Raw genomic sequence first — 230,686 nt, 5'->3', positions numbered from 1 at the left:
TGGTGTTCGCGGTGTACTTCGCCGTCGACGGCGTCGAAGCCCTCTTCCGTTAGGAGTTCCCGGTGGCCTTGATGTTCTTCAACGGCGGCGCCATGCGTGGCGAGCCGCTGCACCACCTGCTCGACGGCTCGCCGTTCGTGACGAGCGCCAAGACCGCGCCGAAGTACCGGTTCTACGCCGTCGGCGAGCAGTGCCCGGCGCTGTACCCGGTGTCGCACGGCGGCGCGGCGGTGACCGGCGAGGTGTACGACGTCTCGCTGGACGCGTTGCGGGACAAGGTACTCCCGTCCGAACCGCACGAGCTGGAACTGGGCGTGGTGGAGCTGGCCGACGGCAGCTCGGCGTTCGCGATGCTGCTGCGGCGGCCCTACACCTCGCACGTCGCCCTGCGGGACATCACCGAGGTCGGCGACTGGCGGGCGTACAAGGCCAGCGCGTGAGGGTCCTGGTCGCACCCGACAAGTTCAAGGGGTCGCTGACCGCGGCCGAGGTGGCGGCGGCGGTGGCCCAGGGCCTCGCCGACGTCCACCCGGCCCTCCAGGTGCAGTGCCTCCCGGTGGCGGACGGCGGTGACGGCACGGTCGACGCGGCCGTCGCCGCCGGCTTCCGCCGGGTGCGGGTGCCGGCGCGCGGGCCGACCGGGTGGCCGTTGACCGCCTGTTACGCGGTGCGCGGCGACACCGCCGTCGTCGAGCTGGCCGAAGCGTCCGGGCTGCACCGCCTGCCCGGCGCGCCCGCGCCGCTCGAGGCCACCAGCGCGGGCACCGGCGACGTCATCGCGGCCGCCCTGCGCGCGGGGTGCCGCCGGATCGTCCTCGGCGTCGGCGGCAGCGTCTGCACCGACGGCGGTGCCGGGATGCTGGCCGTCCTGGGCGCCCGGCTCCTCGACGGCGCGGGTCGCGAGCTGCCGCCCGGCGGGGCGGCCCTGAGCCGGCTCGCCGCGCTCGACCTGTCCGGTCTGGACCCGCGGTTGTCCGAAGTGGACATCGAGCTGGCGAGCGACGTCGACAACCCGCTGTTCGGTCTCAACGGTGCCGCTGTGGTCTACGGGCCTCAGAAGGGTGCGTCGCCCGACGACGTCGAGGTGCTGGACGAGGCGCTGCGGCACTGGGCGTCCCACGTCGGCCCGGAGTTCGCCGAGCGGCCGGGCGCGGGCGCGGCCGGGGGAGTGGGGTTCGCCGCGATGGCGGTGCTCGGTGCCCGGATGCGTCCGGGCATCGGATTGCTGCTGGAGCTGCTGGGCTTCGACGATGCCCTGGCCGGTGCGTCGCTGGTCGTCACCGGCGAGGGATCACTGGACCGGCAGACGCTGTCCGGCAAGGCCCCGGCCGGCGTCGCCCGGGCGGCGGCGGACAAGGGCATCCCGTGCGTCGCGGTCGCCGGACGCTGTCAACTGTCCACTGAGGAGCTTTCGGGCGCGGGCATTTCGGCCGCTTACGCGCTGACGGACCTCGAACCCGACCCGGCCCGCTGCATGGCCGACGCTTCCACGCTGCTGCGGCGGTTAGCCCACCGGGTCGCGGTCGATCGGCTCTGAACAGCCGTTACGCCGGTTTTGTTATCATCGGAACCATGGTGACGAAGACAGCGGCGGACACCCGCGAGCGGATCCTCGAGGCCGCGGCGGCCCTGCTGGTCGCCGAGGGCCGCGACGGTTTGTCGACCCGAGCGGTGAGCGCGGCCGCGGGCGTCCAGCCGCCGGCGCTGTACCGGCTGTTCGGCGACAAGGACGGCTTGCTCGACGCGGTCGCGGCGTACGGCTTCGACGAGTACCTGACGAGCAAGCGCGAGCTGGGCTCGACCGGCGACGCGGTCGAGGACCTCCGGCGCGGCTGGGACCTCCACATCGAGTTCGGCTTGTCCCGCCCGGAGTTCTACGTCCTGATGTACGGCGACGCCCGCCCGGGCCGCACCTCCCCGGCGGCGCGCGAGGCCGAAGCGATGCTGCACGCCATCGTCACGCGAGTCGCCGAAGCGGGCCGGCTGCGGATGAGCGTCGAGCGCGCGGCGCGGCTGGTCCACGCGACCGGCATGGGCGTGGTGCTGAACCAGATCGCGACGCCGCTCGAAGAACGCGACCCCGAGCTGTCGGTGACGGCCCGCGAGACGGTACTGGCCCGGATCCTGACGGAGGCGTCGACGCCGTCGGGCGCGGACGACCTCCCGGGCCGGGCGATCGCCCTGCGGGCGGGGCTGACCGGGACGACGGCGTTGACCGACGCCGAGCGGGTCCTGCTGTCCGAGTGGCTGGACCGCATCGCCGACGCCTGAGGCGGCAACCGAATCACCGTGTCGTCTCGCTGATCACGCGTGTCGACCCTCCAGACACGCATGCCGGCGTTCTGATCACGGCTGGCCCGGTGGACCTTGTGACGGGAACGCCGGCACGCGTGATCAGGAAGCCGGCACGCGTGATCAGGAAGCCGGCACGCGTGATCAGGAAGCCGACACGCGTGATCGGAGGGACGACACGGCGTTCGGGTGTCGGCGTGGTTGCCGAGTCGGCCGTCAGGACTGGATCGGTTCAGAACTATCGGACATTGCCTGTCATCGCTCCGTGGCCCAATATGTTGCGGCCCGCAACATATTGCGACAACGACGTCGGAGGGTCCCGATGATCAGCTGGAAAGCGGTCCTGGCCTGCGCCGGAGTGAGCGTTCTGCTCGCCGGCGCACTGCCCGGCACAGCGCTGGCGAGCGGCACGGCGACGGACTGCTGCGGCGGTGGTGCGTCCTGGGCCACGGGCAACAAATCCGCCCTCGGCACGTCGACGACCAGCGCGAGCCCGGTGTGGTTCACCGTCGCCAACGGCGTCACGTCGGAGGTGTTCTACCCGCGCGCCGACGTCCCCAACATGCAGGACATGCAGTACGTCGTCACCGACGGGTCGAGCTTCGTCGACCTGGAACGCGACAACACCAACCACGTCGTCACCATGCCGGACGAGAAGGCGCTGCAGTACACCGTCACCAACACCGCCAAGAGCGGGAAGTACCGGATCACCACCGACTACGTCACCGACCCGGCCCGCGCCACGCTCGTCACCAACACGCGGTTCCAGTCCCTCGACGGCGGCAGCTACCGGCTCTACCTCCTGGCCAACCCGTCGATGGCCGGCGGCGGCGCCCACGACAACGCCTGGTGGGACGGCAGCGGCCTCCTGGCCAGTGGCACCGAGACGCTCTTCGGCGGCGCGGCCACCACCGTCGTCTCCGCACTGCGCGTCTCGACCGGCTTCACCGCGCACGACAACGGCTACACCGGCGCCGGCAGCGACTGCCTGACCGACCTGCGCGCCGACAAGACCTTGAACAACCAGTTCGACACCATCTCCGGCACCGGCAACGTCGTCCAATGTGGACAGATCCCGGTCGGCGCGGACACCACGTTCACCGTCGCGCTCGGCTACGGTGGCACTGCGGCCGCCGCGACGTCGGCCGCGAGCGGGTCGCTGAGCAGCGGGTTCAGCACCACCGCAGCGAGCTACCGCTCCGGGTGGAACACCTACGTCGGCAGCCTGAAACCCGCCCCCGCCAGCGTTTCCGGGGACACCCAACGCCGTCGCGCCTACTACGTCGCGGCGATGGCGCTCAAGACCGCCGAGGACAAGCAGCACCCGGGCGCGAGCGTCGCGGGCCTGGCGACGCCGTGGGGCGACTACACCAACGGCGACCAGCTCAACGACGGCTACCACCGCGTCTGGGGCCGTGACCTCTACCAGCAGGCGACCGGCCTGCTGGCCGCCGGCGACGCCGCGCAGGCCAAGCGGATGGCCCAGTTCCTCTGGAACTCCCAGTGGATCGGCAGCCCGACCGCGGGTGACGGCGTGACGTACCCGGCCGGTTCGTTCCCGCGCTACAGCCCGGTTTCCGGCGTCGCCGGCGCCAGTGCGCAGCAGCTCGGCTGCTGCGAGCAGCTCGACCAGGACGCCGACGCGATCCTGCTGGCCTGGCTGACCGGCGTCACCGACGCCGCGACCTACGCCAAGGTCAAGACGACGGCCAATCACATCGTCGCGACCGGCCCGGACACCACCGAGCGGTGGGAGGAGCAGTACGGCAAGTCGCCGTCGTCGATCGCCGCCGAGATCGCCGGGCTCGTCGCGGCCGGCGCGATCGCCCGGGCCAACGGCGACACCGCGAGCGCGACGTCGTGGGAGTCCACCGCGGACTCCTGGCGCAACTCCCTGGCGGGCTGGACGGTCACGACGTCCGGTTACTGGGGCGGCCACACCTACTACGAACGCCTCGACCGCAGCGGCAACCCGAACGACACGGGCACGATCTGCTTCGACGAAGGCTGCTTCTACGAACACGACGTCACGGACTTCGGGTTCCTCGACCTGGTGCGCCTCGGCATCCGCTCGGCGAACGACACCACGATCGCGAACTCGGTCGCCCCGACCGCCGCGGCGTCCGACGGCAACTCGACGGTGCAGGTGACGCTGCCCAACGGTGACATCTACTTCCACCGGTACGCCCACGACAACTACGGCGAGAGCACGTCGAACTGCAGTGGCTGGCCCGCGGGCGGCGCGCAGCGGTTCGGGCGGCTGTGGCCGGTGCTGTCGGGGGAGCGCGGCCAGTACGAGCTGGCCAACGGCCGCTCGGCGGCGGTGTACCTCAAGTCGATGGCGGACTCGGCCAACGACGGCTACTTCGTGCCCGAGCAGGTCTGGGACCGCGCCGACGTCGGCTGCTTCGGCCTCGGCCGCCCGACCGGCAGCGCGGGCCCGCTGATGTGGGCCGAGGGCCAGTACCTCCGGCTCGCGCAGAACATGGACGCGGGCCACAACCTCGACACGCCGTCGATCGTCAAGGCCCGTTACGGCACCTGAGCGGCCAGCTTCCGGGCCCGGGTCAGCAGCTTCTCGACCCGGGCCCGCAGCTCGGGCGTCTCTCGACCGAGGTCCGGCAGCAGGTTCGTGTAGTCCGACACGAGACTCCGGTAGCCGCGGACGAACTTGCTCTTGGCCTTCTCCCGCGCGTACCGCTTGTCGAGGTCGATGATCTCCTGGGCCAGGACGGCGGCGGCCGCCGACAGTTCGGTTCGCGCGTCCGCTTCGGCGTCACGGCGTTCCTGGCGGGCCAGCGCCGTGCGGGCGGTCCGGCGGGCGGCCAGGTACAGCGCGGCCGCGCCCAGGAGCACGGCCGCGATCGCGGCCACCGCGACGAGGTAGCGCGGCAGGGACGGGCTGACCGTGCGGCCGCCGTCGGGGATCGCGCCGGAGCGGACCAGCAGGTCGTAGTTGACGACCGCCACCTTCAGCGCGTCGACGGGGTTGTTCGTGAAGGCGTCGATGCCGTTGCCGATCATCGACTCCGCCACGAACGCCTTGCCGAAGTTCTCGTCGTCCTTGTCCGGCAGCTGGGAGCAGCCGTACTTCTCGAAGTCGTCGCCGTCGCGGCTGAGCATCAGGGCGAGGGTGCCGTCGGCCGCGCCGGACACGCTGTCGCACGCGTCGCTCAGGTCGGTGCCCGGTTCGAGGAACGCGACGGTCAGCCGCCGGTTGCCGATCACGCGTTCCGCGGCGGCCTGGTCGATCGCGACGCCGGGCGCGGCGTACACCGACGACGTCCGCAGCTGCCGGGCGATCGGACCATCGAACACGCCAGCGGACCACACCGCCCAGCCCGCCAGCACCAGGCAGCCGAGCACCGCGACGCCGAACGCGCTGCGGAAGAACCGTTTCACGCGAGCCTCCCCTGCAGGAACGCGGCCGGCCGGTAGTCCGCGCGGCCCAGTAACTCGGCGGTGGTGTCCAAATCGGACTCGGCCGCGTCGAGCAGGCCGTGCACGTGCTTGTCCGGCAGCTTCTGGTCGAACGCTTCGCGGGCCGCCGTCAGCTGGGTGATCCCGCGGGTGAGCGACGCGTCCGACGCGCCGCCGGTGAGGCCCGAGATCTCCACGGCCAGTGCGGTCAGACCGGCGAGCCGGGCGGGTACGCCGACCCCGGTGCCGGGCCGGCCGGGCCGCAGCACCTTGCGCGCCGACAGGGCGAGGAACCCGACCGCGCAGGCGGCGAAGAGCCACGGCAGCGCGGGCAGCGCGACGCGGACGGGGTCGAACGGCACGTAGGGCAGCGGGCGGTCGAACAGCCCGGCGTAGCGGATGGCCGTGACCCGGTCGAGCCAGGCGCCCAGGACGTTGCGCTGGGGGTAGGCGTACTCGCTGAGCCGGTCGCCGAACTGGCCGTAGAAGCTGGCGGTCGCGACGTCGGCGAACGCGGCGGCCGACGGCCCGTCGTACTCCACCCACGAGCCGTAAACCGCCACGATCGGGCGGCCGGGGAACTCCTTGGCCAGCGCCGGGCCGTAGTGGATCAGCGGCTGACCGGCCGGCTGCTGCGGCAGCGCGACGTACAGCGGCTGGGCGCCGGGGAACGCCGCCGTCGACGCCGGGACGTCCTTCATGGTCGCTCCCGGCGCGATGAACCGGCCGGTGCTCTGGAGCGCCGCGGTGGCGGTAGTCAGTTCGCCGGCGGTCGGGTCGCGCCGGGCGAGGGCGGGCTGGTCGGGCGCGTCCGGCTGGTGGTTGAGGTGGGCGACCAGGGTGGTCAGCGACTCGGTGACGTCGCCGGTGGCGAACTGCCGGATCCATTCGCCCGCGCGGTCGGCCGAGGCCTGGAGGACGCCGCCGCTGACCTCGGTGCCGATGACGCGGACGGTCGCGTCGTCGACGTCCCGCAGCCGGGCGCTGTCGTCCTTCTTGAGCCCGGGCGGCGCGACGAGGATCCGGGCCCCGGCGCTGCCGGCCGCGGCCTTCACGGCCTGGTCGTCCCAGGTCGCGATCGAGCCGGGCAGCCGCACGACGGGGGCGGCCTTCACCATCGCCGTCAGCTGCTCGGTGGACGGGATGGTCGCGCCGCTCAGCTCGCCGGCGGAGCCCTCCGGGATCGGGTCGGCGCCGGCGGGGGCCTGGCCGTAGCTGACCTGGGTGCTCTGCTTCTGGACCAGGAGGAACGCCACCAGCACGACGACGGCCACGGCGAGCAGGATCCACCGGACCCGGTCCGGCCAGTGCCTAGTCACGGGCTGCTTCGTCACAGTCGGCTCAGTCACGGGCGGCCCGCCAGAGTTCGTCGGCCCGGACGGCGTGGTCGTGGGCCGACTCGGCCGCCCGCGGCCCGCCGTGCGCGGCGGCGAGGGTCTCGGCGCGGGCGAGGAGCTGCTCGGCTTCCGGCTGGGACGTCGTCGCGGCGTCGCGGCTCACGGCGGCGCTGTCGATCGCGGCCCGCGCGGCCGACCAGGCGGTCCGCCGGCGCAGGTCCCGGTCCCGCAGCCGCGGCACGGCGACCACCCCGGCCCCGGCGACGACGACCACCACCGCGGCGACCACCCACACCACCCACGTCATCCCGGTCCACCTCCGCTAGTCGGGGAGGAGATCATTCTGGCTGGCGTGGCTGGGGAATGTGACAACGTTGCCGCATCGTGTCCCAGAAGATCACCGGACCAAGTGGACGGTCTTCGCGGCCGGGACGAACCTCGCGCTCTGGCCGCGAGTGAGGGTGACGCTGTCCGTCTCGAGGCCGTCGCCGAACGCGACCAGGCGGTCCGACTCGACCTCGATCGTCAGCGGCGCCGACGTCAGCTCGCCTTCGGTGTGCGACGTCCCGGTCGTCGGCGACGGCCACGCCTCGCGCACGAACCAGACCAGCCGCGCCTCGCCGGGCGCGGGCAGGCGCAGCGGGCTGCGGCGTTCCTGCCACACCGAGCCGCACCAGCCCGTCGCGCCGGTGCCCGTCCCGACCAGGATCCCCGACGACGCCTGGCGTTCCGCCGGCCCGCCACCGACCCCCAGCCGGTAGCGGGCCGTCTGGTGCCCGGCGTGGCCGAGGTAGATCTCGTTGAGCGCCAGCAGCCGCTGGCCGTCGTCCGCGGTGAACTCGGCCATCGTCCGGTGCTCGACGTTCCCGGTGGCGCGCACCAGGTCCGCGACCGCCGCGGCCGGGTGCCGCACCAGCACCCCGGGCGCGCCCGGCGCGATCCCGACGACCGGCTGGCCGTCGAGGTACTTGGCGACGTTGGCGACCAGCCCGTCCTGGCCGACCACGACGACGACGTCCTCGGGGGTGAACAGGAACCGCGAGAGGTCGCCGCGTTCGACCTCGCCGCGGCGCCAGTCGAGCGGGATCGCCGCCGACGCCGTGGACAGAGCCGTGCGTACTGCCGCGTCCGCCTCCGTCACCTCGGCCAGGTCACGCCCGCGCGTGCGCAGGAAGAACTCGGCCTGGCCGCGGGTGCCGTGCCGGGCGAGCAGCTCGTCGAGCTCGGTGCGCCGGTGCACCAGCACCACGCGCGGGGCGAGGCTCACGACCGCACGCCGAGCTTGGTCAGCAGCGGTGTGAGCAGGTCCGGCGTGAGCACCAGGCTGTCGATCTTCGGCAGGTTCCCGGCGAGTTCCTTGAGCGCCAGCCCGGTGAGCACGCCTTCGGGCAGGTCGCGGTACGCCGCCAGCCGGGCCGCCTCGCCGGCCGCCGCGGCCTCGCCGAGCGCGCGCTGGCCGTCGGCCTTCACCTGCGTCAGCCGCTCTTCCCGTGACGCCTGCGCCTCGGTGTCGATCCGGTTCGCCTGCGCGGCCTCTTCGGCCTGGCGCCGGGCGTTCGCGCCGCGCTGGGCGAGCAGCTGCTCCTCGCGGCGGGCCAGCTCGATCTGGCTCTGCAGCTCGTTCTCGCTGATGGCCCGCTCGCGTTCGACGGCCAGCGCGCGCCGCTCGAACGTCGCCCGGTCGGCCTCCTGCTGCACCTTCTCCCGGGCGGTCGTCTGCAGGGCCTTCTCGACCTCCGGCTCGGCGCGGATGGAGACGACGCGGACGTCGAGGACCGCCGAGCCGGTCTGCGAGAGGCGTGTGTCCTCGTCGGCGAGCGCGGCGCGGATCCGGTCGCGGACCGCGCCGACGCCGTCGACGAGCGCGGTGGCCAGGGGAGTGCGGGTGAGCACCTCGACCGCGTACTGCTGGACGTTCTCGGTGAGCAGCCCGCTGATCTGGGCCAGCGGGTCGCTTCTCCAGCGCCCGGTGTCGGGGTCGATCGAGAAGTCGATCCGCTGCGCGGCCAGCGCCGGGTCCACGATCCGGAAGGTCAGCGCGAGCTGCACGGTGACGTCCTGGAAGTCCGCCGTGCGGGCGTGGAACAGCAGCGGCAGCTCGCGGTCGTCGACCGGGACCTCCGAGACGACCGCCGTGAGCGGCCGGTACCAGAACGACAGCCCGAGCCCGTCGTGCGCGAGCTTGCCGCGGCGGTAGTGGCGGATGTGCACGGTCGGGGCGCCGCGCAGGTGCCGGAACCCGAACCGGCGGTTGATGTCGGCCATCTGGTGCCTCCTCTTATCGTCGGCCTGACGATATGGGGTGGACGGCCTAATCGTCAAGCTGACGATTACCGGCTAGGGTGGTGGCATGGGTCACCCACCGTTCGCCGTCACCGCCGACCTCGTCGTGCTCACCCTCACCGGGGACGAGCTGTGCGCCCTCCTGGTCCGCAGGGGAGTGGCGCCGTTCCTCGGCGGCTGGGCGCTGCCCGGCGGCTTCGTCCGCGCGGACGAGGACCTCGAGGAGGCGGCCCGCCGCGAACTGGCGGAGGAGACGGGCCTGGCGCCGGGCACCGTCCACATCGAACAGCTCGCCGGCTACGGCGCCCCGGACCGCGACCCGCGGATGCGCGTCGTCACGGTGGCCTACCTGGCGCTGGCCCCGGACCTCCCGACCCCGCGCGCGGGCACCGACGCGGCGGACGCGCGCTGGGCCCCGGTCCGCTCCCTGGCGGGCGAAAGCCTGGCGTTCGACCACGACCGGATCCTCGCCGACGGCCTGGAGCGCGCCCGCGCGAAGCTGGAGTACTCACCGCTGGCGACGGCGTTCTGCCCGCCGGAGTTCACGGTCGCGGAGCTGCGCCGGGTGTACGAGCTGGTCTGGGACACCCGCCTCGACCCCCGCAACTTCCACCGCAAGGTGACGGGCGCGGACGGCCTCCTGGAGCCGACGGGCCGGACGACCACCCGCGACGGCGGCCGCCCGGCCCAGCTGTACCGGCGGGGCAAGGCGGAGCTGCTGTACCCGCCGATGCTGCGCGGCTGACGCTCAGCCTCTTGGTCCGGCTACGCCGCCCGCGCCGGCACGAGCCGGCGGGCCGCGGACACCAGCGGCATCAGGCGAGTCCCGAGGTTGCGGGCCACCAGACCCCGGCGCGTAGCCGGGATCAGCATGGCCGCGGCCGCGGAGACGTTGCGCTGCTTGGGTTCCACCAGCTTGCGGTGTTCGGCTTCGTACCGCCGGAACGCCGCCGCCGGGTCCTCGGGCGTCCGGCCCAGCTCCTGAGCCAGCGTGTACGCGCCCGCCATCGCCAGCGTCGAGCCGTCGCCGAAGAGGGACACGCACGAGGCCGCGTCGCCCGCCAGGACGATCCGGCCCGCCGCCCAGCTGTCCATCCGGACGCGGCTCACCGAGTCGAAGTACAGGTCGTCCGCGTCGCGCACCTGCGCCAGCAGCTCGGGGACCCGCCAGCCCGCGCCGGCGTACGCCTCGGCGAGCATTTCCTTGTGCAGTGCGGTGTTCCGGTAGTCGAACCCCGGCACCTCGGCGCCGCGGAACATGAACGCCGCGATCGCGTGACCGCGTGACGGGTGGACGGCGACCGCGCGGCCCGGCGAGTTGTACATGACCAGCTCGGTGCGGTCGGCCGGCGGCTCGGCCAGCGGCAGCGTCGCGATGTAGACGCCCATGTGCTCGACGAACGCGTGCTCCGGCCCGAACGCCAGCCGCCGCACGCCCGAGTGCAGGCCGTCGGCGCCGATCACCAGGTCGAACCGCCGTGGGGCACCCCGCTCGAAGGTGACGTCGACGCCGCCGTCGTCCTGGTGCAGCTCGGTGATCGAGTCGTGGAAGACGAACTCGGCGCGGTCCGCGGCCGTCTCATAAAGGATGGCCGCGAGGTCCGTGCGCGACAGCTCGACGTCGTCGCCGCTGCCCAGCACGCTCATGGCCACCCGGCCGGTGCGCCGGCCCGCGTCGTCGACGAACTTCAACGCCGTGACGTCGGTGCTCGCTTCGCGCAGCTTCCCGGTGAGGCCCATCTCGGCCGCGACGTGGGTGGCCGGACCGCGGACGTCGACCGGGCTGCCGCTCGACCGCAGCCTCTTGGCGCGTTCGACGACGGTCGGCCGGTAGCCCGCGCGGGCCAGCCAGTAGGCCAGCGTCGGCCCGGCGACGCCGGCGCCGGAAATCAATACCGTCTGCTCGTTCATGGTGGTACCCCCTGAATGATGTTCCTGACCATCGGTCAGTCTCGAAGGTACGCCACTGTCCGGCGGTCAGGCAAGCGGCTAGGCTCGGGGGATGACGGAGGCCGACACCCGCGCCCGGATCCTGCGCGCCGCGCTGGAGGAGTTCTCGGAGCGCGGCTACCACGCGACCTCGGTGCGTGAGCTGGCCGAACGCGTCGGCGTGACCAAGACCGCGGTGCTCTACCACTTCCCCGGCAAGGCCGACATCGTGACGGCGCTGGCCGAGCCGCTGCTCGACGACCTCGAGGCGACGATGGGGAAGGCCGAGGCCGCCGCCGACCCGCGCGCCGCGGCGATCGAAGGGGTCCTCGACGTGTGGCTGAGCCACCGGTACCTGCTGCGGATGAACCTGCGGGACCTCGGCCTGACGGCGTCGAAAGCGGTGTTCGAGCGCTTCCGCGACGGCATGCTGAAGGCGAACGTGCTGGTCGCGGGCCCGGCTGCGGACCTGGCGGCGCGGGTCCGCGCGGCACAGGCGATCGCGATGCTCAGCGACCCGGTGGTCCTGTTCGCCGACGCCCCGACCGACGAGCTGCGAGCCGCGATCCTCGACGGGGTCGCCCGGCTGTTCGGCACGCCGGCGGCTGCCCGCGGCCGCCGGGGGCGACCGAGCGTGATGAGCCCCGAGACGGTGGAGGCAGCTCACCGCCTCTACGACGCCGGCCACCCGGCGGCCGACATCGCGACGGCGCTGGGCGTCTCCCGCGCGACGATCTACCGGCACCTGCCGGACGCGGAATAGTGAGACGACTTGTGAGACTTATTGAGACGGCGCCGCGGCCGGGTCCACCGCGACCTCGATGGCCGGCAATGCCGTGAGCTGCTCCGGCGTCATCCGCTCGGCGGCCGTGAAGACCTTCTGCTGCTGCTCCTTGATCCGCTCGTCGACCAGCCGGCTCAGCTCGAAGGCCAGCCGGCCGGTCTGGCGGACCGTGACGTCGTCCACCAGCGGCCGGACGGCCGACGTGATGACGATCCCCGCGGCCTGGCCGGACTCGGATTGTGAGACGCCGACCGAGTAGTCCTCACGCGGGTTGGTCGCGCCGTCGATCGCGAAGTCGCGGATCCGGCCGAGCAGCTCGTGCCATTCGGCGACCTCACCCGGCACCTCGGTGGCCTTGACGTCCTCCACGGTCAGGCCCATGCCGCGGTCGCCGGTGCGGAAGCAGCGCGCGTACGAGTTCAGCGCCGACACCCACAGCGACTCGACCAGCACGGCGTCCAGCCGGCCCGGGGGCCGTTCCAGCTCGGCGACGAGACGTTCGCAGCACTTGAGCGCGAACTGCAGGTCGTCGAAGATCCCGACGAGGTCGGCCAGGCCCAGGGCACCGGGCGTCGCCAGCAACCGGGCGCTTGAAGGGGCGGTCGTAGGCTGGGTCATCCGGGCACGCTCCTGACGGTCTGAGCTTCCACCACACCGCATCCGGCGCGCCCCGGCGGTCTCAATTTGCGACACCGAACCCCAGCGTGAACTCCGTCTTCCGCACCTGGAGCCGGTACCGCGGCAGCACCCCCGGCCCACAGGACGCCGACCCGAGGCCGTGCTGGGCGACGTCCAGCGTGAGGTGGACCAAGTCGCCCGCGTGCAGGTCCGTGGTGTGCCGCGCGGCTTCGAGCGCGGCCGACGTCCAGCGGCGGGCCGTGAAGTCGAACGCCGGATCACCGTCGACGCGGATTCCGGTGCCCTCGGCGTCGGTCAGCCGCAGCCAGCGGACGTCGACGCGGTTGCCGTTCTCCTGCGGGAAGACGTACGGCGTCTGCAGGTCGTCGACACCGCGGGAGAAGCGCCCGATCCGCGCCGCCTGGCGGCTGTCCGGGTACGCCTCGCCGGGGCCGCCGCCGAACCACTCGGCCGAGCCGAACGCGCCCGGGACGGCCATCGTCAGGCCGAGCCGGGGGAGCGTGCCCGCCAGACCGTCGGGCGTGATCTCGACGCGCAGCCGCAACCGATCGCCGAGCGCCGTCCACGTGTAGTCCGTGAGCAGCCCGGACGCCTGCGCCGGCGGCGCCACCCGGGTCCGCACGACCAGGTCGTCGCCGTCGGCGTCGACGGCGATCACCCGGTGCTGCAGCCGGTGCAGTCCCGCCTCCCACCACTCCGAAGCCGACTCGGCGCGGTCGTTGTCCGTGGTCGCCCGCCAGACGTCCAGCCGCGGCCCCCGCACCGGATGGCCCCCGAGCGCGATCAGCCGGCCGGTCACCGGGTCGAACTCGCCGACGCCCAGCCGCAGCCGCCCGCCGGTGCGGAACACCGGGCCGCGACCCACCGGCCACACCACGTCGACCGCGCGCGACACCGGCAGCTGCCCCCAGCCGACGACGTGCCCGGCCGGAGCCCAGGCGGAAGCCGACGTCAGCGACGCCGAAACCGTCAGCCACGATTCACCGCCCGTCGCGGGCAACCGGGGGAGGGGCACCAGCGCGTTTTGTCCGGATTGGACGGTCGGAACGTCGAGAATGCCCTCCTCGACCGGGATTCCCTCGGACTCCAAGACCCAGGTGAACGTGAGGTGCGCGGTGCTCACGAAGTCGTAGTGGTTCGACACCCGGATCCCGCCGGGAGCGGCCTCGATCCGGACCGGCTCGATGACCTTGGCGAACTCCACCAGCCCCGGCGACGGCGTCCGGTCCGGGAAGACGAGCCCGTCGATGACGAAGTTGCCGTCGTGGATCGCTTCGCCGAAGTCGCCGCCGTAGGCGAAGTGGTCGCCGGCGAGCAGTCCGTGGTCGAGCCACTCCCAGACGAACCCGCCCTGGCAGTTCGGGTACCGCTCGAACAGCTCCCGGTACTCCAGCAGCCCACCCGGTCCGTTGCCCATCGCGTGCCCGTACTCGCAGAGCAGGAACGGCAGGTCACGCCGCCGCGGGTCGACGTCCTCGCGAAGCCCGATCGACTCGACCTCGGCGTGGGTCGCGTACATCCGGCTGTGGACGTCCACATAGGAGCAGTCGTGGTCGCCTTCGTAGTGCACCGGCCGGGTCGGGTCGCGGTGGTGCGTCCACTCGGCCATCCGCTCGAGGTTCGGCCCGGTGTGGCTCTCGTTGCCGAGCGACCAGAGGATCACGCTCGGCCGGTTCTTGTCCCGCTCGACCGTGCGCCGCATCCGGTCGAGGTAGGCGTCTTCCCACGCCGGGTCGGCGCTCGGGTTGCGTTCCCACTCCAGCGGCCCGAAGCCGTGCGTCTCCAGGTCGCACTCGTCGATCACCCAGAGGCCGTACTCGTCGCACAGCTCGAGGAACGCCGGATCCGGCGGGTAGTGGCTGGTCCGGACGGCGTTGACGTTGTGCCGCTTCATGAGCAGGACGTCGGCCAGGGCGACGTCGCGGGGTACGGCCCGGCCGGTGCGCGGGTGGTGCTCGTGCCGGTTGACGCCGCGCAGCAGCAGCCGGCGGCCGTTGACCTTCAGCAGGCCGTCGTCGATCGCCACGGTCCGGAACCCGATCCGCACCGGCACCCGCTCGGCCGCCGTCGACAGCGAGCCGTCGTACAGCCGCGGCGACTCCGCGCTCCACGGCTCGACCGGCAGCTCCAGCGGTAACCCGGCCGGGTGAGCCGACACCCCCAACTCGGGGATAGCGAGCAGCGCGTCGGCCTCGGTCTCGACGCGGACCGTGCCGAGGCCGGTCGTGTGGTCGTAGTCCGCGCGGAGCCAGTAGTCGCCGATCCCGCCCGCGGGGCGGGCGAGCAGCGTGACGTCGCGGAAGATCCCCGACAGCCACCACATGTCCTGGTCTTCGAGGTAACTGCCGGCCGACCACTGGTGCACGCGCACGGCCAGGACGTTGTCCCGCGGCCGCAGCAGCGGCCCGACCTCGAACTCCGCCGGCAGCCGGCTGCCCTTCGTGACGCCGAGCTCGACGCCGTTGAGCCAGATCCGCGCGCACGAGTCGATCCCGTCGAAGCGCAGCACCGCGGGCCCGGCGGGCCACGACGCGGGCAGGTCGAACCGCCGCCGGTGGTCGCCGGTCGGGTTGTCCGACGGCACGTGCGGCGGGTCGACCGGGAACGGGTACCGCACGTTCGTGTAGGCGGGCGTGCCGTACCCGTGCAGCTGCCACATCGACGGCACGGGCAGCTCGTCCCACGCCGAGTCGTCGAAGTCGTCGCGCTCGACGCCGGCCGGCGCGGCGGCGACGGCGGAGAAGAGCCGGAACCGCCAGGTGCCGCTCAGCGGCAGCGCCGGCGCGTCGGAGGTGAAGGCCGCGCGCGGCGGCGCCGAGCCGTGGCCGGGGCCCGGGTCTTCGACGTACGACATGACGTCCTTTCAGCCCTTCATGGCGCCGGCCGTGCGGGCGACGTCGTGGATCTCCACCCGCCGACGTCCGAGTATGCCCCGCCTGGGGCCCGGACGCGTGAAGGCCTCCTCGCGGCTCGGGGAGGCCTTCGCCGCCCGGTCGTTATTCGGCCGGGACGCGTTCGCGGCGTTTCGAGATGACCCGCCAGCCGACCGCGAGCACGATCGCCAGCACCGGGATCGAGTAGAACGCGATCTTCTCGGCGCCGTCGGAGAAGCCCATCAGCACCACCACCAGGGCGAGGAACGCCAGCGTCGCCCAGCCGGAGTACGGCGCCCACGGCATCCGGTACGACGGCCGTTCCAGCTCGCCGCGCAGCGCCGCCTGGCGCAGCCGCATCTGGCAGAAGATCAACGTCGCCCACGTCGTGATCACGCCCAGTGACGCGATCGCGATGGCGATGTCGAACGCCTCCTTCGGCACCAGGTAGTTCAGCACCACGCCGAGCAGGTAGGCGATCGAGGTGAACATGATGCCGCCGTAGGGGACCTGCCGGCGGTTCATCCGGCCGACGAACGCCGGCGCCTCGCCCTTGTCGGCCAGCGAGCGCAGGATCCGGCCGGTCGAGTAGAGCCCGGAGTTGACGCTGGAGAGCGCCGCGGTCAGCACGACGGCGTTCATCACGTCGCCGATGCCCGGGATGCCGAGGCGGCTGAACACCGTGACGAACGGGCTTTCGTCGCCGTTGTAGAACGGCCAGGGCAGCAGCATCGCCAGCATCAGCACCGAACCGACGTAGAACACGCCGATCCGCCAGACCACGCCGTTGATCGCCTTCGGCAGGACCTGGCGCGGATTCTTCGTTTCGCCGGCCGCGATGCCGACGACCTCGATGGCCGAATAGGCGAAGATGACCGCCTGCAGCGTCATCAGGGCGACGCCGATGCCGGCCGGGAAGAATCCACTGTGGTCGGTCAGGTTGTGCACGCCGGCCGGGGTACCGCCGATGTCGGCGCTGGTGAACACCAGCCCGAGCGCGGTGATCAGGAAGACGACGATGGCCAGCACCTTGACCACCGAGAACCAGAACTCCAGCTCACCGAACAGCTTCACCGAGACCAGGTTCACGGCCAGCAGGACGCCGAGGGCGACCAGGGCGGTGATCCACTGGGGCACGTCCGGCAGCCACTTGTGGACGTAGATCGCGACCGCGGTGATCTCCGCGATGCCGGTCATCGCCCAGTTCACCCAGTACATCCAGCCGGAGGCGAAGCCGGCCCACGGCCCGATGAACTTCCGGGCGTAGGTGACGAAACTGCCGGAGCTCGGCTCGTGCAGCACGAGCTCGCCGAGCGCGCGCATCACGAAGTAGGCGGCCACCCCGCAGATCGCGTAGGACAGGACCAGCGACGGGCCGACCTGGTGGAGCTTGCCGCCGGCGCCGAGGAAGAGCCCGACACCGATCGCGCCGCCGATGGCGATCATCTGCACTTGGCGGTTGCCGAGCGCTTTCGAGTAGCTTTCACCTTTTTCGGTGAGCAGCGAGGAATCCATGGTTGCCAGACGCTAGAGGCGTTAGCCGCAAGTGACCAAGCACACTAAGGAAGACTTAAGGTGTGCGAGAGATCACCTCGATGGTTTCCCGCGTATTTACCGTTTCGATTTGACAAGATCACCTTCGACCCCGAATCCTCGCGCGTCCCGCCCGGCTCTACGCTACGGCCGTGGATCTCGCGGCGCTGCTGGACCGGATCACGGACGACGTCGCACCCGAGGTCGGCCGGGGCGCCGTCGCGGACTACATCCCCGCCCTGGCTCGGGTCCGGCCGGGATTCGGCATCGCGGTGGCCGATGTGGACGGTGCCGTGCACGGCGCGGGCGACTGGCTGCGGCCGTTCTCCGTGCAGAGCATGTCGAAGGTCTTCACCCTCGCCCTGGTGCTCGCCCGCGGCGACGACGTCTGGACGCGCGTGGGCCGCGAACCGTCCGGCGACCCGTTCAACTCCCTGGTGCAGCTGGAACACGAGGACGGCATCCCGCGCAACCCGTTCATCAACGCGGGTGCGCTGGTGGTGACCGACGAGCTCACCTGCCACGGCGACGCCGTGGGCGCGCTGCTCGGTTTCCTGCGCGCGGAAAGCGGCCGCGCGGACATCGACGTCGACGCCGAGGTGGCCGCGTCCGAGGCCGGCCACGCCGACCGCAACCGCGCGCTCGCGTACTTCATGGCCTCCTACGGCAACATGCGCAACCCGGTACCGTCCGTTTTGGACCAGTACGTCCGCCAGTGCTCGATCGCGATGTCCTGCCGCGACGTCGCCCGCTCGGCGCTGTTCCTCGCCCGCCACGGGATCCGCAACGACGGCACCCGCCTGCTCGGGCTCAGCTCGGCTAAGCGCATCAACGCCGTGATGCTGACGTGCGGCACCTACGACGCGGCGGGCGAGTTCGCCTACCGCGTCGGCCTCCCCGGCAAGAGCGGCGTCGGCGGCGGCATCGTGGCGATCGTCCCGGGCCGCTGCGCGGTCTGCGTCTGGAGCCCGGGCCTGGACGCCCGCGGCAACTCGGTGGCGGGCGTCGCGGCCCTCGACCGCTTCACCACGCTGACCGGCTGGTCGGTCTTCTAGCGCAGGTAGTTGTAGACGCTCGCCCGCGAGATGCCCAGCAGCTCGGTCAACGCCGGCACCGCGTTCTTCAGCTCCAGGAACCCGCGCGCCTTCAGCAACCGAACGAGGTCCTTCTTCCCGGCCGCCGGGAGGGTACGCGGGGTGTGGCCGCGGTCGGCCGCGTAGTCCTCGACCAGCGCTCGCAGCTCGTCGGCCGTGCGGGCCCGCAGGGTCTCGGTCAAGGGTGCCGGGTCGTCGGTGCGGGTGAGGCGGGTCAGGGCGTGGGCGGCCGAGCCGAGCACGGAGACGTCCAGGTTGAGGCACAGGGCCGCGACGTACTCGCCGGCCGCGTTGCGGAGGCCGATCGACGTGCTCTTGGCCGGGCGGCCGTCGGGGAAGCGGTTCGGGTAGTTCTGCAGCACGTCCGGGAACGCGGGGTCGGCGATCCGGGCCAGGCCCAGCTCGGTCGCCGGGTCGCCGACGGCGCGCCCGGACAGGCCGCCTTCGATCGCTCGCACCGCGTGGGCCGGGTCGCGCAGGTCGTGCAGCACGACCTCGCACAGCCCGGGGAACATCCGGCCGACGGCGTGCGCGATCTTCTCCGCCTCGCGCAGCAGCAGCTCGTCCTCGGTCATCCGAGCAGCTCCCGCAGCTTGTCCGGCGCCTTCAGCCCGGATCCGGTGAGCACGACGACGGTGGTCTCGCCCGGCCGGATCGCGCCGCGCTCGCGGAACACGTCGATCGCCGCGGCGGCGCTCGCGCTGGTCGGCTCGGCGTAGAGGCCGAGGGACGCGAGGCGCCGGGCGGCCGCGGCGATGGCGTCCTCCTCGATCGCGGCCGTGTCGCCGCCCGAGCGCCGGATCGCCGCGACGACCTCAGGGAGCCGGATCGGGTGCCGGATCGCGGTGCCTTCGGCGACGGTCGGGGCGAACGGCGGTGGCTGCCGGTCGTGGAACGCGGCGTCGATCGGGGAGCAGTTGCGGGGCTGCGCGACGAGCAGACGCGGCCGTCGCGCGATCGAACCGGCGGCCAGCAGCTCGCCGAACCCGAGGTCGAGGCCCAGCACGATGCTGCCGGCGCCGGCGACCGTGACGACCGCGTCCGGCGCGCGGAACCCCAGGTCCTCCCACAGTTCGTAGGCGAGGGTCTTGGTGCCTTGCAGGAAGAACGGGTGCCAGTTGTGGCTGGCGTAGGTCGTCGACGCCGAGCGCCGGACCGCCTCGGCGGCGGTGTCGTCGCGGGTGCCGGGCACGAGCTCGACGGTCGCGCCGTACGCGCGGGTCTGCAGGACCTTCGCGGCGGACGTCCCCTCGGGGGCCAGGACGGTCGCGGCGATCCCGGCGGCGGCGCTGTAGGCCGCGACCGACGAGCCGCCGTTGCCCGAGCTGTCCTCCAGCAGTTCCGTGACGCCGGCGCCGGCCAGCGCCGCGACCATCACGCTGGATCCGCGGTCCTTGAAGCTGCCGGTCGGGCTGAACCACTCGAGCTTGAACCGGACCTCGGCCTCGCCCCACGGCTGCCGGACCAGGGGAGTGCAGCCTTCGCCGAGCGAGAGCGGACGCAGGTCGCCGGGCAGGGCGGCGCGGTAGCGCCAGAGCGACCGGACGCCGGTGTCGACGTCGCCGGGCGTCAGGCCGGGCCGTGGTGCGACGGTGAGCGGGGCGCCGTCGTCACCCCGCCAGCGCCGCGGGTCGCCCGGGTAGCGCGTCCCGGATCGCTCGTCGGCGTACCAGTACTCCACGACCACCTCCACGTTGGACAGTTGGTCCAAGGGTAGACGTCGTGTCTACGGTTACCGACAAGTACGCGAAATGTTTTCAGCTTCTTCTCAGGAAAGATCCGTAACGCGCGTGGCGGAGATTTCGATCTCGGCCGCGCGGGGACCGGTATCCGGGGGTACCGATGGTGTCCGGGCGAATACCCGCAGTCGCCTGCGCGGGCGGGTGCACCCTGGTGTCCGGGCGCGGGGACTCGGCTCTTCCGGGTCGTGTGAACACGGGGAATCCCGGAGTGTAGCGAATCCACAGTGGACTCGCGGGGGTGTGGCGAGCCCGGTCCGGTCTTTTACGATTATTCTTACGGGGCGTCCGCAAAAATGCCGGGTGAATAGTCCCGACGTGATCTGCGGCACGGTTCCGCGTTAATGCCGTGACGGCTTCGGCGCATGGCCGATTTTACCGTCACGACACTTCGCGTTGGCTCCTGGGAAACAGTGGACCCGCCGGACGGAGTGGTCCGGTGTGGCCAGTCCCGCTGCGTCCACCGGGTGAGATGGCTTGCCCCGTATGGAGGTGTGGGACACGTGTACCACGAGGTATGACTATTGACCGCCGTACAAGGCAATCCTGCGTCCGATCCCGTCCCGTGGTACGTGACGGCCGCGTTAAATTCTTGCGTCTCCAGCCTGGTCGCTCCCGAATTTTCTGCACAACCACCACGAATTCGTGGTGGGTTGTTGACGGAACGGGATGAACGCGCTTAAGTACTCCCCGTTACCCCATCACCCCCTTTCGTGCGTAGCGGGAGTTCCCATGCGTGTCTCGAAAGACGTTCGCGAACCGGCCGTGCCGGTCGTCGCCGTCTCGCCGCTCGCGTGGCCTTCCGCGCGGGGCGTCGCGGCCGCCGCGCGCGGTGGCGGGCTCGGCGTGCTCGACCTCACCGGCCCGGGCGGTACCGCTTCGGAAGAGCTCGCCCTCCTGGCGGAATGGGGGATCCCGGCCTTCGGGATCCGGCTCACGCGCCTGGCCGCGGGCACGGAGCTGCCCGAAGCCGCCGGCACCGTCCTGCTGACCGAGGACTCGCCGTGCACCGCGCGCGACTTCCCGGGACGACGGGTGCTGGCCGAGGTCACGAGCCGCGTGTCGGCCGCGCGGGCGGTCGACGGCGGCGCCCACGGCTTGATCGCCCGCGGTCACGAGTGCGGCGGCCGGACGGGTGAGCTGAGCACTTTCGTGTTGCTCCAGGCCTTGCTGGCCGACAAGACCGTCCCGGTCTGGGCGGCGGGCGGGATCGGCCCGCACACCGCGGCCGCCGCCATCGCGGGCGGCGCGGCCGGCGTCGTCGTCGACACCCAGCTCGCGCTCCTGCCGGAGGCGGAACTGCCGTCGGCCCTCACCACCGCCGTCACCGGCCTCGACGGCTCCGAGACCGTGGTCGTCGACGGCGTCCGCGTGCTGTCCCGCCGCGGGACAGCCGTGACGTCGATCGAGGCCGGCCAGGACGTCTTCCTCGCCACCCGCTTCCGCGACCGCTGGGGCACGGTGACCGCGGCCGTGCGTGGTCTCGGCGACGCGATCGGCGACGCGCTGCGCGCGGACGTCACCGTGCTCGGCCCGGGCACCGCCGGCAGCCGCGCGTTCGGCACCACCCAGCCGGTCGCGCAGGGCCCGATGACCCGGGTGAGCGACCAGGCCGCCTTCGCCGCCGAGGTCGCCGCGGGCGGGGCGCTGCCGTTCATCGCGCTCGCGCTGTCCGGCCCGGAGCAGACCCGCGAAGTTCTGGAACGAACCCGCGAAGCCGTCGGCGGCGCGCCGTGGGGCGTCGGCGTGCTCGGCTTCGCCGCCGACGACGTCAAAACCGCGCAGCTCGAGGTGATCCGCGAGCTGCGGCCCACCCACGCGATCATCGCCGGCGGCCGCCCGGCCCAGGCCGCGGCCCTGGAAGACGCCGGCATCGCCACCTTCCTGCACGTGCCCTCACCCGGCCTGCTGAAGCAGTTCCTCGAGGCCGGCGCCCGCAAGTTCGTCTTCGAAGGCTCGGAGTGCGGCGGCCACGTCGGCCCGCGCACCAGCTTCCCGCTCTGGGAGGCCCAGCTCGGCGTCCTCGGCGACTTCCTCGCCAGCACCCCGGACGCCGCCGCGGAGCTGCAGATCCTGTTCGCGGGCGGCATCCACGACGAACGCTCGGCCGCGATGGTCGCCGCCCTCGCCGCGCCGGTCGCCGCCCGCGGCGCCGCCATCGGCGTCCTCATGGGCACCGCCTACCTCTTCACCCACGAAGCCGTCGACGCCGGCGCGGTGCTCCCGCTCTTCCAGCGGCAGCTGCTCGAAGCCCGGCACACCGACCTGCTCGAAACCGCGCCCGGCCACGCCACCCGCTGCGTCCGCAGCCCGTTCACCGAGGAGTACGCCGCGCTCAAGGCGGACCTCGCCGAGCAGGGCGTGCCCAGCCGCGACGCGTGGGAGCAGCTGGAGACGCTCAACGTCGGCCGCCTCCGCCTGGCCAGCAAGGGCATCGAGCGCGTCGGCGCCGACCTGCGGCCGGTCGGCGAAGACCGGCAGCTCACCGAAGGCATGTTCATGGCGGGCGAGGTCGCCGTGCTGCGCTCGGCCGTCACCACGATCGCCGAGCTGCACACCGCCGTCGGCGAAGGCGCGAACGCCTTCCTGCGCGAGCGGGCCGCCGCGGCCGGCGTCACGACGCCGGAGCCGCCCGCCCCGGAACCCCTGGACATCGCGATCGTCGGGATGGCCTGCATGTTCCCGCAGGCCCCGGACCTGGCGTCGTTCTGGGCGAACGTCCTGGCCGGCGCGGATGCCGTCACCGAGGTCCCGCCGCAGCGCTGGGACACCACCCTCTACTTCGATCCCGAGGGCCAGGGCGAGAAGACGCCGTCACGCTGGGGCGGGTTCCTGCCCGAGATCGGGTTCGACCCGCTGCGCTACGGCATCCCGCCGTCGTCGCTGGCCAGCATCGAGCCGGTCCAGCTGCTGGCGCTCGAAGCCGCGCACCGGGCGCTCACCGACGCGGGTTACGGCGAGCGCGCCTTCGACCGGACGCGGACGTCCGTCGTGTTCGGCGCCGAGGCGGGCAGCGACCTGTCCAACGCGATGAGCCTGCGGACCGTTTTGCCGTCCTACGTGGGCGAACTGCCGCCCGGGCTGGACGAGCGGCTGCCGAAGATCACCGAGGACTCGTTCCCCGGCGTGCTCGCCAACGTCATCGCCGGCCGGATCGCCAACCGGCTCGACCTCGGCGGCGCGAACTACACCGTCGACGCGGCCTGCGCGTCCTCGCTCACCGCCGTCGACGTCGCCTGCAAGGAACTGACCGCCGGCACCAGCGACCTCGTCCTGTGCGGCGGCGCGGACCTGCACAACGGCATCAACGACTACCTGCTCTTCGCCTCCGCGCACGCCCTGTCCCCGACCGGGCGCTCGGCCACGTTCGACAGCGCGGCCGACGGCATCGCGCTCGGCGAAGGCGTCGGCTGCGTCGCGCTGAAGCGCCTCGCCGACGCCGAACGCGACGGCGACCGCGTGTACGCCGTGATCAAGGGTGTCGGCGCGACGTCCGACGGGCGCGCGCTCGGGCTGACGGCGCCCCGGCCCGAAGGCCAGCACACCGCGCTGACCCGCGCCTACCGCAACGCCGGCGTCTCACCCGCGCAGGTCGGGCTGGTCGAGGCGCACGGCACCGGCACCGTCGTCGGCGACCGGACCGAACTGAGCACGCTGACCAAGGTCTTCACCGAGGCCGGGGCCGCGCCGGGTGGCTGCACGATCGGTTCGGTGAAGTCCCAGATCGGCCACACCAAGTGCGCCGCGGGCCTCGCCGGGCTGATCAAGACGGCGATGGCGCTGCACACCGGCGTCAAACCGCCGACCCTGCACGTGACCGCGCCGAACCCGGCGTGGGACGCCGCGACCAGCCCGTTCGTGTTCCAGTCGGCGCCGCAACCGTGGAGCGCCCCGGCCGCCGAGCGGATCGCCGGGGTCAGCGCGTTCGGCTTCGGCGGCACCAACTTCCACGTCGTGCTGGGCGCGCACGACGGCGTCCCGCCCGCCCAGGTCGGCGACGAATGGCCGGCCGAGCTGTTCACCTTCGCGACGGACGCGGCGGCGCGGGACCTGCTGGCGCTGGCCGAGGACGTCCCGGCGGGCAAGCAGCCGTGGCGCCTGCGGGACCTCGCGCTGAGCGCGTCACGCCGGTCCGAGGCGGCCGGTCGGGTCCGGCTCGCCGTCGTCGCGTCCACTGTGGACGAACTGACCGGGTTGCTGCGTCAGGCGTCGGCCGGCTCCGACGTGCCGGGCGTGTACCGCGCCGGGGACTTCGAGCCGGGTGAGGTCGCGGTGCTGTTCCCCGGCCAGGGGAGCCAGCGGCCGGGGATGTTCGCCGAGCTGTTCGTCACGTTCCCCGAGCTGCAGCGCTACCTGCGGCTCGACCCGGCCACCGCCGCGACGGTGTTCGGCCCGGCCGTGTTCGGCGAACCGGCGCGGCAGGCCTTTGCCGACCGGGTGACCGACACCCGCGTCGCCCAGCCCGCGCTCGGCCTCGCCGGGCTGGCCGCGTTCCGGCTGCTGACCCGCGCCGGCGTCCGGCCCGCGATGGCCGGCGGCCACAGTTACGGCGAGCTGATCGCCCTGGCCGCGGCCGGCGCCCTCACGCCGGAAGCGCTGCTGCACGCCAGCCACGCCCGGGCCGAAGCGATCCTCGACGCGATCCCGGCGTCGGACCCGGGCGCGATGGCCGCGGTCTCGGCGTCCGCCGCCGACGTCGGCGAGGTCATCGCCGACCTGGGCACCGTGGTCCTGGCCAACCACAACTCGCCGACGCAGACGGTGATCTCCGGGCCGACCGCCGACATCGAGACGGCGGTCGGGCTGCTGCGGGCTGCCGGGTTCGGTGCGAAACGGCTCACGGTCGCGTGCGCGTTCCACAGCCCGCTGGTCGCGGCCGCGGGGGAGACGTTCGGCCGGGCCCTCGGCGCGATCGGCGTCGTGCGTCCCACCATCCCCGTGTACGGCAACCGCACCGCGGCGCCCTACCCGGACGACGTCCGCGGCGAACTGGCCGCCCAGATCGGTTCGCCGGTCCGGTTCGTCGAGCAGATCGAAGCGATGTACGCGGCGGGCGCCCGGGTGTTCGTCGAGGCGGGTCCCGGCGCGGTGCTGGCGAAGCAGGTCGCGGCGATCCTCGGTGACCGTCCACACCGGACGGTCGGGTTCGAGCAGCCGGGCCGCCGCGGCGTGCCGGGGTTCCTCAGCGCGCTCGCGCAGCTGGCGGTCTCCGGCGTGCCGATCGAGACGGGCTGGCTGTTCCGCGGCCGCGACGCCGTCGACGCGGCGTCCGTCCCACGCCCGAAGCGTCCGGGGTGGACGGTGGACGGCCACCTGCTCCGCACCGCGGACGGCACGATCCCGGCGGGCGCCCTCCGGCCCGCGGAACGCCTCCCGCAGGTCCTGGCCCCGGCCGCCGCCCCGGTGGCGGCGGGCACATCGGACGCGATGGTGGCGGACTTCCTGCGCACGAGCCGCGAGATGATCGCGGCCCAGCGCGACGTACTGCTGGGCTACTTCGGCACCGACATCCCGGCGGCCGTCGCCCCGGTCGTCGTCACGCCGGTGGTCGAGGTGCTGCCGGTCGCGGTCCCGGCGCCGGTGCGGTCCGTTTTGGACACGGTGATCGAGGTGATCGGGGAGCGGACCGGGTATCCGGTGGACATGATCGAGCCGGATCTCGATCTGGAAGCCGACTTGAGTGTGGATTCGATCAAGCGTGCGGAGATCGCGGGCGAGTTGGCGACCCGGCTGGGGCTGGATGCCGGTGAGGACATCGAGACATTTGCCAAGGCGCGGACCGCGGCGTCGATCGCCGAGCTGATCGGGGCCGGGGCTCCGCAGCCCGCGGTGCCGGTCGTTGTCGTGGCCGCGCGGTCCGTCTTGGACACCGTGATCGAGGTGATCGGGGAGCGGACCGGGTATCCGGTGGAGATGATCGAGCCGGACCTCGATCTGGAAGCCGACTTGAGTGTGGACTCGATCAAGCGGGCGGAGATCGCGGGCGAGTTGGCGACCCGGCTGGGGCTGGATGCTGGTGAGGACATCGAGACGTTCGCGAAGGCCCGGACCGCGGCGTCGATCGCCGAGTTGATCGGGGCTGGGGTGCCGCAGCCTGTCGCGCCGGTCGTTGTTGTGGCTGAGCGGTCTGTTTTGGACACCGTCATCGACGTGATCGCCGACCGGACCGGTTATCCCGGGGACATGATCGAGCCCGACCTCGATCTCGAAGCCGACCTGAGCATCGACTCCATCAAGCGTGCCGAGATCGCCGGGGAACTGGCCACGCGCCTCGGCCTCGATCCGGACGGTGACGTCGAGGAGCTCGCCAAGGCCCGCACCGCCGCCGCGATCGCCGCGCTCGTGGGCGGGGCGGCCGAGTCGAAGCCGGTCCTGGTCGGTGGCGCAGCCGAGCCGAGCGCCGGGCCACAGCCCGCCACCCCGGCCGGGCCGCAGCCGGTGATCGTTGCGCCGAAACGCCTGGTCATGGCCGAATTCGACCTCGCGCCCGCCGCCACTCCCGACGTCGGCGGACGGACGTTCCTGGTGCTCGGCGCCGGCCCACTGGCCGAGGCTGTCCGGACTCGGCTGACCGACGTGGGCGCCACGGCCGAGATCGGCGACGCCGTCCGCCCGGGCTTCGACGGTGTCATCGACCTGCCCGACGCCGACGCCGGGCCGGTGCTGCCCGCCGCCTTCCCCCGCTACCGTGACGCCCTCGCCGGGAACCCCACCTGGCTGCTCACCGCCGGACCCGGTGAAGGGCTCCGCGGCTTCTACCGCAGCGTCTCGCGCGAATACCCGGACACGATCGCCCGGGTCGTCGAGCAGCCGCCGGGCGCGAATGTCGCCGACCGAGCCGAAAAGATCGTCGAAGAGTTGTCCACTGTGGACCGTGAACCCGTCGTGCTCCGGGACGGTGAGAAGCGCAGCGGGCTCCGGATGACCGAACAGGGCCTCGGCCTGCTCGGCAGCAGCGGCGCGGGTCCGGCGGGCGACGGCACCGCCGAAGCGGCCGCGGCCGGGCTGGACCGCGAGTCGGTCGTCCTGCTCGTCGGCGGGGCCAAGGGCATCACCGCCCGGTTCGCCGCGACGCTCGCCGCCGCGTCCCGCTGCCGGCTCGAACTGGTCGGCCGGACACCCGTGCCGTCCACCGAGGACGAATACCCGCAGGCGACGGACGCCAGGGAACTGCGTACCGCCCTGATCGCGAGCGGCCTGAAGAACCCGGCCGAGATCGAACGCGAGGTGCGCCGCATCCTCGGCGAACGCGAGGTCCGGGAGACCCTGAAGCGGCTCGAAGCGCTCGGCAGCCCGGTGCGCTACCAGTCCGTCGACATGCTCGACGCCGAGGCCGTGCACCGCGCGGTCAAGGAGATCCACGCCGAGCACGGCCGCCTCGACGGCATCGTCTACGCGGCCGGCGTCATCGAGGACAAGCTCGTCGCCGAGAAGACGCCCGAGTCGTTCGCTCGCGTCTACGGGACCAAAGTGGACGGGGCCAAAACCCTCCTCGAAGCGACGGCGGACCTGCCCGACGAGCCGAAGTTCGTCGTCCTCTTCGGCAGCATCGCCGCGGCGCTCGGCAACCGCGGCCAGTCGGACTACGCCGCCGCCAACGACGCCCTGGAATCCCTCGGCCGCCGCTGGCCCGCCGGCCGCGCGGTGACCGTCCACTGGGGACCGTGGGCGCCGACGGGCACCAACGACGGCATGGTCACGCCGGCGCTGATGCGGGAGTACGCCCGCCGCGGCATCGAGCTGATCGACCCGGAGGAAGGCACCCTCGGCCTGCTGCGCGAACTCGCCTGGGGCCGCCCGGAGACCGCCGCCGTCGTCCACACCGCCTCGGGCTGGTGACGCGGATGCCGGATCCCACGGCCAGCAGGTTCGCGATCGTCGGCATGTCGGTGCTGCTGCCCGGCGCGCCGGACCTCGACACGTACTGGCGCAACCTCGTCGGCGGCGTCGACGCGATCACCGAGGTGCCGCCGGAGAAGTGGGACAGCGCGTACTACGCCCCGGACGCCGAGCGGCGCGCCGACCGGATCTACTGCCGGCGCGGCGGGTTCGTCGACGAACTGGCCGAAGTGGACGTCACCGGCTTCGGGATCATGCCGAACTCGATCCCCGCCACCGAACCCGACCAGCTGATCGCGCTGCGGGTCGCGGCCCAGGCCCTGGCCGACGCCGGTGGCCCGGACCGGCTGCCCGCCGACCGCTCCCGCGTCGGCGTCATCCTCGGCCGCGGCGGCTACCTGACGCCCGGTCTGGTCCGGCTCGACCAGCGCGTCCGCACCGCGAGCCAGCTCGTGCGCACCCTCGGCGAGCTGCTGCCGGAGCTCGACGCCGACCGCCTCGACGCCGTCCGCCAGGCCTTCACCGACCAGCTCGGCCCGGAGGCACCGGAGTCGGCGATCGGGCTCGTGCCCAACCTGGCCGCGTCGCGGCTCGCCAACCGCCTCGACCTGCGCGGCCCGGCGTACACCGTGGACGCCGCGTGCGCGTCCTCGCTGATCGCGGTCGACCACGCCGTGCGCGAGCTCGCGTCCGGCCGCTGCGACGTCGTGCTCGCCGGCGGCGTGCACCACTGCCACGACATCACGTTCTGGAGCGTGTTCACCCAGCTCGGCGCGCTGTCGCCGTCCGAGCGCATCCGGCCGTTCCACCGCGACGCCGACGGCGTGCTGATCGGTGAGGGCACCGGCGTCGTCGTGCTCAAGCGGCTCGTCGACGCCCAGCGCGACGGCGACCGCGTCTATGCCGTGGTCACCGGCACCGGCGTCGCCTCCGACGGGCGGACCGCCAGCCTGGCCAACCCGGACTCCGGCGGCCAGGTCCGCGCCGTCCGCCAGGCCTGGGCCGCGGCCGGGCTCGACCCGCGGGACCCGGACTCGCTGGGGCTGCTCGAGGCGCACGGCACGGCGACCCCGGCCGGTGACGCGGCCGAGCTCACCACGCTCGCGGAGGTGTTCGGCCAGGCCGGGAGCGCGGTGCTCGGCTCGGTGAAGTCGATGATCGGCCACACGATGCCCGCGGCCGGCGTGGCCGGGCTGGTCAAGGCCGCCCTCGCCGTCCACCACGGCGTCCTGCTGCCGACCCTGCACTGCGACGACCCGAACCCCGCTCTCGACAAGACCCGGTTCTCCACTTTGGACACCGCGCGCCCCTGGGACGCGGCGGTGCGCCGTGCCGGGGTCAACGCGTTCGGGTTCGGCGGGATCAACGCCCACGTCGTGCTGGAGCAGGCCCCGGACCGGGCCGCCCCGGTCGTCGTGCGCGAGGCCGAGCGCGTGCTGCGGCTCGCCGCGCCGACCGTCGAAGCGCTGCGTGACATCCTTTCCGGACCGGACCGCGCGGTGCTCACCGCACCCGAAGGCACCGGGCCCGTGCGGCTCGGCATCGTCGACCCGACCGAGAAACGCCTGGCCCTGGCCCGCAAGGCCGTCGGCCGGGGCCGGCCGTGGCGCGGCCGCAACGACGTCTGGTTCGCCGACAAGCCGCTGCTCGGCCCGGGCGGCGGCAAGGTCGCGTTCGTCTTCCCCGGCCTCGAAGCCGAACTGGCCCTGAACTGCGGAGACGTCGCCCGCCACTTCGGCCTCCCGTGGCAGCATTCCGACGCCGCGGTCGGTGACGTCGGGCGCCAGGGCGCCGCCGTGTTCGAGCTGGGCCGGCTGCTGGAAGCCGCCCTGCGGCGGATGGGTGTGACGCCGGACGCCGTCGCCGGTCACAGCCTCGGCGAATGGACCGCGATGGCCGCGGCCGGGATGCACACGACGGCCGAGATCGACGCCTTCCTCGCCGGGTTCGATCCGGACAGCCTGGTCGTGCCGGGCCTGGCGTTCGCCGCGATCGGCGCGCCCGCCACGCAGGTGCTGGCCGAGCTGGCCGGCCGTGACGACGTCGTGCTGTCCCACGACAACTCGCCGAACCAGGCGATGGTCTGCGGCCCCGCCGCGGCCGTCGACGCGCTCGTGAAGACGTTCCGGACAGCCGGGACCGTGTCCCAGGTCCTGCCGTTCCGCTCCGGCTTCCACACCCCGATGCTGCGGCCCTACCTCGGCCCGATCCGCGCGGCGGCCGACGGCTTCACGCTGCACCCGCCGCGGGTGCCGATCTGGTCGGCGACGACGGTGTCGGAGTACCCGGCCGCCGAGGCCGACGTCCGCGCACTGTTCGTGCGGCACCTGCTCGAACCGGTCCGGTTCCGCCCGCTCGCCGAGACACTGCACGCGGCCGGGTTCCGGGCGTTCGTGCAGGTCGGCGCCGGTCAGCTCGGCTCGCTCATCGGCGACACCCTGCACGGCGAGGACCACCTCGTCGTCGCGGCGCACTCGCCGCACCGGCCCGGGCTCGCGCAGCTGCTGCGGGTCGCCACCGCGTTGTGGGCCGAGGGCGCGTCCCTCGACGGCACGGCGCTGCCAGGCCAGACCCGCGCCGTGACCCGCAAGGCCGTCAAGCTGGACCTCGGTGGGCACGTCATCACCCTCGACGACCGGACCCGCGCGCAGGTCGGTGCCCGGCTGGCCCAGGGGTCCACTGTGGACGTCCTGGCCGGGAAAGGGCCGATCGCGGCCGAGTTCGCGGCGCTGCTGCAGGACACGGCGAACCTGGCGTCCACTGTGCTCGGTGGGCGCAAGACCACCACGCCGCCGCCGGTCGAGCTGCGGACCACTTTGGACGTCTCGGTCGACGCGATGCCGTACCTGCTCGACCACTGCTTCTTCAAGCAGCCACCGCGCGCCGACGCGGGTGACCGCTGGCCGGTCGTGCCGGCCACCACGGTGATCGACCACCTGATGGGCTTCGCCGAGCAGGCGGCGCCCGGCCGGCGCGCGGTCGCGGTCCACGACGTACGGCTGAACCAGTGGATCACGGCGATCCCGGCGGTCACCGTGCCGGTGCACGTCGTGCCCCGAGGTCATGACCGGGTGTTCGCCGCACTGGGCAGCTACTCCCAAGCCGTCGTCGAGCTGGCCGGGTCCTATCCGGCCGCCGGCGTTGCGCCGTGGCGCTTCCCGGCGTCGGCCGAGGAGGTCCCCGAGACCCAGGCCCGCGAGCTGTACGACGACCGCTGGATGTTCCACGGCCCGCGCTTCCAGGGCGTCACCGAGCTGACCGCCGTCGGCGAGCGGCACGTCCGCGCCGTGCTCACCACCCCGGCCGCGCCCGGCGCGCTGCTGGACAACGTCGGCCAGGTGCTCGGCTACTGGATCATGTCCCGGCTGCCGGAACGCACCACCGTCTTCCCGGTCGCGATGCGCGAGATCCGGTTCCACGGCCCGCACCCGGCGCCGGGGGAGCGGCTGGAGTGCCTGGTCAAGATCACGTCGCTGACCGGCGAGTTTCTCGACGCCGACATGCAGCTCGTCCACAACGGACAGGTCTGGGCCGAGTTCACCGGCTGGCGCGACCGCCGGTTCGACAGCAACCCGGAGATCCGCCAGGCCGACCGGACGCCCGAGCGCTCGACGCTGTCGAAGGAGCAACCCGGTGGCTGGGCGCTGGTGCACGAGCAGTGGCCGGACCTGGCGACGCGCGAGCTGATCATGCGCAACTACCTCGCCGGCCCGGACCGCGGCGCCTACGACCGGCGCCCGCCGCGCGGCCGCCGTCAGTGGCTGCTCGGCCGGATCGCGGCGAAGGACGCCGTCCGCCAGTTCCTCTGGGCGCGCGGCGAACCCGAGATGTTCCCGGCCGAGCTGAGCATCGGCAACGACGACGCGGGCCGCCCCCACGCGATCGGCGCGTACGGCCGGGAGCTGCCGGAGGTGACGATCTCGGTGGCCCACCGCGCCGAGGCCGGCGTGGCGATCGCGCGGTTCGGCCCGTGCGGGATCGACGTCGAAGAGGTCGCACCGCGCGCGGAGTCCACTGTGGACGCGGCGTTCGGGTCGGCCGAACGGGTGCTGTTCGCGGCGCAAGAGGGCGATCCGGACGTCTGGTTCGCCCGGTTCTGGACCGCGAAGGAAGCCGTCGCGAAACTGCGCGGCACCGGGCTGCGGGGTGAGCCCCGCGACTTCGAAGTCGTCGCGGCGGCGCCGGAAGAGCTGACCGTCCGGGTGGCCGGGCACGACCACCACGTCCGCTGCACCGAGACCGCGAACCTGCCGGGCGCACCGCCGCGCCGGTACGTCGTGGCCTGGACCGAGGAGACGAAGGAGACTGCGGAATGAGCATCGAGACGACGGCCACCGGCGAGGCGGCGGTGCTCGCTCAGCTCGGCGGAATGCTGCGTGAGCTGCTCGAGGAGTACGGCCTCGACGACGCGGAGATCACCATGGACACGACGTTCCACGACGACCTCGAGCTGGAGAGCGTCGACCTCGTGGCGTTGTCCGGGCAGCTGCGCGAGCACTACGGCGAGCGCGTCAACTTCGCGACGTTCATCGCCGAGCGCGACCTCGACGAGATCATCGCGCTGACCGTCGGCGAGCTGGTCCGGTACATCGTCGCCTCGCTGCGGGACCGGCCGTGAGCCGGATCCGGGCGGGCGAATTGGACGTCCACGTCCAGCGCCTGACCCCCGACGTCCCGCTCGACGGCGACGCGCCGATCGTGGTGTGCGTCCACGGGCTGCTCACCGACAGCCTGGCCAGCTACTACTTCACCCTCGGGCCCGCCTTCGCCGAACGCGGCCTCGACGTGCTGATGTACGACCTGCGCGGGCACGGCCGCACGACCCGGCCCGAGAGCGGCTACCACCTCGAATCGTTCGTCGTCGACCTGGTCGACGTCCTCGACGCGCTCGGCATCACCCAGCCGGTGCACGTGATCGGCAACTCGTTCGGCGGCTCGGTGGCCTTCGGGCTGGCCGCCGCCCGGCCCGACCGCGTCGCCAGCGTCATCGCCATCGAGGCCGAGCCGCCGACGGCGGCGTGGACGCGGCACATGGCCGACGGCCTCGCCGACGCGAAGACCCGCCTCGCCATCGACGAGGTGATCGGCTGGATCAAGGACAACCACGGCGCGCACACCGCGCGGCTGTCCAAGGCGGCCAACCGGATCCTCCAGACGACCACGATGGCCGACGACATCCCGCGCAGCGCGACCATCAACGCGGACCTCTCGGACGTCCACTGCCCGGTGTTCGCCCTCTTCGGCGGCGACTCGGGGCTGGCGGCGCAGGTGCCGCACTTCGAGGAGCACCTCGACCACTGCCGCACCGTGGTGCTGCCTGACCAGGGGCACTCGGTGCTGGTCGAACGGACCGCCGAGACCATCGAGCTGATCTTCGACTGGGTCCGCGACGTCTCCCGGCTCCCGGCCCGGGTGCGGTAGTGGCCCGGTACCTGTTCGTCGTCCCGCCGCTGGTCGGGCACGTCAACCCGGCCGCCGGGGTGGCCGCCGAGCTCACCGCGCGCGGCCACGAGGTCGCCTGGGCCGGGCACGACGAGCTGCTGTGGCACCTGGCCGGCCCGGACGCGCTGGTGTTCTCGTGCGCGCTGCCGCCGGACGCGCCGGAGCGCCCGCCCGAGCTGAAGGGGCCCGCCGCGCTGCGGTTCCTCTGGCAGGACTTCCTCGTCCCGCTGGCCGACGCGATGGCGCCCGGGGTCGCCGCGGCCATCGACGCGTTCGGACCGCACGTGGTCGTCGCCGACCAGCAGGCCCTCGCCGGCGGCCTGCTCGCCGACGCGCGCGGCCTGCCGTGGGTCACCTCCGCGACGACGTCCGCCGAGCTGGTCGACCCGCTCGCGGGCATGCCCAAGGTCGCGGACTGGGTGGCCGAGCTGCTCGACGGCCTGCGCGCGCGGATCGGCGGCGGCACGGCGGATCCCCGGTTCTCGCCGCACGGCGTGCTCGCCTTCACCACCCGCGAGCTGCTCGGCGCGGTCGCGCTGCCGCCGAACGTCCGGCTGGTCGGGCCGTCCATCTCCGGCCGGCCGTCCACAACGGACTTCCCGTGGGAGTGGCTCGACCCGCCGCGGCCCACGGTGCTCGTCTCGCTCGGCACCGCGAACACCGACGCGGGAACGGGGTTCCTCACGTCCACAGTGGACGCCTTCGCCGGCCGGGAGGCCCGGGCCGTCGTCGTCGACCCGGGCGGGGTGCTCGGTGCCGTGCCGCCGAACGTCCTGGTGCGCCCGCGTGTCCCGCAGCTGCCGCTGCTCGCGCACGTCGACGCCGTGGTGTGCCACGCGGGGCACAACACCGTCTGCGAGACGCTCTGGCACGGCAAGCCGCTGGTCGTGGCGCCGATCCGCGACGACCAGCCGATCGTGGCCGCCCAGGTCGTCGCGGCCGGCGCGGGCGTCCGCCTGCGGTTCGGCCGCGCGGACGCCGGCCGCGTCGGCGCGGCGGTCGACGAGGTGCTGACCGAGCCGTCGTACCGCCGGGCCGCGGAGACGCTGTCGGCGTCGTTCCACGCCGCGGGCGGCAGCCCGGCCGCGGCGGGCCACCTGGAACAGCTGGCACTGGAGAGCCTGGCGCACCTGCGGCCCTGAAAGAATGTTGTTTACTTCGAAAAATCATCCGGGTTACCGTGCTCGGCATGACAGTTTCCGTGTGCACGGCCGAGGAAGTCCCGCAGCTCGTGGCGTCGGCGGTGGGGTTGTTCGCCGAAGACGGCGGCCGCCACGACCCGTCCGTGGACGTCGGCTGGCCCGCCCGCGAGGGTGAGTCCTACTACGCCGCGCTCGTCGAGGATCCGGCCGTCCTCTGCCTGCTGGTCCCCGGGGGCGGTGGCCACCTGGTCGGGCGGCTGTGCCGGCCGAACCCGCTGCGGCCGGGCGTGGTGACGGCGGATCTGGAGAGCCTGCGGGTCGACACCGGGCACCGGCGTGCCGGGATCGGCGCCGAGCTCGTGGCCGCCTTCTTCGCCTGGGCGAAGGAAAACGGGGCGACCGAGACGAAGGTCAAGGCCTTCGCGGCCAACGAGGGCGCGCTGGAGTTCTACCGGGCGCAGGGCTTCGAGCCGTTCGAGGTGATCCTGCGGCGAACCTCCTGAGTCGTACTCGGGCCCTGGTCGAGACCAACGTGCTCGGCCCGCTCAACTGCGGCACCGCGGCCTACTCGGCGTCCGAAGGCGCGGTGACGGAGTGCCGGGCAGCCACTTCACGATCGTGGAGGAGCACATCGCCGAGGTGACAGCGCCAGACTTGTCGTGAGTGTTTAGGGCGGTTCTAACCGCCCTAAACACTCACGACAAGCCGCGGCAGACTCATGAGGCCGCTGGGCTGTCCTGGCTCGCGGGGTGCCTCGGCCGCTAGGTCGCACGGGGTCGAGGGATCCCGCCGAGCTGCTCGGTCAGCGAGCTGTCGGCGGCGAGCTTGCCGGAGTGCTGGAACCGCCGCCCCGGGACCGCTGGACGCTCTGACGTTTCACCGGAACGGGTGACTCTCCACAGTGGACTCCGCGCCGGCCGCTCCCGCGCACTAGCTTGGGAGGCCGAGCGAGGGAGGGTGCCATGACGGCCACCGCGGAGGTCGCCCACGAGCCGGCGCCCGCGCAGCTCAGCAAGGGCCGGGTCAACGCCGTCTTCGGCGCGGTGCTGCTCGGCATGCTGCTCGCCGCGCTCGACCAGACCATCGTCGGCACGGCGCTGCCCACCATCGTCGGCGACCTCGGGGGCGCCGGGCACCTGTCGTGGGTCGTCACGTCCTACCTGCTCGCCGAGACGATCATGACCGTCGTCGTCGGCAAGCTCGGCGACCTGTTCGGCCGCAAGCTGATGTTCCAGCTGTCGGTGATCGTGTTCGGCATCGGTTCGTTCTGCGCCGGGTTCGCCGACAGCATGGTCTGGCTGATCGTCTGGCGCGCGGTGCAGGGCCTCGGCGGCGGCGGGCTGATGGTCACCTCGACCGCGCTCATCGCCGACGTCGTCCCGCTGCGCGAACGCGGCAAGTACCAGGGTGTGCTCGGTTCGGTGTTCGGCGTGGTGACCGTGGCCGGCCCGATGCTCGGCGGGTTCTTCGTCGACCACCTGTCCTGGCGCTGGGCGTTCTACGTCAACATCCCGCTGGTCATCGTCGTGCTGATCGTCGCGTCCTCGGCGATGCCGAACGCGCGCGCCGCGGTCAAGCCGGTGATCGACTACCTCGGCATCCTGCTCATCGGCCTGGCCGCGACCGGGCTGACGCTCGTCACCAGCTGGGGCGGCACCCAGTACGCGTGGGGGTCGCCGACGATCATCGGGATGGCGATCGGCTCGGTGGTGCTGCTGGGCGCGTTCGTCTTCGTGGAGCTGAGAGCCAAGGAACCGATGCTGCCGATGCGGCTGTTCCGGAACCCGGTGTTCACCGTCGGCGGGATCATGAGCTTCGTCGTCGGGTTCGCGATGCTCGGCGCGCTGTCCTACCTGCCGACGTACATGCAGTACGTCCAGGGCACCTCGGCGACGACGTCCGGGGTGCGGCTGCTGCCGATGGTGCTGGCGCTGCTGGTGGCGTCGATCGCCGCGGGCAACGCCGTCAGCAAGACCGGGCGGTACAAGATCTTCCCGCTGGTCGGCGCCGCGGGCATGACGATCGGGCTGTACCTGCTCTCGCGGCTCGACACCGACACCGGCTTCTGGGAGGCGTCGGCCTACATGGCCGTGCTCGGCTTCGGCATCGGGCTGGGCATGCAGGTGCTGACCATCGCCGTGCAGAACACCGTCGACTACGCCGACCTCGGCGTCGCCACCTCGGGCGTGACGTTCCTGCGGTCGATCGGCAGCTCGTTCGGCGCGGCGATCTTCGGGACGGTGTACGCGAACCAGCTGGCGCCGAACCTGGCCGCCGCGGCGGCCGCCCATCCGCTGCCACCCGGCGTCGACCCGCGCGTGACGCAGATCCCGAGTGCCCTGCACGCGCTGCCGGACGCGGTGTCGGCGCCGGTGATCCAGGCCTACAGCGACTCGCTGCACGTCGTGTTCCTCGCCGCCGCGCCGGTCGGCCTGGTCGCGTTCGCGCTGGCGTTCTTCCTCAAGGAGGTCCCGCTGCGCGACACGGCGCGCGCCGCGGCGCCGGACCTCGGCGACGGCTTCGCGATGCCGGAGGCCCGCACGGACGACCGCGAGCTGGAACGCGCGGTCGCGACGCTCTTCTTCCGCGAGCGCCGCAAGGTCGCCCCGGCGATCGTCGAGCGCGCGGGCAGCGACCTCGACGAGGGCGGCATCTGGTGTCTGCTGCAGGTCCACCTGCGGGAACGCCGCGGCGAGCCGGCCACGCTCCGGGCGATCGGCGAGCACTTCGGCGTCCCGGCGCCGGTGCTGGAACCGGCGTTCAACCGGCTGGAGCTGACCGGCCACCTGCGCTACAACGCGGGCTGGGCCCTCACCGACGCAGGCCGCGAGGAGTTCGCCAAGGTGGTCCGGGCGTGGCACGACTGGCTGGCGTCCCGCCTCGGCGACTGGGGCACGGGCGACCGGGCCGAACTGGACGCGGCGATCGGCCGGGTGGCCACGCGGCTGCTGGACCAGAGCACGGAGGTCCGCGCCTACGGCCGCCACGCCCTGGCGTGACCCGTCACCTTCGAGTGAACCTTTGCTCCGCAAAGCCGAGCTTTCGCTAGGAAAGATGCGTCCAGGCGGCCTTCGGACGCATCTTTCCTGGCGAAAGTGGCGACCGGTCGGTCACCGGCGGGGGCACTTTCGGGGGGCGGCGCTTTCACGTGAAAGTGACCATCTGGGGGTGGCGCTTTCACGTGAAAGTGCCGTCAGCGGCGCCAGAAGTCGTGTGGGGTGCGGCCCCGGCGGAAGCCGCAGGACTCCACCAAGGCCGCCGCTTCGGTGAAGCCGTGGCCGACCAGGCCTGGCTCGTGGGCGTCGCTGCCGAACGCGACCGCGTCGCCGCCGTCCTGGAACCACCAGCGGACGACCTCGCCCGGCAGCGGCACCTTGGTGTTGACCTCCAGCGCGCGTCCGCTGCCGGCCAGGGCGCGCAGCACCGTGCGGAACTCCTCCTCGTAGTCGGCCGCCACGAACGGCGGGCCCTCGCCGGGCCACGAACGCAGGGCGTAGTCGATGTGCGCCAGCACGGCGAAGTCCGTCGTGGACTCCACCAAGCCCAGTACCTCCGACAGGTACGCGCGCAGGATCTCGCCGGGCGGGCGGTCCGACACGATCGTCAGCTCTTGGTGGTGCCCGTCGTCGCCCGGCAGCGAGTGCACCGAGCCCAGCACGCGGTCGAACGAGTGGGACGCCAGCAGCGCGTCGGCGCGCGAGCGGTGCCAGTGCGGCTCGCTCAGCTCCACTCCGGACAGGATCCGCAGGTCCGGGAACCGGCCGCGGCACTCGTCGACCGACGCCAGGTAGCCCTCGACGTCGAGGTCCGGCGGCTCCAGGACGCCGTCCGGGCGCAGCCGCACCCGGAAGTGGTCCGGCAGCAGCGGGCGGATCGGTTCCGGGATCAGCCACGGTGTGAGGTCCGCGTGCTCGGTGAACGCGACCGACGGCAGCCCCAGCTCCAGCGCGCGTGCGCACGAGCCGATCATCGACCCGGTGACCGTGTCCCAGGACCATTCGGTGTGGACGTGGCCGTCCGTCGGCAGACTCACCGGACCACCGTAACGCCGGATTTGAGCTAGCGTCTCGGTATGGCGCAGAAGGCGGTGGAGCTGGAGGTCGGGCCGCACACGGTGCGGATCTCGAACCCGGACCGGGTGTACTTCCCGGCCCGCGGCGAGACCAAGCTCGACCTGGTCAACTACTACCTCTCGGTGGGCGACGGCATCGTCAACGCGCTGCGCGAGCGGCCCTGCATGCTGCACCGCTTCCCGTCCGGCGTCGCGGGGGAGAAGGTGCACCAGAAGCGCGTCCCGAACGGCGCGCCGCCGTGGCTGGAGACCGTCCGGGTCGAGTTCCCGCGTTACAAGCGGCACGCGGACGAGCTGTGCGTCACCGAGCTGGCGCACGTCGCCTGGGCGGTGCAGATGTCCACTGTGGAGTTCCACCCGTGGAATTCTCGGCGCGCGGACACGGAAAAGCCCGACGAGTGGCGCATCGACCTCGACCCGATGCCCGACTGCGGTTACGACCGCGTCCGCCGGGTCGCGCACGTGGCCCACGAGATCCTCGACGAGCTGGGCGCGGTCGGCTGGCCCAAGACGTCCGGCGGCCGCGGGCTGCACGTCTACGTCCGGATCGAGCCGCGCTGGGGTTTCCAGGACGTCCGCCGCGCCGCGCTGGCCTTCGCGCACGAGGTCGAACGCCGGGCCCCGGACGAGGTGACGACGACCTGGTGGCGCAAGGACCGCGACCCGCGCACGCTCTTCGTCGACTACAACCAGAACGCGCGCGACCACACGATCGCCAGCGCGTACTCGGTGCGCGGCAACCCGGAAGGCACGGTCTCGACGCCGATCCGCTGGGACGAGATCGACGACGCCGAGCCCGGCGACTTCACCATCGCGACCGTCCCGGCCCGCTTCGCCGAGCTGGGCGACCTCCACGCCGGCATCGACGACGCCGTGTTCTCCCTCGACCCGCTGCTGGAGTGGGCCGACCGCGACGGCGTCGAAAAGGCTGTCGAGGAACCACCCGGAGACTGACGTATTTCCGGGCGGCCTCGCGCCTCCGCCCGGTATGAAGATCGTGCTGTCCGGTGTGGACGCCGGGGCGTGGAGCCTGGTCGCGCTGCAGGTGATCCTCGAACGCGAAGGCCACGTCGTGTGCGTGGCGGCCGACGTGCTCGAGGCGTGCCGCCGTGAACAGCCGGACTGCCTGGTGCTGTCCGCGACGGACGGCGGCGCGGACTGCGCGCACGTGATCACCGGGGTCCGCGCGAACCCGGCCTTGACTCGGCTGCCGACAGTGATCGCGGGTCGCCTGGACCTGCCTCGCCGCGAGCTGCTCGCGCTCGGCTTCGACGAGGCGTTCCCGGCCACCACGGACGCGCCGGGGCAAGCGGTCGTGTCGCTGCGGCTGTACCTGGGTCGGGTTGTCGTGAGTGTTTAGGGCGGTTCTAACCGCCCTAAACACTCACGACGAGCTGCGGCAGACCCGGCTAGTCGAGGCGCTCGATGATCGTCGCGTTGGCGAGGCCGCCCGCCTCGCACATCGTCTGCAGGCCGTAGCGGCCGCCGGTTTCCTCCAGCACCGACAGCAGCGTCGTCATCAGGCGGGCGCCGCTGCCGCCGAGCGGGTGGCCGAGCGCGATCGCGCCGCCGTGGACGTTGACCTTCGCCAGGTCCGCGCCGATCTCGGCCTGCCAGGCCAGCACGACGCTGGCGAACGCTTCGTTGACCTCGAAGGCGTCGATGTCGGACACGCTCAGCCCGGCCCGGTCCAGGACCTTGCGGGTCGCCGGGATGACGCCGGTGAGCATGTACAGCGGGTCGTCGCCGACCACGGCGAAGTTCCGGATCCGCGCTCGCGGCCGGAGCCCGAGCGCCGCGGCCGTCTCGCTGCTGGTGATCATGAGCGCGGCGGCACCGTCGTTGATCGGCGACGAGTTGCCCGCCGTGACGCGCCAGTCCAGGTCCGGGAAGCGCTGCTCCCAGACGTCGGCGCGGAACGCGGGCTTCAGCCCGGCCAGGATCTCCGGCGTGGTGCCCGGCCGGACCGTCTCGTCGGTCGTGACGTCGACGAGCACGCCGTCGGGGCCGGGAGCCTTGAGCGGCGCGACCTCGCGGGTGAACTTCCCGTCGGCCCACGCCTTCGCGGCGCGCTGGTGGCTTTCGGCGGAGAACGCGTCGAGCCGGTCCCGCGTCAGGCCCCACTTGGCCGCGATGAGTTCGGCGCTGATGCCCTGCGGTACCAGGCCGTCCGGGTAGCGGGCGGCGACCTGCGGGCCGAACGGGTCACGCCCGGCCACCTGGCTGCCCATCGGCACCCGGCTCATCGACTCGACGCCGGACGCGATCACGGCGTCGTACGCGCCGGCGATGACACCCTGCGCGGCGAAGTGGACGGCCTGCTGGCTGCTGCCGCACTGCCGGTCCACGGTCACGGCGGGCACCGACTCCGGCAGGCCGGCGGCGAGCGCGGCCCAGCGGGCGGTGTTCATGCTCTGCTCGCCGATCTGGCCGACGGCGCCGCTGATGACGTCGTCGATCCGGGCCGGGTCGACACCGGTGCGCTCGACGAGCGAGCGGAGCGCGTGGGCGTGCAGGTCGACCGGGTGCACCCCGGCCAGTGTCCCGTTCGGCTTGCCCTTGCCGATGGGGGTCCGTACCGCGTCGACGATCACCGCGTCCGTCATGGCGTCTGCCTCCTCGCAGATCGGGGATACCCTCGGTATACGCTGAGTGAGTTGGATTGCACAACTGACCTGTTCGCCAGGTCACACGTTCTTGACGTGCTAGGTTGGATTTTCAACCCGTGGAGGTGACGTCGTGCGGCGTGGTCGCGAGTGTTCGGTGGCGGAAGCCCTCGAAGTCGTCGGCGAGCGGTGGAGCCTGCTCGCCCTGCGCGAGATCATGCTGGGGGAGCGGCGGTTCAACCAGATCGCCGAGAACACCGGCGCCAGCCGCGACATCCTCGCCGCGCGGCTGCGCAAGCTCGTCGACGCCGGCGTGCTCGAGAAGGTCCAGTACGAGGCGCACCCGCCGCGGCACGAGTACTACCCGACCGAAGCCGGCCGCGCGCTGCAGCCGATCCTGCTGGGCCTGATGGCCTGGGGCGACAAGTACGTCCACCAGGGCGAACCGCCCACGTTGTGGCGGCACGCCTGTGGCGCCGAGCTGCGCGCGGTGACGGTCTGCGAGCACTGCGGCGAGCCGGTCAACGCGCCCGGCACCCACGCGATCCGGCTGGGCGCCGTGCACTGACGTCCGCACCTCCGTCTCCCGGAAGGCCCTTCGCACTCGCGAGGGGCCTTCCGGCCGTTTGGGCGTTGACTTGAGACCCCCGTCACTGTAACTCTTGAACGAATCAGTGCAAGAACCTGACAGCAGCGCGAGAAATCGCGGCAGCAGTCAGGAAGATCCCGCCCAGCTCCTCAACGCCGAGGTGTCCATGACGGCTGCTTCGCCCTGCCCACGCGCGCCTCCGGCCCGGCCGGTCGCGCCCGTCCGTTCCCCGGTTTCCGCCGTGCCCGCGCTCCGCGGGCCGGTCCTCGCTCCTGTCGTCTCCCCGTCCTCCCCGGATCAGAGGAACCCCATGAGAACGAAGCGACTCCTGTCGCGCGCGGCGACCTACGCCGCCCTGTCCCTGCTCCTGGCGGCACCCGCCGTCGCGGCGAGCGGCGCCCCGGCCGCGACCGCCGTCCCCGCCGCTGCCGCCGCGGTCCAGCCCGCCGCCCAGGCCGTGTCGGCGACCTACACGGCCAGCAGCCAGATCGCCGAGTACCCCGCCTCGAACGTCGGCGACGGCAACCAGGCCACCTACTGGGAAAGCGCGAACAACCAGTTCCCGCAGTGGATCCAGGCCGACCTCGGCGCCACCACGAACCTCGCGCAGCTCGTGCTGAAGCTGCCCACCGGCTGGGAAGCGCGCACCGAGACCCTCACCGTGCAGGGCAGCACGAACGGGACGAGCTTCAGCGACCTCGTCGCGTCGGCCGGCTACCGGTTCGACCCGGCCACGGCCAACACGGTGACGATCAACGTCACCGGCAGCACCCGCTACGTGCGGCTGAACGTCACCGCCAACACGGGCTGGCCCGCCGCGCAGCTGTCGGAGTTCGAGGTGCACGGCAGCACCTCCGGCGGCGACACGCAGGCCCCGTCCGCGCCCGGCAACCTCGCCTACACGGCGCCCGCGAGCGGCCAGCTCCGGCTGACGTGGTCGGCCTCGACCGACAACATCGGCGTCACCGGCTACGACGTCTACGCGAACAACGCGCTGCGCGGCAGCGTCGCGGGCACCGTCCTGACCTACACGGACAACCAGCCCGACGGCACGACCGTGGCCTACTACGTCCGCGCGCACGACGCCGCGGGCAACCAGTCGGCGAACAGCAACACGGTGACGCGCAACGGCACCCAGGTCGGCACGAACCTCGCGGTCGGCAAGCCGATCACGGCGTCGTCGACGGAGTTCACGTTCGTCGCCACGAACGCGAACGACAACTCGACCAGCACGTACTGGGAGGGCGGCGGCGGGACCTACCCGAACCTGCTGACCGTCGGGCTCGGCTCCAACGCCGACCTCAGCCAGGTCGTCGTCAAGCTCAACCCGGACGCCTCGTGGGGCCCGCGCACCCAGACCATCGCCGTCGAAGGCCGTGAGCAGGCGTCCTCGACGTTCACGACCCTGGCCGCCGCGCAGACGTACAACTTCAACCCCAGCAGCGGGAACAGCGTCACCATCCCGCTGAGCGGCCGCGTCGCCGACGTCCGGCTGCGCGTCACCGCCAACTCCGGCGCCGGCGGTGGGCAGGCCGCGGAGTTCCAGGTGATCGGCGTCCCCGCGCCCAACCCGGACCTGACGGTCTCGGGCGTGTCCTGGTCGCCGCAGAACCCGGTCGAGACCGACGCGATCACCGCGTCGGCGACCGTCCGCAACGCCGGCACGGCGGCCGCGGGCGCGACGAACGTCAACCTCTACCTCGGCACCACGAAGGTCGGCACCGCCGCGGTCGGCGCGCTGGCCGCCGGAGCGTCGACGACGGTGTCGGCGAACATCGGCGCCCAGAACGCGGGCAGCTACCAGCTGACCGCGAAGGTCGACGAGGCCAACGCCGTGCTCGAGCAGAACGAGAACAACAACTCGTTCACCGGCTCGACGGCGCTCGTCGTCAGCCCGGTGCAGAGCTCCGACCTCGTCGCGGCGACCGGCTGGTCGCCGAACTCCCCGTCGGCGGGCAACACGGTGACCTTCAGCGTGACGCTGCGCAACCAGGGCACGATCGCGTCGGCGTCCGGTGCGCACGGCGTGACCGTGACGCTCACCGACACGAGCGGCGCCGTCGTGAAGACGCTGACCGGCTCGTACTCCGGCGCCATCGCGGCCGGGGCCACGGCGTCGCCGGTCAACGTCGGCACGTGGACGGCGGCCAACGGCAAGTACACCGTGAAGACGGTCGTCGCGAACGACGCCAACGAGCTGCCGGTGAAGCAGGCCAACAACACCAGCACGCAGACGCTGTTCGTCGGCCAGGGCGCGAACATGCCCTACGACATGTACGAGGCCGAGGACGGCGTCCTCGCGGGCGGCGCGGCCGTGGTCGGCCCGAACCGCACCATCGGCGACCTCGCCGGCGAGGCGTCCGGACGCAAGGCCGTCACGCTGAACTCGACCGGCTCCTCGGTGGAGTTCACCACGCGGGCGGCGACGAACACGCTGGTCACGCGCTTCTCCATCCCGGACTCCGCGGGTGGTGGCGGGATCAACTCGACGATCAACGTGTACGTCAACGGCACCTTCCTCAAGGCGGTCGACCTGACCTCGCACTACGCGTGGCTCTACGGCGCCGAAACCGGCCCGGGCAACTCGCCGGGCACCGGGCCGCGCCACATCTACGACGAGGCCAGCGCGCTGCTCGGCACCACGGTGCCGGCGGGCAGCAAGATCAAGCTGCAGAAGGACGCGGCGAACAGCACGAACTACGCGATCGACTTCGTGAACTTCGAGCAGGCCACCGCGCAGGCGAACCCGGACCCGGCGCACTTCGCCGTCCCGGCCGGGTTCACGCAGCAGGACGTCCAGGCCGCCCTGGACAAGGTCCGCCAGGACAGCACCCTCACCGGGGTCTACCTGCCGGCCGGGAACTACTCGCTCTCGAGCAAGGTGAACGTCTACGGCAAGGCGATCACGCTGATCGGCGCCGGGCCGTGGTTCACGAAGTTCTCCGCGCCCGCCGGGCAGGAGAACACCGACATCGGCTTCGACGTCCAGTCGACCGCCAACGGCTCGACGGTCAGCGGGTTCGCGGTGTTCGGGAACTACACCTCCCGCATCGACGGCCCCGGCAAGGTGTTCAACCTGGCCAACGTCGCGAACCTGACGATCGACAACATCTGGGTGGAGCACCAGGTGGTCATGGTGTGGGGCACCAACGTGGACAACACCACGATCAAGAACTCCCGGATCCGCGACACCTACGCCGACGGGATCAACCTCACGAACGGGAGCACCGGCAACCACGTCGTCAACGACGAAGCCCGGTCCACCGGTGACGACAGCTTCGCGCTGTTCGCCGCCACGGACATCAACCAGGGCAACCAGTACGACAACGTGTTCGAGAACCTGACCGCGCTCACCCCGTGGCGCGCGGCCGGGCTGGCGGTCTACGGCGGGTACAACAACACCTTCCGCAACCTCTACATCGCGGACACGCTGACGTACTCGGCGATCACGATCAGCTCGCTCGACTTCGGCTACCCGTTCCTCGGGTTCGGGCCGCAGCCGACGACGGTCCAGAACGCCTCGCTCGTCCGGGCGGGTGGCCACTTCTGGGGCCAGCAGACCTTCCCGGCGATCTGGATGTTTTCCGCTTCCAAGGAGTTCCGCGGGATCCGGGTGTCCGATGTGGACATCCAGAGCCCGACCTACAGCGGGATCATGTTCCAGACGAACTACGTCGGCGGGCAGCCGCAGAACTCCGTGCAGGACACCGTGTTCACCAACGTGAACATCAGCGGGGCCCAGCGCAGCGGGGACGCCTTCGACGCGAAGTCCGGGATCGGCATCTGGGCCAACGAGCTGCCGGAACCGGGTCAGGGCCCGGCCGTCGGCTCGGCGACGTTCACCGGGCTCACGCTGAGCAACAACGTCCAGGACATCCGGAACACGACAAGCACGTTCACCATCGTCCGCAACTGATCGAATAGTGCCGTCAAGGCCACCTTACGGGCGACAGACGCCCGTAAGGTGGCCTTGACGGCGTTTGATGGGCGGAGGTGGGCCTCGTGCGGATCCTGGTCACCGGCGGCACCGGGCAGCTCGGCAGGGTGGTCGCCGCGCGGCTGCGCGCGGCGGGCGAGGACGTCCGCGTCCTCAGCAGACGGCCCGGGCCGGACGTCGTGCCTGGCGACCTGCGCACCGGGCGCGGCATCGACAGCGCGCTGGCCGGCGTCGACACCGTCGTCCACTGCGCCACCGACTTCCGGCACGAGACGGCGCTCGCGCGGACGCTGCTGGAGGCCGCGCGCTGGACCGGCGGGCCGCACCTGGTCTACGTCTCGATCGTCGGCGTCGACCGCGTCCCGCTAGGCTACTACAAGAGCAAGCTCGCGACCGAACAGCTGATCGCCGCCTCGGGCCTGCCGTACACGATCCAGCGGGCGACGCAGTTCCACGCGCTGGTCCGGACGTTGTTCGCGGGCGCGTCCCGGCTGCCGGTGCTGCCCGTGCCGCGGGTGCGGTTCCAGCCGGTGGACGTCCGCGACCTCGCGCCGCGCCTCGCCGACCTGGCCACCGGTGATCCGGCGGGCCACGTCGACGACTTCGGCGGCCCCGAGATCCTGGCCGCGGCCGAGCTGGCCCAGGCGGTCGCGGAGGCGAGCGGGCGGCGCCGCCGGATCGTCTCGGTGAAGGTGCCGGGGGAGACGTTCCGGGCGTACGCCGGCGGTGGGCACCTCGCGCCGGACCACCTCGACGGCCGGATCACGTTCGCGCGGTACCTGTCCGAGCAGGCCGACGCCGGGGTGCTGGGGTACCGGAAGCGCTAGCTCGGCAGCCAGTTGCCGTGGAAGCCGATCGGCACCCGGTCCGGCAGGTGGATCGCGGCGACCGTTTCGAGCGTGCCGGCGTCGAGCAGCGTGAGTTCGCTGCGCTCGGTCGCCGCGTCGTGGACGAAACCGGCCAGGACGCCGTCGTCCTCGGCGGCGTCCGCGGCGCGCGGCACGAACACGAACTCCGCCGGTGAGCGCCCGGGCCCGAACGACCGCACCTGCGTCGAGCCGTTCGAGAAGTCGTGCTTGTACAACGAGTCCGCCGGGCTGGCGCCGGTGGTCACCGACGGCGCGTAGCCGTAGCGGTGCGGGCGGCCGACCACGCGTTCGTCGACGCGCGGGAACTCCTGGCCGCGGTCGTCGAGGCGTTCCTCGATGACCTTGCCGGAGGAGAAGTCGACCGTCCACCGGTCCAGCGTCGGCACGCCCTCGTCGGGGCCGTGCAGCTCCCGGTCGAAGATCCGGGGATGGCGGACGACGTCGAGCACGACGCTGTCGCCGTCGTCGTAGGCGTTGAGCGGGTGGAAGACGTAGCACGGCTCGACGTCGAACCAGCGGACGTCGCCGTTGCCGCCTTCGCGCGGCATCACGCCGATCCGCGCGGGGTACTTCGGGTTCCAGTGGTAGGGCAGGCCGCCGTTGGCCGCGATCTTCGTGGCCAGCCGGGCGGTGATCGGGTCGGGGATCCGCACGCGGCCGATGACCGCGGAGAGCACGAGCCGGGCGGTGGAGCGCAGCAACCGGGACGGGATCGCCGCGGTCGCCATGCCGGCGTCGAAGGTCACGGGCAGGTCGTAGAAGACGACGTGCCGCTCGGTGAGGGAGAAGTCGTGCATCATCGGCGCGCCGGTGACCTCGACGTCCACCTCGCGCCGGACCCGGCCGGCCGCGTCGATCACGGAGTAGGTGACCTTGTTGCCCTTGGCCATCGAGTACGAGACGGCGTGCAGCTCGCCGGTCAGCGGGTCGCGCTTGGGGTGGGCGGTGTAGCCGCCGGAGAGGGTGCCGTCGAAGTCGCAGCGGCCCTCGGTGTCGAGCTCGTCGGACAGCTCCCAGATCGTGGCGCCCGCCTCCATCAGCGCGAGCGTCTTGCCGGCGTGGCCGATGACGTTGGTGTTGGCGCTGAGGCCGTGCGGGGTGCGGCGCGGCCGGTCGCCGTCGAGGATCGCGTCGATCGAGGGGTTGCGCACCCAGCGGTTGCGGTACCACTCGGCCTTGCCGTCGCGCAGGCGGACGCCGTGGACCATGCCGTCGCCCATGAACCAGTGGTAGGCCGCCGGGTCCACTTCGGACAGCGGGTTGGGGCCGTTGCGCAGGTAGCGGCCGTCGAGGAAGTCCGGGATCGTGCCGGTGACCTCGAGCTCGGTGAGCGTGTGCTCCTGGCTGATCGGGGCGAAGTTGCCTTCGAGGAAGGGATTGGTCATCACCGGTAGTAGACCTTTCGTCGCACCTGGAAACCCCTAGACGTCGGCCGGCCGGGGCGTCACGAGCAGTTTCAGCACGTCGCTGAACAGCGACGACGGGACCGCGTCCGGGTCGACGCCGCGTTCCACCGCGAGGCCGTTGGACAGCGCGAGCACCACCACCGCGAGGTGCTCGGGCGCCAGGGGCAGCGTGATGCCGTGCCGGTCGGCGACCTTGCCGATGGCCGCAGTGACCGCTTCGCGCAGCCGGGCCCGGCGCTCGGCGAGTCCCTTGTGGACGGCCGGGTTCCGCATGGCCAGTCCCCAGTACTCCAGCAGCAGCCGGTGCCAGGTGGCGTCCGAGTCGATCCCGGCCAGCAGCCGCGCGCCGGCCTCGGTGGTGGCCTCGTCGAGGTCGGCCAGGTCGGCGAACGCCGTCGTCGCGCCCGCCATCCGCTCGACGATGTGCTCTTCCATGATCGTCAGCACCAGGTCGTCGCGGCCGGTGAAGCTGGAGTAGACGGCGCCCTTGGTCAGGCCGGCCTCGGCCGCGACGTCGTTGAGCGACGTCGCGGCGATGCCCTGGCGGGCGAACACCGCGGTGGCGGCGTCGATGATCCGCCGCCGGGTCTCGGCGCGGCTCGGGCGGCGGCGTGCGGGGCCGGTCATGGAGCGCAACGCTACCGCCTCCCTCACCTGGGCGTCCTTCGTTGACTGTGACGCGGGTCATCTGGTAAATCGGACACACGATACCGGTCGGTATCGAAACCGGGAGGTCCCGTGCCCACTGTCAGCGCCGACATCCGCCGAACCCTCACCGTCGTGGTCCTCGCCGCGGCCGCTCTCGTCGCCCCCGCCACCACGGCGTCCGCCGCCGGGCTGCCGCCGAACCCCGCCGCCGATCCCTTCTACGCCCAGCCGTCGCCGTTCCCCGACGTCGCGCCGGGCACGATCCTCGACTCGCGCCCGATCACGATCCGGGCGCTCACCCTGCCGGTGCCGATCCGGGCCTGGCAGGTCAAGTACCGCTCGTCGGACACCCGCGGCGCGGCCATCGCCGACGTCGCGACGGTCATGCAGCCGGTGTCGTCCACCTCGAAGACGCTGGTCTCGTACCAGACCGCGCAGGACGGGCTCAGCCTCGACTGCGCGCCGTCGTACGTGCTGGCCACGGGGACGGCGTTGCCCGCCGAAGAACTGGCCTTGATGGTGCCGCTGCTCGCCGCGGGCCACACCGTCGTGACCGCCGACTACGAGGGTCCGCGGTCCGAGTGGACGGCCGGGCTCAACACCGCGCACGGCGTCCTCGACGGTATCCGCGCGGCCCAGTCGTTCGCGCCCGCCGGGCTTTCCGGGCCGGCGACGCCGACGGCGCTGATGGGCTACTCGGGCGGGGCTCTGGCGAGTCAGTGGGCCAACGAGGTCCAGCCGACCTACGCGCCGGAACTGAAGTTCGCCGGTGTCGCCGCCGGTGGTGTGCCCGCGGACATCGAGTACGTTGCCCGCCGCATCGACGGCGGGCCGTTCGCCGGGATCTACATCGGCGCCGCGGTCGGCCTGAGCCGCGCGTACCCGGAGATCGACACGGCCACGCTGCTCAACACGCGCGGCAAGCAGGCGTTCGAGGACGTCGGCAAGCAGTGCATCGCCCAGTTCAGCGTCGCCCAGGCGTTCCACCGGATGAGCGACTACACGACCGTGCCGCAGCTGCTCGACGTGCCGGCGGTGCGGAACGTGATCGCCCAGAACGTGATGGGCACCCGCAAACCCGGCTCGCCGACGTACTTCTACCAGGGGATCTTCGACGAGCTGGCGCTCACGCCGCCGGTGGACGCGCTGGTGCGGAAGTACTGCGCCGAAGGCGTGACGATCCAGTACAACCGGATCCCGATCGGCGGCCACGTCACCGTCGCGGTCCAGGGGGCGCCCGGGGCGCTCGCCTACATCCACGACCGGCTGGCCGGGAAGCCCGCGCCGTCGAACTGCTGAACTGTTCGTATTATCGGATTAATTACGAAGAATCTTGACCTCGGATCCGGATAGGTCATATGTTTGGCGGGCTTCACGCCGGTCCCCGCCTTCAACGCCGAACGGATCCGACATGTCGAACCCTTCCCTCCCGCCCTCGCGCCGCGCGTTCCTCAAGCTCGGTGGCGCGGTCGGCGCCGGGATCGCCCTGAGTGGCGTTCGTCCTTTCGTCGCAGGCGCAGACGTCGTCCGTCCGGCTGTCGCGGATCTTGTCCCCGGCAGCCGGGCGACGACGCTGTGGTACCCGTCGCCCGCGGTGGAGGACAAGATCATCGAGCAGGGCTTGCCGATCGGCAATGGTCGGATCGGTGTCCTCGTCGGCGGCGACCCGGCCGCCGACTTCCTGTACCTCGCCGACGCGTCCCTCTGGACCGGCGGCGCCAACGACGTCCTCGAAGACGACGGCCAGTTCCCGTACGAGCGCGAGAAGTTCGGCACGCTCGGGCTGCTGGCGAAGGCCCGGATCTCGGTGCCCGCGCACACCGGCGTCACGGACTACCGGCGCACGCTCGACCTGAGCAACGGCCTGGTGACCGTCACCTACGCGTGCCAGGGCACCCGGTACCGGCGGGAGGTCTACACGAGCCACCCCGACGACGTCGTGGTCGTCCGGCTGACCAGCGAAGGCCGCGGGACGCTGACCGGCACGGTCGTCCTCGAGCCGACGCGGGACGAGGTGCTGAGCGGCCCCGCGTTCGCGGCGGCCTTCGCCAACGGGCTGAAGTACGCGTGTGCGGCGTCGGCGTCCGGGCAGGGTGGAAAGGTGTCGCAGCAGGGGAACAACGTGGTGTTCACCGGCTGCCGCGAAGTCGTCATCGTGCTGTCGGGTGGCACGAACTACGTGCCCGATGCGGCGCGGAAGTTCCTCGACGCGTCGGTGGATCCGCTGGCGCTGTCGAAGCAGAAGGCGGCTCGCGCGCTGCGGGCCGGCGGTGGCGCGTTGCTCGCGACGCACGTCGCCGACTACCGGCGGCTCTACGACCGGATGACGCTCGACCTGGGCGCGTCCCCGGCGTCGAAGCGCTCGCTGGACACGTGGGCGCGGCTGGTGGCGCGGCACGACGACCCGGCCACGCCGGACCCGGAGCTGGAGGCGTCCTACCTCCAGTACGGCCGGTACCTGACGATCACCGGCTCGCGCGACGGCCTGCCGATGGGCCTGCAAGGCCTGTGGCAGAACAACAACACGCCCGACTGGATGAGCGACTACCACACCGACATCAACGTCCAGATGAACTACTGGCTGGCCGACCGCGCGGCGCTGCCGGGCAGTTTCACCGCACTGGCCGACTACTGCCTCTCGCAGCTTCCCGTGTGGACGGACACCACGAAGAAGCTGTTCAACGACCCGAGAAACCGCTTCCGCAACACGAGCGGCAAGATCGGCGGCTGGGCCATCGCGTTCTCCACCAACATCTACGGCGGCTCCGGCTGGTGGTGGCACCCGGCCGGCAACGCGTGGCTGTGCAACTCGCTGTGGGACCACTACGCGTTCACCCAGGACAAGGCCTACCTCGCGCGGATCTACCCGCTGCTCAAGGGGGCCGCCGAGTTCTGGGAGGCGCGGCTCGTCACCACGACCGTCGACGGCCGCGAGGTGCTGGTCGACGACCACGACTGGTCACCCGAGCACGGCCCGCAGGACACGCTCGGGAACACGTACTCCCAGGAGATCGTCTGGGACCTGTTCGAGCACTACCGCGCGGCGGCCACGACCCTGGGGCGCGACCGCGCGTACGGCGACCGGATCGCCGGGCTGCAGCGGAAGCTGTACCTGCCGAAGGTGAGCCCGACGACCGGCTGGCTGGAGGAGTGGATGTCGCCCGACAACCTGGGCGAGACCACGCACCGGCACCTGTCGCCGTTGATCGGGTTCTTCCCGGGTGACCGCATCGCGACGGACACGTCGCCCGCCGAGCTGCTCGGCGGCGTCCGTGCCCTGCTGACCGCGCGGGGGATGGACAGCTTCGGCTGGGCGACCGCGTGGCGGTCGGCGTGCTGGGCGCGGCTGAAGGACGCGGACAAGGCGTACCAGCTGCTGCTCACGGTCATGCGGCCGTCGGTGGCCAACGGCAACGGCACCGCGCCGAACTTCTTCGACATGTACAGCCAGGGCAGCTACACGATCTTCCAGATCGACGCGAACCTCGGCGCGCCCACCGCGGCGCTGGAGATGCTGCTGTACTCGCGGCCGGGCGTGCTGGAACTGCTGCCCGCGCTGCCCTCGGCGTGGGCTCGGTCGGGGAGGGTGACCGGGATCGGCGCGCGCGGCGGGTTCGAGGTCGACGTCGCGTGGCGCGACGGCAAGGTGACCCGGGCGGTGATCCGGAGCGTCGGCGGGACCCGGACCGAGGTGCGGGCCGGCGCCTGGAAGCGCACGATCTCCCTGCGGCCCGGCGCGTCGGTCACGATCACGCCAAGTTGAGGCTCGACCTCCGGAAAGTGACGTAGTGTTCAATCACTTATTCCGGAGTTTGGAGTCACCGTGAACGTCGTCCTGTGGATCGCCGCCGGCCTGCTGGCTGTTCTGTACCTCGGCGCCGGGGGCATGAAGCTCGCCACGCCGCGGGAGAAGCTTCTGGAGAACCCCAACATGGGGTGGACGGCGGACTTCTCGGCGGCGGCGATCAAGGGGATCGGCGCGATCGAGATCGTCGGCGCGATCGGCCTGATCCTGCCGTGGGCGCTGGACATCGCGCCGGTGCTGACCCCGCTGGCCGCCACCGGACTGGCGATCGTCCAGATCGGTGCGATCATCGTCCACGCGCGCCGCAAGGAGACCAAGGCGCTGCCGATGAACGTCGTGCTGCTGGTGCTGGCGGCGTTCGTCGCCGTGGGCCGGTTCGCCGGCTGACCTTCCCTTTCGGAGGATCGATGACGCTCCCCGCCTTCACGGATCACGGCGGCCCGGGCCCGGCGGTCGTGCTGCTGCACAGCTTCCTGATGGACCGCCGCATGTTCGCCGCGCAGCTGCCGGCCCTGAAGGGCTTCCGCTGCATCACGGTCGACGAGCGCGCCCACGGCGGCACGCCCGCTTCGGGCCCGTTCGACTACTGGGACGTGGCTCGCGACGTCCTGGCGGTCTTGGGCCACTTGGACGTCTCGTCCGCGGCGGTGGTCGGGACGAGCCAGGGTGGGTTCGTCGCGTTGCGGATGGCGCTGCTGGCGCCTTCCCGGGTTCGTGCGCTGGCGGTGCTCGGCACCTCGGCCGCGGCGGAGGACCCGGCGGTGGCGACGGGCTACCGGGCCGTCCTGGACGCCTGGGTGTCGGGCGGCGCTCCGCCGGAGGTCCTCGACGGCGTCGCGACGATCTGCTTCGGCCCGGCGGAGGTGGGGGAGTGGAAGCGGCGTTGGGCGTCGGTTCCGGCGGACCAGCTGACGTTCGCGATGACGGCCCTCGTCGACCGCGACGCCGTGCTGGACCGGGCGGGGGAGATCGTGTGCCCAGCTCTGGTCCTGCACGGCACGGCGGATCTGGCGTACCCGGTGGATCGGGCGGCCGAACTGGCGTCGGCGCTGCCTGACGCGTCGTTGGTCGTCGTCGAGGACGGGGCGCACTTCCTGAGCTACACCCACCCGGACGAGGTGAATCCCCACCTGCGGCGCTTCCTGGACGCGCACGCCTAATACCCTGGAGGTCTCACCGGGACGGGAGGCCGCTGGTGGACGTCGATCTGCGGAAGCTGCGGTACTTCGTGGCGGTCGCCGAAGAGCTGCACTTCGGCCGGGCCGCCGAGCGGCTGCACATCGCACAGCCGGTGCTGTCCCGGCAGATCCGCGCGCTTGAGTCGGAGCTACGAGCGCAGGTCTTCCTACGGGACAGGCGATCCACGGAGCTGACCGAGGCCGGCCGTCAGTTGCTGGAGGACGCCCGCCCGCTCTTGGCCGCCGCCGAAGCCCTGCGGCGCCGGGTCGCGCTGGCCGCGCGGGGGACGTCGGCGTTCACGATCGGGTTCATGCCCGGGATCACGGTGACGGGCGCGGTACGCGACTTGACTGCACGGCACCCGACCCTGGACGTCGGCCTGGTGCGCACGACGTGGGACGACCAGATCGAGGTGCTGCACGACGGCCGTGCCGACGTGAGCGTCGTCCGGCTGCCGGTGGACCCGCGCGGCCTGACGCTACGGCCGCTGTTCCGAGAGCCGCGGGTCGCGGTGCTGCGCGCCGACCACCGGTTGGCCGGCAAGGAGTCGGTGACGGTCGCCGACCTGGCCGGCGAGCACCTGCTCAACGACCCGGGTGCGGTGCCGGAGTGGCGGGAGGTCGCGGTCGAGCTGCGGGACGGTACGGCTCTGCCCTTCCGCGGATTCCGGAGCGTCGAGGAGAAGCTGGAGCACGTCGCGGCGGGAACGGGGATCGCGGTCGTGCCGCTCTCGACGTCGGAGTACTACACCCGCCCGGACGTCGCGCACGTGCCGGTCTCGGACCTGCCGCCGAACGAGGTGTGCCTGGCGTGGGTGGCCGCTCGTCGGTCTCGGGTGATCTTCGAGTTCGCCGAGATCGCGGCGTCGTGGTTCGACGGGTCTGGTCAGTCTGGCTGCTAGCCTGTGACCTGCGAAAAGGGGGACCGATGGCGCTGCGGACGACGAACATGCGGGACGCGCTGGTGGCCGAGGTGCGGCAGCAGATCCTGAGCGGGGAACTGGCGCCCGGCACGGCGCTGACGGAGCAGGGGCTGGCGACGACGTTCGGGGTCGCGCGTCCGACGGTGCGGTCGGCGCTGCAGGAACTGGAGGCGCGGCATCTGGCGGAGCGGGCCGACGGCCGCTCGCTGCGGGTTCCGGTGCTGACCGAGGCGGACGTCCGCGACCTGTTCCGGGTCCGGCTGCCGCTGGAGGTCGCGGCGGTCCGTGCCGTGGTGACCGACGGTGGTTCCCTCGCCGGGCCGAAGGCGGCACTGGCCGTGCTGGAGGCGCTGCCGGCGTCGGCGAGCTGGGCGGAGCGGGTGGAGGCGCACACGGCGTTCCACGTCGCGCTGGTCGAGGCGGCGGGCAGTCCACGGTTGAGCCGCATCTACCCGCCGTTGCAGGAAGAGATGCAGTTGTGCCTCGCGCAGCTCCGGGAGGCGCACCCGGACCCGGCCGAGCTGGCGGCGGAGCACCGCCGCTTGCTGGAGGCGGTGGAGTCGGGCAACCCGGCCGGCGCGGAGGCCGAGACGAAAGACCACCTCGAGCGAGCGCTGAAGAGCCTGACCGCAGGCTGACGCGGACGCTCCCGCCGTGGCCTGCGAAGTCTTGGCGCGGCAGGGTTTCTCGGCGACTGCCCGTTGGGCGGCGCGCCAAGTGCACGGCGGCGCCGATCGCGAGGGCCTCCGAGACGCCGGCGATCGGTGGCCGCTGTGGTTACTTTCCCTGCGGCATTGCCAAGCGTCGCGGGTGCTCGGTCGTTTGGCTTGGGGTGGTGAACAACGCTGCCCGCAGCGTTGCCCACGCGCGGGACGGGCGTGTGCGGCGGACGGGTGTTCGCCTTGTGGCTGCGCCCGTTCGGTAGGCCATCTCCACCTGTACCCAGTCGTAGATCCAGTCGCCTCGCATGGCGTTCCTCTCGGCCGTTGGTTCCTGCTTCGAGGATCGGCCTGAGGGAGGCGGCGCGGCATCGGGTGATCACGCACCTTTCCGCCGCGCCGGCCCCTTACCCGCGCAGGTCCGACAGCGCGTCCAGGTGGGACGGCCGCCAGCCCAGCTCGGAGCGGGCACGGTCCGGCGTCAGCCGCTGGTCCAGGGCGAACGCCTCCGCGATCGGGCCCATCCGGTCCTCGGCCTCCGCGAGGGTGAGCTGTTCGAAGCGGCCTGGGCAGCCGGCGGCCGAGCTGAGGGCCTCGGCGATCTCCGCCAGGCGGACGTTCTCGCCGCTCACGCCCGCGTACACCGACTTCGCGGGCGCCTGCAGCGCCAGTGCGTACAGCTCCGCGATGTCGTCCGCGTGCACCAGCGCCCAGTGGTTGTGACCGTCGCCGATCACCGGGACCGCGCCGTGTTCGCGGGCCGGGGCGGCGAAGAACGTCTCGGCCAGGCCGCCGCCGTGGCCGTAGACCAGGCCTGGCATCACCAGGACCGGGCGGCCGCCTCGGGACAGGACGCGCTCTTCGTTCGCCCGGCGCCACGCCGTGATGCGCGGTGGGTTCTGTGGCGCGTCCTCGGTGACGACGCCGTTCGTGTCGCCGTACACCCAGACGCCGCCCGTGTGCACGTAGGCGCCCCGGTCGCCCAGGCCGTCCTGCATCGCCGACGCCGCCGCGTCGTCGACGGCGGCCGTGTCGTCGCCGTAGTGCTGGCCCAGGTGGATGACGCCGTCGGCGGACGCGGCCGCTTCGCGCAGGACGGCCGTGTCCGTCAAGGTGCCGGGCACCGGGTGGGCGCCCAGGTCGGTGACCGTCCGGGCGGCGGCGTCGCTGCGGGCGAGTGCGCTCACGTCGTGGCCGTGCCGGATCAGGGCCCGGATCGTGGGGCAGCCGACGTAGCCGGAGCCGCCGGTGAGGAAGACCTTCATCGCAAGGGACCTTTCGTCGTGGTTCCCCTCCGACTCTCGGCCCGTTCCGCGCCCGCGTCCAAGACCCTTTCCGGCCGCTGTGATACCCGCGGGGCATCACTCCACGGTGACGGACTTCGCCAGGTTCCGCGGCTTGTCGATGTCGTGGCCCAGCGCCAGCGCCGCGTGGTAGGCCAGCAGCTGCAGCGGGATCGTCAGCAGGATCGGGTCCAGCTCCGGCTCGGTCCGCGGCACCACCAGGCGCGGGACGTCCAGCGCGCCGAAGTCGACGTCTTCGTGCGTGACGGCCAGCACCGGCCCCGAGCGGGCCCGGATCTGTTGCAGCGCACCGAGGTTGCGCTCCGCGAGCTCGTCCGCCGGCACGATCGCGACGGTCGGCACCGACGCGTCGATCAGCGCCAGCGGGCCGTGCTTGAGCTCGGAGGTCTGGTACGCCTCGGCGTGCCGGTAGGAGACCTCCTTGAACTTCTGGGCCCCTTCGCGCGCCACCGGGAAGCCGCGGACGCGGCCGACGAAGAACAGGCTCTTCGCGTCAGCGCAGGCGCGGGCGTGCTCCTCGATCAGCTTCTCCTCGGCGAGCACCGCCCGGATCTGGTCCGGCAGCGCGCGGATCGCCGCGACGATCCGCTGCCCGGACGCGTTGGACAGGTCCCGGACGCGGCCCAGCGCCAGCGCCAGCATCGCGAACCCGACGGCCATGTTCGTCAGCGCCTTCGTGGACGCGACCGCGACCTCCGGCCCGGCGTGCAGGTACAGCCCGCCGTCGCAGGCCCGCGCGATCGCCGAGCCGACCACGTTCACCAGCCCGATGACGCGGCCGCCCTTGCGCTTGACCTCTTCGACGGCGAACGCGGTGTCGACCGTCTCCCCGGACTGGCTGACCGCGATGTAGAGCGTGTCCGCCTCGATGATCGGATTGCGGTAGCGGAACTCGGACGCGGCCTCGGCGTCGGCCGGGATCCGGGCCAGTTCCTCGATCATCGTCGCACCGATCTGGCCGACGTAGTAGGCCGAGCCGCAGCCGAGGATCTTCACCCGCGCGAAGCCGCGCAGCTCCCGCGGTGTCAGGTTCAGGCCGTCCAGGCGGGAGACGCCGAAGCGCTCGTCGAGGCGGCCGCGGATCATCCGCTCCACCGACTCGGGCTGCTCCTGGATCTCCTTGTACATGTAGTGGCTGTGCTCACCGAGGTCCAGGTCGTCGGCCTCGATGTCGATCGCCGTCGGCGGGCGGCCGGTGTCGGCCTCCTCGACGGTGAACGTGCGGTACCCCTTGGCCGTGACGCTGGCGAACTCGCCGTCGGCGAGGTGCACGACGCTGGAGGTGTGGCGGACGAGCGCGGCCAGGTCGCTCGCCACGAACATCTCCTTGTCGCCGACGCCGACGATCAGCGGGGATCCGTTGCGCGCCACGACGACGCGGTCCGGACGGCTGGCGTCGGTGACGGCGATCGCGTACGTGCCGGAGATCCGGGAGACGGCTTCGACGACCGCGTCCTCCAGGGTCTCGGCCGCCGAGCGGGCGATCAGGTGGGCGAGCACCTCGGTGTCGGTGTCGGAGGCGAGCGTGACGCCGGCGCGGGTGAGCTGCTCGCGCAGCGCGTCGGCGTTGTCGATGATCCCGTTGTGCACCACGGCGATCCGGCCGTCTTCGGAGACGTGCGGGTGGGCGTTGGCCTCGGTCGGCCCGCCGTGCGTCGCCCAGCGCGTGTGCCCGATGCCGGCCTTGCCGGCCAGCCGCTTGGGCAGCGCGGCGGTCAGGTTGCGGACGCGGCCGGTGATCCGGTGCACGCTCTGGCCGCCGGTGCCGAGCACGGCGATCCCGGCCGAGTCGTAGCCGCGGTACTCGAGGCGGGTGAGCCCTTCGAGCAGGATCGGGGCCGCGTTCTGGGTGCCGATGTATCCGACGATTCCGCACATGCCGGGGTGACCTCACTGGAGCAGGGGACGGGGGACCGGGGCGGGCCCGGTCAGCCGTAGACGATGCGGCGCAGCTGCCGCTCGGACAGGGTGGGCGGCGCGACGAGCCTGCCGTCCAGCTCGCCGGCGAGCAGCGGGAAGATCTCGGGGTTCTTCTTCCCCTCGGTCTGCAGCTCCGCGTGCCGGCGCCGGACGTACTGCTCGGCGGTCTCCCGGTAGAACGCCAGCACGTCCTCGACCACGCGCCCGGCCACCGCGGGCGACAGACCCGTAGACAGCGCGACCTGGTCGATGAGTGAGGCGTCTTCCATGGCGCTCATCATGCATGGCGACGTCGTGAACACCAAATTCCTGCCCGATATCGGGCAAGAACGGGCTCGGTCGGGCGAGACTAGGGGTTCTTGCAGACTTCCGCCGTCGCAGCAGCCTTGGCGGGTCGCCGGGCGGTACAACAATCCGCATGGTGAGCACGGAATCCGGCGTGGTGAGCTTCCCCCGGCGCGCGCCCGGCCAGACCTCCCCGCCCGACGGCTACGCCGCGCTGCGCGGGAGGCCCGGGCTGTGCCGGACCATGCTGCCCGGCGGGAACCTGGTCTGGCTCGTCACCCGGCACGAAGACGTCCGGGCCGCGCTGACCGATCCGCGGCTCAGCTCCAACCCGGCGCTGCCCGGCTTTCCGGCCACCGGCGGGGCACCCGAAGCGGTTCCCGGGTGGTTCGTCGCGATGGACGCGCCGGAGCACACGCGCTACCGGAAGCTGCTGATCCCGGAGTTCACCGTCCGCAAGGTGCGGGAGCTGCGACCGGGCATCCAGCAGGTCGTCGACGACCGGATCGACGCGATGCTCGCCGCCGGCAACGCCGCCGACCTCGTGTCCGCCTTCTGCCTCGTGCTGCCCTCGCTGGTCATCTGCCAGCTGCTGGGCGTGCCGTACGGGGACCACGAGCACTTCGAGTCGCGCACCCGCGTCCTGGTCAGCCTGGCCTCGACGGCGCGCCAGCGCGAGGTCGCGCTCGGCGAGATCAACACCTACCTCACCGAGCTGATCGCCGCGAAGCGGGCGGAGCCGGGGGAGGATCTGATCAGCCGGCTGCTGGCCGGCGGCACGCTGGACGACGACGAGCTGCGCGGCGTCGCGATGCTGCTGCTGGTCGCCGGCCACGAGACGACGGCGAACATGCTGTCCCTCGGCGTGGTCACGCTGCTGGAGAATCCACAGTGGATCGGGCACGAGGGTGTCGTCGAGGAGCTGCTGCGGTTCTACTCGATCTCCGACGTCGTCAGCCTGCGCGTCGCCACCGAGGACCTCGAGATCTCGGGCCAGCTGATCCGCCGCGGCGAGGGCGTGGCGCCGCTCGGGCTGGCGGCCGGGCACGACGGCACGGTGTTCGACGACCCGGGCGAGTTCTGCCCGGCGCGGTCCGCGCGCAGCCACGTCGCCTTCGGGTACGGCATCCACCAGTGCATCGGCCAGAACCTGGCGCGCCTGGAGATGGAGGTCGCGCTGACGACGCTGTTCGCCCGGATCCCGCGGCTGCGCCTGGCGGTGCCGGCCGACGAGCTGAACTTCAAGCACGACGGTGTCCTCTTCGGACTGTACGAGCTGCCGGCGCGGTGGTAGGGCGGGTCAGGCGGTCAGGACGTTGACGCCTTCACGCTCGATCTCCGCCGCCACGGTGGAGTCGATGCCACCGTCGGTGATGAAGGTGTCCACTTCGGACAGTTCGGCGAAGCGGGCGAAGTGGTCGTTGCCGACCTTCGTGTGATCGGCGAGCAGGACCACGCGGCGGGCGCCGGCGATCGAGGCGCGCTTGACCATGGCCTCGGCCGGGTCCGGGGTCGTCAGGCCACGCTCGACCGACAGGCCGTTGGTCGCCATGAACGCCACTTCGACGAACGTCTCGCTCAGCGCGTGCAGGGCCCAGGCGTCCACCGACGCGAGCGTGCGGGCCCGCAGCCGGCCGCCGACCAGCATGACCGTCAGGTTGGGGCGCTTGGACAGCGACAGCGCGATGTTGACGGAGTTCGTGACGACCGTGAGGTTGCAGTCGATCGGCAGGGCCTCGGCCAGGTGTGCGGTGGTCGTGCCGGCGTCGAGCAGGATCGCGCCCTCCGACGGCAGTTCCGCCAGCGCCGCCTTGCCGATGCGCTTCTTCTCCGCCGTCATCACGCTTTCCCGCGTGGTGAACGCCGGTTCGAAACCCAGCCGCTCGATGGGGATCGCCCCGCCGTGCACGCGGCGGAGCGATCCGTGCCGCTCCAGCGTGGTGAGGTCGCGGCGGATGGTTTCGGTGGTGACGGTGAACTCGCCCGCCAGCTCGGCGACGTCGACTCTGCCCCGCGTACGTGCACGCTCGAGGATCATTTGCTGACGCTCCTCCGCGTACATCGCCGCCCCCTCCATGTCGGTGTGTGTTGCCGGCGATGTGAGTTTATGTTGAATCACGTCCGGAAAGCAACGCCGGGGTCTCCGTGGCCAGGGCCTGCAGTTCCCGCTGGATCTCGCCGTTGACGGCCCCCTGGTGACGCGCGAGGAAGAAGTGGCCGCCGGGGAAAACCTCCAGCCGGAACGCGCCGTCGGTGTGCTCTCGCCAGTTTTCCGCTTCCTCGGCGGTGACCTTGGGGTCGTCGGCGCCGATCAGGGCGGTGAGCGGGCACGGGACGCGGCGGCCGGGAGCGCAGGTGTAGGTCTCGATGGCGCGGTAGTCGTTCCGGATGGCCGGCAGGGCCATGCGGAGGATCTCGTCGCCGCCGAGCACGGTCAGGTCCTGCTTGTTGAGCTCCTTGACCTCCGCGATGATCCCGTCGTCGTCGCGCTCGTGGATCCGTTCGTCGCGGTGGGTCGAGGGACCGCGGCGGCCGGACGCGATCAGCGCGCCGGGCCCCGGCGCGCCGCGGTCCGCCAGCCGCAGCGCGACTTCGAAGGCCAGCACCGCGCCCATGCTGTGGCCGAAGAACACCGTCGGTTTCGCCGACAGGGCCAGCAGTTCCGCGGTGACCAGGTCGGCCAGGTCGGTGATGGTGTCGACGCACGGTTCGCGACGGCGGTCCTGGCGGCCGGGGTACTGCAGGGAAACGACGTCGACGTCCGGTGCGAACCGGGCGGAGACCGGGTGGAAGTAGCTGGCGGAACCGCCGGCGTGCGGGAAGCACACCAGCCGGGTCCGTGCTTCGGCCGCCTGGTGGTAGCGGCGGATCCACGGCGTCGTGGCGTTGTCCGCGATGTTCACGAGGCGTGTTCCTTTCGGCGTGCTTACGGGTCACCAGTAAACCCAGGCCGCCGCAACGGAAACCTTAGTGTTGCCGGTCACCCGCGACGGAACGCGTGAGATCCACGGTTTTCCGGGTCAGGGCCCGCCTAGCCTGCGCGTACGGCCGTTTCCCGGCCGCGCCCGACCGCCCCGAGAGGAGCTCCGATGACCGGTGACGCGCTCGCCCTCGCCCGGCGCAAGGCCACCGAGCTGCGCCGGGCCGTCCAGTCCCTGCACCGGATCCACGGTGACACGCACTCGATGCGCCGGTTGCTGAGCGACCTCGACTGGATCGACGCCGGCCTCGGTGAGCTGCCGGCCGCCGCCGCGTGCGAGGGCATCGAACGGATCGTCGTGCCCGACACGCCCTACCGGCTGGACATGTGGCACGGCGCGGACGACGAAGGGCTCGGCGGCCGCCGGCACCAGTGAGCTGACCTCGAACGCTGACCTCGACGGTGCGGGAAGCAGGTGCGGGATGCCCGGTGTGGCGAGTGGGACGACGGCGCGGACGACCGGGCGCCGGCGCGAGCTGGAGATCCTGAGTTCGGCGTTCGCCAACGCGCGCGCCGGCGCGGCCACGCTCGTGCGCGTCCGCGGCGCCGCGGGCACCGGCAAGACCACGGTGCTGGACGCGTTCGCGGAGCAGGTCGAGGACCGCGCGACGGTCCTGCGCGGCACGTGCCGCCGACCCGGCCGCGCGAACGCCGAACGTGCCGTCGAGGAACTGCTGCCCGGCGGTGCGAGCGGTGACGGCACGCCGGTCGCGCTCGTGTCGCGGCGGCTGGGCCGGTGGCTGGCGGAGGTCACCGCCACCCGGCCGGCCGTGCTCCTGCTCGACGACTTCCACTGCTGCGACGAGGCTTCGCTGCGGGTGCTGGCCCACCAGCTGCACCGCGCGGCCGAGCTGCCGGTGCTGCTGGTGGTCGCGCAGCGGCCGGCCGACCTGCCCGTCTGGCCGCCGCTGGCGCTGCCGCCGGGTGACGTCGCGACGATCGACCTGGCCGGGTTCGGCGAGGCGGCCGTCGAAGAGGTGGTCACCGAGCTCTGGCCGATCCGGCCGGAGCCCGGCTTCGCCGCCGACCTGACCGAGCTGACCGGGGGAAACCCGTCGCTGCTGGGCCAGGTGTGCCGGACGCTGCGTGCCGAAGGCTTCGAGCCGGACCACCGCGGCGCGGCGCGCGCCCGGCTGCTCGCCCCGGGCGCCCACGCCCGTCTCGTCGAGCGGATCCTCGCGGGCCGCCCCGCGTACGTCGGCCGCGTCGCCGAGGCCGCCGCCGTGCTGGACCGGACCGACGTCGAACTGGTCGCCCTGCTCAGCGGCGTGCCCGAACCCCTGGTCGGCGACGCCGTCCGGGTGCTGGCCGCCGAGCACGTCCTCGGCCCGGCCGGCCACGGGTTCACCTCCGCCGAGGCACGGGCCGGCGTCCTGGCCGGGGTGTCCGAACGGCGCCTGACGGCGTCGCGGCTGACCGCGGCCCGCCTGCTCAACGACCGCGGCCGGCCCGCGGAGGAGGTCGGCACGCACCTGCTCGGCCGGCGACGGCTGCCCGAACAGTGGATGCGGGACGTGCTCGCCGAGGCCGCGCGCGTCGCGGAGCGGGCCGGCCGGCACACCGACGCGGCACGCTTCCTCGGCGTGCTGGTCGCCGACCGCCCCGAGGACGTGCCGACCCGGATCGAGTTCGCCCGCGTGGTCGGCGTGCGCGACCCGCTGGCCGCGTACGCGACGCTCGCCGGGACGTCGGTACTGGCCGGGGACACCCGCAGCCGGGCCCGGATCTCCCTGCAGCTGGCCAAGGCCGCGCTGACGGCCCGCGAGCCGGGTGAGGCGACCCGGCTGCTGACCACGGCGCTGGCCGAGCTCGACGCGGAGCCGCCCGGCACCGCGGCCGACGACGGCCGTGGCCTGCGCACCGAGCTCGAGGCCACGCTGCTCGTGGTGGCCTTCGAACAGCCGGGGACCCTCGGCCTCCTCGACGGCCGGCTCGCCGGGATGTCCGGCCTGGGCGGTCAGACGCCGGCCGAGACGAGCGTGCTGGCCCTGGCCTCGGTGGCCCACATGCTGGCGGGCACCGACCGCGAGACCGCCGTGTCCTGCGCGCGCCGGGCCCTGGACCGGCCGGAACCCGCCGTGCTCTGGTCCGGTTCGCTGGCCGCCTACGTCCTCTACCTCGCCGACGAGGTGGACGAGGCGACCGGCGCGCTCGACGACGTCGTACCGGACGCGCCGCGCGACGAAGCCGGCTGGGCCGCGATCACCGCCCTGACCGCGCAGTCCTGGCTCATGTGCGGGGCCGGCGACCTCGCCAGGGCCCTGTCCGACGCGACCGCCGCCGTCCGGCTCGCCGACGGCGACGGCCGCCCGGAACTCGCCGGGGCCCCGCTGGTCTCCCAGGCGCAGATCCTGCTGCGCCAAGGGGACGTCGGCGGCGCGGAACACGCACTCGCCCGGGCCGAACGGGAGGGCCCGGACACCGCGGTCCTCCGGCTGCCGCACCTGCTGCTGGCCCGGGCCCGGCTCTGTGAACTGGGCGACGACGCCGAAACCGCGCTCGGCCACCTCCTGCGCTGCGGGCGGCTCCTGCGGGAGGAGGACGTGCGCAACCCGGTCTTCGCGCCGTGGTGGCTGGACGCCGCCCGCGTGCTCGTCCGGCTCGGCCGGCGGGCCGAGGCGATCGAGCTCGTCGACCAGGGGGAAGACCTGGCCCGGAGCTGGGGAACGGCGTCCGCGCGGGGCCTGGCCCTGCTGGGCCGCGGCCTCACCGCCGACGGCGGCACGGCCGTCGACCGGCTGGCCGCGGCCGCCGAGGTGCTGGCCGGCACACCGGCGTCCTGGTACCGGACGGAGGCGGAGATCCTGCTGGGGCAGGCGCTCCTGGACGCGGGCGACCACCCCGGCGCCCGCAAGCACTTCCGGGCCGCCGTCGACCTCTCGGTGCGGGCGGGGTTCTGGGGCCGGGCGGACCGGGCCCGGGCCGGTGTGACGGCGTCGGGCGGGCGGAACTACGCCGTGACCGGCAACGTCACCGACGTGCTGACGGTGGGGGAGCGGCGGGTCGGGGACCTGGCCGCGACCGGCGCCACCAACCGGGAGATCGCGGACCGGCTCCTGCTGGCCCTGCGGACGGTGGAAATCCACCTGACGAGCGTGTACCGCAAGCTCGGCGTCAACGGCCGCGCTCACCTGCAGGAAAGCTTCTCGCGGGGCCTGCTCGCGCCGGAGCCCGCACTGGCCGGTCCCGAATTGTCCTGACGGACAGCGGGGAATAATCGGCTCCGCGTGCGGTGGGGATATTCCCATCCGGTCCGCGTAAACGCGTGCGAGAATGCGCGGGTGTCCCGCCGGCTGGGAACCACAATAGGTGACAAACGTCCTGGTCTGTTCCCGACCTGCGGTGATAGCGTTCGAGGGGAAGTCGTTCGAGGGCGCTGACGATGGGATCCGGCAGGGGGATCCGCGGGGATCCGACGCGGGAGAAAACGGGGAGCGGAATGCGGCCGGTGGCGGGACTGGCGGTGGTCGTGGACGACGCCGGCGTGCTCGAGATGTCGCTGCCCTCCGGTGAGCAGCGGGTCCTCGCGCAGGGCATCGGCGCGGCCATGTGGATCGCGCTGGCCCAGCACGACTGGGACCCCGGCGAAGCGGCGCTGACCCTCGCGCCCGAATGCGACCTCGAACCGAACGAGCTGGCCGACTCCATCCGCGCGTGGATGGGTGACCTGGCCGCGATCGGCGTGCTGGAGTCCTGACCACGACTCGCCGGCAATGGTTTCCGTTCTGAATGGATAGTCGGCTCTCCACGCGGAAACTGCCGTGTCCGGCGGAAAAACCCTAGAGTTGGCTCCGGCTCGTTGACCACCCACGCCTCCGTGACAGACCCTCCCAACGCACGAGGGAATGTCCCGAGGATTGTGGAGGCGCGGTGGTGGGCGGACAAACGCAGGATCACCCGGCCGTGATCGGTGGCGGCGTGATGGGATCGGCCATCACGGCGATGGCACTGGGACACGGTGTTCCGGTCACACTGGTCGAAGCCGGCGAAGAAGCACTGGCCCTGGCGCGGCGGAGGGTGGACCAGCAGCTGCGGCACGGCCGCCTGATGGGCGCGTTCCCCGACGTCGAACCGGGCGAGCTGACGGCGACGACGGACCTGACCGCGGCCAAGGGCGCCACGGCCGTCATCGAAGCGATCATCGAAGACGCGTCGAGCAAGGCCGGCGTACTGGCCAGGATCGCGGGGCTCGTCGCCCCGCGGACCCCGTTGATCACCAACACCTCCGGCATCCCGGTCGACGAGCTCGCCGACGCGGTCGAGCGCCCGGAGGACCTGCTCGCGACGCACTTCATGAACCCGACGTACCTCATCCGGACCGTCGAGGTCGTGCGCGGCCCGCGGACCGGGAGCGACACGCTCGCAGGAGTCCTCGCGCTGCTGGAGCGGCTGAAGCGGCGGCCGATCGTCGTGAACGACTCCCCGGGGTTCGTCACGAGCCGGCTGTTGCACCCGCAGATCAACGACGCGGCGCGGCTGGTCGAAGAGGGCACCGCGTCGGTCGAGTCGGTCGACGAGCTCATGCAGGGCTGCCTCGGCCACCCGACGGGCCCGTTGCGCACCGCGGACCTGATCGGCCTGGACAACCTGGCCGACGCGCTGCGGCTGCTGTCCGAACGCACCGGCGACCCGCGGCACCTGCCGTGCGCGCTGCTGGAGTCCAAAGTGGCCGAAGGCCACCTCGGCCGGAAGTCCGGACGAGGGTTCTACGAGTACGGGAAGGTGTTCCAGTGAACGACGTCTCCACCACCGAAACCCCGGCGCGGACGCCGGAGGTCGTCGCCCAGCAGATCAAGGACTTCCTGGCCGGCCGCATCAACCAGGAGGTCCCCTCCGACCAGGACCTGTTCCGCACCGGGCTGGTGTCCTCGATGTTCGCCATGGAGCTGGTCGTGTTCCTCGAGCAGACCTACGGCATCGCGATCGTCGGCCCGGACCTGAAGCTGGACAACTTCCGCACCGTCGACGGCATGTCCGCACTCGTCCGGCGCCTGCTCGATGAGTGAGGACCCGCTCGCCGGCGCCGCCGCCGAGCTGACCGCGCTGGTCGCCGACCGGGCGGCCGGCTGGGACGTCGAGGGCCTGCTGCCCGTCGACATGCTGCGCGGGCTCGGTGCCCGTGGCCTGCTGTGCGCCGAGGTGCCCGCCGACTTCGGCGGCCTCGGCGCCGGCAGTCTCCACAGTGGACACTTCACCGCGCACGCCGGCGCGTTGTGCAGCTCGCTGCGCAGCGTGATGACGTCGCAGGGCATGGCGGCGTGGACGATCCAGCGGTTCGGGGACCGGGCCCAGCGGGCCCGGTACCTCGGGCGCCTGACGTCGGGTGACCTGGCCGCGGTCGCGTTCAGCGAACCCGCCGCGGGCAGCGACCTCTCCTCGGTCGCGACGACCGTCCGCACCGACGGCGACGACATCGTCATCAGCGGTGAGAAGGTCTGGATCACCGCGGCGGCCTACGCCGACCTGCTCGTCGTCGTCGGCGAGCTCGACGGCCTGGGCGCGGCGGTGGTCGTCCCGGCGCGCGCGGAAGGCGTGTCGATCGAACGCATCCCGTACCCGAGCGGGTGCCGGGCCGCGGGGCACTCGACCGTGCGGCTCGACAACGTCCGGCTGCCGCGCTCCGCTCTGCTGGGCGGGGGCGGCGTCGACCTGTCGATGCTGGTCACGACGGCGCTGGCGTACGGCCGGATCTCGGTCGCCTGGGGGTGCGTCGGCATCCTGCGGGCCTGCCTGACGGCGGCCGGCGACCACGCGGGCAAGCGGCACCAGGGCGGGATCCCGCTGGCCGACCGCCAGCTGGTGGCCCGTCATCTCGCCGACCTGTTCGCCGACGAGCAGGCCGCGACCCGGGTGTGCGAGCACGCCAGCCGGGCGTGGGACCAGCGCTCCCCGGAGATGGTGGTCTCGACCGTGCTGGCGAAGTACGTCAGCTCGACGAGCGCGGCACGCGGTGCCGCGGCGGCGGTGCAGGTGCTGGCCTCGGCCGCCGCGCAGGACGGCCACGTGGTCGCCCGCGCGCACCGCGACGCGAAGCTCATGGAACTCATCGAGGGCAGCAACGAAATCTGCCAGCTGATCCTGGCGGGGCACACGCGTGTCCTCGCGAACAGCGGCGGCTAAGGAGGAGTCCGGTGGCAAGCACGCAAATGGTCAAGTGTCTCGTGTGGGACCTCGACAACACGCTGTGGAACGGGACACTGCTGGAGGACGGCTCGGTCGAGATCCCCGAGCCGATCCGGGAGCTCGTGCGGACCCTGGACGCGCGCGGCATCCTGCAGACCGTCGCGAGCAAGAACGACCACGACCACGCCTGGGCGCGGCTGGAGGAGCTGGGTCTCGCGGAGTACTTCGTGCTGCCGCGGATCGGCTGGAACCCGAAGTCGGAGTCCATCCGGTCGATCGCGGACGAGCTGAAGTTCGCCCTCGACACCATCGCCTTCGTCGACGACCAGGAGGCCGAGCTCGCCGAGGTGACCTTCCACCTCCCGCAGGTGCGGACCTACCGCGCCGAGCAGGTGCTGGAGCTGGCCGGCCTGCCGGAGTTCAGCCCGGCGACGGTCACCGTCGACTCGCGCCGCCGTCGCCAGATGTACCAGGCGTCGTTCCGCCGCCAGGAGGCGCAGGCCGGCTTCACCGGCCCGGACGAGGACTTCCTGCGGTCGCTGGAACTGAAGATGACGATCAGCCCGGCGACCGACTCCGAGCTGACGCGCGTCGAGGAGCTGACCCGGCGCACGAGCCAGATGAACGCGACCGGCGTCCACTACTCCCACGAGGCGCTGAGCGCCCTGATCGACGACCCCGGGCACCGGGTGCTCGTGGTGAGCATGCAGGACCGCTTCGGCCCGCACGGCGCCGTCGGCGTGCTGCTGCTGGAGACCGGGTCCGAGGTCTGGCACCTGAAGCTGCTCGCGACGTCCTGCCGGGTCGTGTCGTTCGGGGCCGGCTCGATCATCCTGCGCTGGCTGATCAACCAGGCCGCCACCGCCGACGCGCACCTGGTGGCCGACTTCCGGCCGACCGACCGCAACCGGATGATGGAGATCGCCTACCGCTTCACCGGGTTCGCCGACGAGGCGTGCGCGTGCCAGGCGGTGCTCGCCGACCCGGGCCTGGACGGCCTGCAGCGCCTGCACCTCGAGCCGGTGCCGCAGGAGGAGCCGACGACGGTGGCCCTGGTGGCCCCCGACCTCACCGAGGCGATCAGCGTGCACTGAGCGCCGTAGCAAGACAAAACCGAAGGCCGCCGCGGGAATCCCGCGGCGGCCTTCGGTTTGTGCGTGTCGTCGGGGGTTCAGCTCGCCTTGCGGATGAGGGTGATGCCGTCGGCGACCGGCAGCAGGGACATCTCCACGCGCGGGTCGTCCCGCACGAAGCGGTTGAACTCGCGGATGGCCACCGTGTCGGGGTCCTGGGCGTCCGGGTCGGTGACCCGGCCGAAGAACAGGGTGTTGTCGACGACGACGAGCCCGTCCGGTGCCAGCAGCATCAGGGCGGCCTCGTAGTAGGCGGCGTAACCCGCCTTGTCGGCGTCGATGAAGACCAGGTCGATCGAGCCCGGGCCGTATTCGGCGAAGAGCGAGTCGAGCACCGCGGTCGCCGGGGCGATCCGCAGGTCGATCCGGTCGTCGACGCCGGCCCGCTTCCAGTAGGGCCGGCCGAACGCCGGCCAGCGGTCGGTGACGTCGCAGGTGATCAGCAGGCCGCGGTCGGGCAGCGCCCGGGCCATGCAGAGTGAGCTGTAGCCGGTGAAGGTGCCGACCTCCACCACCGTCCGCGCCCGCGTGAGCTTGACCAGCAGCGCGAGCAACTGGCCCTCCTCGGCGGACACCTGCATCGCCGCACCCATCGGCAGCGACGCCGTTTCTTCTCGCAACTCGCGCAGGATCTCGTCCTCGGCACGGGAATGGTCGCTCACGTACGTGAGCACGTCGGAGGACGCCAGTAGTTGGCTCGCCATGGCGTGAGCGTAGGGGCGCGGCTACCTGGAACTGTCTAGTAAGTCCGGCCGCTCAGCCGAGCCGCAGCAGGCCCGCGTGGACGCGGTGCAGCAGCTCGAGCGGCGGCCGGTCGGTGCGCCCGAGGTCGGTCCCGCGCGCGAGCAGCAGGCCGTCCCGGATGCCCTGCAGGACGAGTGGGCGGGTGACGTCGAGCGGCCGCATGAGGTAGGCGGCGACCTCGGCCACCGACGTCGGGATCTGGCACATCCGGCAGACGGCCACGAGGTCGGGGTCGAGGCCGGTGGTGGTCCGGTGCCGCCCGGTCGTGGTCAGCATGACCTCGGGCAGCAGGGGGTGCCGCGGTCCCGGCCGCGGTGGGCGGGTGCCGCGGACGTAGGGCCGCGGGCGGAGTGGCTCGCGCATGCCGAGCGGCTCGCGGGCGGGGCTCTCCGCCGCCGGCCAGGACGGTTCGGGCGGTTGGGGCGGCTCGGGCGGCTCGGCGGCGGGCGTTTCGGGTGGTCCGGCGAGCACGGCTGTGGCCGCCGTGCCCGCTTCGGCCCCGTTCGTGCCCGGATCCGGGCTCGCGGCGGCCGGCTCGGACTTGGGTTTGGGTGTGAACCCATGTTCGACCCACAGCTCGTACTCACCCCAGCCGCCGAAGGACAGCGGGTGGTATTCGATCTTGCTGGGGCGGCGTTTACGATTCTTATTCATGTTTCTGGCCCCGTAAAGTCCGTGTGCGGCGCGGCGCACAGCCTGGCCACCGGGCGGTCAGGCCTGTCAAGTATCACCGCCAGAGACGTGGGTTTTCCTGGGACTTCGTGGGTAGTGCGTTGTCCACGAGGCCCAAGTACAGACAAAACGAAGGCGTTGGGCTTGTTAAACCAACATTCTGCGTCCTACGCTGGGAGGCCAAGTCGCTCGACGCAACGATGGGTGAGCGGCGGCGACGAGCCGCTGTGTGGGTCGGAGGGTGATGGTGTTGCCCGGACCAGGTAGGGCCGAACCGGCGATGGCGGACGCGCTCGTCCGCCCTGTCGCGGCGCCCGCCGTCCGGGATCGCCCGGCCGGTGGTGACGGCCCCGCGGCGCCGTCGGTGCTGACCCTCCCGTGGCGGGGCGAGTTCGAACGCCGCGCCCGCCGCGCCGGGAACGTCCGCCTGGTCGAACGCGAAGACGAGATCGCCGTGCTGCGACGCGGGATCCGCGGCGCGGTCGCCGGCCGGTCGGGCCGGGTGGTCGTCGTCGGCCCGCGTGGCGCGGGCAGCAGCGCGTTGCTCGCCGCGGCCGTCCGCGAAGCGCGCGTCGCCGGGATGATCACGGCGTTCGCCCGCTGCACGCCCGCCGAGTCCACCGTCCACCGCGGTGTGATCAACCAGCTCTCCGCGGACATCGCGGGCGCCGGCTGCCGGCTGGACAGCGGCACGCGCACCTGCGGCCGGACGCAGACCGAGCGGACCATCCCGACGTTGTGCGGGGACTTCGTGGGGGTCGCGAGCCAGGGCCCGCTCCTGATCGCCGTCGACGACTCGCAGTGGTCCGACCCGGGCTCGCGGGCCTGGCTCGAGGCCATGGAACACCGCCTGCAGCAGGCGCCGATCCTGTTGGTCCGCGCCGTCATGCAGGCCGGTCACCGGCCGCTCGCCGTGCGGGCCGACGGGGTGGACACCGTCGTCGTCCGCCCGCTGACCGAAGACGGCCTGCGGCAGCTGGTCGCGGACCGCTTCCCGGGCACCCGCCCGGACGCGCGGTTCGCCGCCGGGCTGCACCTGGCCACCGGCGGCAAGCCGGCGCTGGTGGCCCCGGTCCTCGAACGGCTGTCCGCCGCCGGGCTCGAGCCGGTCGCCGAGCGCCTGCCCGCGGTCATCGCGCACTTGGCCGACCTGCGCGACGCCGATCTCGCCGTCTCGATCGCCGCGCTCCCGGCCGACGCCCTGCACCTGCTGCGGGCCATCGCGATCTGCCGCGGCCTGCTCGACTTCGAGCTCGTGACGACCCTGGCCGGCCCGCTCACCGGCTCGGCCGAAGTCGCCCTGCGCATGCTCAGCGGGTTCGGTCTCGTGTTCGGCGGCGCGGAGCCCAAGGTCGCCGACGACGTCACCGCGGACGCCGCACTGGGCACCCTGAACTCCGCCGAGCGCGCCGCGCTCGCGACCCGCGCGGCCGAGCTGGCCTACCGCGCGGCGGTGCCGGACGACCAGCTCGCCGAGCTGCTGACCACGATCCGGCCGATCGGCACGACCTGGGCGGTCGCCACCCTGCGGCGCGCCGCCGAGCAGCGTCGTGCGGTCGGCGACCGGCACGGCGCGGCGCGGCTGCTGACGCGGGCGCTGCGCGAACCGGTCAGCCAGGCCGAACGCCGGAAGCTGATGCTGGGCCTGGCCCTGGCCGAGGTCGCCGACCAGCCCGAGCTGAGCGACCTGCGGCTGCAGCGGGTGCTGCTCGACGCCGGGCCCGAGGTCTCCGGCGCCGTCCTGCTCGACGCGGCCGACCACCTGCTCTCGCGGGGCGACACCCGCACCGCGCACCGCGCGATCGCGGCGACCTGGCGGCGGCGCAGCGCGTTCGACGCCGGCACGTCGGCGCTCGCCGCGCTCGGCTGGCTGGCGCAGGAGGACTCCGTGGCCGGCCCGGTGGTGCCGACGCCGGTGTTCGGGGCGCCCGCGGCGCAGCCCGGTCCGCCCGACGCGGCGCGTGCCGCGACGATCGCGACGGAGCTCGCCGGCCGGGGCCGCGAGTTCGACCGCGCCCGCGAACTGGCCCGGCTGGCGCTCGCGCCGCGGTCCGGGAAACTTCCATCCAGCCTGCGGATCCAGGCCTCCTGGGTGCTGTTCTGCACCGACGACCTCACCGAAGCCGTGCTGGGCCTGACCGACGTGCTGCAGGACGCCACCCGCGTCGGCGCCCGGGCGGCCGCGGCCAACGCGCTGCTGATGCGGGCCCGCTGCGAACTGCGGCGCGGCAACCTCGGCCAGGCCGAGGCCGACATCGAGGCGGCGGAAACCCGGCTGCCGGAAGCGGCCTGGCACCCGCGCTCGGTTTCGCGGCTGCTGGCCGTGCGGGCCGAGTTCGCCCTGGCCGGCCTGCGGCTGGACGAGGCCGAAAAAGCCGTCGCCGACCCGCTTCCCGCCGGCGCCGAAGACGGCATGGCCGCCGCGTACTTCCTGGTGCAGCGCGGCGCCGTGCGCCTCGCCGGCGGCGACCCGGCGGCGGCACTCGAAGACTTCCGCGCGGCCGGCCGCGGCACCCGCGCCCGGCGCGAAGGCAACCCCGTCGACCTGCCGTGGCGCACCGGTGTGGCGATCGCGCTGGCCCGGCTCGGCGAGCCCGCCGCGGCCGCGGAGATCGCGCGCGAAGCGTTGGCGCGCGCGGAGAACTGGGGCGCGCCGAGCGGCCGGGGCACGGCGAACCTGTACCTGGCGGAGGTCTTCGGCGGTGCCGAAACCCGGGCCCGGCTGGAAGCGGCGGTCGCCCTGCTGGAGGGATCGCCGCTGCGGGTCCAGTTCCTCACCGCGGTGACCGATCTGGCCGGCGCCTGCCTCGACGACGGCGATCCGGTGGAGGCGGCGGCGCTGCTGGGCCGGGTTTCCACGATCCGCCCGCTGCTGCTGCCCGCCGGTCTCGTGGCCAAGATCCGCGACGTGACCGGCCGGCTGACGCGCAGCACCGGCACGGCCGCCGTCGAGCCGGTGGCGGGCGACCCCGTCGGCTCACTGTCCGAAGAGGAGGCCAGCATCGCGGCGCTCGCCGCCGCGGGCCATTCGAACTCGGAGATCGCGCGGTCGCTGCGGTTGAGCGGCCGGCTCGTCGAACTCCGGCTCACGCGGATCTACCGGAAGCTGACGGTGACCGGGCGGCGCCAGCTGACCGAGCTCATGAGCCCCGATTCCGCGGCGAGTTGATGACCGGTGCTACTTGAGCGTGACGCCGAGCGGGCCGCGATCGCGACCGCGCTGAACGCGGCCGCGGGCAACGACGGTTCGCTGCTGCTGATCAGCGGGCCGGCGGGCAGCGGCAAGTCGGCGCTGCTGCGGGACGCGACCGCGTCGGCGCTGGCCGCCGGCGCCCGGGTGCTGCGCGCGGACGCGACCCAGCTCGAAGAGGACTTCGCCTTCGGCATCGCGCAGCAGCTGTGCCGCCCGGTGCTCGTCGCGGCCGGCACGGCCGAGCGGGAGCGCTGGTTCCAGGGCGCGTCCGAGCAGATCCTGCGCGCGCTGACCGAAGAGCGGCTCGTCACCAACGGCCACGAGCACAACCTGCCCACCGAAGCCGTCCTCTATGGACTGCACACGGTGGTGCACGCGATGTCGCACGACGACCTGGTCGTGGTGATCGTCGACGACCTGCAGTGGGCGGACCACGGTTCGCTGCGGCTGCTGGCCTACCTGGCCAAGCGGCTCAGCGGCTCGCGGATCCTGCTCGCGCTGGCCGTGGCGGAGGAGTGCGAGGCGCCGAAGTACGCGCTGGTGCACGAGCTCGTCACCGCGGCCGCGCGGATCGTCGTCCCGGCGCCGCTGTCGCCCGACGGCGTCGCGTCGATGGCCGAGGTCGCGTTCGGCGAACGCGCCGAGGAACCGTTCACCGCCATGCTGCACCGGGTTTCGGGCGGCAACCCGGCGAACGTCGCGACCGTCCTCACCGGACTGGTCGGCGAAGGACTGCGGCCGATCGCCGCGCAGATCACGGCGGCCACGGCCGAAGCCGAACGCCTGCTCGACCACCGCATCATGCTGTCGCTCGGCTCGCAGCCGCCCGCGGTGCTCGCGCTGGTGCGCGCGGTCGCGGTCCTCGGCGACCTCGCCGAGCCGCAGCTCGCCGCCGACCTGGCCGGCCTCGACGAGGTCGAGTACAAGTCGGCGCTGCAGAGCCTCGAACGTCTCGGCCTGCTCGTCCACGACGAGCGCCGGATCGGCTTCGCCAACGCCACGGTCCGGGAAGGCGTCGAGCCGGCGATCCCGGTGGAACTGCGCGAAGTCCTCTACCGCCGGGCGGCGCGGCTGCTCTACGAGCACGGCCGGCCCGCCGAGCGCGTCGCGGAAAAGCTGATGAAGGTCGGCGCGGCCGAGGACCCGTGGGAAGTCCGCATCCTCAGCTCCGCCGCGGGGACCGTGCTGGAGCGGGGCGCCGGCGACCTGGCCGCGCGCTACCTGCGCCGGGCCTTGCTCAACACCTCGCCCGACAGCGAGGAACGCGGTCGCCTGATGGTGGAGCTCGCCGCGGCGGAACGCGGGTTCGACCTGATCGCGTCGGCGCGGCACGTCTCGCAGGCGTTGTCCCTGCTGCCGGCCGGGCCCGCGCAGGCGGAAGCGGCGCTGTGGATCCCGCCCGCGCTCGCGGTGACGGTGCCCGCGCTCGGCGCGGCCGTGCGCACCGCCGTCGACTCCGTGCTGCGCGACGCCGACCCGGCCGCCGGCACGGACCTGGAGCTGCGGGCGGAGGCGCGGACCTGGTACCCGGGGGCCCGCCCGCCGGGCCAGGGTGACGCCGCGTTGGCGCGGCTGCGCGAGCTGGAGACGGCCGAGCGGCTCGACTCGCCCGCCGGCCGCGAACTCGCCGTCGTGCTGCTGCACTCCGCCGCGTTGTCGGGCAGTGTGGCGGCCGACGAGGTCGAGACCGTCCTCAAGCGACTCGTCACCGAAGAGCCGTTCGACCCGGCGCACGCCTACACCGCCCTGCCTCTGCTGGTCACCACGCTGGTGGCCGCCGACACCGCGAGCGTGCTCGAACCGGCGCTGGCCGCGGCGGCGGAGCAGGCGACCCAGCGCCGGTGGCAGGACACCGCCCACCTGATCGCCGCGGAGACCGCGGAAGTCAAGCGCGCGCAAGGGGATCTCGCCAAGGCCCGGCGGATCGCGCTGGGCGTCCTCGAAGGCGCCGACCACGAAACCTGGCCCGACGCGCTCGCGCTGTCGGTCACCACGCTGGCCCAGATCGCCTTGGAGACCCAGGATCCCGAGCTCGGCGAGCGGCTGCTGGCGGTGCCGATGGACAGCACCGATCACCGCGTGTTCGCCGCGCGCCGGCTGACCCGCGGCATGATCGACCTGGTGCGCGGCGATCCGGCCACGGCGCTGGGCCGGTTCCTCGACTGCGGGCGGCGGCTGGAGCGCGAGGGCTGGGTCAACACGCCCCAGTACCCGTGGCGCACCTGGGCCGCGCTGGTGCGGCAGCGGATGGGCGACCTGCCGGCCGCGCAGGCGCACGCCGCGGCCGAAGACGTCGTCGCCCAGCAGTGGGGGAGCCCGCTGAGCGTCGGGCGTTCCCTGCGGCTGCAGGGCATGCTGACCGGCGGCGCCGACGGCATCGGCCTGCTCTACGAGGCCGCGGGCATCATCCGCGAGTCGGAAGACCTCGCCGAACGGGCGCGGACGTCGGTGGTCCTCGGGACCCGGCTGCTCGACTCCGGTGAGCCGGACGCGGCGGGATTCCTTGCGGAGGGCCGGGAACTGGCCAAGGCCATCGGCGCGACGTGGCTCGACGGCACGGGGGAGACCGAGCTGAACGGTCCCGTGCTGCGGTTTTCCGGCGGCGGCCTGGAAAACCTGACGAAGGCCGAGGCCGCGGTGGCCCGCCTCGTCGTGCGCGGCTGGACCAACCAGCAGATCGCGGACTCTCTGGGGGTAACCCGGCGCGCGGTCGAGAAGAATCTGACCGGCGCCTACCGCAAGCTCGAGGTCAGCGGCCGCGCCGAGCTCATCGAGCACCTCGGCGAGTCCGAGCGCGACTGACCCCCGGGGTACGGACCCCGGTGCGGTTCCGCGCCCGGGGTACGGACCGCACGCGGCGTGCGGTGCGGGGGTTCGGACCCCCATTCACCTGCGAATCCCCTGGCCCAGGCCAAGACGGGCCCGCACGGGGGTCACTACCGGCGTTCGGTACCGAACCGCACCGCACCGCACTCCGTACCTCCGTACCCCCAACGGGGGCGCACCACAGTGTTAAGGCCGGGTGTCCGCAACCTGTTGCCCCCGCTAATCGGCCGTGCCTAACATGATCTGCGTCACCCCGGAGATGTGGCTCGCACGATCGCCACCAGTACCCGGCTTTCTTGTCGGAGTGCTTCTCGCCGAAGAGAGGAATCCCTTCATGAGTGCAGACGTTGCAGATGCGGTCACAGGCGTGAGCCTGGCTTCGGCGCTGGAGCGAATCAGCCGCCCCGCGCCGCGGAAGCCGGCTCCCCGACCGGTCACCCCGGAAATGTGCATGGTGAACGTCGACCACCGGCTGCGCATTGTCTCGGCCAGCATGGAATTCTTCCGCGTGTTCGAGCGCACTTCCGACGGCGTCACCGGCACCAGCCTGTGCGACCTGCTCCACCCCAGCGTGCGGGACAAGGTCGAGCAGCAGCTCCGGCTGCTGGTGCGCGGTGAGCGCACCCGCTTCGCCGAGCGGATCCTGGTCATGCGGGACAACGGCACGACGCTCAGCGGCGATTTCCTGGGCTCGACCGTGCACAGCGTCGGTGACCGGCTCGACAGCCTCACCGTGGTTTTCCGGCCGGACAAGTCCGACCGGGACAACCAGGTCGCCGTCACGCGGAAGAAAATCCTGACCGAGATGGACGCCCGCATTCTCGAGGGCGTCGCGTCGGGTGTTTCGACGATTCAGCTGGCGGCCAATCTCTACATGAGCCGGGGCGGCGTCGAATACCACGTGACGACGCTGCTGCGGAAGATGAAGGTGAAGAACCGCCCGGCGCTGATCTCGAAGGCCTATTCCATGGGCATCTTCGGGGTCGGTTCCTGGCCGCCGCGCGCGCTGCCGGACTTCGTCCGGTGACACGCCGGTGGTGACGGGCCGGACCGGTGACGCCGAGGGCGGGCCGCAGGCGCACTCGCGAGACGGGTGGGCGTGCGGCCCGCTTCGCTGTCTCCAGACCTGAATGTTGGCTCGTGACCCGGGTCACCGCCCTGGTGTGGCTTTATGTGGCTTTACCCGATGGTCACACGGCGTCCCCGAGTGGGCACGGATCAGAGTGTTTTGGCTGCACAAGGTGACAGTCTGCCGGTCATCTGATGGTAACGGTTCGATACTCCTCGAGATCGGGTCTTGCAAACGCAGGCGAACACAGGCAATATCACTCAAACCAAAGAGGTTCCGGCGGAGGTGTACTGAAGTGTTCGTGACTCTGACGGCGAACCCGAGCGTCGACCGCACGGTCGAGGTCGACCGGCTGAACCGGGGCGGTCTCCACCGCGCTTCGGGCGCCAGTGTGCAGCCGGGTGGAAAAGGCATCAACGTGGCGCGTGCCTTGGTGCGCAACGGACTCAAGGCCCGCGCGGTGGTTCCCGCCGGCGGTGCCGAAGGCGACCAGCTGATCAGCTTGCTCGAGGACTACAACATCGACGTGGTCCGGGTTCGCACGGAAGAGTCCGTGCGCAGCAACATCAGCGTCGTCGAGCCGGACGCCACCGTGACGAAGGTGAACGAGATCGGCCCGCACCTCACGGGGCGGGAGATCGAAACCCTGTGCGACGTCCTGCTGGCCAACGTGGCCGACGCGGAATGGGTTGTGGCGGCGGGAAGTCTGCCGCCCGGTGTGAACGAGGACTTCTACGCGGAGCTGATCGCGCGCCTGGCCCCCAGCGGGGTCCGGGTCGTCGTCGACACCAGCGGCCCGGCGTTCCGGACTTCGGTGAAAGCCGGGCCGGCGTTGGTGAAGCCGAACCTCGACGAGCTCGAGGAAGCGGTCGACCGTCAGCTCGACACGGTGCGGGACGTCGTGGACGCCGCACAGGAACTGCGCTCTCTGGGCGCGGGCACGGTTTTGGCCAGTCTCGGCAGCAAAGGTGCCGTGCTGGTCGAAGACGCGGGGATCTGGTGCGCCAACGCATCGGCCGAACCGCGCAGTTCGGTCGGTGCCGGCGACGCGATGCTCGCCGGTTTCCTGGCGGCAGGGGGGAGTGGCCCGCAAGCGCTGGCCACAGCCGTCGCCTGGGGTGCGGCCGCGGTGTCGCTCCCGGGAAGCACGATGCCGGGTCCCGAAGACGTGGGGGCACGACGAGTGCGGGTGGACCCGCATCCCGGCTGGGACGAAAAGATTCGCGAATAGCCCTGGGGCACCACGCGAAGCGGCTCGCCCCGACCACCGCCATCCGGTGATGGCGAAACCCTCAAATCACCTTTCCAGAAGAGGAAGCCAACGATGACAACCACCACGGAGATCGACGACGAAACTCCGTCGAGGGCGGAGCGCGCGCGGGTTTCGATCCAGCGCTTCGGCGGTCAGCTCGCGAGCATGGTCATGCCGAACATCGGGGCGTTCATCGCCTGGGGCCTGATCACCGCGTTGTTCATCCCGAGCGGGTGGACACCGAACGCGCACATCGCCGAGCTCGTCGACCCGATGATCAACTTCCTGCTGCCGGTCCTGATCGGTTACACCGGTGGCCGGCTCGTGCACGGCCAGCGCGGTGCGGTCGTGGGTGCGGTCGCGACGGTCGGCATCGCGGTCGGTGCCTCCATCCCGATGTTCCTGGGCGCGATGATCGTCGGCCCGCTCGGTGGTTTCCTGATCAAGCTGTGGGACGACAAGGTCGGCAGCAAGACCGCGCCGGGCTTCAAGATGCTCGTCGACAACTTCAGCGCCGGCATCATCGGCGGCATCATGGCGGTGCTGGGCCTGCTGGGCATCGGCCCGGTCGTGCAGGGCATCACCAAGGGCCTCGGCAACGGCGTGCAGGCCCTGATCGACGCCCACCTGCTGCCGCTGGTCTCGATCATCGTCGAGCCGGCCAAGGTGCTGTTCCTCAACAACGCGATCAACCACGGCGTGCTGAGCCCGCTGGGCGTCGCCGACGCGTTGAAGGACGGCAAGGCCATCGAGTTCCTGATCGAGCCGAACCCCGGCCCCGGTCTCGGCATCCTGCTGGCGCTGACGTTCTTCGGCGCCCGCAGCGCGCGGGCCACCGCGCCGGGCGCGATCGTCATCCAGTTCCTCGGTGGTATCCACGAGATCTACTTCCCGTACATCCTGGCCACCCCGCGCCTGATCCTGGCCGCGATCGCCGGTGGCGCCGCGGGTGTCGCGACGTTCGCGATCTTCGACGCCGGCCTGACGGCGACGCCGTCGCCGGGCAGCATCATCGCGGTCCTCGCGGTGACGCCGAAGGGCGGTTACCTGGGCGTGGTCCTGGGTGTCCTGATCGCCGCGGCCGTATCGTTCGTCGTCGCTGCGGCCTTGCTGAAGTTCGGCAAGGATGCCCGCAGGGAAGAACGGGAACTGGCCGTCGCCGAAGGCGGAGCGGTGGCTTGACGATCATCGTCGATCGAAGGAAGGAAGTGCGGTTGTGAGCAGCATCGAAGGCAACGAAGTCAAGAAGGTCATCATCGCCTGCGACGCCGGGATGGGCAGCAGCGTGATGGTCGCGTCCCAGCTGGCCAAGCGGCTGAAGCCCTACTCGGTCAAGGTCGAGCACACGCCGGTCAACGAGATCCCGGGCGACGCCCAGGTCGTGCTCTGCCAGAGCACCCTCGTGAAGCGGGCCCGCAAGGCCAACACCACGGCGGTGATCCTCGGGTTCCAGAGCTTCCTGGGTGACCCGGTGTTCGACCAGGTCGAGCAGGCGATCAGGGACGGCGGTTCCCTTGCCGACTGACGCTTCCATCCTCAGCGCCGAGTCGGTCCTCATCGGCTGCACCGCCCCCGACCAGGCCGACGCGATCACGCAGGTCGGCCGGAAGCTCCTGGAGCTGGGGGCGGTGGAGCCGGGCTACCTCGACGCGATGCACGAGCGCGAACGCTCCGTCTCGACCTTCCTGGGCGAGGGCGTCGCGATCCCGCACGGCACCGACGAGTCCCGCCGCTTCGTGAAGCGGACCGCGCTCGCGATCCTCCAGTTCCCCGACGGGGTCGACTGGGACGGCAACGAGGTCCGGCTGTGCGTCGGCATCGCGGCCAAGGGGTCCGAGCAGGTCGGCATCCTGTCCTCGCTCGCCCGGATCCTGATGGACGGCGAGCAGGTCCGGCAGCTGCGGGAAGCACCGGACGCCGAGACGATCTTGCGACTGTTGAACCAGATGGACGAGGAGTTCTCCGAATGAAGGTGGCACGTTTCTACGCGCCAGGTGACCTGCGGGTCGAAGACGCCGACGAGCCCAGCCCGGGCCCGGACGAGATCAAGATCCGGGTGCACAACACCTCGACGTGCGGCACGGACCTGAAGATCTTCCGCCACGGGCACCACCACATCGACCCGCCGCGCGTGATCGGGCACGAGATCGCGGGCGAGGTCGTCGAGACCGGCGCGAACGTCTCCGGCTGGGAGTCGGGCGACCGCGTGCAGGTCATCGCCGCGATCCCGTGTGGTGAGTGCAAGCAGTGCCTCAAGGGCCTGCAGCAGGTGTGTCCGAACCAGCTGTCGATGGGTTACCACTTCGACGGCGGCTTCGCCGAGTACATGATCGTGCCGAAGCAGGTCCTCAAGGTCGACGGCGTCAACCGGATCCCGGAGGGCGTCAGCTACGCGGAGGCCTCGGTCGCCGAGCCGCTGGCCTGTGTCCTCAATGGACAGAGCTTCGCGCAGGTCGGCGAGGGCGACGTCGTCGTGGTCGTCGGCGCCGGTCCGATCGGCTGCCTGCACGTGCGGCTCGCCCGCGCCAAGGGCGCGGCGGCCGTCTACCTGGTCGAGCTCAACCGCGGCCGGCTCGACATGGCCGCCGAGCTGGTCAAGCCCGACGCCGCGATCTGCGGTGCCGAGGAGGACCCGGTCGCGAAGGTCCTCGAGCTCACCGGTGGCGACGGCGCGGACGTGGTCATCACGGCCGCGGCGGCGGGCAAGGCCCAGGAGGACGCGCTCAAGATGACCGCGCGCCGCGGCCGGATCAGCTTCTTCGGCGGCCTGCCGAAGGACAACCCGATCATCGCGTGCGACTCGAACCTGGTGCACTACCGCGAGCTGACCATCTACGGCGCCAACGGGTCCAGCCCCGAGCACAACCGCCAGGCGCTCGAGCTGATCTCGTCGGGCAAGGTCCCGGTCGACGACCTGATCACCCACCACCTCCCGCTCTCGGACGTGCTGAAGGCGATCGACATCGTCAGCAGCGGCGAGGCGATCAAGGTGACGATCGAGCCGGGCGCGGCCGTCCCCGCGTGAGCGGTGAGGGCCCGAACCCCAAGGAGGCGACCAACGGTGGTTGACGAACTGCGCGGCAACCCGGCGAGCCCGGGCGCGGCCGCCGGGCCGGTGGTGCGGCTGACGCCGCCCCCGGTCCTGCCGGAGCACTGGGACACGCCGTCGGCTCCCGAGGAGGAGCTGGCGGCGGCGACCGAAGCGCTCGACGCGGCGGTGGCGGACCTGGAGAAGCGCGCGGCGACGGTTTCGGGCGAGTCCAAGTCCATCATGGACACCCAGATCATGATGGCGCAGGACCCGACGCTGCGGACCGGGATCCAGGAGGGGGTGGCCGCCGGCCGCCCCGCCGCCTGGGCGATCCGCGACGCGTTCGGCAAGCACGTGGCCGCGCTGGAGGCCATCGGCGGCTACCTCGGCGAGCGGGCGGCCGACCTGATCGACATCCGGGACCGGGCGATCGCCGCCGCGCTGGGGCTGGCCCAGCCCGGCATCCCGGACGTCGACGGCACGTTCGTCCTCGTCGGCCAGGACATCGCGCCGGCCGACACGGTGCTGCTCGACCCGGCGAAGGTGCTCGGCATCGTCACCGAGAAGGGCGGCCCGACCAGCCACACGGCGATCGTCGCCCGCGCGCTCGGGATCCCGGCGGTGGTCGGCTGCGCCGGCGCCGCGGGCCTGGCGGACGGGCAGCGGATCGCCGTCGACGGCGGGCGCGGCACGGTCGTCGTCGACCCGACGGACGACTACGTCCGGCAGGTCGAGGCGGAAGCGGCGTCGCTGAAGGAGAAGCTGGCGGCGCACAGCGGCCCCGGCGCCACCGCGGACGGCCACCCGGTCAAGCTGCTGCTCAACGTCGGCAGCGCCGGCGGGGTGGAGCAGGACGCGGCGGCCGACGCCGAGGGTGTCGGGCTGTTCCGCACCGAGTTCCTGTTCCTGGACCGCACGGAGGCCCCGACGGTCGAGGAGCAGCGGGCGGCCTACGGCGAGGTGCTGCGCGGGTTCGGCGGCCGGCCGGTCGTCATCCGCACGCTGGACGCCGGCGCCGACAAGTACATCCCGTTCGCGAACACCGAGGACGAGCCGAACCCGGCGCTGGGCGTGCGCGGCTACCGCGTCGGCGTCCGCAACCCGGGGCTGCTCACCGCGCAGCTGGAGGCGATCAGCCTGGCGGCGGCCGACCACGAGGCCGACGTGCGGGTGATGGCGCCGATGATCGCCACGCCGGCGGAGGCCGCGGCGTTCCGCGACCTCGCCCGCGAGCACGGGATCGGCCAGGCCGGTGTGATGATCGAGGTGCCCGCCGCGGCGATCCGTGCCGCGGACATCCTGGCGGAGGTCGACTTCGTCAGCATCGGCACCAACGACCTTTCGCAGTACACCTACGCCGCGGACCGGATGCTGGGTGAGCTGGGGGACCTGCTCGACCCCTGGCAGCCGGCGTTGCTGGCGCTCGTGGCGAACGTCGCGGCGGCGGCCAAGGAGGCCGGCAAGTCCGCCGGCATCTGCGGCGAGGCGGCCAGCGACCCGGGCCTGGCCCCGGTGTTCGCCGGCCTGGGCATCACCAGTCTGTCGATGTCGGTGTCCGCGGTCCCCGCGGTCCGCGCCGCGTTGAAGGACTACACCCTCGAACAGTGCGAAACCCTCGCCCGCGAGGTGCTTTCCGCGTCCGACGTGCCGACGGCGCGCCGGATCGCGGAGGAATTCTCCGCCAAGACGGCCGGCTGACGCGTCACAGCTTTCTCCACGAGATGGGAATCGGGAATGTCCAGTAAAAAGGTGGTAATCGGCTCGCCCGTCGGGCTGCACGCGCGTCCGGTCAAGCTGCTCGTCGAGGCCGCGGGCCGGCAGCCGGTGCCGGTGAAGATCGGCCGCACCGAGGACAAGCTGGTGGACGCCACCAGCATCCTGGGCGTCATGGCGCTCGGTGTCCGCGGCGGCGAAGAGGTGCTGATCTCGGCCGAGGGCGAAGGCGCCGACGCCGCCGTGACGGAGATCGCCGAGCTGCTGGCGCGCGATCTCGACTCGGCCGAGCAGCCGGCCGGCTGACGTCGGTGGTCCGGCAGGCGACCCCCTGGTCTGCCGGCCCACCGCCGCGCCGGAGTACTCCTCCGGCCCACGAACGCCGGTGAGCCGTCCTGGTCACTGTCCGGGCGGCTCACCGGTCCCCAAGCCTGACCCCCAAACCTGACGCAGCCCGCCGGTTTCCCGGCGGGCTTTCGTCGTCTCAGTTGCTGCCGTAGAACTCCGCGACGCGGTCGACGATGAAGTCCTGGTCGCTCTCCTCCAGGCCGACGTAGGTCGGCAGGTAGAAGCCCTGGGCGGCCAGGCGGGCCGCGTTCAGCTCCGGCCACTTCGGGTCGAGGTACATCGGCTGGCGGCTCATCGGCTGGAAGAACAGCCGCGTCTCGACGCCGGCGGCGCTCAGGTGGGCGCGCAGCTCGTCGCGGCCCTCGGCCAGCAGGTCGTACATCCACAGGACGTCGCGGCCGGGCATGCGGGTGATCCCGGGGATGCCGGAAAGCCGTTCGTCGTACTGCTTTTCGATCCGGGACCGCAGCTCGAGGATCTCGTCGATCCGCTCCACCTGGGCCAGCGCGACGCCGGCCTGCAGGTTGGTCATCCGGAAGTTGTAGGCCAGCTTCTTGTGGACGAAGTCGTGGGCCTTGCTGAAGGCCATGCCGCGCAGGTGCTTCATCTGCTCGGCCAGCCGCGCGTCGTTCGTCAGGCAGATGCCGCCCTCGCCGGACGAGATGATCTTGTTGGCGTACAAGGAGAAGCACGCGATGTCGCCGACCGGGCGGACGCCGTGGGCCTCGGCCGAGTCCTCGACGACCCGCAGGTTGTACTGGTAGGCGAGGTCCATGATCGCGTCCATGTCGCAGCGCCGGCCGTAGATGTGCACCGGCATGATCGCCTTGGTGCGCGGCGTGATCTTGGCTTCGAGCTGCGCGACGTCGATGTTGAGGTCGTCGCCGCAGTCGACGAAGACCGGTGTGGCACCGGTGTAGGTGACCGCCCAGGCCGACGCGATCATGGTGAACTCCGGCACCAGCACCTCGTCGCCGGGCCCGATGCCGAGCGCGCGCAGGGCGAGGGTGAGCGCCGTCGTCCCGGAGGAGCAGGCGACGCCGTGGCCCTGGCCGTTCCAGTCGGCGAAGGTCTCTTCGAAGCGCTGCACGAACGGGCCCTGGGAGGAGATCCAGCCCGTCGTCACCGCTTCGGTGACGTAGTAGATCTCACGGCCGGTGAGATGGGGCTGGGAGACGGGATATCGGAATGCCATCAGGTCCTCGCATGCCTCGGCTACCGGAAAGCTGCAGGATGGACCCGCTGAAGACGGGAAATCACCAGTAGTTCCCGATGGGGGCACGGATTGTCCAATGTTTTCCAGGGCGGGGCGGGTGTGTGATCGAGCGGATCAGCGGCGGTGCCGGGCGGCCGCGAGCACGGCCGGTTGGCCGGTGAACGTGGGAGAGCTATGACGAAACGAGCATTGATCACAGGTGTCACGGGACAGGACGGCTCTTACCTGGCCGAGCACCTGCTGGCACTGGGCTACGACGTGTGGGGCCTGGTGCGCGGTCAGGCGAACCCGCGCAAGTCCCGGGTCAGCCGGATCGCCGCCGAGCTGAACTTCGTCCACGGCGACCTGCTGGACCAGGCGAGTCTCGTCGGGGCCGTGGACCTGGTGCAGCCGGACGAGGTCTACAACCTGGGCGCGATCTCGTTCGTGCCGATGTCGTGGCAGCAGGCCGAGCTCACCACCGACGTCAACGGCATGGGCGTGCTGCGTGTGCTGGAGGCGATCCGGATGGTCTCCGGGCTGGACAAGTCGCGGACCACCGCGCCGGGCAGCCAGATCCGGTTCTACCAGGCGTCGTCGTCGGAGATGTTCGGCAAGGCGGCCGAGACGCCGCAGAACGAGAAGACGATCCTGCACCCGCGCAGCCCGTACGGCGTCGCGAAGGCCTACGGCCACTACATCACGCGCAACTACCGCGAGTCCTACGGGATGTACGGCGTCTCCGGCATCCTGTTCAACCACGAGTCGCCGCGCCGCGGCATCGAGTTCGTCACGCGCAAGATCTCCAACGCCGTCGCGCGGATCAAGCTGGGCCTGCAGGACGAGCTGCGCCTCGGCAACCTCGACGCCGTGCGCGACTGGGGCTTCGCCGGCGACTACGTCCAGGCGATGCACCTCATGCTGCAGCGCGACGAGGCGTGCGACTACGTGATCGGCACCGGCCGGATGCACACCGTCCGCGACGCCGCCGACATCGCGTTCGCCGCCGCCGATCTCGACTGGCGCGACTACGTCGTCGTCGACCCGAGCCTGGTGCGGCCCGCCGAGGTCGAGACGCTGTGCGCCGACGCCACGCTGGCCCGCGCCGATCTGGGCTGGAAGCCGTCGGTGCCGTTCGAAGAGCTGATGCGCATGATGGTCGAATCCGACCTGCACCAGACCGCCCGGGAGCTGGACCTCGGCGAGGCGCTGACCGCCGCCGTCTGGTAACCGGCCCAGGCCGGTCCCGGATGAACTCGGCGGTCGCGGCCCGGGCGAAGTGCCGCCGAGGACGATTTCCGCCGCAGAAAACCATTTTCCGCGCCCCGGGCGGCAGCCGGCCGTGCGCCGGACTGCCACCGCAGCAGCCGTCCCGGGGCGCCACCGCTCGCCGTCGTGTCGGGATGGGTTGCTGATTCATGGACAACGAACAGAAGCTCCGGAGCTACCTCAAGCGGGCCAGCGCGGACCTCGTGCGCACCCAGCAGAGGCTGGAGGAGCTGGAGACCCGCGCGGTCGAACCGATCGCGATCGTCGGGATGAGCTGCCGCTATCCCGGCGGGGTCGCCAGCCCCGAAGACCTCTGGGAGCTGGTCGGCTCCGGGCGCGACGGCGTCACCGGGCTGCCCGCCGACCGCGGCTGGGACCTCGGCGCGCTCGCCGAGGCCGGCGGCGAGGCGGCGATGTCCGGCGGGTTCCTGCTCGACGCCGCCGAGTTCGACGCCGGGTTCTTCGGCATCTCGCCGCGCGAGGCGGCCGAAATGGACCCGCAGCAACGGATCCTGCTCGAGACGACGTGGGAGGCGATCGAGCGCGCCGGCATCGCGCCCTCGTCGCTCAAGGGCACCCGCACCGGTGTGTTCGTCGGCGCGATGGCCCAGGAGTACCTGACCGGCGCCGCCGGGCCGTCCGAGGGCTTTCTGCTGACCGGCAACACGAACAGCGTCCTGTCCGGCCGCCTTTCCTACGTGCTGGGCCTGGTCGGCCCGGCCGTCACCGTCGACACCGCGTGCTCGTCGTCGCTCGTCGCGCTGCACCTGGCCGCGCAGTCGCTGCGGTCGGGGGAGTCGACGCTCGCCGTCGCGGGTGGTGTGACGGTGATGTCCGCCCCGACCACGTTCGTCGAGTTCAGCCGCCAGGGCGGGCTGTCCCCGGACGGCCGCTGCCACTCGTTCGCGGACTCGGCCGCCGGCACCGGCTGGGCCGAGGGCTCGGGTGTGCTCGTGCTCGAACGCCTGTCGGACGCCCGCCGCCACGGCCACCCCGTGCTCGCGGTGGTCCGCGGCAGCGCCGTCAACCAGGACGGCGCGACCAACGGCCTGACCGCCCCCAACGGCCCGTCCCAGCAGCGGGTGATCCGTGAGGCGCTGAAGAGCTCCCGGCTTTCGCCGAGCCAGGTCGACGTCGTCGAGGCGCACGGCACCGGCACCCGGCTGGGCGACCCCGTCGAGGCCCAAGCCCTGATGGCGACCTACGGGCACGACCGCGAACGCGCGTTGCTGCTCGGCTCGATCAAGTCCAACATCAGCCACACCCAGGCCGCCGCCGGCGTCGCCGGTGTGATCAAGATGGTCCTGGCCATGCGCCACGGCGTCGTCCCACCCACCCTGCACGTCGACGCGCCGTCGTCCCATGTGGACTGGCGCGCGGGCCGGGTCGACCTGGTCACCGAGGCCACCGAATGGCCGGAGACCGGCGAGCCCCGTCGCGCGGGTGTGTCGTCGTTCGGGCTCAGCGGCACCAACGCGCACGCGATCATCGAGCAGGCCCCGGCCGAGGACGCCGAGCCGCGTCACGTCGTCGAGCGGCCGGTGCCTTTCCTGGTTTCCGGCAAGACCGACGAGGCACTGCGCGAGCAGGCCGGACGTCTCGCGCGGCAGCTGGCGGACGGCGACGCGCCGCTCGCCGACGTCGCGTTCTCCCTGGCCACCGCGCGGACGCCGTTCGAGCGTCGTGCTGCCGTCGTCGGCACTGACCGCGATGCCGTGGCGGACGCCTTGCGTGCACTCGCCGCGGGGGAGTCCGCGGTTGTCGGCTCGCCGCGTGCGCGGGCCAAGACCGCGTTCCTGTTCACCGGCCAGGGTTCGCAGCACCTGGGCATGGGGCGCGAGCTGTACGCCGCGCACCCGGCGTTCGCCGCCGCGTTCGACGAGGTCCTGGAGCGGCTCGAGCCCGGACTCCGGGACGTCGTCTGGGGCACCAGTGCCGACGCTGCCGACACACTTGCCGACACCGGCTGGGCGCAGCCGGCGATCTTCGCCGTCGAGGTCGCGCTGTTCCGCCTGCTGGAGTCGTGGGGGGTCCGCGCCGATCTGCTCGCCGGGCACTCGGCGGGCGAGATCGCCGCCGCCCACTGCGCGGGCGTGCTGTCGCTCGACGACGCCTGTGCCCTGGTGTCCGCGCGCGCCCGGCTGATGCGGGACCTGCCCGCCGGCGGCGCGATGGTCGCCGTCCGGGCCACCGAAGACGAAGTCCGCGCCGAGCTGGTCGACGGCGTGGGTATCGCCGCCGTCAACGGCCCTCGCGCGGTGGTGTTGTCCGGTACCGAAGACGCCGTGCTGGCCGTCGCTTCCCGCTTCGAGCGGACGACGCGGCTGCGCGCGTCCCACGCGTTCCACTCGCACCTGATGGACCCGATGCTGCCCGCGTTCCGCGAGGTCGTCGCCGGACTGACGTTCGCCGAGCCCACGCGTGCGCTGGTCGTCGCCGGTGAGGTGACCGACCCGGAGTACTGGGTGCGCCACGTCCGCGAGACCGTCCGCTTCGGCGACGTCCTCGCCCGCCTCGCCGAGGCCGGGGCCAACCGGTTCGTCGAGGTCGGGCCGGAAGCCGCGCTGACGCCGCTGGTCGACGTCCCGGACGCGCTCGCCGTGCCGGTGCTGCGCAAGGACCGCGACGAGCACACCTCCGCCGCCGAGGCGCTCGCCCGGCTGCACGGCGACGGCGTCACGATCGACTGGGCCGCGTTCTTCGCCGGGACCGGTGCCGCGTGGACCGAGCTGCCCACCTACGCCTTCCAGCGCCTGCGGTACTGGCCGCGTGACACCGGCCGCGGCCGCGGCGACCTGCGGTCCGCGGGCCTGCGCAGCGTCGACCACCCGCTGCTCGGCACCGCCGTCGAGGTCGCCGACGCCCGCGGCCTGCTGCTGACCGGCCGGCTGTCGGCCGGCACGCACGCCTGGCTGGCCGACCACCGCGTCGGCGGCGCGGTCGTCGTACCCGGCACGGCGCTGCTGGAACTGGCCGTCCGCGCCGGTGCCGAGACCGGCTGCCCGGACGTCGAGGAGCTGACCCTCACCCGGCCGCTGGTGCTGGGCACGGACGAGCGCGTCGTCGTCCAGGTGTGGGTCGGGGCCCCGGACGACGACGGCCGCCGCGCGGTGGCCGTCCACTCACGCCCGGACGGCGAAGTCAGCGGCAACTGGACGTCCCACGCGGTCGGCCGGCTGACCGCCGTCACCCGGGAAATCGTGATCCCGGAGGCCGTCTGGCCGCCCGCGGACGCCACCCCCGTCGAGCTGGCCGGGTTCTACGACGGCATCGACGACGGCCGGGAGTACGGCCCGGCGTTCCGCGGCCTGCGTGCCGCCTGGCGTCGCGGCGACGACGTCTTCGCCGAGGTCGCGCTGCCCGACGACGTCGACGCCGAGACATTCGACCTGCACCCCGCGCTGTTCGACGCGGCCCTGCACGCCACGGCGTTCCTCGCCGGTGACGGCGGCCTGCCGTTCTCGTGGCGGGACGTCGCCGTGCGCGCGGTCGGCGCGACGGTGCTGCGGGCCGAGCTGCGCAAGACCGGTGACGACTCGCTGTCGCTGGTCCTGTCGACGCCCGAAGGCGACCTGGTCGCGGTGGCCGGCGGACTGTCCGTGCGGCCGATCGCCGCCGAATCCTTCGCCGCCGGCACCGGCGGCGGCCTGTACCGGGTCGACTGGACCGAGCCGGTCACCGGGATCACCGACCCGGCCGACGTCGACGTCGTCACCCTCGACGTCCCGGCGGGGGAGACCCCGGCAGCGGCACGCGACCTCGCCGCGCACGCCCTCGGCCTGCTGCAGGCGCGCGTCGAAGCGACCGACGACCGGCGGCTGGCCCTGGTCATCCCGGCCGGGGTGCCCGCCGCGGCGACCGTGCGCGGGCTCGTCCTGGCCGCGCAGCAGGAACACCCCGGCCGGTTCGTCCTGATCGAAACCGACGAGCAGCCGGCGTCCGCCGACGCCGTCACGACCGCGCTGTCGACCGGCGAGCCGCGCGCCCTGATCCGCGCCGGGCGCGTGCTCGTGCCCCGGCTGGTGCGGGCCGTGCCCGCCGACTCGCGCGGCTGGGACGCCGGCGGCACCGTCCTGATCACCGGCGGCACCGGGGGACTGGGCCGGATCATCGCCCGGCACCTCGTGCGCGAGCACGGCGTCCGGCACCTGGTCCTCGCGAGCCGCCGTGGCGTCGCGCCCGACGACCTCCTCACCGAGCTGGCCGGTCAGGGCGCCGACGTCAGTGTCGTCGCCTGCGACGCGAGCGACCGCACCGCGCTGGCCGCGCTGCTCGCGGACATCCCGGCGGCCCACCCGCTGACCGCCGTCGTGCACGCGGCGGGCGTCCTCGACGACGGCCTGCTCGGCACCCTGGACGCGGCGAAGCTCGCCACCGTGCTGGCGCCTAAGGCCGACGCGGCCTGGAACCTGCACGAGCTGACCCGCGACCAGGACCTGACCGCGTTCGTCCTGTTCTCCTCCCTGGCCGGCACGCTCGGCGCCGCCGGGCAGGCCAACTACGCCGCCGGCAACGCTTTCCTCGACACGCTCGCCCAGGTGCGCCGCGACGCCGGGCTGCCCGCGGTGTCCCTCGCCTGGGGGCCGTGGGCCGGTGAAGCGGGCATGGCCGGCGACGGCACCCTGCGCCGGTTCGCCCGGATGGGCATCCCCGCGCTCACCGAGGCCGAAGGTGTCGCGCTCTTCGACGCCGCGTTGGCCGCGGATGAGCCCGTCGTCGTCCCGGTCCGCTTCGACCTGCCGGTGCTGAGCGCCCGGCCGGAGCCGCCCGCCGTGCTGCGGTCGCTCGTCGGCGGCAGCCGCCGGGCCGTGCGGACCGCCGGTGGGGCCGGCCGGCTGGCGCACCAGCTGTCCACATTGGACGACGCCGCCCGCGCGGCGCGGGTCGCCGACCTGGTCCGCCGCGAAGTCGCCGGGGTGCTCGGACACGCCGGGGCCGCGGCCGTCGACCCGGAGCGCTCGTTCTCCGAACTCGGGTTCGACTCCCTCACCGCGGTCGAGCTGCGCAACCGCCTCGACGCCGCGACCGGGCTGCGCCTGCCCGCCACGACGGCGTTCGACCACCCGACACCGGCCGCGCTGGCCGCCCACATCCTGGCGGAGCTGCTGGGCGACGACGCTCGCGGCCCGGTCGTCACCCGGACTGTCGCGGCCGACGACGACCCGATCGCCATCGTCGGCATGAGCTGCCGCTTCCCCGGCGGGATCGCCTCGCCGGAAGACCTCTGGGCGGCGGTGGCCGAGGGCCGCGACACGACGTCGACGTTCCCGGTCAACCGCGGCTGGGACCTGGGCGCGCTGTACGACCCGGACCCCGACCACAAGGGCACCTCCTACACCCGCGAAGGCGGCTTCCTGCACAACGCCGGCGAGTTCGACCCGGCGTTCTTCGGGATGAGCCCGCGCGAAGCCGAAGCCACCGACCCCCAGCAGCGGCTGCTCCTCGAGGTCTCGTGGGAGGCGATCGAGCGCGCCGGGATCGACCCGCGACGCCTGCGCGGCAGCTCCACCGGCGTGTTCGCCGGCGTGATGTACAACGACTACGGCCTCGTCATGGCCGGCGGCGACTTCGAAGGCTTCCAGGGCAGCGGCACGGCGTCGAGCGTCGTCTCCGGCCGCGTCGCCTACTCGCTCGGCCTCGAAGGCCCGGCCGTCACCATCGACACGGCGTGTTCGTCGTCGCTCGTGGCGATGCACTGGGCGATGCAAGCCCTGCGATCCGGCGACTGCACGCTGGCCCTGGCCGGCGGCGTCACCGTGATGTCCACCCCGAACTCGTTCGTCGAGTTCTCCCGCCAGCGCGGCCTGTCTCCCGACGGCCGCTGCAAGTCCTATTCGGACGAAGCCGACGGCGTCGGCTGGTCCGAGGGCGCGGGCGTGCTCGTGCTCGAACGCCTCTCGGACGCCCGCCGTCACGGCCACCGTGTGCTGGGCCTGGTCCGCGGCTCCGCCGTCAACCAGGACGGCGCGTCCAACGGCCTCACCGCGCCGAACGGCCCGTCGCAGCAGCGCGTGATCCGCGCCGCGCTGGCCGGCGCCGGACTGTCCACTTCGGACGTCGACGTCGTCGAGGGCCACGGCACCGGCACGACGCTGGGCGACCCGATCGAGGCGCAGGCGCTGCTCGCGACCTACGGCCAGGACCGGGAAACCCCGCTGCTGCTGGGTTCGGTGAAGTCGAACATCGGCCACACGCAGGCCGCCGCGGGTGTCGCCGGCGTCATCAAGCTGATCATGGCGATGCGGCACGGCACCGTGCCCCGGTCACTGCACGCGGCCGCGCCGTCATCCCATGTGGACTGGACCGCGGGCGCGGTCTCGCTGCTCGCCGAGCCGTCGCCGTGGCCAGAGACCGGGCGCGCCCGGCGTGGTGCGGTGTCGTCGTTCGGCATCAGCGGGACCAACGCGCACGTCGTCCTCGAAGCGGCTCCTTTCGTCGAGGCCTCGCTGGTCGTTACCCCCGTGGACGCCGTGGCCGCGCCGCTGCTGCTGTCCGCTCGGACCGCCGGTGGGCTGCGTGAGCAGGCCGCGAACCTGGCCGGCGTCGACGCCGGTCGGCTGGACCTCGCGTGGTCCCTGGCGACCACGCGCACCGCGTTCGAGCACCGGGCCGTGGTCCTCGGCGACGACGTCTCGTCGTCGCTGGCCGCACTCGCCGCCGGGAACTCGGCGTCCGGGCTGGTCACCGGTACCACCGCGGCCGGTGGGCTCGCGTTCGTCTTCCCGGGTCAGGGCGCCCAGCGACTGGGCATGGGGCGTGAGCTGGCGGCGCGGTTCCCCGTGTTCGCCGACGTCTTCACCGACGTCCTCGACCGGTGCGAGCCGGGCCTGCGGGACGTGGTGTGGGGCGACGACCCGGCCGCGCTGGAGCGGACCGGGACCGCGCAGCCCGCGCTGTTCGCCTTCGGCGTGGCGGCGTTCCGGCTGCTGGAGTCGTGGGGCGTCCGCCCGGACCTGGTGGGGGGCCACTCGATCGGCGAGATCGCGGCCGCGCACGTCTCGGGTGTGCTGTCGCTGGACGACGCGTGCGCGCTGGTGTCCGCGCGGGCCCGGCTGATGCAGGCCCTGCCCGCCGGCGGGGCGATGGTGTCGGTGCAGGCGTCCGAAGAGGACGTTCGCGCAGGCCTGACCGACGGCGTCGACATCGCGGCGGTCAACGGCTCGGACTCGGTGGTGCTCTCGGGCGTCGAGGACGCCGTGCTGGGCGTCGCCGCGCGCTTCGAGCGGACGAAGCGGCTGCAGGTGTCGCACGCGTTCCACTCGCACCTGATGGACCCGATGCTGGCGGAGTTCGGCGAGGTCGTGCGGGGGCTGGACTTCGCCGAGCCGTCGCTGACGTTCGTCGCCCAGGGCGACGTCCGGTCGCCGGGCTACTGGGTCGAGCACGTGCGCGCGACGGTCCGGTTCGCCGAGACGATCTCGCGTTCGGACGCCGTCACGTTCCTGGAACTCGGGCCGGGCGCGGTGCTGTCGGCCATGATCGACCAGCCGGGTGCGATCCCGTTGCTGCGCAAGGACCGTCCGGAGGTGGAGTCCGCCGTCACGGCCCTGGCGGTGCTGCACACGCGCGGCTGCACGGTGGACTGGCCGGCCTACCTCGGCCGCGCGGGCGCGCCGGTCGAGCTGCCGACGTACCCGTTCCAGCGTGAGCACTACTGGGCTGCCGCCACTCCGGCGCGGCCGGTGGCCGCCACCGCGGACGGCCCCCTGTGGGAAGCGATCGGCCGCGGCGACCCGACGGAGCTGGCCGGCCTGCTCGACCTCGGCGACGACCAGCAGGAGTCCCTGACCACGCTGCTCCCGGCCCTGTCGGGCTGGCGCGACCGCCGGGCGGCGGAGGAGAAGGCGAAGTCCTGGCGCTACCGCGCGGAGTGGCACCCGTTCCGCACCGCGGAGAACCCTTCCCTGCCGGGAACGTGGCTGCTGGTGACGTCGACCGCCGACGAAGGCACGGAGATCGCCACAGCGCTGACGGCTCACGGCGCGACGATCAAGCGCATCACACTCTCGACTCTCGACGCCGCCGAGGCCCCGAAGTCCGTGAATGCCACATCCACGGACACTAGGTCCCTCAATGTGCCATTCACGGCCGCTGAGTCCGTCGATGCCACATTCACGGACACTAGGTCCCTCGATGTGGCATTCACGGACCTGGCCGATCGGGCGCAGCTGGCCGCGGCGCTGGCTGCGGCCGGGCCGGTCGACGGTGTCCTGCACCTGCCCGCCGCCGGGGATGGCGGGCTGCGGGAGCTGCTCACCCTCGTCCAGGCTCTCGGCGACGCCGACCTCGGCCTTCGCCTGTGGACCCTCACCTCCGGTGCCGTCGTCACCGCGGGCGAAGGGGCGCCCGATCCCGTCGCCGCGCGGGTGTGGGGGCTCGGCCGGACCGCCGCGCTCGAACTGCCCGCGCTGTGGGGCGGGCTGATCGACCTGCCCGCCACCCTCGACCCCGCCGCCGGGCGACGGCTCGCCGCCGTCCTCGCCGGATCCGGTGGCGAAGACCAGGTCGCCATCCGGGCCCAGGGGGCCTTCGGCCGCCGGGTCGGGCGGTACCTGCCCGCCGAGCCCACCGGACGCTTCCGCGCTTCCGGGACCGTGCTCGTCACGGGCGGCACCGGTGCGCTCGGCGCGTCCGTCGCGCGGTGGCTCGCCGCCGCCGGAGCCGAGCACCTGGTGCTCGTCAGCCGTCGCGGCCCGGAAGCACCCGGCGCGACCGAACTCGAAGCCGAACTCACCGAGGCCGGCGCCCGGGTGACGATCGCCGCCTGCGACATCGCCGATCGCGCCGCCGTCGAGGAGCTGCTCGACGGCCTGCAGCTGACCGGGGTCGTGCACACCGCGGGCATCGCGCAGGCGATGGACCCGATCCACGGCGCCGACTTCGCCGAGTACACCCGCGTCATGGCTGCCAAGACCGAGGGCGCCGCGCACCTCGACGTCCTCCTCGCCGGGCACGACCTCGACTTCTTCCTGCTCTTCGGTTCCGTCGCCGGGGTCTGGGGCAGTGGCGGCCAGGCCGCCTACGCCGCCGGCAACGCCTACCTCGACGCGCTCGCCGAGGCCCGCCGGGCCCGCGGCCGCAAGGCGACGTCGATCGCCTGGGGTGCCTGGGCCGAGGAAGGCATGGCCACCGACGAGCACGTCGCCGGCCAGCTGAGCCGCCGCGGCCTCGGGTTCCTGCCGACCGCGCCCGCGCTCGCCGAGCTGGAACGCGCCCTGCTGCGCGACGACACGGCCGTCGTCGTCGCCGACATCACCTGGGACACCTTCCTGCCGGTGTTCACCGCCACCCGCGCCACCCGGCTGTTCGACGAACTCGTCGAGAGCAAGCCCGAGCCCGTCGCGGCCACCGCCGTGACCGCCTTCGCCGCGCGCTTCGCCGGGATGTCCGAGGCCGAACGCGACCGCGCGCTGCTGGACCTGGTACGCGTCGAAGCCGCCGAAGTACTGGGCCACGTGACGGCCGACGCCGTCGACGAGGACCGCGCGTTCCGCGACCTCGGCTTCGACTCGCTGACCGCCGTCGAGTTCCGCCGCCGTCTCGTCGACGCCACCGGTCTGTCCCTGCCCGCGACGCTGGTCTTCGACTACCCGACCCCGCTCGCGCTCGTCGCGTTCCTGCGCGAGGAGATCGACGGCCCGGCCGTCGGCGACGTCGTCGTCACGCCGGGTGCCGTCGACGAGCCCATCGCCATCGTCGGCATGGGCTGCCGCTTCCCGGGCGGCGTCGGCTCGCCGGAAGACCTGTGGAACGTCGTCGCCGGCGGTGTGGACGCGATCTCGTCGTTCCCCGCCGACCGCGGCTGGGACATCGCGGGGCTGTTCGACCCGGACCCCGACCGCGGCGGCAAGACGTACTCGACGCTCGGCGGCTTCCTGGAAGACGCCGCCGAGTTCGACGCCGGGTTCTTCGGGATCTCGCCGCGTGAAGCCATGTCCATGGACCCGCAGCAGCGGTTCCTGCTCGAAGTCTCTTGGGAGGCCTTGGAACGCGCCGGCGTCGACCCCGCTTCGGTGCGGGGGAGCCGGACCGGCGTCTTCATCGGCTCCAGCTTCCAGGACTACGGCACCTCGACCGGCGAAGGCTCCGAGGGCCACCTCGTCACCGGCACCATCCCGAGTGTCCTTTCCGGACGGTTGTCGTACCTGTTCGGCTTCGAAGGCCCGTCGGTCACCGTCGACACGGCGTGTTCGTCGTCGATCGTCGCGCTGCACCTGGCCTGCCAGTCGCTGCGCGCCGGGGAAAGCTCCCTCGCCCTGGCCGGCGGGGCCACGATCATGGCGTCCCCCGACCCGTTCGTCGCGTTCAGCCGCCAGCGCGCGCTGGCCGCCGACGGCCGCTGCAAGGCGTTCTCCGAAGCCGGCGACGGCATGAGCCTCGCCGAAGGCGTCGGCATCCTCGTGCTGGAACGGCTGTCCGACGCCCGCCGCCACGGCCACCAGGTCCTCGCCGTCGTGCGCGGCACCGCGGTCAACTCCGACGGCGCGTCCAACGGCCTCACCGCGCCCAACGGCCCCTCGCAGCAGCGCGTCATCCGCCAGGCCCTGGCCAACGCCGGGCTCGACGCCGCCGAGGTCGACGCGCTCGACGCGCACGGCACCGGCACCGCGCTCGGCGACCCGATCGAGGTCCAGGCGCTGCAGGCCACCTACGGCCGCGACCGCGAGCGGCCGCTGCTGATCGGCTCGGTGAAGTCCAACATCGGGCACACGCAGTCCGCCGCCGGCGTGGCCAGCCTGATCAAGATGGTGCACGCCATGCGCCACGGCGTGCTGCCGCGCACCCTGCACGTCGACCAGCCGTCCACGAAGATCGACTGGTCGGCCGGCGCGGTCCAGCTGCTGCACGAGCAGGCCGAGTGGCCGGAGACCGGACGTCCGCGCCGGGCCGGCGTCTCGTCGTTCGGCATCAGCGGCACCAACGCCCACGCGATCATCGAAGCCCCCGCACCGGAAGACGTCCCGGCCGCGCCCGAAGCTTCGTCCGGACCGGTCGTCTGGCCGCTGTCCGCCCGCACCGCGCCCGCCCTGCAGGCCCAGGCGTTGCGGTTGCTGCACCACCTCGACGAGCACCCCGCGACGCGGCCGGTCGACGTCGGCTGGTCCCTCTCCGGCACGCGGTCGGTGTTCGAGCAGCGCGCGGTCGTCGTCGGCGAAGACCCGCTGGACCTGCGCCGCGGCCTCGCCGCCCTCGCCGGGAACGCCGCCGACGCCGCGCTCGTGCGCGGGGTCGCCAAGCGCACCGCCGCACCCGTGTTCGTCTTCCCCGGCCAGGACTCGCAGTGGCCGGGCATGGCCCGCGAGCTGCTGGCGTCGTCGCCGGTGTTCGCCGGCCGGATGGCCGAGTGCGCCGCCGCGCTCGCGGAGTTCACCGACTGGTCGCTGCCGGACGTGCTGCGCGACGACGAAGCCCTGGAACGGGTCGACGTGATCCAGCCGGTGCTGTGGGCCGTGATGGTGTCGCTCGCGAGCCTGTGGAGCGCGCACAGCGTCGAGCCGGTTGCCGTGATCGGGCACTCCCAGGGCGAGATCGCCGCGGCCTGCGTGGCCGGGGCGTTGACGCTGCAGGACGGCGCCCGGATCGTGGCGCTACGGTCGAGGCTGATCGCCGAGCGGCTGTCCGGCCGTGGGGCGATGTTGTCGGTCGTTGCGGCCGCGGACGACGTCCGCGAGCTGATCGCCGATCTGGCCGACCGGATCGCCGTCGCGGCGGTCAACGGGCCGCGGTCGGTCACCGTGTCCGGCGACCCGGACGCCCTGGCCGTGCTGGAACGGCGGCTCGCCAAGGCGGGGATGATGCGCTGGCGGCTGGACGGCGTCGACTTCGCCGCGCACTCGCCGCAGGTCGACGAGATCGCCGGCGAACTCGCCGAGCTGCTCGCACCGGTGGCCCCGCGCGAGACCGGCGTCCGGTTCTACTCGACGGTGACCGGCGGGCTCGTCGAGCCGACGGAGCTGACCGGCGACTACTGGTGCCGCAACCTGCGGGGGACCGTCGAGTTCGGCGCCGCGCTGTCCGCGGCGGTCGCCGACGGCCACCCGGTGTTCGTCGAGTCGAGCCCGCACCCGGTGTTCAGCATGGCCATCGGCGAACTGGCCGAGGCGGCCGGCGTGCCGGTCGCGGCGCTGGGCACCCTGCGTCGTGACGACGGCGGAGCCGACCGGTTCCTGAAGTCCCTGGCCGAGGCGCACACCCGCGGGGTGGCGGTCGACTGGGCGGACACCCTGACCGGCGGCCGCCGCGCCGACCTGCCCACCTACGCGTTCCAGCACGAGCACTACTGGGCCATCGAAGAAGCGGCGTCGGCGGTGGCGGGCGCCCCGGCCGACGACGAGCTGTGGCAGGCGGTGGGCCGCGCCGACACGGGTGAGCTGACCCGCCTGCTGGACCTGGACGAGCACCAGCGAGGTGCCCTGGACGACCTGCTGCCGTCCCTGTCGGCCTGGCACGCCCGCCGCGACGAGGAGTCCACTGTGGACGCCTGGCGCTACCGCGTCGCCTGGCGCCCGACCCGCCCGGCCGGCGGCACCCTGTCCGGCACCTGGCTGGTCCTCGGCGACGACGCGGATGGCGAGGTCGCCGAGGTCCTGCGCAGCCACGGCGCCGAGGTGCGCCCGATCGTTCTCGCCGACGACTCCGATCGTGAGGCGTTGACGACCGCGCTCGGGGACACCGATGGCGTGACCGGCATCGTCTCGCTGCTTGCCGCCGATCACGCTCCGACCGTGTACCCCGGCCTCGACCGCGGGTTGCTGCGGACCCTCTCCCTCGTCCAGGCCGTTGCCGAGACCGATCCCGCCATCCCGATCTGGGCGTTGACCCGCGGGGCCGTCTCCACCGGGCCCGCCGATCCCGTCCGCGACCCCGCCCAAGCGCAGGTGCACGGTCTCGGCTGGTCCGCCGCTCTCGAGCACCCCGGGCACTGGGCCGGGCTCATCGATCTCCCCGAAACCCTCGACGCCGCGGCTGCCCGGCGGCTTGCCGCGGTGCTGGCCGGGTCCGGTGATGAGGACCAGTTGGCCGTCCGGGCGTCCGGCGTGTTCGCGCGCCGGATCGTGCCCGCTCCCGTGGCCGGGCGTCGTCCCGAACGGACCTGGCGCGCCCACGGCACCGCCATCGTCACCGGCGGCACCGGCACCCTCGGCCCGCACCTCGCCCGCTGGCTCGCCGGTGAGGGCGTCGAGCACGTCGTGCTGACCGGCCGCCGTGGTCTCGACGCGCCTGGTGCCGAGGCTCTCCAAGCCGAACTCGCGTCGGCCGAAGTGGTCGCTCTCGACGTCACCGATCGCGACGCCGTCGCCGCGCTCATCACCCGGCTCAAGGGCGAAGGCCGCCGCATCACCACCGTGGTGCACACCGCCGCGCACATCGCGCTCGCGCCGCTGACCGGCACCGACCCCACCGCCTTCGCCGAGGTTCTCGACGCCAAGGTCACCGGTGCGGCCAACCTCGACGCCGTTCTCGACGACCTGCTCGACGAGGGCGAACTCGAGCACTTCGTGATGTACTCCTCGACCGCCGGCGTCTGGGGCAGTGGTGACCACGGCGCCTACTCCGCGGCCAACGCCTACCTCGGCGCGCTCGCCGAGCAGCGGCGTGCCCGCGGTGTCCCGGCGACGACGATCGCCTGGGGCATCTGGGCCGACGACCGCGAGCTGGGCCGGGTCGACCCGGGCCGGATCCTGCGCAGTGGCCTGCAGTTCATGGAACCGCGCCTCGCGCTCGCCGGGCTGAAGCGCGCCCTCGAGGACGACGAGACGTCGCTGATGATCGCCGACCTCGACTGGGAGCGGTACTACCCGGTCTTCACGTCGGTGCGGCCCAGCCCGCTGTTCGCCGAGCTGCCCGCGGTCCGCAAGCTCGCCGAGGCCGCCCCGGAGACGGCCGACGTCGCCGCGTTCGCCGGCCGGGTTCGCGCCCTGCCCGCCGCAGCCGGACGACGGCTCGTCGTCGACCTCGTCCGCGCCGAAGCCGCGACCGTCCTCGGCCACGCCGGTGGGGACGCCGTCGAGGCCGACCGTGCCTTCCGCGACCTCGGCTTCGACTCGCTCACCGCTGTCGACCTGCGCAACCGCCTCGAGGTCGTGACCGGGCTGAGCCTGCCCAGCACCGTCGTGTTCGACTACCCGAACGCCGACGCGCTCGCCGGGTTCATCCTGTCCACTCTGGACGGATCGGACACCGCCGAGACCGTCGTCACGCGGGCGATGACCGACGAGCCGATCGCCATCGTCGGCATGAGCTGCCGCTTCCCCGGTGGCGTCGCGTCGCCGGAAGCGTTGTGGGACCTCGTGCTCGGCGGCGGGGACGCGATCTCGTCGTTCCCGGCCGATCGCGGCTGGGACGCGGCCGGGCTGTTCGACCCTGACCCGGACCGCAGCGGCAAGACCTACTCGACGCTCGGCGGCTTCCTCGAAGGTGCCGCGGACTTCGACGCCGGCTTCTTCGGGATCTCGCCCCGCGAGGCGCTCTCGATGGACCCGCAGCAGCGGCTCCTGCTGGAAGTGTCCTGGGAGGCCCTCGAACGCGCCGGCGTCGACCCGGCGACCGTGCGGGGCAGCCGCACCGGCGTCTTCATCGGCTCCAGCTACCAGGACTACGGCTCGACCGTGCTCAACGCGGCCGAGGGTTCCGAAGGCCACATGATCACCGGCTCGGTGTCGAGTGTCCTTTCCGGACGGGTCGCCTACCTGTTCGGTCTCGAAGGCCCGGCCGTCACGCTCGACACGGCTTGCTCGTCGTCGCTGGTCGCGCTGCACCTGGCCTGCCAGTCCCTGCGCAACGGCGAGAGCACGATGGCGCTCGCCGGCGGCGTCACCGTGATGGCGACGCCCGCGCCGTGGATCGGCTTCAGCCGCCAGCGCGCGATGGCCCCCGACGGCCGCTGCAAGGCCTACTCCGACGAGGCCGACGGCATGAGCCTCGCCGAGGGCATCGGCCTGGTCCTCGTCGAACGCTTGTCCGACGCGCAGCGCAACGGCCACGAGATCCTGGCCGTCGTCCGCGGCTCGGCGATGAACTCCGACGGCGCGTCCAACGGCATGACCGCGCCGAACGGGCCGTCCCAGCAGCGCGTGATCAAGCAGGCGCTGGCCAACTCGGGACTGGCTGCTTCGGACGTCGACGTCATCGAGGGTCACGGCACGGGCACCGCGCTCGGCGACCCGATCGAGGTCCAGGCGTTGCAGGCCACCTACGGCCGCGAGCGCGAACGGCCGCTGCTGCTCGGCTCGGTGAAGTCCAACATCGGCCACACGCAGATGGCGTCCGGCATCGCCGGCGTCCTCAAGATGGTCATGGCGATGCGCCACGGCGTCCTGCCGAAGACACTGCACGCCGCGACGCCGTCGTCGCACATCGACTGGTCGAGCGGGACGATCTCGCTCCTCGACGAGCAGACCGACTGGCCCGAGACCGGTGCGCCGCGACGCGCCGCCGTCTCGTCGTTCGGCCTGAGCGGCACCAACGTCCACACCGTGCTGGAACAGGCGCCCGCCGCCGAACTCGAGGAAGCCGAGGCCGAGCCCAAGACCGTCGGGACCGTCCCGCTGGTCGTGTCGGCCCGGACGCCGGAAGCCCTGCGCGCCCAGGCGGCCCGGCTGCGCACCTGGCTGGCCGACCAGCCCGAGCCCGCGCTCGCCGACCTCGGCTTCTCGCTCGCGACGGCCCGGGCCGACCTGAGCCACCGCGCGGTCGTCCTGGCCGCCACGCACGACGACGTCCTCGACGGGCTCGCCGCCGTCGCCGCCGATGAGCCCGCGGCGTCCGTGCTGCGCGGCACCACCGGTGGCCCCGGCACGGCGTTCCTGTTCACCGGCCAGGGCAGCCAGCGCCCGGGCGCCGGGCGTGAGCTGGCCGAGCGGTTCCCCGTCTTCGCCGAGGCCCTCGACGAGGTCGTCTCCCACCTGGACGCCGGTCTCGAGCACCCGTTGCACGGCCTGCTGTTCGCCGAGCCGGGCACGCCGGAAGCCGCGCTGCTCGACGAAACCCGCTACGCCCAGCCCGCGTTGTTCGCGATCGAGGTCGCGCTCTTCCGGCTCCTGGAGTCGTGGGGCGTGCGGCCCGACCACGTCGCCGGCCACTCGGTCGGCGAGATCGCCGCGGCGCACGTCGCCGGGGTGTTCTCCCTGGCCGACGCCGCCACGCTGGTGCTCGCCCGCGGCCGCCTGATGCAGGCGCTGCCGTCCGGGGGCGCCATGGTGGCGATCCGCGAGTCCGAGGCGGACGTGCGGGCGCTGCTGCCCGACGGCGTCGACATCGCCGCGGTCAACGGGCCGCGGGCAACCGTCGTCGCGGGTCCCGAGGACGCCGTCCTCGCGTTCGCCGAGCAGTTCCCGAAGACCCGTCGCCTCACCGTGTCCCACGCCTTCCACTCGGCGGCGATGGACCCGATGCTGGACGAGCTCCGCGCGGCCGTCGCCGGGCTGACCTACTCCGCACCGGACCTGTCGCTCGTCTCCGGCATCACCGGCGGCTTCGGCGACGCGGACCTGGTGTCCACTCCGGACTACTGGGTGCGGCACGCCCGCGAGGCCGTCCGCTTCGGTGACACGATCACCGCGTTGCACGACGCCGGCGTCACCGCGTACGTCGAACTCGGGCCCGACGGCGTGTTGTCGGCGATGGTCGGCGAGACCGTCACCGACACCGGCGTCGCCGTGCGGCCCGTGCTGCGGCGGGACCGGTCGGAAGGGGAGACCGTCGCGGCGTTGCTCGGCGAGCTGCACGCGCACGGCGTCCGCCCCGACTGGGCCGCCTTCTACGCCGGCACCGGCGCCCGCCGGATCGACCTGCCCACCTACGCGTTCCAGCGCGCCCGCTACTGGCCGGAGCCCGCTCCGGCGGAGTCCGCGGCCGAAGCCGACACGGGCTTCTGGACGGCTCTCGAAGCCGCCGACGTCACCTCGCTGTCCACCACGCTCGACGTCGACCGCGACGCGCTCGGCACCGTGCTGCCCGCGCTCACCGCGTGGCGGCGCCAGGTCCGGACGGAGTCCGAGGCCGACGCGTGGCGCTACCGCGTCGTCTGGACGCCGGTCCGTACCGAGGCCGCGACCCCGCGTCGCGTGCTGGTCGTCGTGCCCGCCGAACCCGGCGCGTGGGCCGAGTCGGTCCTGTCCGCTGTGGACGGTGTCCGGTTCGAGGTCGGCGCCGAAGACCGCGAGACCCTGGCCGCACGACTGTCCGAAGTAGACGCAGACGTCGTGCTCTCCCTGCTGGGAGAAACCGACCGCGCCCTCACCGTGGCGCAGGCGCTCGGTGACGCCGGAGTCGCCGCGCCGCTGTGGTGGGCGACCCGTGGCGCCGTCAGCGTCGGTGCCGCCGACCCCGCGGCGGACCCGCGGGGTGCGGCCCTGTGGGGCCTCGGCCGGGTGCTGGGGCTGGAGCAGCCGCAGCGCTGGGGCGGGCTCGTCGACCTGCCCGAGACCCTCGACACCCGCGCGGTCAACCGGCTCTTCGCCGTCCTGGCCGGGATCGGCGACGAGGACCAGGTCGCCGTCCGGCCGTCCGGGGTCTTCGCCCGCCGCCTCGCCACAGCCCCCATGACGACCGTCGAGGCCTACACCCCGCGCGGCACCGTCCTGATCACCGGCGGCACCGGCGGGCTCGGCGCGGAAGTCGCGCGCCGCTTCGCCACGGCCGGCGCGGACCACCTGGTGCTCGTCAGCCGCAGCGGCCCGGACGCGCCCGGCGCGGCCGACCTCGAAGCCGAACTCACCGCAGCCGGAGCGCGCGTGACGATCGCGGCCTGCGACGTCGCCGACCGCGACGCGCTGGCCGCGCTGATCGCGTCGCTCCCGACGGTCAACGCCGTTGTGCACACCGCCGGTGTCGTCGACGACGGCACCACGGATTCCCTGACCCCGGACCAGTTCGCGACCGTCTTCGGCCCGAAGTGCACCGGTGCCGAGAACCTCGACGAACTGACCGAGAACCTCGACGCGTTCGTACTGTTCTCCTCGACCGCGGGCACGTTCGGCGCGGCCGGGCAGGGCAACTACGCCGCCGCCAACGCCTACCTCGACGCCCTCGCCGCCCGCCGCCGGGCCGCGGGCCAGGCCGCGACGTCGATCGCCTGGGGTCCCTGGGCGGGCGCCGGCATGCTCGGCGGGGACGCCGGGGTGCAGGACCGCGTCGGCCGCGGCGGGCTCGCCCTGCTGCCGCCGGACCGTGCGATCGCGGCGATGCGCCGCGCGATCGGCGCCGGCGACGCCGAAGTGCTCGTCGCCGACATCGACTTCACCCGCTTCATCCCGGCGTTCAGCATCGGCCGGCCGTTCCCGCTGCTGGCCGACCTGCCCGCGGCGAAGGCCGTCCTCAGCCAGGCCCGCGAGGCGGGGGAGCGCGGCGACCTGCGCACCACCCTGGCCGGGCTGCCCGACGCCGACCGCGAGAAGCACCTGCTGAGCCTGCTGCGCACCCAGGTCGCGATGGTGCTCGGGCACTCCGACGCCGGGGCCGTCGCGCCGGACGCCGCGTTCGCCGACCTCGGCTTCGACTCGCTCACCGCGGTCGAACTCCGCAACGGCATCGGCGCGGCGACCGCGCTCGCGTTGCCGTCGTCGCTGGTCTTCGACCACCCGACGCCGCGCGCGCTGACCGCGTTCCTGCTCGGCGAACTGGTCGGCACCACCGAACTCACCACGACCACGGCGGCCACCCGGGCCGACGCGACCGACCCGGTCGTCATCGTCGGCATCGGCTGCCGCTTCCCCGGCGGCGTCACCTCGCCGCGCACCTTCTGGGACCTCCTGGACGGCGGCGGTGACGCGATCGGGCCGTTCCCGACCGACCGCGGCTGGGACCTCTCGACGATCAGCGCCGGCCAGGCCGGGTTCCTGCCCGACGCCGGGCACTTCGACGCCGGGTTCTTCGGCATCTCGCCGCGCGAGGCGCTCGCGATGGACCCGCAGCAGCGGCTGCTGCTGGAGACGTCGTGGGAGTCCCTGGAGCACGCCGGGATCGACCCGGCGACGCTGCGCGGCTCCGACACCGGCGTGTTCGTCGGCACCAACGGCCAGGACTACACCGGCCTGCTGCTCACCTCCGGCGCGGACGTCGCCGGGCACATGGCCACCGGCACGACGGCGAGCGTGCTGTCCGGCCGGCTGTCCTACACCCTCGGCCTGGAAGGCCCGGCCGTCACGGTCGACACGGCCTGCTCGTCGTCGCTGGTCGCGCTGCACTGGGCGGCCCAGTCGCTCGCCTCGGGCGAGTGCTCGCTGGCCCTGGTCGGCGGCGTCACGGTGATGACCAGCCCGTTCTCCTTCGTCGAGTTCGACGCCCAGGGCGGCCTCGCCGCCGACGGCCGCTGCAAGGCCTTCTCCGACGACGCCGACGGCACCACCTGGTCCGAAGGCGCGGGTGTGCTGGTCGTCGAGCGGCTGTCCGACGCGCGCCGCCTCGGCCACGACGTCCTCGCCGTGGTGCGGGGCTCGGCGATGAACCAGGACGGCGCGTCCAACGGCCTCACCGCCCCGAACGGCCCGTCGCAGCAACGCGTGATCCGCCAGGCCCTGGCCAATGCGGGACTGTCCACTGAGGACGTCGACGTCGTCGAAGCGCACGGCACCGGCACCACCCTCGGTGACCCGATCGAAGCCCAGGCCTTGCTGGCCACCTACGGCCGCGAGCGCGAAGAGCCGCTGCTGCTCGGTTCCGTGAAGTCGAACCTGGGTCACACCCAGGCCGCCGCCGGTGCCGCCGGCGTCATCAAGATGGTGCTGGCCCTGGGGCGCGGCACGGTCCCGAAGACGCTGCACGTCGGCGAGCCGTCGTCCCACGTGGACTGGACGGCCGGTGCGGTCCGGCTCGTCACCGAGGCGACCGCGTGGCCCGAGACCGGCCGCCCGCGTCGCGCCGCCGTGTCGTCGTTCGGTGTCAGCGGCACCAACGCCCACGTGATCCTGGAGGCGCCGCCCGCTCGCGAGGACGTCACCGGCACTCGCCCGGCGGTCGTGCCGTGGCCGGTGTCGGCGCGTTCGGCGGCCGCGCTCGACGCGCAGCTCGCCTTGCTGGCCGACGTCGAGACCGACGCCCTGGACGCCGGGTTCACCCTGGCCACCGGACGCGCCGCGCTCGACCACCGGGCCGTGCTCGCCGACGGCCGGGTCGTCGCGCGGGGTGTGGCCCGCGAGCGCGCGAGTGCGTTCCTGTTCTCCGGCCAGGGCGCCCAGCGCCTCGGCATGGGCCGCGAGCTGTACGACCGGTTCCCGGTGTTCGCCGAGGCGTGGGACGAGGTCTGCGCCCACTTCGACGCCGGGCTGCCCGGGTCGCTGCGTGACGTCGCCTGGGGCGACGACGCGGCCGAGCTGAACCACACCGGCTGGGCCCAGCCCGCGTTGTTCGCGGTCGAGGTCGCCCTGTTCCGGCTCCTGGAGTCGTGGGGCATCCGCCCCGACTTCGTCGCCGGGCACTCGATCGGCGAGATCGCCGCCGCGCACGTCGCCAGTGTGCTGTCCCTGGACGACGCCTGCACGCTCGTCGCGGCTCGCGGCCGGCTCATGCAGGCGCTGCCGACGGGCGGCGCGATGGTCGCCGTCCGCGCGGCCGAAGCGGACGTCCGGCTCACCGACGGCGTCGACCTCGCCGCCGTCAACGGGCCCGAGTCGGTCGTGCTGTCCGGCGTCGAGGACGCCGTGCTCGCCGTCGCGGCGAACTTCGAGAGCAGCAAACGGCTTTCGGTCTCGCACGCCTTCCACTCGCACCTGATGGAACCGATGCTCGACGAGTTCCGCACGGTCGTCGCGGGCCTGCGGTTCGCGGCGCCGTCGATCCCGGTCGTGACGTCCGGTGACGTGACGTCGCCGGAGTACTGGGTGCGGCACGTGCGTGACACCGTCCGGTTCGGCGACACCCTGGACCGGCTCGCGGAGTCGGACGTCTCGCTGTACGTCGAGATCGGGCCGGACGCCGTCCTGACGCCGCTCGTCGCCGAGGCGGACGACCGCGTCGTCGTGCCGGTGCTCCGCCGCGGGAAGTCCGAAGAGGACAGTGCGGCGGCCGCGCTCGGCACGCTGTTCACCGCCGGGGCCGACCCGGATTGGACCGCCTGGTTCGCGGGCACCGCCGCGCGACGCACCGAACTGCCGACGTACGCCTTCCAGCGCCGTCGTTACTGGCCCGACGCGCCCGCCACGGCCGTGGCCGGGACCGCCGTCGACGCCGAGTTCTGGGCGTCGGTCGACCGCGCCGACGGCGCCGAGCTGGCGACCGCCCTGGACGTCGACCCGGCCGCGCTCACCGCCGTACTGCCCGCCTTGGCCGAGTGGCGCCGCAAGCGCGACGCCGAATCCGCCGCCGACGACCTGCGCTACCGGATCACCTGGCAGCCCGTCACCGTCGGCGCGGCGGACGCCGCCGACGTCGCGGTGATCAGCGGTCCGGACACCGAATGGGCCGAAACCCTCGCCGACGCGCTCGGCGCCGACCTCCACGGCCCGGACGCCGACCTGACCCAGGCGCGAGCCACGAGGATCGTCTCGCTGCTCGACACCGTGGCCGACACCCGCGCGCTGCTGGCCGCGCTCGACGACGCCGGCCTCGACGCGCCGGTGTGGTGCGTGACCCGGGGCGCGGTCGCCGTGACCCCGGCCGAGCGGATCGCGTCGCCGGAAACGGCCGCGCTGTGGGGCTTCGGCCGCGTCGCCGCGCTGCACGACCCGGTGCGCTGGGGCGGGCTCGTCGACGTCCCCGCCGAGCTGGACGCGCGGACCGCGGCCCGGCTGGCCGGCGTGCTCGCCGGCGACGAGGACCAGGTCGCCGTCCGGGCGGCCGGGGCCTACGGCCGCCGCCTGACCCGCGCCGGCGCGCCCGGCGAGCGCTGGGAGCCGTTCGGCACCGTGCTCGTCACCGGCGACGGCCCGGCCGCCGCGATCGCGGACCGGCTCGCCGAGCGCGACGGCGTCCACGTCGTCCGCGGCGCGACGGCCGACCCCGACACGTTGCGCGACCTGCTGGCGCAGTTCCCGCCCGACGCCGTCATCCACGGCGAAGGTCTCGCGGGTGCCCGGCACCTCGCGGACCTGCTGGACAGCAAGGAACTCGACGCGTTCGTGCTGCTCACCTCGATCGCCGGGGTGTGGGGCGTGCGCGGCCGCGGTGACGAAGCCGCCGAGGCCGCCGCGCTCGAAGCGTTCGCCCGGCAGCGCCGGGACCGCGGCGAGAAGGCGGCGGTCGTCGCGTTCTCGGCGTGGGAAGGCGCCGACGAGGACCTCGACCACCTGCGTGACAGCGGCTTGCCCGCGCTCGACCCGGCGACTGCCGTCACGGCGCTCACGACGGCCGTGCGCGCCGACGACGTCACCACCGTCGTGGCCGACGTCCGGTGGGAGCGGTTCGGCCCGGCGTTCACCGCGCGGCGCCCGAGCCCGCTGCTGGCGCAGCTGCACAGCCCGGCCGAGGCCGGCGAGCGGACCCACGGCCTGCGCGACCGGCTGCTCGCCCAGTCGGCGGGCGACCGGGCCGACGTCGTGCTGGACGTGGTGAAGACGGCCGTCGCCGAGGTGCTGCGGCACCCGGACACGACCGAGATCGACACCGACCGCGCGTTCTCCGCGCTGGGCTTCGACTCGCTCACCGCGATGGACCTCCGCAACGCGCTGAGCACCGAGACCGGCCTGCGGCTCCCGGCGACGCTGGTCTTCGACCGGCCGACCCCGCGCGAGCTGGCCGCGTTCCTGCTCGGCGAGCTGATCGGCGAGGCCGAAGTGACGGAGGTGAGCGTGGCCGCGCCGGTCGCGGGCGACCCGATCGTCATCGTCGGCATGAGCTGCCGCTACCCCGGCGGGATCGGCTCGCCGGAAGAGCTCTGGCGGGCGATCGTCGACGAGCGTGACGTCGTCGGCGGCTTCCCGGCCGACCGCGGCTGGGACCTGGCCACCCTGACCGGCGACGGCCCGGGCAGCAGCGCCGCCAAGGAAGGCGGCTTCCTGCACGACGCGGCCGAGTTCGACCCCGGCTTCTTCGGGATCGCGCCGCGCGAGGCCATCGTGATGGACCCGCAGCAGCGGTTCGTCCTCGAAGTGGCGTGGGAGGCCTTCGAACGCTCCGGCGTCGACGCGACGGCCCTGCGCGGCGGCGACACCGGCGTCTACATCGGCGGCGGCTCCGGCGACTACCGGCCGCCGACCGACACCGCGGGCCACCAGTCCACGGCCCAGGCCGGCAGCCTGCTGTCCGGCCGCGTCTCCTACACCTTCGGGCTGGAAGGCCCGTCGGTCACCGTCGACACCGCGTGCTCGTCTTCGCTGGTCGCGATGCACCTCGCCGCGCAGGCGCTGCGGGCGGGGGAGTGCTCGCTCGCCGTCGCCGGCGGCGTGATGATCATGTCCAGCCCGGCCGGGTTCGTCGAGTTCGGCGAGATGGGCGCGTTGTCGGCCGACGGGCGCTGCAAGGCGTTCGCCGACGCCGCCGACGGCACGGGCTGGTCCGAGGGTGTCGGGATGATCGTGCTGGAACGCGAATCCGACGCACGGCGCAACGGGCACACGATCCTCGCCGTCGTGCGCGGTTCGGCCGTCAACTCCGACGGCGCGTCCAACGGCCTCACCGCCCCCAGCGGCCCGGCCCAGCAACGCGTGATCACCCGCGCCCTGGCCGTTTCCGGGCTCACGGCGTCCGAAGTGGACGCCGTGGAGGCGCACGGCACCGGGACCAAGCTCGGCGACCCGATCGAAGCGCAGGCCCTGCTGGCCACCTACGGCCGCGAGCGGGACCGGCCGCTGCTGCTCGGCTCGGTGAAGTCCAACATCGGCCACACCCAGGCCGCCGCCGGCGCCGCCGCGGTGATCAAGATGGTGCTCGCCATGCGGCACGGGCTGCTGCCCAGGACCCTGCACGTCGACCGGCCCTCGGAGCACGTCGACTGGTCGGCGGGCACGGTCTCGCTGCTGGCCGAGAGCACGCCGTGGCCGGCCACCGGCCGCCCGCGCCGCGCGGCGGTGTCGGCTTTTGGCGCCAGCGGCACCAACGCGCACCTCATCCTCGAACAGGCCCCGCCGACGCCGGCGCGGGAGCCCGCCGAAGCCGTGGCCGTGCCGGTCAAGCTGTCGGCGCGGACGCCCGAGGGCCTGCGGGCCCAGGCCCGCGCGCTGCGGGACCACCTCGCCGCGCGCCCGGAGCTGGCACTGCCCGACGTCGCGTACTCCGCGGCGACCACCCGCGCGTGGCTCGAGTCGCGGGCCACCGTGGTGGCCGAGGACCGCGAGGAGCTGCTGACCGGGCTCGCCGCGATCACCGCCGGGACGACGTCGCCGCTGGTGCTCACGGGCCCGCAGACGGGCGGGAAGCTCGCGTTCCTGTTCTCCGGGCAGGGCTCCCAGCGTCCCGGCATGGGCCGCGACCTCTACACGCGGTTCCCGGTGTTCGCCGAGGCGCTCGACGCCGTGTTCGCGCACCTGGACCTCGAACTGCCCGGTTCGCTGCGCGACGCGATGTTCGGCGACGACGCCGACCTGCTGGCCGAGACCCGGTGGGCCCAGCCCGCGGTGTTCGCGCTGGAAGTGGCGCTGTTCCGGCTCGTCGAGTCGTGGGGCGTGCGGCCCGACTACCTCGTCGGGCACTCGATCGGCGAGTTCGCCGCCGCGCACGTCGCCGGGGTGCTGTCCCTGGCCGACGCCTGCACGCTGATCGCCGCCCGCGGCCGGCTCATGCAGGAGCTGCCGCGCGGGGCGATGGTGTCGCTGCAGACCACCGAGGGCGAAGCCGAGCGCCTCGTCGCCGGGTACGCCGGGCGACTGTCGATCGCGGCGGTCAACGGGACCGACGCGGTGGTCGTCTCCGGCGACCAGGACGCCGTGGCCGAAGTGGCCGGGATCGTCGCGGCGGCGGGCGGAAAGACTAGACATTTGCGGGTCAGCCATGCGTTTCACTCGTCCCACATGGACGCGATGATGGACGACTTCGGGCGGGTCGCCGCGGGGGTGGTGTACGCCCCCGCGGTGCTCCCGATCGTGTCCACGGTGACGGCCTCCCCGGCCGGGCCGGAGATCCAGGACGCGCAGTACTGGGTGGATCACGCCCGCCGTCCGGTGCTCTTCACCGGCGCCGTCTCCGCCCTCGGCGCTCTCGGCGTCACCAAGTACCTCGAGCTCGGGCCGGACAGCACCCTCGCGGCGCTGACCCGCTCGTTCGCCGGCGAGGCCGCGACGGTCACCGCCGCCCTGCGCAAGGGCCGCTCGGACGAGTCGTCCGTGGTCGCCGCGCTGGCCCGCCTCGACGTCGCCGGCACCCCGGTCCGCTGGGCGGACTTCTTCGCCGGCACCGGCGCGCGGCCGGTCGACCTGCCCACCTACCGGTTCCAGCACGAACGCTTCTGGCCGGACCAGGCGCAGGTCACCGCCGGTACCAGCGAGGACCTGTGGGCGGAGCTGGACGCCGAGTCCCTGGCCGATCTCGGTGTCGACCGCGCCGCGCTCGACGCCGTCCTGCCCGCGTTGCTGGACCTCAAGCACCGCCGGGCCACCCAGTCCACTGTGGACGACCTGCGCTACCGGATCGCCTGGAAGCCGCTCGGCGGCTCCCTCGGCGTCGTCCCGGACGGCACCTGGCTGGTCCTCGTGCCCGCCGGGTGCACCGACGACGCCTGGGCCGCCGGTGTGGTCAAGGCCCTCGGGGCCGAGCGCATGGACGTCACCGGCACCGACCGCGCGGCGCTGACCGCCGCGCTCAGCGGGTTCGACGACGTCGCCGGCGTCGTTTCCCTGCTGGGCCTCGACGAATCCTCGCCGACGGCGGGGGTCGCGGCGACCACCGCGCTGCTGCAGGCCCTCGCCGGGACCGGCAGCACCGCACCGCTGTGGTGCCTGACCCGCGGCGCCGTCACCGCGATCCCGTCCGACCGGCTCACCTCGCCGGCGCAGGCCGCGCTCTGGGGCCTCGGCCGGGTGGCCGCGCTCGAACAGCCGGGCCGCTGGGGCGGCCTGATCGACCTGCCGGGCGAGCTCGACGATCACGCGGTCGCACGGCTCGGCGGCATCCTCGCCGGCGGTGAGGACCAGGTCGCGGTCCGGGCCGCGGGCGTGTTCGCCCGTCGGCTCGTCCGGACGCCGTCCGGTGCGGCCCCGAAGGCCTGGCGCCCGCACGGCACTGTCGTCGTCACCGGCGGCACCGGTGCGCTGGGCCGGCGGCTGGCCCGCTGGCTGCTCGACGAAGGCGCGGCCAAGGTCGTGCTGACCGGCCGCCGTGGCCCGGACACCCCCGACGCCGCGGAACTGCTGGCCGAGCTGGGCGAGCGCGCGTCGATCGTGGCGTGCGACCTGACCGACGCGGCCGCCGTGCGCACCCTGCTGACCGACGTCCCGGCGGACGCGCCCCTGTCCGCCGTGGTCCACGCGGCGGGCGTGCTCGACGACGGTGTCCTCGAAAGCTACGACGCCGACCGGTTCGACGCCGTCTTCGCGGCGAAGGCCGACTCGGCGCGGGTGCTCGACCAGGTCACCCGCGAACTCGAACTCGACCTCGACGTCTTCGCGTTGTTCTCCTCGGCGTCCAGCTCGGTCGGCAACGCCGGGCAGGCCAACTACGCCGCGGCGAACGCCGTGCTCGACGCGATCGCCGAACACCGGACCCGCGCCGGGCTGCCGGGCACGTCGATCGCCTGGGGCGCTTGGCAGGCCGGCATGGCCGAGACGGCCGACGCCGCCGCCCGGGCCAAGCGCACGGGGACCCGGCCGGTGCCGGTGGACCTCGCGCTCACCACGTTCGCGCAGGTCGTGCTCGCGAGCGACGCCACCCCGGTGGTCGCCGACATCGACCACGCCACGTTCCTGCGCACGTTCACCGCGGCCCGCCCGAGCCCGCTGCTGACCGACCTGCCCGAGTACCACCGGCTCACCGCCGAGGCACCGGTCGACGTCTCCGGGGCCCTGCGGGACAAGCTGGCGAAGCTGCCCGCTTCGGACCGCGAGAAGGCCGCGCTGGACGTCGTCCGCACCCAGGTCGCCGCGGTGCTCGGCTTCGCCGGGCCGCACGCGGTCGACCCGGAACGGCCGTTCTCCGGGCTGGGCTTCGACTCGCTCAGCGCGATCGAGCTGCGCAACCAGCTCGCGGCGGCGACCGGCCTGGAACTGCCGGCGACGCTGGTGTTCGACCACCCGTCCCCGGCGGTGTTGGCGGCGGACCTGGTCCGCCGGCTGGTGCCGGCCACGGATTCCGACGACGACGCCGAACTGCGAGCCCTGCTCGCGACGGTACCCCTGGCCCGCCTGCGTGAGATCGGCGTGCTGGAACCCCTGCGGCGCCTGGCCGGGCAGGTCCCGGACCCGGTCGGCGGCACCGGGAAGGCGAGCGAAGACATCGACGGGATGTCGCTCGACGACCTGGTCCGCGCCGCGCTCGACGGTGAGGCCACCTGATCCCGATGAACCTACGGAGCTGACACATGTCCACGCCGAACGACCGGGTCGTCGAAGCACTCCGTGCCGCCATGAAGGAGTCCGAACGGCTCAAGCGGCAGAACCAGGAGTTGCTGGCCGCGTCGACGGAGCCGATCGCGATCGTGGCCATGAGCTGCCGGTTCCCCGGCGGCGTCCGCTCCCCGGAGGCCCTCTGGGACCTGGTGGCGAACGGCGGGGACGCCATCGGGCCGTTCCCCGCCGACCGCGACTGGGACCTCGAAGCGGTCACCGGCGCCGGCGTCGACGAGCGCGGCATGAGCGTCAGCCAGGCCGGTGGGTTCCTCGACGGCGTCGCCGACTTCGACGCCGGGTTCTTCGGCATCTCGCCGCGCGAGGCGGTGTCCCTGGACCCCCAGCAGCGGTTGCTGCTGGAGGTGTCCTGGGAGGCGATCGAACGGGCCGGCATCGACCCGAAACGGTTGCGGGGCAGCAAGACCGGCGTGTTCGCCGGGACGAACGGCCAGGACTACGCCTACCTGATGGTCCGCTCGCTCGCCGACGCGGACGGCTCGGTGGGCACCGGGATCGCCGCGAGCGCGATCTCCGGCCGGCTCGCGTACTCGCTGGGCCTGGAAGGCCCGGTCGTCACCATCGACACGGCGTGTTCGTCGTCGCTGGTCGCGGTGCACCTGGCCGCGCAGGCCCTGCGGGCGGGGGAGTGCTCGCTGGCGCTCGCCGCCGGCGTCAACGTGATGTCGACGCCCGGTTCGCTCATGGAGTTCAGCCGTCAGGGCGGCCTCGCCGGCGACGGTCGCTGCAAGGCCTTCTCCGACGACGCCGACGGCACCGGCTGGTCCGAAGGCGTCGGCGTGCTGGTGCTGGAGCGGTTGTCCGACGCCCAGCGCCTCGGCCACGAGGTCCTCGCCGTCGTCCGCGGCACCGCCGTCAACTCCGACGGCGCGTCGAACGGCTTCACCGCGCCGAACGGCCCGTCGCAGCAGCGTGTCATCCGCCAGGCCCTCGCGAGCGCCGGACTGTCCACTTCGGACGTCGACGTCGTCGAAGCGCACGGTACCGGCACGAAACTCGGCGACCCGATCGAAGCACAGGCCCTGCTGGCCACCTACGGCCAGGACCGCGAGACGCCGCTGCTGCTGGGGTCCGTCAAGTCCAACATCGGCCACACCCAGGCCGCGGCCGGGGTCGCCGGGATCATCAAGACCGTCGAGGCGATCCGGCACGGCGTCGTGCCGCAGACCCTGCACGCCGCCGAGCCCTCGTCCCATGTGGACTGGAAGTCCGGCAGCGTCGTCCTGGCGGCCGAGCAGACGCCGTGGCCGGAGACCGGCCGCCCGCGTCGCGCCGGTGTGTCGTCGTTCGGCGTCAGCGGCACCAACGCCCACGCGCTGATCGAGCAGGCCCCGCCCACGCCGGTCGCCGAGGAGACCCCGCGTGCCTCGATTCCCGTGCCGTGGCTGCTGTCCGGGCGCACTCCGGCCGCGCTGCGGGCCCAGGTCGCCCAGGTGCTCTCGGCCACCGAAGACCGCGAACCCCTGGACGTCGCCTGGTCGCTGGCGACCACCCGCTCGGCGTTCGAAGAGCGGCTGTCGGTCGTCGGCGGCGACCCGCGGGCCGCCCTGGCGTCCTGGCTGGACGACGGTGAAGCGGCCGGCGTCGTCGCCGGTTCGGCCGACCAGCCCCCGGCCCTCGCCTACGTCTTCTCCGGGCAGGGCGCGCAGTGGCTCGGCATGAGCCGCACCCTCGCCGCCCGGTTCCCGGTCTTCGCCGACGCTCTGTCCGCGACGCTCGACCTGCTCGACCCGCGCGTCCGCGAGGTGCTGGCCGGTGCCGACACCGCTGCCCTCGACGAGACCGGGCACGCGCAGCCCGCGCTGTTCGCCGTGGAAGTGGCCCTGTTCCGCTTGCTGGAGTCCTGGGGCGTGCGGCCCGACTTCGTCGCCGGGCACTCCGTCGGCGAGATCGCCGCGGCGCACGTCTCCGGCGTGCTGTCCCTGAACGACGCCTGTGTGCTGGTCAGCGCCCGCGCCCGGCTGATGCAGGCGCTGCCCGCGGGCGGCGCGATGGTCGCCGTGCGGGCGTCCGAAGACGACGTCCGGCCGTACCTGGGCGACGACGTGTGCGTCGCCGCGGTCAACGGGCCGACGTCCGTCGTGCTGTCCGGCACCGAGGACGCCGTGCTCGCCGTGGCCGAGCGGTTCGACCGGCCGCGCCGGCTGGCCGTGTCGCACGCCTTCCACTCGCGCCTGATGGACCCGATGCTGGGCGACTTCCGGCAGATCGTCACCGGCCTGACCTTCGCCGAGCCGGTGCTCCCGTTCGTCGCCGGTGGCGACGTCACCTCGGCCGAGTACTGGGTGAGCCACGTCCGCGAACCGGTCCGTTTCGGCGACGCCGTGCGCCGCCTCGCCGAGCGGGGCGCGACGGTGTTCGCCGAGCTGGGCCCGGCCGCCGTGCTCACCCCGTTGATCGGCCTGACCGCCGACGACGTCACCGCGATCCCGGTGCTGCGCAAGGACCTCGACGAGCCCGAGACGCTGACGGCCGCGCTGGCCGCCCTGCACACCGCGGGTGTCCGGATCGACTGGACGGCGTTCTTCGCCGGCACCGGCGCGCGGCCCGTGGCCCTGCCGACCTACCCGTTCCAGAGCGAGCGGTACTGGCCGTCCACTGTGGACGCCGTTACCGACGCGGCCGGACTCGGCCTGACGCCGGTGCAGCACCCGCTGCTCGGCGCGTCGCTCACCCTCGCCGAGTCCGACGGCCTGCTGCTCACCGGCCGGCTGTCCGCGCGCACCCACCCGTGGCTGACCGACACGCGGTTCCCCGGCAGCGGGTTCCTCGAGCTGGCCCTGCGGGCCGGGCTCGACCTGGGCTGCGACCTGGTGGAGGAACTGACCCTCGGCGCGCCGCTGGAGCTGGCCGCCGACGAGGCCGTCGACCTGCAGCTGTCGGTGGGGGAGCCGGACGCGACCGGCCGCCGCCGCCTCGACATCCACACCCGGCCCGCCGGGTCGGTCGTCGGCAGCTGGGTCCGCCGCGCCGAAGGCGTGCTCGCCACCGGCGGGCACCACGAAGACTTCGCCACGGCCGAGTGGCCGCCGGCCGACGCCGAAGAGCTGACGTCGGACGTCCCGGAGCTGCGCGGCCTGTGGCGCCGTGGCGACGACGTGTTCGCCGAGGTCGCCTTCGGCGAGGACGAGACCACGGCGTTCGGGCTGCACCCGCGGCTGCTGGAGAGCACGCTGCAGGCGGCCGGGCTGCGGGGCTACCCGGCGCGGTGGACCCGGGTGACGCTGCACGCCGCGGGCGCGGCCCGGGTGCGCGTCCGGATCCGCCACGGCGAGGACGGCGTTTCGCTGGCCATGGCCGATGCGGCCGGGCAGCCCGTCGCGTCGGTCGGGTCCGTCCACGCGGAAGACCTCGGCACCGTGACGTTCACCGGTGCGGACTCGCTGTTCGAGCCGCGCTGGGCGCCGGTGGTGCTCCCGCCGGACGCCGTCGTCGTCACCGAGCTGACCGGCCCGCTCGCCGACCTGGCCGACGTCCCGGCCGTCGTCACGGCGCGGCTCACGGCGTCGGACCCCCTGGCCGGCTTGGCGACGCGAGCCTTGGTGCTGGCCCAGGAGTGGCTGGCCGACGAACGTTTCGCGCACGCCCGGCTGGCCTTCGTCACCGAAGGCGCCGTGGCCACCGAGGACGGTGAGCCGATCCACGACCTCGCCGCGGCGGCCGTCTGGGGCCTGATCCGCACCGCCCAGGCCGAGAACCCGGGCCGGTTCGTGCTGGTGGACGTCGACGCCGAGACGTCGGCCGACGCGGTGGCGCGGGCCCTCGCGCTCGACGAACCGCAGCTCGCGCTGCGCGGCGACGACGTCCGCGCGGCGAGACTCGCCCGGGCCCGGATGACCGGCGCCGAAGCACGCGCGTGGAACCCGGACGGGACCGTCCTGATCACCGGCGGCACCGGCGGTCTCGGCGCGGAACTCGCCCGGCACCTCGTGCGTGAGCACGGCGTCCGGCACCTGCTCCTGCTCAGCCGTCGCGGCCCGGACGCCCCGGGCGCGCAGGACCTCCGCGACGACCTGGCCGCCCTCGGGGTCGCCGCGACCGTCACCGCTTGCGACGTCGCCGACCGTGCGGCGCTCGAAACCGCTCTCGCCGCGATCCCGGCCGAGCACCCGCTCACCGCCGTCGTGCACGCGGCCGGTGTCCTCGACGACGGCGTCGTCACCGCGCTCACCCCCGAGCGGCTGACTCGTGTCCTGACCGCCAAGGCCGCGTCCGCGTGGCACCTGCACGAGCTGGCCGGCGACGTCGCCGCGTTCGTGCTGTTCTCCTCCGTCGCCGGGATCATGGGCGGCGCCGGGCAGGGCAACTACGCCGCCGCCAACAGCTTCCTCGACGCCCTCGCGGCCCACCGCCGCGCCACCGGCCGGCCCGGCCTCTCCCTGGCGTGGGGCTCGTGGGCCGTCGAAGGCGGCATGGCCGGTTCCCTGTCGGAGGCCGACCGCGCGCGGATGGCCCGCACCGGCATGCCGCCCCTCGAACTCGACCACGGCCTCGCGCTCTTCGACACCGCCCTGACCCTGCCGCACGCGCTCGTCGTCCCGGTCGCCGTCGACCTCGCCGCGTTGCGCCTGCTCGACGAGCTCCCGCCGCTGCTGCGCGGCCTGGTCGGCGGCACCCGCCGCTCGGCCGCCGTCGCCACCTCCGCGGCCGCCGGTGACCTCGCCCGCGGCCTGCACGAGCTGTCCGAGGCCGACCGGCTCACCGCCGTCGTCGACCTCGTCCGCAGCCGCGCCGCCACTGTGCTCGGCCACGCCGACGCCACCGCGGTCGGCGCCGGGAAGTCGTTCTCCGACCTGGGTTTCGACTCGCTGACCGCGGTCGAGTTCCGCAACAAGCTGGCCACCGTCACGGGCCTGCGCCTGCCCGCGACGCTCGTCTTCGACCACCCGACCCCGACGGCCGTCGCGCAGTTCGTGCTGGGCGAGCTGTTCGGCGCCCGCGGCGTCGACGACGTCGTGGCGAACACGGGTGCGCTCGCGGACGACCCGGTCGTCGTGGTCGGCGTCGCGTGCCGCTTTCCCGGCGGGATCGCGGGCCCGGAAGACCTGTGGGACCTGGTCGCTTCGGGCGGCGACGCCGTCTCGGGCTTCCCGGTCGACCGCGGCTGGGACGTCGCGGCGCTGGCCGCCTCCGACACCCGCGCCGGGGGTTTCCTCTACGACGCGGCCGAGTTCGACGCGGGCTTCTTCGGCATCTCGCCGCGCGAGGCGATGTCGATGGACCCGCAGCAGCGCCTGCTGCTGGAAGTGTCGTGGGAGGCGTTCGAACGCGCCGGCCTCGACGCCACCGGCCTGCGCGGCTCCCGGACCGGCGTGTTCGTCGGCACCAACGGCCAGTCCTACTCCGACCTGTTCCTCACCGCCGACGTCGACATGCGCGGCCAGACCGGCACCGGCATCGCCGGCAGCGTCGTCTCCGGCCGCCTCTCCTACGTGCTGGGCCTGGAGGGCCCGGCGATGACCGTCGACACGGCGTGTTCGTCGTCGCTGGTCGCGATGCACCTGGCGGCCCAGTCGCTGCGCTCGGGGGAGTGCACCCTCGCGCTGGCCGGCGGCGTCACCGTGATGGCCACGCCTGGTGGGTTCGTCGGCTTCAGCGGCCAGAACGGCCTCGCCCCGGACGGTCACTGCAAGGCGTTCTCCGACGACGCCGACGGCACGGGCTGGTCGGAAGGCGTCGGTGTCCTGGTCCTGGAACGCCAGTCCGACGCTCTCCGCAACGGCCACCGGATCCACGCCGTGCTCCGCGGCTCGGCCGTCAACCAGGACGGCGCGTCCAACGGCCTCACCGCCCCGAACGGCCCGTCACAGCAGCGCGTGATCCGCCAGGCGCTGGCCAACGCGGGACTGTCCACTTCGGACGTAGACGTCGTCGAGGCGCACGGCACCGGCACGGTGCTGGGCGACCCGATCGAGGCGCAGGCGCTGCTGGCGACCTACGGTCAGGACCGGGAAACCCCGCTGCTGCTGGGTTCCATCAAGTCGAACTTCGGGCACACCCAGGCCGCCGCGGGTGTCGCGGGCATCATCAAGATGATCGAGGCGATGCGGCACGGGACCGTGCCGCCGTCGCTGCACGTCGGCGAGCCGTCGTCCCATGTGGACTGGACGGCGGGCGCCGTGGAGGTCGTCTCCGAGGCCGTCGACTGGCCCGTCGCCGACCGTGCGCGTCGCGCGGGCATCTCGTCCTTCGGCATCAGCGGCACCAACGCGCACGTCATCATCGAGGCTCCCGAGCCCGTCGCCGAGCCGGACGCCGAACGCCGTGAGCTGCCGGTGGTCCCGTGGGTCGTCTCCGGCAAGACCGAAGCCGCCGTCGCCGCGCAGGTCGCCCGGATCACCGAGACCGGCCTCGACCGCCTCGACGTGGGCCACTCGCTGGTCACCACCCGCGCGAGCTTCCCGCACCGCACCGTCCTCCTCGCCACCCCCGACGGCGTCCGCGAAGCCGCCACCGGCGCGGCCGCCGCGACCCCCTCGGTCGCGCTGTTGTTCACCGGCCAGGGCTCCCAGCGGCTCGGCATGGGCCGGGAGCTGCACGCCACGTCGGCGCCGTTCGCCGCGGCCCTCGACGAGGTCCTCGGCCACCTCGACCCCGGCGTCCGCGACGTCCTGTGGGGCGACGACCCGAGCCTCCTGGCCGAAACCGGCTGGGCGCAGCCTGCGCTGTTCGCCATCGAGGTCGCCCTGGCCCGCCTGGCCGAGGCCCACGGCGTCCGGCCCGCCCACGTCGCCGGCCACTCGATCGGCGAGATCGCCGCCGCCCACATCGCCGGCGTGCTGTCGCTGGCCGACGCCGCCACCCTGGTCACCGCCCGCGGCCGCCTCATGCAGGCCCTGCCGCGCGGTGGCGCGATGGTCGCCGTCGAAGCGTCCGAATCCGACGTCCGCCCACTGCTCACCGACGGCGTCTCCCTGGCCGCCGTCAACGGCCCGCGCTCGGTCGTGCTGTCCGGCGTCGAGGCCGACGTCCTGGCCGTCGCCGGCCGGTTCGCGAAGTCCAAGCGCCTCAAGGTCAGCCACGCTTTCCACTCCGGGCTGATGGACCCGATGCTCGACGAGTTCCGCGAGGTCGTCTCGGGCCTGACCTTCGCGCAGCCGCGCATCCCGTTCGTCACCACCGGCGACGTCACCTCGCCGGAGTACTGGGTCCGCCACGTCCGCGACACCGTCCGGTTCGCCGACGCGCTGGGCCGGCTCACCGAAGCGGGCGTCACCGCCTTCCTCGAGGTCGGCCCGGACGGCGTCCTCTCCGCGATGGTCGACGCGCCCGAAGCCGTCGTCACGCCGTTGCTGCGCAAGGACCGCCCGGAGCCCGACGCCGTGCTCGGCGCGCTGGCCCGGCTGCACGTCGCCGGCGTCGACGTCGACTGGACGCCGTGGTTCGCCGGCACCGGCGCCCGGACCGTCGACCTGCCCACCTACGCCTTCCAGCGCCAGCACTACTGGCCCAGCGTGACGCCGGGCCGCGGCGCCGTCGAGCGCCTCGGCCTCACCCCGGCCGGGCACCCGCTGCTCGACTTCGCCGTCGACCTCGCCGACTCCGGCGGCGTCGTCTTCTCCGGCCTGCTGTCCCTGGCCGGGCAGCCGTGGCTGGCCGACCACGTCGTCGGTGGGCACGTGCTGTTCCCCGGCACCGGCTTCCTCGACCTCGCCGTCCGCGCCGCCGACCAGGTCGGCTGCTCGGCCGTCGAAAGCCTCACCGTCGCCGCGCCGCTGTGGCTGCGCGAGCACGAGCCGACCCTGCTGCAGGTCACCGTCGGCGGTCCCGACGACGCGGGCCTGCGCGAGCTGACCATCTCCTCCCGCGGCACCGACCCGCACGCGGAGTGGACGCAGCACGCCGCCGGCGTCGTCGCGGTCGGCGAACGCCCGGCCGCCACGGTCGGCGGCTGGCCACCGGCGAACGCGTCCGAAGTGGACGTCACGACGCTGTATAACGAACTAGCCGACAACGGTCTGGACTACGGCCCGTCTTTCCGCGGGCTGGTCAAGGCCTGGCACGACGGCGAAGACCTGCTCGTCGAGGCCGCGCTGCCCGAGGACGGCGACGCGTTCGGCCTGCACCCCGCGCTGCTCGACTCGGTCCTGCACGCCATCCACCGGCTCGACTCGATCGCCCCCGGCCTGCCGTTCGCCTGGTCCGGGGTCTCCCTGCACGCGACGGGCGCGACCCGGATCCGTGCCCGGATCACCCCGGTCGACCAGGAGTCGGTCGCGATCGCCGTCGCCGACGAGACGGGCGCGCCGGTGCTGTCGGCGGAATCCCTGCAGCTGCGCGAAGCCACGCCTCGCAGCGCTGACGACGAGTCGCTGTTCCAGACGACCTGGGTCCCGGCCGCGCTGGCCAAGGACGCCCCGGCCGGCACGTGGGCGCTGCTCGGCGACGACCCGCTGCTGGCGCCCGTCGCCCGGCGCTGCGCCGACCTCGAGCAGGCGCTTTCCCTTGAACCGGACGTCCTGCTCGTGCCCGTCGCGGGTGTCGGCGACGTCCTCACCGCCGTCCGTGAGGTCACCGCGCGGGTCCTTTCGGTGCTGCAGCACGCTTTCACCGACGAGCGCGCCGGCCGGATCGTCTTCGTGACGCGCGGCGCCGTGGCCGTCGACCCGGGCGACCGGATCGGCGACCTCGCCGCCGCCGCGGCCTGGGGCCTGATCCGCTCGGCCCAGTCCGAGCAGCCCGACCGGTTCGTCCTGGTCGACCTGGAGCCCGGCGCGGCGCTGCCGGGCACCGGCTTCGTCGTCTCCGGCGAACCGCAGTTCGCCGTCCGCGGCGAAAGCATCCGCGTCGCCCGGCTCGGGCGCCTCGCCGGCAACGGCGACATCCTGCCTCCCGCGGTACCGGCGTGGCGGCTCACCGCCGGTACCGCGGGGATCGACGGCCTGACCGCCGAAACGTGCCCGGAGGTCCTCGACGACCTCGGGCCCGGCGAGGTCCGCGTCCGTGTCGAGGCCGCCGGCCTCAACTTCCGCGACGTGCTCAACGTCCTGGGCATGTACCCCGGCGAGGCCGGCAAGCTCGGCGCCGAGGGCGCGGGCGTCATCGAGGCCACCGGCCCCGGCGTCGACGCGGCCCGCGTCGGCGAGCGCGTCTTCGGCATGATGCCGGGCCCGTTCGGCCCGTACACCACCCTCGACGCCCGGTACGTGGCCCCGGTGCCGGCCGAGTGGTCCTCGCGCACCGCCGCGTCGGTGCCGCTGGTCTTCCTCACCGCCTACTACGCGCTCGTCGACCTGGCCGACCTGCGGCCGGGCGAGAAGATCCTGATCCACGCGGGTGCCGGCGGCGTCGGGATGGCCGCGATCCAGCTGGCCCACCACCTCGGCGCCGAGGTCTTCGCGACGGCCAGTTCCGGCAAGCAGCACGTCCTGCGTGAGCTGGGAGTCGCCGACGACCACATCGCCTCCTCCCGGACGCTGGACTTCGAAGCCGCCTTCCGCCGCGTCACCGGCGGCACGGGCGTGGACGTCGTCCTCAACGCCCTGGCCGGCGACTTCGCCGACGCGTCGCTGAACCTGCTCGCCGACGGCGGCCGGTTCCTCGAGATGGGCAAGACCGACGTCCGCGACGCCGCCTCGCTGAGCCGGATCCGCTACCGCGCGTTCGACCTCGGCGAGGCCGGACCCGACCGGACGCAGGAACTGCTCGGCGAGCTGCTGCGGCTCTTCGGCGAGGGTGTGCTCACGCCGTTGCCGATCCGCAGCTGGGACCTGCGCCAGAGCGCCGCGGCGTTCCGGTTCATGAGCCGCGCCCGGCACATCGGCAAGATCGTGCTGACGCTGCCGCCGCGCTGGGACCCCGAAGGCACGCTGCTCATCACCGGCGGCACCGGTGGCCTGGGCCGCGAGCTGGCCCGCCACCTCGTCGCCGGTTACGACATCCGGCACCTCGTGCTCACCAGCCGCCGTGGCCTGGACGCGCCTGGCGCTGCCGAACTGCGTGACGAGCTGACCGCTCTCGGCGTCGACGTCACGGTCGAGGCCTGCGACGCCGCCGACCGCGACCAGCTCGCCGCCGTCCTCGGCCGGATCCCCGCTGAGCACCCGCTCAAGGCGATCGTGCACACCGCCGGTGTCCTCGACGACGGCGTCGTCGCGTCCCTGGACGCCGACCGGCTCGACCACGTGCTGCGGCCCAAGGCCGACGCCGTCGTCCACCTCGACGAGCTGACCCGCGACCTCGACCTCGCCGCGTTCGTCGTGTTCTCCTCGGTCGCCGGCACCGTCGGCTCGGCCGGGCAGGGCAACTACGCCGCCGCCAACGCCTTCCTCGACGCCTTCGCCGTCCACCGCCACGCCGAAGGCCGCGTCGCGACCTCGTTGGCCTGGGGCGGCTGGGAAACCGGCATGGTCGGCACGCTGAGCGACGCCGACCGCGAGCGGATGGCGCGCGGGGGCGTGCCGCCGCTGACCGTCGAGCACGGTATGCGGCTGTTCGACCGCGCCACGCGCTCGCCGAGCGCCGTCGTCGTCCCGATGCGCGTGGACATGACGGCCATGCGCGCCCAGGGCGAGCTCCCGTGGCTGCTGCGCCCGGTCACCCAGCCCGGCCGCCGCCGCGCCGGCGGCGACGCCGCGCACGTCCGCGGCTCGCTGCGCGAGCAGCTCGCCGGGATGCGCGAGCCCGAGCAGCTGCGGGTGCTCACCGGCCGGGTCGTCGCCGAGGTCGCGACCGTGCTCGGCCACGCGCCGGAGAACGTCGACACCACCGGCGAATTCCGTGAGCTGGGCTTCGATTCGCTGACGGCGGTGGAGTTCCGCAACCGGCTGGCCGGCGTGACGGGCCTGCGGCTGCCGTCCACGCTGGTCTTCGACTACCCGACACCGGTCGCGGTGGCCGGGTTCGTGCTGGGCGAGCTGTTCGGCGCCCGCGGCGCCGACGCCGTCGTGACGACCGCGGCCGTGGAAGGCGACCCGATCGTGCTGGTCGGGATGGCGTGCCGCTTCCCGGGCGGCGTGACCGGCCCCGACGACCTGTGGGACCTGGTGGCTTCGGGCGGCGACGCCGTCTCGGGCTTCCCGGCCGATCGCGGCTGGGACGTCGCCTCCCTCGCCGGGAGCGACACCCAGGCGGGCGGGTTCCTCTACGACGCCACCGAGTTCGACGCGGGCTTCTTCGGCATCTCGCCGCGCGAGGCGGTCGCGATGGATCCGCAGCAGCGCCTGCTGCTGGAAGTCTCGTGGGAGGCGTTCGAGCGCGCGGGCCTGGACGCGTCCACGTTGCGCGGCTCCCGCACCGGCGTCTTCGTCGGAACCAACGGGCAGTCGTACTCAGACCTGCTGATGAGCACGGACGCCGAGCTGCGCGGTCAGACGGGCACCGGCATCGCCGGGAGCGTCGCGTCGGGCCGCCTGTCGTACGTGCTGGGGCTCGAAGGCCCGGCGATGACGGTGGACACGGCGTGTTCGTCGTCGCTGGTCGCGCTGCACCTGGCGGCCCAGTCACTGCGCTCCGGGGAGTGCTCCCTCGCGCTCGCCGGTGGTGTCACCGTGATGGCGACGCCGGGTGGGTTCGTGGGCTTCAGCGGCCAGAACGGCCTGGCGCCGGACGGCCGGTGCAAGGCGTTCTCCGACGACGCCGACGGCACCGGCTGGTCCGAGGGCGTCGGCCTGCTCGTGGTCGAGCGTCAGTCCGACGCGATCCGCAACGGCCACCGGATCCTCGCCGTGGTGCGCGGTTCCGCGGTCAACCAGGACGGCGCGTCGAACGGCCTGACCGCCCCGAACGGGCCGTCACAGCAGCGGGTCATCCGCCAGGCCCTCGCCAACGCGGGACTGTCCACTTCGGACGTCGACGTCGTCGAAGCGCACGGCACTGGAACCGTGCTGGGCGACCCGATCGAGGCCCAGGCATTGCTGGCGACCTACGGCCAGGACCGGGAAACGCCGCTGCTGCTGGGCTCGATCAAGTCGAACTTCGGCCACACCCAGGCCGCCGCCGGCGTGGCCGGGATCATCAAGATGGTCGAGGCGATGCGGCACGGGATCGTGCCGAAGTCGCTGCACGTCGGCGAACCGTCGTCCCATGTGGACTGGGAGGCCGGGGCCGTCGAGGTCGTGGCCGAGGCCACCGACTGGCCTGCCGCCGACCGCGCACGTCGCGCCGGGATCTCGTCCTTCGGCATCAGCGGCACCAACGCCCACATCATCATCGAGGCCCCCGACGTGACGCCGGAGGTGCCGCGCGAGACCCCGGCCGCGACCACCGTGCCGCTGCTCGTCTCCGGCCGAACTGAGGACGCTCTCCGCGCCCAGGCAGGACGCCTCCTGAGTGTCCTGGCCGGCGATTCGAACCTGCTCGACGTCGCCTTCGCGGCGGCCACCACCCGCACGAGCTTCGCGCACCGCGCGGCGATCGTCGCCGACGAAACCGGCACCGCCGTCCGCGCGCTGCGGGCCCTAGCCGACGGTGAGCCCGCCGCGGGGGCGCTGACCGGTGAGACCGCCCACCAGCCCGTCCAGGCGTTCCTGTTCACCGGCCAGGGTGCGCAGCGGCTCGGCATGGGCCGCGAGCTGGCGGAGACGTATCCGGTGTTCGCCGAGGCCCTCGACGAGGTGCTGGCGTACTTCCACCCGGACCTGCGCGACGTCGTCTGGGGTACGGACGCGGGCGTGATCGCGGAGACCGGCTGGGCCCAGCCCGCGCTCTTCGCCATCGAGATCGCGCTGACCAAGCTCCTGGACGCGTGGGGCATCCGCCCCGACTACGTGGCGGGCCATTCGATCGGCGAGATCGCCGCCGCGCAGGTCGCCGGGGTGCTGTCGCTGGCCGACGCGTGCGCGCTGGTCTCGGCGCGCGGCCGCCTCATGCAGGCGCTGCCGGCCGGTGGCGCCATGGTCTCGGTCGAAGCGTCCGAAGCGGACGTTCGCGCGGTGCTGACCGACGGCGTCGACATCGCCGCGGTCAACGGGCCGCGCTCGGTCGTGCTGTCCGGCGTCGAAGCCGCCGTGCTCGACGTCGCGGCGCGGTTCGGGAAGACCAAGCGGCTCAAGGTGAGCCACGCGTTCCACTCGCACCTGATGGACCCGATGCTGGCCGAGTTCCGCCAGGTCGTCTCGGCCCTGAAGTTCTCGCAGCCGCAGCTGCCGGTCGTCGCGTCCGGGGACGTGACGTCGCCGGAGTACTGGGTCGAGCACGTGCGCGCCACCGTCCGCTTCGGCGACACCGTCGGGAAACTGGCCGACGCCGGCGTCACGACGTACGTCGAGGTCGGGCCGGACGCCGTCCTCACCGGCCTGGTCGACGTGCCCGGCGCGACCGCCGTCCCCGTCCTGCGCCGCGGCCGGGACGAGCGCACCGCCGTCGCCACCGCGGTCGCCGCGCTGCACGTCGCCGGCGTCCGGATCGACTGGACCGCCTGGTTCGCCGGTACCGGTGCCCGGCCCGTCGACCTGCCCACCTACGCCTTCCAGCACCGCCGCTACTGGCCGGAAGCGGCCGTCCGCGCCTCGACCGGTGACGACGCCTTCTGGGCGGTCGTCGAAGGCGGCGACCTCGCCGAGCTGGCCGCCGACCTCCAGGTCGACGCCCCGGCCCTGGAAACCGTCCTTCCCGCGCTGTCCGCCCTGCGCGCCCGGCGGCAGCGGCAGTCCCTTGTGGACGGCTGGCGCTACCGCGTCGAGTGGCGTCCGCTGGACGCGACCCCGGCGACGGCGGGGGAGCGGCTGGTGCTCGTCCCCGCGTCCCACGCCGAGGACCCGTGGGCGCGGCAGGTCGCCGACGCCCTCGGCACGACCGTCGAAATCCCCGCCGGCGCCGACCGCGACACCCTCGCCGACCTCCTGCGCGACCAGGTCACCGGGCTCGTCGTCTCGCTGCTCGCCCTCGACGAGTCCGCCGGCCTCACCGGCAACACCGCCCTCGTCCAGGCCCTCGACGACCTCGGCGCGGACACCGCGCTCTGGTGCGTCACGCGCGGCGCCGTCACCACCGGCCCGGCCGACCGCCTCACGGCACCGGCCCAGGCCGCGACCTGGGGCCTCGGCCGCGTCGCGGCCCTCGAATACCCGCGCCGCTGGGGCGGCCTCGCCGACCTGCCGGCCGAGCTCGACGCGCGGCTGCTCACCCGCTTCGCCGGGGCCCTGGAAGGCGACGACGACCAGATCGCCGTCCGCGCCTCCGGCGTCTACGGACGTCGGCTCGCTCCGGCGGCGGCCGCGCCTTCGCCGTGGCAGCCCCGCGGCACCGTCCTCGTCACCGGCGGCACCGGCGCCCTCGGCCGCCACGTCACGAAGTGGCTCCTGGCCCAGGGGGCCCAGCGAGTCGTGCTGGCCAGCCGCTCCGGCGGCGAACCCGGCGACGACGAGCGGATCGTCATCGCCCGCTGCGACGTCGCCGACCGCGCCCAGCTCACCGCGCTGCTCGCCGACCACCGCCCCAGCGCCGTGATCCACGCCGCCGGCGTGCTCGACGACTGCGTCCTCGGCAGCCTGACGCCCGACCGCTTCGCCGCGGTGTTCCGCGCCAAGGTCGAGTCGGCCGTCCTGCTCGACGAGCTGGCCGGCGACCTCGACGCCTTCATCCTGTTCTCCTCGGTCGCCGGCGCCGTCGGCAACCCCGGCCAGGCCAACTACGCCGCCGCCAACGCCGTCCTCGACGCGCTCGCCGAGACCCGGCGCGCTCGCGGCCAGAACGCGACGTCGATCGCCTGGGGCGCCTGGGCGGGCGACGGCATGGCCGCGGGCCTCGGCGGCGGCCTCGACCCGGATCTGGCCGCCACCGTCCTCGCCGACGCCGGTGGGCCCGCCGCACAGCTCGTCGTCGCCGACATCCAGAACGCCGACGTCCTGCGCTCGCTGCTGAGCATCCGCCGCAGCCCGCTGCTGGCCGACCTCCCCGCGGTCCGCCGTGTGGTCGCCGAACTGGACGCGGCCCCCGCGCCCGGCACCAGCGCGCTGGCCACCCGGTTGCTCACGACGCCCGCGGCCGAGCGCGGCACCGTCCTGCTGGACCTGGTGCGCGACCACGTCGCCGCCGTCCTCGGCCACACCGGCACCGGTGAAATCGGCGCCACACGGGCGTTCTCCGACCTCGGCTTCGACTCGCTGACCGCCATCGAACTGCGCAACCGGATGGAAACCGCGACCGCGCTGAGCCTGCCCGCCACCCTCGTCTTCGACCACCCGAACCCGGCCGCGCTGGGCGAGTTCCTCCTGGGCGAGCTGATCGGGGACGGCACCGACCTGCCCGTCGCGCTCCTGCCGAACGCGGCCGCGGGCATCGGCGACCCGATCGTCATCGTCGGCATGAGCTGCCGCTTCCCCGGCGACGTCCGCACCCCGGAACACCTGTGGGACCTGCTCTCCGACGGCCGCGACGCGATCACCGGCTTCCCGGCCGACCGCGGCTGGGACATGACCGCGCTCGGCGGTCAGGGCCGGGGCAGCAGCTACGTCGACCGCGGCGGCTTCCTGCCCGACGCGGCCGAGTTCGACCCGGAGTTCTTCGGCATCTCCCCGCGTGAAGCCCTGGCCATGGACCCGCAGCAGCGGCTCCTGCTGGAGACGTCATGGGAAGCCGTCGAACGGACCGGCATCGACCCGAGCGGGCTGCGCGGCAGCCGCACCGGCGTCTTCGTCGGCACCAACGGCCAGGACTACGCCGGCGTGATCGTCAACTCCGCCACCGACGTCGAGGCCCACGCGGGCACCGGCGTCGCGGCGAGCGTCGTGTCCGGCCGGTTGTCCTACGCGCTCGGCCTCGAAGGCCCGGCCATGACGATCGACACGGCGTGCTCGTCGTCGCTGGTCGCGCTGCACCTGGCCGCCCAGGCCCTGCGCGCCGGCGAGTGCGAACTCGCCCTCGCGGGCGGCGTCACGGTGATGTCCACGCCGGTCAGCTTCGTCGGCTTCAGCCGCCAGAACGGCCTCGCGCCGGACGGTCTTTGCAAGGCCTACTCCGACTCCGCCGACGGCACGGGCTGGTCCGAAGGCATCGGCGTGCTCGTCGTCGAGCGGCTGTCCGACGCGCGCCGGAACGGTCACGACGTGCTGGCGGTCGTCGCCGGCTCGGCCATCAACTCCGACGGCGCGTCCAACGGCCTCACCGCCCCCAACGGGCCGTCGCAGCAGCGTGTCATCCGCCAGGCGCTCGCGTCGGCCGGGCTGCAGCCGTCCGAAGTGGACGTCGTCGAAGGCCACGGCACCGGCACCACACTGGGAGACCCGATCGAAGCCCAGGCGCTGCTCGCCGCGTACGGCCGGGACCGCGAGCGGCCGCTGCTGCTCGGCTCGGTCAAGTCCAACCTCGGGCACACCCAGGCCGCGGCCGGTGTCGCCGGGATCATCAAGATGGTCCTTGCCCTGCAACGGGAACTGGTGCCCGCGACACTGCACGTCACCGAGCCGTCGTCCCACGTGGACTGGACGGGCGGCGACATCCGGCTGGTCACCGAGGCGACCGAGTGGCGCGAGAACGGCCACCCGCGCCGCGCCGGCATCTCGTCGTTCGGCCTCAGCGGCACGAACGCCCACGTGATCATCGAGCAGGCGCCCGTCTCCGTGCCGGTCGAACCGCGCCGGGACGTCACGCCGAGCGTGGTGCCGTGGGTGCTGTCCGGCCGGTCCGAAGCCGCCCTGGACGCGCAGCTCGCGGCCCTGCCCCGCGACCTCGACCCGATCGACACCGGCTTCTCCCTGGTCACGACGCGGGCGGCGTTCGAGCACCGCGCGGTGCTGCTCGCCCCCGGCGACCAGGTCGCCCGCGGCGTCGCCCGCGAGCGCACGGCCGTGTTCCTCTTCACCGGCCAGGGTTCGCAGCGCCTCGGCATGGGCCGCGGGCTCTACGAGCGCTTCCCGGTGTTCGCCGACGCCTTCGACGCCGTCTGCGCCCACCTCGACACCGCCCTCCCGCAGCCGCTGCGCGACGTCGTCTTCGGCGACGACGCGGCCGCGCTCGACGAGACCGGCTGGGCCCAGCCCGCGCTGTTTGCGCTGGAAGTGGCCCTGTTCCGGCTCGTGCGGTCGTGGGGTGTGCGGCCCGCGTTCCTCGCCGGGCACTCGGTCGGCGAGATCGCGGCCGCCCACTGCGCGGGCGTGCTGTCCCTCGCCGACGCCTGCACGCTCGTCGCCGCCCGCGCCCGCCTGATGCAGGCCCTGCCCGCGGGCGGGGCGATGGTGGCGATCCGGGCCACCGAAGAGGACATCCGGGCGTTCCTCAACGACGACGTCTCGCTCGCCGCGGTCAACGGTCCCGAGGCTGTCGTGATCTCGGGTGTCGAGGACGCCGTGCTGGGCGTCGCCGCGCGGTTCGAGAAGACCAAGCGGCTCACCGTGTCCCACGCCTTCCACTCCGCGGCGATGGACCCGATGCTGGCCGAGTTCCGCGCGGTCGCCGAGACGCTGACCTTCGCCGAGCCGGACGTCCCGGTGGTGTGCGACGGCGATGTCACGTCGCCGGAGTACTGGGTCGGCCAGGTCCGCGGCACCGTCCGCTTCGCCGACGCCGTCACCCGGCTCACCGAGGCGGGCGTCAGCGCGTTCGTCGAACTCGGCCCGGACGCCGTGCTCACCGCCCTCGTCGACGGTGACGACCAGGTCCTCGCGCCGGTGCTGCGTGCCGGCCGCGACGAGGAGACTGCCGCCGTCACCGCGCTCGCCGCACTGCACACCGGCGGCGTCGCCGTGGATTGGGCCGCGCTCTTCGAGGGCACCGGCGCCCGGCGCGTCGCACTGCCCACCTACCCGTTTCAGCGGCAGCGTTTCTGGCCGCGGCTCGTGGCCGGCGCGGGCCAGCTCGGCGGCCTCGGGCTGACCGCGGCCGGGCACCCGCTGCTCGGCGCGATCACCGAGGTCGCGGGTTCCGGTGACCTGGTGTTCTCCGGCCGGCTGTCGCTGAAGACGACGCCGTGGCTGGGCGATCACGTCATCGGCGGTCAGGTCCTGTTCCCGGGCGCCGGCTTCCTGGAGCTGGTCGTGCGGGCCGGTGACCAGGTCGGCTGCGGCCAGGTCGAGGACTTCACCGTCGCCGCGCCGCTCGTGCTCGGCGACACCGCCAGCCTGCAGCTCGTCGTCGGCGCCCCCGACGCGTCGGGCCGTCGCGAGGTCGGCGTCTCGTCGCGGGCCGAGGGGCCGGACGCCGACTGGGTCCGCCACGGCACCGGCATCGTCGCCCCCGGCACGCTGCCGACCGCCGCGCCGGACACCGAGTGGCCGCCGTCCGGCGCCGAACCGGTCGACCTCACCGCGTTCTACGACAACTTCGCCGGTGCCGGGTTCGCGTACGGCCCGGAGTTCCAGGGCCTGCAGCGCGTCTGGCTGCGCGACGGCGAAGTCTTCGTCGAGGCGGAGCTGCCCGGTGAGGACGCCGACGCGTTCGGCCTGCACCCGGCGCTGCTCGACTCGGTCCTGCAAGCGGTGTCCTTTGTGGACTCCGTGCCCGGCGGCCTGCCGTTCTCCTGGGCAGGTGCCGTGCTCCACGCGACGGGCGCGGAGAAGGTCCGCGCCCGGATCACCCGGGCCGCCGACGACGCCGTCGCGCTCACCCTGACCGACGAGTCCGGCGCGCCCGTGCTCTCGGTCGACGCCCTGACGCTGCGCGCGACGACCCAGGCCGCCGCCGGACCCGAGCCGCTGTTCCGCCTGGACTGGGTGCCGCTGCCGGTGCCCGCCGGAGAGCCGGACGGCCAGTGGGCCGTGCTCGGCCACGACACCCGCCTCGGCGAACTCGGCCCGGAGTACCCGGACCTCGACGCCGCGCTGGCCGCGGACCCGGACGTCCTCGTCGTCCCGGTCCAGGGCACCGGCGACGTTCCCGACGCTCTCCGCCGCGTCACCGCCGACGTCCTGGCCGTCGTGCAGGCCGCGAGCGAACGCGGCCTCGGCCGGGTCGTCTTCGTGACCCACGGCGCCGTCGGCGCCGCGCCGACGGACCTCGCCGCGGCCGCCGCCTGGGGCCTCGTGCGCTCGGCCCAGTCGGAGGACCCGGGCCGGTTCGTGCTCGCCGACGTCGACGACGTGTCGCTGTCCGGCCTGCCCGCCGCGCTGGCCACCGGCGAACCCCAGCTGCTGCTGCGCGACGGCACCGCCCGCGTCGCCCGCCTCGGCCGTCCCAAGGCGGCACTTTCACGTGAAAGTGCCGCCTGGAACCCCGACGGCACCGTGCTCATCACCGGCGGTACCGGCGGCCTGGGCCGGGTCTTCGCCCGGCACATCGCCGCCGAGTACGGCGCCCGGCACGTGCTGCTGGCCAGCCGCCGCGGCGGGGCCGCCGACGGGCTCGTCGAGCTGGTCGCCGAACTCGCCGCGCACGGCACCGAGGTCAGCGTCGAAGCGTGCGACCTCGCCGACCGCGACGCCGTCGCCGCGCTGCTGGCCGCCATTCCGGCCGACCGGCCGCTCACCGCCGTCGTGCACGCCGCCGGTGTCCTCGACGACGGCGTCATCGGCTCCCTCGACGCCGCTCGCCTCGACACCGTGCTGCGCCCGAAGGCCGACGCCGCGTGGCACCTGCACGAGCTGGCCGGTGACGTCGCCGCGTTCGTGCTGTTCTCCTCGGTGGCCGGCACGATCGGCTCGCCGGGCCAGGCGAACTACGCCGCTGCCAACACCTTCCTCGACGCGCTCGCCGCGCACCGGCACAACCGCGGCCTGGCCGCGACGTCCCTGGCCTGGGGCGCGTGGGAGACCGGCATGACCGGCACCCTGACCGACGCCGACCGCGACCGGATGACCCGCGCGGGCATGCCGCCGCTGCCCGTCGAGCAGGGCTGCGAGCTGTTCGACCGTGCCCTGGACTCCGGCGAACCGGCGCTCGTGCCGGTGCTGATGGACCTGCCGCTGATCCGCTCGCAGGCCGAGCCGCCGTGGCTGGTGCGCCCGGTCGGCCGCCCGGGCCGCCGCGGTGCGGGCCGGTCGACGCCGACCGCGAACGCCCTGCGCGACCGGCTGTCCGGCCTGCGCGAGGGGGAGCAGCAGAAGGTGCTGCTCGACGTCATCCGCACGCAGGTCGCCGCGGTGCTCGGGTTCGACGCCGCCACCGTCGACGTCGCCCGCGAGTTCCGCGGCCTCGGCTTCGACTCGCTGACCGCGGTCGAGTTCCGCAACCACCTCGCGTCGGCCACCGGCCTGCGGCTGCCCGCGACGCTGGTCTTCGACCACCCGACGCCGGTCGTGCTGGCCGGGTACCTCCGCGACGAGCTGTCCGGCGCGGACGCCGCGCCGGTGCTGCGATCGCGCACCACGACCACGCCGGTCGCCGACGAGCCGATCGCGATCGTGTCGATGGCCTGCCGCTACCCCGGCGGCGTGACCTCGCCGGAGGACCTGTGGGACATGGTCCTGACCGGCGGCGACGGCGTCGGACCCTTCCCGGCCGACCGCGGCTGGGACCTGAGTGGCCTCTTCGGGGCGGATCGGGGACGTTCTTATGTTCGTGAAGGCGGTTTTCTCGGTGGTGCGGGAAGCTTCGATCCTGGGCTCTTCGGGATCTCGCCGCGCGAAGCGCTGGCGATGGACCCGCAGCAACGTCTCCTCCTGGAGACGTCCTGGGAAGTGATCGAACGCGCCGGCGTCGACCCCGTTTCGCTGCGGGGCAGCCGGACCGGCGTGTTCGCCGGGGTGATGTACCACGACTACGGCCAGGGGGTGCAGTTCCCGGAGGAGGCCCTCGGTTTCCTCGGGATCGGCACCGCGGGCAGCGTGATGTCCGGCCGCGTCTCCTACGCGCTGGGGCTGGAAGGCCCGGCCGTCACGATCGACACGGCGTGCTCGTCGTCGCTGGTCGCGATGCACTGGGCCGCACAGGCCTTGCGGGCCGGTGACTGCGAACTGGCGCTCGCCGGCGGCGTGACCGTGATGGCGACGCCGGGCGCGTTCGTGGACTTCTCGGCCCAGGGCGGCCTCGCCGGTGACGGCCGGTGCAAGTCGTTCTCCGACTCCGCCGACGGCGTCGGCTGGGCCGAAGGTGTCGGCCTGGTCATGCTGGAACGCCTGTCCGACGCGCGGCGCAACGGCCACGAAGTCCTCGCCGTGCTGCGCGGCTCCGCCGTCAACCAGGACGGCGCGTCCAACGGCCTGACCGCCCCGAACGGCCCGTCGCAGCAGCGCGTCATCCGCCAGGCGCTGTCGGTCTCCGGGCTCGGCGTGTCCGATGTGGACGTCGTCGAAGGCCACGGCACCGGGACGCCGCTGGGCGACCCGATCGAGGCCCAGAGCCTCCTCGCCACCTACGGCCGTGACCGCGAAACGCCGCTGCTCCTGGGCTCGGTGAAGTCGAACATCGGCCACACCCAGGCCGCTGCCGGTGTCGCGGGCGTCATCAAGATGGTGCAGGCCATGCGCCACGGCGTCGTCCCGCAGTCCCGGTTCTCGGCCGAGCCGTCGTCCCATGTGGACTGGACCGAAGGCGCGGTCTCGCTGGTGCCGGAGAACACCTCCTGGCCCGAGGTCGACCGCGTCCGCCGGTCGGCGGTGTCGTCCTTCGGCATCAGCGGCACCAACGCCCACGTCATCCTGGAGCAGCCCGCCCCGGCCGACCGGCCCGCGCCGCGTCCGTCCGCGCCGCTGTCCCGCCCGGTGCCGGTCGTCGTCTCCGGACGGACTCCGGAGGCCCTCCGGTCCCAGGCCGCGCGCCTGGCCGACCGGATCGAGGCCGACAAGACGCTCGCCCCGGCCGACCTCGCCTACTCCGCCGCGGTGACGCGCGCGGCGCTGGCCCAGCGCGCGGCCGTCGTTGCCGACGACCTCGACGGCCTGGTCAGCGGCCTGCGTGAGCTGGCCGCCGGCGAGATCCCCGCCGGAGTCGTGCGTGGTGAGGCGCGGGTCGCCCCGCCGGTCGCGTTCCTCTTCGCCGGGCAGGGCTCGCAGCGGATCGGGATGGGCCGCCGTCTGCACGAGGTGTACCCGGTGTTCGCGGGGGCGTTCGACGAGATCCTGGCCTTGCTCGACCCGGCCGTCCGGGACGCTCTTGGCGACGCGGACCTGATCGACCGGACGGAGTTCGCGCAGCCCGCGCTGTTCGCCTTCGAGGTCGCGCTCTTCCGCCTCCTGGAGTCGTGGGGCGTGCACCCGGACTTCGTGACCGGGCACTCCGTCGGCGAGATCGCCGCCGCCCACGTGGCCGGCGTGCTGTCCCTGCCCGACGCCTGCGCCCTGGTGTCCGCCCGCGCCCGGCTCATGGGCGCGCTGCCGACCGGCGGTGTCATGGTCGCGGTGCGCGCGTCCGAGTCGGACGTCCTGCCGCTGCTCGGCGAGGGCGTCGACGTCGCGGCCGTCAACGGCCCGGGTTCGGTCGTCCTGTCCGGCCACGAGGACGCCGTCGTCGCGGTGGCGTCGAAGTTCGCCAAGCGGCGCCGCCTGCGGGTGTCGCACGCCTTCCACTCCGTCCTGATGGAGCCGATGCTCGCCGAGTTCGGCGAGGTCGTGGCGAACCTGGAGTTCGCGAAGCCGCGGGTGCCGGTCGTCTCGGCCGGGGACGTCACGTCGCCGGAGTACTGGGTCAGCCAGATCCGCGACACCGTCCGCTTCGGCGACGCGGTCGAGCGGCTCACCGAAGCCGGCGTGACCGTCTTCGCCGAGGTGGGCCCGGACGCGACCCTGTCCGCGTCCGTCGACGAACCGTCCGCGAGCGTCATTCCGTTGCTGCGCAAGGACCGTGACGAGGCGGCCGCGGTCACCGAGGCGATCGCGCGGCTGCACGTCGCCGGCGTCGGCGTCGGCTGGGACGACTACTTCGCCGGTGCACACCGCGTCGCCCTGCCGACCTACGCGTTCCAGCACGAGTGGTTCTGGCCGCTGCCGGCCGCCGGGGGCGACGCCACCGGCCTCGGCCTCGCGCCGACGGGCCACCCGCTGCTCGGCGCGACCGTGACGCTGGCCGACTCGCTCGGCGTCCTGTTCTCCGGGCGGCTCTCCGCGGCCACCCAGCCGTGGCTGCGTGATCACGTCATCGGCGGCCGGATCCTGTTCCCGGGCGCGGCCTTCCTCGAACTGGCCGTCCGCGCGGCCGACGAGGTCGGCTGCGCGTCGGTGGCCGACCTGACCCTGTCCGTGCCCCTGGTCCTCGAACCGGACGGCGCCGTCGTCCTGCAGCTGGCCGCGGGGGAGCCGGACGAGTCCGGCCGTCGTGACCTGACGATCTCCTCCCGCGCCGACGACACCGACGAGTGGGTCCGCCACGCGACCGGCACGCTGGCGCCGCAGGCGGTGGCGGCCGAGCCGGTGCCCGAGACCTGGCCGCCCGCCGAAGCGTCCGAAGTGGACTTGACGGGCTTCTACGAGACGTCCGCCGAAGCCGGATTCGGTTACGGGCCCGCGTTCCAGGGCCTCAGCCGCGTCTGGCAGGACGGCGCCGACGTCTTCGCCGAGCTGGCGCTGCCCGAGGGCCAGGAAGCCGCGCGGTTCGGGCTGCACCCGGCGTTGCTCGACGCCGCGTTGCAGGCCATCGGCTTCGGCGAAGGCGCCCCGGCGGGCCTGCCGTTCGCCTGGACCGGCGTGTCGCTGCACGCGGCCGGCGCGAGCCGCGCTCGCGTCCGGATCTCCCCGGTCGGCGGCGACTCCGTCTCCCTCGCCATCGCCGACGAGGCGGGCAAGCCCGTGCTCTCGGCCACCGGCGTCACGCTCCGCGCGGCCACCGCGCCGGACGCGGCCGACCCGCTGTTCCGCCTGAACTGGCTGCCCGTCCCGATCCCGGAGCCGGACGACAGCACCTGGGCCGTCGTCGGCGACGGCTTCGGCCTGGCCGAAACCCTGGGCTGCGATACGCACCCCGACCTGGTCGCCGCCGTGGCGTCCGGTGCCGGAGTGGTCGCCGTCCCGGTGTCCGGTGACGCCGACGCCGGAGCCTCCGCGCACACGCTCACCGCGTCGGTGCTCGAACAACTCCAGACGGACTCGGCCACCAAGGTCGTGTTTGTCACGCGCGGTGCCGCCGGTCCGGGCCGCACGGACGTGGCGGCTGCTGCCGTCTGGGGCCTGGTGCGCTCGGCCCAGTCGGAGGACCCGGGCCGGTTCGTGCTCCTCGACGTCGACGAGCCCAACGCGGACGTCCTGCGTGCCGCGGTCGCCACCGGCGAACCCCAGCTGGTCCTGCGTGACGGCGTCCTGAACGTCGCCCGCTTGGCCCGCGCGACCCTCGACACCACCGAGACGACCTGGGACCCCGACGGCACCGTGCTCATCACCGGCGGCACCGGTGGCCTGGGCCGGGTCTTCGCCCGGCACCTCGTCACCACCCGCGGCGCTCGCCACTTGCTGCTGGCCAGCCGCCGCGGCCCGGGCGCCCACGGCGTCGCCGAGCTGGTCGCGGAACTCAAGACGGCCGGGGCCGACGTCCGTGTCGAGGCCTGCGACGTCGCCGACCGCGACGCCCTTGCCACGCTGCTGGCGGGCATCCCGGCCGAGCACCCGCTCACCGCCGTGGTGCACACCGCCGGGATCGTCGACGACGGCGTCGTCGGTTCGCTGACGGCCGGGCGCCTGGACACGGTGTTCGCGCCGAAGCTCGACGCCGCTTGGCACCTGCACGAGCTGACCGCGGACCTGCCCCTCGCCGGGTTCGTCCTGTTCTCCTCGGTCGCCGGCACCATCGGCACGCCGGGTCAGGCGAACTACGCGGCGGCCAACGCGTTCCTCGACGCCCTCGCCGATCTGCGCCGCGACCGCGGCCTGCCCGGCCTGTCGCTGGCCTGGGGCGCGTGGGACACCGGGATGACCGGCGACCTGACCGACGCCGAACGCGAACGCATGGTCCGCGGCGGGATGCCGCCGCTCGGCCGCGAGCAGGGCGCGGAGCTGTTCGATCGCGCTGTCGCGTCGACGGAATCGGCGCTCGTGCCGGTGCTCGTCGACCTGCCCGTGTTGCGGACCCGTGGCGAGCTGCCCTGGCTGCTGCGGCCGATCGGCCGTCCGGGACGGCGCAGCGCCGCCGCCGGTGCCGACCGGGCCGCGGCCGGCGACCTGCGCCTGAAGCTCGCCGGGATGCGGGAGAACGAGCAGGACCGGACGCTGCTGACGCTCGTGCGGGCCCAGGTCTCGGCCGTGCTCGGCCACCCGGCCGACCGGATCGACGGCGGCCTCGAGTTCCGCGAGCTCGGCTTCGACTCGCTGACCGCCGTCGAGTTCCGCAACCGCCTGGCCGCGGCCACCGGCCTGACGCTGTCCGCGACGCTCGTCTTCGACTACCCGACCCCGGCCGGGCTCGCCCGGCACCTGCGGACGGAACTCGCGCCTGCTCCCGCCGCGGCGACGTCGCTGCCGGCGGAGCTTGACCGGCTCGACGAGCTGATGGAGGCCAGCTCGGCCGACGACGTCGCCCAGGCGGAGGTCGCGGCCCGGCTGCGCCGGATCCTGGCGAAGATCGGCGGTGCGGCCGCGCCCGAAGACGTCACCGACCGGATCGACGCGGCCAGCACCGACGAGGTGTTCGCCTTCATCGACAACGAACTGGGCCGGCTCGGTGACGCACCCGGGTCCCCCTTCGACCAGGAAGGCTGAGGCCGCCATGACCGAGGACAAGAAGCTCGTCGAATACCTCAAGTGGGTCACCGCCGACCTCGCCAAGACGCGCAAGCGGGTCGAGGAGCTGGAGTCGGCGGAGCAGGAGCCGGTCGCGATCGTGTCGATGGCGTGCCGCTACCCGGGTGGCGTGCGGTCGCCGGAGGACCTGTGGGACCTCGTCCTGTCCGGGGGCGACGGCATCGCCGGGTTCCCCGAGGACCGCGGCTGGGACCTGGATTCGCTGTTCGGCGACGAGCGCGGCCGCTCCTACGTCCGCGAAGGCGGTTTCGTCGACGGCGCCGGGAAGTTCGACCCGGGCCTGTTCGGCATCTCGCCGCGTGAAGCCCTGGCGATGGACCCGCAGCAGCGCCTCTTGCTGGAGACGTCGTGGGAGGCCGTCGAGCGCGCCGGCGTCGACCCGCTTTCGTTGCGCGGCAGCAAAACCGGCGTCTTCGCCGGGGTGATGTACCACGACTACGGCCAAGGCGCCCAGTTCCCCGACGAGGCCCTCGGCTTCCTCGGCGTCGGCACCGCGGGCAGCGTCATGTCCGGCCGCGTGTCGTATTCGCTGGGCCTCGAAGGCCCCGCTGTCACGATCGACACGGCGTGCTCGTCGTCGCTGGTCGCGATGCACTGGGCCGCGCAGGCGCTGCGGGCGGGCGACTGCGACCTGGCCCTCGCCGGCGGTGTCACGATCATGGCGACGCCGGGCTCGTTCGTCGACTTCTCCGCGCAGGGCGGCCTCGCCCGCGACGGCCGCTGCAAGTCCTACGCGGACGCCGCGGACGGCGTCGGCTGGTCCGAGGGTGTCGGCCTGGTCATGCTGGAACGCCTGACGGACGCGCGTCGCAACGGCCACGAAGTCCTCGCCGTGCTGCGCGGCTCCGCCGTCAACCAGGACGGCGCGTCCAACGGCATCACCGCCCCCAACGGCCCGTCGCAGCAGCGGGTCATCCGGCAGGCGCTGACCGGCGCCGGGCTCGGACTGTCCGATGTGGACGTCGTCGAAGGCCACGGCACCGGCACACCCCTGGGCGACCCGATCGAGGCGCAGGCCCTACTGGCCACCTACGGCCGCGGCCGCGAGACGCCGCTGCTGCTCGGCTCGGTGAAGTCGAACATCGGCCACACCCAGGCCGCCGCCGGTGTCGCGGGTGTGATTAAGATGGTCCAGGCGCTGCGCCACGGCGTCGTGCCGAAGTCGGTCAACCTGGACGGCCCGTCGTCCCAGGTGGACTGGACGGCGGGCGCCGTCGAGGTCGTCACCGAAAACACCGCCTGGCCGGAGGTGGACCGCGCGCGCCGCGCCGCCGTCTCGTCGTTCGGCATCAGCGGCACCAACGCCCACGTCATCCTCGAACAGGCCGAACCCGCCGACGCGACCGCCGGGGAGACCGCGCCTGCCGGCGTCCGCCCGTTCGTCCTGGCCGGACGCACCGAAGCCGCCTTGAAAGCCCAGGCCGCGCGCCTGCTGGCGCACCTCGGCGACGGCGACCTCAACGCGCCCGACGTCGCGTGGTCGCTGGCCGCGTCCCGCGCCGCCCTCGACCACCGCGCGGTGATCGTCGCCGACGACCCCCGCGTGGGCCTCGCGGCACTCGCCTCCGGCACCCCGGACCCGGTTGTCACCACCGGCGCCGCCGACGTCGACGGCCAGATCGTCTTCGTCTTCCCCGGCCAGGGCGCGCAGTGGGCCGGCATGGGCGCGCGGCTCCTGGCCGAGTCGCCCGTATTCGCGGCCCGGATCGCCGAGTGCGAAGAAGCCTTGTCCGCGCACGTCGACTGGTCCTTGACCGCCGTCCTGCGCGGTGACGACGACGCGCCCAAGCTGGACCGGGTCGACGTCATCCAGCCCGCGTCGTTCGCCGTGATGGTCGGCCTGGCCGCGCTCTGGCAGTCCGCCGGCATCCGGCCGGACGCCGTCGCCGGCCACTCCCAGGGCGAGATCGCGGCCGCCTGCGTCTCCGGTGCGCTGAGCCTGGCCGACGCCGCCCGCGTCGTCGCGTTGCGCAGCCAGGCCATCGCCCGCCGGCTGGCCGGTGCCGGGTGCATGATCTCGGTGGCCCTGCCGGTCGCCGACGTCGAGGCGCGGCTGACGCCGTACGAGGGCAAGCTTTCGGTCGCCGTGGTCAACAGCCCGTCGTCCGTCGTCGTCGCCGGGGACCCGGAGGCGGGGGAGCAGCTCATCGCCGAGCTGACCGCGGCCGAGATCCGCGTCCGCCGCGTCGACGTCGACTACGCGTCGCACTCCGCGCACGTCGAGCTGATCGAGCAGGAGCTGCACACCGCGCTGGCCGGCCTTGCGCCGCGGCAGTCGGACATCCCGTTCTTCTCCACGGTCGACGGCGACTGGTTCGACACGACCAAGATGGACGCCGCCTACTGGTACCGGAACCTGCGTCAGCGCGTCCGCTTCGAAGACGCCGTGCGTGAGCTGCTTTCGTTGCAGTACCAGGTGTTCTTCGAGATCAGCTCGCACCCGGTGCTGGCCGTCGCGATCCAGGACACCGCCGAATCCGCCGACGCCCGCGCGGTCGTCACCGGCACCCTGCGCCGCGACAACGGCGGCCTCGACCGGTTCCTGACGTCGGTCGCGGAGGCGCACGTCCGCGGCGTCAGCCCGGACTGGAAGGCGCTGCTGGCCACCGGCGCGCACATCGTCCCGCTGCCCACCTACGCCTTCCAGCACGAGTACTACTGGCCCGAGCCGGCCTCGGCCGACGCGGCCGCGGACCCGGCCGTGGCCGAATTCTGGACCGCTGTCGACGACGCCGACTTCGCCGCGCTTAGCACCACCCTCGACGTCGAAGAGGACGCGCTCACCCGCGTGCTGCCCGCGCTCTCGTCGTGGCGACGCCGCCGCGGCGAACAGTCCGCTGTGGACGCTTGGCGCTACCGCATCACGTGGAAGCCGTTGTCGGCCGAGACGTCCGCGCCGGGCCGGTGGCTCGCGCTCGTGCCCGCCGACCTGCCCGCCGACATCGCGGAAGCCCTCGACACGCTGAACGCCGTCCAGGTCCGCGTCGAGACCGACGCCGTCGAGGCCTTGCGCGAAGCGTTGCCGGGCCAGGACTACACCGGCGTCCTCTCGCTGCTCGACCTCGACGGGACGTCCTTCGCCACCACAGCCGCGCTCACCGAGGCGCTGGCCGAAGCCGAGGCCGTCGTGCCGCTGTGGTGCGTCACCCGCGGCGCGGTGTCAGTCGGCCGCTCCGAGCCGGTCCACAACCCCGCCCGCGCCGCACTCTGGGGCGCCGGGCGGGTGCTGGCCCTGGAGTTCCCGCGTGCTTGGGGCGGCCTGATCGACCTGCCCGAGACGCTCGACGCGCGCGCTGCGGCCCGGTTTGCCGCCGCCGTCGGCGGGCCGGAGGACCAGGTCGCCGTGCGCGCGTCCGGGTTGTTCGGCCGCCGTCTGGTCCGCTCCGCGGCCGGGGGAGCAGCAGAACCGTGGCGCCCGCACGGGACCGTCCTGGTCACCGGCGGCCACGAAGGGTTCGGCGAGCACGTCACGCGCTGGCTCACCGACGTCAATGTGCTGCACGCGGGCCCGGAAGACCTCGCCGACCGCGACGCGCTGACCGCCCTGCTCGCCACCGTGCCCGAGGATCGGCCCCTGACCGCCGTACTGCACACCGCCGGGATGGCGGAAGCCGGTGCCTACGACTCCGCCGTCCTCCTCGACGACGTCCTCGCCGACCACGACCTCGAAGCGTTCGTGCTGTTCTCGTCGGTGTCCGCGATCTGGGGCGCGGAAGGCCAGCGCGACCGCGCCGCCGTCGACACCGGGCTTGACGCCCTGGCCCGGCACCGCCGCGACCGCGGCCTGGCCGCGACGTCGATCGCCTGGAGCGCGTGGGCCGGTACCGGCGTCGCCGCCGACGAGGAGACCGCCGAATTCCTGCGGGCGCGCGGTTTGCCGCCGCTCGACCCGGACCAGGCGCTGCTGGCCCTCGGCCAAGCCGTCGCCCACGACGACACCGCCGTCGTGCTCGCCGACGTCCGGTGGGACCGGTTCGTCCCGGCCCTGACCTCCCGCCGGTCCGGCACGCTGCTCGACGAGCTGCCCGAGGTGCGCGAACTGGCGGAAGGCCCGTCCGCCGACGCCGTCTCTACCGCGTCGGCGCTGCTGGACCGGCTGAGTGGCCTGTCCGAGCGTGAACGCGAAGACGCGCTGCTCGACCTCGTCCGCGACCAGGTCGCCGGCCTGCTCGGCTACGCGGGCGGCGCCGCCATAGAGGCCCGCCGCCCGTTCCGCGACCTCGGCTTCGACTCGCTCACCTCGGTGGAACTGCGGAACCGGATCAACGCCGCGACCGGCCTCACGCTGCCGTCCACTCTCGTGTTCGACCACCCGCGCCCGGACGCCGTCGCGCGCCTGCTGGCGACCGAGCTGCTCGGCGGCGGCGACCTCACGGCCGCCCCGGCGGCGTCGGGGATCGTCGACGGCGACCCGATCGTCATCGTCGGCATGAGCTGCCGCTACCCGGGTGGCGTCCGCTCGCCCGAGGACCTGTGGCGCCTCGTCGCCGACGGCACCGACGCGATCACCGAGTTCCCCGTCGACCGCGGCTGGGACCTGCTCGGCCTCAGCGGCGGCATGTCGTACGTCCAGGAAGGCGGGTTCGTCGACGGCGTCGCCGACTTCGACGCCGGCTTCTTCGGCATCTCGCCCCGCGAAGCCCTGGCCATGGACCCGCAGCAGCGCCAGCTCCTCGAAACGGCCTGGGAGCTGTTCGAACGCGCCGGCGTCGCCTCGGACAGCCTGCGCGGCAGCGACACCGGCGTCTACGTCGGCGGCTCCGGCAACGGTTATTCGCCGCCGCCGGAGCTGGCCGGGCACCTGCTCACCGGCGCGGCCACGAGTGTCCTGTCCGGCCGGATCTCCTACCTGTTCGGCCTCGAAGGCCCGTCGGTCACCGTCGACACCGCGTGCTCGTCTTCGCTGGTCGCGCTGCACATGGCCGCGCGCGCCCTGGCGGCCGGGGAGTGCTCCCTGGCCGTCGCCGGCGGGGTCACCGTGATGGCGACGCCCAGCGCGTTCGTCGAGTTCAGCTACCAGGGCGGGCTCGCGGCGGACGGCCGTTGCCGGTCGTTCGACGAGGCCGCGGGCGGCACCGGCTGGTCCGAGGGCACCGGCCTGCTCCTGCTGGAGCGCCTGTCCGACGCCGTCCGCAACGGCCACACGCCCTTGGCTGTGGTGCGCGGGACCGCGGTCAACTCCGACGGCGCGTCCAACGGCCTCACCGCCCCGAACGGGCCGTCGCAGCAGCGCGTCATCCGCCAGGCCCTGGCCAACGCGGGCCTGACCGGCACCGAGGTCGACGCCGTCGAGGCGCACGGCACCGGCACCCAGCTGGGCGACCCGATCGAGGCCCAGGCCCTGATCGCCGCCTACGGCGCCGGCCGCGAACGGCCGCTGCTGCTCGGCTCGATCAAGTCCAACATCGGCCACTCGCAGTCCGCCGCCGGCGTCGCCGGGGTGATCAAGATGGTCGAGGCCATCCGCCACGGCGTGCTGCCGAAGACCCTGCACCTCGACGCACCGACGTCCAAAGTGGACTGGCAGCCCGACGCCGTCACCCTGCTGGGCGACCAGCAGGACTGGCCCGAGACGGGACGGCCGCGCCGCGCGGGCGTGTCGTCGTTCGGTGTCAGCGGCACGAACGCGCACGTGATCCTGGAACAGGCCACGGCTGTGGAATCGATGCCTGCGTCGGTCGCCGGTCCGGTGCCTGTCGTGGTCTCGGCTCGCACACCCGACCAGCTCGCGGCGCAGGCCGACCGCCTGGCCGCGTTCGTCACCGAGCACCCGGACGTCGCCGTCGCCGACCTGGCCGCCGCGCTCGCGGGCCGCGCGCGGTTCGACCACCGCGCCGGTCTCGTCGCGGGCGACCGGGACGAACTCCTCGACGGCCTCACCGTGCTGGCGCGCGGAACCCGGGCGCCCACCGCGGCCGGACCGGCCGGCGGGAAGCTCGCGATCCTGTTCGCCGGGCAGGGCAGCCAGCGTCCGGGCATGGGCCGTGACCTCGCCGCCGCGTACCCGGTGTTCGCCGACGCGCTCGACGCCGTGCTCGCCCACCTCGACGTCGAACTCGACCGCCCGCTGCGCTCCGTACTGCACGGCGACCACACCGAGCTGCTCGACGAGACCGGTTACGCGCAGCCCGCCATCTTCGCCTTCGAGGTCGCGCTCTACCGGCTCCTCGAGTCGTGGGGCGTGCGGGCGGACTTCGTGACGGGACACTCGATCGGCGAGATCGCGGCCGCGCACGTCACCGGCGTGCTGAGCCTGGCCGACGCATGCCGGATGGTCGCCGCGCGCGGCCGGCTCATGCAGGCCCTGCCGCCCGGCGGCGCGATGCTGTCGCTCGTGGCGACCGAGGACGAGGTCCGGCCGCTGCTCACCGGCGACGTCGCCATCGCCGCCCTCAACGGCCCGCGGTCCGTCGTCGTCTCCGGCACCGAAGAAGCCGTGCTCACGCTGGGTGCGCACTTCGCGAAGACGCGGCGGCTGTCGGTCTCCCACGCCTTCCACTCGCCGCTGATCGAGCCCGCTCTGGACGAGTTCGGCAAGGTCGTGGCGGAGCTGGAGTTCGCGGCGCCGTCGATCCCGGTCGTCTCGGGCGTCACCGGCGCCCTCGCGACCGAGCTGGACTCGCCGGAGTACTGGGTGCGCCAGGCGCGCGAGGCCGTCCGGTTCGCGGACGCCGTCACCACGCTCGCCGAGGCCGGTGCGACGACGTTCCTCGACGTCGGCCCGGACGGCGTCGCCGCCGCGATGGCGGCCGACAGCCTGGCCGAGGACGCGGGGGAGGTCGTCGCGGCCGTTCGCGCCGACGGCGACGAGTGCCGCGCGCTGACCACCGCGCTGACCCGCCTGCACGCCCGGAACGTGCCCCTGGACTGGGCCGCGTTCTTCGGCGGCGGCGTCCCGGTCGACCTGCCCACCTACCCCTTCGCCGCCGATCGGTACTGGCCCGAGGGGTTCCACGGCGCGGGCGGCGACCTGCGCCTGTCCGGCCTGCACTCCGCCGAGCACCCGCTGCTCGGCGCCGGGGTCGCGCTGCCGGAGTCCGGCGGGTTCCTGTTCACCGGCGCGCTGTCGCCGCAGGTGCAGCCGTGGCTGGCCGACCACACCGTCGACGGGACGATCGTGTTCCCGGAGGCCGGGTTCGTCGAACTCGCCGTGCGGGCGGGTGACGAGGTCGGCTGCGACGTCGTCGCCGAGCTGACCGTCGAGACGCCGTTGACGCTGCCGCCGGTCGGCGGGGTGCACGCCCAGGTCGTCGTCGGTGCCGCGAACCCCGCGGGTGACCGGGACCTGACCATCTGGACCCGGCCCGAGGGTGTCGGCGAGGCGTCGTGGACGCGCACCGCGTCCGGCCGGCTCTCGATGGGCGCCGGCGAACCCGCGGTCGACACGACGTGGCCGCCGGACGCGACCGAGGTCGATCTCGAGGACTTCTACGACGGGCTCGCCGAGCGCGGGCACGTCGTCGGCGCCGCGTTCCGCGGCCTGCGGACGGCGTGGCTGGCCGCGGACGAGGTGTTCGCGGAGATCGCGCTGCCCGCCGAGCGGCAGGACGACGCCGTCAAGTTCGGGCTCCACCCGGCGTTGCTCGACGCGGCGCTGCAAGCCGTGTCGCTGCTGGATTCCACGCCCCGCGCGGCAACCGGCTGGACGCGGTTCGCACTGCACGCCGCCGGTGCCGCGGCCGCTCGCGTCCACGTCCGGCGCACGGCCGAGGACACGATCGCGCTCGACCTCACCGACGCCGCCGGCGCGCTCGTCGCGTCGGCGGAGACGGTGGTGCTCGGCGAAGCCGCCGTCGCGCCGCGAGAATCGGGCTCCGACTCGCTGTTCCACCTGGAATGGACGCCGCTGCCCGAGACGCCGTCGCCTCATGCGGCCCGTTGGCTCGTGCTCGGCGACTCCGCGGGCTTCCCGGACGCCGAAACCCACGCCGACCTGTCCGGCCTGGTGGCCGCGGCGAGCGACGACGCCGTGCTCGTCATCCCGGTCGCGACCGAGGGCGACGACCTGGCCGCCGTCACGCACCGCGCGACCGCGACCGTGCTGGACCAGCTGCAGTTCCTCCTGGCTGCCGAGGGCCTCGACGGCGTCACGGCGGTGTTCGTCACCCGCGGCGGCGGCCCGGTCGCCGCGGCCGTGCACGGGCTCGTCCGGGCCGCGCAGTCGGAGAACCCGGGCCGGTTCCTGCTGGCCGACCTCGGCGCGTCGGATGCGGGTGTGCTGCCCGTCGTCGTGGCGTCGGGGGAGACCCAGATCTCGGTGCGCGACGGCGTCCCGCACCGCGCTCGCCTGGTGCGGGCGGTCACCGCGGGTGCGGACTTCGACCTCGGGGACGGCACGGTGCTCGTCACCGGCGGCACCGGGGGACTGGGCCGGCTGCTGGCCCGGCACCTCGTCACCACCCACGGCGTCCGGCACCTGCTGCTCGCCAGCCGTCGCGGACTCGGCTCCGCCGGGGCCGCGGAACTGGTGGCGGAGCTGAAGGAACTCGGCGCCGACGTCCGGGTCGCCGCGTGCGACACATCGGACCGCGAGGACGTCGTGGACCTGCTCGCGTCGGTGCCCGTCGACCACCCGCTGACGGCGATCGTGCACACGGCCGGCGTCCTCGACGACGGCGTCGTCGGCTCGCTGACCCCGGCGCGGCTGAAGAAGGTGTTGCGTCCCAAGGTGGACGGCGCCTGGAACCTGCACGACCTGACCCGCGAACTCGACCTCTCGGCGTTCGTCCTGTACTCGTCGGCGAGCGGCCTGCTCGGTGGCGTCGGCCAGGGCAACTACGCGGCGGCCAACTCGTTCCTCGACGCGCTGGCCGAACTCCGGCGTGACGAAGGGCGGCCGGCGTTGTCGCTGGCGTGGGGCCCGTGGGCTCAGGCGGACGGCATGGCGGGCACGCTCGCCGACGTCGACGCGCAGCGGCTGGAGAAGTCCGGCATGCGGCGCCTGCGTCCGGAGGAGGGCCTGGCGTTGTTCGACGCGGCTCTTCGCGCCGGTACCGCGACCATCGTCCCGGTGGCCCTGGACCTCGCGATCCTGCGCGGCCACGTCGTCCCGCCGGTGCTGCACGGGCTGGTCCCGAAGGTCCGCCGCACGGCCAAGATCAGCGAAGAGGGCCTGCGGTCGTTCGTGCCGCAGCTGGGCGACCTCGAGCCCGCGGCGCAGCAGAAGGAGCTGCTGGGCCTGGTCCGCGAACTGGCGGCGAGCGTGCTGGGCCACAACACCCCGCAGGCGATCGACCCGGACGTCGGCTTCACCGAGATCGGCTTCGACTCGCTGACGGTGGTGGAGCTGCGCAACCGCCTCAGCTACGCGACGGGCCTCACCCTCCCGGCGACGGTCCTGTTCGACCACCCCAACCCCCGCGACCTGAGCGAGCACCTGCGCGACCTCCTGAGCCCGGAGGAGACCGACCCCGCGGAGCGAGTCCTGTCGGAGCTGACCCGCTTCGAGCAACTGGCGGAAAACCCGGCCCTGACCCCATCAGCCGTCACCACCCTGACCACCCGCCTCCGCTCCCTACTGGACCGCCTGGACGCCGGCGGCGACGAGTTCCTGGATTCCCTGGACTCCGCCAGCGACGGCGAGCTGTTCCGCCTGATCGACTCCGAACTCTCCTAACCCAAGACCGAACCGGGGCCGCCTGCGAACGCCGACGGCCCCGGTTTCGTCGTGTCGACCTCCCAATCACGCGAGTTGACCCCTCAATCACGCGTGTCGGCGCTTCCATCACAAGGAGCGGGAACGGTCATCGTGTGCTTGGAGGGTCGACACGCGTGATCAGAGGGTCGACACGCGTGATTGGGGCGACGACACGTGATTGGAGCGACGACACGGGTGCGGGCAGCAGAAAGCCGGGCCGGGGAGTGTGTCCCGGCCCGGCTTTCGTGTGGAGCTTAGGCGGTTTCGGTCTGGAAGGTGCGGGTGTTCCAGCGCAGGGCCAACGCCGCCAGCGCGATGATGACCACCGCACCCATCAGGGTCGGGACCAGCGGGAGCGTTTCGCGGAAGCTGGCCCGGCTGATGTCCACGATGTACGCGAGCGGGTTGAAGCGCGACAGGACGTACAGCCACGTCGGGGCGCGGTCGGGGGTGATCGGGAGCAGGATGCCCGACAGCAGCGTCAGCGGCAGGATCGCGATGTTCACCAGCGACGAGAACGCGTCCTCGTTCTTCAGCTTCAGCACGATCGCGTGCGAGCAGCAGGCGATCGTCATCGACGTCAGGGCCGCGATCGCCAGCACCAGCAGCACGCCCACGATGCTCAGCGAGACGCCGAAGACGCCGCCTGCCAGTACCAGGATGATCACGCTCTGGATCAGCGACAGCGTCACCGACGGCAGGGCCTTGCCCAGGCTCAGCGACGTCCGGCTGACCGGGGTGACGCGCAGCCGGTCCAGGGTGCCGTTGCGGAGGTTGCTCAGCAGGATGTAGCCGCCGTAGATGCCGTTGGTCGCCGCGATCTGGACGATCAGCGCCGGGGTCAGGTCCACCCACGACGTGCCCGCCGGGGTGCCCGGCGCGCGCGTCACCAGCACCGCCAGCAGCGGCCCGCACAGCACCAGGTACAGCACCGGCTGGATCATGCCCATCATCAGGTACGGCTTGTTCCGCAGCGTGACGGCCAGTTCGCTGCGGTAGATCAGGATCGCTTCACGCAGCATCGGTGACTCCGTCGGGTTCGAGTCCGGCGGCGGCCGGCTCGCGCAGGCTCCGGCCGGTCAGGGTGAAGAACACGTCGTCGAGCGTCGGCCGCTGGACGCGCAGCGCGACCAGCGGGATGTCGGCCCGGTCCAGCGCCCGGACCAGCGGCGAGAGGACCTCCTCGCTGTGCGCGACCTGGAAGTGCAGGGTCGCGCCGTCGCGCCGCAGCCGTTCCGCCGAACCCAGGCCGGCGACGACCAGCTCGGCGTGGTCCGCGAGCTCCTCGGGCACCGTGACCTCGACGCCGTCGCCGAGCAGCCGCGACTTCAGCGCGTCGGGGGTGTCCTCGGCGACGATCACGCCGTTGTCGATGATCTGGATGCGGTCGGCCAGCGCGTCGGCCTCGTCGAGGTAGTGCGTCGAGAGGAACACGGTGACGCCCTGCTCGTCACGCAGCCGCCGGATGTGGCTCCACAGGTGGGCGCGGCTCTGCGGGTCGAGGCCGGTCGTGGGCTCGTCGAGGAACAGCAGCGTCGGGCTGTGGACCATGCCGAGCGCCAGGTCGAGCCGGCGTCGCTGGCCGCCCGAGAGCGTCACCGTGAGGCGGTCCTGCAGGCCGTCGAGGTCGAGCTGGTGCGAGGTGTCCCGCGCCCGCTCGAGCGCGTCGGACTTGTTCAGGCCGTACAACCGGCCCTGCAGCACCAGCTCCTCGCTGACCTTGCGCTCTTCGACCGTGCCGCCGCCCTGGGCGACGTAGCCGATGTGCCGGCGCACGCTCGTCGGTTCGGTGAGCAGGTCGGCGCCGGCGATGGTGGCGGTGCCGGCCGTCGGCTTGATCAACGTCGTCAGCATGCGCATGGTCGTGGTCTTCCCGGCGCCGTTCGGGCCGAGGAACGCCACGATCTCGCCGGCGCCGACGTCCAGGTCGACACCGCGCACCGCCTCGACCGTGCGGCCCTGCGCGGTGAACGTCCGGGCCAGCCCCTGGGCCTTGATCATCGATACCTCCGGGTGCGCCGGCCGGTCACCGGGCGAGCCGGGCCGACGGGGTGGGTGACTGCGCGGCCGGCTCGTCTGCGACGAGGGACAGCAGCAGGTCGGCGGCGGCTTCGCGGCCGCGGCCGGGTTCGTGCTGCAGCCGGGCGATTTCCCGGGCCCGGGTGGTGAACTCGGGGTTCCGCAGCACTTCGGTCAGCTTCGCGACGGTGTCGTCGACGTCGACGATCTCGGGCCGGTCGACCACAAGGCCGACGCCGAGGTCCCGGCCGCGGACGGCCTGGTCGTAGCAGTCGACGAACAGCGGACGGGTCAGCAGCGGCTTGCCGAAGTAGAGGCTCTCGACGAACCCGTTGCCGCCGCCGTGGGTGAAGTGGGCGCGCACGTGCGGGTGGGCGAGGACGTCCAGCTGCGACGGCAGCCACTTCTCGATCCGCAGGTTCGCGGGCAGGTCGTCGGGCAGGAGCTTGTGGGCCGCGGCGGGCAGCCGCCACAGCACGGAGTGGTCGCCGTAGAGGCGCCGCACGACCTCGACGAGGTTCGCGACCTCGGTCGCGCCCAGCCGGGCGACCGTGCCGAACCCCATGTACACCACGGATTCGTGCCGGTCGAGCCAGCCCTTGACGTCCTGCTCGGCCGGCAGCTCCGGGATCGGCGGCAGGATCGCGCCGAGCATCCGGAAGTGCTCCGGGATCTCGAGCGGGTAGTCGAGCTCGGCCAGCGTGTAGCTGAACACCAGCCGGGCCTGGTCGATCCGGGACGTGTACTTCGCGGCCAGCCGCGACACGCCCAGCTCCTTGTTGGACTTGACGTATTCGACGACCCGCTTGCGCAGCAGCGAGTCCGCGATGAACAGACGGCCGCGGCGGCGGCGGAAGGCGTTGTTCTCCCGGCGCTGCTTGGGCGTCATGTCCTGCGGCAGCCCGGAGTGCGGGGCGGGGTAGGTCTTCGGGAGCTTGTTGACGAGGTTGCTCGGCGAGAACGGCGCGCTCACGACGTAGGGGATCCCGTAGGTGACGGCCAGCTCGAAGCCCGCGTGCAGCAGGGAGTCGATCACCATCAGCGCCGGCTCGACCTCGCGGACGATCTCCTCGAGCGCGCGGTAGGTCGCGTTGCGGAAGCGGGTGTCGAAGGTCTGGCGCATCAGCGCCTTGTGCGCCTTCCAGCGGGACTGCTGGGTGACGGCCGCGTAGGTCTCGTCGTCCCAGGCACCCGAGGACAGCTCGGGGATCGGCGCGCCGAGCGACCGGAACGCGACGGTCCCGATCGCCTCCACCTCGTCCCGGCGGTTGTCGCTCGTCGCGAAGTACAGGTCGGGAACGCCGCGCCGGGAGAGCTCGGCGGCGAGCACCAGCTGGGGGTTGATCAGTCCGCTGTCCGGCGAGCTGACGAAGAGGATCGGGCGCCGATCTCGGCTCATGGTCGAGCACCTTTCACGGACGGGAAGCGCGCGGACCGGGCGACCGTAACAGCGGAGTTTCCGTGATTTACCTACTGTTGCGCGCGGTCCGCGGCGATGGGGGAGCGGCCGACACGGCGCCCGGAGCGGCTGACACGGCGCCGGGGAACGGTCGGCTGCGGCGCGCGGTGTGCCACCTTGCCGCTCGGCGCGGCGAACTCGGTGCCGGTGGTGGCCGACTCCCCGCCGGGAGCGGCCGACACAGTGCCCGGAGTGGCCGACACAGCATCGGGTGCGGCCGGTAAGGGCCGACTTTCAGCCCAAGGCGGCCACCTCGGTGCCGGGAGGGCCAACTTGGTGCGCGGAGTCGCCGGCTCGGTGCCGGGGAGCGGCCGACACAGCGCCCGGAGCTGCGGACTCGGCGCCGGAGGGGCGATTTCGGTGCCCGGAGCGGCCAACACGCCGCCGGGAGTGGCCGGGGCGTCGGCGTGTTGGCCGCTCCCGCGCGCGTGTCGGCCGGTGTGGCCGCCGGGGGCGGCTGGAAAGACTAAGGGTTTGCGGGCGTGGGGTGGGTTTGACTCACGCGATGCGGAATCCGGACCCGGCCCCGGGATCCGGCGCCGCCGGACCCGTCCGGACGACACCGAGAGGCCAGGATGGCTAGCGAGAGCCAGCTTCGTGACTACCTCAAGCGCGTCACCGCCGACCTGCACCGGTCCCGGCAGCGCGTGCGCGAGTTCGAGACGGCCGCGTCCGAGCCGATCGCCGTGATCGGGATCGGCTGCCGGTTCCCCGGCGGCGTCTGTTCGCCGGAGCAGCTGTGGGACCTCGTCGCGGCCGGCACCGACGCGATCGGCCCGCTGCCCGCGGGCCGCGGCTGGGACGCGCTGCTCGCCGGCGTCGACCGCAGCACCGTCAGCCTCGGTGACGTCGACGCCTGGCGCGGCGGCTTCGTCGACGAGCCCGACCGCTTCGACGCCGGGTTCTTCCGCATCTCCCCGCGCGAGGCCCTCGCCATGGACCCGCAGCAGCGCGTGCTGCTGGAGGTCACCTGGGAGGCCCTCGAACGCGCCCGGATCGTCCCCGCGAGCCTGCGCGGCAGCCGCACCGGCGTCTTCGTCGGCACCAACGGCCAGAGCTACGGCAAGCTCCTCGCCGCCTCCGGCGAGACCGTCGAAGGGCACACCGGCACCGGCAACACCGCCGCCGTCCTGTCCGGCCGGATCGCCTACGCCTTCGGGTTCGAAGGCGCCTCGGTCACCGTCGACACCGCCTGTTCGTCCTCGCTGGTCGCCGCGCACTGGGCGACGCAGTCCCTGCGCTCCGGCGAGTGCTCCCTCGCGCTCGCCGGCGGCGTCACGGTGATGGCGACGCCCGAGGCCTTCGCGGAGTTCAGCAAGCAGGGCGGCCTCGCGCCGGACGGCCGCTGCAAGGCGTTCGCCGACGGCGCCGACGGCGTCGGCTGGTCCGAAGGTGCCGGCATCCTCGTCCTGGAACGGCTTTCCGACGCGCAGCGCCACGGCCACCCGGTGCTCGCCGTGCTGCGCGGCACCGCCGTGAACTCCGACGGCGCCAGCAGCGGCCTGACCGTCCCCAATGGACCGTCGCAGCAGCGCGTGATCCGCTCCGCGCTCGCCGCGTCCGGCCTGACGACGAACGACGTCGACGTCGTGGAAGCCCACGGCACCGGCACGAAACTCGGCGACCCGATCGAAGCGCAGGCGCTGCTCGCGACCTACGGCAAGGACCGCGAGACCCCGCTGCTGCTGGGCTCGGTGAAGTCGAACTTCGGCCACACCCAGGCCGCCGCCGGGGTCGCCGGGATCATCAAGATGGTCATGGCGATCCGCCACGGCGAAGTGCCGCGCACGCTGCACGCCGAGACGCCGTCGTCCGAGGTGGACTGGTCCGCCGGCGCCGTCACCCCGGTGACCGAGCAGGTGTCCTGGCCCGAGACCGACCGGCCGCGCCGCGCGGCGGTGTCGTCGTTCGGGGTCAGCGGCACCAACGCCCACACCATCGTCGAGCAGGCTCCCGAGCCCGAAGCCGTCGAGCCCACGACCACCGCGGGCCCGGTGCCGTGGTTCGCCTCGGCCCGCTCCGAGACGGCGTTGCGGGCCCAGGTCGAGCGCCTTCTCGCCGCTACCACCGACACGACACCCGCCGCCGACGTCGCCCTGTCCTCGGCGGTGACGCGCGCGGGGTTCGAGCACGGCCTGGCCGCCGTCGGCCCGGACTCCGCGACCCTGCGCGAAGCGTTGCGCGGCTGGCTCGACAAGGGTGCGGCTCCCGGCGTGACAACGGCGTCCGCGGTCCGCGGCGAGACGGCGTTCCTCTTCTCCGGCCAGGGCGCCCAGCACCGCGACATGGGCCGCCGCCTGGCCGAGGTCTACCCGGTCTTCGCGGCCGCCTTCGACGAGATCGTCGAGCGGTTCCCGGACCTGCGTGACGCCCTCGGCGACGACCGGATCGACCGGACGGAGTTCGCGCAGCCCGCGCTCTTCGCCTTCGAGGTCGCGCTGGCGAGGCTCCTCGACACCTGGGGCGTGCGCCCGGACCACGTCGCCGGGCACTCGGTCGGCGAGATCGCCGCCGCGCACGTCGCCGGCGTCCTGACCCTCGACGACGCCTGCACGCTGGTCGCGGCCCGGGCCCGGCTGATGGGCGCGCTGCCCGAGGGCGGCGTGATGGTCGCCGTGCGCGCGTCCGAAGTGGACGTTCAGCTGGTGCTGGCGGACGGCGTCGACATCGCCGCCGTCAACGGCCCGGAGTCGGTCGTGCTCTCCGGCGTCGAGGACGCCGTCGTCGCGGTCGCGGCGAAGTTCGCCAAGCACCGCCGCCTGCGCGTTTCGCACGCGTTCCACTCGGTCCTGATGGAGCCGATGCTGGACGAGTTCCGCCAGGTCGTCGCGCAACTCGCTTTCGCCACCCCGCGCGTTCCGGTCGTCTCGGCCGGCGACGTCACCGACCCGGAGTACTGGGTCCGGCAGGTGCGCGACACCGTCCGCTTCGGCGACGCCCTGTCCCGGCTCACCGAAGCCGGCGTGACGCGGTTCGCCGAGGTCGGCCCGGACGCCGTGCTGTCCGGCCTGGTCGACGCGGCCGTCGTCGTGCCGCTGTCCCGCCGTGACCACGACGAGGACACCGCGCTGGTCACCGGGCTCGCCGCGCTGCACGTCGGCGGCGGCACCGTCGGCTGGACGGCCGTGCTCGCCGGGGCCCGCCTGGTCGACCTGCCCACCTACCCGTTCGAGCGCGAGCGGTACTGGCCCACGCTCACCGTCCGCGCCGGCAACGCCGCCGGGCTCGGCCTCGCGGCCGTCCGCCACCCGCTGCTGGGCGCCGCCCTCGACGTCGCCGGGACGACCGAGTCCCTGCTCACCGGCACGCTGTCGCTGGCCACCCAGCCGTGGCTCGCCGCGCACCTCGACGCCGGCCGGATCACCTTCCCCGGCACCGGGTTCCTCGAACTCGCCCTGCGCGCGGCCCGCAACCTCGGCTGCCCGGAGATCACCGAACTGACGCTTACCACGCCGCTGGTGCTCGGCCCGTCCGACGCCCTGGTCCTGCAGGTGCGCGTCGGCCCGCCCGAGGCCGACGGCGGCCGCCCGATCGACGTCCACAGCGCGCCCGCCGGCACCGACGTGCCGGACTGGACCCACCACGCCACCGGCACCCTCGCCGCCGGCCCCGGCCCGGAACCCGCGGTGCTCACCGAAGGCGCGTACCGCACGGACATCACCCTGCCGGACACCCTCGACGGGCACTTCGACCTCCACCCGCTGCTGCTGGCCGAGGCGCTGCGCGCCTGCGTCGCCGACGGCGAGCCCGCCCCGGAACCCCGGGTCTGGCGCGGCGTTTCGCTGCACGCCCAGGGCATGACCCGGCTGCGGCTGCGGGTGGCGCCGCTCGGTGACGCGTCCGTGAGCCTGGCCCTGCTCGACTCTGCCGATCGGCCGGTGTTCCTGGCCGGTGCGGTCGAGTTCGCCGGCGGCACCGGCCTGGCCGACCTGCCGGACCTCGCTGCCGGGCCGGTCGCGCGCGTCGCCGCCAGCCCGCTGGCCGGGAACTGGGCCGACCTCGGCGAGGCCGACCGCACCCGCGCGGCCGAAGACCTGGTCCGCACGACCGTCGCCGCCGTGCTCGGTCACGGCGACACCGGCGCGGTCGGTACCGGCCAGCCGTTCACCGACCTCGGCTTCGACTCGATGATGTCGGTCGAACTCCGCAACCGCCTGACCGCCGCGACGACCCTGGACCTGCCGGCCACGCTCGTGTTCGACCACCCCACCCCGGCCGACGTCGCCCAGCTGCTGCTCGCCGGCCTCTTCGGGGAAGCCGAGCGCACCGGCCCGGTCCGCCGGACCCGGGCGCGCGGTGACGACCCGGTCGTCATCGTCGGCATGAGCTGCCGCTACCCCGGCGGCGTCCGGTCCCCGGCCGACCTCTGGACCATGGTCTCGAACGGCGACGACGCCGTCGGCCCGTTCCCCGCCGACCGCGGCTGGGACCTCGCCACGCTCGCCGCGGGCGCGTCCGCCACCACCTACGGCGGCTTCCTCGAAGAGATCGACCGCTTCGACGCCTCCTTCTTCGGCATCTCGCCCCGCGAGGCCCTCGCCATGGACCCGCAGCAGCGCCAGGTGCTCGAGACGTCGTGGGAGGCCCTGGAAGACGCCGGGATCGACCCGCTCGGCCTGCGTGCCAGCGCGACCGGCGTGTTCGTCGGCACCAACGGCCAGGACTACGCGAGCGTGCTCGCCGGCAGCGACGCCGACGTCGGCGCGCACGCGGGCCTCGGCAACGCGGCCAGCGCTGTCTCCGGCCGGGTGTCCTACGTGCTGGGCCTCGAAGGCCCGTCGATGACCGTCGACACGGCCTGTTCGTCGTCGCTCGTCGCGCTGCACCTCGCGAGCCAGGCGCTACGGGGCGGCGAGTGCTCGCTCGCCATCGTCGGCGGCGTGCTCGTGATGTCCAGCGCCAACTACTTCCTCGGCACCAGCCAGCAGGGCGGCCTCGCCCCGGACGGGCGCTGCAAGGCGTTCGCCGACGCGGCCGACGGCACCGGCTGGGCCGAAGGCGTCGGCATGCTCGTCGTCGAACGCCTCTCCGACGCCCGTCGCAACGGTCACGAGGTCCTCGCCGTGGTGCGCGGTTCCGCGGTCAACTCCGACGGCGCGTCCAACGGCATCACCGCCCCCAACGGCCCGTCCCAGCGCCGGGTCATCCGCGCCGCGCTGGAGGACGCCGGACTGTCCACATCGGACGTCGACGTCGTCGAGGCGCACGGCACCGGCACCACGCTGGGTGACCCGATCGAGGCCCAGGCGCTGCTGGCCACCTACGGCCAGGACCGCGATAACCCCTTGCTGCTCGGGTCGTTCAAGTCCAACATCGGCCACACGCAGGCGGCCGCCGGGGTCGGCGGGATCATCAAGATGGTCCAGGCGATGCGCCACGGCGTCGTCCCGCCGACCCTGCACGTCGACGCCCCGTCGTCCCATGTGGACTGGACGACCGGCGCCATCGAGCTGGTCACCGAGCCGACGCCGTGGCCCGCCGCCGAGCGCCCGCGCCGCGCCGGCGTCTCCGCCTTCGGCGTCAGCGGCACGAACGCCCACGTCGTCCTGGAACAGGCCCCGGCCGCCCCGGCGCGGAAGCCGGACCCGGAACCCGCGGTCGTCCCGTGGGTGCTGTCCGCGGCGAGCCGCTCCGCGCTGCAGGCCCAGGCCGCCCGGCTGATCGACGCGGAGACCGCGCCGCTCGCCGCCACCGGGCTCGCCCTCGCGACCCGACGTGCCGCGCTGGCCCACCGCGCGGTCGTCGTCGGCGCCGACCCGGCCGCGCTCAGGTCCGGCCTGGCCGCCTTGGCCGCCGGGGACGAGTCCGGGAACGTCGTCGAGGGCACGGCCCGCGACGGTGGCCTCGCACTGCTGTTCACCGGGCAGGGCGCGCAGCGGCTCGGCATGGGCCGCGAGCTGCACACCCGCTTCCCGGTCTTCCGCGACGCCTTCGACGAGGTCTGCGCGCAGTTCGACGGATCACTGCGTGACGTCGTCTTCGGCGACGACGCGGCGCTGCTCGACACCACCGGCTGGGCGCAGCCCGCGATCTTCGCGCTGGAAGTCGCACTGCTGCGGCTGATCGAGTCCTGGGGCGTGCGGGCCGACCACTTCGCCGGCCACTCGATCGGCGAGATCGCCGCCGCGCACGGTGCCGGGGTGCTGTCCCTGGAAGACGCGTGCACGCTCGTCGCCGCCCGCGCCCGGCTGATGCAGGAGCTGCCGGAGGGCGGCGCGATGATCGCGCTGCGGGCGAGCGCCGACGAGGTGCTGCCGTTGCTCGGCCCCGACGTCTCGCTCGCCGCGGTCAACGGGCCCGCGTCCGTCGTGATCGCCGGGACCGAAGCGGCCGCCGAAGCCGTCGCCGCGCACTTCGAGAAGGCGCGGCGGATCACCGTCAGCCACGCCTTCCACTCGCCGCTGATGGAACCGATGCTGGACGACTTCGCGAAGGTCGTCGCCGGGCTCGACCTGCGTGTGCCGCGGCGGGCGATCGTGTCCGCCGTGACCGGGCGGCCCGAGCGTGAGCTGCTGGCCACCGCGCAGTACTGGGTCGACCACGTCCGCCAGACCGTCCGCTTCGGTGACGTCGTCGCCGATCTCGCCGCCCGTGGTGTCACCCGGTTCGTCGAGGTCGGCCCGGACGGCGTGCTGTCCGGCATGGCCGCGGAGATCCTCGACGACGCCGTGCTCGTGCCGCTGCTGCGATCAGGTCGCGACGAAGAGACCACGGTCGTCACCGCGCTGGCCCGCCTGCACACCGACGGCGTCGACGTGGCCTGGGACGCGTTCTTCGCCGGGGCCGACGCGTGGGGTGTCGTCCTGCCGACGTACCCGTTCGCGGGCGAGCGCTTCTGGCCGCAACCGGCGGCCGTCGCGACGCCGGTGGAGAGCGGCGGTGACGAGGAGTTCTGGGCGGCTCTCGACGGCGCCGACTTCACCGGGCTGGCGGCCGAACTCGACGCGAACGCCGACGAACTCGCCCGCGTCCTGCCCGCGCTTTCCGCACGCCGCAAGGGCCACGTGGACCGCACGATCACCGACGGCTGGCGCTACCGCGTCGACTGGCAGCCCCTGACGGCCACCGCCGCGCCGCGCCGGGAAGACTGGCTGGTCGCCGTCCCCGCCGCCCTCGACGGCGACGAGCGGATCGACGTCATCGTCGACGCGCTCGGCGCCGACACCGTCCGGCTGGTCGTCGACACCCCGGACCGCGACGTCCTCCACGACCGGATCACCGCCCTGCTCGAAAGCTTCCCGCGCCCAGCGGGGGTCTTGTCCCTGCTCGCGCTCGACGAGGAACCCGCGGCCGATACGCCGTCGGTGCCGGCCGGACTTGCGACGACGGCCGCGCTCGTCCAGGCCCTCGGTGACGCCGGCGTCGACGCGCCGCTGTGGTGCGTCACCACCGGCGCCGTCCGGATCGGCCCGGCCGACGCCGCCGGGAGCCTGGCGCAGGCCGCCGTCTGGGGCCTGGGCCGGGTGGCCGCGATGGAGTACCCCGGCCGCTGGGGCGGCCTCGTCGACCTGCCCGCCGACTTCGACCCCCGTGCGCTCACCCGCCTGCCCGCGACGCTGGCCGCGGCGGGGGAGGAGGACCAGCTCGCGCTGCGCCCCGGTGGCGCGCACGTCCGCCGTCTCGTCCCCGCCCCGGCCGGAGCGCCGGTGCCGGACCGGGCCGCCGTCCCGAAGGACGGCACGGTCATCGTCACCGGTGGTACCGGCGCGCTGGGCGGCAAGCTCGCGCACTGGCTCGCCGACGAAGGCGCCGGGCACATCGTGCTCACCAGCCGTCGCGGCCTCGACGCGCCGGGTGCGCGTGACCTGGCCGACGACCTGACGGCGGCCGGTGCTCGCGTGACCGTCGCCGCCTGCGACGTCTCCGACAAGACGGCGCTGGCCGGCCTCATCCAGGGGCTGCCCGCCGAGTTCCCGCTGCGCGGTGTGGTGCACGCCGCCGGTGTGCTCGACGACTGCGTGGTCGACGCCGTCGACCCGGGCCGGTTCGAGACCGTGCTGCGGCCCAAGACGGCCGCCGCGCTCAACCTGCACGAGCTGACCGCGGACCACGACCTGAGCATGTTCGTGCTGTTCGCCTCGATCGCCGGCACCGTCGGCGGGCCCGGCCAGGGTAGTTACGCCGCCGCCAACGCCGTGCTCGACGCCCTCGCCGAACAACGTGCCCGGGACGGGCTGGCCGCGACGTCGGTCGCCTGGGGCGCCTGGGGCGAGGTCGGCATGGCCGCCGACCCGGCGATCCAGGAACGGATGCGCCGCAGTGGTGCCGCGGCCCTCGCGCCGAGACGCGCGATCCTCGCCCTCGGCGAGGCCCTGCGCCGCGGCGACGTCTCGCTGACCGTCGCCGACATCGACTGGAGCCGTTACGCGCCCGGCATGGCGCTGATGCGGATGACGCACCTGCTCGACGGGGTCCCGGCCGCCCGCGCCGCCGTCGAGGCCGCGCGGCGCGAACCTGAATCCACGGAGACGTCGCTCGTCGACGAACTCGCCGCGATGTCCGAACCGGAGCGAGTCAGCACGCTGTCCCGCGCGGTGCGGACGGCGGCCGCGATGATCCTCGGGCACGCGTCACCGGATGCGATCGAGCCGGAGGCCAAGTTCGGCGGTCTCGGCTTCGACTCGCTGAGCGCGGTCGAGTTCCGCAACCTCCTGGCTCGCCGCACCGGGCTGAACCTGGCGCAGGGCATCGTCTTCGACCACCCGACGCCGCTCGCGCTCGCGCAGTTCCTGCGGACCGAGCTGGTGCCGGCGGACCGGCCGGCGACCGATCCGCTGACCGAAGAACTGGACCGGCTGGAACGGGCGCTGGCGGGCGCCCAGCTCAGCGACGTCCGCAAGGACGACCTCACCCGCCGGCTGCACGGGCTGCTCGACGGGATGCGGTCCGACCGCGTCGCCGGCGACGTCGTCCTCGCGGCTTCGGACGACGAAATGTTCGACCTGCTCGGCAAGGAGTTCGGGATCTCGTGAACAGCCACGATGGGCGAGGGTTCATGGACAACGAAGAGAAGCTTCGGCACTTCCTCAAGCGCGTCACCGTGGAACTGCAGGAGACCCGCGAAAAGCTGCGCGAAGCCGAGACGGCGGACCAGGAGCCGATCGCGATCGTCGGCCTGGGCTGCCGCTTCCCCGGCGGGGCCTCGAGTCCCGAGGCGCTGTGGGAGCTGCTGTCCGGGGGCCGCGACGCGATCACGGAGTTCCCGGACGACCGCGGCTGGGACGTCGACCGGCTGCACGACGCCGAGGGCAACACCCGCGGCACGTCGTACGTGCGGCACGGCGGTTTCCTGCACGACGCGGGTGACTTCGACCCCGCGTTCTTCGGCATCTCGCCGCGCGAAGCGCTGGTCATGGACCCGCAGCAGCGGCTGATGCTGGAGATCTCCTGGGAGGCGATCGAACGCGCCGGGATCGACCCGGCCGCGCTGCGCGGCTCGTCGACCGGCGTGTTCACCGGCACGAACTTCCAGGACTACATCCACCTCGCGGCCAGTGCGGCCGAGGGCGCCGAGGACTACCTGTCCACGGCGAACGCCTCCAGCGTGCTGTCCGGGCGGGTCGCGTACGCGCTCGGCCTGGAGGGCCCCGCGATCACCGTCGACACCGCGTGCTCGGCGTCGCTGGTCGCGATGCACCTGGCCGCGCACGCGCTACGCCGCGGCGACTGCTCGCTGGCCTTGGCCGGCGGCGCGACGATCATGGCCACCCCGACGTTGTTCATCGCCTTCAGCCGCCAGCGCGGCCTCGCGCCCGACGGCCGCTGCCGCTCGTTCGCCGCCGGCGCCGAGGGCACCGGCTGGGGTGAGGGCGCGGGCGTCCTCGTCCTGGAACGGCTGTCCGACGCCGAACGCAACGGCCACCGCATCCTCGCGGTCATGCGGGGGAGCGCGGTCAACCAGGACGGCGCGTCCAACGGCCTGACCGCCCCGAGCGGGCCCGCGCAGGAACGCGTGATCCGCGCCGCGCTCGCCGGCGCCGGGCTCACCCCGGCCGACGTCGACGCCGTCGAGGCCCACGGCACCGGCACCACCCTCGGCGACCCGATCGAGGCCCGCGCCCTGGCCGCCACCTACGGCCGTGACCGCACCGGTGAGCCGCTGTGGCTCGGCTCGGTGAAGTCGAACCTGGGGCACACCCAGGCCGCCGCCGGCGTCGCCGGTGTGCTGAAGATGGTCCTCGCCCTGCAGCACGGCGTGCTGCCCGAGACCCTCGGCGTCGACGCGCCGACTCCGGCCCTCGACTGGGATTCCAGCGGTCTGGCCCTGGTCACCGGCACCCGCGAGTGGCCGGCGACCGGCCGCCCGCGCCGCGCCGGCGTCTCGTCGTTCGGTCTGAGCGGCACGAACGCCCACATCATCCTGGAGCAGGCCCCGGCGATCCCCGAGCGGGAGTCGTCGCCGGACGTCCGCGCCCCGGGCGTGCTGAACTGGCCCCTGGCGGGCAAGAACGCGGCCGGGCTGCGGGCGCAGGCCGCGCGTCTTTTGTCCTTTGTGGACGGAGAGGTCGCGCCGCTGGACCTCGCGTACTCACTCGGCACCACCCGCGCCGCGTTGCCGCACCGCGCGGTCGTCACCGGCGCCGGCCTCGACGACCTCCGCCAGGGTCTGGCCGCCCTCGCCGCGGGCAACGGCCCCTCCGGCGTGGCCGCCGCGGGCGCCGTCGCGTTCCTGTTCACCGGCCAGGGCGCGCAGCGTGTCGGCATGGGAACCGAGCTGTACCAGGCGTTCCCGGTGTTCGCCGAGGCCTGGGACGCCGCGTGCGCCCACCTCGACCCCGCGCTGACGGACGTCGTCCGCGGCACTGGCAACCTCGACGACACCCAGTACGCGCAGGCCGCCCTGTTCGCGCTGGAAGTCGCGCTCTTCCGGCTGACCGAGTCGTGGGGCCTGCACCCGGACTACCTGCTCGGCCACTCCGTCGGCGAGATCGCCGCGGCCCACGTCGCGGGCGTGTTCTCCCTCGAAGACGCCTGTGCGCTCGTCTCGGCGCGCGGCCGGCTCATGCAGGAACTGCCGGCCGGCGGCGCGATGCTCGCCGCCGAGATCCCGGAAGCCGAAGCCCTCGAACTGATCGCCGGTCGCGAGGCCGCGGTCTCGCTGGCCGCGATCAACGGCCCGGACTCCGTCGTGCTCTCCGGCGACGAGACGGCGATCGACGAGCTCGCCGCCGAGCTGACCGCGCGCGGCCGCCGGACCAAGCGCCTGCGCGTCAGTCACGCCTTCCACTCGCCGCGGATGGAGCCGATGCTCGGCGAGTTCGCCGCCGTGGCGCGCGGCATCACCTACGGCGAAGCCCGCCTGCCGGTGGTCTCGAACCGCACCGGCCGCGTCGCGACCCCGGGTGAGCTGCAGGACCCGGCGTACTGGGTTTCGCACGTCCGCGAAGCCGTCCGCTTCGCCGACGGCGTCCGCTGGCTGGCCGAACGCGACGTCACGCGCTTCGTCGAGCTGGGGCCCGACGGCGTGCTCAGCGCGATGGCCCAGCAGACCGTGAGCGACGACGTCCGCTGCGTGCCGCTGCTGCGCTCGGGCCGGCCGGAGGAACTCTCCGCCGCCACGGCGCTCGCGACGCTGCACGTCGCCGGGGTGCCCGTCGACTGGGCCGGGTTCTACGCCGGGACCGGCGCGACCCGGGTGGACCTGCCGACCTACGCGTTCCAGCACGAGCGTTACTGGCCGGAGGCGACGCCGCCGGGCGCGGCGGCCACCGACCCGGCCGGCCTGGGCCTCACCGCGGCCGGGCACCCGCTGCTCGGCACCGCGATCGGCCTGGCCGACGGTGAGGGCTACCTGTTCACCGGCCGGCTCACCGCGGCGGCGACGCCGTGGCTGGCCGACCACGTCATCATGGGCTCGATCCTGTTGCCGGGCACGGCGTTCCTGGAGCTGGCCGTGCGCGCCGGCGACAGCGTCGGCTGCCCGCAGGTCGCCGAGCTCACCCTCGAAGCGCCGCTGGTCGTGCCGGAGCGCGGCGGGGTGCGGCTGCAGCTGATCGTCGGCGCGGCCGACCACGCCGGCCGCCGCCCGATCACCGTCCACTCGCGACTCGACGACGAACCCGAGGACACGGCCTGGGAGCGCCACGCCAGCGGCGTCCTGGCTCCGGGGGAGCCGGTCACGGTCCCGGCCGCGGAGGCCTGGCCGCCCGCCGGCGCCGACGAGGTCGACATCACCGGCTTCTACGACGGCCTCGCGTCCGTCGGGTTCGGTTACGGGCCCGCGTTCCAGGGCCTGGAACGCGTGTGGCGCCGCGGCGACGAGGTGTTCGCCGAAGTCTCGCGCCCGCGTCAGGCGACCGCCGCCGACTCCTACGGCCTGCACCCCGCCCTGCTCGACGCCGCCCTGCACGCGCTCGGCGCGGCGGGCCGGGCCGAGGACGCGGACCGGCTGCTGCCCTTCGCGTGGTCCGGCGTCACCCTGCACGCCGCCGGCGCGTCCGCGCTGCGCGTCCGGATCGACGCGACCAACCCGGTTTCGGTCTCGCTGAACGTCTCCGACGCCGCCGGTGAGCCCGTGGCCACGGTGGATTCCCTCGCCCTGCGCCCGGTCTCCACCAACACCGGACGCAAGGCGCGCCACGAATCGCTCTTCACGGTCGAGTGGGTCCCGGTTCCGGCCGGCGCGGCCCCCGCCGTGGCGGACTGGCCCGCGCTCGGCGCCGACTTCGGCCCGGAGATCCCGGCCCACGTCCGCTACACCCCGGTCGTCCCGGCCGGCGAAACTCCCAGTGCGGTAAGGGAAGCCGTTCACACGGCCCTGAGCACCGTCCAGGACTGGCTGGCCGACGACCGGTTCACCCGCTCCCGCCTGGTCGTCGTGACCCACGGCGACCTCGTCACGGCACCGCTGTGGGGTCTGCTGGGCTCCGCCCAGGCCGAGCAGCCGGACCGGATCACCCTGGTCGAGCTGGACGACGATCCCGCGTCCGCGGAGCTGCTGAGCGCGGCCGTTGCGCTGGGCGAGCCCAAGATCGCCATCCGTGAGGGAAAGCTGTGCGTGCCCCGGCTCGCACGCGCCGCCGTCACCACCGATGCGACGCCGGTGTTCGACGAGACGTCGACGGTGCTCGTCACCGGTGGCCTCGGCGGGCTCGGCGGCCAGGTCGCCCGGCACCTCGTCACCGAACACGGCGTCCGCCGGCTGCTGCTGCTCGGCCGCCGCGGCCCGGACACCCCGGGCGCCGACCGCCTGTGCGCCGACCTCGCGGAACTGGGCGCCGACGCCACGGCGATCGCGTGCGACGTCGCCGACCGCGACGCCCTGGCCGCGGTGTTCGCCGGCCACGAGATCACGGCCGTCGTCCACACCGCGGGCGTCCTGGCCGACGCGACCTTCCCGTCACTCACCGGCGAGCAGGTCGACGCGGTCCTGCGGCCCAAGGTCGACGCCGCCTGGCACCTCCACGAACTGACCGCCGACCTGCCGGGCGTCACGGCGTTCGTGCTCTTCTCGTCCGTCGCCGGCGTGTTCGGCGCGGCCGGGCAGGGCAACTACGCCGCCGCCAACGCCTTCCTCGACGCCCTCGCCGACCACCGCCGCACACAAGGACTTCCGGCCGTCTCGCTGGCCTGGGGCGCGTGGGCGCCGTGGGAGTCCGAAGGTGGCAACCTCGGCATGGCCGGCACCCTCGCGGACGCCGACATCGAGCGGATGACCCGCGCCGGCACCCCGCCGCTCGCCCTCGACCAGGCGCTGAGCCTGTTCGACGCCGCGCTCGGCGCCGACGACGCCCTGCTCGCCCCGGTCCGCCTCGACCTCGACACGCTTTCGGGCGCGCCGGAGGTCCCGCCGCTGCTGCGACGCCTGGTGCGCGGCTCGGCCCGCCGCCGCCCGAAGGCCGACTCGGGTCTGACCGCCCGGCTCGCCGCGCTGGCCCCGGCCGACCGGCAGCGCGCGCTGGTCGACCTGGTGCGCACGCACGTCGTCGGCCTGCTCGGGTACAGCTCGATCAGCCAGGTCGAGCCCGCCCAGTCGTTCTCCGACCTCGGTTTCGACTCGCTGTCGGCGGTCGAGCTGCGCAACGCCGTGCAGGCCGAGACCGGTCTGCGGCTGCCCGCGACGCTCGTCTTCGACTACCCGACCGTCCTCGCCCTGGCCCGCCACCTGCACGACGAACTCGTCGGCTCCCTGGATGCCGTCGACCGGACGCTGGTGCGCACGGCGGCCGCCGTCGAGTCCGACCCGGTCGTCATCGTCTCGATGGGCTGCCGCTACCCGGGCGGCATCACGTCCCCGGACGAGCTGTGGGACTTCGTCGTCGGCGACGGCGACGGCATCTCGCGCTTCCCCGGCGACCGCGGCTGGCCCGTCGACGCCATCTACCACCCCGACCCCGACCACGCGGGCACCAGCTACACCCGCGACGGTGGGTTCCTCGACGACGTCGCGGGCTTCGACCCCGGCTTCTTCGGCATCTCGCCGCGTGAGGCCCTGGCGATGGACCCGCAGCAGCGTCAGCTGCTGGAGACGTCGTGGGAGGCCCTGGAACGCGCCGGCATCCGGCCGGGGACCCTGCGCGGCAGCCGGACCGGCGTCTACGCCGGGATCATGTACCACGACTACCTCGGCGCGAACGTCGAGTTCCCGGCCGACTCGCTCGGGTACCTCGGCACCGGCAACGCGGGCAGCGTGCTGTCCGGCCGCATCTCCTACGTCTTCGGGCTGGAAGGCCCGTCGGTCACCGTCGACACCGCGTGCTCGTCTTCGCTGGTCGCGCTGCACATGGCGGCGACCGCCCTGCAACGCGGCGAGTGCGAGCTGGCGCTGGCCGGCGGCGTCACCGTGATGGCCACGCCGGGCACGTTCATCGACTTCAGCCGCCAGCGCGGCCTCGCCGCGGACGGCCGTTGCAAGTCCTACGCGGACAGTGCCGACGGCGTCGGCTGGTCCGAAGGCGTCGGCGTCCTCGTGCTGGAGCGGCTGTCCGACGCGCGCCGCAACGGCCACCCCGTGCTCGCCGTGGTCCGCGGCTCGGCCGTCAACTCCGACGGCGCGTCCAACGGCCTCACCGCCCCGAACGGGCCGTCGCAGCAGCGCGTCATCCGCCAGGCGCTCGGCGCCGCCGGGCTGACACCGTCCGAAGTGGACGTCGTCGAAGGCCACGGCACCGGCACCACCCTCGGTGACCCGATCGAGGCGCAGGCGCTGCTGGCCACCTACGGCCAGGAACGCGACGAGTTCCAGCCGCTGCTGCTCGGCTCGGTCAAGTCGAACCTCGGCCACACCCAGGCCGCCGCCGGCGTCGCGGGCGTGATCAAGTCCGTGCTCGCCATGCGCGCCGGGATCGTCCCGAAGAGCCTGCACATCGACGCGCCGTCGTCCCACGTGGACTGGACGGCCGGTGACATCCAGCTCGTCACCGACACCCGGCCGTGGCCCGAAACCGGCCGGCCGCGCCGGGCCGCGGTGTCGTCGTTCGGCATCAGCGGCACCAACGCCCACGTCGTGCTGGAGCAGGCCCCGGCCGCCGAACCGGCACCCGCGGTGACCCAGGACGACCGGCCCGCGCCGTGGCTGCTGGCCGCCCGGACCCCGGAAGCCCTGCGTGCCCAGGCCGAGCGGCTCCTGACGGCGATCGGCGACGCCGACCCCCGCGACGTCGCCTGGTCACTGGCCACCACCCGGACGGCGTTCGAGTACCGCGCGGTCCTCACCGGCGACCCGGTCGCCGCGCTCACCGCCCTCGCGGCGGGGGAGGACGTGCCCGCCCCGGCCAGCCCGGGCGCCCGGACCGCGTTCCTGTTCACCGGCCAGGGCGCCCAGCGCGCCGGCGCCGGACGTGAGCTGTACGAGCGGTTCCCGGCGTTCGCCGCGGCCCTCGACGACGTCTGCGCGCACCTCGACCCGGAACTCGGGTTCTCCTTGCGGGAGCGCATGTTCGACGCCGACGCGTCCCTCGAATCGACCGACGTCGCGCAGCCCGCGCTGTTCGCGATCGAGGTTGCCCTGTACCGCCTGCTGCGCTCGTGGAGCGTCACGCCGGACCTGCTGCTCGGCCACTCGATCGGCGAGCTGGCCGCGGCGCACGTCGCCGGCGTTTTCTCCCTCGCCGACGCGTCCCGCCTGGTGGCGGCGCGCGGCCGCTTGATGGCCGCGCTGCCCACAAGCGGCGCGATGGTCGCGATCAACGCGACCGAAGCGGCTGTCGCCGGAGCGATCGACGGCCGCGCCGGAGTGTCGATCGCCGCGGTCAACGGGCCGGAGTCGGTCGTCCTGTCGGGCGACGAAGCCGCCGTCACGGAGATCGCCGCGACCTTCGCCTCGGCTGGTCACCGGACCAGCCGCCTGAAGGTGAGCCACGCGTTCCACTCGCCGCTGATGGACCCGATGCTCGACGACTTCCGCGCGATCGCGGAGACCGTCGAGTACGCCCCGGCCGAGCTGCCGGTGGTGTCGAACCTGACCGGCGCGATCGCCGGCGACGAGCTGGGCACGGCGGATTACTGGGTGCGCCACGTCCGCGAGGCCGTCCGGTTCGCCGACGGCGTCGCGGCCCTGCTCGCCGACGGCGTCACGGCGTTCCTCGAGGTCGGCCCGGCCGGCGTGCTCAGCGCCATGGCCGCCGACACTCTCCCCGCCGAAGCCGTCGCCGTCCCGGCACTGCGCCGCGACCGTGAGGACGTCGAGACGCTCGTCGACGCGCTCGCCGCGGTCCACGCGCACGGCGTCGACGTCGACTGGGACGCCTACTTCGTCGGGGGCCACCAGCTCGCCCTGCCCACCTACGCCTTCCAGCACGAACGCTTCTGGCCGCGGATGGCCACGCTGCCCGGCGACGTCGGCGCGATCGGCCTTGGCGCCGTCGCCCACCCGCTGCTCGGCGGCGGCATCGAACTGCCCGAGTCGGGCGGATTCCTGTTCACCGCAAGGGTTTCGCTGGCCACGCACCCGTGGCTGGCCGGGCACCGCATCGCCGGTTCGGTCCTGCTGCCCGGTACCGCGCTGCTCGAGCTCGCCGTCTGCGCGGGCGATCAGCTCGGCTGCCCGGGTGTCGGCGAGCTGACCCTGCAAGCGCCGCTGGTGCTGGCCGACGAGGCCGGCACGCACGTCCAGGTCGCCGTCGGCCCGCCCGACGAGGCCGGCGACCGGCCGATCACCGTCTACTCGCGCCGCGAAGACGCCATCGACCAGCCGTGGACGCGGCACGCGAGCGGCACGCTGCTGGCCACCGCCGAACCCGCGCCGGAGCCGGTCCGCCGGCCCGACGGCGCGGCCGAAGCAGACCTGGCCGACCTGTACGACCGGTTCGCCGACCAGGGCTTCGAGTACGGCCCGGCCTTCCGCGGCCTGACCGCGGTGTGGCGGCACGGCGAGGACGTCTTCGCCGAGGTCGAGCTGCCCGAGGACGAACACGCCGACGCGGCGTCGTTCGGGCTGCACCCCGCGCTGCTCGACGCCTGCCTGCACGCGACGTCGTTCAGCACCGCCGTCCGCCCCGGTTCGCTGCCGTTCTCGTGGGAAGGCGTCTCGGTGCACGCCGCGGGCGCGACCGCGGTGCTCGTGCGGATCTCACCCGCCGGGGACGACGCGGTGTCCTTGTACGTCACCGACGCCGACGACCACCCCGTCGCGTCCGTGCGCTCCCTGGTGCTCCGGCCGCTGCCCTCGGGCGCGATCGACGACACCGCCGACCGCGACTCCCTGTTCCAGCTCGACTGGATCCCGTTCACGCCCGGCGCCCCCGAGTCCGGCGCGGTGGCCGTCGCGGGCAGTGACCCGCTCGGCGTCGCCGGCGTCTTCCCGGACGCGACGCGGCTCTCGAGCCCGCTGACCTTCGAGGGTGACGTCCCGCCGTTCGTCGTCCTCCCGGTCGCCGGGGCCGAGAACGCCGACGTCGTACGGGAAACGCACGAACTCACCACGCACGTCCTGGCCCTGCTGCAGGACTGGCTGGCCGACGAGCGGTTCGCCGCGGCGCGGCTGGTGCTCGTCACCCGCGGCGCGACGACCGGGGCGGACCTGCCCGCGGCCGCCGTCTGGGGCCTCGCCCGCACCGCCCAGGTCGAGCACCCGGGCCGCATCGTGCTCGTCGACCTCGACGGCACCGCCGAGTCCCTGGCCGCACTGCCGTCCGCGCTCGGCACGGGCGAACCGCAGGTCACGCTGGTCGACGGCGACCTGCGCGCGGCCCGCCTCACCCGCGCCGAAGCGGCACTTTCACGTGAAAGTGCCGCCTCCTGGGACCCCGACGGGACTGTGCTCATCACCGGCGGCACCGGCGGGCTCGGCGGGCTGCTGGCCCGCCACCTGGTCACCGAACGCGGCGCCCGGCACCTGCTGCTCGTCAGCCGCCGTGGCCTGGCCGCCGACGGCGCCTCCGAACTGGTCGCCGACCTCACCGAGGCCGGCGCCGACGTCGACGTCCGGTCCTGCGACATCGCCGACCGCGACGCGCTGCGGGCCCTGCTCGACAACGTCCCGGCCGAGCACCCGCTGACCGCCGTCGTGCAGACCGCCGGTGTGCTCGACGACGGCGTCCTCGGGTCGCTGACCCCCGAGCGGCTCGCGACCGTGCTGCGGCCCAAGGTGGACGCGGCCTGGAACCTGCACGAGCTGACCCGCGACCTCGACCTCGCCGCGTTCGTCTCCTTCTCGTCGGTCGCCGGCACCTTCGGTGGCGCCGGGCAGGCCAACTACGCCGCCGCCAACGCCTTCCTCGACGCGCTCGCCCTGCGCCGCGCCGGCGAAGGACGCCCGGCGCAGTCGCTGGGCTGGGGCCCGTGGGCCGCCGCGACCGGGATGACCCGGGCGCTCTCCGACGCCGACATCGAGCGGATGGCCCGGCTCGGCATGCCGGTGCTGCAGCCGGAGCAGAGCATCCGGCTGTTCGACCGTGCGTTGACCACCGACCGCGCCGTGCTGCTGCCGGTGCGCCTCGACCTGCCGGTGATCCGGACCCAGCCGGAGATCCCGCCGCTGCTGCGCGGCCTGGTGCGGGTGTCCGGGCGCCGTCTCGCCGGCGGCGGTCCGGCCGCCGCGGGCCTGGTGCGCCGCCTGGCCGGGCTGAGCGAGGACGAGCGGGCCGAAGCCGTGCTCGACCTCGTGCGTGGCCAGGTCGCGCTGGTGCTCGGGCACGCCGACGCCGCCGCGATCCCGGCCGCGAAGACGTTCCAGGAGCTCGGTTTCGACTCCCTGACCGCCGTCGACCTGCGCAACAAGCTGACCGCCGCGTCCGGCGTCGCGCTGCCGGCCACGACCGTGTTCGACTACCCGACGATGACCGCGCTGGCCCGGCACCTGACCGGCCAGCTGGCCGGCGCGGACGACGACCACCAGGACGCGGCACGGGTGACTGCGCCGTTGCTCGACGAGCCGATCGCGATCGTCGCGATGAGCTGCCGCTACCCGGGCGGCGTCACCACGCCCGAGCAGCTCTGGGACCTCGTCGCCGGAAGTACCGACGCCATCACGGAGTTCCCGTCCGACCGCGGCTGGGACGTCGACTCCCTCTACGACCCCGACCCGGATCACCCGGGCACGTCCTACACGCGTCACGGCGGCTTCCTGCACGACGCGGCCGAGTTCGACGCCGCGTTCTTCGGGATGAGCCCGCGCGAAGCCGTCGCCACCGACACCCAGCAGCGGCTGCTGCTGGAAGTCTCGTGGGAGGCGATCGAGCGGGCCGGCATCGACCCGCGTGTCCTGCGCGGCAGCCGGACCGGCGTGTTCGCCGGCGTGATGTACAACGACTACAACAGCCTCGTCTCCGGCGGTGACCTCGAGGCCTACCAGGGCAACGGCAGCGCGGGCAGCGTCGCCTCCGGCCGCGTCTCGTACGTGCTGGGCCTCGAAGGTCCCGCCGTCACCGTGGACACGGCGTGTTCGTCGTCGCTGGTCGCGCTGCACTGGGCGGCGCAGGCGCTGCGTTCCGGCGAGTGCACGCTCGCCCTCGCCGGCGGCGTCACCGTGATGTCCACCCCGGGCACGTTCGTCGGGTTCTCCCGCCAGCGTGGCCTCTCCGCCGACGGCCGCTGCAAGTCCTTCTCCGACGACGCGGACGGCGTCGGCTGGTCCGAGGGCGCCGGGATGCTCCTGCTGGAACGGCTGTCCGACGCGCGCCGCAACGGCCACCCGGTGCTCGCCGTGGTCAAGGGCTCCGCCGTCAACTCCGACGGCGCGTCGAACGGCCTCACGGCGCCGAACGGCCCGTCGCAGCAACGCGTGATCCGCCAGGCGCTGGCCGCGTCCGGACTGTCCACTTCGGACGTCGACGTCGTCGAAGGCCACGGCACCGGCACCACCCTCGGCGACCCGATCGAGGCCCAGGCACTGCTCGCGACCTACGGCCGCGACCGGGAAACCCCGCTGCTGCTGGGCTCGGTCAAGTCCAACATCGGCCACACCCAGGCCGCCGCCGGTGTCGCCGGGATCATCAAGATGGTCGAGGCGCTGCGGCACGGCGTCGTCCCGCCGAGCCTGCACGCCGGCGAAGTGTCGACGCACGTCGACTGGGCCGCCGGCGACGTCGAGGTCGTCACCGGGAACCGGCCCTGGCCGGAGACCGGCCGGGCGCGCCGCGCGGCGGTGTCGTCGTTCGGCATCAGCGGCACCAACGCCCACACGATCATCGAGCAGGCCCCGGACGCGAAGCTGCCGGACGCGCCGCCGGACGCCGGTGTCGTGCCGTGGCCGCTGTCCGCGTTCACCGAACCCGCCCTGCGGGCGCAGGCCGCCCGGCTGGCGGCGCACGCGACCGAAGCCACTGACCTGAACCGCGTCGACGCGGGCTACAGCCTCGCCACCGGCCGGACCGCCTTCGACCAGCGCGCGGTCGTGCTGTCCGAGCACCGCGGCGAACTCGCCGCCGCGCTCGAAGCGCTGGCCGCGGGGGAGCCGCACCCGGCCGTCGTCACCGGCCACGCCGACGAGACGGCGAAGCTCGCCGCATTGTTCGCCGGCCAGGGCGCCCAGCGTCTCGGCATGGGCCGCCGGCTCTACGCCCGGTACCCCGCGTTCGCCCAGGCCTGGGACGCGGTCGTCGAGCTGCTGCCCGGCGACTGGTCCGGGATCGTCTGGGGCGAGGACTCCCGCGCGCTGGCCGGCACCGCCGCCGCGCAGCCCGCGTTGTTCGCGCTCGAAGTCGCGCTGTTCCGGCTCGCCGAGTCGTGGGGCGTGCGCCCGGACTACGTGCTCGGGCACTCGGTGGGGGAGATCGCGGCCGCGCACGTCGCGGGTGCGCTGTCCCTGGCCGACGCCTGCACGCTGGTCGCGGCCCGCGCTTCGCTGATGGGCGCGCTGCCCGCCGGCGGCGCGATGGTGTCCGTGCGGGCCACCGAAGACGAAGTGCGCCCGTTGCTGGGCGACGACGTCGCCATCGCGGCGGTCAACGGTCCTGCGGCCGTCGTGCTCGCGGGCGTCGAGGACGCCGTGCTGGCCGTCGCGGCGCAGTTCGAGAAGACGACTCAGCTCAAGGTGAGTCACGCGTTCCACTCGCCGCTGATGGACCCGATGCTCGACGAGTTCCGCGCGGTGGCCGAGTCCCTGACCTACGCCACGCCGCGGATCCCGCTCGTGTCCACGGTGACCGGCGAGCTGCTGGAAGACGTCGGTCCGGGCCACTGGGTCGACAACGTCCGCCGGACCGTCCGCTTCGCCGACGGCGTCACGGCGCTGCACGGGCGCGGCGTCCGCGTCTTCGCCGAGTTCGGCCCGGACGGCGTCCTGTCGGCGATGACCGCCGGGACCCTCCCGTCCGACGTCGTCACGGTTCCGTTGCTGCGCAAGGACGTCCCCGAGCCGCGGGCCGCGCTCGCCGGGCTGGGCGGCCTGCACGTCACCGGCGTCCGCGTCGACTGGGCCGCGGTGCTGGCCGGCGGCCGGCGGACCGCGCTGCCGACGTACGCGTTCCAGCGGGAACGCTTCTGGCCGAAGGGTGGCGCGACGCCTCGCGGCGACGCCACCGCCGCGGGCCTCGGCGTCGGCGGCCACCCGATGGTCGGCGCCGTGGTGCGTCCGGCCGGGTCGGGCGAGATCCTGCTGACCAGCCGGCTGTCCGTGTCCGGGCACCCGTGGCTGGCCGGGCACGTCGTCGGCGGCAGCGTGATGCTGCCCGGCACCGTCTTCGCCGAACTCGCCCTGCGCGCCGGCGACGAAGCCGGGACGCCGTGCCTGGAAGAACTCACGCTCACCGCGCCCCTGGTCCTGCCCGGCCGCGGCGGTGTCCAGGTGCAGCTGCGCGTGGCCGAGCCGGCCGGCGACGGACGTCGCGCGCTCACCGTCTACTCGCGACCCGAAGACGCCGACGACCTGGCCTGGATCCAGCACGCCACCGGCGTGTTCGGCCCGGCACGTCCGGCGGCCACCTTCGACGCCGCGGAGTGGCCGCCTGCCGGTGCCACCGAGGTGGACCTCGACGGCCACTACGAGCGCCTCACCGACGCCGGACTGTCCTACACCGGAGCTTTCCGTGGCCTGACCGCCGCGTGGCAGCTCGGTGACGACGTCTTCGCCGACGTCGCGCTCCCGAGCGACGAGGCGGGGGAGGCGGGCGCGTTCGGCCTGCATCCGGCCCTGTTCGACGCCTGCCTGCACGCGATCGGCTTGCTGGGCACCGAAAGCGGCGCCGCCGAACTGCCGTTCGCCTGGGAAGGCGTCCAGCTGCACGCGACCGGCGCGGCCACCGTCCGGGTCCGGATCTCCCGGTCCGGCGCGGGTGTCGCGATCGCCGTCGCCGACCCGGCCGGGCAGCCGGTCGCGGAGGCCGCTTCGCTGCGGCTGCGCCCGCTGACCGCGTCCCGTCCCGGCCCGGTGGGCCAGGAACACCTGTACCGGCTCACGTGGACCCCGCTGACCGCGACGCCGTCCGGCTTCACCACGGCCGGTGTCCTGGGCGACACGACCGAACTCCTGACCACGGCCGGGATCGAGACCGCCTTCGCCGACGTCGAAGCGGCCGCCGCGGCCGCACCGGACCTGGTGGTCCTCCCGCTTCTGGACCAGCCGCACGACGACGCGGCCGAGTCGGCCCGGGCCCTGACCGCCCGCACTCTCGCTCTCCTCCAGGAGTGGCTGGCCGAAGATCGGCTGCGGGAGACGCGGCTTGTCGTCCTCACCCGCGGGGCCACCGACGGCGACCCCGCCGCGGCGGCCGTCTGGGGGCTCGTCCGTTCCGCGCAGGCCGAGCACCCGGGCCGCGTCACGCTGGTCGACCTCGCCGACGACACAACCGGCCTGGCCGCTGCCCTCACCACGGACGAACCGCAGGTCGTCCTGCGCGACGGCCAGGTGCACGGTGGCCGGCTCGCCCGCGTCGCCGTGGCCGAAGCCGAGGCTTTCGGCGACCCCGACGGCACCGTCCTGATCACCGGCGGCACCGGGGGACTGGGCGCGCTGTTCGCCCGGCACCTGGCTTCCGAACACGGCATGCGCCGCCTGCTGCTGGTCAGCCGCAGCGGCGGCGACGTCGACGAGGTCACCGCGCTGATCGCCGAACTCGCCGCGCACGGCACCGAAGCGAGCGTCGCCGCGTGCGACGTCGCCGACCGGGACGCCCTGGCCGCGCTGCTGGCCGGGATCCCGGCCGAGCACCCGCTGACCGCCGTCGTGCACAGTGCGGGCGTCGTCGACGACGGCGTTCTCGACTCCCTGACCGCCGAGCGCTTCGACCGCGTGCTGCGGCCCAAGGCCCAGGGCGCGTGGAACCTGCACGAGCTGACCAAGGACCTCGGCCTGACGTCGTTCGTGGTGTTCTCGTCGGTCGCCGGCACCGTCGGCACCGCGGGCCAGGCGAACTACGCCGCGGCCAACGCGTTCCTCGACGCCCTCGCCCGCCGCCGCCACGCCGAAGGCCTGCCCGCCACCTCGCTCGCCTGGGGCCCGTGGGCCGCGGGCAGCGGCATGACGAGCGCGCTGACCGACGCCGACCTCGCGCGGATGGCCCGCGCCGGCACCCCGGCCATCCCGGCGGAGCTGGGCACGCGGCTGTTCGACGCGGCCCTGGCCGCCGGCGTGCCCGACCTCGCGCCGGTCCACCTCGACCTGCCCGTGCTGCGGGCCATGGGCGAGGTCCCGCCGATCCTGCGCGGCCTGATCCGCGTCCCGCTGCGCCGGTCCGCCGCCGCGGCGGGTGGGGAAGCCGCGGTCGGTCTCGTCCGCCGGCTCGGCGCGCTCGACGAGGCCGGGCGCGTCCGGGCCCTGCGCGAGCTGATCACCGCGCAGGTCGCCCAGGTCCTCGGGCACGCCGACACCGGCGGGCTCGACGCCGACCAGACGTTCCAGCAGCTCGGTTTCGACTCCCTGACCGCCTTGGAGCTGCGCAACCGGCTCGACGGCGCGACCGGCGTCCGGCTCAGCGCCACCGCCGTGTTCGACTACCCGACCATCGCCGCGCTCGGCGGGCACCTCCTGGAAGCGCTGCTCGGCTCCGGCGCGGTGACCGACGAAACCGCCGTGCCCGCCGCCGTGGCGGGCGACCCGATCGTCATCGTGGGCATGAGCTGCCGGTTCCCGGGCGGCGTGTCCTCGCCCGAAGACCTCTGGCAGCTGCTGACCGAGGAGCGGGACGCGATCACGGCCTTCCCGGCCAACCGCGGCTGGGACATCGCCTCGCTCTACCACCCGGACCCCGACAACCCCGGCACGACCTACACCCGCGAAGGCGGCTTCCTGCACAACGCGGGGGAGTTCGACCCGGAGTTCTTCGGGATGAACCCGCGCGAGGCGCTGGCCACCGACGCCCAGCAGCGGCTGCTGCTGGAGACCGGCTGGGAGGCCGTCGAGGGCGCCGGGATCGACCCGGCCACCCTGCGCGGCAGCCGCACCGGCGTGTTCGTCGGCGTGATGTACAACGACTACGGCCTGACGCTGAACCACATGGCCGACACCGACGGCTACGAGAGCAACGGCAGCTCGCCGAGCGTCGCCTCCGGCCGGGTCGCCTACACCTTCGGCTTCGAAGGCCCGACCCTGACCGTCGACACGGCGTGCTCGTCGTCGCTGGTCACCCTGCACCTGGCCGCGCAGGCGCTGCGCAACGGCGAGTGCGGGCTGGCGCTGGCCGGCGGCGCGACCGTGATGGCCACGCCCGGCACGTTCGTCGGGTTCAGCCGCCAGCGCGGCCTCGCCACCGACGGCCGCTGCAAGGCGTTCTCCGACGACGCCGACGGCCTGGGCTTCGCCGAGGGCGTCGGGATGCTGCTGCTGGAGCGGATGTCCGACGCGCGGCGCAACGGCCACGAGATCCTCGCGGTCGTCCGCGGCTCGGCGATCAACTCCGACGGCGCGTCCAACGGCCTCACCGCGCCCAACGGGCCCTCGCAGCAGCGGGTGATCCGCCAGGCGCTGGCCGCGGCCGGACTGTCCACTTCGGACATCGACGCGATCGAGGCGCACGGCACCGGCACCAAGCTCGGCGACCCGATCGAGGCGCAGGCGCTCATCGCCACCTACGGCCGCGACCGGGAGAACCCGCTGCCGATCGGCTCGGTGAAGTCCAACATCGGGCACACGCAGGCCGCCGCGGGCGTGGCCGGGATCATCAAGATGGTCCTCGCCATGCGCCACGGCGTCCTGCCGCGCTCGCTGCACGCGGCCACCCCGTCGTCCCACGTGGACTGGCAGGACAGCGGTGTCGAGGTCCTGTCGCAGGCGCGGCCGTGGCCGGACGCCGGCCGCGTGCGCCGCGCGGCGGTGTCGTCCTTCGGCATCAGCGGCACCAACGCCCACACCGTGCTGGAAGCCGCCCCCGCGCCGGCCCCCGCGCCCGCCCCGGAGACGCCGCCGGCGATCGTGCCGTGGGTGCTCTCGGGCCGGACGTCGGCGGCCCTGCGCAGCCAGGCGGAGCGGGTGCTGGCGCACCTGCCCGAGCAGGCGGACGCGGCCGCGATCGGCCGCGCGCTCGCCGGGCGGTCGGCGTTCGCGCACCGGGCCGTCCTGGTCGGCGAGGACCGGGCGGGGCTGACGGCCGCGCTCACCGCCGTCGCCGCCGGGGAGGCCGCGCCGGACGTCGTGACCGGCCGCACCTTCGGCACCCGCGCCCCGGCGTTCGTCTTCCCGGGCCAGGGCTCGCAGTGGGCCGGGATGGCCCGCGACCTGCTGGCCGCGTCCCCGGTCTTCGCCGGGACGATGGCCGAGTGCGCCGCGGCGCTGTCCGAGTTCGTCGACTGGTCGCTGCTCGAGGTCCTGGAGGACGACGAGGCCTTGCAGGAGGTCGACATCGTCCAGCCCGCGCTGTGGGCGGTGATGGTGTCGCTGGCCGCGCTGTGGCGCGAGTTCGGCGTCGAGCCCGCCGCCGTGGTCGGGCACTCGCAGGGCGAGATCGCCGCGGCCTGCGTCGCGGGCGCCCTGAGCCTGTCCGACGGCGCCCGGGTAGTTGCCCTGCGCAGTCGCTTGATCAGGCAGAAGCTCGCCCGCACCGGCGCGATGCTGTCGATCGTGGCGCCGGCCGACGACGTCCGTGCCCTGGTGGCGGACCTCGGTGACGAGGTCTCGATCGCCGCGGTCAACGGGCCGAAGCTGGTCACCGTCTCCGGCGACGAAGGCGCGTTGACCGCGTTGGAGAAGCGCCTCTCGGCCGCCGGCATGATGCGCTGGCGCCTGGCCGGGGTGAACTTCGCCGCGCACTCGCCGCAGGTCGAGCTCCTCGAGGACGACCTGCTGGAGCAGCTGGCGCCGATCACCCCGCGCAGCAGCACGGTGCGGTTCTACTCGTCGGTGACCGGCGGGCTGCTGGACACCGCCGAGCTGGACGCCCGGTACTGGTACCGCAACATCCGCCAGACCGTGCTGTTCGGCGACGCGTCCGCGGCGATGGTGGCCGACGGGACCGCGGCGTTCATCGAGCCCAGCCCGAGCCCGGTGCTGAAGATGGCGCTGGAGCAGACCATGGACCCCACCGGCGAGCCGCTGGTGTTCCAGGAGACCCTGCGCACCGGCGAGGGTGACTGGCGCCGGATGGTGACCGCGGTCGCCGGGGCGCACGCCCAGGGCGTCACGATCGACTGGCGTGCCTACTTCGACCGCGCCGGCGTCACCACCGGCGTCCCGCTGCCGACGTACGCCTTCCAGCGCAAGAACTACTGGCCCGAGGCCCAAGCGAAGGCCGCGCCCGAAGCGGGGGAGAGCGCGGCGGACGCGCGGCTGTGGAGCACGGTCGCCGCCGCCGACGTCGACACCCTGGCTTCGGTGCTGGACGTCGACCGCACGGCGCTGGACTCCGTCCTGCCCGCGCTGACGTCGTGGCGGGAGAAGCTGCGCAGCGACGCCGCGATCGACCGCTGGTGGTACCGGATCGACTGGACGCCGTTGAAGGTGCCGGTCGAAGCCGCGGTGCCGGGCCGGTGGCTCGCCGTCGTGGCCGAGGGCACCGAGGACCAGCCGTGGGTCGGCCGGGTGCTCGGCGCGCTGCCCGGTGACGTCACGGTGCTCCCGGTCGCCGAACCCGACCCGGTCGCCCTGGCGGCCCGGATCGAGGCGCTGCCCGGCTCGTTCGACGGCGTCGTCTCGCTGCTGGCCCTGCGCTCCGAACCGCTGCCGGGCGCACCGACGGCCCCGGCCGGGATGACGCTCACCGCCGTCCTGGTCCAGGCGCTGGTCCAGGAGGTCGACCGGTTCGGCGCCGGGGTCCGGCTGTGGTGCCTGACCCGTGAGGCGCTGGGCGTCGAGGACCATCCGGCGGCGCCGGACACCGTCGAGCAGGCCGCGGTCTGGGGCTTCGGCCGCACCGTCGCGCTGGAGCTGTCCGCGGCCTGGGGCGGCATGGTCGACCTCACGGCCGAACCGAGCGAGGCCGACCTCAAGAACCTGCCGCTCGTGCTCGCCGGGATCGACGGCGAAGACCAGGTGTGCCTGCGGACCGGCCGGATCCTCGGCCGGCGGCTGCGCCGCACCACCGCGGCCGAGACCCCGGTGATCACCCCGGCGCTGGCCGGGCCCGGCACGGTCCTGGTCACCGGCGGAACCGGCGCGCTCGGCGCGGAGACCGCGCGCTGGCTCGCCGACGCCGGCGTCAAGCGGCTGGTGCTGACCAGCCGCCGCGGCCCGGACGCACCGGGCGCCGCCGAGCTGGTCGAAGACCTGGCCGCGCGGGGCGCCGAGGCGGCCGTCGTCGCCTGCGACGTCGCCGAACGCGACCAGCTCGCCGCGATGCTCGACGCGATCCCCGCCGAGCACCCGCTGCGCGGTGTCGTCCACTCCGCCGGCGTCCCGCAGGGCGGCGCCGACGTCGTCGCCCTGACCCTGGACGACGTCGAAGCGGTCCTCAAGTCCAAGGTGGCCGGGGCCCGGCTGCTCGACGAGCTCGTCGGGGACCGGGAGCTCGACTTCTTCGTGCTGTACTCGTCGGTCGCCGGCATGCTCGGCAGCGGCAAGCAGAGCGCCTACGCCGCGGCCAACGCCTACCTGAACGCGCTGGCCGAAGACCGGGTGCGCCGCGGGCTGCGCGGCACCTCGCTCGGCTGGGGCCTCTGGGGCGAGACCGGGATGGCGATGCAGGGCGACATGCTCGACCACATGCAGCGCCACGGCCTGGTCCCGCTGGCCCCGGCCGAGGCGATGACGGCGTTCGGCCGCGCCCTGGGCTTCCAGGGGTCCGTGCTGGCCGCGGACTTCGACTGGAGCCGCTTCGCCCAGACGTTCACCCTGCCCCGCCAGAGCGCGCTGCTGAGCGAGCTGCCGGAGGTCCGGCAGGCGCTGGGCGCGGACACGATCGTCGAACGCGACGCCGTCGTGGCCGAGGCGACCCTGCACGAGGAACTGGCCCACCTGGAACCGGCGGAGCGGCGCGAGGCGCTGCTGACGCTGGTGCGCTCGATCGCCGCCGAGCTGCTCGGCTACGGCGACGGGTCGGACATCGAGCCGGCGCAGGCGTTCCGGGAGATGGGTGTCGACTCGCTCGCCGCCGTCGAGGTCCGGAACGTGCTGGCGGAGCGGACGGGCGTGCGGCTGGCCTCGACGCTCGTGTTCGACTACCCGACCGCGAACGCCATCGCCGGGCACCTCCACCGCGAGCTGTTCGGCGACGTCGACGACGTTCCGCTGTCCGAGGAGGAGACCCGCGTCCGGAAGTTCCTGGCGGCGGTCTCGTTCGACCAGCTCCGCTCGCTGGGCCTGATGGACCTGCTCGTGGAGGCGGTCGACCGGTCGGAGCGGACCTACGACGAGGAATCCGCGGCGGAGACCGGCGACGACGGCGATATCGGCGACATGGATGCGGACGATCTCGTCCGCTTCGTGCTGGGCGGACAGGACTGAGAGCAGCGGGTCTAGGCCGGATGGCGGCCCCGGTGACGGGCAACAACTAGACGTTTCCGGGTCTGCCGTGCGGTTGACTCACTCGCCAAGAAGGACGTTCGCCCGCCGCCGGTCCAGAGGAGAACGCCGACGCGGTGGCGCTACCCAGGTAACCGTCAACACCGATGCGCTCACCGTGGAGAAGACTATGCCGGCCGGGTCCGATCGAGTTGTCGAGGCGTTGCGCGTCGCGGTGCAGGAGAACCAGCAGCTGCGGCGACAGAACCAGAATCTCCTCTCGACGTCGAGCGAGCCCGTCGCGATCGTCGCGATGAGCTGCCGCTACCCGGGTGGGGTCGAATCCCCGGACGAGCTGTGGCGGCTGGTCGCCGACGGGGTCGACGCGGTGTCCGGCTTCCCGGACGGCCGCGGCTGGCCCGAGAGCGCCCACCAGGGCGGGTTCCTGCACCAGGCCGGTGACTTCGACCCGGCGTTCTTCGGCATCTCGCCGCGGGAAGCGCTGGCGATGGACCCGCAGCAGCGGATCGTGCTGGAGCTGGCCTGGGAAGCGTTCGAGCGGGCCGGGATCGACCCCGGCAGCCTCGAAGGCAGCACCGGCGGCGTGTTCGTCGGCGCGGCGTCCCAGGACTACGGCCGCGGCCTCGCCGCGCTGCCCGACGGCGTCGAGGGCTACCTGGTCACCGGCACCGAGTGCTCGGTCATCTCCGGCCGGATCGCCTACTTCTACGGCCTGGAGGGCCCGGCCGTCACGGTCGACACCGCCTGCTCGTCGTCGCTGGTCGCGCTGCACTGGGCCGCCCGTTCGCTGCGGGCCCGCGAGTGCTCGCTGGCCCTGGCCGGCGGCGTCACGGTGATGGCGACGCCCGGCCTGTACGGGGAGTTCGACCGGCAGGGCGGCCTCGCCTCCGACGGCCGCTGCAAGTCGTTCGCCGACGCGGCCGACGGCGCCGGGTTCTCCGAAGGCGCCGGCATGCTGCTGCTGGAGCGGCTGTCCGACGCGCGGCGCAACGGACACCAGGTGCTCGCCGTGCTCCGCGGGTCCGCGGTGAACTCCGACGGCGCGTCCAACGGCATCACCGCCCCCAACGGCCCGTCGCAGCAGCGCGTGATCCGCCAGGCCCTCGACAACGCCGGGCTCGCGCCCGCCGACATCGACACCGTCGAGGCCCACGGCACCGGCACGGTGCTCGGCGACCCGATCGAGGCCCAGGCCCTGCTGGCCACCTACGGCGGCGACCGGCCGACCGACCGGCCGCTGTGGCTGGGTTCCTTGAAGTCGAACGTCGGTCACACGCAGTCCGCGGCCGGCGTCGGCGGCATCATCAAGATGATCATGGCGATGCGCCACGGCGTCCTGCCCAAGACCCTGCACGTCGACGCCCCGACGTCCCATGTGGACTGGACCGCCGGCGCCGTCTCGCTGCTCACCGAGCAGCGGCCGTGGCCGGAGACCGGGAAACCGCGCCGCGCGGCCGTGTCGTCGTTCGGCATCAGCGGCACGAACGCGCACATCATCCTCGAACAACCCGGCGACACCCCCGTCGAAGCCGCCGAGCCGCAGCGCGCGCCCGCCGGGTATTTGTGGCCGATCTCCGGGCGCACCGCGGACGCCGTCCGCGATCAAGCCGCGCGCCTGCTCACGCACCTCGACGACCACGCCGACATCACCGCCCTCGACGTCGCCGGCTCGCTGGCGGACACCCGCGTCGCGTTCCCGCAGCGGGCCGTCGTCACCGGCACCACCCGCGACGAGCTCCTCGACGGCCTGCGCGCGCTCGCCGCCGGAAACGTCGCCCCCGGCGTGCACGCCGGTTCGGCGCTGCACACCGGCGACGCGGCGTTCCTGTTCACCGGCCAGGGCTCGCAGCGGGCCGGGATGGGCCGCACCCTCGCGGCCGCGTTCCCGGTGTTCGCCGCGGCCCTCGACGAGATCCTCGCGCTGCTCGACCCGGCCGTCCGGGACGCGCTGACCGGCGACGACGAGTCCGCTTCGGACGGTACCGGCGTCGCCCAGCCCGCCCTCTTCGCCTTCGAAGTCGCGCTCTACCGCCTGCTCGAATCCCTCGGCGTGCGTCCCGCCTTCGTCGCCGGCCACTCGGTCGGCGAGATCGCCGCGGCCCACGTCGCCGGGGTGCTGTCCCTGGCCGACGCGTGCACCCTGGTCTCCGCCCGCGGCCGGCTCATGCAGGCCCTGCCGGACGGCGGCGTGATGGTCGCCGTGCAGGCCGCCGAAGCCGACGTGCTGCCGTTGCTGACCGACGGCGTCGCGATCGCGGCCGTCAACGGCCCGCAGGCCGTGGTGCTCTCCGGCACCGAGGACGCCGTGCTGGCCGTGGCCGGGCAGTTCGAGAAGACCAAGCGGCTCAAGGTGTCCCACGCCTTCCACTCACCGCTGATGGACCCGATCCTCGACCAGTTCCGCGGGGTGCTGCTCGGGCTGAAGTTCGCCGCCCCGACGATCCCGGTCGTCGCGACCGGCGACGTGTCCACTGTGGACTACTGGGTCTCGCACGTGCGCGACGCCGTCCGGTTCGCCGACACGGTCGCGGACCTGGTCTCCCGCGGCGCCCGCACCTTCCTCGAGGTCGGCCCGGACGCGACGCTGTCCGCGATGACGGCCGAGCTGCTCGACCCCACGCTCGACACCGACTGCATCCCGGCGTCACGCCGTGGCCGCGACGAGACCACCACGCTGCTCTCCGCCCTGGCCCGCTGGCACGTCCGCGGCGGCAAGTTCGACTGGACGGCGTGGCACGAGGGCACCGGCGCCCGGACGATCGAGCTGCCGACGTACGCCTTCCAGCGCCGCACCTACTGGCTCGAAGCCGGCACCGGCGGCGACCTCAGCCGGCTCGGCTTCGACGCGGCCGGGCACCCGCTGCTCGGCGCCGCCGTGGAACTACCCGAATCGGGCGGGTTCCTGTTCGCCGGCCAGCTGTCGGTCAACCGGCAGCCGTGGCTGGGCCAGCACGTCGTGCTCGGCGCGAAGCTCCTGCCCGGCACGGCGTTCCTGGAGCTGGCCGGCCGCGCCGGTGCCCAGGTCGGCTGCGCCCGCGTCGAAGAGCTGACCCTCGCGGCCCCGCTGGTCCTGCCCGCGACGACCGGGGTGCGGCTGCAGGTCGTCGTCGGCCCGCCCGACGTCGACGGCAGCCGCTCGCTCAGCGTCTTCTCGCAGCAGGACGACGGCGACGCCCAGACCTGGGTGCGGCACGCGAGCGGCCGTCTCGGTGTCGGCGGCGCCGTGGTCGCGACCGTCGGCCCGCAGTGGCCGCCGGCCGGGGCCGAGCCGATCGTCCTCGACGGTTTCTACGACGGGCTCGTCGACCAGGGCCTGGACTACGGCCCGGCGTTCCGCGGCCTGCGTGCCGCCTGGCGCGTCGGCGAGGAGATCTACGCCGAGGTCGCGCTGCCGCCGGAGCACGAGGCCGAGGCGTCCTCGTTCGGCCTGCACCCGGCGCTGCTGGACGCGGTCCTGCACGCGTCGGCCCACTACGAAGACCGCGACGGCCTCCCGTTCTCCTGGCGCGGCGTCGGCGTGCACCCCTCGCACGCCTCGACACTGCGGGCCCGGCTCGCCCCGGCCGGCGACAACGCGGTGTCCGTCGAGGTCACCGACACCGCGGGCAACCCCGTGCTGGCGGCGGAGTCGCTCACCTTCCGCGCGGTCAGCGCCGGCGAAGTCCGCGCCACCCGCCACGATTCCCTCTTCCGCACGGTGTGGACGCCGGTCCCGGCCGTCTCGATGACGAAGCCCGCCGACGACGCGGACTGGGTCCTCCTGGGCCACGGCGCGGACTTCGGCTTCTCCGCCCCGGCCGTGTTCGACGACCTGCGCACGATCCGGATCGCCGCCGACACCCCGCCCGCCGTCGTGCTGGCCCCGCTCCCGCCGACCGGCGAGGGCGCCGCGGCCGCGGCCCACGCCGCCACCTCCTGGGCCCTCGAACTGCTGCAGAGCTGGCTGGCCGACGAAGACTTCGCCCGCTCGCGGCTGGTGTTCGTCACCAGCGGCGCCGAGGCGGTCCTCCCGGACGACGACGTCGACCCCGCCGCCGCCGCGGTCTGGGGCCTGGTCCGCGCGGCCCAGGCCGAACACCCCGAGCGGTTCGTGCTGGTCGACGTCACCGACCCCGACGACCTGGCCGCGGTCCTGCCGCGGCTGCTCGGCTCCGGCGAGTCCCAGGCCGCGATCCGCGACGGCGGCATCGTGCTGCCGCGGCTGGCCCGCCTGCCGGTCGGCGACGAGCCCGCCACGACGCGGATCCCCGACGGCGCCACGGTCCTCGTCACCGGCGGCACCGGGGGCCTGGGCGGTCTGGTCGCGAAGCACCTGGTCACCGAACACGGCGTCCGAAACCTGCTGCTCGCCGGCCGTCGCGGCCTCGACGCGCCCGGCGCGGCCGACCTCGTCGCCGACCTGGCCGCGCTCGGCGCCCAGGCGTCCGTGGTGGCTTGCGACGCCGCCGACCGTGACGCGCTGACCGCGCTGCTCGGCTCGATCCCGGCGGAGCACCCGCTCGGCGCCGTCGTGCACACCGCCGGCGTCCTCGACGACGGCGTCATCGAAACCCTGACGCCCGAGCGCGTCGCCACCGTCTTCCGCGCCAAGGTCGACGCGGCCTGGGCGCTGCACGAGCTGACCCGCGACCACGACCTCGGCGCGTTCGTCCTGTTCTCCTCGGCCGCCGGCGTGCTCGGCAGCCCCGGCCAGGGCAACTACGCCGCCGCCAACGCCTTCCTCGACGCGCTCGCCCAGCGCCGCCGCGCGCTCGGGCTGCCGGGCCTGTCCCTGGCCTGGGGCGCCTGGGCCGGTGACGCGGGCATGGCCGCGCACCTGTCCGACGCCGACCACCGCCGCCTGGCCGCGGCCGGCCTGCCGTCCCTCGACCCCGCCCAGGGCCTCGCGTTGTTCGACGCGGCGCTGGCCGAGAACGAACCCGCCGTGCTGCCGATGCGCGTGGACCTCGCCGCCCTGCGCGGCCGCCCGGGCATCCCGCCGCTGCTGCGCGGGCTCGTCCCCGGTGGCGGCCGGCCGGCGGCCGGCGCGGTTCCGGCGTCCGCGCTGGCCGAACGCCTCGGCGCGCTGGACCCGGCCGACCGGGCCCGCGTCCTCGAAGACCTCGTCCGCGCCGAAGCGGGCCTCGTGCTCGGCTACGCGGCGACCGACACCGTCGACGTCCGCAGCGCGTTCAAGGACCTCGGCTTCGACTCGCTGACGGCCGTCGAGCTGCGCAACCGCCTCGACGCCGCGACCGGCCTGCGCTTGCCCGCGACGCTCGTCTTCGACTACCCGACGCCCGAAGCCCTGGCCACGCACCTCGACCGGGAACTGACCGGCGCCGCCGCAGAGACGACCGACGCGCCGACGACGTTGCGGCCCGTGTCCGACGACCCGATCGTCATCGTCGGCATGGGCTGCCGGTACCCGGGCGGCGTCGGCTCGCCGGAAGACCTCTGGGGCCTGGTCGACGGCGGTGTCGACGCGGTGTCCGGCTTCCCGGTCAACCGCGGCTGGGACGTCGAAGGCCTCTACAACCCCGACCCCGACCACCCCGGGACGTCCTACACGCGCAGTGGCGGTTTCCTGCACGACGCGGGGCAGTTCGACCCGGCGTTCTTCGGGATGAGCCCGCGCGAAGCCATCGCCACGGACTCGCAGCAGCGCCTGCTGCTCGAGGTTTCCTGGGAAGCCGTCGAGCGTGCCGGGGTCGACCCGGTGTCGCTGCGCGGCTCCCGGACCGGCGTCTTCGTCGGCGTGATGTACTCCGACTACGGGATGCTGCTGCAGGGCAGCCCGGAAGCCGAGGCGTACCAGGGCAACGGCAGCGCGCCGAGCGTCGCGTCCGGCCGGATCGCCTACACGATGGGCCTCGAAGGCCCGACCGTCACGGTCGACACCGCGTGCTCGTCGTCGCTGGTCGCGCTGCACTGGGCCGCGCAGGCGCTGCGGCAGGGGGAGTGCTCCCTGGCGCTGGCCGGTGGTGTCACCGTGATGTCGACGCCCGGCTCGTTCATCGCCTCCAGCCGTCAGCGCGGCATCGCCGAAGACGGCCGCTGCAAGTCCTTTTCGGACACCGCCGACGGCGTCGGCTGGTCCGAAGGCGCCGGCATCCTCGTCCTGGAGCGGATGTCGGACGCCCGTCGCAACGGCCACGACATCCTCGCCGTCGTCCGCGGCTCGGCGGTCAACTCCGACGGCGCGTCCAACGGCCTGACCGCCCCCAACGGCCCCTCGCAGCAACGCGTGATCCGCCAGGCGCTCGCCGCGTCCGGACTGTCCACTGCGGACGTCGACGTCGTCGAGGCGCACGGCACCGGCACCACCCTGGGCGACCCGATCGAGGCCCAGGCCGTGCTCGCCACCTACGGCCAGGACCGCGAGACCCCGCTGCGGCTGGGCTCGATCAAGTCCAACATCGGCCACGCGCAGGCCGCCGCGGGTGTCGCCGGGATCATCAAGATGGTCCAGGCGATGCGGCACGAGACACTGCCGCGCACCCTGCACGTCACCGAGCCCTCGACGCACGTCGAATGGGCCGCCGGGAACGTCGAGCTGCTCACCGACGCCCAGCCGTGGCCCTCGCCCGGCCGCCCCCGCCGCGCGGGCATCTCGTCGTTCGGCATCAGCGGCACCAACGCCCACACCATCATCGAAGAGCCGCCCGCCGCAGCGGCCGCCGCCGTCGTCGAAGCGGCCGAACCGGCCTGCGTCCCGCTGGTCGTCACCGGCCGCACCCCGGACGCCCTGCGCGACCAGGCCGCCCGCCTGCTCGACGTCGTCAGCGGGACGCCGCTGGCCGACCTCGGGTTCTCGCTCGCCACCACGCGGTCGGCGTTCGACCACCGCGCCGTCGTCCGCGCGACCGACACCGCGTCGGCCGCCGACGGCCTGGCCGCACTGGCCGCCGGGCGCCCGTCTGCCCTGGTCAGCCTGGGTGAGGCCAAGTCGATCCCGAAGACGGCGTTCGTCTTCACCGGCCAGGGTGCCCAGCGGCCCGGGATGACCCGCGGGCTGTACGAGCGGTACCCGGTCTTCGCCGCCGCCCTCGACGAGCTGCTCGACCGCCTCGACGCCCGCGTGCGGGACGTCCTGTGGTCCGACGACGCCGAGGCGTTGTCCCGCACCGAGTTCGCCCAGCCCGCGTTGTTCGCGGTCGAGGTCGCGCTGGCCAAGCTGCTCGCCGCCTGGGGCGTCCGGCCCGACTTCGTCGCCGGCCACTCCGTCGGCGAGATCGCCGCCGCGCACGTCGCCGGGGTGCTCTCTCTGGACGACGCCTGCACGCTGGTCACGGCGCGCGCATCGCTGATGCAGCAGCTCGAACCGGGCGGCGCGATGGTCGCCGTCCGCGCCACCGAAGACGAGGTCGCGCCGTACCTGGGCGACGACGTCGCGCTCGCCGCCGTCAACGGGCCGCGCTCGGTGGTGCTCTCCGGCACCGAGGCGGCCGTGCTCGCCGCCGCGAGCCACTTCGAGGAGACCAAGCGGCTGACGGTCTCGCACGCGTTCCACTCGGCGCTGATGGACCCGATGCTGCCCGCGTTCCGCGAGGTCGTGGCGGGACTGACCTTCAGCGCCCCGGCGGTGCCGCTGATCGCCGACGGCGACGTCACCGACCCGGAACGCTGGGTCGCCCACGTCCGCGAACCCGTCCGCTTCGGCGCCGTCACGACCCGGCTGCGCGAGGCCGGGACCGGCCTGTTCGTCGAGGTCGGGCCGGACGCCGTGCTGTCCGCGATGGTCACCGAGATCCTCCCCGACGTGTCCGCGGTCGCCGTGGCGCGACGCAACCGCGACGACGTCGAGACGCTCGTCGGCGCCCTCGGGCAGCTGTTCGTCGAAGGCGTCCGCGTCGACTGGCCCGCCTTCTACGCCGGCACCGGCGCCCGCCGCGTCGCCCTGCCGACCTACGCCTTCCAGCACGAGTGGTTCTGGCCGCCGACCGCCCCGGCCCAGCCGGCCGGCGGCGGGGACGCCGAGTTCTGGGACGCCGTGGACCGCCACGACGTCACCGGCCTGGCCGCCCGCCTCGACGTCGACGACGCCTCGCTCGGCGCGATCCTGCCCGCGCTGTCGTCCTACCGCCGGTCGCGCGCCGACGAGTCCCTTGTGGACAGATGGCGCTACCGCGCGACCTGGACCCCGGTCAACGCCGGCCGCTCCGGCACCCTCGGCTCGTGGCTCGTGGTCGTCCCGGCCACACTGGCCGACGACCCGTGGGTCACGACCGTCGCCGGCTACTTCGGCACGGAACCCCTGGCCCTCGACCCGGCGCTGGATCGCACCGAGGTCGCCGCGCTCCTGCCGGACGACGCCACCGGGGTGCTTTCCCTGCTGGCGCTGGACGAATCCGGCTTCCCCGGCGTCCCGGCCGGGCTGACCGCGACGACCACGCTGCTGCAGGCCCTGGGCGACGCCGGGATCGGCGCGCCGCTGTGGTGCGTGACCCGCGAAGCCGTCGCCGTCTCGCCCGGCGAGCCGGTCGCCCACGCCGCTCAGGCCGCCGTCTGGGGCCTGGGCCGTGCCGCGGCGCTCGAACTGCCCCAGCGCTGGGGCGGCCTGATCGACCTCCCGGGCGACCTCGACGCCGAGGTGCCTCGACGTCTCGCCGCCGCGCTGGCCGGTGCCGACGGCGAGGACCAGCTCGCGATCCGCCCGGCCGGGGTGTTCGGCCGCCGCCTCGTCGCCGCTCCGGTCACCACCCGCCGGTCCCGCGCCGACGTCACCGGTGGCACCACCCTGATCACCGGTGGCACCGGCGCCCTCGGCGCCGTGACGGCCCGGCTGCTGGCCCGCGCCGGCCGCACCCACCTGCTGCTGCTCAGCCGCCGCGGCACCGGCGCGCCCGGCGCGCCGGAACTCCGCGACGAGCTGGTCGAGCTGGGCGCAGAGGTGACGATCGCCGCGTGCGACGTCGCCGACCGCGCCGCCCTCGCCGCCGTGCTGGCCACCATCCCCGAAGACCGGCCGCTGACCGAGGTCGTGCACACCGCCGGTGTGCTCGACGACGCCGTCCTCGACTCGCTCACCCCGGAGCGGTTCGCCGCCGTGCACCGCGCCAAGGTCACGTCGGCGATTCACCTGCACGAGCTGACCCGCACCGCCGACCTCGCGAACTTCGTGCTGTTCTCCTCGGTCGCCGGCACCTTGGGGTCGGCCGGCCAGGCGGTCTACGCGGCCGCGAACACGACCCTCGACGCGCTCGCCGAGCACCGCCGCGGCCTCGGCCTGACCGCGACCTCGGTCGCGTGGGGCCCGTGGGCCGGTGACGGCATGCTCGAAGCCGGCGTCGCGGAACGGGCCCGTCGCGGCGGCCTCGCGCCGATGGACCCGGACCGCGCGGGTGCCGCGCTGGAGCGCGCGCTCGGGCACGACGACACCACGATCGCCGTCGCCGACATCGACTGGACCCGGTACGCACCCGTGCTTTCCGGGCTGCGGCCGAGCCCGCTGCTCAGCGGCATCCCGGCGGCGAAGGACGTCCTGGCGGCGTTGCGCGGCTCGTCGCCGCGCGGTGACGAAGGCCTTCGCGCCCGCTTGGCGGCCGTGCCCGAGCACGACCGGTTCGACTTCCTGCTCGGTCTGCTGCTGGAGCAGGTCGCCCTGGTCCTCGGGCACGCCGGGACCGGCGGCGTCGCGGCCGACCGCGCGTTCCGCGACCTCGGTTTCGACTCGCTCACCGCCGTCGAACTCCGCAACACGCTGACCCTGGCGACCGGGCTCGACCTCCCGCCGTCGCTGGTCTTCGACCACCCGACCCCGGAAGTCCTGACCGAGTACCTGCTCGGCGAGCTGGCCGGCACCCTCGAAACGCCGGTCCGCCTGGTGACCGGCGGCGCGGCGGCGGACGACGACCCGATCGTCATCGTCGGCATGGGCTGCCGGTTCCCCGGCGGCGTGGACGGGCCCGAGGACTACTGGCGCCTGCTCACCGGCGGCGAGGACGGCATCACGGCGTTCCCGGCCGACCGCGGCTGGGACCTGGGCATGCTGGCCTCCGGCTACGAGTACGCGCTGACCGGCGGTTTCCTCGACGGCGTAGCCGGTTTCGACGCGGACTTCTTCGGCATCTCGCCGCGGGAAGCCGTCGCGATGGACCCGCAGCAGCGGCTGCTGCTGGAAGTCTCGTGGGAAGCGCTGGAGCGCGCCGGCATCGATCCGGCCACCCTGCGCGGCGGTGACACCGGCGTGTTCGTCGGCACCAACGGCCAGGACTACGTGAACCTGCTCGCCACCTCCGGCGAAGACGTCCAGGGCCACCTCGCCACCGGCAACACCGCGAGCGTGATGTCCGGGCGGCTGTCCTACACGCTCGGGCTGGAAGGGCCGTCGGTCACCGTCGACACCGCGTGCTCGTCGTCGCTGGTCGCGCTGCACTGGGCCGCGCAGGCCCTGCGCCGCGGCGAGTGCGGCGCCGCACTCGTCGGCGGCGTCACCGTGATGTCCACCCCGAACTCCTTCGCCGAGTTCGCCCGCCAGGGCGGCCTCGCCGCGGACGGGCGCTGCAAGCCCTTCGCCGACGCCGCCGACGGCACCGGCTGGTCCGAGGGCGCCGGCATGCTCGTCGTCGAACGCCTCTCGACGGCCCGCTCGCAGGGGCACCCGGTGCTGGCGGTGCTGCGCGGCACGGCCGTCAACTCCGACGGCGCGTCCAACGGCCTGACGGCCCCCAACGGCCCGGCCCAGCAGCGCGTCATCCGCCAGGCCCTGGCCGACGCCGGACTGTCCACATCGGACGTCGACGCGGTCGAGGCCCACGGCACCGGCACGGTGCTGGGCGACCCGATCGAGGCGCAGGCCCTGCTGGCCACCTACGGCCGCGACCGCGACGGCGAGCCCCTGTGGCTCGGCGCGGTCAAGTCCAACCTCGGCCACACCCAGGCCGCCGCGGGCGTCGCGGGGGTCATCAAGATGATCCTGGCCCTGCGCCACGGCGAACTCCCGCGGACGCTGCACGTCGACGAGGTCTCGAGCCGCGTCGACTGGACCGCCGGGGCCGTGAAGGTGCTGACCGAGCACCAGACCTGGCCGGAGACCGGCCGTCCGCGCCGCGCCGGCGTCTCGTCGTTCGGCCTGAGCGGCACCAACGCCCACGCGATCCTCGAACAAGCCCCGCCCGCGCCGGAAGCTCCCGTCGCGGCGGAGCCCGCGACCGTGCCGCTGTTGCTGGCGGCGCGTACCCCGCAGGCCCTCGCCGCCCAGGCCGGGCAGCTGCACGACCTCCTGTCCCGGGAGGCGGCTCCCGCTGGGCTCGCCCGGGCCTTGGCCACCACACGCACGGCGTTCGAGCACCGCGCGGCCATCGTCGGCGACGACCCGCTGGCCGAACTGGCCGCCCTCGCCGCGGGGGAGACCCCGGCCACGGCACCCGCTCGCTCGCGGGCCAAGAGCGCGTTCGTCTTCGCCGGTCAGGGCGCCCAGCGTCCCGGCATGGGCCACGAGCTGTACCGGCGGTTCCCGGTGTTCGCCGACGCGCTCGACGCCGTCTGCGCCCACCTCGACCCGCACCTGGACCGCCCGCTGCGCGACGTCGTGTTCGCCGAGCCGGGCTCGCCCGAGGCCACCCTGCTCGACCGGACCGACTGGACCCAGCCCGCCACGTTCGCCCTGAGCGTCGCGTTGTTCCGGCTGCTGGAGTCCTTCGGCGTCAAGCCTTCCTGGCTCGTCGGGCACTCCGTCGGCGAGATCGCCGCGGCCCACGTCGCCGACGTCCTGTCCCTCGCCGACGCCTGCACCCTCGTCGCCGCTCGCGGCCGCCTGATGGCCGCGCTCCCGGCCGGCGGGGCGATGGCCTCGGTGCGCGCGCCGGAGGCCGACGTCCGCGGGCTGCTCACCGACGGCACGTCGATCGCTGCCGTCAACGGCCCCGACGCCGTCGTCATCGCCGGTACCGCCGACGCCGTCGAGCAGAGCAGCACCGCCCTGACCGCCGCCGGGTTCCGCGTCCGGCAGCTCACGGTCAGCCACGCGTTCCACTCGCCGCTGATGGACCCGATGCTCGAGGACTTCGCCGCCGTCCTGGCCGGCCTGGAGTTCGGCGAGCCGCGGCTGCCGATCGTGTCCACCGTGACCGGCCGCCTCGCCGACCCGGCCGAACTGCGCTCGCCGGAGTACTGGGTCGACCACGTGCGCCGGCCCGTCCGGTTCGCCGACGCCGTCGCCGCGCTCGGCGAGTACGGCGCCGGTGCCGTCGTCGAACTCGGCCCCGACGGCTCGCTGTCCGCCGCCACCGCCGCGTCCCTGGACGCCGACGTCGCGTGCGTCCCGCTGCTGCGCCGCGACCAAGACGAAGAGACCGCGTTCGTCCGGGCGCTGGGCCGCCTGCACGTCGCGGGCGTGGCCGTGAACTGGACGTCCTTCTTCGGCCCGGCCGCCGGTCCCGGCCCGGACCTGCCCACGTATCCGTTCCAGCGTGAGCGTTACTGGCCCCGCACCACCGGCGCGGTCCCCGGTGACCTCGGCTCGGTCGGCCTGACCGCCGCGCGGCACCCGCTGCTCGGCGCCGGCGTCGAACTGCCCGGCTCGGGCGGCTTCCTGTTCACCGCCCAGCTTTCGCTGCGGACGCACCCGTGGCTGGCGGACCACTTCGTGCTCGGCGCGGCCCTGCTGCCCGGCACCGCGTACCTCGACCTCGCCATCCGCGCCGCCGACCAGGTCGGCTGCGCCCGCGTCGACGAGCTCACCCTCGAAGTCCCGCTGGTCCTGCCGTCCGAGGGCGCCGTGCGCCTGCAGGTCGTCGTCGGCCCGGCCGGGTCCGCGGGCGACCGCGACCTCGCCGTCTACTCCAGCCCCGCCGGCGGCGGCGAACAGTCGTGGACGCGCCACGCGAGCGGCCGCCTCGGCACCGCCACGACCCAGCCCACCGACGGCGACCGCACGTGGCCGCCGGCCGACGCGGAACCCGTTTCCCTGGACGGCTTCTACGAGCGGCTCGCCTCCGGGGGGTTCGCCTACGGCCCGCTGTTCCGCGGCCTCAAAGCCGTCTGGCGCGGCCAGGACGCGGTCTTCGCCGACGTCGTCCTGCCCGAGGAAGCCGAGCGCGACGCGGCGGCGTTCGGCGTCCACCCGGCGCTGCTCGACGCCGTCCTGCACGCCTCCGAACACGCCGGACTGACCGATGTGGACGGTGGCCGCCTGCCCTTCGCCTGGAGCGGCGTCACTCTTCATGCGAGCGGCGCTGCGGTCGTTCGTGCCAAGATCACCCGGCGCGGCGAGGATTCCGTCGCCATCGAGCTGCGTGACGCGGCCGGCGACCCGGTCGCCACCGTCAACTCGCTGGTGCTGCGCCCCGCGGCCGTCGCGAAGGTCGGCCACGACACCGACTCGCTCTACCACCTCGACTGGATCCCGGTGCCCCGCCCGGACGTCGAAGCGGGCCCGGACTGGGCCGTTCTCGGCGCCGACCTGCCGGACTTCGCCGCGGTCGTCGCGGCCGCACCCGAGGTCGTCGTCTACCCGGTCCCGGCCCACACCGGCGACCCCGAAGGCGTCCGCGCCGCGACAGCCGACGCGCTTGCCCTGCTGCAGGCCTGGTCGGCGGCCCCCGAACTGACCGGCTCGCGGCTGGTGTTCGTCACCACCGAGGCCGACACCGACCTCGCGGCCGCCGCCGTCTGGGGCCTCGTGCGCTCGGCGCAGCGGGAGAACCCGGGCCGGTTCGTGCTGGCTGACGTAGACAACACCGACAACACGGACTCCCTTGCCGCCGTCCTCGCCACCGGCGAGCCCCAGGTGCGCGTGCGTGCCGGGGAGATCACCGCCGCCCGTGTCGCCCGGGCTCCGCGCCGTGACGACGTCACGCCGATCGCGTGGGACGGCGACGGCACCGTCCTGATCACCGGCGGCACCGGGGGACTGGGTGCGACCCTGGCCCGGCACCTCGTGACCACCCACGGCACCCGGCGGCTGCTGCTCGTCAGCCGTCGCGGCCCGGACGCCCCGGGCGCGGCGGACCTGATCGCCGAGCTGGCCGAGTCGGGCGCCGAGGTCACGGCCGCCGCGGCCGACGTCGCCGACCGCGCCGACCTGGCGCGGGTCCTGGCCGACATTCCCGAGACACACCCGCTGACCGCGGTCGTGCACGCCGCCGGTGCCCTCGACGACGGCATCCTCGGCTCCCTCACCCCCGAGCGGCTCGACACGGTGTTCGCGCCGAAGTTCGACGCCGCCTGGCACCTCGACGACCTGACCGGCGACCTCGCCGCGTTCGTCGTGTTCTCCTCGGTCGCGGGCACCTTCGGCGCGGCCGGGCAGGCGAACTACACCGCGGCCAACGCCGCCGTCGACGCGCTCGTGCGCCGACGGCGCGCGGCCGGCCTCCCGGCGCTGTCGCTCGGCTGGGGCGCGTGGTCCCGCGCCGGCGGCATGACCGCCACGCTCACCGACACCGACCTGCGGCGGATGGCCGCGTCCGGCATGCCCGCCCTCGAACCCGAGCAGGGCCTGGCCCTGTTCGACGCGGCCTGCGCCACCGGTCTCGACACCGTGTTGCCGGTCCGGCTCGACTTCGCCGCGCTCAGCGTCCAGCCCGAGGTCACGCACCTGCTGCGCGGCCTGGTCCGGACGCCGGTCCGCCACACCGCGGCCAACCTGCCGCGGCTGGACGACCCCCTCGCCGGGATGAACCCGGCCGAACGGTCCCGCGCGGTGCTCGACCTGGTCCGCGGGCAGGTCGCCGCGGTGCTCGGGCACAGCACTTCGGCCGGCGTGTCCGCCGACCGCCCGTTCCGCGAACTCGGCTTCGACTCGCTGACCGCCGTCGAACTCCGCAACCGGCTCGACGCCGCGACCGGCCTGCGCCTGCCCGCGACGCTCACCTTCGACTACCCGAGCCCCGCCGCGCTGGCCGCGTTCCTGATCGGCGAGATCGCCGGCGAGGCCGACGTGCCCGCCCAGGTGGTCGTCCCGGCGAAGGCCGTCGACGACGACCCGATCGTCATCGTCGGCATGGGCTGCCGCTACCCGGGCGGGGTCACCTCGCCCGAGGACCTGTGGGGCCTGGTCGACGGCGGCGTCGACGCCGTCTCGGACTTCCCGGCCAACCGCGGCTGGGACGTCGAAGGCATCTACGACCCGGACCCCGACCACCCCGGCACGTCCTACACCCGCAGCGGCGGTTTCCTGCACGAGGCGGGGGAGTTCGACCCGGCGTTCTTCGGCATGAGCCCGCGTGAAGCCCTGGCCACGGACTCGCAGCAGCGGCTGCTACTGGAAGTGTCGTGGGAGGCCGTCGAGCGGACCGGCGTCGATCCCGCGTCGCTGCGCGGCTCCCGGACCGGTGTGTTCGTCGGCGTCATGTACTCCGACTACGGCATGTTGCTGCAGGGCAGCCCGGACACGGAGGGCTACCAGGGCAACGGCAGTGCGCCGAGCGTCGCCTCCGGCCGCGTCGCCTACGCGCTCGGCCTGGAGGGCCCGACGCTGACCGTCGACACGGCGTGCTCGTCGTCGCTGGTCGCACTGCACCTCGCGGCCCGCGCCTTGCAGAACGGGGAATGCTCCCTCGCGCTCGCCGGCGGCGTCACCGTGATGTCCACGCCGAGCACGTTCATCGGCTTCAGCCGCCAGCGCGGCCTCTCCGCCGACGGCCGCTGCAAGTCCTTCTCGGACACCGCCGACGGCGTGGGCTGGTCTGAAGGCGCCGGCATCCTGGTGCTGGAGCGGATGTCCGACGCCCGCCGCAACGGCCACGACATCCTGGCCGTGGTGAAGGGTTCGGCCGTCAACTCCGACGGCGCGTCCAACGGCTTGACGGCGCCGAACGGCCCGTCGCAGCAACGCGTGATCCGCCAGGCCCTCGCCGCGTCCGGACTGTCCACTTCGGACATCGACGTCGTCGAAGCCCACGGCACCGGCACCACCCTCGGCGACCCGATCGAGGCCCAGGCGCTGATGGCCACCTACGGCCGGGAACGCGGCGACGCCGACCCGCTGCTGCTCGGGTCGATCAAGTCGAACCTCGGCCACACCCAGGCCGCCTCCGGCGTCGCCGGGATCATCAAGATGGTCCAGGCCATGCGCCACGGCACGCTGCCGCGCACCCTGCACGTCACCGAGCCGTCCTCGCACGTCGACTGGTCGGACGGCACGATCGCGCTGCTCACCGAGTCCCGCGCCTGGCCCGACCGCGGCCGCCCGCGCCGCGCCGCCGTCTCGTCGTTCGGCATCAGCGGCACCAACGCCCACACCGTCATCGAGCAGCCGCCCGCCGTCGCGGCGGCGCCCGTAACCGTCCGGCCCGAACCTGCGGTCGTGCCGTGGATGCTTTCGGGCCGCACCCCGGACGCCCTGCGCGACCAGGCGGAACGGCTGCTCGCGCACACTCAGGCCCACCCCGCGTCCGCCGCCGACCTGGGCCTCGCGCTCGCCACGACCCGGACGCACTTCGCCGAGCGGGCCGTCATCGTCGGCAGCACCCGTGAAGAACTCCAAGCGCGGCTTGAGGTTCTGGCCCGTGGTGGCTCCTCGGCCGGTCTCGTCACCGGGACGTCCGGGGAAGCCGTGCCGGCGTTCCTGTTCGCCGGCCAGGGCAGCCAGCGGGCCGGCATGGGCCGCGAGCTGGCCGACGCCTTCCCGGCGTTCGCCGACGCGCTCGACGAGGTCGTCACGCGGCTCGACCGCGAACTCGACCGCCCGCTGCGGGAACTGCTCTTCGCCGAAGAAGGCACCGAAGCCGCCGCCGCGCTCGACGAGACGCGCTACGCGCAGCCGGCGCTGTTCGCGCTGGAAGTCGCGCTCTACCGGCTGGTCCGCTCCTGGGGTGTCGAGCCGCAGTACCTGACCGGGCACTCGGTCGGCGAGATCGCCGCCGCGCACGTGGCCGGGGTCTTCAGCCTCGACGACGCCTGCACGCTGGTCGCCGCGCGCGGCCGGCTCATGCAGCAGCTGCCCGAGGGCGGCGCGATGATCGCCGTCCAGGCCACCGAGGACGAGGTCCGGCCGCTGCTCGACGGCCGCGAGGACGAGGTCGCCCTCGCCGCGGTCAACGGGCCGTCGTCGGTCGTCCTCTCCGGCGAGGCCGGGCGCGTCGAGGAGATCGCCGCGCGGTTCGCCGCGGACGGTCGCAAGATCCGCCGCCTGCGCGTCAGCCACGCCTTCCACTCGCCGCGCATGGACGGGATGCTCGACGACTTCCGCAAGGTCGTCGCCGGGCTGACGGCCGCCGCGCCGACGGTGCCGATCGTCTCGACGGTCACCGGCGACCTGGTCACCGCCGAAGTCCTCGCGTCCGCCGACCACTGGGTCGAGCAGGTCCGCCGCCCGGTGCGGTTCGGCCCCGCCGTGCGCCGCCTGGCCGAGCTGGGCGTGACCGTCTTCGCCGAGATCGGTCCGGACGGCACCCTGGCGGCCATGGCCGCCGAGTCGCTCGACGCCGGTCAGGCCACGGTCGCGCTCCTGCGCCGCGACCGGCCCGAAGCCACCGCGGCGACCGAGGCGCTCGGGCGGCTGCACGTCGCCGGCGTCACCGCGGACTGGCCCGCGGTGTTCGGCCCCGCGCGCACCGTCCCGCTGCCCACCTACGCGTTCCAGCACCAGCACATCTGGCCGCAGGGCCTGCTCGCCCAGGCGGGCGACGTCTCCGCCGCCGGGCTGTGGGCGGCCGGGCACCCGCTGGTCGGGGCGGCCGTCGAGCTGCCCGACACCGGTGGGCTGCTGTTCACCGGCCGGCTTTCGGTCGCGGCGCAGCCGTGGCTGGCCGGGCACACCGTCGGCGGCGCCGTCGTGGTCCCCGGCACGGCGCTGCTCGAACTCGCCGTCCGCGCCGGCGACCAGGCGGGCTGCCCGCAGGTCGACGAACTCACCCTCGAAGCCCCGCTGGTCGTGCCGGACGCGGGCCGCGTGGTCCTGCAGGTCGCCGTGGCCGGAGCGGACGACGAAGGCCGTCGCTCGCTGCGGATCTACTCGCGGGCCGACGGTGACCCGGACGCGGCCTGGATCCGGAACGCGAGCGGCACCCTCGTGCCCGCCGCTGCCGTCGAACCCACCGACCCGATCGCCTGGCCGCCGGAGGGCGCCGAAGCCGTCGACCTCGAAGGCTTCTACGACACGATGGCCGAGCGCGGCCTCGGGTACGGCCCGATGTTCCAGGGCCTGACCCGCGCCTGGCGCCACGGCGACGACGTCTACGCCGAAGTTGCCCTCGCCGAGGACGACCGCGACGAAGCCGCGTCGTTCGTCGTCCACCCCGCGCTGCTGGACTCCGCGCTGCACGCCGCGTCGCTCACCCGCTTGTCCGCGGACGGTGCCGGTCGGCTCCCGTTCAGCTGGTCCGGCGCGTCCTTCCTGGCGGCCGGCGCGACCGGCCTGCGGGTCCGGATCACGCCGCAGGCGGGCGACGCCATCGCGCTCACCGCGTCCACTGTGGACGGCACGCCCGTCGTGGCGGTGAAGTCGCTGGCGCTGCGGGCCGTCCCGACCGGGATCGCCGCCCCGGCGCGCACCACGACCGGCTACCGGCTCACCTGGCCGCAGCTGCCGGAAGCGACGCTGGCCGCCGCCGGCACGTCGGCGATCGCCGGACCGGGCCTGACGGCCGAAGGCGCCGTCGAGTACCCGAGCCTGGCGGCGCTGCTGGAGTCCGCCGAGCCCGTGCCGCCGGTCGTCCTGCTGCCGGTCACCGCGGCGGCGCCCGGCATGCCGGTGCCCACCGCCGTCCGGACCGTCACGACCGACGTCCTGCTCCAGACCCAGCAGTGGCTCGCCGACGACCGGGCCGCCGGTGCGGTCCTCGTCGTCGTGACCCGCCGCGCCGTCGCGGTCGGCACCGAAGACGTCGACCTCGCGCAGGCCGCCGTCTGGGGCCTGCTCCGCGCGGCCCAGCTGGAGAACCCGGGCCGCCTGGTCCTGCTCGACCTCGACGACGGCGACCTCCCGTCGGCCGCGGTCGCCGGTGCCCTCGCGGCCGGAGAACCCCAGGTCGCGCTGCGCGACGGTCACCTCCACACGGCCCGCCTGGCCGCCGCCGAAGCCACCGCCGAACCCGCACTGTGGGACCCCGACGGCACTGTCCTCATCACCGGCGGCACCGGCGGGCTCGGCGCGACCTTCGCCCGGCACCTGGTCACCGAACGCGGCGTGCGGCACCTGCTGCTGCTCGGCCGCCGCGGTGACGCCGCCCCGGGCGTCCCCGACCTCGTCGACGAACTCGCCAAGCTGGGCGCGGACGTCCGCGTCGCGGCCTGCGACGCCGCCGACCGCGCGGCCCTGGCCGCCGTGCTCGGCACGGTGCCGGACCTGACCGCCGTCGTGCACGCCGCCGGCGTCCTCGACGACGGCGTGCTCGGAGCCCTGACGCCCGAGCGGCTCGGCACGGTGTTCGCGCCGAAGGTCGACGCCGCCTGGCACCTGCACGAACTCACCGCCGACCGCGACCTGAAGGCGTTCGTCCTGTTCTCCTCGATCGCGGGCACGCTCGGCGCGGCCGGGCAGGCGAACTACGCCGCCGCCAACGCCTTCCTCGACGCGCTCGCCCACCAGCGGGCCGCCGCGGGCCAGGCGGCCGTCTCGATCGCCTGGGGCGCCTGGCACGCCGGCAGCGGCATGACCGGCGCGCTCACCGACGCCGAACTGGCGCGGATGCAGCGGTCCGGCATGCCCCCGCTGGCCACCGAAGAAGGCGTCGCGCTGTTCGACGCCGCCCTCGCCACGGCGTCGCCCGCGGTGGCGGCGCTTCGGCTCGACCTCGCCGTGCTGCGCGGGCAGGACCCGCTCCTGCCGGCCCTGCGCGGTCTCGTCACCACCGCACCGCGGCGCGCGGCGGCCGCGGCCCTCGAACCCGGGGGAGCGGACCTGGCCACCCGGCTGGCCGAACTGCCCCAGGACGACCGGCTGCCGTTCGCGATCGGGCTGGTCGGCAAGCAGGTCGGGGCCGTGCTCGGCCACGATGACGCCGTCGGGCCCGACCGCAGCTTCACCGAACTCGGCTTCGACTCGCTGACGTCGGTGGAACTGCGCAACCGCCTCGAAGCCCGCACCGGGTTGCGGCTGCCGGCGACGCTCGTCTTCGACCACCCGACCATCACACGGGTGGCGGACCTGCTCGTCACGTCCGCGCTGGGTGACGGCGCGGCCGCCCGTCCGGCACTGGCGGAACTCCAGAAGCTCGAAAACCTGCTGTCCGCGGTCGACGCCGACGACGACGCCCGCGCCGCGATCACCGTGCGGCTGCAGGCCCTGCTCGTCAAGTGGACCGGCTCGGGCGACGCCCGCGACGCCGGCGACTCGTCGGTCCCGGAGCTCAGCACCGCCGACGACCTGTTCGCGTTCATCGACAACGACCTGGGTGTGAGGTGACCAGTGGCGACCGAGACGCCGCAGCCGGACCGAACGGATGGTTCGATGAGCGAGGCCAAACTCCTCGACTACCTCCGGCGGGTGACCGCCGACCTGACCCGCACGCGCGAGCGGCTGGTGGAGGCGGAATCCGCGGGCGGTGAACCCATCGCGGTGGTCGGCATGAGCTGCCGCTACCCCGGCGACGTCGACACGCCCGAAGCGTTGTGGCGGCTGGTCGACGGCGGGGTCGACGCGATCTCCGGCTTCCCGGAGGACCGCGGCTGGCCCCTGGCCGACCTGCTCGGCGAACCCGGCGCCCCCGGGACGTCCGCCACCGCCGAGGGCGGCTTCCTGCACGGCGCCGGCGGTTTCGACCCGGCGTTCTTCGGGATGAGCCCGCGCGAGGCGCTGGCCACCGACCCGCAGCAGCGGCTGCTGCTCGAAACGTCCTGGGAGGCCTGCGAATCCGCCGGGATCGACCCGCACACGCTGCGCGGCAGCGACACCGGCGTGTTCGTCGGCGTGATGTACAACGACTACGCGATCGCGCTGCAGGGCGTCACCGAAGACCTCGAGGGCTACCAGAGCAACGGCAGCGCCGGCAGTGTCGCCTCCGGCCGGATCTCCTACACGTTCGGCTTCGAGGGCCCGACCGTCAGCGTCGACACCGCGTGCTCGTCGTCGCTGGTCACCATGCACCTCGCGGCCCAGGCGCTGCGCCGCGGCGAGTGCTCGCTGGCGCTGGCCGGCGGCGTCGCCGTGATGTCGACGCCGATGGTGTTCATCGAGTACAGCCGCCAGGGCGCGCTGTCGCCGACCGGCCGCTCACGCGCGTTCGCCGAGGGCGCGGACGGCACCGGCTGGTCCGAAGGCGTCGGCATGCTCGCGCTCGAAAAGCTGTCCGACGCGCGGCGCAACGGCCACGAGGTCCTGGCCGTATTGCGCGGCTCGGCCGTGAACTCCGACGGCGCGTCCAACGGCCTCACCGCCCCCAACGGCCCGTCCCAGCAGCGGGTGATCCGCCAAGCGCTGGCCGACGCGAAACTCTCACCGTCCGAAGTGGACGTCGTCGAGGCCCACGGCACCGGCACGTCGCTCGGCGACCCGATCGAGGCCCAGGCGCTGATCGCGGCCTACGGCCAGGACCGGCCCGAGGGCCGCCCGCTCTGGCTGGGCTCGCTGAAGTCCAACATCGGGCACACCCAGGCCGCCGCCGGTGTCGGCGGCGTGATGAAGATGATCCTGGCCATGCGCAACGGCGTCCTGCCGCGCACCCTGCACGCCGAAACGCCGTCGTCGCGCGTCGACTGGGCCGCGGGTGACGTCGAGCTGCTGACGACGTCCCGCCCGTGGCCGCGCACCGGGGCCCCGCGCCGGGCCGCCGTCTCCTCGTTCGGCGTCAGCGGCACCAACGCCCACGTCGTCCTCGAACAAGCCCCGCCCGCCGAGGCACCGGCCGTTTCCGCCGAGCCGCCCGCGGTGCCGTGGGTGCTGTCGGCCAAGTCGCCGGAAGCACTGGCCGCCCAGGCCGCGGGCCTGCTGGCCCACCTCGACGAGCACACCGGGCAGCCCCCGGCCGCGATCGCCCGCACCCTGCTGGCCCGCAGCCGCTTCGACCACCGCGCCGTCGTGGCCGGCACCGGCGTCGCCACCCTGCGCGAAGGCCTCTCCGCGCTGGCGGCCGGCGTCCCGTCGCCGTACGCGGCCACCGGCGCCGCGACCGCCGGGCCCGGCCCGGTGTTCGTGTTCCCCGGCCAGGGCTCGCAGTGGCCGGAGATGGCCGCGAGCCTCCTCGACACCGCGCCGGTGTTCCGGCGTCACATCGAGGAATGCGCCGAAGCCTTCGCACCCTTCGTCGACTGGTCGCTGCTCGACGTCCTGCGCGGCGTCGACGGCGCGCCCTCGGTCGACCGGGTCGACGTCGTGCAGCCCGTCCTGTTCTCGGTGATGGTGTCGCTCGCGCACCTCTGGCGCTCCTACGGCGTCCGTCCGGCCGCGGTCCTGGGCCACTCGCAGGGCGAGATCGCCGCCGCTTGCTTCGCCGGCGCCCTGCCGCTGCCCGAAGCCGCGCGCATCGTGACCCTGCGCAGCCGCCTGATCGGCGACCGGCTCGCCGGCCACGGCGGCCTGCTGTCGGTGATGGCGTCCGAAGAGCACGTCCGCGCCCTGCTCGGCGACTTCGACGGCACCCTGTCGATCGCCGCCGTCAACGGCCCGCGCACGGTGACCGTCGCCGGTGAGCCCGGCGCCCTGACCACCTTGGAGAAGCGCCTCTCGGCGGCCGGGATGATGCGCTGGCGCGTCGAGGGCATCGACTTCGCCGCGCACAGCCCGCAGGTGCGCGTGCTGCACGACGAACTGGTGTCCCTGCTCGGCGAACTGCACCCTGCGACGTCGGAGATCCCGTTCTTCTCCACCGCCGACGAAAAGTGGCTCGACGGCCCCGAACTGGACGCCGAGTACTGGTACCGCAACCTGGAACGCACCGTCCGGTTCGACGCCGGCGTCCACGCCGCCCTGGAGCGCGGCGGCCGGCACTTCGTCGAGGTGAGCCCGCAACCGGTGCTGAGCCTCGGGCTGCAGGCGATCCTCGAGGAGTCGGGCACCGGCGCCACGGCGTCGGCCACGCTCCTGCTCGGCCACGGCGGCCTGGACCGGTTCCTGGTCGCCGTCGGAGCCGCCTTCGCCCGCGGCGCCGACGTCGACTGGAACGTGCCTGCCGGCAGCCGTGTCCCGCTCCCGACGTATCCCTTCCAGCGCACGAACATCTGGCCGCAGACCAGCCTGCTCCCGGCCGGCGACGTCACCGCGCTGGGCCTCGGCGCGGCGAACCACCCGCTGCTGGGCGCGGTGACGGCGTTGCCGGACACCGAAGGCTTCCTCTTCACCTCACGGCTGTCGGTGGCGACGCACCCGTGGCTGGCCGAGCACACCTTCGGTGGCTCGGTCCTGTTGCCCGGCACGGCGTTCCTGGAACTCGCGATCCGCGCCGGCGACGAGGCCGGCTGCTCGGTCGTCGAAGAGCTGACCCTCGCCGTGCCCGTGATCGTTCCCCCAGGTCAGGCCGTGCGGACGCAGCTCGTGCTCGGTCCGCTGACCCCGGCCGGCCGCCGCACCCTCGCCGTCTACGGCCGGCCTGACACCGACGGCGACGAGCCGTGGACCTGCCACGCCAACGGCGTCCTGCGCGCCGGCGAGCAGCCGACGGCGGGGGAGTTCCCCGCCGAGTGGCCGCCGGCCGGCGCCGAGCGCGTCGACCTCACCGGCTTCTACGACCAGGCCGCCGAAAACGGCTTCGGTTACGGCTCGCTCTTCCGCGGCCTGGAATCCGTGTGGCGCCTCGGCGAGGAGGTCTACGCCGAAGTCGCGTTGCCCGAGGCGAACCGTGCCGAAGCGGGCGCGTGCGCCCTGCACCCCGCGTTGCTCGACGCCGCGCTGCACGCGACGTCCTTCACCGGCGACGGCGGCCAGAGCCGGCTGCCGTTCTCGTGGACCGACGTCGAGCTGTACGCGGTCGGCGCGTCGCGGGCCCGGGTCCGGATCGTGCCGTCCGGCAGCGGCAGCGTCCGCATCGACCTCGCCGACGCGACCGGGGAACCCGTCGCGTCGGTCGGCTCGCTGCTGCTGCGCGCGGCGGCCGTCGATGCGGCTCCGGCCACCTTCGGCGACAGCCTGTTCCGCTGGGAGTGGCAGGCCGTGCCCGCGCCGGAACCCGGCCGCCTGGCCGACGGCAGCTGGGTCGTGGCCGGCGCCGACGAGTTCGGCCTCACCGGCGCCGTCTACACCCTCGGCCGCGCGGTCGAGACGTTCCTCGGCATCGGGACGCTGTCGGCCGCCCTCGACGACGGCTTGGAGCCGCCCGAGCTGATCCTGGTGCCGCTGGTGCACGTGCGGCCCGAGGACCCCCGGGAATCGGCCCACCTGCTGACGAAGTGGGTGCTGGGCCAGGTCCAGGCGTTCCTCGAAGAGGACCGGCTGCGCACCACCCGACTCGTCTTCGTCACCCGCGGCGCCACGGGCGACACCGACCTCTCCGCCGCCGCGGCGTGGGGCCTGCTGCGCTCCGCGCAGACGGAGAACCCGGGCCGGCTCGTGCTCGTCGACCTCGACGAGTCCGGCGACCAGTCCATCCGCGACCTGCTCCCGATGCTGCCCGGCCTGCTCGCCTCGGGCGAGCCCCAGGTGGCGCTGCGCGACGGCGTCCCGCACGTCGGGCGCCTGGCCCGCGTGCGCGGCGACGCCTCGCCGACGGAGGTCTGGCGCGACGCGGGCAAGGTCCTCATCACCGGCGGTACCGGCGCGCTCGCCCGGACGATCGCGCGGCACCTGGTCGTCGAACACGGCGTCCGCGAACTGCTGCTCGTGAGCCGCAGTGGCGGCTCGGCGCCGGGCGCGGCGGAGTTCGCCGCGGAACTCGACGCCGTGGTGGAGTACCGCGCCTGCGATGTGTCCAACCGGGACGAACTGGCGCGCTTGCTCGACGCCGAGCCGTCGGTCCGGGCGATCGTCCACACCGCCGGCGCGCTCGAAGACGGCGTCCTAGGTTCGCTGACACCGAAGAAGCTCGAGACGGTGTTCGCGCCGAAGCTCGACGCGGCCTGGCACCTGCACGACCTGACCCGTGACCGCGACCTGGCGGCGTTCGTGCTGTTCTCGTCGTTCGCCGGGCTGGCCGGCACCGCCGGGCAGGGCAACTACGCCGCCGCCAACAGCTTCCTCGACGCGCTGGCCCGGCACCGCCGCGGCCTCGGCCTGCCGGGGACGTCGGTGGCGTGGGGCAGCTGGGTGCGCGCCGACAGCGTGATGGCCGCGCAGCTCGACGACGCGGCCCGCCGCCGGCAGGCGCGTGGCGGGGCCCTGGAGCTGACGGGGGAGCAGGGCGTCGCCCTGTTCGACGCCGCTATGGCCCGCCCGGCCGACCCGGTGCTCGCCGCGATCCGGCTGGACCTGGCCGCGATGCGCGCGTCGGGCGAGGTGCCGCCGATGATGCGGCTGCTGGTCCCGCCGCCGTCCCGCCGGTCGGCGGTGTCGGCCGAGGCTGCGGGCTCGTTCGCCAAGACCTACACCGAACTGCCGGAAGAGGGCCGTGCCGCGGCCGTCCTGGACCTGGTCCGCACGCTCGCCGCCGCGGTGCTCGGGCACCCGAGCGCGGCCGCGGTGGCCGTCGACGGCGGGTTCCCCGAACTCGGCTTCGACTCCCTGACGGCGATGGACCTCCGCAACCGCCTCCAGGCGGCAACGGACCTGATCCTGCAGGTCGGCGTGGTCTTCGACCACCCGACCCCGCTCGAGCTGGCCGGTCACCTGGGCGCCGAGCTGGACCGGGTTTCCCGGCCCGCCGAGTCGTCGACGGCGCCGGAAACCGTGTCCGCGCAAGCGAACGAGACGATCTCCGGCCTGTTCACCCAGGCGCTGTACAACGGCCAGCAAGCCGACGCGATCGACTTCCTCCGCGCCGCGGCGACCCTGCGCCCGAAGTTCCGCACGTCGGACGAGCTGACCCGGCCGATCCGCCCGCTGCGCCTGGCCCGGCGTGACCCGGACGCGGCACCCGGCCCGCACCTGATCTGCGTCCCGGCTCTGGTCGCGATGGCGGGGGTGCAGCAGTACTCGCTGTTCGCGGCGTCCTGTCGCGGCCAGTACGACGTCTCGGCCGTTCCGATCCCGGGCTTCACCGACGGCGAGGCCCTCCCAGCCGACCGGGAATCGTTGGTGGCCGCCGAAGCCGACGCGATCTTCGCGTACGCGGCGGGGGAGCCGTTCGTGGTGCTCGGCGTCTCCACCGGTGGCCTGCTGGTGCACGCGATCGCCACGGAACTGACCCGCCGCGGCACCCCGCCGGCCGGCGTCGCGCTGCTGGACCCGTACGCGGTGGACAGCCAGTTCGTCGCCAGCGCGGGCGGCGGCCTGATGACGGGGCTGTACAAGCGGAACCAGCAGTACACCGAGGTCACCAGCGCCGGGCTGTCGGCGATGGCGTGGTGCTTCGACCTGATGGAGGGCTGGGACCTGGGCCCGCTGCCGTGCCCGACGCTGCTCGTCCGCGCGTCGGAGCCGATCGTGGCGGAGCAGGCGGAAGTCGAGTGGCGCTCGGCCTGGGCCCACGCGGACACGGTGACCGACGTCCCGGGCAACCACTTCACGATCGTGGAGGAACACATCGCGGAGGCGGTCGCGGCAGTCCGGGCCTGGCTCCCCGACGTCGGCTGACGGCTTGGCAGCGCCCAGACTTGTCGTGAGTGTTTAGGGCGGTTAGAACCGCCCTAAACACTCACGACAAGCCGCGGCAGACTCACCAGGCCGTGGGTTGGCTCGCCGCTAGGTCGCGGTCGGGTCGAGGGAGCGCGCGACGATTCCGGTGATGCCGCCGAGCTGACCGAGCTGCTCCTCGGTCAGCAGGCCGAAGACGTGCTCGCGCAGGGTCGCGTAGTAGCCGGGTGCCGATTCGTCGTACTTCCGCAACCCCGCCGGGGTCAGCGACGCGATCGTGTAGCGGGTGTCGGCCGGGTCGGACTTGCGGACCAGCCAGCCCTGCTTCTCCAGCCGGGAGGCGATGCGGGACAGGTGCGACGGCGTGACTCGCGACATCTCCGCCAACGAGGTCATGGTGCGGTCCTGGTGCTGCGACAGGCACCACAGGATCAGGAATTCGGCGTGACTCAGGCCATCCTGCTTGAGCCGCCCCTCCAGCGCCGCGGGCAGCCACAGGATCACGGACAGCAGCGACTCCCAGGTGTCCGCCTCGGCCGGGGCGAAGCCGTCATCCGCTTCCACGGGCGTGACTGTACACGCAGTCACTTTCCGCGGAAAGTGATCTGCGAGACACTTGCCATGGAAAGTAACTGACTCTAAGTTAGTTTCCAGGGAAAGCATCCGCAGATCAAGGAGTCACCATGCGCGCAGCCCGCTACCACGACTACGGCCCGGCGGACGTGCTCGTCGTCGAGGACGTCCCGGAACCGCACGCCGGATCCGGCGAGGTCCGGATCCGCGTCGCCGCCGCCAGCGTGAACCCGGTCGACTGGAAAGTGCGCTCGGGGGCAGCCCGCGCGATGTTCGAGGTCGGCTTCCCGGCGATCCCCGGCCGCGACGCCGCCGGCGTGGTGGACGAGGTCGGCGAAGGCGTCACCGGTGTCACCGTCGGTGACCGGGTGTTCGGGCTCGGCGGTGTGTTCGGGGCGACCGCGCAGTACGCCACGCTGTCCGCGTGGGCGTCCGTGCCGGACGAGTGGACCCTGGCGCAGGCCGCCGGCGCCGGGCTGGCCGTCGACACCGCCGGCAGCGGGCTCGACGCGCTCGGCGACCTGGCCGGCCGCACGCTGCTGGTCGAAGGCGCGGCCGGCGGGGTGGGCAGTGCCGCCGTCGCGCTGGCCGTGGCGCGCGGCGCCACCGTCATCGGCACGGCGAGCGCGGGGAAGCACGACTACCTGCGCGAGCTGGGCGCGCTGCCCACCACCTACGGCGAAGGGCTGGCCGACCGGGTCCGCGAACTCGCCCCCGGCGGGGTCGACGCCGTGCTCGACACGGCCGCCTCCGGCTCGCTGCCCGACCTCGTCGCCATCGCCGGTGACGCGGACCGCGTCGTGACGGTCGCCGACGCGGCCCGTGCGGGTGACCTCGGCGTCCGGGCCCGTTCTTCGGAGAACAACTCCGCGCTGCTCGCCGAAGGCGCCGCGCTGGGCGCCCGGGGCGGGTACACGCCGCACCTCGCCGCGACCTATGCGCTGGACGACATCGCCGACGCGCACCGGGACTCCGAAGGCGGCCACACGCAGGGGAAGATCGTCGTCCTCGTCTGACGGGACGCGCGGACGAGCCCGGCACCGGGGGATGGTGCCGGGCTCGTCCGCCGCCGGGGAAGGCGCGTTCTCGGGTCAGGCCACCGGATCGGGCGACGGCCGTGCGTCCAGCAGCGGCGTCTTCGCGTCCGGGACCAGGGTCGCCTCGGTGGGAGTGACATCGGCCGTCTCCGACGCGACCGCGCGAGCCTGGGCCGCCTTGCGCTTCGCGGCCTGCTCGCCCAGCTTCTTGTAGCGGGCGCGGTTGATGAAGAACTCCGCGATCAGCAGGTTGACCACCCAGGGCACCCACGACGTCAGCGTGGACACCTGGTCCTGCACCGCCGCCGGGCCGTCGACGCCCATCGTGAAGACCTCCGGCTCCAGCCAGAGGATCGCCGGGCCGAGCCAGAAGCGCGACGCCAGGATCGAGAAGCACAGCGCGAAGCTGCGCAGCATCCACTCGCGGTGCTCCACGATGCGGCCCTGGCGGGCGCGGCGGAATCCGGTGATCGTGGTGATCAGCCACAGCAGCCCGAGGATCGCGTTGCCGACCTTCTGGCCGGGGCCGTGCGTCAGCAGCGGCGTGATCGTCAGGATCGCGATCCCGGCCGGCAGCGCGCCGCCGAAGACGTAGATCCGGCCGGACACGCGGTGCAGCTTCGGGAACTTGTTCCGGAGGCGAGGCCACACCTGGATCGCCGCGGTCACGAACGCGACCGAGCCGAAGAAGATGTGCGTCACCAGCAGCGGGTAGTAGAACGGCACGTCCAGCCGGGTCGCCGCCGTCGACTTGCTCGGATCCAGGCCGACGTAGTTGGGCAGCCGGAACGCGAGGAAACCGAACGCGAGGAAGTAGAAGGGGACGATCCAGGGGCGTCTCAGCGCCGTTCCGATGCGTGACATGGGTGGGCCTTCCGTGGGAGGAACCGGCGCGAAGAGTGTGGCGCGAAGACAGTGGGGAAAACCGTAGAGTTCGCTCGCCACCGATCCCGGATCGGCCGCAACAGCTAGGGAAAACAGGGTCCGTCCGGCGGCATAGTCTGCCTGACCTCCGTGTCGGCGGTGGTTCGGGCGGCGGCGTACCGCGGCTTCCCCATCGCACGCCGGAACGGACCCCGTCCGAACCCTTGGGAGCGCCGCGGTGGAACGATCCGAGCACGTGCCTGACGAGCGTGCCGTTGCCCGTGCAGGTGCCGTCGCGGTCGTGGGCCTCGCCTGCCGGCTGCCGTCGGCCGACGGGCCCGGCGCGTTCTGGACGCTGCTGCGCGAAGGCGCCGACGGCACCACCGACGTCCCGCCGGAGCGCCGCGCCTCGGTCCCGCCGGAAACCCGCCGCGGCGGCTTCCTGTCCGATGTGGACACCTTCGACGCCGCCTTCTTCGGCGTGCCGGCGCGGGAAGCCGCGACGATGGACCCGCAGCAGCGCCTCGCCCTGGAGCTGGGCTGGGAGGCCCTGGAGGACGCGCGGATCGTCCCCGCCCGCCTCGAAGGCAGCGCGACCGGCGTGTTCGTCGGCTCCAGCGCGGACGACTACGCGACCCTGCTCAAGCAACGCGGCGCCGCCGCCATCGGGCACCACACGCTCACCGGCCAGAGCCGCGCCGTCGTCGCCAACCGCATCTCCTACACGTTCGGCCTGCGCGGGCCCAGCATGTCCGTCGACACCGGGCAGTCGTCCTCGCTCGTGGCCGTGCACCTGGCCTGCGAGGCGCTGCGCAGCGGTGAAGCCGACCTGGCCCTGGCCGGCGGCGTCCAGCTCAACCTCGCGCCCGAGAGCACCGTCGCCGCCGACCGGTTCGGCGGCCTCTCGCCCGACGGCCGCTGCTACACCTTCGACGAGCGCGCCAACGGCTACGTCCGCGGTGAGGGCGGCGGGTTCGTCGTCCTCAAGCCCCTGGCCGCGGCGCTGGCGGACGGTGACCGCATCCACTGCGTCATCGAGGGCGGCGCGGTCAACAACGACGGCTTCAGCGACACCCTCACCACCCCGAGCGCGCAGGCGCAGGAAGCGGTCGTCCGGGCCGCGCTGCGCCGCGCGGGCGTCCCGGCGGACGCGGTGCGCTACGTCGAGCTGCACGGCACCGGCACCCGCGTCGGCGACCCCCTGGAAGCGGCCGCGCTCGGCGCGGTGTTCGCGCCCGGCCGCCCCGGCGACGACCCGCTGTGGGTCGGCTCGGTCAAGACCAACATCGGCCACCTCGAAGGCGCGGCGGGCATCGCCGGCCTGCTGAAGGTCGCGCTGTCCCTGGCCCACGGCGAGATCCCGCCCAGCCGCAACCACGAGCACCCGAACCCGGCCATCCGGTTCGACGAGTGGCGCCTGCGCGTCACCTCCGACGTCCGGCCGTGGCCCGAGGCGACGGCCTACGCGGGCGTCTCGTCCTTCGGCATGGGCGGCACGAACTGCCACCTCGTGCTTTCCGCCCCGCCGCAGCGGGTCGAGACCACCGGACGCTCCCGTGTGGACGATCCGGGCGCGGTCGTGCCGTGGGTGCTGTCCGCCCGGACCCCGGGTGGCCTCCGCGGCCAGGCCACCGGACTGGCCGCCCTCGACGCGGCCCCGCTCGACGTCGCGCACTCGCTCGTCACCACCCGCAGCGCGTTCCCGCACCGCGCCGTCGTCCTGGCCGCCGACCGGCCGGCCGCGCTGGCCGCCCTCGCCGCCGGCGACCCGGCCGCCGACGTCGTCTCGGGCACCGCCGCCGACGCCCCGCGCCTGGCCGTCGTGTTCCCCGGCCAGGGCGCCCAGCGGCCGGGCATGGGCCGCGAGCTGTACACGCGGTTCCCCGTCTTCGCCGACGCGATCGACGAGATCTGCGCACGCTGCGACACCGAACGCCCGCTGCGGGACGTCCTGTTCGCCGAGGAGGGCTCGGCCGACGCCGCGGTCCTCGACGAGACCGGGCACACCCAGCCCGCGCTGTTCGCGTTCGAAGTCGCGCTGTACCGGCTGTTCGCGTCGTGGGGCGTCGCCCCGGCGTTCGTCGCCGGGCACTCCGTCGGCGAGCTGGCCGCCGCGCACGTCGCCGGCGTCCTGTCACTGGACGACGCCTGCATGCTGGTCACCGCCCGCGGCCGCCTGATGGGCTCGCTGCCTGCCGGCGGCGCGATGGTCTCGATCCGCGCCGCCGCCGACGAGGTCGAGCCGCACTTGACCGGCGACGTCGTCCTGGCCGCGATCAACGGGCCCGCGTCCGTCGTCATCGCCGGGCCCGAGGAGCCGGTGCTGGCGCTGGCCGCCCGGTTCGAGGCCGACGGCCGCAAGGTGACGCGGCTGCCGGTGAGCCACGCGTTCCACTCGCCGCTGATGGACCCGATGCTGGCGGAGTACCGCGGCGTCGTCGACCAGCTCGACCTGCGGCCGCCGGTGCTACCGGTCGTCTCGACCGTGACCGGCCGCCCGCTGAGCGCGGCGCAGCTGCAGTCGCCGGACTACTGGGTCCGGCAGGCGCGCGAGACCGTCCGGTTCGCCGACGCCGTGACGACGTTGTGGCGCCAAGGCGTCACGGCGTTCCTGGAGCTCGGCCCGGACGGCACCCTCACCTCGCTCGTCCGCGCGTCCCTCGACGGCCAGGGCGAACCCGTCACCGTGCGGGCCTCGCTGTCCGGCCGGCCCGAGGACCACGGCGTCGTCGCCGCGCTGGCCGGGCTGTACGTGCACGGCCTCGACGTCGACTGGACCGCCGTGACCGGCGGCGGTGCGGTGCTGGACCTGCCGACGTACGCGTTCGATCGGGAGCGGCACTGGTTCGACGCCGCCGAGCCCGCCCGGGCCACGCCCGCGCCGCCGGCCGGCCGCGATCTGCTGCGGCTGGTGCGCGGCGAGGCCGCCGCGGTCCTCGGCGTCACCGGCGGCGTCGACCCCGACACCTCCTTCCGCGAGCTGGGTTTCGACTCGGCGATGAACGTCGACCTCGCGGTCCGCGTCGGCGCGGCCACCGGCCGGACGCTGGCCACGACCGAGGTCTTCGACCACCCCACGGCCCGCGACCTGGCCGGTTACCTGGCCGGCTTCGTCGCCGAGCCCACCGGCCCCGCTCCGGCGGCCGGCGGCGCGGCCGACCCGGTCGTTGTGGTCGGCATCGGCTGCCGGTACCCCGGCGGCGTCCGCTCGCCCGAAGACCTGTGGCGCCTCGTCGACGGCGAAGTCGACGCGATCGCGGCCATGCCCGGCGACCGTGGCTGGCCGGCCGCCGTCCTGGACACCGGCCGCCCCGGCGGGTTTCTCGACGACGTCGCCGGCTTCGACGCCGGCCTGTTCGGCATCTCACCGCGCGAAGCGCAATCGATGGAGCCGCAGCAGCGGCTGGTCCTGGAAGTCGCCTGGGAAGCCCTCGAACGCGCCGGCATCGCGCCGCTGTCCCTGCGCGGCACGCCGACGGGCGTTTTCGTCGGCGCCACCGCGCAGGACTACGGCCCGAAGCTGGCCGAAGCGACCGGCGACGCTGAGGGGTACGTCCTCACCGGCACCTCGCCGAGCCTCGTCTCCGGCCGGCTCGCGTACGTGCTGGGCACCGAAGGCCCCGCGGTCACGGTGGACACGGCGTGTTCGTCGTCGCTGGTCGCGCTGCACCTGGCCGTCCGGTCGGTGCTGTCCGGCGAGACGTCCCTGGCCATCGCGGGCGGCGTCACGGTGATGGCCGAGCCCGGCATCTTCGTCGAGTTCGCCAAGCAGGGCGGCCTGTCCGAGGACGGCCGCTGCAAGGCGTTCGGCGACGGCGCCGACGGCACCGGCTGGGCCGAAGGCGTCGGCATGGTCGTCGTCGAACGGCTTTCCCGCGCCCGCGAACTCGGCCACGACGTCCTCGCCGTGGTCCGCGGCTCCGCCGTCAACTCCGACGGCGCGTCCAACGGCCTCACCGCCCCGAACGGCCTCGCGCAGCAACGCGTGATCCGCCAGGCCCTGGGCGACGCCGGACTGGCTGCTTCGGACGTCGACGTCCTCGAAGCCCACGGCACCGGCACCCGGCTGGGTGACCCGATCGAAGCCCGGGCGGCGCTGGCCACCTACGGCCAGGACCGGCCGAGCCCGCTCGTGCTGGGCTCGGTGAAGTCGAACATCGGGCACACCCAGGCCGCGGCCGGCGTGGCCGGCGTGATCAAGATGATCTTCGCGATGCGCCACGGCTCGGTGCCGCGCACGCTGCACGCCGACGTCCCGTCGTCCCACGTGGACTGGACGGCCGGCGCGGTGGAACTCGCGACGGCGGCGCGTGACTGGCCGGCGGGGGAGCGGCCGCGCCGGGCCGCGGTGTCGTCGTTCGGCATCAGCGGCACCAACGCCCACCTCATCCTGGAACAGGCGCCCGCTTTCGAGCCGGCCGAACCGGCGCGTGACGTCGTCCCGGTCGTCGTGCCGTGGGTCGTGTCCGCGCAGTCCGACGACGCCCTGCACGTGGCCGTCGAGCAGCTGCATGCGGTCGACGCGGACCCGGTCGACGTCGGCGCTTCGCTGGTCACCACGCGCTCGTCGTTCGACCGGCGGGCCGTGCTGCTCGCCGGGCCCGACGGGCTCGCCGAGGTCGCCCGCGGGACGGCGCCGCCGGTCGAGCCGCTCGTCGCGGTGCTGTTCGCCGGCCAGGGCACCCAGCGCGTCGGCATGGGCGCCGGGCTCGCCGCCCGGTTCCCGGTGTTCGCCGCCGCGTACCAGGAGGTCATCGGCCATTTCGACGCCGCGATCGGCACCGGCGACGCCGCCGTCCTGAACCGCACCGGCACCGCGCAGCCCGCGTTGTTCGCGCTGGAAGTCGCGTTGTTCCGCCTCGCCGAATCGCTCGGGGTGCGACCCGACCACGTCGCCGGGCACTCGATCGGCGAGCTGGCGGCGGCCCACGTCGCCGGTGTGCTGTCGCTGGCCGACGCGTGCACGCTGGTCGCCGCGCGCGGCCGGTTGATGGAGGCGCTGCCCGAGGGCGGCGCGATGGTCTCGCTGCGCGCGTCCGAGGACGAGGTCCGGCCGCTGCTGGTCGACGGCGTCACGATCGCCGCGATCAACGGCCCCACGTCGCTGGTGATCTCCGGCGTCGCGGATGCGGTTCTGCAGGTCGCGTCGGCGTTCGAGGACACGCGGCGGCTTTCGGTGTCGCATGCGTTCCACTCGCCGCTGATGGCCCCGATGCTCGACGACTTCCGCCGCGTCGCCGAAGGCTTGACGTTCCACGAGCCGTCGATCCCGGTCGTCTCGACGGTCACCGGCCGCGTCGAGCCCGGGCTGACCGACCCCGGGTACTGGGTCGAGCAGGTCGTCGCGACCGTGCGGTTCGCCGACGCCGTGACCACGCTGCAGGCCGCGGGGACCGAGGCGTTCGTCGAGATCGGCCCGGACACCACGCTGTCGGGCATGATCGCGCGGGCCCTGCCGGGCGCGGCGACCGTGCCGCTGCTGCGTGCCGACCGCGCCGAGGAACCGGCCGTCGCCGCCGCGCTCGGCCGGCTGCACCTGCTCGGCGTCCCCCTCGATTGGGACGCCTACTTCGCCGGGACGGGCGCGCGTCGCGTCGCGCTGCCGACGTATCCCTTCCAGCACGAGCGGTTCTGGGTCACCGCGTGTCCCGCCCCGGTCGAGCTGGGCCTGGACCGGCCGGGGCACCCGCTGCTCGGCGCGGCCGTCGAGCTGCCCGGCGACGACGGCTCGGTGTTCACCGGGCACCTCTCGCCGTCGTCGCTGCCGTGGCCGGCCGACCACGTCGTCGAAGAGCGGATCCTGTTCCCCGGCACCGGTTTCGTCGAGCTGGCACTGCGCGCGGGCGTCGAACTGGGCTGCGGCGCGCTCACCGAGCTGACGGTGACGGCGCCTCTGCCCCTGGAACGCGACGGTGTGAGCATCCGGGTCCGCGTCGGCGGCCCCGACTCGGCGGGACGCCGGGATGTCTCCATCCACTCGCGCACGCAAGGCGGTGCGTGGACGCGGCACGCCACCGGTCGCTTGGCCCCTTCGGCCGCCGCACCGGTCCTGACGTCGTCAGGTCCCGCCGCCTCGCCGCTGGACGTCGAGGAGATGTACCGGACGTTGTCCGCGGCCGGGCTGGACTACGGCCCCGCGTTCCGCGGCGTCCAAGCGGCGTGGCACGAGGGCGATGACCTGTGCGCGGACCTGACCCTGCCGTCCGCGGCGGGTGACGTCGAGGGCTACCTGCTGCACCCGGCGCTGTTCGACGCGGCGCTGCACCTGGTCCCGTTCTTGGGCCTGGACGCCGAACCGCGGGCTCGCTTGCCGTTCGTCTGGTCGGACGTCGCACTGCACGCGGTGGGCGCTTCGGCCGTGCGGCTGCGCATCCGCCGCCTGGGCCCGGACACGGTGACGCTGTCCTTGACCGACGCCGCCGACGCCCCCGTCGCGACGGTGGGTTCCCTGGTCCTGCGCCCACCGGCCGACCCGGCCCCGGCGGGCCCGCCACCACTGCTGCGCGTCGAGTGGACGCCGAAGGACCTGGGCACCCCGGCGGACCTGACGTGGGCTTCGGTGGGCCCGGACGACCTGGGTGCACTGCTGCCGAGCCGCCGCGCGGCACCTTCGGCGGCCGACGTGCTCGTGGTCCCGGTCCCGGACCCGGTAGGCCTCTCGACCCCGGACGGCATCCGCTTGGTGACGTCGGCGGTCCTGGGCCACCTGCGTGACCACCTGGAGGACGAAGCACAGCTGGTGTTCCTCACCCGCGGCGGTCCAGCCGCGGCGGCCGCGGAGGGTTTGGTCCGCTCGGCCCAGGCGGAACGTCCGGGCCGCTTCTTCCTGCTGTCACTGGAAGACACCGAGTCCGAAGTGGACGAGACGCTGGCGACGGCCCTGTCGGCGTTGCCTGAGTCGGGAGAGACCGAGATCCGCGTGCGCGAAGGCCGGGTGGAGGTACCCCGCCTCGCCCCAGTGCCCGCGTCCGCGACCGTCGCCGAGCCGACCTCGGCCGGCTGGGGTGATGGCGCAGTTCTGATCACCGGTGGTACCGGCGGGCTCGGCGCGCACGTCGCCCGGCACCTTGTCGCCCACCATGGCGTTACCCGGCTCGTGCTCGTCGGTCGCCGGGGGAGCGCTGCTCCCGGTGTTGCCGACCTGGCAACCGAACTCACCGAGCGCGGCGCGGACGTCACCGTCGCCGCCTGTGACGTCTCCGATCGCGCTGCCCTGGCCGAGCTGCTGGCCCAGCACCTCGTCACCGGCGTCGTCCACGCCGCCGGGGTGCTCGACGACGGCGTCCTCGATGCTCTCACCCCCGAGCGGCTCGCCCGGGTGCTCGCGCCCAAGGTCGACGCGGCCTGGCATCTGCACGAGCTGTTGCCCGATCTCGCCGGCTTCGTCGTGTTCACCTCCGTCTTCGGCGTGCTCGGCAACGGCGGTCAGGGCGCCTACACCGCCGCCAACGCCGCTCTCGACGAGCTGGTCCGGGGGCGGGCCGCCGCGGGGTTGCCCGGCCGGGCCGTCGCGTGGGGGCCGTGGGCGCACCAGAGCGGGATGACCGGGACGTTGTCCGACACCGAACTGCGGCGGATGGCCCGCGCGGGCCTGCCGACGCACTCCGTCGACGACGGTCTCGCCTGGTTCGACGCCGCGCTGGAAGGACGGGACCCGGTCGTCGTCGCCGCGCACCTCGATCGGCCCGCGTTGCGGGCTCTCGACTCCGTGCCGCCGATCCTGCACCGCCTGGTCCCGCCGCGCCCGCGCCGCGCCGCCGTCGCCGCCGGGCAGCCCGCGACCGACCTCGGCGCCGTCGTCGTCACCACCGTCGCGAACGTCCTCGGCCACGCCTCCGCGGCCAACGTCGACCCCGCTCTGACCTTCCGCGAACTCGGCCTGGACTCCCTGACCTCGGTCGAACTCCGCAACCGCCTCGCCGAGGCGACCGGCCTCCGGCTGCCCGCGACCCTCGTCTTCGACCACCCGACCCCCGACGCGGTCAGCGCCTTCCTCAAGACCCTCGTCGAGGGCGACAGCCCGGCGCCGGCCCGGGCCGTCACCACCGCGCGCACCGACGACCCGATCGTCGTCGTCGGCATGGCCTGCCGCTACCCCGGCGACGTGACGACCCCGGACGAGCTGTGGGACCTCCTCACCGAGGGCCGCGACGGGATAACCGACTTCCCGGCCGACCGTGGCTGGCACGTCCCGGACGCGGACTTCACCCGCGCCGGCGGCTTCCTGCACGGCGCCGCCGAGTTCGACGCCGACTTCTTCGGCATCTCCCCGCGTGACGCGCTCAGCGCCGATCCGCAGCAGCGGCTGCTGCTGGAGACGTCGTGGGAGGCGTTCGAGCAGGCGGGCATCAACCCGTTGTCGCTCAAGGGATCCGACACCGGCGTCTTCGCCGGCGTGATGTACCACGACTACGCGGCCGTCACCGCCGGGCAGGACCCGGACGCGCGCGGCTTCGACGTCAACGGCACCGCCGGCAGCGTCGCCTCGGGCCGCGTCTCCTACGCGCTCGGCCTGGAAGGTCCCGCCGTCACGGTCGACACGGCGTGCTCGTCGTCGCTGGTCGCACTGCACTGGGCGTCGCAGGCGCTGCGTTCGGGGGAGTGCTCCCTCGCGCTGGCCGGCGGCGTGACGGTGATGTCCACCCCGGCGACGTTCCTCGACTTCGCGCGCCAAGGCGGCCTCGCCGGCGACGGGCGCTGCAAGTCCTTCTCCGACGACGCCGACGGCACCGGCTGGTCCGAAGGCGTCGGCCTGCTGGTCCTCGAGCGCCGGTCGGACGCGCTCCGCAACGGCCACCGCATCCTCGCCGTCGTGCGGGGGAGTGCGGTCAACCAGGACGGCGCGTCCAACGGCCTCACCGCCCCGAACGGCCCGTCGCAGCAACGTGTCATCCGCCAGGCCCTCGCGAGCGCCGGACTGTCCACAACGGACGTCGACGTCGTCGAAGCCCACGGCACCGGAACGAAACTCGGCGACCCGATCGAAGCTCAGGCCCTGCTGGCCACCTACGGCCAGGACCGCGAAACGCCGTTGCTGCTGGGTTCCGTCAAGTCCAACCTCGGGCACACCCAGGCCGCGGCCGGCGTCGCGGGCATCATCAAGATGATCCTCGCCATGCGTCACGGCGTCGTCCCGAAGTCGCTCTGGGCCGGGACGCCGTCGTCCCACGTCGAGTGGGACACCGGCGCGGTCGAGCTGGTCGCCGAGGCCCGCGACTGGCCCGCGGTCGACCGGGCGCGGCGGGCCGGGATCTCGTCGTTCGGGATCAGCGGCACCAACGCCCACGTCGTCATCGAAGCCCCCGCGCCCGCGCGCACCCCCGAACCGCGGCCGGTGCCGCCGGTCGTGCCGTGGGTGCTCTCGGCCCGCTCCGACGCCGCCCTCGACGCGCAGACCGAGCGGCTGGCCGGGCTCGACCCGCTCGACGCCGGATACTCCCTGGTCACCACCCGCGCGACCTTCGCCCACCGAGCGGTCCTCCTCGCGACTCCGGACGGCGTGCGGGAGGCGGCCCGAGGACAAGCGGCTGCGAAAAGCGTCGCCTTCCTGTTCACCGGTCAGGGCGCCCAGCGGCTCGGCATGGGCCGCGAGCTGGCGGAGGAGTACCCGGTCTTCGCCGCGGCCTTGGACGAGGTCCTCGCCCGTTTCGACCCGGAACTCCGGGACGTCATCTGGGGCGCGGATCCCGCCCTGATCGCCGAGACCGGAACCGCCCAGCCCGCACTGTTCGCCATCGAAGTCGCCCTGGCCAAGCTTCTCAGCGCTTGGGGTGTCCGCCCCGATTACGTCGCCGGGCATTCGATCGGCGAGATCGCGGCCGCCCACATCGCCGGTGTCCTGTCCCTGGAAGACGCGTGCGCGCTGGTCTCGGCGCGTGGCCGCTTGATGCAGGCCCTGCCGCCGGGCGGTGCGATGGTCGCGGTGCGAGCGTCCGAAGAGGACGTTCGCGTGGCGCTCACCGACGGCGTCGACATCGCGGCGGTCAACGGCTCGCGTTCGGTCGTGCTGTCCGGCGTCGAGGCCGCGGTACTGGAAGTGGCGGCGAAGTTCGAGAAGACCACTCGCCTCAAGGTGAGCCACGCCTTCCACTCGCACCTGATGGACCCGATGCTCGACGACTTCCGTGCGGTCGTGGCCGAGCTGACCCTCAACGAGCCGCAGCTCCCGGTGATCGCCGCCGGGGACGTGACGTCGCCGGAGTACTGGGTCGAGCACGTCCGGGCCACTGTCCGCTTCGGCGACACCCTCGGCCGGCTCGCCGACGCCGGCGTCACCACGTACGTCGAGGTCGGGCCGGACGCCGTGTTGGCCGGGATGGTCGACGCGGACGCCGTCGTCACGCCGGTGCTGCGCCGGGACCGGCCCGAAACCGTGGCCGTCCTCGAAGCCCTCGCCCGGGTGCACGTCGCCGGGACCACCGTCGACTGGGCCGCGTGGTTCGCCGGCCGCGGCGCGCGGACCGTCGACCTGCCCACCTACCCCTTCCAGCGCAGCCGGTTCTGGCCCGCCGCGCGCGCCACCGGCGACCTCCGCGGCGCCGGTCTCGCCGCCGCGGGGCACCCGCTGCTGGGCGCGGCGCTCGACCTCGCCGACGACGGCGGTGTCGTGCTCACCGGCCTGCTCACCACCGCGACCCGGCCCTGGCTCGCCGACCACACCGTGCTCAGCGAGACCGTCCTGCCGGGTACCGCGTTCGTCGAACTCGCCCTCGCCGCGGGCGCCGACCTCGGCTGCGAGCGCGTCGACGAACTCACCATCGAGGCCCCGCTGGTCCTCGAGTCGAGCGGACGGCAGCTCCAGCTGCGCATCAGCGCCCCCGGCGACGCGGGCGCCCGCGAGTTCACGTTCTCGTCCCGGACCGACGGCAGCACCGACGACCCCTGGACCCGGCACGCCGCGGGCTGGCTCGTCCCGGACACCGCCGTGCCTGACACCTCCGAGGCTTGGCCGCCCGTCGACGCCGAACCCCTCGACCTGACCGGCCTGACCGAACGGCTCGCCGAAGACGGCCTCGGGTACGGCCCCGCGTTCCCCGGCCCGTCCGCCGCCTGGCGCCGCGACGGCGAGATCTTCGCCGAGGTCGCCCTCCCGAGCACGGACCAGCCGGACGCCTACGGCCTGCACCCGGCCCTGTTCGACGCGACCCTGCGCGTGGTTTCCCTGCTGAGCCCCGACTTCACGGGCAGCGTCCCGTTCTCGTGGCACGGCGTCTCCCTGCACGCCACCGGCGCGTCCGCCCTGCGCGTGCGGCTCACCCCGGGCGACGGCGACGCGATCCGCGTCACCGCCGCCGACCCGTCGGGCACCCCGGTCGTCACGGTGGACCGCCTCACCTTGCGCCGCACCGGCCCGGCCGCCCGGACGCAGGCCCGCTCCCTGCTGCGCCTGGACTGGACGCCGATCCCGGTGCCGGACGCGGACCCGATCCGCGAGACCGACGATCCCGCGTCGCTGACGGAACCGCCGGAGTTCGTCGCCTGGCCGGTCGCCGGAGACCTCCGTGCCGTGCCGCTGTCCCTGCGCCGCGAGACCGGCCGGGTCCTGACGCAGCTGCAGAACTGGCTGACCCGGGACAGCGCGGCCACCCTGGTCGTCGTCACGCGGGGCGCGTGGGACGGCACCGATCCGGTCGCCGCGGCCGCCGCGGGGCTCGTCCGCTCCGCGCAGGCCGAGCACCCCGGCCGCTTCGTGCTCGTCGACACCGACGACTCCACACCGCTGACCACGGCGATCGTGGCCACCGGCGAACCGGTGCTCAAGATCAGCGACGGCCGGGTCCACGCCGCCCGGCTCGCGCGGATCACCGAAACACCGCAGGAGATCGACGAGCGGGACGGCACCGTCCTGATCACCGGCGGTACCGGCGGCCTCGGCAGCGCCGTCGCGAAACACCTGGCCGTGCGCGGGCGCCGTGACCTCCTGCTGGTCAGCCGGTCCGGCCGCACCGCGCCCGGCCTGCTCGACGACCTGGCCGCGCTGGGCGCGCACGTCGAGGTCGCCGCGTGCGACGTCGGCGACCGGGCGGCCGTCGAGCGCCTTCTCGACGGCCGTGAGATCACCGCCGTCGTGCACGCCGCCGGTGTCCTCGACGACGGCATCCTCGCCGCCCTCACCCCGGAGCGGTTCGAGCAGGTCCTGCGGGCCAAGGCCGACGGCGCCTGGCACCTCCACGAGCTGACCACCGGCCTCACCGACTTCGTGCTGTTCTCCTCGGTCGTCGGCACCTTCGGCGGCGCGGGACAGGCGAACTACGCCGCCGCCAACGCCTTCCTCGACGCCCTCGCCCGCCGCCGTCACCGCGACGGCCTGCCCGCGCGCTCGCTCGGCTGGGGCCCGTGGGAGTCCGGCAGCGGCATGACGGCGACGCTCTCGGACACCGACCTGCGGCGCCTCGCCGAAGCGGGCATGCCGCCGGTGTCCACTGAGGACGGACTCGCGCTGTTCGACGCCGCTCGCGGCACCGGCGAGCCCGCCGTCCTGCCGTTGCCGCTCGACCTGGCCGCCGTGCGACGGCAGCCGGAGATCCCGCACGTCCTGCGCGGCCTCGTCCGCCCGGCCCGCCGCCGGGCCACCGCGGCCGCCGGGGACCTCACCGGCACGCTCACCCGGCTCCCCGTCACCGAGCGCGCCGACGCGCTGAAAGGCCTGGTCGCCACGCACGTCGCCCTGGCCCTCGGGCACGCCGACGCGGCCGCGATCGAGCCGGGCCGGGCGTTCTCCGACCTCGGGTTCGACTCGCTGAGCGGCGTCGACCTGCGCAACCGCCTCGCCGCGGCGACCGGGTTGCGGCTGCCGAGCACCCTCGTCTTCGACCACCCGACCGTCACCGCCCTGGCCGAGCACCTCCTGGCCGAGCTGTTCGACGCCGACGCGCCGGTCGCCGAGGTTCGCAAGGCCGCGACCACGACCGACCCGATCGTCATCGTCGGCATGAGCTGCCGTTATCCCGGCGGCGTCACCACGCCCGAGCAGCTGTGGGACCTGATCAACGACGGCGGCGACGCCATCTCGGAGTTCCCCGCCAACCGCGGCTGGGACCTGGACGCGCTCTACGACCCGGACCCCGACCACGCTGGCACGTCCTACACCCGCCACGGCGGGTTCCTGCACGACGCCGGGCAGTTCGACGCCGAGTTCTTCGGCATGAGCCCGCGTGAGGCCGTCGCCACCGACGTCCAGCAGCGGTTGCTGCTGGAGACGTCGTGGGAGGCGATCGAGCGCGCCGGGATCGACCCGGTCGTGCTGCGCGGCAGCGCCACCGGCGTCTTCGCCGGCGTGATGTACCACGACTACAGCCGCCTGCTCGACGGCAGTGAGGACGCCGAGGGCTACCAGACCAGCGGCAGCGCGGGCAGCGTCGCCTCCGGCCGGGTGTCCTACGTGCTCGGCCTGGAAGGACCGGCCGTCACGGTCGACACCGCCTGCTCGTCGTCGCTGGTCGCACTGCACCTCGCCGCGCAGGCGCTGCGGTCGGGGGAGTGCGACCTGGCGCTGGCCGGCGGCGTGACGGTGATGTCGACGCCGTCGACGTTCGTCGAGTTCTCCCGCCAGCGCGGCCTGTCCGAGGACGGCCGCTGCCGCTCCTTCGGCGACGGTGCGAACGGCACCGGCTGGTCCGAAGGCGCCGGGATGCTGCTGCTGGAACGGCTGTCCGACGCGCGGCGGCTCGGGCACCCGGTGCTGGCCGTCGTCCGCGGCTCCGCGCTCAACCAGGACGGCGCCTCCAACGGCCTGACCGCGCCCAACGGCCCGTCTCAGCAACGTGTCATCCGCCAGGCCCTCGCCAACGCCGGGCTGGCTGCAACGGACGTCGACGCGGTCGAAGGCCACGGCACCGGGACGTCGCTGGGCGACCCGATCGAAGCCCAGGCCCTGCTCGCGACCTACGGCCGTGACCGCGAAACGCCGCTGCTGCTGGGTTCGGTGAAGTCGAACCTCGGGCACACCCAGGCCGCCGCCGGTGTCGCCGGGATCATCAAGATGGTCCTGGCCATGCGCCACGGCGTGCTGCCCCGGACCCTGCACGCCGAGACGCCGTCGTCGCGCGTCGACTGGGCCGAGGGCGGGGTCACCCTGCTCGCCGAGCCGACGCCGTGGCCGGAGACGGGCCGCCCGCGCCGCGCGGCGGTCTCGTCGTTCGGGATCAGCGGCACCAACGCCCACGCGATCGTCGAACAGCCGCCCGCCACACCGACCGCCCCCGCAGCGCCCCGGCCGGAAGTCGTGCCCTGGGTGCTGTCCGCGAAGTCCGAAGAGGCCCTGCACGCCCAGGCCGCGCAGCTGGCCGGACTGACCGCCGATCCCCTGGACGTCGGCCACTCTCTGGCCACGACCCGCTCCCGGTTCACGCACCGGGCTGTCGTCCTCGCCGACCACGCCGACGCCCTGACCGCACTCGGGTCGCACCCCGCGGTCGTCACCGGCGAGGTCGTCCCGGGCCGCACTGCGTTCGTCTTCAGCGGGCAGGGCGGCCAGCGCACCGGCATGGGACGCGAGCTGGCCCAACGGTTCCCGGTCTTCGCCGAGGCTCACGCCGCCGTGCTCGCGCAGTTCGGCGACCGGATCGCCGACGTCGTCGGCGGCGACGACCAGACCGCGCTCGACCGCACCGAGTTCGCCCAGCCCGCGTTGTTCGCGCTCCAGGTCGCGCTGCTGCGGCTGGCCGCGTCGTGGGGCGTCGAGCCCGACCTCGTCGCCGGCCACTCGATCGGCGAGATCACCGCGGCTCACACCGCCGGGGTCCTTTCCCTCGAAGACGCGTGCACGCTCGTCGCCGCCCGCGGCGCGCTGATGCAGGCGCTGCCCGCCGGCGGCGCGATGATCGCGTTGCAGGCCACCGAAGACGAGGTGCGTCCGCTGCTCGGCGCGGACGTCTCGATCGCCGCGGTGAACGGGCCGCGTTCGGTCGTCGTCGCCGGGGCGGAGGACGCCGTCGTCGCGATCGCCGCACGGTTCGAGAAGACGCGGCGGCTCACCGTCTCGCACGCGTTCCACTCGCCGCTCATGGAGCCGATGCTCGCGGACTTCGCCGACGTCCTCGCGGGCCTGACCTTCCACGAGCCGCGCCTGCCGCTCGTCTCCACCGTGAGCGCCGACGCCGACGTCACCACCGTCGAGCACTGGGTGCGGCACACGCGTGACGCCGTCCGCTTCGCCGACGGTGTCACGGCGCTGGTGGCCGCGGGCGCGTCCCGGTTCGTCGAGGCGGGCCCGGACGGCGTGCTGTCCGCGCTGGTCGCGGGCGTGGCGCCGGACGCCGTCGCGGTGCCGCTGCTGCGCCGTGACCGCGGCGAGGAGATCGCCTTCACCGAAGCCGTCGCGCGGCTGCACGTCTCGGGCGCCGACGTCGACTGGACGCCGGCCCTGACCGGCGGCCGCCGCACCGACCTGCCCACCTACCCGTTCCGGCGCGAGCTGTTCTGGCCGCCGGCCACCCGGACCGGCGGCGACGCGACGTCGCTCGGGCTCGGCGCGCCGGGGCACCCGCTGCTCGACGGGACCGTCCGCCTCGCCGGCTCCGACGAGGTCGTGCTGACCAGCCGGCTTTCCCTGCACACCCAGCCGTGGCTGGCCGAGCACGTCGTGTACGGCCAGGTCCTGCTGCCGGGCACGGCGCTGGCCGAGATGGCCATCCGCGCCGGCGACGAGACCGGCTGCCCCCGCATCGACGAGCTGACCATGGCCGTCCCGCTGGTCGTGCCGCCGCAGGGTGGCGTCCAGGTGCAGGTCCGGGTCGGCGAGCCGGACGCCCGCGGCCGACGCCCGGTCGGCATCCACTCGCGGACCGCGGACGCCTGGACCGAACACGCCGCGGGCACCCTGAGCCCGGCCACCCCGGTGTCCACTGTGTCTGATTCGGACACCACGGCCTGGCCGCCGCCGGACGCGATTCCGGTGCCCCTGGACGACTTCTACGAGAGCTTCGCCGCGGACGGCTTCGACTACGGCCCCCGGTTCCGCGGCCTGCGCGCGGCCTGGCGGCGCGGCGACGACGTCTTCGCCGAGGTCGAACTGGACCCCGCCCACCACGCCGAAGCGGCCGGGTTCGGCCTGCACCCGGCGTTGCTGGACGCGGCTCTGCACGCCGTGACGCTCCGCCCGGACGCCCCGGCCGCGCGTGAACTCCCGTTCTCCTGGCAGGGCTTCTCACTGCACGCCGCCGGAGCCGTCGCCCTGCGGGTCCGCGTGACCCCCGGCATCGGCCTCGAACTGACCACCGCCGACGGCGACCCGGTGGCGACCATCGACTCCCTGGTCGTCCGCGAAGCCGGCCGCGACGCCGTGCGCCGCAACGATTCCCTGTTCCAGCTCGACTGGACGCCGGTGCCGATCCCCGAGGCGACCGCGCTTTCGGTCGCGCTCCTGGGCGACGACCCCTTCGGCATCGGAGTGGCCGCGCTGGACGACCGCGCCGACGCACCCGACGTCGTCGTCACGTGCCTGACCGGCGACCCGGCCGACGTGCCGGGCTCGGCGGCCGACCTCGCCGATCGAGCCCTCGAGCTGGCCCAGCGCTGGATCGCGGACGACCGGTACGCCGACACGAAACTGGTCTTCGTGACCCGCGATGGCGACCTCCCGGCCGCCGCCGTGTGGGGTCTCGTGCGCGCCGCGCAGGCCGAGCACCCGGGCCGCTTCGGCCTCCTCGAACTCGACGGGTCCACGCTGCCGCCGGCCGCTCTCGCGACCGAAGAACCGCAGGTCGCGCTGCGTGACGGCAATCTGCTCGCGGCCCGCTTCGCACCCGCCGTACCGACGGAAGGCAGAGCCTGGGACCCCGAGGGGACCGTCCTGATCACGGGCGGCACCGGGGGACTGGGCGCCGTCCTGGCCCGGCACCTGGTGACCGAGCACGGGGCCCGTCGCCTGCTGCTGGTCAGCCGCCGCGGCGCCGACAGCCCGGGCGCTGCGGACCTCGTGGCGGAGCTGCGGACCGCCGGTGCCGACGTCGTCGTCGAGGCCTGCGACGTCGCCGACCGCGCCCAGCTCACCGCACTGCTGGCGAACCACCCGCCGGCCGCCGTCGTCCACGCCGCCGGTGTCCTCGACGACGCGCCCCTCGAAGCGATGACGCCCGAGCGGCTCGCGACCGTCCGGCGGCCGAAGGCGGACGCCGCCTGGCTGCTCCACGAACTGACCGGCGACCTGACCGCGTTCGTGCTGTTCTCCTCGGTCTCGGGCACCCTCGGCATCCCCGGCCAGGCCAACTACGGCGCCGCCAACGCCTTCCTCGACGCCCTCGCCGCCCACCGCCGGGCCCAAGGCCTCCCGGCCGTCTCCCTCGCCTGGGGCCCGTGGGTCCCGACGACCGGCATGACCGCCGACCTCGGCGAGGCCGGTCTCGACCGCCTCGCCCGCGCCGGATTCCCGCCGCTGTCCGTCGAGCAGGGGCTTCAGCTGTTCGACGCGGCGCTGTCCGCGGCCGCGCCGGTGCTGCTGCCGGTCCGCCTCGACCGGGCTGCTCTCCAGGCCCGCGACGAGATCCCGCACCCCCTGCGCGGCCTGGTCCGCGCGCCCGCCCGCCGCACCCTGGCGGTCGCCGAAGGCGCGCTCGAACGCCGCCTGCGGACCCGGTCCACGGAGGAACGGCTGCAGGAAGCGGGCGTCGTCGTCGCCAACGAGGTCGCGCACGTCCTCGGCCACACCGGCACCCGCAAGATCGCGCCGACGCGCTCCTTCGCCGAGCTCGGCTTCGACTCGCTCACCGCCGTCGAACTGCGCAACCGCCTCAACGCCGCCACGGGACTGCGGCTCCCGGCGACGCTCGTGTTCGACTACCCGACCGTCGGGGCCCTGGCCGCGCACATCGTCGGGGAGATCTTCGGGGACGCGCCGGTCGAGACCGTCCGCGCGACGGGTGTCGTCGACGGCGACCCGATCGTCATCGTCGGCATGGCCTGCCGGTACCCGGGCGGCGTGACGTCGCCCGAGGACCTGTGGCGGCTCGTCCGCGAAGGCGGCGACGCGATCAGCGAGTTCCCCGCCGACCGCGGCTGGGACGTCGGCGCGCTCTACGACCCCGACCCGGACCACGCCGGGACGTCCTACACCCGCCACGGCGGCTTCCTGCACGACGCCGCGGAGTTCGACGCGGACTTCTTCGGGATGAGCCCGCGCGAAGCCGTCGCGACCGACGTCCAGCAGCGGCTGCTGCTGGAGACGTCGTGGGCCGCGGTCGAGAGCGCGGGCGTCGACCCGGTCTCGCTGCGCGGCAGCGCGACCGGCGTGTTCGCCGGCGTCATGTACAGCGACTACAGCCGCCTGCTCGACGGCAGCGAAGACGTCGAGGGCTACAAGACCAGCGGCAGCGCGGGCAGCGTCGCCTCGGGCCGCGTCTCGTACGCGCTCGGGCTGGAAGGCCCGGCCGTCACCGTCGACACCGCGTGCTCGTCGTCCCTGGTCGCCCTGCACTGGGCGGCCCAGGCGCTGCGGGCCGGCGACTGCGACCTCGCCCTCGCGGGCGGCGTCACGGTGATGTCGACGCCGGCGGCGTTCGTCGAGTTCTCCCGCCAGCGCGGCCTCGCCGCCGACGGCCGCTCGAAGCCGTTCTCCGACAGCGCCGACGGCGTCGGCTGGTCGGAAGGCGTCGGCATCCTGGTCCTGGAACGCCTCTCCGACGCCCAGCGCCACGGCCACGAGATCCTCGCCGTCGTCCGCGGCTCGGCGGTCAACCAGGACGGCGCGTCCAACGGCCTCACCGCGCCGAACGGCCCGTCGCAGCAACGTGTCATCCGCCAAGCGCTCGCGGGCGCCGGACTGTCCACTTCGGACGTGGACGTCGTCGAAGCCCACGGCACCGGCACGAAACTCGGCGACCCGATCGAGGCCCAGGCTCTCCTGGCCACCTACGGCCAGGATCGGGAAACCCCGCTGCTGCTGGGTTCGGTCAAGTCGAACCTAGGGCACACCCAGGCCGCGTCCGGCGTCGCCGGGATCATCAAGATGGTCCAGGCGATGCGCCACGGCGTCGTGCCGCGGACGCTGCACGTCACCGAACCGTCGAAGCACGTCGACTGGACGGCGGGCGCGGTCGAGCTGACCACCGCCGAAACCGCCTGGCCCCACGCGGACCGGGCGCGCCGCGCGGGTGTCTCGTCGTTCGGGATCAGCGGCACGAACGCCCACGTCATCCTGGAACAGCCCGCGACGCCGACCCCGGCCGCCGCACGGCCGGAGGCCGCGACCGTCCCGTGGCTGCTCAGCGCCAAGACCCCGGAAGCGTTGCGGGCCCAGGCTGCCGTGCTCCGCGAGCACGTCACCGGAGCCGACCACCGCGACGTCGCGTGGACCCTGGCCCACGGCCGGTCCCGCTTCGACGCGCGGGCCGTCGTCCTCGCCGGCCCGGACCACGACGGCACGGCCCTGGCCGCCTTGAGCGCGAGCGCTACCCACCCGGACGTCGTGACCGGTACCCAGACCACCGGCCGGACGGCGTTCCTGTTCTCCGGCCAGGGTTCCCAGCGCCTCGGCATGGGCCGGGACCTGGCCGCCGCCGACGCCGTGTTCGCGGCCGCGCTGGACAGCGTGCTCGCCGGGTTCGCCCCGGCGGTCCGCGAGGTCATGTGGGGCGACGACGCCGCCGCGCTCAACCGCACCGAACACGCGCAGGCCGCGCTGTTCGCCGTCGAGGTCGCGTTGTTCCAGGCCCTGACCGCGCGTGGGGTGCGCCCCGACTACGTCGCCGGGCACTCGATCGGCGAGATCGCCGCCGCGCACGTCGCCGGCGTGTTCTCCCTGGATGACGCCTGCCGCCTGGTCGCCGCGCGTGGCCGGCTGATGCAGGCACTCCCGCCGGGCGGCGCGATGGTTGCCCTGCGCGCCACCGAAGCCGACGTCCTCCCGCTGCTCGGCGACGACGTCTCCCTGGCCGCGGTGAACGGCCCCCGCTCGGTCGTGATCGCCGGGCCGGAGGCCGCGGTGCTGGCCGTCGCGGAGCGGTTCGGCGACGCCAAGCGGCTCAGCGTCTCGCACGCGTTCCACTCGTCGCTGATGGACCCGATGCTCGCCGAGTTCGCCGCCGTCGCGGCGGAGCTGACCTACCACGAGCCGTCGATCCCGGTGGTGGCCGCGGGAATCGTCACCTCGCCCGCTTATTGGGTGAGCCAGGTGCGCGAGCCCGTCCGCTACCTCGACGCGCTGCGGGCCCTCGAAGCGTGGGACGTCGACCGGTACGTCGAACTCGGCCCGGACGCCGTGCTCGCCGGGCTCGCGGCCGACGTCGTGGACGCGGTCGTCGTCCCGGCCCTGCGCCGCGACCGCGACGAATCCCGCACGTTCCTGACCGCCCTCGCCCGGCTTTACGTCTCCGGCCTGCCGGTGTCGTGGGACGGCTTCGTCGAGGGACGCGCAGTCCCGGTGCCGACGTACGCCTTCCAGCACCAGCGGTTCTGGCCGCACGCCCGCGCCGTGGCCGGTGACCCGGCCGGGCTGG

Annotated in this window: 81 protein-coding genes and 1 pseudogene (2 of these 82 running past the window's edge); 54 read left to right on the top strand and 28 right to left on the bottom strand. The window is 73.7% G+C overall.

Annotated features, from left to right (window positions below; all coding sequences use genetic code 11):
- The 5 genes from OHS58_RS13860 to OHS58_RS13840 all read left to right on the top strand — a co-directional run.
- Nucleotides 1–53, top strand: partial view of an NCS2 family permease gene (locus tag OHS58_RS13860; protein WP_328648482.1) — the final stretch only. 1,402 nt of this gene lie to the left of the window's left edge; only the last 53 of its 1,455 coding nucleotides appear in the window; its start codon lies beyond the left edge, outside the window; its stop codon occupies nucleotides 51–53.
- A 9-nt stretch (nucleotides 54–62) separates the two neighbouring features.
- Nucleotides 63–440 (top strand): allophanate hydrolase-related protein, encoded by a 378-nt coding sequence (locus OHS58_RS13855; RefSeq protein ID WP_326949471.1) that lies wholly within the window; start codon nucleotides 63–65, stop codon nucleotides 438–440.
- Nucleotides 437–1,537: a glycerate kinase gene (locus OHS58_RS13850; RefSeq protein WP_328648481.1), complete on the top strand. Its 1,101-nt coding sequence runs from the start codon at nucleotides 437–439 to the stop codon at nucleotides 1,535–1,537. Before OHS58_RS13855 ends, OHS58_RS13850 begins: the two co-directional genes overlap by 4 nt.
- A 35-nt stretch (nucleotides 1,538–1,572) precedes the next feature.
- Entirely contained in the window at nucleotides 1,573–2,271 is a 699-nt protein-coding gene (locus tag OHS58_RS13845) for a TetR/AcrR family transcriptional regulator (protein ID WP_328648480.1), read from the top strand.
- 343 nt (nucleotides 2,272–2,614) lie between these two features.
- A complete protein-coding gene (locus OHS58_RS13840; RefSeq protein ID WP_328648479.1) occupies nucleotides 2,615–4,837 on the top strand; it encodes a glycoside hydrolase family 15 protein in 2,223 nt (740 codons plus the stop codon).
- Here OHS58_RS13840 and OHS58_RS13835 read toward each other — a convergent pair.
- The 5 genes from OHS58_RS13835 to OHS58_RS13815 all read right to left on the bottom strand — a co-directional run bounded on the left by OHS58_RS13835 (nucleotide 4,825) and on the right by OHS58_RS13815 (nucleotide 9,314).
- Complete coding sequence (locus tag OHS58_RS13835) at nucleotides 4,825–5,694, bottom strand: hypothetical protein (protein ID WP_328648478.1); 870 nt, start codon at nucleotides 5,692–5,694, stop codon at nucleotides 4,825–4,827. The genes OHS58_RS13840 and OHS58_RS13835 overlap by 13 nt on opposite strands.
- Nucleotides 5,691–7,031, bottom strand: coding sequence for a hypothetical protein (locus tag OHS58_RS13830; RefSeq protein WP_328648477.1), 1,341 nt, complete (start codon nucleotides 7,029–7,031; stop codon nucleotides 5,691–5,693). Before OHS58_RS13830 ends, OHS58_RS13835 begins: the two co-directional genes overlap by 4 nt.
- A 22-nt stretch (nucleotides 7,032–7,053) precedes the next feature.
- Nucleotides 7,054–7,356, bottom strand: a complete 303-nt coding sequence (locus OHS58_RS13825; RefSeq protein WP_328648476.1) for a DUF6403 family protein — start codon at nucleotides 7,354–7,356, stop codon at nucleotides 7,054–7,056.
- A 90-nt stretch (nucleotides 7,357–7,446) separates the two neighbouring features.
- Nucleotides 7,447–8,316 carry a hypothetical protein gene (locus OHS58_RS13820; RefSeq protein ID WP_328648475.1) on the bottom strand — a complete coding sequence of 290 codons (870 nt, stop codon included), beginning with the start codon at nucleotides 8,314–8,316 and terminating at the stop codon, nucleotides 7,447–7,449.
- The gene (locus tag OHS58_RS13815) at nucleotides 8,313–9,314 is read right to left on the bottom strand and encodes an SPFH domain-containing protein (protein WP_326949479.1); all 1,002 of its coding nucleotides are present in this window, start codon (nucleotides 9,312–9,314) and stop codon (nucleotides 8,313–8,315) included. The genes OHS58_RS13820 and OHS58_RS13815 overlap by 4 nt, the downstream gene beginning before the upstream one ends.
- A gap of 85 nt (nucleotides 9,315–9,399) precedes the next feature.
- Here OHS58_RS13815 and OHS58_RS13810 point away from each other — a divergent pair, with 85 nt between their 5' ends.
- Nucleotides 9,400–10,077, top strand: coding sequence for an NUDIX hydrolase (locus tag OHS58_RS13810; protein ID WP_247051633.1), 678 nt, complete (start codon nucleotides 9,400–9,402; stop codon nucleotides 10,075–10,077).
- 20 nt (nucleotides 10,078–10,097) lie between these two features.
- Here OHS58_RS13810 and OHS58_RS13805 read toward each other — a convergent pair whose 3' ends face one another.
- The gene (locus OHS58_RS13805; protein WP_328648474.1) at nucleotides 10,098–11,243 is read right to left on the bottom strand and encodes an FAD-dependent monooxygenase; all 1,146 of its coding nucleotides are present in this window, start codon (nucleotides 11,241–11,243) and stop codon (nucleotides 10,098–10,100) included.
- A gap of 91 nt (nucleotides 11,244–11,334) precedes the next feature.
- Between OHS58_RS13805 and OHS58_RS13800 the strand changes: the two genes are divergently transcribed.
- Nucleotides 11,335–12,024 carry a TetR family transcriptional regulator gene (locus tag OHS58_RS13800; protein ID WP_328648473.1) on the top strand — a complete coding sequence of 230 codons (690 nt, stop codon included), beginning with the start codon at nucleotides 11,335–11,337 and terminating at the stop codon, nucleotides 12,022–12,024.
- Between the two features lie 18 nt (nucleotides 12,025–12,042).
- Here the strand turns inward: OHS58_RS13800 and OHS58_RS13795 are convergent, their stop codons facing one another.
- The 3 genes from OHS58_RS13795 to OHS58_RS13785 all read right to left on the bottom strand — a co-directional run bounded on the left by OHS58_RS13795 (nucleotide 12,043) and on the right by OHS58_RS13785 (nucleotide 17,072).
- Complete coding sequence (locus OHS58_RS13795; RefSeq protein ID WP_328648472.1) at nucleotides 12,043–12,663, bottom strand: hypothetical protein; 621 nt, start codon at nucleotides 12,661–12,663, stop codon at nucleotides 12,043–12,045.
- A 61-nt stretch (nucleotides 12,664–12,724) separates the two neighbouring features.
- The gene (locus tag OHS58_RS13790; protein ID WP_328648471.1) at nucleotides 12,725–15,538 is read right to left on the bottom strand and encodes a glycoside hydrolase family 2 TIM barrel-domain containing protein; all 2,814 of its coding nucleotides are present in this window, start codon (nucleotides 15,536–15,538) and stop codon (nucleotides 12,725–12,727) included.
- A gap of 142 nt (nucleotides 15,539–15,680) precedes the next feature.
- Nucleotides 15,681–17,072, bottom strand: coding sequence for an amino acid permease (locus tag OHS58_RS13785; protein WP_326949484.1), 1,392 nt, complete (start codon nucleotides 17,070–17,072; stop codon nucleotides 15,681–15,683).
- Between the two features lie 170 nt (nucleotides 17,073–17,242).
- On the opposite strand from OHS58_RS13785, the gene OHS58_RS13780 reads away from it, so the two are divergent.
- The gene (locus tag OHS58_RS13780) at nucleotides 17,243–18,145 is read left to right on the top strand and encodes a glutaminase (RefSeq protein WP_328648470.1); all 903 of its coding nucleotides are present in this window, start codon (nucleotides 17,243–17,245) and stop codon (nucleotides 18,143–18,145) included.
- On the opposite strand, the gene OHS58_RS13775 is transcribed toward OHS58_RS13780, so the two are convergent.
- Nucleotides 18,142–18,759, bottom strand: coding sequence for a helix-turn-helix transcriptional regulator (locus tag OHS58_RS13775; protein ID WP_326953392.1), 618 nt, complete (start codon nucleotides 18,757–18,759; stop codon nucleotides 18,142–18,144). The two genes, OHS58_RS13780 and OHS58_RS13775, sit on opposite strands and share 4 nt — an antisense overlap.
- On the bottom strand, nucleotides 18,756–19,877 hold the full coding sequence (locus tag OHS58_RS13770) for a threonine synthase (RefSeq protein WP_328648469.1): 1,122 nt from the start codon (nucleotides 19,875–19,877) through the stop codon (nucleotides 18,756–18,758). The genes OHS58_RS13775 and OHS58_RS13770 overlap by 4 nt, the downstream gene beginning before the upstream one ends.
- 778 nt (nucleotides 19,878–20,655) lie before the next feature.
- Between OHS58_RS13770 and OHS58_RS13765 the strand changes: the two genes are divergently transcribed.
- The 7 genes from OHS58_RS13765 (at nucleotide 20,656) to OHS58_RS13735 (ending at nucleotide 37,345) form a co-directional block, all read left to right on the top strand.
- Nucleotides 20,656–27,762: an SDR family oxidoreductase gene (locus tag OHS58_RS13765; protein WP_328648468.1), complete on the top strand. Its 7,107-nt coding sequence runs from the start codon at nucleotides 20,656–20,658 to the stop codon at nucleotides 27,760–27,762.
- Between the two features lie 5 nt (nucleotides 27,763–27,767).
- Complete coding sequence (locus OHS58_RS13760) at nucleotides 27,768–32,078, top strand: beta-ketoacyl synthase N-terminal-like domain-containing protein (RefSeq protein ID WP_328648467.1); 4,311 nt, start codon at nucleotides 27,768–27,770, stop codon at nucleotides 32,076–32,078.
- Nucleotides 32,075–32,380, top strand: coding sequence for an acyl carrier protein (locus OHS58_RS13755; RefSeq protein ID WP_247051642.1), 306 nt, complete (start codon nucleotides 32,075–32,077; stop codon nucleotides 32,378–32,380). Before OHS58_RS13760 ends, OHS58_RS13755 begins: the two co-directional genes overlap by 4 nt.
- Entirely contained in the window at nucleotides 32,377–33,183 is an 807-nt protein-coding gene (locus OHS58_RS13750) for an alpha/beta fold hydrolase (protein ID WP_328648466.1), read from the top strand. The genes OHS58_RS13755 and OHS58_RS13750 overlap by 4 nt, the downstream gene beginning before the upstream one ends.
- Nucleotides 33,183–34,346: a glycosyltransferase gene (locus OHS58_RS13745; protein WP_328648465.1), complete on the top strand. Its 1,164-nt coding sequence runs from the start codon at nucleotides 33,183–33,185 to the stop codon at nucleotides 34,344–34,346. The genes OHS58_RS13750 and OHS58_RS13745 overlap by 1 nt, the downstream gene beginning before the upstream one ends.
- Nucleotides 34,347–34,393: 47 nt before the next feature.
- The gene (locus tag OHS58_RS13740) at nucleotides 34,394–34,849 is read left to right on the top strand and encodes a GNAT family N-acetyltransferase (RefSeq protein ID WP_328648464.1); all 456 of its coding nucleotides are present in this window, start codon (nucleotides 34,394–34,396) and stop codon (nucleotides 34,847–34,849) included.
- Nucleotides 34,850–35,308: 459 nt separating this feature from the next.
- Nucleotides 35,309–37,345 carry an MDR family MFS transporter gene (locus OHS58_RS13735; protein WP_328648463.1) on the top strand — a complete coding sequence of 679 codons (2,037 nt, stop codon included), beginning with the start codon at nucleotides 35,309–35,311 and terminating at the stop codon, nucleotides 37,343–37,345.
- Between the two features lie 194 nt (nucleotides 37,346–37,539).
- Here the strand turns inward: OHS58_RS13735 and OHS58_RS13730 are convergent, their stop codons facing one another.
- A complete protein-coding gene (locus tag OHS58_RS13730; RefSeq protein ID WP_328648462.1) occupies nucleotides 37,540–38,379 on the bottom strand; it encodes a PHP domain-containing protein in 840 nt (279 codons plus the stop codon).
- Nucleotides 38,380–38,418: 39 nt separating this feature from the next.
- Here OHS58_RS13730 and ligD point away from each other — a divergent pair, with 39 nt between their 5' ends.
- Nucleotides 38,419–39,372, top strand: a complete 954-nt coding sequence (gene ligD, locus OHS58_RS13725; RefSeq protein ID WP_328648461.1) for a non-homologous end-joining DNA ligase — start codon at nucleotides 38,419–38,421, stop codon at nucleotides 39,370–39,372.
- Nucleotides 39,373–39,406: 34 nt separating this feature from the next.
- A complete protein-coding gene (locus tag OHS58_RS13720; protein ID WP_328648460.1) occupies nucleotides 39,407–39,778 on the top strand; it encodes a hypothetical protein in 372 nt (123 codons plus the stop codon).
- Nucleotides 39,779–39,827: 49 nt separating this feature from the next.
- On the opposite strand, the gene OHS58_RS13715 is transcribed toward OHS58_RS13720, so the two are convergent.
- A complete protein-coding gene (locus OHS58_RS13715; protein ID WP_328648459.1) occupies nucleotides 39,828–41,024 on the bottom strand; it encodes a thiolase family protein in 1,197 nt (398 codons plus the stop codon).
- Nucleotides 41,025–41,157: 133 nt separating this feature from the next.
- On the opposite strand from OHS58_RS13715, the gene OHS58_RS13710 reads away from it, so the two are divergent.
- The 3 genes from OHS58_RS13710 (at nucleotide 41,158) to OHS58_RS13700 (ending at nucleotide 46,377) form a co-directional block, all read left to right on the top strand.
- The gene (locus tag OHS58_RS13710; protein ID WP_326949498.1) at nucleotides 41,158–41,592 is read left to right on the top strand and encodes a winged helix-turn-helix transcriptional regulator; all 435 of its coding nucleotides are present in this window, start codon (nucleotides 41,158–41,160) and stop codon (nucleotides 41,590–41,592) included.
- Between the two features lie 331 nt (nucleotides 41,593–41,923).
- Nucleotides 41,924–45,529 (top strand): discoidin domain-containing protein, encoded by a 3,606-nt coding sequence (locus OHS58_RS13705; protein ID WP_328648458.1) that lies wholly within the window; start codon nucleotides 41,924–41,926, stop codon nucleotides 45,527–45,529.
- 86 nt (nucleotides 45,530–45,615) lie between these two features.
- Nucleotides 45,616–46,377, top strand: coding sequence for an SDR family oxidoreductase (locus tag OHS58_RS13700; RefSeq protein WP_442875532.1), 762 nt, complete (start codon nucleotides 45,616–45,618; stop codon nucleotides 46,375–46,377).
- Here OHS58_RS13700 and OHS58_RS13695 read toward each other — a convergent pair.
- Both OHS58_RS13695 and OHS58_RS13690 read right to left on the bottom strand, forming a co-directional pair.
- Nucleotides 46,374–47,804 carry a carotenoid oxygenase family protein gene (locus tag OHS58_RS13695; protein WP_328648456.1) on the bottom strand — a complete coding sequence of 477 codons (1,431 nt, stop codon included), beginning with the start codon at nucleotides 47,802–47,804 and terminating at the stop codon, nucleotides 46,374–46,376. The two genes, OHS58_RS13700 and OHS58_RS13695, sit on opposite strands and share 4 nt — an antisense overlap.
- Before the next feature lie 36 nt (nucleotides 47,805–47,840).
- On the bottom strand, nucleotides 47,841–48,452 hold the full coding sequence (locus tag OHS58_RS13690; RefSeq protein ID WP_328648455.1) for a TetR/AcrR family transcriptional regulator: 612 nt from the start codon (nucleotides 48,450–48,452) through the stop codon (nucleotides 47,841–47,843).
- 111 nt (nucleotides 48,453–48,563) lie between these two features.
- Between OHS58_RS13690 and OHS58_RS13685 the strand changes: the two genes are divergently transcribed.
- From OHS58_RS13685 to OHS58_RS13660, 6 genes are all read left to right on the top strand, one after another.
- Nucleotides 48,564–49,772, top strand: a complete 1,209-nt coding sequence (locus OHS58_RS13685) for a lipase family protein (RefSeq protein ID WP_328648454.1) — start codon at nucleotides 48,564–48,566, stop codon at nucleotides 49,770–49,772.
- A 112-nt stretch (nucleotides 49,773–49,884) separates the two neighbouring features.
- Nucleotides 49,885–52,236, top strand: coding sequence for a glycosyl hydrolase family 95 catalytic domain-containing protein (locus OHS58_RS13680; RefSeq protein ID WP_328648453.1), 2,352 nt, complete (start codon nucleotides 49,885–49,887; stop codon nucleotides 52,234–52,236).
- Between the two features lie 60 nt (nucleotides 52,237–52,296).
- Entirely contained in the window at nucleotides 52,297–52,665 is a 369-nt protein-coding gene (locus OHS58_RS13675; RefSeq protein WP_326949505.1) for a DoxX family protein, read from the top strand.
- A gap of 20 nt (nucleotides 52,666–52,685) precedes the next feature.
- Nucleotides 52,686–53,438: an alpha/beta fold hydrolase gene (locus tag OHS58_RS13670; RefSeq protein WP_328648452.1), complete on the top strand. Its 753-nt coding sequence runs from the start codon at nucleotides 52,686–52,688 to the stop codon at nucleotides 53,436–53,438.
- 35 nt (nucleotides 53,439–53,473) lie between these two features.
- Nucleotides 53,474–54,358 (top strand): LysR family transcriptional regulator, encoded by an 885-nt coding sequence (locus OHS58_RS13665; protein WP_326953376.1) that lies wholly within the window; start codon nucleotides 53,474–53,476, stop codon nucleotides 54,356–54,358.
- Nucleotides 54,359–54,384: 26 nt separating this feature from the next.
- Nucleotides 54,385–55,017 (top strand): GntR family transcriptional regulator, encoded by a 633-nt coding sequence (locus OHS58_RS13660; RefSeq protein ID WP_328648451.1) that lies wholly within the window; start codon nucleotides 54,385–54,387, stop codon nucleotides 55,015–55,017.
- Nucleotides 55,018–55,445: 428 nt separating this feature from the next.
- Here the strand turns inward: OHS58_RS13660 and OHS58_RS13655 are convergent, their stop codons facing one another.
- The 3 genes from OHS58_RS13655 to OHS58_RS13645 form a co-directional block, all read right to left on the bottom strand.
- Nucleotides 55,446–56,303, bottom strand: coding sequence for an NAD-dependent epimerase/dehydratase family protein (locus tag OHS58_RS13655; protein ID WP_328648450.1), 858 nt, complete (start codon nucleotides 56,301–56,303; stop codon nucleotides 55,446–55,448).
- 96 nt (nucleotides 56,304–56,399) lie between these two features.
- Nucleotides 56,400–58,220: a glutamine--fructose-6-phosphate transaminase (isomerizing) gene (gene glmS, locus OHS58_RS13650; protein WP_326949510.1), complete on the bottom strand. Its 1,821-nt coding sequence runs from the start codon at nucleotides 58,218–58,220 to the stop codon at nucleotides 56,400–56,402.
- 50 nt (nucleotides 58,221–58,270) lie between these two features.
- Nucleotides 58,271–58,531, bottom strand: coding sequence for a hypothetical protein (locus OHS58_RS13645; RefSeq protein WP_326949511.1), 261 nt, complete (start codon nucleotides 58,529–58,531; stop codon nucleotides 58,271–58,273).
- 149 nt (nucleotides 58,532–58,680) lie between these two features.
- On the opposite strand from OHS58_RS13645, the gene OHS58_RS13640 reads away from it, so the two are divergent.
- Complete coding sequence (locus tag OHS58_RS13640; protein WP_328648449.1) at nucleotides 58,681–59,841, top strand: cytochrome P450; 1,161 nt, start codon at nucleotides 58,681–58,683, stop codon at nucleotides 59,839–59,841.
- A gap of 6 nt (nucleotides 59,842–59,847) precedes the next feature.
- Here the strand turns inward: OHS58_RS13640 and OHS58_RS13635 are convergent, their stop codons facing one another.
- Both OHS58_RS13635 and OHS58_RS13630 read right to left on the bottom strand, forming a co-directional pair.
- Entirely contained in the window at nucleotides 59,848–60,609 is a 762-nt protein-coding gene (locus OHS58_RS13635; RefSeq protein WP_247051664.1) for a DeoR/GlpR family DNA-binding transcription regulator, read from the bottom strand.
- A 43-nt stretch (nucleotides 60,610–60,652) separates the two neighbouring features.
- Nucleotides 60,653–61,450, bottom strand: coding sequence for a thioesterase II family protein (locus tag OHS58_RS13630; protein WP_328648448.1), 798 nt, complete (start codon nucleotides 61,448–61,450; stop codon nucleotides 60,653–60,655).
- Between the two features lie 186 nt (nucleotides 61,451–61,636).
- Between OHS58_RS13630 and OHS58_RS13625 the strand changes: the two genes are divergently transcribed.
- From OHS58_RS13625 to OHS58_RS13595, 7 genes are all read left to right on the top strand, one after another.
- Entirely contained in the window at nucleotides 61,637–61,903 is a 267-nt protein-coding gene (locus OHS58_RS13625) for a hypothetical protein (RefSeq protein ID WP_247051666.1), read from the top strand.
- A gap of 46 nt (nucleotides 61,904–61,949) precedes the next feature.
- Complete coding sequence (locus tag OHS58_RS13620) at nucleotides 61,950–64,727, top strand: ATP-binding protein (protein ID WP_328648447.1); 2,778 nt, start codon at nucleotides 61,950–61,952, stop codon at nucleotides 64,725–64,727.
- A gap of 248 nt (nucleotides 64,728–64,975) precedes the next feature.
- Complete coding sequence (locus tag OHS58_RS13615) at nucleotides 64,976–65,224, top strand: hypothetical protein (RefSeq protein ID WP_247051668.1); 249 nt, start codon at nucleotides 64,976–64,978, stop codon at nucleotides 65,222–65,224.
- A gap of 173 nt (nucleotides 65,225–65,397) precedes the next feature.
- Nucleotides 65,398–66,261 (top strand): 3-hydroxyacyl-CoA dehydrogenase family protein, encoded by an 864-nt coding sequence (locus OHS58_RS13610; RefSeq protein ID WP_328648446.1) that lies wholly within the window; start codon nucleotides 65,398–65,400, stop codon nucleotides 66,259–66,261.
- A complete protein-coding gene (locus OHS58_RS13605; protein ID WP_247051670.1) occupies nucleotides 66,258–66,533 on the top strand; it encodes an acyl carrier protein in 276 nt (91 codons plus the stop codon). Before OHS58_RS13610 ends, OHS58_RS13605 begins: the two co-directional genes overlap by 4 nt.
- The gene (locus OHS58_RS13600; RefSeq protein ID WP_326949515.1) at nucleotides 66,526–67,647 is read left to right on the top strand and encodes an acyl-CoA dehydrogenase family protein; all 1,122 of its coding nucleotides are present in this window, start codon (nucleotides 66,526–66,528) and stop codon (nucleotides 67,645–67,647) included. The genes OHS58_RS13605 and OHS58_RS13600 overlap by 8 nt, the downstream gene beginning before the upstream one ends.
- Before the next feature lie 26 nt (nucleotides 67,648–67,673).
- Entirely contained in the window at nucleotides 67,674–68,744 is a 1,071-nt protein-coding gene (locus OHS58_RS13595) for an HAD-IIIC family phosphatase (protein ID WP_326951533.1), read from the top strand.
- 77 nt (nucleotides 68,745–68,821) lie between these two features.
- Here OHS58_RS13595 and OHS58_RS13590 read toward each other — a convergent pair whose 3' ends face one another.
- Together OHS58_RS13590 and OHS58_RS13585 are read right to left on the bottom strand one after the other, a co-directional pair.
- On the bottom strand, nucleotides 68,822–69,487 hold the full coding sequence (locus OHS58_RS13590) for a class I SAM-dependent methyltransferase (protein ID WP_326949516.1): 666 nt from the start codon (nucleotides 69,485–69,487) through the stop codon (nucleotides 68,822–68,824).
- A 52-nt stretch (nucleotides 69,488–69,539) separates the two neighbouring features.
- Complete coding sequence (locus OHS58_RS13585) at nucleotides 69,540–70,181, bottom strand: DUF742 domain-containing protein (protein WP_328648445.1); 642 nt, start codon at nucleotides 70,179–70,181, stop codon at nucleotides 69,540–69,542.
- A 268-nt stretch (nucleotides 70,182–70,449) separates the two neighbouring features.
- Here OHS58_RS13585 and OHS58_RS13580 point away from each other — a divergent pair, with 268 nt between their 5' ends.
- From OHS58_RS13580 to OHS58_RS13535, 10 genes are all read left to right on the top strand, one after another.
- On the top strand, nucleotides 70,450–73,368 hold the full coding sequence (locus tag OHS58_RS13580; RefSeq protein ID WP_328648444.1) for an AAA family ATPase: 2,919 nt from the start codon (nucleotides 70,450–70,452) through the stop codon (nucleotides 73,366–73,368).
- A gap of 6 nt (nucleotides 73,369–73,374) precedes the next feature.
- Nucleotides 73,375–76,194: an AAA family ATPase gene (locus OHS58_RS13575; RefSeq protein ID WP_326949519.1), complete on the top strand. Its 2,820-nt coding sequence runs from the start codon at nucleotides 73,375–73,377 to the stop codon at nucleotides 76,192–76,194.
- A gap of 358 nt (nucleotides 76,195–76,552) precedes the next feature.
- Nucleotides 76,553–77,245, top strand: a complete 693-nt coding sequence (locus tag OHS58_RS13570) for a helix-turn-helix transcriptional regulator (RefSeq protein ID WP_326949520.1) — start codon at nucleotides 76,553–76,555, stop codon at nucleotides 77,243–77,245.
- A 337-nt stretch (nucleotides 77,246–77,582) separates the two neighbouring features.
- Nucleotides 77,583–78,518, top strand: a complete 936-nt coding sequence (gene pfkB, locus OHS58_RS13565) for a 1-phosphofructokinase (protein ID WP_247051677.1) — start codon at nucleotides 77,583–77,585, stop codon at nucleotides 78,516–78,518.
- 93 nt (nucleotides 78,519–78,611) lie between these two features.
- Complete coding sequence (gene mtlA, locus OHS58_RS13560) at nucleotides 78,612–79,721, top strand: mannitol-specific PTS transporter subunit IIC (RefSeq protein WP_326949521.1); 1,110 nt, start codon at nucleotides 78,612–78,614, stop codon at nucleotides 79,719–79,721.
- A 34-nt stretch (nucleotides 79,722–79,755) separates the two neighbouring features.
- Nucleotides 79,756–80,064: a PTS lactose transporter subunit IIB gene (locus OHS58_RS13555; RefSeq protein WP_328648443.1), complete on the top strand. Its 309-nt coding sequence runs from the start codon at nucleotides 79,756–79,758 to the stop codon at nucleotides 80,062–80,064.
- Nucleotides 80,054–80,509 (top strand): PTS sugar transporter subunit IIA, encoded by a 456-nt coding sequence (locus OHS58_RS13550; RefSeq protein ID WP_247051680.1) that lies wholly within the window; start codon nucleotides 80,054–80,056, stop codon nucleotides 80,507–80,509. Before OHS58_RS13555 ends, OHS58_RS13550 begins: the two co-directional genes overlap by 11 nt.
- Nucleotides 80,506–81,564, top strand: a complete 1,059-nt coding sequence (locus OHS58_RS13545; RefSeq protein ID WP_326949522.1) for a zinc-dependent dehydrogenase — start codon at nucleotides 80,506–80,508, stop codon at nucleotides 81,562–81,564. Before OHS58_RS13550 ends, OHS58_RS13545 begins: the two co-directional genes overlap by 4 nt.
- A 36-nt stretch (nucleotides 81,565–81,600) precedes the next feature.
- Nucleotides 81,601–83,268 (top strand): phosphoenolpyruvate--protein phosphotransferase, encoded by a 1,668-nt coding sequence (gene ptsP, locus OHS58_RS13540; protein WP_326949523.1) that lies wholly within the window; start codon nucleotides 81,601–81,603, stop codon nucleotides 83,266–83,268.
- Nucleotides 83,269–83,304: 36 nt separating this feature from the next.
- On the top strand, nucleotides 83,305–83,589 hold the full coding sequence (locus OHS58_RS13535) for an HPr family phosphocarrier protein (RefSeq protein WP_247051683.1): 285 nt from the start codon (nucleotides 83,305–83,307) through the stop codon (nucleotides 83,587–83,589).
- 178 nt (nucleotides 83,590–83,767) lie between these two features.
- Here OHS58_RS13535 and OHS58_RS13530 read toward each other — a convergent pair whose 3' ends face one another.
- Nucleotides 83,768–84,826, bottom strand: coding sequence for a DegT/DnrJ/EryC1/StrS family aminotransferase (locus tag OHS58_RS13530; RefSeq protein ID WP_328648442.1), 1,059 nt, complete (start codon nucleotides 84,824–84,826; stop codon nucleotides 83,768–83,770).
- Nucleotides 84,827–85,021: 195 nt separating this feature from the next.
- Between OHS58_RS13530 and OHS58_RS13525 the strand changes: the two genes are divergently transcribed.
- The 4 genes from OHS58_RS13525 (at nucleotide 85,022) to OHS58_RS13510 (ending at nucleotide 148,611) form a co-directional block, all read left to right on the top strand.
- Complete coding sequence (locus OHS58_RS13525) at nucleotides 85,022–86,056, top strand: GDP-mannose 4,6-dehydratase (RefSeq protein ID WP_247051685.1); 1,035 nt, start codon at nucleotides 85,022–85,024, stop codon at nucleotides 86,054–86,056.
- 188 nt (nucleotides 86,057–86,244) lie between these two features.
- Complete coding sequence (locus tag OHS58_RS13520; protein ID WP_328648441.1) at nucleotides 86,245–113,451, top strand: type I polyketide synthase; 27,207 nt, start codon at nucleotides 86,245–86,247, stop codon at nucleotides 113,449–113,451.
- Nucleotides 113,452–113,477: 26 nt separating this feature from the next.
- Complete coding sequence (locus OHS58_RS13515) at nucleotides 113,478–138,953, top strand: type I polyketide synthase (RefSeq protein WP_328648440.1); 25,476 nt, start codon at nucleotides 113,478–113,480, stop codon at nucleotides 138,951–138,953.
- A gap of 7 nt (nucleotides 138,954–138,960) precedes the next feature.
- Nucleotides 138,961–148,611 (top strand): SDR family NAD(P)-dependent oxidoreductase, encoded by a 9,651-nt coding sequence (locus tag OHS58_RS13510; RefSeq protein WP_328648439.1) that lies wholly within the window; start codon nucleotides 138,961–138,963, stop codon nucleotides 148,609–148,611.
- 275 nt (nucleotides 148,612–148,886) lie between these two features.
- On the opposite strand, the gene OHS58_RS13505 is transcribed toward OHS58_RS13510, so the two are convergent.
- Genes OHS58_RS13505 through OHS58_RS13495 form a run of 3 tightly spaced genes read right to left on the bottom strand, consistent with a single transcriptional unit; the run spans nucleotide 148,887 to nucleotide 152,050 of the window.
- Nucleotides 148,887–149,654, bottom strand: coding sequence for an ABC transporter permease (locus OHS58_RS13505; protein ID WP_326949528.1), 768 nt, complete (start codon nucleotides 149,652–149,654; stop codon nucleotides 148,887–148,889).
- Nucleotides 149,644–150,633, bottom strand: a complete 990-nt coding sequence (locus OHS58_RS13500; protein ID WP_328648438.1) for an ATP-binding cassette domain-containing protein — start codon at nucleotides 150,631–150,633, stop codon at nucleotides 149,644–149,646. Before OHS58_RS13500 ends, OHS58_RS13505 begins: the two co-directional genes overlap by 11 nt.
- Nucleotides 150,634–150,658: 25 nt before the next feature.
- Complete coding sequence (locus OHS58_RS13495; RefSeq protein WP_328648437.1) at nucleotides 150,659–152,050, bottom strand: glycosyltransferase; 1,392 nt, start codon at nucleotides 152,048–152,050, stop codon at nucleotides 150,659–150,661.
- Between the two features lie 635 nt (nucleotides 152,051–152,685).
- Between OHS58_RS13495 and OHS58_RS13490 the strand changes: the two genes are divergently transcribed.
- The 4 genes and pseudogenes from OHS58_RS13490 to OHS58_RS13475 all read left to right on the top strand — a co-directional run.
- Nucleotides 152,686–161,082: a type I polyketide synthase gene (locus OHS58_RS13490; RefSeq protein WP_328648436.1), complete on the top strand. Its 8,397-nt coding sequence runs from the start codon at nucleotides 152,686–152,688 to the stop codon at nucleotides 161,080–161,082.
- 23 nt (nucleotides 161,083–161,105) lie between these two features.
- On the top strand, nucleotides 161,106–181,298 hold the full coding sequence (locus tag OHS58_RS13485) for a type I polyketide synthase (protein WP_328648435.1): 20,193 nt from the start codon (nucleotides 161,106–161,108) through the stop codon (nucleotides 181,296–181,298).
- A gap of 187 nt (nucleotides 181,299–181,485) precedes the next feature.
- Complete coding sequence (locus OHS58_RS13480) at nucleotides 181,486–201,588, top strand: type I polyketide synthase (RefSeq protein WP_328648434.1); 20,103 nt, start codon at nucleotides 181,486–181,488, stop codon at nucleotides 201,586–201,588.
- Nucleotides 201,589–201,642: 54 nt separating this feature from the next.
- A pseudogene (locus OHS58_RS13475) lies at nucleotides 201,643–207,780 on the top strand (SDR family NAD(P)-dependent oxidoreductase); the annotation flags it as partial.
- 108 nt (nucleotides 207,781–207,888) lie between these two features.
- On the opposite strand, the gene OHS58_RS13470 reads toward OHS58_RS13475, so the two are convergent.
- The gene (locus OHS58_RS13470; protein WP_328648432.1) at nucleotides 207,889–208,344 is read right to left on the bottom strand and encodes a MarR family winged helix-turn-helix transcriptional regulator; all 456 of its coding nucleotides are present in this window, start codon (nucleotides 208,342–208,344) and stop codon (nucleotides 207,889–207,891) included.
- A gap of 119 nt (nucleotides 208,345–208,463) precedes the next feature.
- On the opposite strand from OHS58_RS13470, the gene OHS58_RS13465 reads away from it, so the two are divergent.
- Entirely contained in the window at nucleotides 208,464–209,369 is a 906-nt protein-coding gene (locus tag OHS58_RS13465; RefSeq protein WP_328648431.1) for an NADP-dependent oxidoreductase, read from the top strand.
- A gap of 75 nt (nucleotides 209,370–209,444) precedes the next feature.
- On the opposite strand, the gene OHS58_RS13460 is transcribed toward OHS58_RS13465, so the two are convergent.
- The gene (locus tag OHS58_RS13460) at nucleotides 209,445–210,254 is read right to left on the bottom strand and encodes a DUF2306 domain-containing protein (protein ID WP_326949537.1); all 810 of its coding nucleotides are present in this window, start codon (nucleotides 210,252–210,254) and stop codon (nucleotides 209,445–209,447) included.
- Nucleotides 210,255–210,510: 256 nt separating this feature from the next.
- Here OHS58_RS13460 and OHS58_RS13455 point away from each other — a divergent pair, with 256 nt between their 5' ends.
- Nucleotides 210,511–230,686, top strand: partial view of an SDR family NAD(P)-dependent oxidoreductase gene (locus OHS58_RS13455; RefSeq protein WP_328648430.1) — the 5' portion only. The gene runs 7,397 nt beyond the window's last position; 20,176 of the gene's 27,573 nt are visible here — the first part of the coding sequence; it begins with the start codon at nucleotides 210,511–210,513; the stop codon falls past the right edge of the window.

The organism is Amycolatopsis sp. NBC_00348 (genome assembly GCF_036114655.1).
GTDB lineage: Bacteria > Actinomycetota > Actinomycetes > Mycobacteriales > Pseudonocardiaceae > Amycolatopsis.
This window is presented reverse-complemented; position numbering and strand designations above follow the sequence as displayed.

Bases quoted from the DNA above. Each gene is read 5' to 3' on its own strand.
- OHS58_RS13845 (WP_328648480.1), top strand. From the start codon at position 1,573: ATGGTGACGAAGACAGCGGCGGACACCCGCGAGCGGATCCTCGAGGCC.
- OHS58_RS13840 (WP_328648479.1), top strand. From the start codon at position 2,615: ATGATCAGCTGGAAAGCGGTCCTGGCCTGCGCCGGAGTGAGCGTTCTG.
- OHS58_RS13825 (WP_328648476.1), bottom strand. From the start codon at position 7,356: ATGACGTGGGTGGTGTGGGTGGTCGCCGCGGTGGTGGTCGTCGTCGCC.
- OHS58_RS13815 (WP_326949479.1), bottom strand. From the start codon at position 9,314: ATGGCCGACATCAACCGCCGGTTCGGGTTCCGGCACCTGCGCGGCGCC.
- OHS58_RS13810 (WP_247051633.1), top strand. From the start codon at position 9,400: ATGGGTCACCCACCGTTCGCCGTCACCGCCGACCTCGTCGTGCTCACC.
- OHS58_RS13805 (WP_328648474.1), bottom strand. From the start codon at position 11,243: ATGAACGAGCAGACGGTATTGATTTCCGGCGCCGGCGTCGCCGGGCCG.
- OHS58_RS13800 (WP_328648473.1), top strand. From the start codon at position 11,335: ATGACGGAGGCCGACACCCGCGCCCGGATCCTGCGCGCCGCGCTGGAG.
- OHS58_RS13795 (WP_328648472.1), bottom strand. From the start codon at position 12,663: ATGACCCAGCCTACGACCGCCCCTTCAAGCGCCCGGTTGCTGGCGACG.
- OHS58_RS13790 (WP_328648471.1), bottom strand. From the start codon at position 15,538: ATGTCGTACGTCGAAGACCCGGGCCCCGGCCACGGCTCGGCGCCGCCG.
- OHS58_RS13785 (WP_326949484.1), bottom strand. From the start codon at position 17,072: ATGGATTCCTCGCTGCTCACCGAAAAAGGTGAAAGCTACTCGAAAGCG.
- OHS58_RS13775 (WP_326953392.1), bottom strand. From the start codon at position 18,759: ATGACCGAGGACGAGCTGCTGCTGCGCGAGGCGGAGAAGATCGCGCAC.
- OHS58_RS13765 (WP_328648468.1), top strand. From the start codon at position 20,656: ATGCGTGTCTCGAAAGACGTTCGCGAACCGGCCGTGCCGGTCGTCGCC.
- OHS58_RS13760 (WP_328648467.1), top strand. From the start codon at position 27,768: ATGCCGGATCCCACGGCCAGCAGGTTCGCGATCGTCGGCATGTCGGTG.
- OHS58_RS13755 (WP_247051642.1), top strand. From the start codon at position 32,075: ATGAGCATCGAGACGACGGCCACCGGCGAGGCGGCGGTGCTCGCTCAG.
- OHS58_RS13740 (WP_328648464.1), top strand. From the start codon at position 34,394: ATGACAGTTTCCGTGTGCACGGCCGAGGAAGTCCCGCAGCTCGTGGCG.
- OHS58_RS13735 (WP_328648463.1), top strand. From the start codon at position 35,309: ATGACGGCCACCGCGGAGGTCGCCCACGAGCCGGCGCCCGCGCAGCTC.
- ligD (WP_328648461.1), top strand. From the start codon at position 38,419: ATGGCGCAGAAGGCGGTGGAGCTGGAGGTCGGGCCGCACACGGTGCGG.
- OHS58_RS13720 (WP_328648460.1), top strand. From the start codon at position 39,407: ATGAAGATCGTGCTGTCCGGTGTGGACGCCGGGGCGTGGAGCCTGGTC.
- OHS58_RS13715 (WP_328648459.1), bottom strand. From the start codon at position 41,024: ATGACGGACGCGGTGATCGTCGACGCGGTACGGACCCCCATCGGCAAG.
- OHS58_RS13705 (WP_328648458.1), top strand. From the start codon at position 41,924: ATGAGAACGAAGCGACTCCTGTCGCGCGCGGCGACCTACGCCGCCCTG.
- OHS58_RS13695 (WP_328648456.1), bottom strand. From the start codon at position 47,804: ATGACCAATCCCTTCCTCGAAGGCAACTTCGCCCCGATCAGCCAGGAG.
- OHS58_RS13690 (WP_328648455.1), bottom strand. From the start codon at position 48,452: ATGACCGGCCCCGCACGCCGCCGCCCGAGCCGCGCCGAGACCCGGCGG.
- OHS58_RS13680 (WP_328648453.1), top strand. From the start codon at position 49,885: ATGTCGAACCCTTCCCTCCCGCCCTCGCGCCGCGCGTTCCTCAAGCTC.
- OHS58_RS13670 (WP_328648452.1), top strand. From the start codon at position 52,686: ATGACGCTCCCCGCCTTCACGGATCACGGCGGCCCGGGCCCGGCGGTC.
- OHS58_RS13660 (WP_328648451.1), top strand. From the start codon at position 54,385: ATGGCGCTGCGGACGACGAACATGCGGGACGCGCTGGTGGCCGAGGTG.
- OHS58_RS13655 (WP_328648450.1), bottom strand. From the start codon at position 56,303: ATGAAGGTCTTCCTCACCGGCGGCTCCGGCTACGTCGGCTGCCCCACG.
- glmS (WP_326949510.1), bottom strand. From the start codon at position 58,220: ATGTGCGGAATCGTCGGATACATCGGCACCCAGAACGCGGCCCCGATC.
- OHS58_RS13645 (WP_326949511.1), bottom strand. From the start codon at position 58,531: ATGGAAGACGCCTCACTCATCGACCAGGTCGCGCTGTCTACGGGTCTG.
- OHS58_RS13640 (WP_328648449.1), top strand. From the start codon at position 58,681: ATGGTGAGCACGGAATCCGGCGTGGTGAGCTTCCCCCGGCGCGCGCCC.
- OHS58_RS13635 (WP_247051664.1), bottom strand. From the start codon at position 60,609: ATGTACGCGGAGGAGCGTCAGCAAATGATCCTCGAGCGTGCACGTACG.
- OHS58_RS13625 (WP_247051666.1), top strand. From the start codon at position 61,637: ATGACCGGTGACGCGCTCGCCCTCGCCCGGCGCAAGGCCACCGAGCTG.
- OHS58_RS13620 (WP_328648447.1), top strand. From the start codon at position 61,950: ATGCCCGGTGTGGCGAGTGGGACGACGGCGCGGACGACCGGGCGCCGG.
- OHS58_RS13600 (WP_326949515.1), top strand. From the start codon at position 66,526: ATGAGTGAGGACCCGCTCGCCGGCGCCGCCGCCGAGCTGACCGCGCTG.
- OHS58_RS13595 (WP_326951533.1), top strand. From the start codon at position 67,674: ATGGTCAAGTGTCTCGTGTGGGACCTCGACAACACGCTGTGGAACGGG.
- OHS58_RS13590 (WP_326949516.1), bottom strand. From the start codon at position 69,487: ATGGCGAGCCAACTACTGGCGTCCTCCGACGTGCTCACGTACGTGAGC.
- OHS58_RS13585 (WP_328648445.1), bottom strand. From the start codon at position 70,181: ATGAATAAGAATCGTAAACGCCGCCCCAGCAAGATCGAATACCACCCG.
- OHS58_RS13570 (WP_326949520.1), top strand. From the start codon at position 76,553: ATGAGTGCAGACGTTGCAGATGCGGTCACAGGCGTGAGCCTGGCTTCG.
- mtlA (WP_326949521.1), top strand. From the start codon at position 78,612: ATGACAACCACCACGGAGATCGACGACGAAACTCCGTCGAGGGCGGAG.
- OHS58_RS13545 (WP_326949522.1), top strand. From the start codon at position 80,506: ATGAAGGTGGCACGTTTCTACGCGCCAGGTGACCTGCGGGTCGAAGAC.
- OHS58_RS13535 (WP_247051683.1), top strand. From the start codon at position 83,305: ATGTCCAGTAAAAAGGTGGTAATCGGCTCGCCCGTCGGGCTGCACGCG.
- OHS58_RS13530 (WP_328648442.1), bottom strand. From the start codon at position 84,826: ATGGCATTCCGATATCCCGTCTCCCAGCCCCATCTCACCGGCCGTGAG.
- OHS58_RS13525 (WP_247051685.1), top strand. From the start codon at position 85,022: ATGACGAAACGAGCATTGATCACAGGTGTCACGGGACAGGACGGCTCT.
- OHS58_RS13520 (WP_328648441.1), top strand. From the start codon at position 86,245: ATGGACAACGAACAGAAGCTCCGGAGCTACCTCAAGCGGGCCAGCGCG.
- OHS58_RS13515 (WP_328648440.1), top strand. From the start codon at position 113,478: ATGTCCACGCCGAACGACCGGGTCGTCGAAGCACTCCGTGCCGCCATG.
- OHS58_RS13510 (WP_328648439.1), top strand. From the start codon at position 138,961: ATGACCGAGGACAAGAAGCTCGTCGAATACCTCAAGTGGGTCACCGCC.
- OHS58_RS13505 (WP_326949528.1), bottom strand. From the start codon at position 149,654: ATGCTGCGTGAAGCGATCCTGATCTACCGCAGCGAACTGGCCGTCACG.
- OHS58_RS13500 (WP_328648438.1), bottom strand. From the start codon at position 150,633: ATGATCAAGGCCCAGGGGCTGGCCCGGACGTTCACCGCGCAGGGCCGC.
- OHS58_RS13495 (WP_328648437.1), bottom strand. From the start codon at position 152,050: ATGAGCCGAGATCGGCGCCCGATCCTCTTCGTCAGCTCGCCGGACAGC.
- OHS58_RS13490 (WP_328648436.1), top strand. From the start codon at position 152,686: ATGGCTAGCGAGAGCCAGCTTCGTGACTACCTCAAGCGCGTCACCGCC.
- OHS58_RS13485 (WP_328648435.1), top strand. From the start codon at position 161,106: ATGGACAACGAAGAGAAGCTTCGGCACTTCCTCAAGCGCGTCACCGTG.
- OHS58_RS13480 (WP_328648434.1), top strand. From the start codon at position 181,486: ATGCCGGCCGGGTCCGATCGAGTTGTCGAGGCGTTGCGCGTCGCGGTG.
- OHS58_RS13465 (WP_328648431.1), top strand. From the start codon at position 208,464: ATGCGCGCAGCCCGCTACCACGACTACGGCCCGGCGGACGTGCTCGTC.
- OHS58_RS13460 (WP_326949537.1), bottom strand. From the start codon at position 210,254: ATGTCACGCATCGGAACGGCGCTGAGACGCCCCTGGATCGTCCCCTTC.